General features: G+C 52.6%; 199 protein-coding genes, 3 tRNA genes, 2 pseudogenes and 1 other annotated feature (2 of these 205 cut by a window edge). Of the genes and pseudogenes, 119 read left to right on the top strand and 85 right to left on the bottom strand.

Translation table 11 applies throughout. The features are described 5' to 3' along the window. The 4 genes from OGY13_RS10335 to pdxY form a co-directional block, all read left to right on the top strand. Nucleotides 1–386, top strand: partial view of an Ldh family oxidoreductase gene (locus tag OGY13_RS10335; protein WP_213752374.1) — the final stretch only. Its footprint begins 625 nt before the window's first position; the window shows 386 of its 1,011 coding nt (coding positions 626–1,011); its start codon lies off the left edge, out of view; it ends in the stop codon at nt 384–386. Nucleotides 387–1,196: 810 nt separating this feature from the next. Beyond that, on the top strand, nt 1,197–2,567 hold the full coding sequence (locus OGY13_RS10330; protein WP_016155590.1) for a tyrosine phenol-lyase: 1,371 nt from the start codon (nt 1,197–1,199) through the stop codon (nt 2,565–2,567). A 189-nt stretch (nt 2,568–2,756) separates the two neighbouring features. Next, nucleotides 2,757–4,022 carry an aromatic amino acid transporter gene (locus tag OGY13_RS10325; protein ID WP_032942280.1) on the top strand — a complete coding sequence of 422 codons (1,266 nt, stop codon included), beginning with the start codon at nt 2,757–2,759 and terminating at the stop codon, nt 4,020–4,022. A gap of 11 nt (nt 4,023–4,033) precedes the next feature. After that, nucleotides 4,034–4,891, top strand: a complete 858-nt coding sequence (gene pdxY / locus OGY13_RS10320) for a pyridoxal kinase PdxY (RefSeq protein ID WP_286593730.1) — start codon at nt 4,034–4,036, stop codon at nt 4,889–4,891. A 500-nt stretch (nt 4,892–5,391) separates the two neighbouring features. Here pdxY and OGY13_RS10315 read toward each other — a convergent pair whose 3' ends face one another. Beyond that, nucleotides 5,392–6,945, bottom strand: a complete 1,554-nt coding sequence (locus tag OGY13_RS10315) for an L-lactate permease (RefSeq protein ID WP_057068974.1) — start codon at nt 6,943–6,945, stop codon at nt 5,392–5,394. A gap of 581 nt (nt 6,946–7,526) precedes the next feature. On the opposite strand from OGY13_RS10315, the gene OGY13_RS10310 reads away from it, so the two are divergent. Genes OGY13_RS10310 through OGY13_RS10300 form a run of 3 tightly spaced genes read left to right on the top strand, consistent with a single transcriptional unit; the run spans nt 7,527 to nt 10,372 of the window. Next, nucleotides 7,527–8,246, top strand: coding sequence for a (Fe-S)-binding protein (locus OGY13_RS10310; protein ID WP_079934440.1), 720 nt, complete (start codon nt 7,527–7,529; stop codon nt 8,244–8,246). A 10-nt stretch (nt 8,247–8,256) separates the two neighbouring features. Continuing rightward, a complete protein-coding gene (locus OGY13_RS10305) occupies nt 8,257–9,684 on the top strand; it encodes a LutB/LldF family L-lactate oxidation iron-sulfur protein (RefSeq protein ID WP_137377267.1) in 1,428 nt (475 codons plus the stop codon). Continuing rightward, the gene (locus tag OGY13_RS10300; RefSeq protein ID WP_137377268.1) at nt 9,677–10,372 is read left to right on the top strand and encodes a LutC/YkgG family protein; all 696 of its coding nucleotides are present in this window, start codon (nt 9,677–9,679) and stop codon (nt 10,370–10,372) included. The genes OGY13_RS10305 and OGY13_RS10300 overlap by 8 nt, the downstream gene beginning before the upstream one ends. 49 nt (nt 10,373–10,421) lie before the next feature. On the opposite strand, the gene gntP is transcribed toward OGY13_RS10300, so the two are convergent. Beyond that, nucleotides 10,422–11,765 carry a gluconate permease GntP gene (gene gntP, locus OGY13_RS10295; protein WP_003033260.1) on the bottom strand — a complete coding sequence of 448 codons (1,344 nt, stop codon included), beginning with the start codon at nt 11,763–11,765 and terminating at the stop codon, nt 10,422–10,424. Between the two features lie 261 nt (nt 11,766–12,026). Here gntP and uxuA point away from each other — a divergent pair, with 261 nt between their 5' ends. The 4 genes from uxuA to OGY13_RS10275 all read left to right on the top strand — a co-directional run bounded on the left by uxuA (nt 12,027) and on the right by OGY13_RS10275 (nt 17,759). Beyond that, nucleotides 12,027–13,211 carry a mannonate dehydratase gene (uxuA, locus tag OGY13_RS10290; RefSeq protein ID WP_032942283.1) on the top strand — a complete coding sequence of 395 codons (1,185 nt, stop codon included), beginning with the start codon at nt 12,027–12,029 and terminating at the stop codon, nt 13,209–13,211. Between the two features lie 80 nt (nt 13,212–13,291). After that, nucleotides 13,292–14,767, top strand: a complete 1,476-nt coding sequence (locus tag OGY13_RS10285) for a fructuronate reductase (protein ID WP_137377269.1) — start codon at nt 13,292–13,294, stop codon at nt 14,765–14,767. A 175-nt stretch (nt 14,768–14,942) separates the two neighbouring features. Next, nucleotides 14,943–15,716 carry a Uxu operon transcriptional regulator gene (uxuR, locus tag OGY13_RS10280; protein WP_008786090.1) on the top strand — a complete coding sequence of 258 codons (774 nt, stop codon included), beginning with the start codon at nt 14,943–14,945 and terminating at the stop codon, nt 15,714–15,716. A 1,035-nt stretch (nt 15,717–16,751) separates the two neighbouring features. After that, on the top strand, nt 16,752–17,759 hold the full coding sequence (locus tag OGY13_RS10275) for a porin (protein WP_111466172.1): 1,008 nt from the start codon (nt 16,752–16,754) through the stop codon (nt 17,757–17,759). 62 nt (nt 17,760–17,821) lie between these two features. Here the strand turns inward: OGY13_RS10275 and OGY13_RS10270 are convergent, their stop codons facing one another. The 5 genes from OGY13_RS10270 to OGY13_RS10250 all read right to left on the bottom strand — a co-directional run bounded on the left by OGY13_RS10270 (nt 17,822) and on the right by OGY13_RS10250 (nt 22,454). Beyond that, a complete protein-coding gene (locus OGY13_RS10270; RefSeq protein WP_103285815.1) occupies nt 17,822–18,223 on the bottom strand; it encodes a hypothetical protein in 402 nt (133 codons plus the stop codon). A gap of 191 nt (nt 18,224–18,414) precedes the next feature. After that, complete coding sequence (locus OGY13_RS10265) at nt 18,415–19,602, bottom strand: MFS transporter (protein ID WP_137377270.1); 1,188 nt, start codon at nt 19,600–19,602, stop codon at nt 18,415–18,417. Nucleotides 19,603–19,693: 91 nt separating this feature from the next. Continuing rightward, nucleotides 19,694–20,158: a GNAT family N-acetyltransferase gene (locus tag OGY13_RS10260; protein ID WP_032942291.1), complete on the bottom strand. Its 465-nt coding sequence runs from the start codon at nt 20,156–20,158 to the stop codon at nt 19,694–19,696. A gap of 13 nt (nt 20,159–20,171) precedes the next feature. Then, a complete protein-coding gene (locus tag OGY13_RS10255; RefSeq protein WP_048215021.1) occupies nt 20,172–21,452 on the bottom strand; it encodes a DUF445 domain-containing protein in 1,281 nt (426 codons plus the stop codon). Between the two features lie 75 nt (nt 21,453–21,527). Further along, the gene (locus OGY13_RS10250; protein ID WP_003845596.1) at nt 21,528–22,454 is read right to left on the bottom strand and encodes a LysR family transcriptional regulator; all 927 of its coding nucleotides are present in this window, start codon (nt 22,452–22,454) and stop codon (nt 21,528–21,530) included. A gap of 219 nt (nt 22,455–22,673) precedes the next feature. Between OGY13_RS10250 and OGY13_RS10245 the strand changes: the two genes are divergently transcribed. After that, the gene (locus OGY13_RS10245; protein ID WP_048227154.1) at nt 22,674–23,906 is read left to right on the top strand and encodes a dicarboxylate/amino acid:cation symporter; all 1,233 of its coding nucleotides are present in this window, start codon (nt 22,674–22,676) and stop codon (nt 23,904–23,906) included. Between the two features lie 30 nt (nt 23,907–23,936). Beyond that, entirely contained in the window at nt 23,937–25,127 is a 1,191-nt protein-coding gene (metC, locus tag OGY13_RS10240; protein ID WP_032942294.1) for a cystathionine beta-lyase, read from the top strand. A gap of 80 nt (nt 25,128–25,207) precedes the next feature. Here metC and mdtM read toward each other — a convergent pair whose 3' ends face one another. From mdtM to OGY13_RS10225, 3 genes are all read right to left on the bottom strand, one after another. Beyond that, on the bottom strand, nt 25,208–26,449 hold the full coding sequence (mdtM, locus tag OGY13_RS10235) for a multidrug efflux MFS transporter MdtM (protein ID WP_213753087.1): 1,242 nt from the start codon (nt 26,447–26,449) through the stop codon (nt 25,208–25,210). Between the two features lie 324 nt (nt 26,450–26,773). Further along, nucleotides 26,774–27,424: a LysE family translocator gene (locus OGY13_RS10230; protein ID WP_191215199.1), complete on the bottom strand. Its 651-nt coding sequence runs from the start codon at nt 27,422–27,424 to the stop codon at nt 26,774–26,776. Nucleotides 27,425–27,472: 48 nt separating this feature from the next. Beyond that, entirely contained in the window at nt 27,473–28,288 is an 816-nt protein-coding gene (locus tag OGY13_RS10225) for a helix-turn-helix transcriptional regulator (RefSeq protein ID WP_213753088.1), read from the bottom strand. A 230-nt stretch (nt 28,289–28,518) separates the two neighbouring features. Here OGY13_RS10225 and OGY13_RS10220 point away from each other — a divergent pair, with 230 nt between their 5' ends. Continuing rightward, nucleotides 28,519–29,433: an Rpn family recombination-promoting nuclease/putative transposase gene (locus OGY13_RS10220; protein WP_136391471.1), complete on the top strand. Its 915-nt coding sequence runs from the start codon at nt 28,519–28,521 to the stop codon at nt 29,431–29,433. 51 nt (nt 29,434–29,484) lie between these two features. On the opposite strand, the gene OGY13_RS10215 is transcribed toward OGY13_RS10220, so the two are convergent. Beyond that, nucleotides 29,485–30,897: an aminotransferase-like domain-containing protein gene (locus tag OGY13_RS10215; RefSeq protein ID WP_213753089.1), complete on the bottom strand. Its 1,413-nt coding sequence runs from the start codon at nt 30,895–30,897 to the stop codon at nt 29,485–29,487. 177 nt (nt 30,898–31,074) lie between these two features. Here OGY13_RS10215 and OGY13_RS10210 point away from each other — a divergent pair, with 177 nt between their 5' ends. The 7 genes from OGY13_RS10210 (at nt 31,075) to tssD (ending at nt 35,615) form a co-directional block, all read left to right on the top strand. Continuing rightward, on the top strand, nt 31,075–31,239 hold the full coding sequence (locus OGY13_RS10210; RefSeq protein WP_137377274.1) for a DUF1127 domain-containing protein: 165 nt from the start codon (nt 31,075–31,077) through the stop codon (nt 31,237–31,239). A gap of 147 nt (nt 31,240–31,386) precedes the next feature. Then, complete coding sequence (locus OGY13_RS10205) at nt 31,387–31,851, top strand: MarR family winged helix-turn-helix transcriptional regulator (protein ID WP_111466167.1); 465 nt, start codon at nt 31,387–31,389, stop codon at nt 31,849–31,851. 6 nt (nt 31,852–31,857) lie between these two features. Then, complete coding sequence (locus tag OGY13_RS10200) at nt 31,858–32,925, top strand: HlyD family secretion protein (RefSeq protein ID WP_137377275.1); 1,068 nt, start codon at nt 31,858–31,860, stop codon at nt 32,923–32,925. Further along, on the top strand, nt 32,915–33,979 hold the full coding sequence (locus OGY13_RS10195) for a DUF2955 domain-containing protein (RefSeq protein WP_137377276.1): 1,065 nt from the start codon (nt 32,915–32,917) through the stop codon (nt 33,977–33,979). Before OGY13_RS10200 ends, OGY13_RS10195 begins: the two co-directional genes overlap by 11 nt. 275 nt (nt 33,980–34,254) lie before the next feature. Next, nucleotides 34,255–34,617 (top strand): tlde1 domain-containing protein, encoded by a 363-nt coding sequence (locus tag OGY13_RS10190; RefSeq protein WP_087857426.1) that lies wholly within the window; start codon nt 34,255–34,257, stop codon nt 34,615–34,617. After that, nucleotides 34,617–35,123 carry a hypothetical protein gene (locus tag OGY13_RS10185; RefSeq protein ID WP_213753119.1) on the top strand — a complete coding sequence of 169 codons (507 nt, stop codon included), beginning with the start codon at nt 34,617–34,619 and terminating at the stop codon, nt 35,121–35,123. The genes OGY13_RS10190 and OGY13_RS10185 overlap by 1 nt, the downstream gene beginning before the upstream one ends. Further along, on the top strand, nt 35,124–35,615 hold the full coding sequence (gene tssD / locus OGY13_RS10180; protein WP_125363505.1) for a type VI secretion system tube protein TssD: 492 nt from the start codon (nt 35,124–35,126) through the stop codon (nt 35,613–35,615). A gap of 94 nt (nt 35,616–35,709) precedes the next feature. Here tssD and symE read toward each other — a convergent pair whose 3' ends face one another. From symE to OGY13_RS10150, 6 genes are all read right to left on the bottom strand, one after another. Then, complete coding sequence (gene symE / locus OGY13_RS10175) at nt 35,710–36,054, bottom strand: endoribonuclease SymE (protein WP_137377279.1); 345 nt, start codon at nt 36,052–36,054, stop codon at nt 35,710–35,712. 223 nt (nt 36,055–36,277) lie between these two features. After that, a complete protein-coding gene (locus OGY13_RS10170) occupies nt 36,278–39,544 on the bottom strand; it encodes a type I restriction endonuclease subunit R (protein WP_213753118.1) in 3,267 nt (1,088 codons plus the stop codon). A gap of 94 nt (nt 39,545–39,638) precedes the next feature. Then, nucleotides 39,639–41,027, bottom strand: coding sequence for a restriction endonuclease subunit S (locus OGY13_RS10165; protein WP_213753117.1), 1,389 nt, complete (start codon nt 41,025–41,027; stop codon nt 39,639–39,641). Continuing rightward, a complete protein-coding gene (locus OGY13_RS10160; protein WP_213753116.1) occupies nt 41,017–42,636 on the bottom strand; it encodes a type I restriction-modification system subunit M in 1,620 nt (539 codons plus the stop codon). Before OGY13_RS10160 ends, OGY13_RS10165 begins: the two co-directional genes overlap by 11 nt. Before the next feature lie 29 nt (nt 42,637–42,665). Further along, nucleotides 42,666–44,015 (bottom strand): McrC family protein, encoded by a 1,350-nt coding sequence (locus OGY13_RS10155; RefSeq protein WP_137377283.1) that lies wholly within the window; start codon nt 44,013–44,015, stop codon nt 42,666–42,668. Nucleotides 44,016–44,020: 5 nt separating this feature from the next. Continuing rightward, nucleotides 44,021–46,084, bottom strand: a complete 2,064-nt coding sequence (locus OGY13_RS10150) for an McrB family protein (protein WP_213753115.1) — start codon at nt 46,082–46,084, stop codon at nt 44,021–44,023. A gap of 166 nt (nt 46,085–46,250) precedes the next feature. On the opposite strand from OGY13_RS10150, the gene OGY13_RS10145 reads away from it, so the two are divergent. Then, a complete protein-coding gene (locus OGY13_RS10145) occupies nt 46,251–46,643 on the top strand; it encodes a DUF4149 domain-containing protein (RefSeq protein ID WP_137377284.1) in 393 nt (130 codons plus the stop codon). 45 nt (nt 46,644–46,688) lie between these two features. On the opposite strand, the gene yjiA is transcribed toward OGY13_RS10145, so the two are convergent. Genes yjiA through btsT form a run of 3 tightly spaced genes read right to left on the bottom strand, consistent with a single transcriptional unit; the run spans nt 46,689 to nt 50,053 of the window. Continuing rightward, complete coding sequence (gene yjiA, locus OGY13_RS10140; RefSeq protein WP_071692305.1) at nt 46,689–47,645, bottom strand: GTPase; 957 nt, start codon at nt 47,643–47,645, stop codon at nt 46,689–46,691. A 12-nt stretch (nt 47,646–47,657) separates the two neighbouring features. After that, a complete protein-coding gene (locus tag OGY13_RS10135; protein WP_003830038.1) occupies nt 47,658–47,852 on the bottom strand; it encodes a YbdD/YjiX family protein in 195 nt (64 codons plus the stop codon). 50 nt (nt 47,853–47,902) lie between these two features. Continuing rightward, nucleotides 47,903–50,053: a pyruvate/proton symporter BtsT gene (gene btsT / locus OGY13_RS10130; RefSeq protein WP_003830033.1), complete on the bottom strand. Its 2,151-nt coding sequence runs from the start codon at nt 50,051–50,053 to the stop codon at nt 47,903–47,905. 365 nt (nt 50,054–50,418) lie between these two features. Between btsT and tsr the strand changes: the two genes are divergently transcribed. Further along, on the top strand, nt 50,419–52,080 hold the full coding sequence (gene tsr / locus OGY13_RS10125) for a methyl-accepting chemotaxis protein (protein ID WP_008786110.1): 1,662 nt from the start codon (nt 50,419–50,421) through the stop codon (nt 52,078–52,080). Between the two features lie 183 nt (nt 52,081–52,263). On the opposite strand, the gene OGY13_RS10120 is transcribed toward tsr, so the two are convergent. The 3 genes from OGY13_RS10120 to OGY13_RS10110 form a co-directional block, all read right to left on the bottom strand. Continuing rightward, a complete protein-coding gene (locus OGY13_RS10120) occupies nt 52,264–52,779 on the bottom strand; it encodes a GNAT family N-acetyltransferase (protein WP_213752486.1) in 516 nt (171 codons plus the stop codon). Between the two features lie 52 nt (nt 52,780–52,831). Continuing rightward, on the bottom strand, nt 52,832–54,193 hold the full coding sequence (locus tag OGY13_RS10115) for an MFS transporter (protein ID WP_003845612.1): 1,362 nt from the start codon (nt 54,191–54,193) through the stop codon (nt 52,832–52,834). 213 nt (nt 54,194–54,406) lie between these two features. Beyond that, nucleotides 54,407–55,321: a GntR family transcriptional regulator gene (locus tag OGY13_RS10110; RefSeq protein WP_003830023.1), complete on the bottom strand. Its 915-nt coding sequence runs from the start codon at nt 55,319–55,321 to the stop codon at nt 54,407–54,409. Nucleotides 55,322–55,458: 137 nt separating this feature from the next. Between OGY13_RS10110 and OGY13_RS10105 the strand changes: the two genes are divergently transcribed. Together OGY13_RS10105 and OGY13_RS10100 are read left to right on the top strand one after the other, a co-directional pair. Next, complete coding sequence (locus OGY13_RS10105) at nt 55,459–56,481, top strand: zinc-binding alcohol dehydrogenase family protein (RefSeq protein WP_057067031.1); 1,023 nt, start codon at nt 55,459–55,461, stop codon at nt 56,479–56,481. Nucleotides 56,482–56,494: 13 nt separating this feature from the next. Beyond that, entirely contained in the window at nt 56,495–57,940 is a 1,446-nt protein-coding gene (locus tag OGY13_RS10100; protein ID WP_204191955.1) for a tagaturonate reductase, read from the top strand. Between the two features lie 105 nt (nt 57,941–58,045). Here OGY13_RS10100 and opgB read toward each other — a convergent pair whose 3' ends face one another. From opgB to OGY13_RS10070, 6 genes are all read right to left on the bottom strand, one after another. Further along, nucleotides 58,046–60,337: a phosphatidylglycerol--membrane-oligosaccharide glycerophosphotransferase gene (opgB, locus tag OGY13_RS10095; RefSeq protein ID WP_103285800.1), complete on the bottom strand. Its 2,292-nt coding sequence runs from the start codon at nt 60,335–60,337 to the stop codon at nt 58,046–58,048. A 230-nt stretch (nt 60,338–60,567) separates the two neighbouring features. Next, the gene (locus OGY13_RS10090) at nt 60,568–61,059 is read right to left on the bottom strand and encodes a YjjA family protein (protein WP_057067027.1); all 492 of its coding nucleotides are present in this window, start codon (nt 61,057–61,059) and stop codon (nt 60,568–60,570) included. A gap of 70 nt (nt 61,060–61,129) precedes the next feature. Then, nucleotides 61,130–61,867, bottom strand: a complete 738-nt coding sequence (gene dnaC, locus OGY13_RS10085) for a replicative helicase loader DnaC (protein ID WP_003019133.1) — start codon at nt 61,865–61,867, stop codon at nt 61,130–61,132. Nucleotides 61,868–61,869: 2 nt separating this feature from the next. After that, a complete protein-coding gene (gene dnaT / locus OGY13_RS10080; RefSeq protein ID WP_008786116.1) occupies nt 61,870–62,409 on the bottom strand; it encodes a primosomal protein DnaT in 540 nt (179 codons plus the stop codon). 124 nt (nt 62,410–62,533) lie between these two features. Continuing rightward, nucleotides 62,534–63,007: a threonine/serine exporter gene (locus OGY13_RS10075; RefSeq protein WP_057067025.1), complete on the bottom strand. Its 474-nt coding sequence runs from the start codon at nt 63,005–63,007 to the stop codon at nt 62,534–62,536. Further along, nucleotides 62,998–63,774, bottom strand: a complete 777-nt coding sequence (locus OGY13_RS10070) for a threonine/serine exporter family protein (protein WP_003830006.1) — start codon at nt 63,772–63,774, stop codon at nt 62,998–63,000. Before OGY13_RS10070 ends, OGY13_RS10075 begins: the two co-directional genes overlap by 10 nt. A gap of 458 nt (nt 63,775–64,232) precedes the next feature. Here OGY13_RS10070 and OGY13_RS10065 point away from each other — a divergent pair, with 458 nt between their 5' ends. Continuing rightward, the gene (locus tag OGY13_RS10065; RefSeq protein WP_008786119.1) at nt 64,233–64,958 is read left to right on the top strand and encodes a helix-turn-helix transcriptional regulator; all 726 of its coding nucleotides are present in this window, start codon (nt 64,233–64,235) and stop codon (nt 64,956–64,958) included. Further along, the gene (gene bglJ / locus OGY13_RS10060; RefSeq protein ID WP_008786120.1) at nt 64,919–65,596 is read left to right on the top strand and encodes a DNA-binding transcriptional activator BglJ; all 678 of its coding nucleotides are present in this window, start codon (nt 64,919–64,921) and stop codon (nt 65,594–65,596) included. Before OGY13_RS10065 ends, bglJ begins: the two co-directional genes overlap by 40 nt. A gap of 57 nt (nt 65,597–65,653) precedes the next feature. Here bglJ and OGY13_RS10055 read toward each other — a convergent pair whose 3' ends face one another. After that, nucleotides 65,654–66,112, bottom strand: a complete 459-nt coding sequence (locus tag OGY13_RS10055) for a YbaK/EbsC family protein (protein ID WP_003830001.1) — start codon at nt 66,110–66,112, stop codon at nt 65,654–65,656. 235 nt (nt 66,113–66,347) lie between these two features. Between OGY13_RS10055 and OGY13_RS10050 the strand changes: the two genes are divergently transcribed. Continuing rightward, the gene (locus tag OGY13_RS10050; protein WP_020996240.1) at nt 66,348–66,491 is read left to right on the top strand and encodes a hypothetical protein; all 144 of its coding nucleotides are present in this window, start codon (nt 66,348–66,350) and stop codon (nt 66,489–66,491) included. Further along, complete coding sequence (locus OGY13_RS10045) at nt 66,481–67,824, top strand: PTS sugar transporter subunit IIC (RefSeq protein ID WP_213752487.1); 1,344 nt, start codon at nt 66,481–66,483, stop codon at nt 67,822–67,824. The genes OGY13_RS10050 and OGY13_RS10045 overlap by 11 nt, the downstream gene beginning before the upstream one ends. Nucleotides 67,825–67,853: 29 nt before the next feature. On the opposite strand, the gene fhuF is transcribed toward OGY13_RS10045, so the two are convergent. Both fhuF and OGY13_RS10035 read right to left on the bottom strand, forming a co-directional pair. Further along, nucleotides 67,854–68,642 (bottom strand): siderophore-iron reductase FhuF, encoded by a 789-nt coding sequence (gene fhuF, locus OGY13_RS10040; RefSeq protein WP_032942310.1) that lies wholly within the window; start codon nt 68,640–68,642, stop codon nt 67,854–67,856. Nucleotides 68,643–68,750: 108 nt separating this feature from the next. Continuing rightward, the gene (locus OGY13_RS10035) at nt 68,751–69,827 is read right to left on the bottom strand and encodes a GGDEF domain-containing protein (RefSeq protein ID WP_003829994.1); all 1,077 of its coding nucleotides are present in this window, start codon (nt 69,825–69,827) and stop codon (nt 68,751–68,753) included. A gap of 255 nt (nt 69,828–70,082) precedes the next feature. Here OGY13_RS10035 and OGY13_RS10030 point away from each other — a divergent pair, with 255 nt between their 5' ends. Continuing rightward, nucleotides 70,083–70,319, top strand: coding sequence for a DUF1435 domain-containing protein (locus tag OGY13_RS10030; RefSeq protein ID WP_003019100.1), 237 nt, complete (start codon nt 70,083–70,085; stop codon nt 70,317–70,319). A 39-nt stretch (nt 70,320–70,358) separates the two neighbouring features. Here OGY13_RS10030 and OGY13_RS10025 read toward each other — a convergent pair. From OGY13_RS10025 to rsmC, 4 genes are all read right to left on the bottom strand, one after another. Next, nucleotides 70,359–70,444 (bottom strand) — tRNA-Leu (locus tag OGY13_RS10025). Nucleotides 70,445–70,476: 32 nt separating this feature from the next. Next, nucleotides 70,477–70,562, bottom strand: a tRNA-Leu gene (locus OGY13_RS10020). Nucleotides 70,563–70,590: 28 nt separating this feature from the next. Beyond that, a tRNA-Leu gene (locus OGY13_RS10015) sits at nt 70,591–70,677 on the bottom strand. Nucleotides 70,678–70,899: 222 nt separating this feature from the next. Beyond that, nucleotides 70,900–71,931 carry a 16S rRNA (guanine(1207)-N(2))-methyltransferase RsmC gene (gene rsmC, locus OGY13_RS10010; RefSeq protein WP_008786123.1) on the bottom strand — a complete coding sequence of 344 codons (1,032 nt, stop codon included), beginning with the start codon at nt 71,929–71,931 and terminating at the stop codon, nt 70,900–70,902. A gap of 103 nt (nt 71,932–72,034) precedes the next feature. On the opposite strand from rsmC, the gene holD reads away from it, so the two are divergent. The 8 genes from holD (at nt 72,035) to OGY13_RS09970 (ending at nt 78,423) form a co-directional block, all read left to right on the top strand. Further along, nucleotides 72,035–72,448, top strand: coding sequence for a DNA polymerase III subunit psi (gene holD / locus OGY13_RS10005; protein ID WP_003829988.1), 414 nt, complete (start codon nt 72,035–72,037; stop codon nt 72,446–72,448). Then, entirely contained in the window at nt 72,417–72,863 is a 447-nt protein-coding gene (gene rimI / locus OGY13_RS10000) for a ribosomal protein S18-alanine N-acetyltransferase (RefSeq protein ID WP_003829985.1), read from the top strand. The genes holD and rimI overlap by 32 nt, the downstream gene beginning before the upstream one ends. A gap of 14 nt (nt 72,864–72,877) precedes the next feature. After that, the gene (gene yjjG, locus OGY13_RS09995; RefSeq protein ID WP_008786125.1) at nt 72,878–73,558 is read left to right on the top strand and encodes a pyrimidine 5'-nucleotidase; all 681 of its coding nucleotides are present in this window, start codon (nt 72,878–72,880) and stop codon (nt 73,556–73,558) included. A gap of 92 nt (nt 73,559–73,650) precedes the next feature. Beyond that, the gene (prfC, locus tag OGY13_RS09990) at nt 73,651–75,240 is read left to right on the top strand and encodes a peptide chain release factor 3 (protein ID WP_003829982.1); all 1,590 of its coding nucleotides are present in this window, start codon (nt 73,651–73,653) and stop codon (nt 75,238–75,240) included. Nucleotides 75,241–75,548: 308 nt separating this feature from the next. Further along, a complete protein-coding gene (gene osmY / locus OGY13_RS09985) occupies nt 75,549–76,166 on the top strand; it encodes a molecular chaperone OsmY (RefSeq protein ID WP_071446017.1) in 618 nt (205 codons plus the stop codon). A 127-nt stretch (nt 76,167–76,293) separates the two neighbouring features. After that, nucleotides 76,294–76,455 carry a DUF1328 domain-containing protein gene (locus tag OGY13_RS09980; protein ID WP_003019081.1) on the top strand — a complete coding sequence of 54 codons (162 nt, stop codon included), beginning with the start codon at nt 76,294–76,296 and terminating at the stop codon, nt 76,453–76,455. A 121-nt stretch (nt 76,456–76,576) separates the two neighbouring features. Beyond that, entirely contained in the window at nt 76,577–77,650 is a 1,074-nt protein-coding gene (locus OGY13_RS09975) for a patatin-like phospholipase family protein (RefSeq protein ID WP_048214993.1), read from the top strand. Next, nucleotides 77,647–78,423, top strand: a complete 777-nt coding sequence (locus tag OGY13_RS09970; protein WP_213752488.1) for a metal-dependent hydrolase — start codon at nt 77,647–77,649, stop codon at nt 78,421–78,423. Before OGY13_RS09975 ends, OGY13_RS09970 begins: the two co-directional genes overlap by 4 nt. A 214-nt stretch (nt 78,424–78,637) precedes the next feature. Here OGY13_RS09970 and OGY13_RS09965 read toward each other — a convergent pair whose 3' ends face one another. Next, entirely contained in the window at nt 78,638–79,501 is an 864-nt protein-coding gene (locus OGY13_RS09965) for a YjjW family glycine radical enzyme activase (RefSeq protein ID WP_100271541.1), read from the bottom strand. Next, nucleotides 79,473–81,023, bottom strand: coding sequence for a YjjI family glycine radical enzyme (locus OGY13_RS09960; RefSeq protein WP_213752489.1), 1,551 nt, complete (start codon nt 81,021–81,023; stop codon nt 79,473–79,475). Before OGY13_RS09960 ends, OGY13_RS09965 begins: the two co-directional genes overlap by 29 nt. 261 nt (nt 81,024–81,284) lie before the next feature. Here OGY13_RS09960 and deoC point away from each other — a divergent pair, with 261 nt between their 5' ends. The 4 genes from deoC to deoD all read left to right on the top strand — a co-directional run bounded on the left by deoC (nt 81,285) and on the right by deoD (nt 85,721). After that, nucleotides 81,285–82,064: a deoxyribose-phosphate aldolase gene (gene deoC, locus OGY13_RS09955; RefSeq protein WP_003019042.1), complete on the top strand. Its 780-nt coding sequence runs from the start codon at nt 81,285–81,287 to the stop codon at nt 82,062–82,064. A gap of 135 nt (nt 82,065–82,199) precedes the next feature. Then, on the top strand, nt 82,200–83,522 hold the full coding sequence (gene deoA, locus OGY13_RS09950) for a thymidine phosphorylase (RefSeq protein ID WP_016151609.1): 1,323 nt from the start codon (nt 82,200–82,202) through the stop codon (nt 83,520–83,522). Nucleotides 83,523–83,573: 51 nt separating this feature from the next. After that, nucleotides 83,574–84,797, top strand: coding sequence for a phosphopentomutase (gene deoB / locus OGY13_RS09945; protein WP_003019037.1), 1,224 nt, complete (start codon nt 83,574–83,576; stop codon nt 84,795–84,797). 204 nt (nt 84,798–85,001) lie between these two features. Beyond that, nucleotides 85,002–85,721: a purine-nucleoside phosphorylase gene (gene deoD, locus OGY13_RS09940; RefSeq protein ID WP_000224864.1), complete on the top strand. Its 720-nt coding sequence runs from the start codon at nt 85,002–85,004 to the stop codon at nt 85,719–85,721. A gap of 150 nt (nt 85,722–85,871) precedes the next feature. Here deoD and lplA read toward each other — a convergent pair whose 3' ends face one another. Next, complete coding sequence (lplA, locus tag OGY13_RS09935) at nt 85,872–86,888, bottom strand: lipoate--protein ligase (RefSeq protein ID WP_213752490.1); 1,017 nt, start codon at nt 86,886–86,888, stop codon at nt 85,872–85,874. A 37-nt stretch (nt 86,889–86,925) separates the two neighbouring features. After that, nucleotides 86,926–87,567 (bottom strand): YtjB family periplasmic protein, encoded by a 642-nt coding sequence (locus OGY13_RS09930; protein WP_003829948.1) that lies wholly within the window; start codon nt 87,565–87,567, stop codon nt 86,926–86,928. Between the two features lie 115 nt (nt 87,568–87,682). Here OGY13_RS09930 and serB point away from each other — a divergent pair, with 115 nt between their 5' ends. From serB to nadR, 3 genes are all read left to right on the top strand, one after another. Further along, nucleotides 87,683–88,651 (top strand): phosphoserine phosphatase, encoded by a 969-nt coding sequence (gene serB, locus OGY13_RS09925; protein ID WP_003829946.1) that lies wholly within the window; start codon nt 87,683–87,685, stop codon nt 88,649–88,651. An 83-nt stretch (nt 88,652–88,734) separates the two neighbouring features. Beyond that, on the top strand, nt 88,735–90,117 hold the full coding sequence (radA, locus tag OGY13_RS09920; protein ID WP_003829944.1) for a DNA repair protein RadA: 1,383 nt from the start codon (nt 88,735–88,737) through the stop codon (nt 90,115–90,117). A gap of 88 nt (nt 90,118–90,205) precedes the next feature. Continuing rightward, complete coding sequence (nadR, locus tag OGY13_RS09915) at nt 90,206–91,435, top strand: multifunctional transcriptional regulator/nicotinamide-nucleotide adenylyltransferase/ribosylnicotinamide kinase NadR (protein ID WP_003829942.1); 1,230 nt, start codon at nt 90,206–90,208, stop codon at nt 91,433–91,435. Between the two features lie 148 nt (nt 91,436–91,583). Here the strand turns inward: nadR and ettA are convergent, their stop codons facing one another. Then, on the bottom strand, nt 91,584–93,251 hold the full coding sequence (gene ettA / locus OGY13_RS09910) for an energy-dependent translational throttle protein EttA (protein ID WP_032942320.1): 1,668 nt from the start codon (nt 93,249–93,251) through the stop codon (nt 91,584–91,586). 207 nt (nt 93,252–93,458) lie between these two features. Between ettA and sltY the strand changes: the two genes are divergently transcribed. Both sltY and trpR read left to right on the top strand, forming a co-directional pair. Next, nucleotides 93,459–95,396: a murein transglycosylase gene (gene sltY / locus OGY13_RS09905; RefSeq protein WP_167820413.1), complete on the top strand. Its 1,938-nt coding sequence runs from the start codon at nt 93,459–93,461 to the stop codon at nt 95,394–95,396. 89 nt (nt 95,397–95,485) lie between these two features. After that, a complete protein-coding gene (trpR, locus tag OGY13_RS09900; protein ID WP_032934222.1) occupies nt 95,486–95,812 on the top strand; it encodes a trp operon repressor in 327 nt (108 codons plus the stop codon). A gap of 89 nt (nt 95,813–95,901) precedes the next feature. Here trpR and yjjX read toward each other — a convergent pair whose 3' ends face one another. Next, nucleotides 95,902–96,426, bottom strand: a complete 525-nt coding sequence (gene yjjX, locus OGY13_RS09895; protein WP_213752491.1) for an inosine/xanthosine triphosphatase — start codon at nt 96,424–96,426, stop codon at nt 95,902–95,904. Nucleotides 96,427–96,478: 52 nt separating this feature from the next. Here yjjX and gpmB point away from each other — a divergent pair, with 52 nt between their 5' ends. Then, nucleotides 96,479–97,126 carry a 2,3-diphosphoglycerate-dependent phosphoglycerate mutase GpmB gene (gpmB, locus tag OGY13_RS09890; RefSeq protein WP_003019006.1) on the top strand — a complete coding sequence of 216 codons (648 nt, stop codon included), beginning with the start codon at nt 96,479–96,481 and terminating at the stop codon, nt 97,124–97,126. Here gpmB and robA read toward each other — a convergent pair. Further along, nucleotides 97,123–97,992: an MDR efflux pump AcrAB transcriptional activator RobA gene (gene robA / locus OGY13_RS09885; RefSeq protein ID WP_003829933.1), complete on the bottom strand. Its 870-nt coding sequence runs from the start codon at nt 97,990–97,992 to the stop codon at nt 97,123–97,125. The two genes, gpmB and robA, sit on opposite strands and share 4 nt — an antisense overlap. Before the next feature lie 211 nt (nt 97,993–98,203). On the opposite strand from robA, the gene creA reads away from it, so the two are divergent. Genes creA through creD form a run of 4 tightly spaced genes read left to right on the top strand, consistent with a single transcriptional unit; the run spans nt 98,204 to nt 102,222 of the window. Further along, a complete protein-coding gene (gene creA, locus OGY13_RS09880) occupies nt 98,204–98,677 on the top strand; it encodes a protein CreA (RefSeq protein ID WP_003018998.1) in 474 nt (157 codons plus the stop codon). Nucleotides 98,678–98,689: 12 nt separating this feature from the next. Beyond that, nucleotides 98,690–99,379, top strand: a complete 690-nt coding sequence (creB, locus tag OGY13_RS09875) for a two-component system response regulator CreB (RefSeq protein ID WP_003829928.1) — start codon at nt 98,690–98,692, stop codon at nt 99,377–99,379. Further along, entirely contained in the window at nt 99,379–100,803 is a 1,425-nt protein-coding gene (creC, locus tag OGY13_RS09870) for a two-component system sensor histidine kinase CreC (RefSeq protein WP_032942324.1), read from the top strand. The genes creB and creC overlap by 1 nt, the downstream gene beginning before the upstream one ends. A gap of 57 nt (nt 100,804–100,860) precedes the next feature. Next, nucleotides 100,861–102,222, top strand: coding sequence for a cell envelope integrity protein CreD (gene creD, locus OGY13_RS09865; RefSeq protein ID WP_213752492.1), 1,362 nt, complete (start codon nt 100,861–100,863; stop codon nt 102,220–102,222). A gap of 60 nt (nt 102,223–102,282) precedes the next feature. Here the strand turns inward: creD and arcA are convergent, their stop codons facing one another. Continuing rightward, complete coding sequence (gene arcA / locus OGY13_RS09860; RefSeq protein WP_001194359.1) at nt 102,283–102,999, bottom strand: two-component system response regulator ArcA; 717 nt, start codon at nt 102,997–102,999, stop codon at nt 102,283–102,285. A gap of 95 nt (nt 103,000–103,094) precedes the next feature. Between arcA and yjjY the strand changes: the two genes are divergently transcribed. The 6 genes from yjjY (at nt 103,095) to thrC (ending at nt 109,362) form a co-directional block, all read left to right on the top strand. Continuing rightward, nucleotides 103,095–103,235: a YjjY family protein gene (yjjY, locus tag OGY13_RS09855; protein WP_042998021.1), complete on the top strand. Its 141-nt coding sequence runs from the start codon at nt 103,095–103,097 to the stop codon at nt 103,233–103,235. A 399-nt stretch (nt 103,236–103,634) separates the two neighbouring features. Further along, nucleotides 103,635–104,330 (top strand): tRNA/rRNA methyltransferase, encoded by a 696-nt coding sequence (locus OGY13_RS09850; protein ID WP_213752493.1) that lies wholly within the window; start codon nt 103,635–103,637, stop codon nt 104,328–104,330. A 198-nt stretch (nt 104,331–104,528) separates the two neighbouring features. Next, nucleotides 104,529–104,655, top strand: a sequence feature (Thr leader region). Beyond that, nucleotides 104,534–104,599 (top strand): thr operon leader peptide, encoded by a 66-nt coding sequence (gene thrL, locus OGY13_RS09845; protein ID WP_032337689.1) that lies wholly within the window; start codon nt 104,534–104,536, stop codon nt 104,597–104,599. (Overlaps the previous feature by 66 nt.) A 23-nt stretch (nt 104,656–104,678) precedes the next feature. Beyond that, entirely contained in the window at nt 104,679–107,141 is a 2,463-nt protein-coding gene (gene thrA, locus OGY13_RS09840; RefSeq protein ID WP_191215183.1) for a bifunctional aspartate kinase/homoserine dehydrogenase I, read from the top strand. 1 nt (nt 107,142) lies between these two features. Next, nucleotides 107,143–108,072, top strand: a complete 930-nt coding sequence (gene thrB, locus OGY13_RS09835) for a homoserine kinase (RefSeq protein ID WP_008786144.1) — start codon at nt 107,143–107,145, stop codon at nt 108,070–108,072. Nucleotides 108,073–108,075: 3 nt separating this feature from the next. After that, nucleotides 108,076–109,362 (top strand): threonine synthase, encoded by a 1,287-nt coding sequence (thrC, locus tag OGY13_RS09830; protein ID WP_008786145.1) that lies wholly within the window; start codon nt 108,076–108,078, stop codon nt 109,360–109,362. A gap of 84 nt (nt 109,363–109,446) precedes the next feature. Here the strand turns inward: thrC and yaaA are convergent, their stop codons facing one another. Then, nucleotides 109,447–110,220 carry a peroxide stress protein YaaA gene (gene yaaA, locus OGY13_RS09825; RefSeq protein WP_032942329.1) on the bottom strand — a complete coding sequence of 258 codons (774 nt, stop codon included), beginning with the start codon at nt 110,218–110,220 and terminating at the stop codon, nt 109,447–109,449. A 77-nt stretch (nt 110,221–110,297) separates the two neighbouring features. Next, nucleotides 110,298–111,728: an alanine/glycine:cation symporter family protein gene (locus OGY13_RS09820; RefSeq protein ID WP_020996236.1), complete on the bottom strand. Its 1,431-nt coding sequence runs from the start codon at nt 111,726–111,728 to the stop codon at nt 110,298–110,300. A gap of 273 nt (nt 111,729–112,001) precedes the next feature. Here OGY13_RS09820 and tal point away from each other — a divergent pair, with 273 nt between their 5' ends. The 3 genes from tal to OGY13_RS09805 all read left to right on the top strand — a co-directional run bounded on the left by tal (nt 112,002) and on the right by OGY13_RS09805 (nt 115,085). Next, nucleotides 112,002–112,955, top strand: coding sequence for a transaldolase (gene tal, locus OGY13_RS09815; protein ID WP_003829752.1), 954 nt, complete (start codon nt 112,002–112,004; stop codon nt 112,953–112,955). Nucleotides 112,956–113,065: 110 nt separating this feature from the next. Next, nucleotides 113,066–113,653, top strand: a complete 588-nt coding sequence (mog, locus tag OGY13_RS09810) for a molybdopterin adenylyltransferase (protein WP_003018973.1) — start codon at nt 113,066–113,068, stop codon at nt 113,651–113,653. 124 nt (nt 113,654–113,777) lie between these two features. Next, entirely contained in the window at nt 113,778–115,085 is a 1,308-nt protein-coding gene (locus OGY13_RS09805) for an MFS transporter (RefSeq protein WP_186413755.1), read from the top strand. 34 nt (nt 115,086–115,119) lie between these two features. On the opposite strand, the gene satP is transcribed toward OGY13_RS09805, so the two are convergent. Both satP and OGY13_RS09795 read right to left on the bottom strand, forming a co-directional pair. Beyond that, the gene (gene satP, locus OGY13_RS09800) at nt 115,120–115,686 is read right to left on the bottom strand and encodes an acetate uptake transporter (RefSeq protein WP_003829744.1); all 567 of its coding nucleotides are present in this window, start codon (nt 115,684–115,686) and stop codon (nt 115,120–115,122) included. A 364-nt stretch (nt 115,687–116,050) separates the two neighbouring features. Continuing rightward, nucleotides 116,051–116,455: a DUF2541 family protein gene (locus OGY13_RS09795; protein WP_057066993.1), complete on the bottom strand. Its 405-nt coding sequence runs from the start codon at nt 116,453–116,455 to the stop codon at nt 116,051–116,053. Nucleotides 116,456–116,839: 384 nt separating this feature from the next. Between OGY13_RS09795 and dnaK the strand changes: the two genes are divergently transcribed. Together dnaK and dnaJ are read left to right on the top strand one after the other, a co-directional pair. After that, entirely contained in the window at nt 116,840–118,762 is a 1,923-nt protein-coding gene (gene dnaK / locus OGY13_RS09790) for a molecular chaperone DnaK (RefSeq protein WP_003829739.1), read from the top strand. An 85-nt stretch (nt 118,763–118,847) separates the two neighbouring features. Beyond that, nucleotides 118,848–119,981, top strand: a complete 1,134-nt coding sequence (gene dnaJ / locus OGY13_RS09785) for a molecular chaperone DnaJ (RefSeq protein WP_003829737.1) — start codon at nt 118,848–118,850, stop codon at nt 119,979–119,981. A 68-nt stretch (nt 119,982–120,049) separates the two neighbouring features. Here the strand turns inward: dnaJ and OGY13_RS09780 are convergent, their stop codons facing one another. Beyond that, complete coding sequence (locus OGY13_RS09780; RefSeq protein WP_213752494.1) at nt 120,050–123,379, bottom strand: DEAD/DEAH box helicase; 3,330 nt, start codon at nt 123,377–123,379, stop codon at nt 120,050–120,052. A gap of 248 nt (nt 123,380–123,627) precedes the next feature. Here OGY13_RS09780 and nhaA point away from each other — a divergent pair, with 248 nt between their 5' ends. Together nhaA and nhaR are read left to right on the top strand one after the other, a co-directional pair. After that, a complete protein-coding gene (gene nhaA / locus OGY13_RS09775; protein ID WP_213752495.1) occupies nt 123,628–124,794 on the top strand; it encodes a Na+/H+ antiporter NhaA in 1,167 nt (388 codons plus the stop codon). Between the two features lie 38 nt (nt 124,795–124,832). Then, a complete protein-coding gene (nhaR, locus tag OGY13_RS09770; RefSeq protein WP_032942332.1) occupies nt 124,833–125,726 on the top strand; it encodes a transcriptional activator NhaR in 894 nt (297 codons plus the stop codon). A 54-nt stretch (nt 125,727–125,780) separates the two neighbouring features. Here the strand turns inward: nhaR and OGY13_RS09765 are convergent, their stop codons facing one another. The 3 genes from OGY13_RS09765 to rpsT form a co-directional block, all read right to left on the bottom strand. After that, nucleotides 125,781–127,820: a glycoside hydrolase family 31 protein gene (locus tag OGY13_RS09765; protein ID WP_213752496.1), complete on the bottom strand. Its 2,040-nt coding sequence runs from the start codon at nt 127,818–127,820 to the stop codon at nt 125,781–125,783. 43 nt (nt 127,821–127,863) lie between these two features. Next, nucleotides 127,864–129,234 (bottom strand): MFS transporter, encoded by a 1,371-nt coding sequence (locus tag OGY13_RS09760; RefSeq protein ID WP_213752497.1) that lies wholly within the window; start codon nt 129,232–129,234, stop codon nt 127,864–127,866. A gap of 458 nt (nt 129,235–129,692) precedes the next feature. After that, nucleotides 129,693–129,956, bottom strand: coding sequence for a 30S ribosomal protein S20 (gene rpsT, locus OGY13_RS09755; protein WP_003018940.1), 264 nt, complete (start codon nt 129,954–129,956; stop codon nt 129,693–129,695). Between the two features lie 105 nt (nt 129,957–130,061). Between rpsT and OGY13_RS09750 the strand changes: the two are divergent. The 7 genes and pseudogenes from OGY13_RS09750 (at nt 130,062) to rihC (ending at nt 137,074) form a co-directional block, all read left to right on the top strand. Further along, nucleotides 130,062–130,277, top strand: a pseudogene (locus tag OGY13_RS09750) (DUF2575 domain-containing protein). Nucleotides 130,278–130,284: 7 nt separating this feature from the next. Next, nucleotides 130,285–131,223: a bifunctional riboflavin kinase/FAD synthetase gene (gene ribF / locus OGY13_RS09745; protein WP_003829725.1), complete on the top strand. Its 939-nt coding sequence runs from the start codon at nt 130,285–130,287 to the stop codon at nt 131,221–131,223. 37 nt (nt 131,224–131,260) lie between these two features. Next, a complete protein-coding gene (gene ileS, locus OGY13_RS09740; protein ID WP_213752498.1) occupies nt 131,261–134,077 on the top strand; it encodes an isoleucine--tRNA ligase in 2,817 nt (938 codons plus the stop codon). Continuing rightward, on the top strand, nt 134,077–134,574 hold the full coding sequence (lspA, locus tag OGY13_RS09735; RefSeq protein WP_003018932.1) for a signal peptidase II: 498 nt from the start codon (nt 134,077–134,079) through the stop codon (nt 134,572–134,574). The genes ileS and lspA overlap by 1 nt, the downstream gene beginning before the upstream one ends. A gap of 117 nt (nt 134,575–134,691) precedes the next feature. After that, on the top strand, nt 134,692–135,141 hold the full coding sequence (gene fkpB / locus OGY13_RS09730; protein ID WP_213752499.1) for an FKBP-type peptidyl-prolyl cis-trans isomerase: 450 nt from the start codon (nt 134,692–134,694) through the stop codon (nt 135,139–135,141). A gap of 1 nt (nt 135,142) precedes the next feature. Further along, entirely contained in the window at nt 135,143–136,093 is a 951-nt protein-coding gene (ispH, locus tag OGY13_RS09725) for a 4-hydroxy-3-methylbut-2-enyl diphosphate reductase (protein ID WP_003018925.1), read from the top strand. Nucleotides 136,094–136,159: 66 nt separating this feature from the next. Then, complete coding sequence (rihC, locus tag OGY13_RS09720; protein WP_213752500.1) at nt 136,160–137,074, top strand: ribonucleoside hydrolase RihC; 915 nt, start codon at nt 136,160–136,162, stop codon at nt 137,072–137,074. A 6-nt stretch (nt 137,075–137,080) separates the two neighbouring features. On the opposite strand, the pseudogene OGY13_RS09715 reads toward rihC, so the two are convergent. Next, nucleotides 137,081–137,983 (bottom strand): annotated as a pseudogene (locus tag OGY13_RS09715) (LysR family transcriptional regulator); the annotation flags it as partial. 92 nt (nt 137,984–138,075) lie between these two features. Between OGY13_RS09715 and OGY13_RS09710 the strand changes: the two are divergent. The 5 genes from OGY13_RS09710 (at nt 138,076) to caiF (ending at nt 145,317) form a co-directional block, all read left to right on the top strand. Further along, on the top strand, nt 138,076–138,708 hold the full coding sequence (locus OGY13_RS09710) for an alanyl-tRNA editing protein (RefSeq protein ID WP_213752502.1): 633 nt from the start codon (nt 138,076–138,078) through the stop codon (nt 138,706–138,708). A 268-nt stretch (nt 138,709–138,976) separates the two neighbouring features. After that, nucleotides 138,977–139,798 carry a 4-hydroxy-tetrahydrodipicolinate reductase gene (gene dapB / locus OGY13_RS09705; protein WP_213752503.1) on the top strand — a complete coding sequence of 274 codons (822 nt, stop codon included), beginning with the start codon at nt 138,977–138,979 and terminating at the stop codon, nt 139,796–139,798. A 455-nt stretch (nt 139,799–140,253) separates the two neighbouring features. Beyond that, nucleotides 140,254–141,402: a glutamine-hydrolyzing carbamoyl-phosphate synthase small subunit gene (gene carA / locus OGY13_RS09700; RefSeq protein ID WP_003829709.1), complete on the top strand. Its 1,149-nt coding sequence runs from the start codon at nt 140,254–140,256 to the stop codon at nt 141,400–141,402. 17 nt (nt 141,403–141,419) lie between these two features. Then, the gene (carB, locus tag OGY13_RS09695; RefSeq protein ID WP_003829707.1) at nt 141,420–144,644 is read left to right on the top strand and encodes a carbamoyl-phosphate synthase large subunit; all 3,225 of its coding nucleotides are present in this window, start codon (nt 141,420–141,422) and stop codon (nt 144,642–144,644) included. A 277-nt stretch (nt 144,645–144,921) separates the two neighbouring features. Next, complete coding sequence (caiF, locus tag OGY13_RS09690) at nt 144,922–145,317, top strand: carnitine metabolism transcriptional regulator CaiF (RefSeq protein ID WP_003829705.1); 396 nt, start codon at nt 144,922–144,924, stop codon at nt 145,315–145,317. A gap of 76 nt (nt 145,318–145,393) precedes the next feature. Here the strand turns inward: caiF and caiE are convergent, their stop codons facing one another. From caiE to caiT, 6 genes are all read right to left on the bottom strand, one after another. Next, nucleotides 145,394–145,990: a carnitine operon protein CaiE gene (caiE, locus tag OGY13_RS09685; protein WP_079934404.1), complete on the bottom strand. Its 597-nt coding sequence runs from the start codon at nt 145,988–145,990 to the stop codon at nt 145,394–145,396. 55 nt (nt 145,991–146,045) lie between these two features. Continuing rightward, on the bottom strand, nt 146,046–146,831 hold the full coding sequence (gene caiD / locus OGY13_RS09680; RefSeq protein WP_186413747.1) for a crotonobetainyl-CoA hydratase: 786 nt from the start codon (nt 146,829–146,831) through the stop codon (nt 146,046–146,048). A gap of 54 nt (nt 146,832–146,885) precedes the next feature. Continuing rightward, on the bottom strand, nt 146,886–148,439 hold the full coding sequence (gene caiC, locus OGY13_RS09675; RefSeq protein ID WP_186413746.1) for a crotonobetaine/carnitine-CoA ligase: 1,554 nt from the start codon (nt 148,437–148,439) through the stop codon (nt 146,886–146,888). A gap of 61 nt (nt 148,440–148,500) precedes the next feature. Continuing rightward, the gene (gene caiB / locus OGY13_RS09670; RefSeq protein ID WP_003018901.1) at nt 148,501–149,718 is read right to left on the bottom strand and encodes an L-carnitine CoA-transferase; all 1,218 of its coding nucleotides are present in this window, start codon (nt 149,716–149,718) and stop codon (nt 148,501–148,503) included. A 123-nt stretch (nt 149,719–149,841) separates the two neighbouring features. Further along, nucleotides 149,842–150,984: a crotonobetainyl-CoA dehydrogenase gene (gene caiA, locus OGY13_RS09665; RefSeq protein WP_003018898.1), complete on the bottom strand. Its 1,143-nt coding sequence runs from the start codon at nt 150,982–150,984 to the stop codon at nt 149,842–149,844. Nucleotides 150,985–151,018: 34 nt separating this feature from the next. Next, on the bottom strand, nt 151,019–152,536 hold the full coding sequence (caiT, locus tag OGY13_RS09660) for an L-carnitine/gamma-butyrobetaine antiporter (protein WP_003829695.1): 1,518 nt from the start codon (nt 152,534–152,536) through the stop codon (nt 151,019–151,021). Between the two features lie 479 nt (nt 152,537–153,015). On the opposite strand from caiT, the gene OGY13_RS09655 reads away from it, so the two are divergent. The 9 genes from OGY13_RS09655 (at nt 153,016) to folA (ending at nt 161,345) form a co-directional block, all read left to right on the top strand. Further along, nucleotides 153,016–153,786 carry an electron transfer flavoprotein FixA gene (locus OGY13_RS09655; protein ID WP_204191980.1) on the top strand — a complete coding sequence of 257 codons (771 nt, stop codon included), beginning with the start codon at nt 153,016–153,018 and terminating at the stop codon, nt 153,784–153,786. Nucleotides 153,787–153,801: 15 nt separating this feature from the next. Further along, complete coding sequence (locus OGY13_RS09650) at nt 153,802–154,743, top strand: electron transfer flavoprotein subunit alpha/FixB family protein (RefSeq protein ID WP_213752504.1); 942 nt, start codon at nt 153,802–153,804, stop codon at nt 154,741–154,743. Between the two features lie 48 nt (nt 154,744–154,791). Next, nucleotides 154,792–156,078 (top strand): FAD-dependent oxidoreductase, encoded by a 1,287-nt coding sequence (locus OGY13_RS09645; protein WP_003018887.1) that lies wholly within the window; start codon nt 154,792–154,794, stop codon nt 156,076–156,078. Further along, nucleotides 156,075–156,362, top strand: a complete 288-nt coding sequence (gene fixX, locus OGY13_RS09640) for a ferredoxin-like protein FixX (protein ID WP_000203736.1) — start codon at nt 156,075–156,077, stop codon at nt 156,360–156,362. The genes OGY13_RS09645 and fixX overlap by 4 nt, the downstream gene beginning before the upstream one ends. A gap of 147 nt (nt 156,363–156,509) precedes the next feature. Then, the gene (locus tag OGY13_RS09635) at nt 156,510–157,853 is read left to right on the top strand and encodes an MFS transporter (protein ID WP_020996234.1); all 1,344 of its coding nucleotides are present in this window, start codon (nt 156,510–156,512) and stop codon (nt 157,851–157,853) included. A gap of 91 nt (nt 157,854–157,944) precedes the next feature. Next, nucleotides 157,945–158,178 (top strand): YgdI/YgdR family lipoprotein, encoded by a 234-nt coding sequence (locus OGY13_RS09630; RefSeq protein ID WP_003018880.1) that lies wholly within the window; start codon nt 157,945–157,947, stop codon nt 158,176–158,178. A gap of 103 nt (nt 158,179–158,281) precedes the next feature. After that, on the top strand, nt 158,282–158,812 hold the full coding sequence (gene kefF / locus OGY13_RS09625) for a glutathione-regulated potassium-efflux system oxidoreductase KefF (RefSeq protein ID WP_003829618.1): 531 nt from the start codon (nt 158,282–158,284) through the stop codon (nt 158,810–158,812). Then, nucleotides 158,805–160,667: a glutathione-regulated potassium-efflux system protein KefC gene (kefC, locus tag OGY13_RS09620; RefSeq protein WP_003829616.1), complete on the top strand. Its 1,863-nt coding sequence runs from the start codon at nt 158,805–158,807 to the stop codon at nt 160,665–160,667. The genes kefF and kefC overlap by 8 nt, the downstream gene beginning before the upstream one ends. Nucleotides 160,668–160,865: 198 nt before the next feature. Further along, nucleotides 160,866–161,345, top strand: a complete 480-nt coding sequence (gene folA, locus OGY13_RS09615) for a type 3 dihydrofolate reductase (RefSeq protein ID WP_003018873.1) — start codon at nt 160,866–160,868, stop codon at nt 161,343–161,345. A 90-nt stretch (nt 161,346–161,435) separates the two neighbouring features. On the opposite strand, the gene apaH is transcribed toward folA, so the two are convergent. From apaH to lptD, 6 genes are read right to left on the bottom strand one after another with little or no spacing between them, the layout of a single operon-like run. Further along, a complete protein-coding gene (apaH, locus tag OGY13_RS09610; protein ID WP_003829612.1) occupies nt 161,436–162,284 on the bottom strand; it encodes a bis(5'-nucleosyl)-tetraphosphatase (symmetrical) ApaH in 849 nt (282 codons plus the stop codon). Between the two features lie 10 nt (nt 162,285–162,294). After that, nucleotides 162,295–162,672, bottom strand: a complete 378-nt coding sequence (gene apaG, locus OGY13_RS09605; protein ID WP_003018867.1) for a Co2+/Mg2+ efflux facilitator ApaG/CorD — start codon at nt 162,670–162,672, stop codon at nt 162,295–162,297. A 2-nt stretch (nt 162,673–162,674) separates the two neighbouring features. Further along, nucleotides 162,675–163,496: a 16S rRNA (adenine(1518)-N(6)/adenine(1519)-N(6))-dimethyltransferase RsmA gene (gene rsmA / locus OGY13_RS09600; protein WP_003829609.1), complete on the bottom strand. Its 822-nt coding sequence runs from the start codon at nt 163,494–163,496 to the stop codon at nt 162,675–162,677. Then, nucleotides 163,489–164,481, bottom strand: a complete 993-nt coding sequence (gene pdxA / locus OGY13_RS09595; RefSeq protein ID WP_008786171.1) for a 4-hydroxythreonine-4-phosphate dehydrogenase PdxA — start codon at nt 164,479–164,481, stop codon at nt 163,489–163,491. Before pdxA ends, rsmA begins: the two co-directional genes overlap by 8 nt. Further along, on the bottom strand, nt 164,481–165,767 hold the full coding sequence (gene surA / locus OGY13_RS09590; RefSeq protein WP_032942346.1) for a peptidylprolyl isomerase SurA: 1,287 nt from the start codon (nt 165,765–165,767) through the stop codon (nt 164,481–164,483). The genes pdxA and surA overlap by 1 nt, the downstream gene beginning before the upstream one ends. A gap of 53 nt (nt 165,768–165,820) precedes the next feature. Continuing rightward, nucleotides 165,821–168,181, bottom strand: a complete 2,361-nt coding sequence (gene lptD / locus OGY13_RS09585) for an LPS assembly protein LptD (RefSeq protein WP_137377563.1) — start codon at nt 168,179–168,181, stop codon at nt 165,821–165,823. A 378-nt stretch (nt 168,182–168,559) separates the two neighbouring features. Between lptD and djlA the strand changes: the two genes are divergently transcribed. Next, on the top strand, nt 168,560–169,375 hold the full coding sequence (djlA, locus tag OGY13_RS09580; RefSeq protein ID WP_008786173.1) for a co-chaperone DjlA: 816 nt from the start codon (nt 168,560–168,562) through the stop codon (nt 169,373–169,375). A gap of 95 nt (nt 169,376–169,470) precedes the next feature. On the opposite strand, the gene rluA is transcribed toward djlA, so the two are convergent. The 3 genes from rluA to polB form a co-directional block, all read right to left on the bottom strand. After that, the gene (gene rluA / locus OGY13_RS09575; RefSeq protein WP_003018849.1) at nt 169,471–170,130 is read right to left on the bottom strand and encodes a bifunctional tRNA pseudouridine(32) synthase/23S rRNA pseudouridine(746) synthase RluA; all 660 of its coding nucleotides are present in this window, start codon (nt 170,128–170,130) and stop codon (nt 169,471–169,473) included. An 11-nt stretch (nt 170,131–170,141) separates the two neighbouring features. After that, nucleotides 170,142–173,048 carry an RNA polymerase-associated protein RapA gene (rapA, locus tag OGY13_RS09570; protein ID WP_048236149.1) on the bottom strand — a complete coding sequence of 969 codons (2,907 nt, stop codon included), beginning with the start codon at nt 173,046–173,048 and terminating at the stop codon, nt 170,142–170,144. A 177-nt stretch (nt 173,049–173,225) separates the two neighbouring features. Beyond that, nucleotides 173,226–175,577, bottom strand: coding sequence for a DNA polymerase II (gene polB / locus OGY13_RS09565; protein ID WP_213752505.1), 2,352 nt, complete (start codon nt 175,575–175,577; stop codon nt 173,226–173,228). Between the two features lie 572 nt (nt 175,578–176,149). On the opposite strand from polB, the gene OGY13_RS09560 reads away from it, so the two are divergent. Next, nucleotides 176,150–176,536 carry a DUF4751 family protein gene (locus tag OGY13_RS09560; RefSeq protein WP_174770710.1) on the top strand — a complete coding sequence of 129 codons (387 nt, stop codon included), beginning with the start codon at nt 176,150–176,152 and terminating at the stop codon, nt 176,534–176,536. Between the two features lie 40 nt (nt 176,537–176,576). On the opposite strand, the gene araD is transcribed toward OGY13_RS09560, so the two are convergent. The 3 genes from araD to araB all read right to left on the bottom strand — a co-directional run bounded on the left by araD (nt 176,577) and on the right by araB (nt 180,600). Beyond that, nucleotides 176,577–177,272 (bottom strand): L-ribulose-5-phosphate 4-epimerase, encoded by a 696-nt coding sequence (gene araD, locus OGY13_RS09555; protein ID WP_048214955.1) that lies wholly within the window; start codon nt 177,270–177,272, stop codon nt 176,577–176,579. Between the two features lie 105 nt (nt 177,273–177,377). Then, complete coding sequence (gene araA, locus OGY13_RS09550; protein ID WP_003829590.1) at nt 177,378–178,880, bottom strand: L-arabinose isomerase; 1,503 nt, start codon at nt 178,878–178,880, stop codon at nt 177,378–177,380. 10 nt (nt 178,881–178,890) lie between these two features. After that, a complete protein-coding gene (gene araB / locus OGY13_RS09545; protein WP_286637615.1) occupies nt 178,891–180,600 on the bottom strand; it encodes a ribulokinase in 1,710 nt (569 codons plus the stop codon). 339 nt (nt 180,601–180,939) lie between these two features. On the opposite strand from araB, the gene araC reads away from it, so the two are divergent. Further along, entirely contained in the window at nt 180,940–181,785 is an 846-nt protein-coding gene (gene araC, locus OGY13_RS09540; protein ID WP_003829586.1) for an arabinose operon transcriptional regulator AraC, read from the top strand. A 119-nt stretch (nt 181,786–181,904) separates the two neighbouring features. Next, a complete protein-coding gene (locus tag OGY13_RS09535; protein WP_003829584.1) occupies nt 181,905–182,672 on the top strand; it encodes a DedA family protein in 768 nt (255 codons plus the stop codon). 97 nt (nt 182,673–182,769) lie between these two features. On the opposite strand, the gene thiQ is transcribed toward OGY13_RS09535, so the two are convergent. The 4 genes from thiQ to sgrR form a co-directional block, all read right to left on the bottom strand. Further along, a complete protein-coding gene (gene thiQ, locus OGY13_RS09530; RefSeq protein ID WP_213753078.1) occupies nt 182,770–183,468 on the bottom strand; it encodes a thiamine ABC transporter ATP-binding protein ThiQ in 699 nt (232 codons plus the stop codon). Next, nucleotides 183,452–185,062 carry a thiamine/thiamine pyrophosphate ABC transporter permease ThiP gene (thiP, locus tag OGY13_RS09525; RefSeq protein ID WP_213753079.1) on the bottom strand — a complete coding sequence of 537 codons (1,611 nt, stop codon included), beginning with the start codon at nt 185,060–185,062 and terminating at the stop codon, nt 183,452–183,454. Before thiP ends, thiQ begins: the two co-directional genes overlap by 17 nt. Next, complete coding sequence (thiB, locus tag OGY13_RS09520) at nt 185,038–186,021, bottom strand: thiamine ABC transporter substrate binding subunit (protein WP_153753739.1); 984 nt, start codon at nt 186,019–186,021, stop codon at nt 185,038–185,040. Before thiB ends, thiP begins: the two co-directional genes overlap by 25 nt. 300 nt (nt 186,022–186,321) lie before the next feature. Further along, a complete protein-coding gene (gene sgrR / locus OGY13_RS09515; protein ID WP_048214950.1) occupies nt 186,322–187,977 on the bottom strand; it encodes an HTH-type transcriptional regulator SgrR in 1,656 nt (551 codons plus the stop codon). Between the two features lie 99 nt (nt 187,978–188,076). Here sgrR and sgrT point away from each other — a divergent pair, with 99 nt between their 5' ends. The 5 genes from sgrT to idnR all read left to right on the top strand — a co-directional run bounded on the left by sgrT (nt 188,077) and on the right by idnR (nt 192,952). Continuing rightward, on the top strand, nt 188,077–188,205 hold the full coding sequence (sgrT, locus tag OGY13_RS09510) for a glucose uptake inhibitor SgrT (protein ID WP_003829577.1): 129 nt from the start codon (nt 188,077–188,079) through the stop codon (nt 188,203–188,205). 108 nt (nt 188,206–188,313) lie between these two features. After that, entirely contained in the window at nt 188,314–189,492 is a 1,179-nt protein-coding gene (locus OGY13_RS09505; RefSeq protein ID WP_125362741.1) for a sugar efflux transporter, read from the top strand. A gap of 278 nt (nt 189,493–189,770) precedes the next feature. Then, on the top strand, nt 189,771–190,535 hold the full coding sequence (gene idnO / locus OGY13_RS09500) for a gluconate 5-dehydrogenase (protein WP_008786186.1): 765 nt from the start codon (nt 189,771–189,773) through the stop codon (nt 190,533–190,535). A 58-nt stretch (nt 190,536–190,593) separates the two neighbouring features. Then, nucleotides 190,594–191,877, top strand: coding sequence for an MFS transporter (locus OGY13_RS09495; protein ID WP_003829574.1), 1,284 nt, complete (start codon nt 190,594–190,596; stop codon nt 191,875–191,877). Between the two features lie 82 nt (nt 191,878–191,959). Continuing rightward, nucleotides 191,960–192,952 carry a DNA-binding transcriptional regulator IdnR gene (gene idnR / locus OGY13_RS09490; protein ID WP_213753080.1) on the top strand — a complete coding sequence of 331 codons (993 nt, stop codon included), beginning with the start codon at nt 191,960–191,962 and terminating at the stop codon, nt 192,950–192,952. A 45-nt stretch (nt 192,953–192,997) separates the two neighbouring features. On the opposite strand, the gene leuD is transcribed toward idnR, so the two are convergent. The 5 genes from leuD to leuL all read right to left on the bottom strand — a co-directional run bounded on the left by leuD (nt 192,998) and on the right by leuL (nt 197,856). After that, nucleotides 192,998–193,603: a 3-isopropylmalate dehydratase small subunit gene (leuD, locus tag OGY13_RS09485; protein WP_003829572.1), complete on the bottom strand. Its 606-nt coding sequence runs from the start codon at nt 193,601–193,603 to the stop codon at nt 192,998–193,000. A gap of 10 nt (nt 193,604–193,613) precedes the next feature. Next, nucleotides 193,614–195,014, bottom strand: a complete 1,401-nt coding sequence (gene leuC / locus OGY13_RS09480) for a 3-isopropylmalate dehydratase large subunit (protein ID WP_032942358.1) — start codon at nt 195,012–195,014, stop codon at nt 193,614–193,616. Nucleotides 195,015–195,016: 2 nt separating this feature from the next. Then, nucleotides 195,017–196,108, bottom strand: coding sequence for a 3-isopropylmalate dehydrogenase (leuB, locus tag OGY13_RS09475; RefSeq protein ID WP_213753081.1), 1,092 nt, complete (start codon nt 196,106–196,108; stop codon nt 195,017–195,019). Further along, nucleotides 196,108–197,679 carry a 2-isopropylmalate synthase gene (leuA, locus tag OGY13_RS09470; protein WP_008786191.1) on the bottom strand — a complete coding sequence of 524 codons (1,572 nt, stop codon included), beginning with the start codon at nt 197,677–197,679 and terminating at the stop codon, nt 196,108–196,110. Before leuA ends, leuB begins: the two co-directional genes overlap by 1 nt. Nucleotides 197,680–197,769: 90 nt before the next feature. Continuing rightward, entirely contained in the window at nt 197,770–197,856 is an 87-nt protein-coding gene (gene leuL, locus OGY13_RS09465) for a leu operon leader peptide (RefSeq protein WP_048998978.1), read from the bottom strand. Between the two features lie 654 nt (nt 197,857–198,510). Here leuL and leuO point away from each other — a divergent pair. The 23 genes from leuO to mutT all read left to right on the top strand — a co-directional run bounded on the left by leuO (nt 198,511) and on the right by mutT (nt 225,723). After that, entirely contained in the window at nt 198,511–199,458 is a 948-nt protein-coding gene (leuO, locus tag OGY13_RS09460; protein WP_208744706.1) for a transcriptional regulator LeuO, read from the top strand. Nucleotides 199,459–199,776: 318 nt separating this feature from the next. Further along, on the top strand, nt 199,777–201,501 hold the full coding sequence (gene ilvI, locus OGY13_RS09455; RefSeq protein ID WP_020996230.1) for an acetolactate synthase 3 large subunit: 1,725 nt from the start codon (nt 199,777–199,779) through the stop codon (nt 201,499–201,501). A gap of 2 nt (nt 201,502–201,503) precedes the next feature. After that, nucleotides 201,504–201,995: an acetolactate synthase small subunit gene (ilvN, locus tag OGY13_RS09450; RefSeq protein WP_003829566.1), complete on the top strand. Its 492-nt coding sequence runs from the start codon at nt 201,504–201,506 to the stop codon at nt 201,993–201,995. A gap of 264 nt (nt 201,996–202,259) precedes the next feature. Further along, nucleotides 202,260–203,264, top strand: a complete 1,005-nt coding sequence (gene cra / locus OGY13_RS09445; RefSeq protein WP_003018794.1) for a catabolite repressor/activator — start codon at nt 202,260–202,262, stop codon at nt 203,262–203,264. A 613-nt stretch (nt 203,265–203,877) separates the two neighbouring features. Next, nucleotides 203,878–204,336, top strand: a complete 459-nt coding sequence (gene mraZ, locus OGY13_RS09440) for a division/cell wall cluster transcriptional repressor MraZ (protein ID WP_003018792.1) — start codon at nt 203,878–203,880, stop codon at nt 204,334–204,336. A 1-nt stretch (nt 204,337) separates the two neighbouring features. Further along, the gene (rsmH, locus tag OGY13_RS09435; RefSeq protein ID WP_003018789.1) at nt 204,338–205,279 is read left to right on the top strand and encodes a 16S rRNA (cytosine(1402)-N(4))-methyltransferase RsmH; all 942 of its coding nucleotides are present in this window, start codon (nt 204,338–204,340) and stop codon (nt 205,277–205,279) included. Continuing rightward, nucleotides 205,276–205,641, top strand: a complete 366-nt coding sequence (ftsL, locus tag OGY13_RS09430; RefSeq protein WP_000625651.1) for a cell division protein FtsL — start codon at nt 205,276–205,278, stop codon at nt 205,639–205,641. The genes rsmH and ftsL overlap by 4 nt, the downstream gene beginning before the upstream one ends. Nucleotides 205,642–205,656: 15 nt before the next feature. Further along, nucleotides 205,657–207,423, top strand: coding sequence for a peptidoglycan glycosyltransferase FtsI (gene ftsI / locus OGY13_RS09425; RefSeq protein WP_003829538.1), 1,767 nt, complete (start codon nt 205,657–205,659; stop codon nt 207,421–207,423). Beyond that, nucleotides 207,410–208,897 (top strand): UDP-N-acetylmuramoyl-L-alanyl-D-glutamate--2,6-diaminopimelate ligase, encoded by a 1,488-nt coding sequence (murE, locus tag OGY13_RS09420; protein WP_008786196.1) that lies wholly within the window; start codon nt 207,410–207,412, stop codon nt 208,895–208,897. Before ftsI ends, murE begins: the two co-directional genes overlap by 14 nt. After that, nucleotides 208,894–210,252 carry a UDP-N-acetylmuramoyl-tripeptide--D-alanyl-D-alanine ligase gene (gene murF, locus OGY13_RS09415; RefSeq protein ID WP_213752813.1) on the top strand — a complete coding sequence of 453 codons (1,359 nt, stop codon included), beginning with the start codon at nt 208,894–208,896 and terminating at the stop codon, nt 210,250–210,252. Before murE ends, murF begins: the two co-directional genes overlap by 4 nt. After that, nucleotides 210,246–211,328 carry a phospho-N-acetylmuramoyl-pentapeptide-transferase gene (gene mraY, locus OGY13_RS09410; RefSeq protein WP_003018774.1) on the top strand — a complete coding sequence of 361 codons (1,083 nt, stop codon included), beginning with the start codon at nt 210,246–210,248 and terminating at the stop codon, nt 211,326–211,328. The genes murF and mraY overlap by 7 nt, the downstream gene beginning before the upstream one ends. A gap of 2 nt (nt 211,329–211,330) precedes the next feature. After that, nucleotides 211,331–212,647, top strand: a complete 1,317-nt coding sequence (murD, locus tag OGY13_RS09405; RefSeq protein ID WP_008786197.1) for a UDP-N-acetylmuramoyl-L-alanine--D-glutamate ligase — start codon at nt 211,331–211,333, stop codon at nt 212,645–212,647. Beyond that, nucleotides 212,647–213,891 (top strand): cell division protein FtsW, encoded by a 1,245-nt coding sequence (gene ftsW, locus OGY13_RS09400; RefSeq protein ID WP_003829529.1) that lies wholly within the window; start codon nt 212,647–212,649, stop codon nt 213,889–213,891. The genes murD and ftsW overlap by 1 nt, the downstream gene beginning before the upstream one ends. Further along, the gene (gene murG, locus OGY13_RS09395) at nt 213,888–214,955 is read left to right on the top strand and encodes an undecaprenyldiphospho-muramoylpentapeptide beta-N-acetylglucosaminyltransferase (protein ID WP_003829528.1); all 1,068 of its coding nucleotides are present in this window, start codon (nt 213,888–213,890) and stop codon (nt 214,953–214,955) included. The genes ftsW and murG overlap by 4 nt, the downstream gene beginning before the upstream one ends. 51 nt (nt 214,956–215,006) lie before the next feature. Continuing rightward, entirely contained in the window at nt 215,007–216,482 is a 1,476-nt protein-coding gene (murC, locus tag OGY13_RS09390) for a UDP-N-acetylmuramate--L-alanine ligase (protein ID WP_003018763.1), read from the top strand. Beyond that, a complete protein-coding gene (locus OGY13_RS09385) occupies nt 216,475–217,395 on the top strand; it encodes a D-alanine--D-alanine ligase (protein WP_032942366.1) in 921 nt (306 codons plus the stop codon). Before murC ends, OGY13_RS09385 begins: the two co-directional genes overlap by 8 nt. Before the next feature lies 1 nt (nt 217,396). After that, on the top strand, nt 217,397–218,230 hold the full coding sequence (gene ftsQ / locus OGY13_RS09380) for a cell division protein FtsQ (protein WP_003018758.1): 834 nt from the start codon (nt 217,397–217,399) through the stop codon (nt 218,228–218,230). Next, the gene (gene ftsA / locus OGY13_RS09375) at nt 218,227–219,489 is read left to right on the top strand and encodes a cell division protein FtsA (RefSeq protein WP_003018755.1); all 1,263 of its coding nucleotides are present in this window, start codon (nt 218,227–218,229) and stop codon (nt 219,487–219,489) included. The genes ftsQ and ftsA overlap by 4 nt, the downstream gene beginning before the upstream one ends. Before the next feature lie 62 nt (nt 219,490–219,551). Further along, nucleotides 219,552–220,703, top strand: a complete 1,152-nt coding sequence (ftsZ, locus tag OGY13_RS09370; RefSeq protein ID WP_003018753.1) for a cell division protein FtsZ — start codon at nt 219,552–219,554, stop codon at nt 220,701–220,703. A 100-nt stretch (nt 220,704–220,803) separates the two neighbouring features. Next, nucleotides 220,804–221,721 carry a UDP-3-O-acyl-N-acetylglucosamine deacetylase gene (lpxC, locus tag OGY13_RS09365; protein ID WP_006686706.1) on the top strand — a complete coding sequence of 306 codons (918 nt, stop codon included), beginning with the start codon at nt 220,804–220,806 and terminating at the stop codon, nt 221,719–221,721. Between the two features lie 283 nt (nt 221,722–222,004). Next, entirely contained in the window at nt 222,005–222,511 is a 507-nt protein-coding gene (secM, locus tag OGY13_RS09360) for a secA translation cis-regulator SecM (RefSeq protein WP_003829520.1), read from the top strand. A gap of 60 nt (nt 222,512–222,571) precedes the next feature. Then, complete coding sequence (gene secA, locus OGY13_RS09355) at nt 222,572–225,277, top strand: preprotein translocase subunit SecA (protein WP_213752814.1); 2,706 nt, start codon at nt 222,572–222,574, stop codon at nt 225,275–225,277. A gap of 56 nt (nt 225,278–225,333) precedes the next feature. Next, a complete protein-coding gene (gene mutT / locus OGY13_RS09350; RefSeq protein WP_008786200.1) occupies nt 225,334–225,723 on the top strand; it encodes an 8-oxo-dGTP diphosphatase MutT in 390 nt (129 codons plus the stop codon). Between the two features lie 173 nt (nt 225,724–225,896). Here the strand turns inward: mutT and yacG are convergent, their stop codons facing one another. The 3 genes from yacG to coaE are packed head-to-tail and all read right to left on the bottom strand — an operon-like array spanning nt 225,897 to nt 227,464. Then, entirely contained in the window at nt 225,897–226,091 is a 195-nt protein-coding gene (gene yacG / locus OGY13_RS09345; protein ID WP_003018740.1) for a DNA gyrase inhibitor YacG, read from the bottom strand. Between the two features lie 9 nt (nt 226,092–226,100). After that, on the bottom strand, nt 226,101–226,844 hold the full coding sequence (gene zapD, locus OGY13_RS09340) for a cell division protein ZapD (RefSeq protein ID WP_008786201.1): 744 nt from the start codon (nt 226,842–226,844) through the stop codon (nt 226,101–226,103). Next, complete coding sequence (gene coaE / locus OGY13_RS09335) at nt 226,844–227,464, bottom strand: dephospho-CoA kinase (protein ID WP_003829511.1); 621 nt, start codon at nt 227,462–227,464, stop codon at nt 226,844–226,846. Before coaE ends, zapD begins: the two co-directional genes overlap by 1 nt. Before the next feature lie 225 nt (nt 227,465–227,689). On the opposite strand from coaE, the gene OGY13_RS09330 reads away from it, so the two are divergent. Further along, nucleotides 227,690–228,733, top strand: coding sequence for a GMP reductase (locus OGY13_RS09330; protein WP_003829510.1), 1,044 nt, complete (start codon nt 227,690–227,692; stop codon nt 228,731–228,733). Nucleotides 228,734–228,790: 57 nt separating this feature from the next. On the opposite strand, the gene hofC is transcribed toward OGY13_RS09330, so the two are convergent. Together hofC and gspE are read right to left on the bottom strand one after the other, a co-directional pair. After that, on the bottom strand, nt 228,791–229,993 hold the full coding sequence (gene hofC / locus OGY13_RS09325) for a protein transport protein HofC (RefSeq protein WP_213752815.1): 1,203 nt from the start codon (nt 229,991–229,993) through the stop codon (nt 228,791–228,793). Beyond that, nucleotides 229,983–230,686 carry the 3' portion of a type II secretion system protein GspE gene (gene gspE, locus OGY13_RS09320; RefSeq protein ID WP_213752816.1) on the bottom strand. The gene runs 682 nt beyond the window's last position, so the window shows 704 of its 1,386 coding nt (coding positions 683–1,386); its start codon lies beyond the right edge, outside the window — the gene reads right to left on this strand; its stop codon occupies nt 229,983–229,985. Before gspE ends, hofC begins: the two co-directional genes overlap by 11 nt.

The raw sequence follows: 230,686 nt of genomic DNA, 5'->3' as shown, positions 1-230,686 counted from the left end.
AGGCCACCACCGACGCGCAGGCGATCCTCGACGGCGCGATGTTGACGTTTGGCGGGCATAAAGGGTCTGCACTGGCGGCAATGGTGGAATTGCTTGCCGGACCGCTCATCGGCGATATGACCAGCGCGGAATCGCTGGCGTGGGATAAGGGGGCTGGCGGGTTGCCCTATGGTGGCGAGCTGATTCTGGCCCTGGACCCGGCCCGCTTTCTGGGACGGGAGGCTCCGCAGCATCTGGCACGTGCCGAGAAACTCTTTGCCGATATGCAGCGGCAAGGAGCGCGTTTGCCGGGCGAGCGTCGCTATCATTCCCGTATGCGTACAACTCGTGACGGTGTAGAAATAACCCATTCGCTGTTCAAGGATATATCCGCGTTAGTGAAATAATTATCGCGAGAACAGGAGGGATTATGTCCCTCCTGTTATACGTTTATATAAATAGTTACTGTGATTAGCGATGCGCAGGTGTTGGCGCACCTTCGTATCTAGCTAATAAAACCCCTGTAAATTCCCCCAGTGATCTTCGGTAAGCCCAGATGTAAATAAGATGAAATAAGCGCGAATAGCATGCTTTTGGAATAAATAGAAAACGCCTTCATCCCAATAAATCCGGTATTATTCATCGTATTTATTCATTATCTTTCACGCGCCTGAATATCCCCACGCTCCAGAAAACAACGCCTGTCGGCATCAGACCAAAAATGCGATCTAACTCACTGAAGCAAATAGCAAACTCTGAAACAACGCTTAATTGTACACTTTGCTTTACACTTTTAGTGATATGAATCACAAATTTAAACCAGCGAAGTGATCCGACTCTCACAAATTGGGGTGTACTCATTGAGCAATACATTATGAGAACAGCCTGGAAAGTTAAGTTTTCAGTATTTTCCCTCTCCAGTGACATGCAACGGTGAAGGGCAAATCAACACGCAAAAAAAACTCGTTGAATATGAACGGGTAAAAAAATGACGTGTGATTTGCATCACTCACATTTACAGCTTTTTAAATTATTGCCAGTGATTAATGTTGACCGGGCTATTTCCATAATCAATCAAATCTTGCATAGTGCCTCCACATTATTTCTCCCCCTGGCTCAGGAGGCGAATAGTTATATTTCATCAGACTTTATTGATGAACCAGGTATGATTTACTTCACATTAATACGTACATGACCACTGTTACTGGAGAAACAAAATGAATTATCCGGCAGAACCCTTCCGTATTAAAAGCGTTGAAACTGTATCTATGATCCCGCGTGATGAGCGCCTTAAGAAAATGCAGGAAGCGGGTTACAATACTTTCCTGTTAAATTCGAAAGATATTTATATTGACCTGCTGACCGACAGTGGCACCAACGCAATGAGCGACAAGCAGTGGGCCGGAATGATGATGGGTGATGAAGCTTACGCGGGCAGCGAAAACTTCTATCATCTGGAAAGAACTGTGCAGGAACTGTTCGGCTTTAAACATATTGTTCCGACTCACCAGGGGCGTGGCGCAGAAAACCTGTTATCGCAGCTGGCTATTAAACCAGGGCAATATGTTGCCGGGAATATGTATTTCACTACCACCCGTTATCACCAGGAAAAAAATGGTGCGGTGTTTGTCGATATTGTTCGTGACGAAGCGCACGATGCCGGTCTGAATATTGCGTTTAAAGGTGATATCGATCTTAAAAAATTACAAAAACTGATTGATGAAAAAGGCGCAGAGAATATTGCGTATATCTGCCTGGCGGTGACGGTTAACCTCGCAGGCGGGCAGCCGGTCTCGATGGCGAACATGCGTGCGGTGCGTGAACTGACGGCAGCGCACGGCATTAAAGTGTTCTACGACGCTACCCGCTGCGTGGAAAACGCCTACTTTATCAAAGAGCAAGAGCAGGGCTTTGAGAACAAGAGCATCGCCGAGATCGTGCATGAGATGTTCAGCTACGCCGACGGTTGTACCATGAGTGGTAAAAAAGACTGTCTGGTGAACATCGGCGGCTTCCTGTGCATGAACGATGACGAAATGTTCTCTTCTGCCAAAGAGTTAGTCGTGGTTTACGAAGGTATGCCATCCTACGGCGGCCTGGCCGGACGCGACATGGAAGCCATGGCGATTGGCCTGCGCGAAGCCATGCAGTATGAGTACATCGAGCACCGCGTGAAGCAGGTTCGCTACCTGGGTGATAAGCTGAAAGCCGCTGGCGTACCGATTGTTGAACCGGTGGGTGGTCACGCGGTATTCCTCGATGCGCGTCGCTTCTGCGAGCATCTGACGCAGGACGAGTTCCCGGCACAAAGTCTGGCCGCCAGCATCTATGTGGAAACCGGCGTGCGCAGTATGGAGCGCGGAATTATCTCTGCGGGCCGTAATAACGTGACCGGTGAACACCACAGACCGAAACTGGAAACCGTGCGTCTGACTATTCCACGCCGTGTTTATACCTATGCACATATGGATGTCGTGGCTGACGGTATTATTAAACTTTACCAGCACAAAGAAGATATTCGCGGGCTGAAGTTTATTTACGAGCCGAAGCAGTTGCGTTTCTTTACTGCACGCTTTGATTACATCTAAAAAATAGTTATGGCCCCATCACGCGATGGGGCTTTTTTGTATTCCTTTTCCATGAACAGGAAGCCTTTGCGGTGCCCGTTACCGTGACATAACTAAAAAAAGTAAACCCTGACTCCGACATTTTTATTATCCGCATGATGTACAAATGACAGCTGTAATTATAACGAATAGTCTACAGGAACATTTATCATGGATATTAATGCCATTGAGCGACAGAGTAGTACCCCCGGACTGATTAGCGGAACCATGTTGGTTATCGCGACCGTAGTGGGTGGCGGGATGTTCTCCCTGCCGATTGCGATGGCCGGCGTATGGTTCCCCGGTGCGTCTGTTATTCTTCTGTTTATCGCCATCATGATGTTATTAACCGGTCTGATGCTGGTTGAAGTCAACCTGCATTATGGCGCTGGTGCCAGTTTTAATACCTTTACTCAGGATTTATTAGGCCGTAAGTGGAATATTGTGGTCGGTATCGCTTTCGGCTTTGTGCTGTATATTCTGACCTATGCCTATATTTCCGGATCGTCAGCGGTGATGGCGCAAACCGTGTTCAAATACAGCGGCGTGCGCTTTCCGGCGAATATCTCGGTGGTGATCGTCAGTATGCTGGTCGGCGCGATTGCCTGGTACAGCTCTTTGCTGGTCGGACGCATCACTACTGTGTTGATTATCGGTAAGTTTATCGCGTTCTTTGCTACTTTCTCCGGGCTGGTTGGTCATATTGAAGTGGCGAAACTTGTCGACAGCGTGGCGGTGGCGCTGCCCAACTCACAGTACCTGCCTTACATTCTGATGACGCTGCCGTTCTGTATTATCTCGTTTGGTTTTCACGGTAACGTGCCGAGCCTGGTCAAGCTGTATGGCAAGAGTGGGGTCTCGAATATCACGCGTTCGATTATCATCGGTACGCTGTTTGCCCTGCTGCTGTACATCTTCTGGCTGGGCGTCACGATGGGTAACATCAGCCGTTCCGCGTTCCCGCCAATTATCGCCAAAGGCGGCAATATCGACGTGTTTGTTGAAGCCATCAGCGAGCTGTTCACCAGCCGGTATATGGATCTGATCCTGACCTTCTTCGGCAACTTCGCAGTAGCCAGTTCTCTGCTGGCGGCGACCCTTGGCTTGTTCGATTACATCGCCGACCTGTTTCACTTCCCGGATGACGGCATGGGCCGCCTGAAAACCGCGCTGGTGACCTACTTCCCGCCAGCCGCAGTATGCTTCTTCTTCCCGAACGGTTTTGTGCACGCGATTGGCTACGCCGGTCTGGCCTTTACCATCTGGAGCGTGATCCTGCCGCCGTTCCTGGTGAAAGCCGCACGGAAACGTTTTCCGACCGCCAGCTATACCGCGCCCTGTAATAACACCGTGCTTAACCTGGTGATTGTCTGTGGGGCGGTTGTCTATCTGACGGTTGTTCTGGACGTATTTGGTCTGCTGCCAACGTTTCGTTAGACGGAGTCAAAATGAAAAACGTGTTGTCTGTTCAGTCGTCAGTCGTTTATGGCTATGCCGGAAATAAAGCCGCTGTGCTGCCGATGCAGCTTTCGGGGATCGATGTCTGGCCGTTTTACACCGTACAGTTTTCCAACCACACCCAGTACGGGATGTGGCAGGGCATGGCGATGCCGCACGGCGAGCTGAGTGCCATCATCAGCGGGCTGGATGACCTGCAAAAGCTGGCGCAATGCGATGCCGTGCTGTCCGGGTATCTCGGGGATAAACGTCATTGTGAAGAGGTGATGCACGCGGTCACCACCATTCGTCAGCGTAATCCGCAGGCGCTCTATTTTTGCGATCCGGTGATGGGCGACCCGCAAAAAGGCTGCATTGTCGCGCAGGGCGTAGAGTCCTTTTTTGTCGATGATGCCATTCAACTGGCCGACATCATGGGACCGAATCTCTATGAGCTGGGCGTGCTGACGGGCAGACAACTGCGTGGTTTTGACGAGGTGGTGGAAGCTGCGCAGCAGCTGGTGTCGTGGGGTGTGAAGAAGGTGCTGGTGAAGCATCTCGGCGACTGTTCGCGGGACAAACAGGCGTTTGAAATGCTGCTGGTGACGCCGGAACAGACGTTACACATTGCCCGGCCGCTGTATACCTTTGCCAAAATGCCGGTGGGCGTTGGGGATCTGATTTGCTGCGTGATGCTGGCCTCACTGCTCAATGGTTATGAGGACAAGCAGGCGCTGGAGCGGACCACCAGTGTCGTCGATGCGGTGATGCGACTGACGAAAGAGCATGATTCGTATGAACTGCGGCTGATAGATGCGCGTCACCAGATAATGGATCCGCAAATTCGCTATCGGGCAGCGGTACTGTAGCGCCACGAGGGGGCTCTATGTTTCTGACATTGCTGCGGCTTCAGCATCCTCTGGTCTACCGTTTCGCGTGGCTTCGTCTGTGGGTGGCGGTGTTAAGAGCATGCGGTCTGCGTAAGAGGAAGGGGTGAGTATTTTACGCTGCTGTTGCTGCCGGATGCGGCTCGCGCCTTATCCGGCCAACAAATGAGCGTGAAACGCAGGCCTACAAATGAGTGTGAAATGTAGGCCTGATAAGCGAAGCGCCATCAGGCATAAGTGCCAGGTATTACACGCGGAAGTAGCGTGGTGGAATCAACGCGGAAAAGGCGTCGAACTTCTTCACCATCTTTTTCCAGAACAACATAACAACAATCCTCGATTTGAAACATCGGCGCTATTTTAGTCAGCGCCGACAAATCGTAAAGTCTGTTGCCTCGTTCCGTTCCTGGGGCGGTGTAAACCTTTTTGGTCACTGTGTCGTCAAATACGATTGCCGCGAATTTGACGGGGTTGACAATGGTTTACGCCATAAACCAGTAATAAAACAGACCGACTTTCAGGCCGAGGATCACAATGTAGGCGCAGCAGTATTTCATGGTGCCAGACATAATCTGGTTGGCCTGACCGTCCATTTTGGTGGCAGAAACCGCGATGGCGATGCTTTGCGGCGAAATCATTTTCCCCCCCGTAGCGCCAGAGGTATTGGCCGCCGCCAGCCAGTTAGGATCGATATGCAACTTGCTGGCAGCAATGGTTTGCAGCTTGCCGAACAGAATATTCGAGTTGGTATCGCTGCCGGTAACGAACGTGCCCAGAGCGCCAATCACCGGTGCGAGGAAGACGTATGAGCTGCCGGTCAGATCGACAATCGACTGCGCCAGCGTGGAGATAATCCCGCTGAGATCCATCACCGTGGCCAGCGCGACGATCGCCATAATTGCGACGATAGAGTTTTTAAGCTGGAAAATGGTTTTGATAAATACTTCCAGCATCCCGCGTGCGGACGCCCCCTGAATAAAACCGCCGATAATGGTCGCAAAGATGATCAGCATCCCTGGTGTGGTCACCCATTCAACTTTCAGTGCCATCGTTTTACCGTCAGCCAACGTGAAATGCAGCACCGAAGCCAGTTGGGACGCCGCGCCTTTTATTGTCGGGAACAGCGGCGAACACAGCAGGATAAACACAAAAATAAACAGATAGATAGAGCCCACGCGGAACAGCACTTTTGCCGAGCGCGGCGTGGTTTCGCGGGTATGGCTGACCTCAATGCGCCACTCGGGATCGGTTTTCCCTTTGCGCAGGCGACTGACCATCGCCACGGCAAACAGGCTGACCAGGCTACCGGCAAAGGCGGGTAATTCCGCGCCAAGATGAATGGCGACAAAATATTGCGGAATCAGCGTGGAAATGCCGCAAATCAACGTGATCAGAAATACGCCACGAATGGCTTTCAGGCCGCCGCCAATAATGCAGACAATCACAAACGGCAGCAGGATATTAAACAGCGCGAGCTGCAAAATAATGGTTCCGCCTAAGGTATAAACCGGCAGATTAACCTGTTCAGCCAGAATAGAAACCGGGATCCCGACCGCGCCGAATGCGGTGGGAACGGTATTCGCCACGAGAGAAGCAATCGCTGCTTTCAGCGGGTTGAATCCCAGCGCAATGAGAATGCCGATCGGAATAGCGACCGCCGTGCCATAGCCCGCTGCAGCTTCAAGAAATCCACCAAAACACCATGAAATCAGCAGCACCTGAATACGCTTATCTTCGCTAATGCTGGCGAGAATATCGCGCAAAATATCCAGTGCTTTGGTCGCTTGCATGACGTTATAACTGAAGATAGCGCCGAGGATCACAATCACGATCGGCCATAGTCCCTTCAGTGCGCCATAGCCTATCGCGGCTTTCAGATTTTGTACGGGCATTTCCCAGAATATTGCCGATAGTGCAGCGGTGAATACCAAAGAAATCAGTACGGAATAATGGATGGGCATTTTTAATTTCAGTATTAAAAATACCATAAGTAGTAAAGGAGAGAGTGCCAGGGCAAACATAAAATATTCGTTCATTGCTATTCCTGATTGGTTCATTAAACCTGATTTATATTTATGGCGGGAAGGCTACATTGCTGTGTAAATAAAATATGTAAACTGAATCGCTTCAGTGAATAAAGTAATTATGATTTGTGGTTTTGTAACTATTGTAATCTTTTAATTAAAATTAAATGCCAGATAAATATACTTAAGAGCAAGGTAAATACCCATAAGTGGTTATTTAATAACATTTTTAATAATGGTAGTGACGAAGGTAGTAATCATTCGAAACTATTTTATAAGGTGTTAATAACACTGTTGTTTTCAATATAAAAATGTGAGCAAGTCCGAAATAAATAAACATGGGTATTGCATATGCATGTTGATTAGGGGATTATTTGATTTTGTCATACAAATGAAAATACAGACATTTGCGATTGTCCTGATATAAGAAGAGGAGAGTCGCTATCAAAGGAAAACGATCCGTGCATCATAATGAACCCAGACATTAGTAAAACAAGCAAATACAAAAACTGGGTGTGAAATACAGCTGAATCTTTGCTTGATATCGCGATATCAAGCGCAATAAACAGAAATGAAGCAATGGAGTAGTTATTGTGAATGTAAATTTCTTTGTTACCTGCATTGGTGACGCACTGAAATCACGGATGGCACGAGACTCCGTATTGCTGCTGGAAAAACTGGGTTGTCGCGTGAATTTCCCCGAGAAGCAAGGGTGTTGCGGTCAGCCAGCCATCAACAGCGGATACATCAAAGAGGCGATCCCCGGGATGAAAAACCTGATCGCCGCGCTGGAAGACAACGACTACCCGATTATCTCTCCGGCAGGCTCCTGCACCTACGCGGTAAAAAGCTACCCGACGTATCTGGCCGATGAACCGGAATGGGCGCTGCGTGCTGAGAAAGTTTCCGCGCGTATGCAGGATCTCACCTCCTTTATCGTCAACAAACTGGGCGTGGTGGACGTTGGTGCCAGCCTGCAGGGCCGCGCTGTGTATCATCCTTCCTGTAGCTTGACCCGCAAACTGGGAGTGAAGGAAGAGCCGCTTACGCTGCTGAAAAACGTGCGCGGACTGGAGCTGTTGACGTTTGCCGATCAGGATACCTGTTGCGGCTTTGGCGGGACGTTCTCGGTCAAGATGGCCGAGATATCCGGTGAGATGGTGAAAGAGAAAGTCTTACATCTGATGGATGCAAAGCCGGAATATTTGATTGGCGCAGACGTTAGCTGCCTGCTGAACATTGGCGGCCGACTGCAACGGGAAGGCCAGCCGGTCAAAGTGATGCATATTGCTGAAGTGCTGATGAGCCGCTGAGGGGAAAGAGATGTCGATAAAAACCAGCGATGTAGAATTTAAACTGCGTATTCGTCAGCAGATAGAAGATCCGATCATGCGCAAAGCCGTGGCTAATGCGCAGGAGCGTATCGGCGCGAATCGGCAAAAAATGGTCGATGAGTTAGGCCACTGGGAAGACTGGCGCGATCGTGCCAGCCAGATCCGCGATCACGTTCTGAGCAACCTCGACGCTTACCTGTACCAACTCTCCGAGAAAGTGACGGAAAACGGCGGACACGTCTATTTCGCCAAAACCAAAGAAGATGCCACTCGCTACATTTTGCAGGTCGCGCAGAGTAAAAATGCGAAGAAGGTGGTGAAGTCCAAGTCGATGGTGACCGAAGAAATCGGCGTCAACCACGTGCTGCAGGATGCCGGAATCAAGGTGATCGAAACCGATCTCGGGGAATATATTCTGCAGTTGGATCAGGATCCGCCTTCGCACGTCGTGGTTCCGGCGATTCATAAAGATCGCTACCAGATCCGCCGCGTGCTGAACGAACGTCTGGGGTACGACGGCCCGGAAACCCCGGAAGCTATGACTTTGTTCATTCGTCAGAAGATCCGCGAGGATTTCCTCAGTGCCGAAATCGGTATTACTGGCTGTAACTTTGCCGTGGCGGAAACCGGCTCGGTGTGTCTGGTGACCAACGAAGGCAACGCGCGCATGTGCACCACGCTGCCGAAAACGCACATTGCGGTGATGGGCATGGAGCGTATCGCGCCGACCTTTGCCGAGGTGGATGTGCTGATCACCATGCTGGCGCGCAGCGCCGTGGGCGCACGTCTGACGGGCTACAACACCTGGCTGACCGGCCCGCGTGAGGCGGATAACGTTGACGGACCGGAAGAGTTCCATCTGGTGATTGTCGATAACGGTCGCTCGCAGGTGCTGGGCTCAGAGTTTCGCGATGTGCTGCGCTGCATCCGCTGCGGAGCCTGTATGAACACCTGTCCGGCGTACCGCCACATCGGCGGACATGGCTATGGCTCTATCTATCCTGGACCTATCGGCGCGGTGATTTCTCCGCTGCTCGGTGGCTATAAAGATTTTAAAGACCTGCCGTACGCCTGTTCTTTATGCACGGCCTGTGACAGCGTCTGCCCGGTGCGTATTCCGTTGTCAAAACTGATCCTGCGTCATCGCAGGGTGATGGCCGAGGAGGGCATTACGCCGAAAGCCGAGCGACGGGCGATCAAGATGTTCGCCTATGCCAATAGCCATCCGGGGCTGTGGAAAGTCGGGATGATGGCGGGCGCGCATGCGGCGAGCTGGTTTATCAATGGCGGCAAAACCCCGCTCAAGGTTGGCGCGATTGGTGACTGGATGGAGGCGCGCGATCTGCCTGATGCTGACGGCGAGAGCTTCCGTAGCTGGTTTAAGAAACATCAGGCGCAGGAGAAAAAGAATGGATAACCGTACCGCGTTTTTAAACACCATCGCCCAGGCGCTGGGTCGCCCGCTGCGCTTCGAGCCGCAAGCAGATGCCGCGCCGGTTAACAACTATGCCAACGAGCGCCTGACCGAGCTTAGCCCCGAGCAGCGCTGCTCTGCGTTTATCCAGTTTGCCAGCGAAGTGATGCTGGCCCGCTGCGAACTGACCAGCGAGGATCAGGCCGCAGACGCGGCGCTGCGCCTGTGCGAAGAATTGGGTCAGCAGCCGGTGGTGCTGAGCGGCGACAGCCGGCTGGTGGATCTGGGTATCACCGAACGCTTACAGCAGGAATGCAACGCCGTGGTCTGGGATCCGGCGCGTGGTAGCGAAAATATTACCCAGGCCGAGCAGGCGAAAGTCGGCGTGGTGTATGCCGAATATGGCCTGACCGAGTCCGGCGGCGTGGTGCTGTTTTCCGCACCGGAGCGCGGGCGCTCCCTGAGCCTGTTGCCGGAGTCCTCTATTTTCGTGCTGCGTAAAAGCACCATCCTGCCGCGCGTGGCGCAGCTGGCAGAAAAACTGCATCAGAAAGCACAGGCCGGTGAGCGTATGCCATCGTGCATTAATATCATCAGTGGACCCAGCTCGACGGCGGATATTGAGCTTATCAAGGTGGTTGGGGTGCATGGTCCGGTGAAGGCGGTATATCTGATTATTGAGGATTGTTGAGGCAGGATGGAAAACCGCTCTGGCGCTGTGGGCCAGAGCGGTATCAACGTTATGCAATCATGCTGATGATCAACACGATTATCAGGCCAACCACGGAGTTTACCAGCTCCAGCAGACCCCAGGTTTTCAGCGTATCCTTCACCGACAGATCAAAGTAGCCTTTGAACAGCCAGAACGAAGCATCGTTGATATGGGTCAGCGTGTTGGAGCCAGCCGCTGTTGCCAGCACCAGCAACGCCGGGTCGACGCCCACCAGTTGACCGGTTGCCGGGTCGAGGATTGCTGCGCTAATAATCCCCGCCGCCGTCATGGCTGAGACCACGCCCTGACCCGTTGCCAGACGAATCAGCACGGTTATCAACCACGCCATGATGTAGGGAGAAATATTGCCGTGTGACATCAGCATGCCGATGGTATCGCCGATGCCGGTATCGATAATGGTTTGCTTCAGTACGCCGCCCGCGCCGATGATCAGGATCACCATGGCGATGCTTTTCACCGCGTTTTCAAAGGCGTTCATTACCCACTGCATGTCATGACCGCGCGCGGTACCAAACAGCACGAAGGCGACAACCATGGCGATAAACATCGCAATCGGCGAGGAGCCTAAGAAGTTGACCACTTCCCACGCCTGCGTCCCTTTCACCAGCCAGATGTTGGCGATGGTGGTGGAGATCATGATGATCGCCGGGATCAGCGGCACCAGAATAGACACGCCGAAGGACGGCAGGTTGTTCTGGTCAACCGGTACGTCGGCCTTCATGAATGACGGCGTTGGACGATCGAGGTTGCCGAGGAATTTCGGCAGGATAAGTCCGGCGCAGATCACGCTCGGAATGGTCACCAGGATACCGTAGATGTAAACCATGCCCATGTCAGCGCCGTAGGCGTTAACCAGCGCGACCGGACCCGGCTGCGGTGGGAACAGTGAGTGAGCGGTGGTGGCGGCGGCAACCGCAGGAATCGCCAGCTTGAGGAACGGGATCTTCGCTTCCGCGGCAATGACGATCACCAGCGGTGCCAGCATAATAAACGCCACTTCATAGAACATCGCCAGGCCGAAGATCAGACCAATAATGATCACCGACAGCTGCACGTAACGTAGACCGAGTCGCGCCAGCAGCGTATGGGCAATCTGATGCGCTGCCCCGGAATCAACCATCAGCTTACCGATGACGGCCCCGAATACCACGATAATCGCCAGCTCACCCAGCGTGCTGCCAAAACCGGATTTCATGGTATGCAGCAGTTCCATTAAATCCATTCCCGCCAGCATACCGACCGAGAGTGCCGCCAACAGCAGAGCGACCATCGAGTTTATCTTGAATCTTAAATTGAGCACCAGCATCAGGCCGATGCCGAATACAACCCACAGAATATTGAGAACGTGCATATAACGTCTACCTTACTTTGGTTGAACTATTATGATTTTGGTTGAGATGTTACATATATTGGTCAACCTATGATGCGATGGATGTCACATTGCGTTACATGTTTACATTAATACTGGGTTGTATGGCCGTTAATTAGCGGTATGGTCAGCAGATATCGTGATTTGGTTAACCAATTTATCGCTTCAGGTTGACATGTAATACCAAAAGGAGGAATTTATGTGCCATATCGTCGAGTCCATAACGTAAACGAGGAATAAAACATGGAACAGACATGGCGCTGGTATGGTCCTAACGATCCGGTCACCTTAGCGGATGTGCGTCAGGCGGGTGCAACGGGCGTTGTCACTGCCTTGCACCATATCCCGAACGGGGAAGTGTGGACGGTTGATGAGATCCTGAAACGCAAAGCCATTATTGAGCAGGCGGGCCTGGTATGGTCGGTCGTCGAAAGCGTACCGATCCACGAAGACATTAAAACCCGTTCCGGCAACTATCAGCAGTGGATTGCCAACTACCAGCAAAGCCTGCGTAACCTGGCCGAGTGCGGCATTCGTACCGTGTGCTACAACTTTATGCCGGTTCTCGACTGGACCCGTACCGACCTGGAATACGTCCTGCCGGACGGCTCCAAAGCGCTGCGTTTCGATCAAATTGAATTTGCCGCCTTTGAGCTGCATATCCTCAAACGACCGGGCGCGGAAGCGGACTACACCGCCGAAGAGATTGCGCAGGCGAATGAACGCTTCACCACCATGAGCGAAGAAGACAAAGCACGTCTGACCCGCAATATCATCGCCGGTTTGCCGGGTGCGGAAGAGGGCTACACGCTCGACCAGTTCCGCCAGCATCTTGAACGCTATAAGGATATCGATAAAGCTGCGCTGCGTGAGAATTTTGCCGTCTTCCTGAAGGCGATTATTCCTGTAGCAGAAGAGGTTGGTGTGCGCATGGCGGTACACCCGGACGATCCGCCGCGCCCAATCCTTGGCCTGCCACGCATTGTTTCCACCGTGGAAGATATGCAGTGGATGGTCGATACGGTCAACAGCATGGCGAACGGTTTCACCATGTGTACCGGCTCCTACGGCGTTCGTGCGGATAACGACCTGGTCGACATGATCAAACAGTTTGGCCCGCGCATTTACTTCACCCATTTGCGCTCCACGCTGCGTGAAGATAACCCGAAAACCTTCCATGAAGCGGCGCATCTAAATGGCGACGTTGACATGTACGAAGTGGTGAAAGCGATCGTTGAGGAAGAACAGCGCCGTAAAGCCGAGGGCAAAGAGGATCTGATCCCTATGCGCCCGGACCACGGTCACCAGATGCTTGACGACCTGAAAAAGAAAACCAACCCAGGTTACTCCGCGATTGGTCGCCTGAAAGGCCTGGCGGAAGTGCGTGGCGTTGAGATGGCTATCCAGCGCGCTTTCTTTAGCCGCTAAAGCAGTGTTGCCGGTCGCCTGTCTGGCCGGCTTTTTTCTTTTCTCACCGTTGGTCTTTCCGACGGGATCTGGAGTTCACGATGACAACGACAATTGCCAATAGCAACCTGCCGGTTGCGCGCCCCGCATGGGACAGCTCTCGTCTGCAATCCCGCATTGTTCACCTGGGATGCGGCGCTTTTCACCGCGCGCATCAGGCGCTGTACACCCACCATCTGCTGGAAACCACCGACAGCGACTGGGGTATCTGTGAAGTTAACCTGATGCCGGGTAATGACTGCATACTGATTGAAAACCTGCGCAAGCAACAATTGCTGTATACCGTGGCGGAAAAAGGCGCGGACAATACCGTGCTGAAAGTGATTGGCTCAATGAAAGAAGCCCTGCACCCGGAGCTTGATGGTTGTGATGGTATTTTACAGGCCATGGCACGCCCGCAGACGGCAATTGTCTCGCTGACGGTCACGGAAAAAGGCTACTGCACCGATGCTGCCAGCGGCCAGTTAGATCTCAATAACCCACTGATTAAACACGATCTGGCAAATCCGGCCGCGCCGAAATCGGCGATTGGTTACATCGTACAGGCGCTGCATCTGCGTCGTGAGCAGGGGCTGGCGGCCTTTACCGTGATGTCCTGCGATAACGTGCGTGAAAATGGGCATGTGGCGAAAGTCGCGGTGCTGGGCCTGGCGCAGGCGCGTGACCCGCAGCTGGCGCAGTGGATTGAAGCGAACGCCACCTTCCCGTGTACCATGGTAGACCGCATTGTTCCGGCGGCAACGCCGGAAACGTTGCAGGAGATTGCCGACCAGTTGGGCGTTTACGATCCGTGCGCTATCGCCTGCGAACCGTTCCGCCAGTGGGTGATTGAAGACAACTTTGTTAACGGTCGCCCTGACTGGGATAAAGTTGGTGCACAGTTTGTTGCCGACGTAGTACCGTTTGAAATGATGAAACTGCGCATGCTCAACGGCAGCCACTCTTTCCTCGCTTATCTGGGCTATCTCGGCGGTTATGAAACCATCGCTGACACCATGACCAATCCAGCATACCGCAAAGCGGCGTTTGCGCTGATGATGCAGGAGCAAGCGCCAACGCTGTCGATGCCGGAAGGTACCGATCTCAACGCCTACGCGACGCTGCTGATCGAGCGTTTCAGCAACCCGTCTCTGCGCCACCGTACCTGGCAGATTGCGATGGACGGCAGCCAGAAACTGCCACAGCGCCTGCTGGATCCGGTGCGTCTGCATCTGCAAAACGGCAGCGGCTGGCGTCATCTGGCACTGGGCATCGCGGGCTGGATGCGCTACACCCACGGTGTGGATGAACAGGGGCAGGTCATTGATGTTGTCGACCCAATGCAGGCCGAATTCCAGCGCATTAACCAACAGTTCCAGGGAGCCGAACGCGTGACGGCTCTGCTGGGGTTGAGCGGCATTTTTGGTCATGATCTGGCGGAAAACGTCGACTTTGTTGCGACGGTTACCGCAGCGTATCAACAGTTGTGTGAACACGGCGCACGCGAGTGCGTTGCAGCGTTAAGCGCTGACGCATAACCATCCAGGTATGACGGGTCAATCAAAATACTAATTTGGTTGACCCGTTTTCTGTTTTTGGCTTCCCGCAAATGCTATAGTTCAGGCGAAAAAACGTTATTGGTAGGCCGGATAAGGTGTGCGCAGTCATCCAGCCTCCGGATTCTGAATTGACGCATCTGACGGACATAACACGATGAAATCGAACACTTCTCAGCAAAGACCCTACCAGGAAGTGGGTGCAATGATCCGCGATCTGATTGTCCAGACGCCGTACCAGCCTGGTGAGCGCTTGCCGCCGGAGCGTGAAATCGCCGAGAGACTCAATGTCACTCGCACGGTGGTGCGCGAAGCGTTAATCATGCTGGAAATTAAAGGTCTGGTGGACGTGCGTCGTGGCGCCGGGATCTACGTGCTCGACAATGCAGAAGCTCAGACTATCGACAGTTCGGATGTGAATCATTGCAATGATGCAGGCCCGTTTGAGCTGCTCCAGGCGCGACAGCTGCTGGAAAGCAACATCGCCGAATTTGCCGCGCTGCAGGCCACCCGCGAAGATATCGTCAAAATGCGCCAGGCGTTGCAACTGGAAGAGCGGGAGCTGGCCTCCAGCGAACCGAATGGTTCTGAAAGCGGTGATATGCAGTTCCATCTCGCTATCGCCGAGGCCACGCATAACAGCATGCTGGTGGAGCTGTTCCGCCAGTCATGGCAGTGGCGCGAGAACAACCCTATGTGGATCCAGCTTCATAGCCATCTCGATGATACCCACTATCGTAAAGAGTGGATGGGTGACCACAAACAGATCCTGGCGGCGTTAATCAAAAAGGATGCCCGCGCGGCCAAGCTGGCGATGTGGCAGCATCTGGAAAACGTCAAACAGCGCCTGCTGGAGTTTTCAAATGTTGATGACATCGACTTCGATGGCTATCTGTTTGACTCCTGGCCGCTCGATAAAGTTAACGCCTGATTTTACCACCTCTCATGCGGGCTGTTCCGGCCCGCTCGGCATTGCATAGCAACCTTTCTTTTCACGTCTTAAACCTCATGTAAAAAATGGTTTCCATAGTCTTCAATGATCATTTTTTTCGCTGCCCCTGTGTGATGTAAATTGATTTTCATCAATTAAAAACAACTTATTTTTGCTTGCGAAAAAATGCGCTATTTACCTTATTTTTACCTTTTCGTGCGTATTTTTAGACAAAACTGGTCTGTATTAAGTGAGAATCAAAGTAATTTCCGCTGTGGTTAGGGCAGGGCCGCCTGGTATAACAGCGCATAAAAACACGTGGTTTGCGTAAAAGTAGACATTAATAACGACATGTAACCTATTGGCTGCAATGATGTTTTGACTGTATACCATTATCCATGTGAATGATTCATGCTTTTTTAATCAAATGAATAAAAACGAATATATGTAAAGTTAAAATTACACATTATTCTATAAACAAGTTATCTTTCACTTGAAATATCGTTCCATTTTTCCGCTGTTTATTAACAGTTTTATTACGATTGTGAATGTTTTTTACCGTTGACATGTTTTTACACTGACTGCATATTTCATCGCCATAAGCGTCTTATTGCGTTCAGGAGATGATGACGATGCCCTCTCGAGATTACCCTGATATCCGAAAAGCCAGGGGAACCCGATCAAAAGATATGGTTCTATTAAGTGCCCGTGTCGATACTTCTCTATGGGAATATGTTCGGACGCTGGCATTTGAAACCCGTAAAAGTAAACAAGATATTATCGCTGAGGCGTTAATGTTACATCGCTCTATTAATGAGAGCACAAGCGAAGAATCTAAGTAATTACTCTCTGTTCGGGTTTTCTTTAAAACCCAAAATTGAAATAGGTCTTGCCACTTCATTATTGCCTTTATTGGTATATTTTTTCGGTGTGTTATTGGTGTTTCCCCTTATCTGGAGGGGACTTTTTTATGTGGGCATTCCGCCTTCATAACAAAGTTGATAGCAAAATTCACAATTAAAAGTGAGTAATAACATGAAAAAGTCAGTAGTGGCATTAGCTGTAATGGCATTAGGGGTAACCTCCGTTCATGCAGCGGAAATTTATAATAAAGATGGCAACAAACTGGATCTGTACGGCAAAGTCAAAGCGGTCCACTCTTGGACTGACGGCACCGATGCTGACGGCACCTACGCACGTCTGGGTTTTCGCGGTGAGACTCAAATCAACGATCAACTGACTGGCTATGGTCAGTTTGAAAGTCAGTTTGATGCCGCTAAAGCAGAAGGTTCTCAGAATGGTGTTAATACACGTCTGGCGTTTGCTGGTCTGGATTATGGCCATGACGTTAGCTTTGACTACGGTCGTAACTACGGTATCGCTTACGACGTGGGAGCTTACACTGACACTCTTTCAGAGTTCGGCGGTGACTCCTATGAAAATACTGACCGCTTCCTTACTACACGCACTTCTGGCGTTGCAACACTCCGCACCAAAAATCTGTTTGGTGCCGTTGATGGCTTGAGCCTGGGCGCGCAATATCAGGGTCAGGATGATTCCGATAAGGATCCGACGAAACAGCACGGCAATGGCTACGGCTTCTCCCTGGGCTACGACAATATCGCTGATTCCGGCGTATCTGCCATTGCAGCCTACACCAACAGTTCTGTGACTGCTCAGCAGAAACAAAATGGTTGGGATGGCGAAAACGCAGAATTCTGGGGTGCTGGCCTGAAATATGATGCAAACGCTATCTACGTTGCGACCATGTACGGCGAATCCCACAACCTGATTCAGGATGCGGACAAAGCGCAGCACTTTGAAGCGATGGCGGCCTATGTGTTTGATTTTGGTCTGCGTCCGAACGTGGCTTACGTTCATGCGCGTGATAACAACAACACTGATCTGACCGAATACGTTGCGCTGGGCACAGACTACTACTTCAACAAAAACATGGTTGCTGATGTGGGTTACAAAATTAACCTGCTCGATGGCAAAGACGGCGACAATCAGGTTGTTGCGGGTCTGACCTATCAGTTCTAAGTAGTTATACTAGTACGAAAAAGGCGTCTTGGTTAAGACGCCTTTTTTACATCTGTTGGAGTTTAAACCGGCTGACTTTCTTTCATCTGTACACCGCTAAACAGCCATTGCCAGATGCCCACTTTTACCCATGCGACCACGCAGAGGATCAGATAAAAAAGCGGATTATGGGTAATGGTAATGCGCATGACTTCCATTAAATCCACATGCAAATTTCCGGCAATTGCCATATTGATAACAAAAATAGAGGCTACCGCGCTGGCCAGTAAAATAAGTATGGCATGTAACTTTGTTATCTCTGGTAACTTGCCAGAGGCCCATTGCCATAAGAATGTTGTTGATAACAGGAAGATAATAAACAATCCCAGTGCGCCAAACAGGCCAAAGTCTTTATAATCCTTTAGCGTGCCAATTAAACCCGCCAAAATAATTAACCCCAGTAGTATTTTTTTAAACCACGACATGTGCCTTTCCCGAAGATGGTGTTGATGTTGAATTAATATGTCCATTTTTACGCATTTTAAATTGAGTTTATAAATGAACAGCTGGGAATTATAAATTGTCTGGCGGGTAATTGCCGATTATTTGCGGTTTATTAAATGCTGACATTTAATTGCGGACTAATCCGAATATATCTTCTTTAGACGTTAGCCGGTTATACCCTTTTGGGCGAGGCGAAACGCTGTTTGTATAATTGCGTGAGGCTGATAAGTGCCGCAATAAACAACGCGACCGCGCCGCACACCGTGGCGTTAACGATCGCCTGTGCGCCGCTTCCCAGCAGGCTGGTTAATAGCGGACCAAGTATTTGCCCAATGCCGTAAGTCAGAGTGACCAGGCCCAGCAGATTAATATTGCGCGGTACGCTTAGTTGACGGGCAAGCGGCATCACCAGTGAAGTAGTTCCCATAAACGTTGCGCCAAACCCCATGCTGCTTATCACCAGCAGCGGCAAGGAGCCGCTGGCGAGCGTCATGACCACGCAGGCGCTTTGAATCAGCAAATTCGCCGTCAGGCATTGCAATACTCCCCAGCGTCGGGCGGCCCACAGCCAGGCGAAACACCCCGGAATTATCGATATGCCGACCAGCGACCAGAGATGGGCAGTCAACAGCGGCGAACCGGCACTTTTCGCCATTAGCGGCAGGTAGGTGGCGACAATGATGTAGCCAAATCCGGCCAGCCCGTACAGTAGAGCCAGCAGCCACCAGGACATAGGCTGATGCTCTGTTTTTACCGGGGCCGCAGCGGGGAGCACGTGATCGCGAGATGGCAGGAGTATAACCAGTAGCACAAAGAACAGAGCCGAGGCTGCCGCTGCGCCCAGCCAGAGCGTGTGCGATGAAAGCGCAAAATGCAGACCGCTAATGACATATTCATTGCCCAGCAAAATACCTGCACCAACGCCGGAGAACAACGCCGCGATCACGAAGGGATGCCGGGTATGATGCAGAACGATCATTGAGCCAAAGATCATCATACCTGCACTGGCGACGCCCGCCAGAAAGCGGATCAGCATCACCAGCGCGGGCTGCGTTAAGCTTGCCATCGCCAGAATCAGCCCTGCGGTAGCGAGCGCGGACGTTAGCAGCATCGGGCGTAAGCGTGAGGGAAGATGGAAGAGCCCGAAGGAGAAGAGCAGGCTTCCCGCCAGATACCCGGCGTAGTTGGCGCTGGCAATCCAGGAGAGTTGGTCAAATGTAAATTGACCTTCCGACAGCAGTACCGGCAGCATTGGTGTATACAGAAAGCGCCCAATTCCCATACCCAGTGTTAAGACCAGCATGCCAAAAAGCGCGACGCTGATGGCATGACGATTTGAATCTGGGCTTCCCTGGGACATACGGACTCTCATTTCGCGCAGTTAGCTGATAATTGTTATATTACATGCGTAAATGATAATGAAAAGTAAAATAACGCAAGGCCTAATGCTGTCAAAGATTACGACTGTAGACCCGTGAGACTTCCCCCCACGGATGATAGCCCGCCCCGTCAAAGTAAAATCCCGCTTTCTCGTATAAGCCTTCCAGGTCAGTACACAAATGAAGCCGCATAAAGCCTAACTGTCTGGCCTGCTGCGCAATATGTTCAATCAGGCGAAACGCCAGACCGTGACCACGATAGCGAGGATCGATATAGAGTGCGCATAGCCACGGCCACAGTTCGCCGCGACTGATAAAATCATTGGTGATCAATCCGGCGCAGCCAACAATGCTGTCGCCGTCCTGCAGCCAGTACCACTGCGGTAGCGGGTTCTTTGCGCCAATACAACGATGCAGTGCATCCTCGTAAACTCTCATGGAGTCTTCTGAGGCCCATTGTTGCTGAAAGTAAGCGGTGACCTCGTGCAGTTTTTCCGGTGTTTCGCGCAGGGAAAAAATGCGGATGTTCATCGTCATTGAATTTTTCTCCTTAAAAATTCGCCAGCGTCAGCAGGGAAGGAATTTGCGACAACAGATATAACACCAGCCCAATAGAACCGCCAACCAGCGTGCCGTTGACGCGGATAAACTGCAAATCTTTACCGATGTTCAGCTCGATTTGCTGCGACATATCGCGTGCATCCCAGCTTTTCACCGTGTCGCTAATGTGGCGCGTCAGGAAGGTGGCGAACTCTGGCGCTACTTTATGTGCGGCCTGCTCCAGATGCCCATTCAGTGAGGCGCGCAGGGCGCTGTCGGCTACCAGCGTTTCGCCGAACCACTGCCCGGCGCTGGCGATGCGCTGCTTCACGCGGGAATCATCGGCGTTAATGTCGGTTTTCACCCACTGACGCAGGTCTGCCCACAGCTCGCCAAGATAACGGTTGAAGGCTTCATCTTCCTTCAGATAGCTTTTCAGGCTTTCGGCCCGCACGGCCATCTCCGGATCGTGTTTGAGCTTATCGATGAGCTTAAACGTGGCGCGATCGAAGGCATGGCGGATCTGATGTGCGCGATCGTGGCTGATGTCATCCAGCAAGGAGTTAACGGCATCAGACACCAGCTCGGCGCTGTGCTCGCCCAGCCATTCGGTTGGCAGGATCTTCGCTTTCAGCGGATGTTCGGTTTCCAGCCAGTGCACGACCTGTCTGGCGATAAACACTCGCGAGCTGTCGCGCTGGAGCAGGGCGATCAGTTGGGCGATCAGCGTGTCGAGCAGCACCTGATGGCGATTGTTTTTGGTCATGCTTTCCAGCATTAGCGCGCTGGTACCGGAGAGATCGACCTTGTCGATGGCCTTGTGCACCGCCCGCTTGATCAGCCGTTGAATGCGCGAGTCGTCGGTCAGTTCGAGAAAACCACTCATGATCTGCAGCAGATGCTGGCCAATACGCTGGGCGTTTTCCGGCTGGCTAAACCAGTTGCCGATCAACAGCGCCGGTTCATGGCGGCGGATCAGCGCGACCAGCGACTGGGTATCGAGAAATTTTTCCTGCACAAACTGACCGAGGTTTTCGCCGATCCGATCCTTATTGCGCGGGATGATCGCCGTGTGCTGCGAGATAAACGGGATCGGCACCCGGCGAAAAAGCGCCACCACGGCAAACCAGTCCGCCAGCGCGCCCACCATCGCCGCTTCGGCGATCGCTTTGATCCCCAGTACCCAAAAGTTAGGCGGCAGAAACAGCGTGATGACGAAGGTGGCAGCGGCAATCAGCAGCAATGAGAGCGCCAGTCGCTTGGCGCGTTTGAGTTCAGCAATTTTATTCATAGGCTTAAGGATAGAGCCAGACGGGGGGATCGCGCAAAAAATGTGGAGCGCCTCCCATTTTCAGGTGGGCTGGGCTTACTCAGGGATCCAGTTGTCCCAGGCGGGCAAGGGGCCGAGTTCCGCCACCAGAAAATCGATAAACGATCGCACCTTCGGATTGCTGTACTTGCTGGGAAAGTACAGCGCATACAGGGCGTGAGTTTCACAGGTGATAGTGCCGTCGAGCATCAGCGGCGTTATCTCTTCTTTTTGAATATGATCGCCAATCAGATAGGTGGGCAAATACGCCACTCCCTGATCTTCTAACACTGACTTCAGCAATACCAGACTGCTGTTGGCCTGGATCGGCATATGCAGTTTCAACTGATGCAGACGATCCTGTTCATCCGCCACCTTGAGCACCGGTGTGAGGCCGGGATAAACCAGACAATCATGATCCACCAGATCGCTTCGACGCTGGGGCATGCCTTTTTTGGCGAGGTAGCCGGGTGAGGCACAGTACGCCCAGCGAACAGGCACCAGCTTGCGCATCGCATAGTTTTGCGGCGGTGCGGTGGAGATGCGCAGGGCGATGTCGAAATCTGTTTCGTTCAGATTCACAAAGTTATCGTTGAGATCGATATACAGATTCACATCCGGGAACTGGGAGCGATATTTATCCACCAGGTTCACCAGCCGGGAATAACCAAACGCAATTGAGCAGGTTATGCGTAATTCACCCTGCGGGCTGTGGTAATAACCGGAAGTGGTATTCAGCGTTTCATCGAATTCTTTCAAAAGCTTATTAGCGCGGTTGAAGAGATATTGCCCGGCGTCGGTCAGGGTAATACTGCGTGTGGTGCGTTTAATTAATGTCGTGCCCAGCGTGTCTTCCATCGCAGCCAGACTTTTGCTGACCGCAGACGGCGATACGTTGAGCTGCGCCGCGGCTTCTGACAATCCTCCGCAGTCGACGATTTTAGTAAAAAACTCCAGATGCTTGAGTGAAATCGGCGTACTCATAGTTTCCTTTAATTCACAAGTGATTTGCAAAAACGGTACGAATAGGCCGTTACATTCGCGTTTTAAACATGCAACTATTGAATCACAGGAAACAACTTGCTGGCAAAATGAAAAAATAACAACTTAGGTGAGTTACGTCACAAAATAAAAGGAGGCGAAACGGAAACTCATCACATTGTGAATTTAATCTCATTAATTATTATTCTAAAGGTACCGATTATGTGGTCACGACTCGAACCCTACAGATCGTCGATTATTTTATTAGTTGCTCTGGTGATTGGCGGCTTATTAGGTATTTATGCCCCATCGTTTGCAAGTAAACTCCAGCCAATAGGTCAGATATTCTTAAACCTGCTATTTATGATTATTGTGCCGCTGGTGGGGATCAGCGTTATGTCTTCGATCGCCAGTATGACCGACCTGAAAAGGCTGGGGCGCATTATGGCGATTATCTTTATTGTTTCGATCGCCATGGCCTTTATTCCAGCCGCCGGGATCGTCGCGCTGGCGCTCTGGTATAACCCGGCGCAGGGCGTCACTATCGATCTCTCGCAGTCGGTGCAGGCGGGCAGCGGTAAGATGGATTTTGTCAGTATGATCACCACCAGCGACTTTATCGGACTGTTTTCTAAGTCCAATATTCTGGCGCTGATCGTAATGGCGATCATCGCCGGTGTCGCAATTGGCCAGTCGGATCAGGCCGGTAAACGTATTGCGTCGCTGCTGGAAGACGCCAATACCGTGATCATGAAGATCGTCTCGATCATTATGAAGGTCGCGCCGATTGGTCTGGGCTGCTACTTCGCCGCCACCATGGCCAGTCAGGACTCTGCACTACTGTTAACCTTTGCCCGCGCCATCGGCCTGTTTATGGTTGCCACGCTGGTCTACTTTGTCTTTGGCTCGATTCTCTATTCGTATATTGGCGGCGGTATTCCGGCGGTCAAAGCCTTCTGGCGTAACGCGATTGAACCGTCTGCGACCGCGCTGGGTACCTGCTCTTCACTGGGGACGCTCCCGGTGACGCTGCGTGCCGGTAAGGCTATGGGGATTAACCCGGAAATCGTTGATGTCTCCATTCCGCTGCTGGTTAACCTCAACAAGGGCGGCGTGGCGATGATTGCCGCGCTAAAAATTGTCTTTATCTATTCCGTGCTGGGCATGGAATTCACCACCGAAACCTTCTTCCTGACGATGCTGATTGCGGTGCTCTCCGCCATTATCGTTGGTGGCGTGCCGGGCGGGGCGTTCCTCGGTGAAATCTTTATCGTCACCACGCTGGGCCTGCCGATGGAAGCAATCCCGATGCTGGTGGTGCTGGGCACCATTACCGATGCGCCGGCCACACTGATTAACGTTATCCATGATTTGAATGCGGCGCAGATTGTTGAACGGTTCGCTGGAAAAAAGCAGACCAACGCTGAAATAAACTCTACTGCTGCGGTGGTATAGGTTTCACACGGATTAAGAACAGGAGATGTTATGAAAGACGCAATGAAGCTTGAAACGCACCTGGTTGTTGCTGGTCGCGACAAACGCTATACCCAGGGAGCGGTGAATCCGGTTATCCAACGCGCCTCTTCACTGGTATTTGATACCGTGAAGGATAAGAAATTTGCCACCGCCAATCGCGCGAACGGCGAGCTGTTTTATGGTCGTCGCGGAACCTATACCCACTTTGCCTTCCAGAAGGCAATGAGCGAACTGGAAGGCGGCGTTGGCTGCGCGCTGTACCCATGTGGTGCTGCGGCGGTGACCAATGCGATTCTGGCGTTTGTTCAGGGTGGCGATCATATTCTGATGACGGGTGCGGCCTATGAACCAACCCAGGATTTTTGCAATAAGATCCTGAGTAAATTCAACGTGGAAACAACGTATTACGATCCGCTGATTGGTGCAGGTATCGTCGATCTTCTGCGTCCGGAAACAAAGGTAGTATTCCTTGAGTCACCAAGTTCTATCACCATGGAAGTCCAGGACGTGCCGGGGATGGTGAAGGCTATCCGCGCGGTGAATCCGGAGATTGTCATTATGATCGACAACACCTGGGCGGCGGGCGTGCTGTTCAAAGCGCTGGATTATGGCGTGGATATTTCCATTCAGGCGGGAACGAAGTACACCATCGGCCATTCGGACGCCATGCTGGGCACGGCGGTGTCGAACGCCCGTTGTTGGGATCGCCTGCGCGAGAACTCCTATCTGATGGGGCAAACGCTGGACGCCGATACGGCCTACAACGGCAGCCGCGGATTGCGCACCCTGGCGGTACGCCTTAAGCAGCATCAGGAGAGCAGTATCCATATTGCCCGCTGGCTGTCGGCAAGGCCGGAAGTGGCGCGGGTGAATCATCCGGCATTACCGGAATGTCCGGGCCATGAGTATTTTCAGCGTGATTTTATCGGAAGCTCAGGCCTGTTCTCGTTTGTGCTGAAAAAGAGACTGACCGACGAACAGATGGCGAATTTCCTCGATAACTTCTCGCTGTTCCATATGGCCTATTCGTGGGGCGGATTTGAGTCGCTCATTCTGGCGAACCAGCCGGAAGAGCTGAACAGCATTCGCCCGGCTGGAGAGGTAGATTTCAGCGGCACGCTGGTCAGGGTGCATATTGGCCTTGAGGATATCGACGACCTGATTGCCGATCTGGACGCGGGATTTGCACGCATTGCGTAAGGTGAGGTGACCGTAGCCGGAAGCGGCACTAGCGCCTTATCCGGCCTACATAGTTGTCGTAGGCCGGATAAGCGGGCAGGTTAGTTTTCAGTGGCTAACGTCGTTGCCTCATGCTGGCGTACCCGTTTGAGTAAACCTGCCAGCGTGAACACGACAGCTATCCCTGCCGCAACCGCCAGCAGATGAAACGAAATCCTGCCGCCGTTAAACCATAACCAACGCCCAATTTCGACAGAAACCGCCATCACCGTCAGGATCACCATATTCAACGATGCCGAGACCGTTCCTTTAGGTAAGTTGTTGGAAAACAGCGTAAAGCGGAACAGCGTCGGGAAGATCATCCCAATACCAAACGCATACAGGCTGGTCCCCAGCACCGACCACAGCCAGACGTGCGGCCACAGTAAATTGCCGACAATCAGCACTGCCAGCCCGCTCAGCTGTATAGGTGCGGCCCGCCAGATGAAGCGCGGTCGGGTCGGATCTTTCACGAAACGAACCACCACCATATTGGCGACGATCACTGCGCCGAACACCGGGGCCTGTGCCCAGGCAAACTCCGATGTGGTCATGCCGCCAGCATCGATCAGAATAACCGGTGAGACCGCTACCCAGCTCATCATCGGAATATAGCTTAACGACAGCGTGGCTGCGCCAAACAGGAACACCCGGTTGCGGAAAACGTCGCGGAAATCACGCACTACGCCGCGGGCACTGAACGGCACCGCGCCGCGCTGGACGGTTTCCGGCATGGCTAACATTAACCCAATCAGGGCGATAAGCCCCATGACGGCAATGATGGCAAACAGGATCTTCCAGTGTACAAAGTGCATCAGCGCGGCCCCGGAGAGTGGGCCGATAACCGGTGCAACCAACACAATGGAAGTGATTACCGCCATTAACTTAATGGCCTTCGTTTGCCCAAACGCCTCCTGCACCGTGACATAGCCAACGGTCGCGATAAAGCAGATGCTGGTACCCTGCACAAATCGGGCTACCAGAAACTGCGTCATTGAGGTAGTGAACAGCGTGGCAGCACAGGCGAGGGTAAAGATTAACGCCCCCGCAATCAGTACCGGACGGCGGCCAATCCGATCGGAAAGCGGCCCCAGCAGCCATTGCAGCGCCATGCCGCCCGCCAGATAGAGGCTCACCGCAGCGGGTGCCAGGCTAACATCGGCGTTGAAATCACGTACCACATTGATGATGCCAGGCTGGATCAGGTCCGTCGACAGATAGGCGGCGAAGTCATATAAAATCAACGCGACAGGAAAAAATAGCGTTGTGGCGCGTTGGGAGAAAAACGCGAGAATCCGTTGCATAAAACCGCTCCTTGTCGGGAGAAAACCCTCAACGGGAATAGCGAAATTCAATACCGTCTTTGAGACGTCAGACCGATGACAGAAAAAAGCAGACTGCAAATGTACTGAATTTCATGTAATCAAAAACGTTGTCTGCTCGAAGCGCAAACAGAAGATACGCTCACTGACGCGGGGTCAGAAAACGTAACGATTACAGGTAACAATCAGCACATCGCACCTCAGGAAGAGTAAGTTGAACGGGTATTAACCATCCGCAGTTTAATGCGGATTGGATATTAATTAAACGAGTTTATCCGGTTTATGTGCAGAAAATCGCCCTGGAAATCAGACTACGATGCTCTGCAAAAACCGCAGAGCGATGGCACAACCGAAGATAATCAATACACCGCCAGCGATACGTTCTACCCATAATATCCCTCTGGATAACCGTCTCTGGATCTGCGGTAAACCGATGAACATCACGATCAGCAGATCCCAGCACAGCACTACGCTGGTCATCCAGATCCCGCTCATGGTTTGTTGCAGCAGCGTCACCGACGGGCCGAGCAGGGCGGTCATTAGCGCCAGATAGAACAGAGCATTTTTTGGGTTGAGCAGTGACGAACCCAATCCCAGCAGTAGCTGTTTGCCAAATCCTGGACAGGTAGACTGGGCGTCTGTTCCGGTCAGCGTTTGCGGGCGGCTGCGTACCAGCAGGCTGCCAATCCACAATAAATAAAGCGCGCCCAGCAGCTCAATAACCGTAAACAACAGGGGAAGCTGGCGCAGGATCCCCCAACCGATAATTGCCAGCAGAACATACAGCCCGTTGCCGAAAGCGATCCCCACGCACAACCCGGCGCCGCCGCGCATCCGGTATCGTGCGGCGTAACCGACCAGTAAAAAGAAGTCCGGCCCGGGGCTAAGCAATGCGACGAAATGCGCCAGCGCCAGCGCGGGAAAAGCAGAAGGAAAAAGTACAGAAAGCAGCGACATAGCGACCTCAGAGAATGAATCTGAGATCACCGTACGCCTGACGCAGCGCTAATTATTGTCTGATATTGATCGTCCCAACGCGTACTGGCGCGGTGTGGCGGCGGTGTAGCGAACAAAGGTGCGATGGAAATGGCTCTGGTCGGCAAACCCGCTCTGGTAGCCGACATCGGCAATTTCGTCTCCGGCCCGCAGCCGCTGGCGAGCATAGTCAATCCGTATGATGTTCAGATAACTTCCTGGCGTCAGCCCGGTGTCCTGCTTAAAGGTACGGATCAGCGTCTCTTTACGCATATGACACTCATGTGCCAGCTCATCGAGTGAGGGCGGCGTGAGCAGGCTGGACTGCAACCGTTCGCGCAGATACTGGCTGGTGGCGCTTAGGTTTTCTGGTGTGACCGACTGCAACGGCAGCGAGTGAAGCAATGTTTGCGCGGCATCCGTTATTTGCGCGGTTTGGCGTTGCGGCATGAGCGCCACAAGGTGCATATAACGCTGGAATAATTGCGCATCGCGGATAACGGGAGCAGGCGTGCAAAGCCGCTGATTGGTGTTCTGTGCAGGCAGATTAGCAAGACACCACTGGGTATCAAGATAAAGCATATGATAGCTGCGAAACTGTCCGTTAACAGGATTACAGCTGTGAGGTGCCAGCGGCGGTATCACAATCAGATCGCCCACCTGCAGATGGTATTCCTCGCCATCGCACAGGCAGCACGTTTCCCCCTCGAGAATTGCCCCAATCGAGAGCTGAGAGTGGTGATGCCGCTTGTAGGCCTGCTGGCTTTGCCAGGTGCTGCGCAGTTCCAGCCACGGCAACTGCTCATCACGCCAGAACGATTGTGGAATATCCCGGGTATGCGTCACATCGTGTCCTCCCTGAAAGTGATGATTTGTTATAGCACAGGCCGAGTGGTGAAAAAGTGGGAATGCGCATTGAGATGGCGATTCTGCGTGACGTGTTCCAGACAAATGCAGACGTTACATAAGGGCGTTGTTATCCCGGAAATCGTCTCGCAAAGAGAGAAAGTTGCAGGTGAGGATGTGGTTTTCCGGCGCTACAGTCATGGCATCTTATTTTCAGGTGAAGGATCGCCATGAACAAAGCTTCCGCTTCAACACCGCATGACGCGGTTTTTAAAACATTTTTACGTCACCCTGAGACTGCACGGGATTTTCTGCAAATACATCTTCCCGCTTCGCTGCGCGAGCTTTGCGATCTTCAGACGCTTAAACTCGAGTCAGACAGTTTTATCGAAGAGAATTTACGTGCGTACTATTCCGATGTGCTGTGGTCGGTGAAAACGACGGATGGGGATGGATATATTTATGTGGTGATTGAACACCAAAGCACACCGGATGCGCATATGGCATTCAGACTGATGCGCTATGCGGTAGCGGCCATGCAGAAACATTTAGATGCCGGGCATCAGCAGTTGCCGCTGGTGGTGCCGATGCTGTTTTATCACGGCGCTAAAAGCCCGTACCCTTATTCGCTGTGCTGGCTGGATGAGTTTGCCAACCCGAAGCTGGCTCGTCAGCTGTATGCTGCGGCGTTTCCGCTGGTGGATATTACGGTTATTCCGGATGACGAAATTGTGCAGCATCGACGTATGGCGCTGCTGGAGTTAATCCAAAAACATATCCGTCAACGCGATCTTATGGGATTGGTCGAGCAAATTGTTTCCCTGCTACTTACCGGACTGACTAATGACACTCAGATAAAGACGCTGTTTAATTATATTTTACGAACTGGCGATGCACCTCGATTCAGTGAGTTTATTCGCGGGGTTGCCGAACGTTCACCGCAGCACAAGGAGCAATTGATGACGATCGCGGACAGATTACATGAGGCAGGACTACAAAAAGGCAGGCTGGAAGGGCTTCGAGAGGGGCGACGTGATGAGGCACTGCGTATTGCCCGCACCATGCTGGCAGATGGCATCGATATCAGCACGGTACAAAAAATCACCCGACTTTCCGCTGAAGATATTCAGGGTTTAAGCCATTAGATATAGCTTAAACTGCCTAATTGCCTGCCCGGAAGCGCCGGGCAGCTCGATCTACTCTATTGCCGTTTTTACCGCCTCTCCGAGCTTCTGCATTACTTCCCGATGCTTGTCGTTTGGCGGCAATGCGCAGTTGATGCGCACACAGTTGCGATACTTCCCCGATGCGGAGAACAGAGAACCCGGTGCAACCTGGATTTTGAGGCGACAGAGCTGCTTAGCGACACAGACCATATCGACCTGGAGCTGCAGCTCGACCCACAGCATAAAGCCACCTTTTGGTCGGGTGACGCAGATCCCGCAGGGGAAGTATTCCCGTACCCAGCAGGTGTAGATCTCCATATTGCGCTGATAAATCTGGCGCATACGACGAATATGTCGATGATAATGACCTTCGCGCACAAAGGAAGCCGCTGCCAGTTGCGTAGCGGGAACGTTAGTTCCTATGACGGTGTACTTCATGTGCAGCAGTTTGTTGTAATAACGACCGGGCACCACCCAACCCACGCGCAGACCGGGGGCGACGGATTTGGTAAACGAACTGCAGAGTATTACGCGGCCGTCGCTGTCCCAGGAGTGGATCGTGCGCGGGCGCGGGTACTCTGTGGCCAGCTCGCCATACACATCGTCTTCAAAAATAACGATGTCGTGGCGCTGGGCGAGGGCGAGCACTGCCCGCTTACGCGCATCCGGCATAATGAATCCGAGAGGGTTGTTGCAGTTGGGAACCAGCAGCACACCTTTGATCGGCCACTGATCCAGCGCCAGCTCCAGCGCTTCAACACTGATCCCGGTATCCGGATCGGTTGGGATCTCAATAACTTTGATCCCTAAGCCGCGCAGTAGCTGCATCGTGCCGTAGTAGGCTGGTGATTCAACGGCGACAATATCGCCAGGCTGGCAAACCGTTAGCAGCGCCAGCGACATTCCGCTCTGACTGCCGCTGGTGATCACAATATCGTCTGCATTGACCACCGAACCGCCGTCCAGCATCAGCCGTGCAATCTGTTGACGCAATTCCCGGCAGCCAGGTAATTCATCGTAGCCCAGTATTGCGCGCAGATTATGTTGTGCCACGCGGCTGAGTTCGCGCCACAGCGGCTTCAGGCTGGGTTGATTAATATCGGGCACGCCGCTGCTAAACGGGATTATCGATTTGTCCGCATGACCTGCCAGCATATCCAGCACCTGATCCCACTGGGTTATTTCGACCGGACGCTGTACCGGACGCGACATCGGTGGCACGGGTGGCTGCGCTTTTTGTGGCGCGACAAAATAACCGGAACGTGGCTGGGGCGTGATCAGCTGGCGCTGTTCCAGCGTCTGATATGCCTGCTGGACGGTGCTGATGCTGACCCCATGCTCCTGGCTCAGGCTACGCACCGAGGGCAGTTTTTCGCCATGGCGATACAGCCCTTGCTCAATGCGTTCGGCCAGCAGATTGGCCAGATGTTGGTAACGCGTCATGCTGTATCCCTCATGGGTACCATACAGATTAAAAAATCAGTACAGATTGGTGTGAAAAAAGCGATGCAGAACTCTTTTTAACCAATCTGTATGTTAAATAAAAGTACTTTGTGAGTCTGTATTGTTTTAGGCCAGATCCGTGAAGATAAAGCCTCTGGCAAGGCGGGGAGGCAAGGTATGGAATTTCACGAGAATAAAGCAAAACAGTCGTTTATTGGGTTTGTACTGATCTGGCGGGCATACAAGGCGTGGCGGCTGCGAGCGCAAACGCGGCGCCTATTGCAACAGATGAGCGATGAGCGGTTGCGGGACGTCGGGCTGCGACGCGATCAGGTGGAGTGATTTTCTTTCATCGACAGAGGCTGGGGGTTATCGCCCCAGCCTCTTTTACATTCACGATATTTATCAATTCATGCTTCTGGTCAGTCCGTTTCTTGATACTTATCCTGATAAGTATTATTTTCTCTTCAGCGATGAGAGGAAAGTAAGATGACTGAAGATGAACTGTTTGCCCGCCGCCCGATGGGGATGCGCATGGCAATGGTGGTGCGCCAGTGGCGGGCCATTATTGATGCTGCCATCACCGATACTGGCCTGACGCAGTCCAGCTGGACGGTACTGATGCAACTGTATCAACTGGGAGACAACGTCTCAGTCAGTGAACTGGCACAAATGCAGGGCATCGAACTGCCGCCGCTGATGCGCACCCTCTCGCAGCTGGAAAAGCAGGGCTATCTGCTGCGTTCCACATCGCCCTATGACAAACGCATCCGCCTGCTGGCGCTGACCGCGCAAGGCCGCGCAAGGCTGGACGAACTCAACCGGGTGATAGAGACATACCAACATCGCGTCACCTGCACCATCCCTGAGGCGGAACTCGCTTCCTTCAGCGCCACGCTCAATCAAATCGCCTGCAATCTGCGGACAATCCGCGAAGAAGACAATCAACACTAAAAAACTATGATGACCCCAGAACAAAAATTTGCCCGTTGGGTAAGGGTGAGTATTGCCGCTTTCCTGGTAATATTCGCCTGGTTTATCGTTGCCGATATCTGGATCCCGCTGACGCCGGACTCCACGGTGATGCGCGTGGTAACGCCTGTTTCCTCACGCGTTTCCGGCTACGTCTCGCAGGTGCATGTGCATAACAATAGCCAGGTGAAGAAGGGCGATTTGCTGTACGAACTGGATCCGACGCCATTTATCAATAAGGTCGAGGCTGCGCAAATTGCCCTTGAGCAGGCGAAGCTGAGTAACCAACAGCTGGATGCGCAGATCGCCTCTGCCCGTGCCAACCTGCGCACCGCGCAATTCAACGCCCGCAACGATAAGACCACCTTAGACCGCTATCAGCGCCTGAGCGCCATGCAGAACGTGTCGCAATCCGATCTCGACAAGGTGCGTACCGCCTGGCAAACCAGCGAGCAGTCGGTGGCGGCGCTGAATGCCAGTATTCAGAACCTGCTGATCCAGCGCGGAGAGCGCGATGACAAACGTAACGTAACGCTGCAAAAATACCGTAACACGCTGGAAGAGGCGCAGCTGAACCTCGGCTGGAGCAAAGTATATGCCCAGACCGACGGCACGGTGAGTAACCTCCAGCTTAGCCCCGGACTTTACGCCACTGCCGCCACGCCGCTACTGGCGCTGGTCAGCCATCAGACCGATATCGTGGCCGACTTTCGCGAGAAAAGTCTGCGCCACACTAAAGTGGATACCGATGCCGCCGTGGTGTTCGACGCCATGCCGGGCAAGGTTTTCTCTGCCCACGTCACCAGCAGCGATGCCGGTATTCTGGCGGGCCAGGAACAGGTTAATGGCCAGTTGTCGCAACCGGAACAGTCCACCCGCTGGGTGCGCGATGCCCAGCGTATGCGCATTCACGTCGCGCTGAACGAACCGCTTGACACGCCGTTACCGACCGGGGCGCGCGCCACGGTACAGCTGTATAACAGCGAGGGCGTGTTCGCCCGCACCTTTGCCGGGGCGCAGATCCACCTCGTTAGCTGGCTGCATTATGTCTATTAACACACTGGCCCACGTCTTTACGCCGCACGGGAATATTGTCTACACCGCCAATGATTTTCGCCAGACCCTGCGTATCTCCGTTGCCGGGACAATCGCGCTGAGTATCTCGACCTTCTACAACGTGCAGTACGGCGTGTTCTTTGTGGTTTATCCGCTGATGCTGCTGTCGCTGGTACCGGTATTCAACCGCCATGTGGCAACACAGTTTGTGTTCAGCGCGGGGGTGAACTGTGTCGAAATGGTGCTGATCGTCGGCTATCTGTCGCAGTGGCCGCTGGTTATGACACTGGTGGTGTTCGGCCTGTATGTGATGCGTTTTCGTTTTATGAGCAAAGGACCGCTGTTTCTGCTCGGTTCGATGGGCGTGGTGTGCCAGAGTACGATGCTCAACTTTATGAGCTATCCCACCACCAACTGGCATACGCTGATGTTCTCCAATATGGAAGCCTGCGTCATGGCGGTGGCGCTGAGCGCGCTGCTGCATTATCTGATCCCGGACGTGGAACCCCGCCAGCCACCGCCGCGCATTGAGAAAGATGCCGCCCGGGTGCGCCATGAATCGCTGCTTTCCGGCACGGTGGCGACGATGATTTTTGTGGTCTTCCAGATCTGCGATTTGAGTGATTCGCTGTCGGCGCTGATGGCAGGCATTTTGATTCTGTTTCCGATGCACTATCGCGGTGCGGTGATTAGCTCGATCTGGCGTGTGGTTGGCGTGGTGCTGGCCTGTCTGTATATTCTGCTGGTGCAGCTGCTTATCTATGATTTCAGCAACCATATGGTGCTGATGATGCCGCTGATTGGCCTCGGGCTGGCGTTCAGCGCCCGCCTGCACGTAATGGAAAAAGTCGGCGCGGGCGTGGGGTTTGCCAGTATCACTACTATCGGCATTATGTTTGGCCAGAACCTTCATCCGGATCAGGACCTGGTATTCAGCGATCTGTACCGCATCACCTCCGTCACCGTCGCGCTGGTGGCAACGCTCACCATGGTATTTCTGGTGCACCGGGTTTTGAACTGCTTTGCCGCGACGCGGTTTGTGATTACCGAGTGAGTGGGGGCAAGTGCCGGATGGCGGCTGCGCCTTATCCAGCCTACGGGAAAGTGCTATTTGTAGGCCCGGTAAGCGTAGCGCCACCGGGCGTTTTCAAATTGCCTGCTATTTCACCGTTCTCAAATTATTCAGAATACGATTTATTTGTTCGAGAAATAAAAATATATAAATTATAAATATTCTGAATTTTAATAATTGTGACCTTATAAACAAATTTATTTTTACGATTAAATATGATGGGTGTGATTATTATATTTTAAAGGGTATAAATCCATATGACATGGGAATATAAAGTATCGACAGGTATACTGAGCCATAACGGTGAGTTAATTGCTTATTGCTACAGTGGTGCCGGTGAATCAAAGGATAAACCGAACTGTGAACACATACGTAACAAGGGCCCCATTCCTCGAGGTATTTATTTTATTGCAGGATGGAATAATCACAAAAGCCCCTCCGCTATCATCCTTGAACCTATTGCAGGGACCAATACTTTTGGCAGAGATCATTTCGAAATTCATGGCGATAAAAAAGGGCAGCCACCGGGAACGGCATCTGCAGGGTGTATCATTATGAATGGACAAGATAAGCGCCAAACCATTTACGATTCGGGTGATACAATTTTGGTGGTAAGATAATGAAATTTATTATTATCTCCTTTCTATTTATTCTTTCTGGTGCCTCCTGCGCTGCAGAGCATACTGCACCTCAGCTTCTGCAGATGATAAATGAAAAAGGAGCAAATGCTGTTGTACACACACTTTATAATGACAATGAATCAGAATGGTGGAACCATATTATTCCTGAAATTAGCAAAGGTAATAATGACTGGTTAACGGTGGCAAGTGCTTTGGAACCCGGAGTTGATGCCAGTACTGCGGAAGATTTGCAGGGGGCGGTATCTGAAGCCATTCCACATAATCCAGCCGGTGTTCTGGCTATTCTCAACGATAAGAGACCATTGCTGACTATTGAGCAGATATGTGCATTTTCCTCTTTCCCTGAGTCAGAAGACGAAATGAATAAGCTATTTGTTAACTCCATCAGGGAAATGTATAAGATCAAAACGGCAGAAGGGAAACGGTGTATTGCGGTCATGATAAATACTGTCGAAAATTCTGTTCCCTTTAATAAGGATTTATAAATGGCTATCCCTGGATATATGTCAATAATCGATGATGCTGGTAATGTTATCAAAGGTAGTGTGATAGTAAAAGACCGTGAAAATCAGATCGAGGTTTTAGGTTTGTATCATAATGTGAGTTACAACTCTGACTTGCATAATGGAAGGGTATTGAGTAAACGTCAACATCGTCCATTTTTAATTGAAAAGGAAATTGATGCTTCTAGTGTGCTTTTGTATAAAGCATTAAGTACCGGAGAAACATTAAGGAAAGCGGCTATTGATCTCTATCGAATAAATGATGCTGGTCAGGAAGAGGTCTATTTCACGATAACCCTGGAAGATGTGAAAGTCGTTACGATTTTTTCACTGATGCACGATGTTAAAGATCCTTATTACGAAAAACAGACCCATCTTGAACTTGCTCAGTTCCGCTACAAGAAGATTACCTGGCACTATCATGATGGGAATATAGTCCACTCTGATGATTGGGATTATCGCTTAGGGTCTTGAGTAAATGGCTCTGGATAAAATGATGTCACCCTGAGCCGTAATGCAATCAATACACGGCGCTTATACTCCTGAGCGCCGTCTGGCATCTGAGAATTTATCCCTGCTTGCGCGGCTTCGCCGAAATCACGTTGATAAACTCCTGCACCTGCTGTTGCTTACGCGCTGACAGCTTGCACACCCGACGCAGCGACTGCAGTAACGCCGGTTCTTCCGGCTCCGGCAGTTTTGTCGTTAGCACAATACAGCCTGGCATCACTCTGACATCGAATTTGCAGCCGGTGGCGAAACCGGCGGCTTCCAGCCACTGGCCTTTCATAATAATTGCCGGAACATGCGTGTAATCCGGATAACGACTCGCATAAGTGACGGTACCCAGACGATTATTTGTTGGGGAGACTTCTGGATCGGTGAATTCTGCAATAGAATGCGGGGTAGTCATGGTCTCTATTCCTTTTCAATAGGGATTGTGATTAGCGAGGCGCTCGTGTTGCAGCACGGGCGTCTTGCGATAAATAACACCTGTAAATTTACCCAGTAAATAAAAATAAAGCCAGCTAAAAATAGACAAAAATAAACACGTAACTGGAAATATAAATGTGGGAATTAAATCGAAGGGAAATATAAATCAGGCCGGATAAGCAAAGCGTCATCCGGCCAAAAAATTAGTGCAGGGTAGTCATATGGTGCTGCTTAAAATTCTCCGCCTGCGACAGTACGCCCATATACACATCATCATTCGCCACCGGCGGGAACTTGTGTTTGTGCAGCAGCAGGATCAGCTCCACCTTCAGCTTCGCCTTGATATCATCACGCTTGCTCCAGTCCGGATACTTCGAGGTGTTATCGACCACCGCCTTCATCTCTTTTGCCAGCGCCAGCATCTTGTCTTCCTCATAGGTGAACTGATACTTATCGCGCATATGCGCCAGAATGTCGTAAAAGGCTTTCTCCTCGATATCAATCCCCATCTCGGCATAGGTGCCCATCTCAGTTTTAATATCGTAGATAATATCGGTCATCTCCTGGCTGAAGGTATCAAACTCTTCACCGTTGAGGACGTCATCTTCCCGGCGCTCGTTATATTTATCCATAATGGACTGGAAACGACGGGTGAAATTGATCCCCTGAAGCTGGTTGATCTGTTTAAAGTCGCTGATGGCTTTTTCCAGCAGCTTTTGCAGCAGCTGAATTTTGGTGGCCGGCAGTTTGATCTTATTAATGCGCGCCAGATAATCATCGTCGAAAATATCGATCGACTCCGCTTTCTTGTCACCCAGGAAAAACAGCTCTTCCACGCCGTCGGCTTTCAGCGCTTCGGCGATCATCTCGCGCACGCGGGCGTTCATCTGCGTGACGTCCGGCGCGTCGCCTTTGGTCAGCTTGAAGACGATAGAGCGCACGGCAATATAAAAATGGAGATGGTCGCGCTCGGCCTGCGACAGCGCCTCGCTGCCGCAGCAGACGTCATAGGCCGCTTTCAGCCGCTTCACCAGCCCCATAAAGCGGCGTTCCAGCTTCTGGGTGCGCATGACAAATTCTGCCGCGAAGTTCAGGCAGGCAAGCTGCGCCTGCGGCTCGCCGCTGAAATAAGCGCGGCTGTCGAATTCATGGAACACCTGCGCCAGCAGATCGAGATGATTTTTCACCTCAATGACTGACTGCTGAATATCTTCAAAGTTGGTGGCGTCAATGCGCGAATACATCGCCAGCGCCTGGTTCATCTGGCGCTTAATGCCGATATAGTCGACGACCAGCCCTTTGCTTTTGCCTTCCAGCTTGCGGTTAACGCGGGAGATGGTCTGGATCAGGTTATGCTTTTGCAGCGGCTTATCGATATAAATGGTGTCCAGCTCCGGCACGTCAAAACCGGTCAGCCACATGTCCACCACGATGGCGATTTTGAAATTCGACTTCGCGTTTTTGAACTGTTTATCCAGCTCTTTGCGGTACTCTTTACTGCCCAGCAAATCGTACAGTTTCGCGTCATCGTCTTTACCGCGTGTCATCACCATCTTGACCATTTCGGACGGCGGCAGCTCTTTCTCCTCCTGTTCGGTCAGTTCGACCCCCTCCGGGGCCTGCTTAACCTCAAACCATGCCGGACGATAGTCTTTCAACTGACGATAGAAATCCCAGGCAATCTCACGGCTGGCGCAGACAAACATCGCTTTGCCTTTCACCGTTGAGCCTTCGGCGACACGTTTTTCATAGTGCTGCGCAAAGTCTTCCGCCAGCGCTTTCAGACGATCTTCATCGCCAAGAATGGCGTTCATGGTGGCGCTGGCTTTTTTGCTCTCGTCGATTTGCCACTCGTTGGTGCCCGCATTGGCGCACTCTGCGTAGTACTTTTCCACCTCTTCCAGCTTGCGGGCATCAAGGATCACTTTCGCGGCGCGGCCTTCGTAGACGATGCGCACGGTGATCTCATCCTGCACGGATTCGGTCATGGTGTAGCTGTCGATGATGTTGCCAAAGACTTCCATCGTGGCGTCGATAGGCGTGCCGGTAAAACCGACGTAGGTGGCCTGCGGCAGCGAGTCGTGCAGATATTTGGCAAAACCGTAGGTTTTACGCACCCTGCCGCTCTCTTTATCGACGATCACTTTCTGATCGAGGTTGACCTGGCTGCGGTGCGCTTCGTCGGAAATACAGATGATATTGCTGCGCCCGGAAAGCAGTTCGGTATCTTCGGTAAATTTATGGATGGTGGTCAGGAAGACGCCGCCGCTGTTGCGACCGGCCAGCTTCTCCCGCAGATCCTCGCGGCTGGTGACGGGCACCACGGTGTCGTCGCCGATATAGTTTTTGGCATTGCACATCTGCGCCGAAAGCTGATCGTCCAGATCGGTGCGGTCGGTGATCAGCACGATCGTCGGGCTGGCGAACTCGACGCTTTTCATCAGCAGGCGGGTTAAGAACTGCATGGTGTAGCTCTTGCCGCAGCCGGTTGCGCCAAAGTAGGTGCCGCCCTTGCCGTCGCCGAAAGGTTTACGCGCCCGTTCGATGCTGTAGTACAGCTTGCGCGCCGCATAGTACTGCGGGTAGCGGCAGCAGATTTTCACTTCGTGTTTGGCTTTATCCGGGAAGCAGATAAAGTTTTTGATCACGTCCAGCAGGCGGACCGGATGAAACAGCCCCTGAATCATCGAGTGCAGGGAAGGGATGCCGTCCTGCTCGCGGTTTTCATTGCCGGTAACTTTGCGCCACGAGTAGAAATATTCGTACGGCGCAAACAGGTTGCCCATGCGGTTATTGACGCCGTCGCTGATAATGCACAGCGCGTTATAGACAAACAGCTGCGGAATATCGCGGCGATAGCGGGTGCAGAGCTGTTTATACGCATCGCCAATACTGGCTTCCTGCTCGCGCACCGCGCTTTTAAATTCAAACACCACTAACGGCAGGCCATTGATATACAGAATGGCATCCGGAATACGCGGCTGGTTTTCTTTGCCGGTGATGGTCAGCTGATTGACGATTTTCACCCGGTTCAGCGGCTGGGTAAGATGATAACTTGCCGGCGTTTCTGCGGCCTGTTGCAGCGGAACCTCTTCGGTATCGAACAGTTCACGCAGCGCGGCGGGCAGGTGCCGGGTGTCGAGCAGTTCGATATAGAGATCTTTCTGCTGGCGATCGTCGCGTTTAAACAGGAAACCGTTGGCCAGCCAGGCGCAGAAGGTTTTATTGCTTTCATAGAGATCGGAGGCGGGCAGGGTGGTGAACTGTTTGATCAGCCGCTGGATCTCTTCTTCGGTGATGCCGTCGGCCTGATAGCGCGCGGCGAGGTAGTGACGAAGATCGTCTTCGATAATCACCTGATCGAGGCTGGAACGCGGCACATTATCGCCGATCAGGTGCTGATAGCCCTGATCCTGTAACAGTTCAATTATCGCCTGTTCTAACTTCGCTTCACTGAATGAGAGATGCATATCTCGCTCCGGCCCTGGCTGATTTTCTGGTAAGGGTTCCTGTAACAGAGAAAACCTTAACAGAAAGCCCCTGATTTTTCAGGGGCAAAATGCGTTATGCGGGTTCGGTTTGGTTGGCTAAATTTGGTAGATCCTCCAGGGAGAGCTCGCCGGAGATGAGTTTGGGGAGCAGGGTGTCGCGGAGGTTAGAAAGACTTTCAATTTCATTGCAATGAACAGAAATCATTGTTTCCCATTTCCCTGAAAATTCTTCAAATTTTTTAATCAGTTTTTCTGGAGGGCAAATTTGGGGAAGCTGCTTTAAATCTTTTTGATTTATGCTGCCAAAAACAGTGCCTTCACCATTAAAAATGGAAAAATAATCAGACAAATTACTTACGGAATAATATGTAAAAGCGATATTTCCTGATTTATGTCTTAATGCAGCTAAGCCCCTGCCGATTATACATTCTGTTGAGGCCAGATTTACAACGCCAACAGGTGCTCTGACACTTAGCAGAGTATCGAATCTTTTTGCCAGCCGTTTAGGTTCAGTACAGTAAATACGTTTGGATGGGAATCTGAATCCAAAGTCAGTTTTCCCTTGGAAAAAGGGAAGTCCGATTCCGTCTTCGTTGTATGTAGAACCTGATGGAGATTGTCCCATTGTAATGTTGAATTCTTTTCCTAGATCGGAAAGTATCCAACCTTTCGGCACCCAACCCAAGTCTTTTTCTTCAAATTCAGCCGGGAACAGAGCACGAATATCCGCCGGAAGTGGTTTGAAATCTGCACTATTGCGAACTTTTTGACGCAGCTCGGCGCGAGATTGCAGTGCTTCCGGGATTGGGTTTCCCGCATCTAGCGCGTTATCAATCACCGGGTCGAAATCCACAAACCAGGATTTGAACAGGGTTTGGGACATTTGTTCCAGGGTTTGGTTGATTTGGCGATTGAGTGTTATTTTTGTATTAAGGCTCCCTAAAATATCAATTATATCTTTCTGTTCGCTTAAACTAGGCAATGAAATAGGGAAGCTTTTTAAGTAAGCAAGATTTATTTTAGGGACGCCGGTGCACTCTGAATCTTGAATTAGTTTATTAATTGCTTTTTGCGAAGATACAAAATAATAAACATATTCAGGCAATGCCTTGTCAGGATCTACACGGAGACGCATTTGATTTGATGATAGCAAATATTTTTTGAAACGATGCTTAGTACTAATAAGCCCCGTTTGCCCTAACGTTCCTTTTTTTGTGAATATAATGTCTCCAGCCCTACACTCACTACGTGAAAGTTTTTGGAATATGTGTTCCGGTACGAATACAAAGTCACTATCTTTGAAATCATCTAATCCGACGGATAAGTTACTCCCTCGAATAATTGGATACCCACTGTCTGTATAAGCCGCAGCTGGTAAATTTGAGCCAAAAGGTCCATCTACTGCTCCATCAAAACCCAGTGCCAGATCACCTAAGGTTGTTTGTTTCCACTTACTCCCCATACCCTAGCGCCCCCAGGTTCTGGCGAATCGCTTTATCCAGTTCTTCCGCCTGCTTCATCTGCGCAAACAACGTCTGCGACAACTCGCGCATTTTGGTTTCAAACGCCACGCCGTCGTCTTCCTGCTCGGCGGCACCGACGTAGCGGCCCGGCGTCAGCACATAGTCGTTAGCCTTCATCTCTACAATAGTCGCGACCTTGCAGAACCCAGCTTGGTCTTCGTATTGTGCCAGCTTGCTGTCACCGCGCTTAACGCGTTCGGCCAGCTCTTCCGGCGTGCTGCGCCAGGCATGGTAGGTATCGGCGATGGTGGCGATATCCTCCGCCGTCAGCTCTTTGGTGGTGCGGTTGATCATGGTGCCAAGGTTACGCGCATCGATAAACAGCGTTTCGCCCTGACGGTTACGATAGCCTTTGGCTGGATCGGCCGCTTTCGACTTGGTCATAAACCACAGGCACACCGGGATCTGGGTGGTGAAGAACAGCTGGCCGGGCAGGGCAATCATGCAGTCGATCAGATCGTTTTCGATCATCTGCGCGCGGATCTCGCCTTCGCCGCTGGTGTTGGAACTCATCGAGCCGTTCGCCAGCACAAAACCGGCGGTGCCGTTGGCCGACAGCTTGGAAAGCATATGCAGAATCCAGCCGTAGTTGGCGTTACCGGTCGGCGGCGTACGGTAGCCAGCAAAACGCGGATCTTTGGTCAGCTCGGCGTCGTTGCGCCAGTCTTTCAGGTTAAACGGCGGGTTGGCCAGAATATAGTCGGCTTTCAGGTCCGGGTGCTGATCGCTGAAGAAGGTGTCCGCCGGGCGTTCGCCAAGGTTGGCGGAAAGGCCACGAATGGCAAGGTTCATCTTCGCCAGCTTGTAGGTGGTGGCCGTCAGCTCCTGGCCGTACAGGGCGATATCGCGGCTTTTCCCCTGATGGCTTTCAACAAACTTCACCGACTGGACAAACATCCCCGCCGAGCCGCAGCACGGGTCATAAATTTTGCCCTGGAACGGTTCGAGCATTTCGGTCAGCAGCGTCACCACGCATTTTGGCGTATAGAACTCGCCGCCGCCTTTGCCTTCGGTGGCGGCAAACTTGCCGAGGAAGTATTCGTACACGCGACCGACCAAGTCTTCTTTCGACAGCGCTTCCACGTCGGTTTCGTGGGCCAGCGTTTCGATGTTATCGATGGTGTCGATAAGCGACGCCAGCTTCTTGGTTTCCAGATTCTGACGGCTGAAGTAGTTGTCCGGCAGCGCGCCTTTCAGCGTCGGGTTGCGCTTCTCAATGGTGGAGAGCGCGGTATCAATGCGCACAGCAATATCATCCTGCTTGGCGTGCTGTTTGATGAACGACCAGCGCGCCTCTTCCGGCAGATAGAAGATGTTGTCCTGCTGATAGAAGACTTCCATTTCGAGGAAATCGCCCTGGCCTTCGTCTTCCATCTGTTTACGACGGGCTTCAAACTTATCGCTGATAAATTTGAGGAACACGAGGCTCAGCACCACGTGCTTGTACTCGGAGGATTCTACGCTGCCGCGAAGCTGGTTCGCGGTATCCCATAATGTGTCTTCAAAGCCTTTCTTTGCTTTGGCTTTTTTCGTTGGTGCTTTGGCCATGATGAACTCAATCAGGAAAAATTTGGGAGCTATTGTAACGGTAAAGAAGGTGAATTTCCGCTTTCTGTGAGACTTAACTTCGCGGGCATCAGTAAGCGAGAATTCAGCAGATGGGTTCCTGTTTCAAAGGGAACAACCCACAACCGCAGTATTTTACCGCCAGAGTGGTGATACTCAAACGGGCTTTCCAGTGGGGCAGAAAACCCCTCATGCTTCGGATAAATGAGTACCATATCGCCTTCCCCCTGCAGATGATTCACCCCATAGGCCAGCATCTGGTACAAATCACTTTGTGACAGGTTGTATTGCGCTTTCTCCGTTTTGATGAGCTTCCATTTCATATCACAGATGACGGGTGACTTGTCCGACTCCTCTCCCGGAATAAGCCAGATATCCGGTCTGAGCTGGAACAGAGGAGATGCGCCTTGATGCACAAGATAATGCGATCTGGACTGCGCTTTAACCTGCCAGAAAGGCTGGCAATGCTGACGCAACCAGGCGGTGACGAACGCTTCAAAGACGGCTTCCATCGGGAAAAGAAGCGAGAGCGCTTCTGCGTTGCCCTGCATACAATGCGGTGACTGCCCCGTCAGAATAAGCCGCGCCCACTCCAGCGCATTGTTGTAATACGCCATGTTTCTGTCCAGGCGGATTTGTTTGAAAGCGATTTCGACGTTATGTACTTCAGGAATAGGTTCGAAAAGTGCCTGCAGGCGACTGAGTGATTGCAGCAGTACCGGGTTATTCGTATAGCTATACACTTTTTCAATCGCCGTTTTAAGCAACCTGTTTTCTGGGCGCTCCACGCGATATTCATCGTATTCCACAAAAAAACGATCACGACGGACGCTGTTTTTTTTGAGTTGCTCGCTGATAAGCAGTTTACCCTTTAGCCATGCGAGGTTTTCCCGCTGACGCAGATAATCGTGTTTAAGCCCTTTCTGCACGACGACGTCCAGGCTGGAAATAAACTGCTGAATGAAAATATCCATCAAGGTCATCCGTGATGTCATGACGCCTGCAGATGAGGAAATGACATGGCGGAATGTTTTTAATGTTTTCAGCATCATCAATAATTGCTGTCGGGCGACGTTTTTATCGCCTTGCTGCCCACAGGTTTTAGGCAGCACTTCAATAAATCGTTTATGGGGAAGGGCAATCACCCCAACATAGTTTTTGACCTGAATGACTTTCACGCCGGACATTGTTCGCAGAGAAAGCAGCCGCTGATCGTCACTCTCTTTGTCCTTCAGGCATCGTTGTTCGAGCCAGAGGAATGCGGCCGGGGGGACAGGCTCTGCATCGCAGAGCTTTGCTTTGTCTGCGTCGCTGACCAGATAGCCATATTCAAACACGGTGTATGCATTGCCATCGGACATTTGTGTTACTCCGTCGCGCTGGCCTGAACATCATAAATTTGCCGGTATGCCAGAGGGTTGTCCCAGACGTTATCGCTGTCTTTGCATAACTGATAATTGACGCCAGCCTCTTGTAAATCATCTGTCGCGGTTTTGCCAAACAATGTGGCTAAATCATTCTGGTTTTCAACTGAGCGAACAAAACGCAGCGCTTCGTCTGTTTTTTGGTTATCGCCAAGGACCAGACGAATTTTTTGCCAGTCGTTATAGAAATATTCTTCCAGTAGCGGGAGCACTTTATTCTTCATGACACGCTTCAATTTCTTAAATGCTTCCGCAGGGGAATCTTTTTCCTGAACAACAGGAATAAAAAAAGCATGTCCCAGCGTATGTTCGCTGTCATAGAGTGCCTGGATACGGGCATTTAGCGTTGAAAGGAGTGCTTTGATATCAATGCCCTGAACCTCTGTGTCGTTTAATACTGAGATATCAGGCATGAGTGCTTCGAATTCAAATCGGCGGCGAAGCGCGGTATCCAGCGCCGTGAGAGAACGGTCCGCTGTGTTCATTGTACCAATCAGGAAGAGATTATTGGGAACCGAGAACGGTTTGGGAGAATAGGGGAGGCTGACGCTCAGTGCCTCGCTCTCACCCGCACGCTTTGAGGTTTCAATCAGAGTGATTAGCTCACCAAAAATTTTAGAAATATTGCCACGGTTAATTTCGTCAATAATTAAGACATAGTTTTGTCTTTTCTTCGATGATGATACTTCTGGTGAAGCCGGGAGATGCCATGTCTGGATCAGATGGTTCAAAATGCCGCGAACGTAAGAAATATTATAGATATTCTCTTTTTCTCCTTGATACAGACGACGAATATTTTCAATCGAGGCGAGATACCCACTGCCTAGCTGGTTATTTTTCGACTGCGCCGGGAATACGCGGAAGGTGCTATTGTTGGCATACGTTACGCGAAACAGACTGCCGTTGGTGGTTCTCAGCATGATGCCATCTTGCTCGGCGCATTGAGCTTTGAGCTGCTCTATAGCGTCATCCAGCGCTAATTGTACGGTAGCATCACCAAAGGCTGCATCTTCACATATTTGTTTAAATACGCCGGGTTTGACGTCATAGCGAATGCTACCATCATCGTTGGTTTCTGCCCGCAATCCTTCTATAAACTCTTCATAGCCAAAACTCTGGTGGAAAGTGATAAATCGAACACGCTTTTTCTCTACAAGCGCATCATAGATTTTTTTTAATTCTCTTCGGCGCTCCGATTTTTCTTTCCCATCCAAGCGGGTAAAGGCTTCCGGTTCACAGGCACGTACGGCGATTTCAATGGTTTTGTAGGTTTTCCCCGTTCCGGGCGGACCGTACAGGATCAGGTTTCTGGGGGGGAGAATATCGTCAGGTGCAGAATCTTGCTCTTCATTCGCTGCTGATGGGGCGATTTCGGTTACCGCGTTACTGTCATCTTCTATTTCCGTTTCGTACAAATGCCAAAGAGACATGTTGAGTTCGATGTCATCGGGAGTATTATCCAGTGTTCGGGCGAAGACGGCTTTCAGTAACAGGTTTAATTTAAACCACTTCAGCGGCGACCATTCCCCATCTTCTGGTAACCCGAGCTGGAAATGGTTGTTGCAGTAGTTATAAACCCGAAAGAAAACACCTTCGTTGATGATGCTGGTAATCTGCGAGGGATAGAAGGCAGCAAAGGTGCGACTGCAAAGCGCACGATAGAATTTCTTCAGTTTGCCTTGCTCTTTTAGGGTCTGTAAGCGTTGCTGAGCTTGCTCAAATACCTCAACAGTACAACCAGAAGCAATGAGTTTAGTGAGTTCGCGAAGATCATCTTTGGCATGAACAAACTCTTCGTGGGACATCCCGCCCTGGCGCAGGCTGGCAACTTTATTGTCGCGGGTATACCAAAGATCCTGAATGGTTTGATCGGTAAAATCAGGTTTTTCTCGTTGCACCCTTGCGGTAATTTCCCGATATCCCGCGCCCCATTCACTGTTGTAATCATGATTCTTTTGTGCGAACAGCCGAAAGAAAGGCGCTAAAGACTGCAGATCCTCTACCATATTCTCAGTTCCTTTTATCATTATTTATATAATGTAGTTATATTTTATACTATGTTTCAATGAGTTAAGTTAATCTCTTTTTGTTTTTTGAGAAGTATATCTAAATTTCATCAGTCATTGCTTGCAATAATTCATGAGGTAAAACCGAACGAAAAAGGAGGGATTAATGCGCGATTTTAGCTCTGGTGATATTAACGGAGATGTGAACATTAACGATTATTCGAATCAAACACATTATAAGCTATTGATTCATTGTGATAATGAAGAACTCCTGGCAGAAGAAATACACCGAATAAAAGTCTTACGAAAGGAGCGCAGAAGGAAATCGAAGGTAATGTTCAAAATTCTCTCAGGGTGCGGGCTGTTGTTATTATTTACAGGGGGATGGTACTTGATTAAAGGGCAATTAGACATGGTTTCGGCATTGAGCGGGTTAGGTGGGGTCATTTTAACTTTTGCCACATTATCTGGCGCAGATACCCCAAATGCCTTCGAGAAAAGACAAATAGATGCTCTTGATGAAATTAATACTCTTTTGAGAGAAAGAGATGTCAGATAGATAAGTATAGCCCTGCTAACAGAGGGCTATACAAGTAAACATTGTTTACTTCTTCAATCCCGCAAACGCGGCTCTGATCTCGTCTTCCGGCAAATTAATGCCGATAAACACCAGTTGGCTGTGCGGTTGCTCGTCGCCCCACGGGCGGTCCCAGTCGGCGCTGTACAGGCGCTGGACGCCCTGGAACAGCAGGCGGTTTGGCTCGCCTTCAATCCACAGCATACCTTTGTAGCGCAGCAGCTTCTCGGCGGATTCCAGCAGCAGGTTTTCCATCACTCGCGACACGTCGCTGATGTTTACCGGGTAATCCAGCTCGACGACGATCGAGGAGATATCGTTTTGCTTGTCGGCGATAAAGTGGAAGCGCGGTTTGGCGCTGACTACGTTCTCTTCCAGCATAAAACCGTTGGTATCGAACAGCAGGGAGAGGTCGATATCACCATGTGTCACGGTGTAAATCGGCGCACGGGCGTTGATGCGCGCCAGGCGCTCACGCAGTTTTTCGCTTTCACCTGCGACGTCGGTTTTGGTCAGCAGGATCCGGTCTGCGTAGCCTACCTGCGACTGGGCGATGGTGAACTGGTTCATCTGCTCGTCGGCATGTACCGCGTCAACCAGCGCAATTACGCCGTCCAGCAGGTAGCGTTCGCAAATCACTTCATGGGAGAAAAAGGTCTGAATAATCGGGCCGGGGTCGGCCATGCCGGTGCACTCGATCACCAGACGGTCGAAATTGATGGCGCCTTTGTCGAGGTTGTCGAGCAGGTCTAACAATGCGTCTTCCAGTTCACTGGAGCGGGTACAGCAAATACAGCCGTTGGTCAGGGTTTTGATCTGCGTGGCGCGATCGCCAATCAGCTGATCGTCCACCGAGACTTCACCGAATTCGTTTTCGATAACGGCAATCTTGTAACCGTGCTGCTCGTTGAGAATATGGCGCAGCAGGGTGGTTTTACCCGCGCCAAGAAAACCGGTGAGTAGGGTAACTGCAATCGGGGTCATTCACTTCTCCTTCTAACAGCAACTGCTTCCGCCGCTACCGTAGCGGGCTTCCTGGCGCTCGCGGAAGAATTCTTCGTAGGTCATGTACGGCTTATCGGGATGGTTGGTCTTCATGTGCTCGACATAGTTGTCGTAGTCCGGAATGCCAATCAGCATCTTCGCCGCCTGACCGAGATATTTTTTAGCTTGCCCTAAAGTACCAAACATAAACAATCCTGATAAGCGAAAAGCCCCGCCGGAGCGGGGCTGAATACATCTTAGTGGTGTGAAGAGGTCTTCACGCCGCCTTCCGGCACCGGTACATACGGTGTCTCTTTATCAGAGCGACCGTTGATGGCGCGGGCTTTCTGCCAGGTACGGAACCCGTAGAAAATGATGCTGTACACCACCACCAGGAACAGAATACTCAGACCTGCGTTGGTGTAGTTGTTGACGACGATGTGGTTCATGTTGGCAATCTGCTGAGCGGTCAGTTCGCCGCCGTTAGCAATCTTCTCTTTGTACTGATTCGCCATGAAGAAGAAGCCTTCCATCTGCGGGTTGGTGCTGAACAGTTTCAGACCCAGCGCCCAGGTGGTGCAGATAAGCAGCCATACTGCCGGAACAACGGTAACCCAGATGTATTTGGTGCGCTGCATTTTAACCAGTACCACGGTGCCGAGAACCAGTGCCACGGCAGCCAGCATCTGGTTAGAGATACCGAACAGCGGCCACAGGCTCTTAACGCCGCCCAGCGGGTCAACAACGCCTTGATACAGCAGGTAACCCCACAGACCTACGCAGCCCGCAGTACCGATGATACCCGCAACCAGGGAGTCGGTTTTCTTCAGGAACGGCACGAAGTTACCCAGTAAATCCTGCAGCATAAAGCGGCCAGAACGAGTACCGGCATCCAGTGCGGTCAGGATGAACAGCGCTTCGAACAGAATACCGAAGTGGTACCAGAAGCCCATATCAGCCATCGGCAGCACTTTGTGGAACACGTGAGCGATACCAACAGCCAGCGTCGGTGCGCCACCTGCGCGGTTCAGAACGGACGGTTCACCGATGTCTTTCGCGGTTTGCAGGATCTGCTCAGGCGAAATGACGAAGCCCCAGGAGCTGACGGTCGCTGCCGCATGTGCGGTGACGTCTTTCAACTGCGCCATAATCAGCGGTGCGTTTTCGCCGCTCATTTCATGCAGGTTCGGCATGGTGATGCCAAGGCCCGCAGGCGGGGTGTTCATCGCGAAGTACAGACCTGGTTCGATGATAGACGCGGCAACCAGCGCCATAATTGCGACGAAGGATTCCATCAGCATCGCGCCGTAACCGATAAAGCGTGCATCGGTTTCACAGGCCAGCAGCTTCGGTGTGGTACCGGAAGCAATCAGCGCGTGGAAGCCAGATACCGCACCACACGCGATGGTGATGAACAGGAACGGGAACAGAGCGCCTTTCCACAGCGGGCCAGTACCATCAACGTACTGCGTCATTGCCGGCATTTTCAGTTCCGGGTTGAGGATAACAATCCCCACCGCCAGACCGACGATAACGCCGATTTTCAGGAAGGTAGCCAGATAGTCGCGTGGTGCGAGGATTAGCCATACCGGCAGCAGCGCAGAGATAAATGCGTAGCCGATCAGGGTAAAGGTAATGGTGGTGTCTTTAAAGGTCAGCGCCGGGCCCCAGTACGGGTCGTGCGCAATCACGCCGCCGAAGTAGATAGAGGCAACCAGCAGCACAATACCAATCACCGACACTTCGCCCACGCGTCCTGGTCGCAGGAATCGCATGTAGATCCCCATGAACAACGCGATAGGTACGGTTGAGCAGACGGTGAACACCCCCCATGGGCTTTCCGCCAGCGCTTTTACCACGATCAACGCCAGTACTGCGAGGATGATGATCATGATTAAGAAGCAGCCGAACAGTGCAATGGTTCCCGGGATCGGGCCCATCTCTTCTTTGATCATCTCACCCAGAGATGCGCCGTTACGGCGGGAAGAGATAAACAGCACCATGAAGTCCTGCACCGCACCGGCCAGCACGACGCCTGCCAGCAGCCACAGCGTACCGGGCAGGTAGCCCATCTGCGCAGCCAGTACCGGCCCAACCAGCGGACCAGCACCTGCGATAGCGGCAAAGTGGTGACCAAACAAGACGTTACGGTTGGTTGGAACGTAGTTCAGACCGTCATTGTTGATGACCGCCGGCGTGGCACGCGTTGGGTCAAGTTTCATCACCTTTTGGGCGATGTACAGGCTGTAGTAACGATAGGCCACCAGATAAACAGAAACTGAGGCGACAACGATCCACAGGGCACTAATGTGCTCACCCCGACGTAATGCCACTACCGAGAGGCAGAATGCACCGATGATTCCGAGAATCACCCAGGGTATGTGCTTGAATATCTTTTTCGTATCCATAGTAAAACCTGGTATCTAATTAATAATTGGCCGAAGCCGCGTGGGTTTGATCTTGTGTTTGAGGAGGTAAATTGACTGCTATGTTGGGGGGATCTTGCCAGAGAATTACGCGCGTAAAGTAAGGTAAATAAGTGAGCGGTTGTATGTCAGCTTAAGCGGTCCCAAGTGTCAGTGAGCGGTAAGCAGTAGGGGTTAACGGGGATATTTATGTGATTGAGATCACTAATAAACCCGCTTAGCGCTTTGGCAGACGGCGTGGATCGACGAATCGTCGATGCTGAGATCGATTCAACTAGCACAAATTTCATAAAGTTTTCCCTTTCCAGGCCGAAAATTCTGACATCTGTCTAGCGGAAAGAGAAAACATGTTAAAACGAATGAAGATTGTTACCAGCTTACTGCTGGTATTGGCGCTATTTGGCCTTTTACAGCTCGCCTCGGGCGGCTTGTTTTTTAACTCACTTAAGAATGACAAAGAGAACTTTACCGTTCTGCAAACCATTCGCCAGCAACAGTCTGCGCTGAACGCCACCTGGGTTGAGCTGCTGCAAACGCGTAACACCCTGAACCGGGCAGGCATTCGCTACATGATGGATCAGAGCAATATCGGCAGCGGCGCGACCGTTGCCGAGCTGATGCAGGTGGCGAGTACGGCGCTGAAGCTGACGGAAAAAAACTGGGCGATTTACGAGTCGCTCCCGCGCGATCCACGCCAAAGCGAAGCCGCTTTCCAGGAGATCAATCGCACCTATGACATCTATCACGGTGCGCTGGCGGAGCTGATCCAGTTACTGGGTGACGGGAAGATCAACGCATTCTTTGATCAACCGACACAGAGCTATCAGGATGGTTTTGAGAAGCAATATATCAACTACATGCAGCAGAACGATCGCCTGTATGACATCGCGGTGGCAGATAACAACAGCTCTTACAGCCAGGCGATGTGGGTGTTGGTTTGTGTGCTGATTACCGTACTGGCGGCGATTATTGCGGTGTGGTTTGGTATCAAGCTGACCCTTATCTCTCCAATGAACCGTCTGATCGACAGCATTCGTCATATCGCCAGCGGTGACCTGGTGAAACGTATTGAAGTGGAAGGGTCCAACGAGATTGGGCAACTGGCGGAAAGCCTGCGCCATATGCAGGGTGAGCTGATGAATACCGTGGGTGACGTGCGTAACGGTGCCAACGCGATTTACAGTGGGGCCAGCGAGATTGCGATGGGCAATAACGATCTCTCCTCGCGTACCGAGCAGCAGGCTGCATCTCTGGAAGAAACCGCAGCCAGCATGGAACAGCTGACGGCGACCGTGAAGCAGAACGCCGAAAACGCGCGTCAGGCCAGCCATTTGGCGCTGAGTGCTTCTGAAACCGCGCAGAAAGGCGGCAAAGTGGTGGATAACGTGGTGCAAACCATGCGTGACATCGCGTCCAGTTCGCAGAAAATCGCCGACATTATCAGCGTCATCGACGGCATTGCCTTCCAGACTAACATTCTGGCGCTCAACGCCGCGGTAGAAGCAGCACGTGCGGGTGAGCAGGGCCGTGGATTTGCGGTGGTTGCGGGTGAAGTGCGTAACCTGGCCCAGCGTAGTGCGCAGGCCGCGCGCGAGATTAAGAGCCTGATTGAAGACTCGGTCAGCCGCGTGGATGTTGGTTCAACGCTGGTAGAAAGCGCCGGTGAAACCATGGATGAGATCGTCAATGCGGTAACCCGCGTGACCGATATCATGGGTGAAATCGCCTCTGCTTCTGATGAACAGAGCCGCGGTATTGACCAGGTGGGTCTGGCCGTTGCCGAGATGGATCGCGTGACGCAGCAGAACGCCTCGCTGGTGGAAGAATCCGCTGCCGCCGCTGCGGCGCTGGAAGAGCAGGCCAGCCGCCTGACTCAGGCCGTTGCCGTGTTCCGTATTCAGCATGACCAACAGCGCGCGCGTGACGTTGCGGCCGCTAAACCGGTTTCAACGGTCCAGCCGCGCAAAGCCGCGGTAACGGATGCCGGGGACAACTGGGAAACGTTCTAAGCCTGTGATGCCGGATGGCGCTGTCGCTTATCCGGCCTACGGGAAAGTAACGTGGTTGCCGGATGGCGCTGTCGCTTATCCGGCCTACGGGGAAAGATACGTGGTTGCCGGATGGCGCTGTCGCTTATCCGGCTTACCGGAAATGTTACGTAGGCCCGATAAGGCGTAGCCGCCATCGGGCAATTAGCGCAACATCAGGTGCATGGCGCAGCGCGATTCAAATGCCAGTCCATGCGCCGCTTCCTCTTCTCTTTTCTGGCGCAACTTTGCAGGTAGCGTCTCGTCAGCCAGCATTTCAAATCCCAGTCGTGCGTACCATGGCGCATTCCACGGCACATCGCGGAAGGTGGTCAGCGTGAGCGACGTATAACCTTTCGCGTGCGCCTGTTCGGCAACATACTCAATCAATCTGCGGCCAATTCCTTTTCCCTGCCACTCCAGATGCAGCGACAGTTCAGCAATAAACAGCGATGACCCCAGCGTTTCGGCAACCAAAAAACCGACCGGAAGCGCATCGACCTGCGCCAGCCAGCTCATGCCTGCGGCGGCAAAAGCCTGATGCTGAGCAGCGGATAACATCTGGTCTTCAGCAATCCACGCCAGTTCGGGGATGCGTAAAAAACGTTGCCCCGCAGATCGTTCGATGGCGGGAAGAGCGGCAGTGTCTGCCAGAGTAGTAGCGCGCAAGGTGATGTTCATACGAGGAGCATAACATGCCCGATAAACGCGGTGTTATCGGGCATCTGGAGGATTAATCTTTACGCGGATCGCTGATGGGTTGGCGAACCAGGAAGATGTAGGCGAGGGCACCCACCATGGTGACGCAGCCGCAGATGATCAACGCCAGGCGGAAAGAGTTGGTGGTATCAACAATAAAACCGGTGACGATCGGTGCGAACGACGCGCAGATAAAGCTGGCAAAGTTCTGGATACTGCCCACGGAAGCTGTCATACGTGAGGCGACGGCGACGTGGATCAGACCCCAGCACGAGGTACCTGCGAAGTGGATACAGAACAGCGCCATACCGATCAGTAACACGGCGGCCATTGACGTTGTGGCCTGTGGCACGACGAAGGTGAAGGCCGCGGAGCAGAACATCCCGGCGATAATACAAATCTTACGGCTCTTAATCGGCGCCATACCACCTTTCACCAGCCAGTCGGTGACAAAACCGTTAATCAGCATGCCGGCTGCGCCAAACAGGAATGGGATCGCCGCCATTAATCCGGTGCTTTTTAAATCCAGGTTGTAGGAGGTTTGCAGGTAGCCCGGCAGCCAGGCCAGGTATAACCATGCGGTGTAGTTGATGCCGCTAAAGCCCAGCATCATGCCCCACATGGTACGGTTGCGGAACAGGCTGCGCCATTCGGCAAAGCTCAGCGGATCGCGGCGGGCATTGACGCTACCGGCGTTCAGGTACGCTTGTTCCGTGGCGCTCAGCTCAATTTGCTCGCGGTTGCGATACAGCATGTACCAGCCGATGGCGAGGAAAATACCCAGCACGCCAATGGTGATGAACATCCAGCGCCAGCCCATTACCAGCATCATGGCAGCCAGAATCGGCGGGCTAATGGCAACCCCGATGGTGGAGGCGGCGTTGAATAATCCCATCGGGCGGCCGCGCTCTTTGATGTTAAACCAGTCGTTGATGACCTTTACGCCGCACGGGTTCATTGGCGCTTCGCCGATCCCCATCCCGATACGCACCAACACAAACTGGGTGAAGCTGTGCACCATGCCGGACATCGCCTGAAACAGCGACCAGAAGAACATCCCCAGTCCCAGCATAATGCGCGGACCTTTGCGGTCCAGCAGCGGACCGCAGGGCAGTTGCGCAATACCGTAAGCGAGAGAGAATACCGACAGCAGCACGCCGATTTGCGTGGCGCTCAGCCCCAGTTCTTCACGAATCGTTAAGTTGGCGACAGACAGTGAGCTGCGGTCGAGGTAATTAATCACCGCAGCAAAAAATAATAAAATCATTGCTGTGGTCTGGATACGTTTAATTCGGCTACTGCGTTGCACCATGCCCTCAGGCGGAACATTAATATCCGCAGATGACGACGTGCCAAACGAAGAACTTGGGTCGAGGGTAATATTATTTTTTTCCACGCCGGACTCCTGAACCTCAATAATTTATTTTTCACACAGCAGGACTGTGCAGTATTGAAAAAATACCAGTGATGAATCAATTTGCTCATCACCGCTCACAAAAGTTTTTAATGCAGTCGACTTAGCGTGAGCATAGGCAAGAGGTATTTTTCAGGCGTTTTTATTTTTATAAAATCGTGCTCCCGGTAATGATTTGCTGTTTTTTATCGGTACTTAATGAGCGACATTACAACCCTGGTTGATGGAGCGAATCATCGATTGTTTGGCTGAATTCAAATGGTTACAGAGCGCGAGGGTGGCATCCAGGTCGCTGCGGCATATCAGCGCGCTGAGGATGGTCATATGCTCATCAATGGCAATGATGTTACGCTGCTTGAGATCGCTCTCATCCCACTGATAGTGGAAGTGGAAAATCACGGAGATGATTTCAAGTGATTGATTAAAAAATACATTATCGGCAGCAGAGAGTAGCAAAGCATGGAACTCACGATCTAACTGCGAGAACATGCGAAAGCTGCTGCCAATGCTGTCGCGCAGGATCCGATGGCGCTCCAGTAGCGTTTTAGCCTGCAACCAACGCGGGTCATCGTCAGGCAGATTGAGGAAATGCTGCAGAGAATGCGTTTCCAGCATCTCTCTGAGTTCAAACAGCTGTTCAGCATAGGCCTGATCGAATTGCTTCATGCTCCACTGACCGCGTTTTTCGTTTTTAATCAGGTTGTAACGTTCGAATTTTAAAAGATATTCCCGCACTACCACCGGGCTGACGCCTGCGGCTCTGGCAAGCTGCAGTTCGGAGAAGCTCTCGCCTGCGCGCAGCTGTCGCTGGTTGATCATGGTGAAAAACGCCTGCTCAAAAATCCGGTTTTGCTCGGTCATGGAGGCGGTGGTGCAGGCAAAACCGTCGTCATGGTCGGGTTTTCGCACGATGACATAGTGGCTGCCGACCTGGGTCAGCACGCCGCACTCGCCTAAGTGGCTCAGCATATGGCGCACGGTGGTGCGGCTGATGTTGTACATCTCCGCCAGTGCGCTTTGTGAGGGGAGTGGGGAAGGGATATGACCACGCGCCATATCATCGATTATCTGGTTAATCACATTGTGGCGTAAGTTCTGCGAACGGCTCATGGTTTCTCCTTTTTATCTATTAAAACCCGATTTAAAACATTTTTATGCGCTGGAATTCACAGATTGTGTTTCTGCTTTCTCCGTCCTTTTTATTTTCGTTGATATCTGAGGCAACAAAAAAACAGGAGAGCAGAATCATGTCTACGATGAATACGTTGATTTGCCAGGAACCTAAAAAATTAATCTGGAAAGAGCGTGAAATACCTATTCCGGGTGAGGGTGAAGCATTAATTAAAATTAAGTCGGTAGGAATTTGTGGTACCGATATTCATGCCTGGGGTGGCAATCAGCCTTTTTTCAGCTACCCGCGTGTATTAGGGCATGAAATATGTGGGGAAATCGTCGGTCTGGGTAAGAATATACAGAATCTGAAAAATGGTCAGCAGGTGGCGGTTATTCCTTACGTGGCCTGCCAGCAGTGTCCGGCATGCCTGAGCGGGCGCACCAACTGCTGCGAGAAGATTTCAGTGATTGGCGTGCACCAGGATGGCGGTTTCAGTGAATATCTGTCCGTTCCGGTGACCAATCTGCTGGACGCGCAGGGGATTGACCCGCAGGCGGCGGCGCTGATTGAGCCTTATGCTATCAGCGCTCATGCGGTACGCCGGGCGGCGGTGGCTCCGGGTGAGCAGGTGCTGGTGGTCGGCGCGGGTCCGATTGGTCTGGGGGCGGCAGCGATTGCCAAAGCCGATGGCGCACAGGTGGTGGTCGCCGATACCAGTCCAGCACGCCGGGAGCACGTGTCTTCCCGGTTGGGACTCCCGGTTATCGACCCATCCGCTGAAGATTTTGATACGCAGTTGCGTGGCCAGTTTGGCGGTTCGTTGGCGCAAAAGGTTATTGATGCCACGGGGAATCAGCATGCGATGAACAACACGGTGAATCTGATTCGTCATGGCGGCAGCATCGTTTTCGTTGGGCTGTTCAAAGGCGATTTGCAGTTCTCTGACCCTGAGTTCCACAAGAAAGAGACCACCATGATGGGCAGCCGCAACGCCACGCCGGAAGATTTCGCCAAAGTGGGCCGTCTGATGTCGGAAGGCAAACTTACCGCCGACATGATGCTCACGCACCGTTACGCGTTTGCCACACTGGCAGAAATCTACGAACGGGATGTGATTAACAACCGTGAGCTGATTAAAGGCGTGATCACGTTCTGAGAGGAGAAATGCGATGAAGACATTGAATCGACGTGATTTTCCGGGGGCCTGCTACCCAACGCGCGTGATCCAGTTTGGTGAAGGTAACTTCCTGCGGGCGTTTGTTGACTGGCAACTGGATATCCTCAACGAGCAAACCGATCTGAACGCTGGTGTGACCATCGTTCGCCCGATCAATACCGATTTTCCGCCGTCGCTGAATACCCAGGACGGGCTTTATACCACGCTTATTCGCGGGCTAAACGAGCAGGGTGAGGCCGTGAGTGAGGCACGGCTTATCCGTTCGGTGAATAACGAAATCAATCCGTACCAGGATTTCGCGGCGTATCTGGCGCTGGCGCACAATGCGGACATCCGTTTTGTGTTTTCGAATACCACCGAAGCCGGAATTAGCTATCACCCAGCGGACCGTGTGGATGATGCGCCGCCGGTGAGTTTTCCTGCCAAGCTGACGCGCCTGCTGCTGGAGCGTTTTAACCACTTTGCGGGCGCGGTGGATAAGGGCTGGGTAATTATCCCGTGCGAGCTTATCGACTATAACGGTGAGGCGCTCAAAACCCTGGTGCTGCGCTATGCGCAGGAGTGGCAGCTTCCTCCGGCATTTGCCGACTGGGTGGAGACGGCAAACACGTTCTGTTCCACGCTGGTCGACCGTATTGTCACCGGCTACCCGCGCGAAGAAGCCGCTACGCTGGAGGCTACGCTTGGCTATCACGATGCGTTTCTCGATACCGCGGAGCATTTTTACCTGTTTGTGATCCAGGGGCCGCAGTGGCTGGCAGAGGAGCTGAAGCTGGCGCAGTGTCCGCTGAATATCCGTGTGGTGAGCGATATCAAACCGTACAAAGAGCGCAAGGTCGCTATCCTCAATGGTGCGCATACGGCTCTGGTGCCGATCGCGTGGCTGTGCGGGCTGGAGACCGTTGGCGAGGCGATGCAGGATGCTGATGTCCGCCGCTTTGTCGAGCGGGCGATTAGTGAGGAGATTATTCCGGTGTTGGATCTCCCGGCGAACGAATTGCGTGAATTTGCCGACGCGGTGAGCGGGCGTTTTCAGAATCCCTACATTCGCCACCAGTTGCTTTCCATTGCGCTTAACGGGATGACCAAATTCCGCACCCGAATTTTGCCGCAGCTGCTGGCGGGTCAGCACAATGGGCACTGGCCCGTGCGGTTAACGTTTGCCCTCGCTGCGCTGCTGGCGTTTTATCGTGCAGAGCGCGACGGTGAACGCTATCCGATACAGGATGATGAGCAGTGGGTAAGCCTGTATGCCAGCCTGTGGCCGCGAGTTGGCAATGATTTAACGCTGCGTGAACTGGTGGATGCCGTGCTTGGCGATGCGGCGCACTGGGGAGAGGATTTGACGTTGTTACCTGGGCTCGCCGGGCAGGTGACGGCCAATCTGGAGATGATTCTGGTGCAGGGTATGCGCCAGGCGGTGAACGGTCTGGGATAAGGTTGCCATGCAGCGCCCGGTGTGGTGTTGGGCGCTGTTTTTTTTCAGACAATACATTCGGTTCACGATAGGCCTGATAAGCAAAGCGCTATCAGGCCTTTCATGTTACGAACCCTGAGCCACTACTTTGATTTCAACCATCCCGATCCCCAGCTTACGCGGTGAGTGACCGAGAATATTGCCTTCGTTGGTGGCGACCGGATCGGGTGGAACAATTACCAGCGTATCGGCATCCGCCGGGTTATCAAAATGTAAGGTGGTGGTGCTGACGTCATGGCCTAACACCAGCGTCTGCTCCTCGTTGCCAACGCGCACGGGGATCGGACGATTGGCATTGTCACCGAAGGCTTTCGCGGTAATGACCAGATCGAATTTCTTCGGTAGCGGGGCTTTGTACTCAATCGTTACTTCTTCGCTGAGCTGCGCATTGGACCAGCGTCCCCAGGATTCGGGGCGTGAAATGCCGCTAAACTGTTTGACTTCTTCCGGCGCGCCCGCCACGTTGAAAACGAAGCTATCTGCTTTGTAGCGAATGTCGTTATCGACAATTTTCAGCGTATCGACGTTACCTTTATAGCGCTCCATGTCGATCACCGTGTCTTTAAATACGGTTTTACTTTTCCACTTGGCTTTATCTACGTGCTGTACGATTTGCTGTCCGCCCAGCTGCCCCTGTGATACGCACCAATCGGTAGAGAGTGCCAGCTCCGGCGCCCACAGTTGCGCCATTTTGTAGCAGCGATCGACCCAGACGAAGTTATCGCGTGGGGCGAAATCTGCTAGTTGGAAGCGCAGCGGGGCCGAGTATTCGCTTTCCGGCAGCGGCTCGACGCGTTTGTCCGATACGCGCAGCAGCAGCGGCAGGCGGAAATGACTGCCGGAGAAAGAGATCATATTTTTTTCCTGGTCGACGGTGAACTCTTTCATCTCTTTCGGGAAATTCCACAGGCGAATGATATCGGGCTTCCACGCCAGCATTTTTTCTTTGATGTTCAGGAACACTTCCGAGACGGATTCGCTCGACAAGCTGCTGCGGCCAAGGCCGATAAAGTTATCGCCGCCGAGAATATCCAGTACCGTTGCGCCGTTATCCATCGTGTTACGCTTTACCGCCAGCGTGTCCTGTTGCGGTTGATCGCCGCGCAGTACGAAGAACAGGTTGTTGCGGTCCTGCTTGTTCAGATACTTCCATGCGGTGTTGTTCATCGCCAGATGATCGGAAGAAACCACGATAACGGTATCTTTAAACCACGGCGATGCTTTGATTTTATTGATAAATTCGGCAATGTTTTCCTGGCTGCAGCTGACCGCGCTGAACGATTGGTTGGCCTTCCCGTCGATGTCATAACGTTTACGGTTGCAGCTACGGGAGATAAATCCATCCGGATGATGGGTATCCACGGTCAGGGTAAACAGTGAAAAACGCTGGCCCGAGCGCGAAAGCTCTTCGAATTTTTTCCACGCTTCGTCCAGCACGGTATCGTCGTAGAAGCCCCAGTCGTTACGATAGGTCGGGTCCGCCACCACGCTTTTTAACTCTTCCGCACCATACAGATGGTCAAAGCCGTGAGATTTCAGGAACACGTCTTTGCCAGCAAAGCGCAGGTTGGCACCCTGCACAAAGTAGTTCTGATAGCCGGAGTTTTTCAGGATATCGCCCAGACAAATATTGTTAGGGAAGAAACTTGAAACCGACGCAGAGGCGTTGCCTTCAAACGGCGCAAACAGCGGAATACCGCACTGGGAGGCGACCATGCCCGCGATGGTGTAATCCGTACCCGGCAGCTGCATGGTGTTGCTGAAATCCAGACCTTCGTTTTTCAACGCGCCGAGTTCCGGGGTCAGATCCGGGAATGCGTCGTTATTAAAATAGGTGCGTTCGAGGCTCTCACCGTAGATATACACCAGGTTCAGCTTCGGATTGGGAATGGTTTTCGATGGCTCTTTATAATACGTCGGGAAATCCGGGTCGCCATCGCGTGACTGCGACTTCACCAGTTCGGTTATCTGGTGAAATGCCGGGCTAGCGTCAACGGAGGCCAGCGCCAGCAGCAGGGCCAGCAGACTGTAACCCACATGATGTGGATGATGGCGACGGCGGCGTAGGATCCAGCCGAGAGCGACAAAAACGGTCGTCAGCGCCAGCGCGATCCCAACGCCCGGCAGGATATATTTGCCGATGCCTGCGCCGGTCAGGCTGTTGGTCAGCGTATAGAGAACCGCGTCATTGATCCCGTCGCCGGTGAAATAGTCACTGGCATAAAGCGTGATATTCAAGACAATAAAAATCCCCAGCACCGTTAACGTGGCGGCAAACCACCAGGTGTTGCGACCCGCTTTCCAGGCATAAATCAGCACTGAAGCGAGAAACAGAGTGATGGAGATTAATTCTGACAACGGTCGATCCTCAGTAAACCGGGCAATTGCCTGGCAGGCTAATCATTTGGTGATAGAACAATGTAATAGCGTTGTTACATTGCTGCAATTGTAGTGACATTAAATTACGTTGTTATTCAGAATTGGTTTAGATATGCGCGTTTTTGTGGAGAAATACTGTTTATTTGGAATGTGAATGTATTGTCGAAAATAAATAGATGCCGCGCAGGTTATACGCGGCATGTCGTGCGTCAGGAAATGAAGTTCATGCCCTGTTTTAACACCAGATCGCAGGCCTTGGTTTTTACCTGCTGTGCCAGTGAGCTGTTACCGATCGTGCTCAGGTTCAGCTGTTGACCATCTTTGGCGTTGAGCAGACCCTGAATACCGTCGATATAGTTGGTATCTTGTTTCTGCTCTGGCGCGCTGAGTCCCAGTTTATCCAGCACCTGGTTTTTGACGTTTTGCGCGTCGGTGACCGAGGCCAGTTTCTGTTTAGCGCAGTATTCAAGGATCCCGGCGGCGTTATTCATGCTGCTGGAGGTCAACGACTGATTGCTGCCATTCAGCAGGCTGGTCAGGGAAGAGAGTGACGAGCTGCTTTGCGAGCCGGAGCTTTGTTTGCTCAGCTCACTGGCTGCGCTGGAGAGCGAATCTTGCCAGGAGGCGGCGAAAACGCTGGTGGAGATGAGCGTGCTGGCGGCAAGCGCACAGCACAGCAGACGTTTGGTAGTTTTCATCATTATATGCAACTCGTGTTATGCCTTTTCAGCGCAGTATAGCGCTGGCAGTCTTAGGAGTGGTCCTAATACGTTAATACTCTTTACCGGTTACCCGACTACGGTAGCTTTCCCAGTTAAAAATGACCCACAGACTGTTGCCAAGGCGCATACGATCCATCACGCGCTCACCCAGCAGCTTGTTCATTTCATCCATATTGCTGTTAGTTAACATACCGGTCGGACGTTTTGAGGACGAACGGCGATCGACAATCTGATTAATGATCACTTTTTCATAGCGGGATTCGGTCTGCATGCCGATCTCGTCGATCACCAGCAGATCCACATTGCTCAGATCGTTGAGCAGCTGTTCTTCGCTGGTTTCACGATTACTGAACGTTTCTTTCATCGCCGACATGATATCGGCCACGGTAATGATCAATACCGACTTGCCGCGCAGCAGCAGTTCGTTGCAGATGGCGGCGGCTAAATGGTTTTTGCCGGTGCCGGGTTTGCCGGAGAAGATAAAGCTGGCGATGTTGCCGTCAAACTCTTCAACATACTGGCGGGCTTTGCTCAGGGCGTTCATCTGACCTTCGCACTCTACCCGATAGTTTTCGAACGAACAGTTCTGATGCAGCGGACGGATACCGGAACGGTTGAATGTGCGCTGCATTTTCATCGCCCGGTTTTCGCGGGCCAGCGCTGCGGCACGAATTTCACCTTGCTCTTTTTGCCATGCCAGCAGTTCTTCGCCCGTTTTAAAGGCGGGCTCGACATTAGGTGGCATCATTTTTTGCAGACGTTTCATCAGGTCGCCAACGTTTTTCATCGTTATCCTCTAAAACCCGGTGGAATGTGGCTGTCAGGTTCACTGACGCTGTTCACATCGCGCTTTGGCATTCCGCCATTGCTGGCCCGTCCAATCTGAATGCTGCGCGCCAGTTTTTGCTGCCACTGAATATGGTGAAAGACTTTTCCTTCAGCCTGCCAGTAGGCAACAAATGAGGCCAGCTCTTCAGCAGTAACCGGCTCTCTCAACGCTACGCCCCATAAAGCGGCCTGACGCTGAAAGTCGGCATCAGGTTGCCAGGCAGCGTACATCGCAAATTTCCCCATTGGTACGGCAACGGGAGCGGCTTGCGGCTCTTCATAAAATTGATCATCTAATGTCACATCGCTTCCCGGGCGTGACAGTTTCTCCTCAAGCGCCAACAGCTCAGCCAGTCTCGCAGGCGTCACCGCGTAAAACGCTGGCGCATTGTTAGCGAATACGGCTACGGCGCCACCCGCAGACTTGGCCAGCACGGCGTGGTGATCGTGTAGTAAGGCGTCAATGCTAGTGACGTCTGGCGTCAAAATTTTGCAGGGCATAATGTTTCTCAATACTGAACAACAACCGAGAAGGGGACTGCTTTTATAGTAACACAGAGAAGAAGGAGAGCAGCAGATGAGGGGGAGATTCCCCTCTCTGCAGGGCATTAAAGAAAGTGCACCGTCAAACGCGTGGGCGTTTGCGATACAGCCATAACCCTGGCACGGATAGTCCGATGGAGAGCGCGCCGACGATCGATGAGGCTTTCAGGAAATTGGTCAGCAGGGTGATCATCAGCGCTTCGCTGTAGCCAAAATGACCGATTTTTACCGCCGAGATCATGGCGGTGTAGGCGGAGATCCCAGGGAACATCGGGATCACTGCCGCAACGGTAAAGACTTTCGGATGTGCCAGATACCAACGCGACCACTGGATCCCAATGCAGCCGACCAGCAACGATGCCATAAAGGTCGACCATTCGATATTAAACCCTGCGCTCATCATTACCATTCGCGAACCGTGGCCGAGCGCGCCGAGTAACGCACACCAGGGGAGCGCCCGATGAGGGACATTAAATACCATGGCAAAGCCTACCGCCGGGATCGCCGACAGGATCATGTCCTGCATTAACGCCAACATGAAATCGATCACGCCCATCCGCGCAGCCCCCATAAGGTCATCGACATGACCACGCCAATGCAGGTTGCCAATGTCAGCAAACTGGCAATCGCCCAGCGGGCGAGCCCGGTATTAATGTGTCCCTTAAACATATCCGCGACGGAGTTGATCAGCGGAAAGCCCGGAACCAGTAGCAGCACGCTGGCGGCCATGGCGATGGTCGGGGTGTGGTTAAACGTCGGTAGCGTCAGCAGCAGACCAGAAATCGTTGTCGCCACAAACGCGGTGATGCAAAAGTTAATTTGCGGGTGCAAATGCCGGGACGCCAGAATCTGGCGGATATACATTGCCACCATGCTGGCGAAAAAAGTGATCACCGCACCATCCCATCCGCCGTTATTGAGCTTACAAAAGCAGGCGCAGGACAAGCCGACCATGAAGGCGACCAGCCATCTTGGATAGCGTAGCGGCTTAATCTGGCTAAAGCGTTTCTCTACCCCTTTAATATCCAGCAGTTTATGTTCCGCCAAAATGACAATGTGCTGCACTTCCGTCACGACGTGCATATTAATGCCGCGATCCTGATTTTTTCGCGTTGATGTCAGGCATTGCCCGTCTTTAATGGTGGTCAGGACGATAGCGTTAGAGGAGATGGCGCTTTCTACGCTATCCATGCCAAGTGCCAGCCCGAGTCGGGTGGATAACTCGTCAACCAGAGCGCTTTCTGCCCCATGCTGAAGTAAAAAAAGTCCGCATTGAATACATAACCGTGTAACCGTTCGCTGTGACGACTGCTCTGTTTGCATGGCTCGCTCTGACTGAAAAGGATCTCTTTGAGTGACGAATGTCTTCTTTTTATCATGAAGCATGAGCCCGCTGGCTCTGGCTAAGATCAATCTTTGTGTCGAAAAAAGACACAGGTGATACGGTTGTGGCATCTTAACGCCCCCGTTCGCTAAGGTACGAGAGGGAGACATGATTGAAATGTAGCGCTATTTTCCCGGATGGCAAATACGTAAGCCATGCTAACGATCTATTGTAGTTATTATAATTGTACAGATAATGTATTTATACGTAATTGTGCAATAATAGCTTAGAATTTGGCGCTATTTGGATGGTGCCGTCAATACTTTTTGAAATAAATACCAAGGATAACAATTCACCCCGCTTATTGTTCGGAGTATTTTCCTGTGAGTTAAGATTATTAATCCACCCGGGAGAATTTAATTAAGTACGATTGCGGACTGGTGAGTGTGGAGGGGATATGTTGCCAGGACGCTGCAAAAACGCAATTATTATTAGTAAATCACCGATTATACAAACTGGGCTTAAAGGTATAATGCAGGGAAAGTTCTCCGATTACGAACTTACCTACTGTCGTTCTGTTGAAGAACTGACGTTATTACAGCTACGGTGTGCTGATTTGGTAATTGCTGATTTAACCGGAGACTGCAATCATCCACGTGCAGTTTGCGAACAATATTATTCTTTATTATCTCAATACCGTGATATTCACTGGGTATTTCTCGTATCTCGTATCTTTTATCCTCTGGCGGTTGAACTACTGATGTGTCCTGTCAGCTCGCTGCTCTCTGACGCCGAGCCGATTGAAAGTTTAGTGAATGTCATTCACGCGGGAAATACACGAGCAGAGAGAATAAGCAAGGCGCTGCTCTCTCCGCCTGCTATGCCGCAATTGTTAGACCATAGCGCACGATCTATCGTTCTCACTCTCTCTGAAAGAAAAGTATTGCGCCTCCTTGGGAAAGGATGGGGGATTAACCAGATTGCGGCGTTGCTGAAAAAAAGCAATAAAACAATCAGTGCCCAAAAGAATAGCGCTATGCGTCGCTTGTCGATAAATAGCAATGCAGAAATGTATGCCTGGATAAATAGTTCTCAAGGATCGCGAGAACTTAATTTACCTTCAGTTTATGGAGAAACCACGGAATGGAAAGCAGAATCATCAAAAGAAACGTTGCACTGGTAGAAAAGTGCACGATGAGCAGCGTGGGTATTAAGAGTTTATTTAATACCATGCCGGATGACCAATATAAACTTCATCTCTTTTCAAACCAGCCCGCTTTTAGCCAGGCAATGTTAAAGATGTCGTTTTCGGCAGTTATTTTTTCCCTCTCTGCAATCAGAACCGATCGAAGAGCAGGGTTGACCTATTTAACGGAGCTGGCGATAAATTATCCGCGGATTCGCCGTGTGGTGATTGCCGATGATGACGCTGAAGCGCGTTTAATTGGTTCCCTGTCCCCCTTGCCGTTAGATGGCGTTGTGAGTAAAGCTTCTTCGTTAACGGTGTTGCAGGACGCGTTATTTACGGCGTTAAGCAGCCCTGGTCGGGGAACCGAAGGCACGAAAAACCATTGGTATATTAATCAAAGCCGTATGCTCAGCCCGACAGAACGAGAAATACTGCGCTTTATGTCGAATGGTTATTCGATGCCACAGATTGCTGTTCAGCTTGAACGGAACATCAAAACCATTCGGGCACACAAATTCAATGTGATGTCCAAACTGGGGGTCAGCTCGGATGCCGGGTTACTGGATGCCGCCGACATCCTGCTGTATCTGCGTGCTGGCGAGCCAGCGCCTTTTATGCAGGCGGTTTCGTGACGGGCAACGTTGACGTGTTTCTTGCCGGGCTTGGCCGCCGGTTTAGCGCGTGAAACATTACTGACACACGTCAACCCAGGTGGCAGAAGTCAGTTCAGCCATCCTTTCAGGCGTGATGCGAACAGCGCTGTGGATGGCACCTGCGGCAGGCAGCACTTCAGCGTAGTGCTTCAGAGAAACATCACAGTACACTGATATCGGTGTTTCTAATCCGAAGGGGCAAACGCCGCCAACGGGGTGCCCCGTCGCGTTCACGACCTCATCACTACTTAACATTCGGGCTTTGGCGCCGAACGTACTCTTTAGCTTTTTATTATCCAGTCGGGCATCGCCTTTTGCCACGACCAGGATGATATCGTTCTTCACCTTTAGTGAAAGTGTTTTCGCTATTTGGCCAGGTTCAACGTTATGGGCTTTTGCTGCCAGATCAACGGTTGCTGTGCTCTGGTTTAATTCGATGATCTCGATATCTGGTGCATGTTGCGCCAGGAATTGGCGTACTGATTGCAAACTCATTCTTCTCTCCCTATCGCTTACAGATAGCCCTGCACAGCAGAAAACTGCAGGATGTAATTTGTCATAGGGGCAACCACACTGTAAATATTTTATTGTAACAACATAGCAACATTAGCAGTTTTTCGATCGTCTTCACAATCAAAGAAACCGGTTACAGTAACCGGTTGCAGAATGCTGAAATGACGATTAATACTGAAGTTGTCACTTCCTCTGTATCACATAATAAGAGCCATCTATGAAACTTAACTCGAAAAGCGGTAGCGCTGGTGTTCCTCCCGGCACGGTTGCGAAAAGTGGTAATGGGCTTTACGTGGTGGCGGTGTTGATGCCAGCACGGTTGCAGGGTTTTGCACAACGGGAGAACGGCTATGTCTACTAACCATGCTGTGTTTAACGTGATTTTCCGCTTTGTTGAAAATTACGTCAGCCCTGTTGCCGGGCGCATCTCTTCGCAACGACATGTAATGGCCATTCGCGACGGTTTTATTTCGGCGATGCCTTTTATGATTGTAGGCTCTTTTCTGCTGGTTTTTGCCTACCCGCCTTTTTCTCCGGATACCACTTGGGGATTTGCTCGCGCGTGGCTGGATCTGGCAAAACAGTTTGAAGGCCAAATCCTCACACCGTTTGATATGACGATGGGGATTATGTCGGTCTACATATGTGCGGCTATTGCTTATAACCTGGGCAAGCACTATGTGAAGTCGCATCAGTTAGATCCGTTTATGTGTGCGATGCTATCAATCATGGCTTTTTTGCTGATTGCCGCGCCAAAAACCAAAGGCACAATGCCGGTTGAAAGCCTGGGAGGAACGGGGATTTTCACCGCCATCCTGGTGGCCATTTACTGTGTTGAAATGATGCGCTTCCTGAAGGCGCACAGCATCGGCATCCGTTTACCCGATCAGGTGCCGCCGATGATCAAAAACTCTTTCGATCTGCTGATCCCGGTGCTGGTGGTAGTACTGACGCTGTACCCGCTGAGTCTGGTGATACAGTCGCAGTTTGACATGCTGATCCCGCAGGCCATTATGGCCATCTTTAAACCACTGGTGTCGGCTGCAGATTCTCTCCCGGCGATACTTCTGGCGGTATTGATTGGACATCTATTGTGGTTTGCGGGTATTCACGGCGCGGCAATTGTGTCGGGAATGCTGCAAATGTTCTGGCTAACTAATCTTGGGATGAACCAGTCGGCGCTGGCGCAGGGCGCGCCGTTACCGCATATCTTTATGGAAGCGTTCTGGACGTTCTTTATTGTGGTCGGAGGGTCAGGCGCAACGATGGGGTTGGTGATTTGCTATCTGCGTAGTCGTTCGGCTCATCTACGCTCGATTGGGCGTCTGAGCGTAGTCCCCAGCATTTTTAATATTAACGAACCGGTGATTTTTGGTACGCCGATTGTCATGAACCCGGTGTTTTTTATCCCCTTCCTGCTGGCCCCAATGGTGAATGCGGTACTGGCCTGGGCGGCGATGAAACTGGATTTAATTGGGCGGGTCATTTCAGTGGTTCCCTGGACAGCACCGGCACCGGTTGGCGCGGCATGGGCATTAGGCTGGGATTATCGTGCGGCTATTCTGGTAGTGCTGTTGGCGCTGGTGTCGGCCGTTATCTACTTCCCATTCTTTAAGGTCTACGAAAAGCAGCTATTGGCGCAGGAAAAAGAAGAAGCGCAGCGTATGGAAGAGGAAAACCAGCAGGTTGCATAAATATCTGGCGAGGGGCTACGGCTCCTCGCTTACTTCAGCGTGCAGTCTCCGCATTGCTGAACGTCAGGCAGGCGATAGCGTTGGCAGCAGGTTCTGCGTACTAACAGCCCCTCGCGCGGAACAACGGTTCGCCACAGAGGGTTATCCTGACCGCAGGAGAGTTGTTTCTCAAAAAAGCAGGTCTGGCGCAGCGTGGTCAGCAGTTCCTCACCTAGCAACGGCTTCATTTCCGTTAAATACCAGTGAATTAAATATCCGGTGTTGCTCCAGATAAGCTTCGCGTTGATCTCGCCCGTCGCTTCCAGCGCCTGCACAACCGGCGTCAGCGCTGAGAGAATCAGCGTTTCCATGCGTTGTTGAGGGGACAGAGCTGTTGCCTGGTGATCCTGATGGACGTCGATCCAGAAGCAGGCCGCACGGCCCGTTTCGTGAAACTCTACGCGCATATGTTCAGGAGAGACGTCGATAGCCTCTTTTTGCGTCAGTAGGGCCACCATTAACGGAGGCATCATCAGGCCGATATACCATTGCGCCCAAAGAGAAATCAGGGGCTTATTTTCGCGGGGTAGCGTGGGTTGGTTGCGATAGATATGGTCTGAATAAACGGCCAGCAGCGAGCTAAGCGTCGCCGGTTGCGTCCATTCATGCAGCGTCATTGCACCTGGCACAGGCGTTTCGTCAAGACGAATGAAGTCCAGCAGGTGCTCGCGAGTTTTGGCTATCGTTGCGCGTACGGCAGCAGCCAGCGAGGGCATCTCTGAGGGGAGATGGCTACGCCAGATGACATCTTCAACGATCGGTGCGGAACGATAAGCCATGTCGATATAAGGATGTTAATCTTAATGATAATGATTGCTAATCCTATAATTGACATTGAGCGATGGCAAGATCTTTGTCGCCATCCCGAGCGGCAGCGCACAGAAAGCTCAGGTAGAGGGGCAGTTTACCCGCAGCTCATCGCTGACCAGCGTATTGTTACGTCCAAGATTCTTGGCCTCGTAAAGGGCTTTATCTGCTTTGGCGATAGCAGCATCAATATCCTGTTCTACCAGAGGTGCAATGCCGATACTGACGGTTACGTTGGTTGCCACGCTCTCATTAAACATGTGAGGGATTTTAAGATCGTACACTTTCTGGCGGATACGTTCGGCGGCAGCCTGGGCCTGCTGTGGATCGACCGCGGTCAGCAAAATCATAAACTCTTCACCGCCAAAACGCGCCACCACGTCCCGGGAGCGTACGGAGTCTCGGATGGCGGCAGAAACACGGATCAACGCCTGGTCGCCCATCATATGTCCGTAATGATCGTTATAGGATTTGAAATGGTCGATATCCAGCAGCAGAACGAAGTGCCTCGAATTACTCAGAGCCAACAGCGTATCGAGCCGGTGTTGCAGCCCCCGGCGATTATACAAACCGGTTAGCGGGTCGAGCATGCTGAGCCCGTTCAGGGTTTCCCTTTCCTCCAGCAGTTTGTACATCAGTTGCTGAGCGAATCCATCGTAGCGCTTTTGTATCACATGCTGGATGGCGATACCGGCCATAGGCAGCGCCATAAAATAGAAAATCCGCAAACCATGTTCGCTGCCGTTAAGCCATAAACAAACGGCGACGGAGGGGAGTGAGTGGAGCGTAAACGCGATGATATTATTGGCAAAAGCGATAGAGCCAATAAACAGTACGCTGAGCAGCGCTATTAACAGGAAATAATAATCATTCTGACCTAGAGCGTTATATTTCAAGAATATATGTAACGCCCATAACAAGCCAAAAACGATTGAAATAAAAGGGAGATTAATTCTTTTATCCGCGTATTTCCCATGCCATACCAGCAGCAGTGTACTCATCACCAGCATCAGCAACGCCGGTACTGATAAGGCTTTGACCGCAAACAGTGGGAAAAAAAGCGTAAACAGCGCGGAGACTGCGTTGAGCAGTAGAAACAGTCGTAAAGAGAGTTGGTATTTTTTTGTGCGCAGAGTTCGCCAGGATTGTACTGTCATAGGTAAATATTGTTAGTTATCTGCAATGTACGAAGGTGTGTTGGTAAATAAAACAAATAACGAACGGGGTATCATTCGCAGAGGTTTTTATTGTTTTTAGTTGAAGAGCAAACCGCTGAGCAATTTATCACCTTGGATTATTCATGTCATCAATCGTTAAGTAAAACTCATATAATTGATAGTGCTTCACGGCTGACAAATGAGAAATTTTATCATATGATATTGGTTATCATTATCAATGTCATAGGTGAAATCATGTTGCAACGTACGCTGGGCAGTGGATGGGGTGTTCTGCTGCCGGGAATGCTGATTGCCGGGATGGCATATAGCGACCTGTCGGTCTACGTATGGAAGGTGATGATTGTATTAGGATTACTGCTGACTTCGCTCATGCTGTACCACAAACGTTTACGGCACTTTGTTTTGTTACCTTCATGCGCGGCACTGATTGGCGGCATTGTTTTGGTAATGATGAACTGGAATCAGGGATGAACAAAACAGAGAAGGAAATCGAGAGGGAAATAAGATAATTGGTGCGAGGGGGGGGACTCGAACCCCCACATCCTAAGGACACTAACACCTGAAGCTAGCGCGTCTACCAATTCCGCCACCTTCGCACAGTCATCTTATTTTTTTGATATCGCCTCGTTGGTGCGAGGGGGGGGACTCGAACCCCCACATCCTAAGGACACTAACACCTGAAGCTAGCGCGTCTACCAATTCCGCCACCTTCGCCCAGTGCGAGCAATATCAACGTGGATTATGGTGCGAGGGGGGGGACTTGAACCCCCACGTCCGAAAGGACACTAACACCTGAAGCTAGCGCGTCTACCAATTCCGCCACCTTCGCATACCATCGACACTCAAAAAGTATCGTTACCACGGGGGCGAATTCTAGAGATTTTATGCAGGGCGTCAACAGTTAATTTTCGAACTTAACGTGATTGCCGAAAAAAAAGGCGTTTCTTCGGTTTTTGGCGTTTTATGCAGGCCGGATAAGCGATAGCGCCATCCGGCGTTGCTCGGTGTCACGCCGAATGGCGGCGTAAACGCCTTATCTGACCTACAGCCGTTAGGCTTTTTTCGCCTGGCGCGTCATCACTGTGCGATAGACCTTGAAACGTCCGGTCTGCGCGATAACTTCATGGAAGCCAAACACTTCATCCAGTACCTTCGGATAAGGCAGGAAGGCGTTCGCCACAATACGCAGTTCACCACCGCTGTTGAGATGACGCACTGCGCCACGAATCAGCGTTTGTGCAGCATCAAGGCTGGTCTGCATACCGTCGTGGAACGGCGGGTTGGAGATGATCATATCAAAACGACCCGTCACGTCAGAAAAGACGTTACTGGCGATGACGTCACCTTCAATGCCGTTGGCTGCAAGCGTTGCGCGGCTGGCTTCAACGGCGGCGGCGCTAACATCGCACAGGGTTAAGCGCACTTTCGGCGAGTGGCTGGCTAAGGCGACGGAGAGAACGCCTGCGCCACAGCCGACATCCAGCACTTTGCCTTTGGTGTGCGGCGTCAGCGTGGAGAGCAGCAGTTGGCTGCCAACATCCAGACCGTCACGGCTGAAGACGCCCGGCAGCGTTTTGATGGTCAGATTTTCTGTCTGGTATTCATCCCAGTATTTTTCTGCATCAAAGACCGGCTGTTTTTCCAGACGACCGTGGTACAGGCCACAGCGACGTGCGCTGTCGACTTTGTTTAACGGTGCGTATTCGGCAAGCATCTGCTCTGCGCTACGTACGCCGCTGCGATTCTCGCCGACAACAAAAATATCGGTGCCCACCGGTAACAGCGACAGAATGTTCATCAACTGGAACTGGGCTTCCGGCTTATTCTTCGGCCAGTAGTAGATCAGCGTATCGCTATCGGCAACGTCATCGGCCTGCGCGACGAGGCTGAAGCGGACGTTGTCGCCCATCTGGCGGTTAAGCACCTGCCAGTGGTGAAGTTGCTGGGTGTGCGCACGGCTTGCGGCGCTTTCAAAATGGGCAGGCAGGTCATCCTGCAAATCACCGGCAAACAGAATACGGCTTTGTTCGAAATCATCACTGTGGCGCAGCAAGACTTCACTTGCCGGGGTAAAAGCAGACATGGAATGCTCCTTAAATTGTACAGCGGGGGATTATAGTTGTTTGATGGCACGGATTCGACAAATTTGCTATATTTGCGCCCCTGATAGACAGGAGTGTTTCGCTATGACATCCCGACGAGACTGGCAGTTACAGCAACTGGGCATTACGCAGTGGTCGTTGCGTCGTCCTGGCGCACTGCAGGGCGAGATCGCGATTTCCATTCCTGCGCATGTCCGTTTGGTGATGGTTGCTGCACAGTTACCCGCGCTAACCGAACCGTTGATCAGCGATATTTTACGCGCATTAACCGTTAGCCCGGATCAGGTTTTACAACTGACGCCTGACCGTGTCGCCATGCTGCCGCAAGGCAGTCGCTGTAATAGCTGGCGGCTGGGAACCGAAGAGCCGCTGCTGCTGGAGGGCGCTCAGGTCGAGAGTCCTGCGTTTAATGAATTACGGGAAAACCCAGCGGCACGCGCCGCGTTATGGCAACAAATCTGCGCATATGAACACGATTTCTTCCCTCGAGCCGACTGATTTACCCGCAGCATTTCAGATTGAAAAACGCGCCCACGCTTTTCCGTGGAGTGAAAAAACATTTGCCAGCAACCAGGGCGATCGCTACCTCAATTTTCAGTTGAGGGTTGACGACGTGATGGCCGCCTTTGCAATTACGCAGGTCGTACTGGATGAAGCGACGTTGTTCAATATCGCCGTCGATCCTGACTTTCAGCGCCGGGGCCTGGGGCGTGAGCTGCTGGAGCACCTGATCGATGAGCTGGAAAAGCGTGGCATTTTGACCCTGTGGCTTGAAGTGCGCGCCTCGAATGCGGCCGCTATCGCGCTGTACGAAAGCTTAGGCTTTAACGAGGCGACGATCCGTCGCAACTACTATCCAACGGCCGATGGTCACGAAGACGCCATCATCATGGCGTTGCCAATCAGCATGTAAGACAAGGTGTAATGATGAAGAAGTGGGACTGGATTTTCTTTGATGCCGACGAAACGCTGTTTACGTTTGACTCGTTTACCGGCTTACAGCGGATGTTTCTCGACTATAGCATTACCTTTACCGCTGAAGATTTTCAGGACTACCAGGCCGTGAATAAACCGCTGTGGGTGGATTACCAAAACGGCGCGATTACCTCATTACAACTGCAGCATGCCCGTTTTCAGAGCTGGGCCGAACGCCTGAAGGTTGAACCGGGCCAGCTTAATGACGCATTCATCAATGCGATGGCGGAGATCTGCTCACCGTTGCCGGGGGCAGTTTCTCTGCTCAATGCGATTCGCGATAAAACGAAAATCGGCATCATTACTAACGGCTTTACCGCGTTGCAGCAAATCCGCCTTGAGCGGACGGGGCTGCGCGACTATTTCGACCTGCTGGTGATTTCTGAGCAGGTTGGGGTGGCAAAACCCGACCCCCGTATTTTTGACCATGCGCTGGAGCAGGCGGGTAATCCTGACCGTTCTCGCGTGCTGATGGTGGGTGACACCGCAGAGTCCGATATTCTTGGCGGCATTAACGCCGGGCTATCCACCTGCTGGCTAAATACGCACCACCGCGAGCAGCCAGCGGGCATTCAGCCGACCTGGACCGTAGCGTCATTAAGCGAACTGGAGCAGCTCCTGTGTAAACACTGATTGCCTCCCCCCCGTTGATGGGTAAAATAGCCGCAATTTTTCGTATTCAACTTGCCCGGCCCGTTGCCGTGCTTACCTAAGAAGATTTGACTATGACGTTGTCTCCTTATTTGCAAGAGGTGGCCAAACGCCGCACTTTTGCCATTATTTCTCACCCGGATGCCGGTAAAACGACAATTACTGAAAAGGTACTGTTATTCGGACAGGCCATTCAGACCGCCGGTACGGTAAAAGGCCGTGGCTCCAGCCAGCATGCAAAATCTGACTGGATGGAAATGGAAAAGCAGCGTGGTATCTCCATTACCACCTCTGTGATGCAGTTTCCGTATCATGACTGCCTGGTGAACCTGCTGGACACCCCGGGGCACGAAGACTTCTCCGAAGATACCTATCGTACTCTGACGGCGGTGGACTGCTGCCTGATGGTTATCGATGCCGCAAAAGGCGTCGAGGATCGTACCCGTAAGCTGATGGAAGTTACCCGTCTGCGCGATACGCCGATCCTGACCTTTATGAACAAACTCGACCGTGACATCCGCGATCCGATGGAGCTGCTGGATGAAGTCGAGAACGAACTGAAAATCGGCTGTGCGCCAATCACCTGGCCGATTGGCTGCGGTAAGTTGTTCAAAGGTGTCTATCACCTTTATAAAGATGAAACTTACCTGTATCAGACCGGTAAAGGACACACCATTCAGGAAGTGCGTGTTGTTAAAGGTCTGAACAACCCGGAACTTGATGCTGCCGTGGGTGAAGACCTGGCGCAGCAGCTGCGTGACGAGCTGGAGCTGGTGCAGGGCGCGTCCAATGAGTTCGACCATGAGCTGTTCCTCGCGGGCGAAATCACCCCGGTCTTCTTCGGTACCGCGCTGGGTAACTTCGGCGTTGACCATATGCTGGACGGCTTAGTGGAGTGGGCGCCTGCGCCGATGCCGCGTAAAACCGACACCCGCGTCGTCGAAGCCTCAGAAGAGAAGTTCACCGGTTTCGTGTTTAAAATTCAGGCCAACATGGACCCGAAACACCGTGACCGCGTGGCGTTCATGCGTGTGGTATCCGGCAAGTATGAGAAAGGCATGAAAATGCGCCAGGTGCGCATTGGTAAAGACGTGGTGATCTCCGACGCACTCACCTTTATGGCCGGTGACCGTTCTCATGTGGAAGAAGCGTATCCGGGCGATATTCTCGGTCTGCATAACCACGGCACTATCCAGATCGGTGATACCTTTACCCAGGGCGAAATGATGAAGTTCACCGGTATTCCGAACTTCGCACCGGAGCTGTTCCGTCGTATTCGCCTGAAGGATCCATTGAAGCAGAAACAGCTGCTGAAAGGACTGGTTCAACTGTCAGAAGAGGGCGCAGTGCAGGTATTCCGTCCGATCGCCAATAACGATTTGATCGTGGGCGCGGTGGGTGTGCTGCAGTTTGACGTGGTGGTTTCACGTCTGAAGAGCGAGTACAACGTTGAAGCGATTTATGAATCTGTCAACGTGGCGACTGCGCGCTGGGTAGAATGTTCTGACGTGAAGAAATTCGAAGAATTTAAGCGTAAGAACGAAATTCAGCTGGCGCTGGATGGCGGCGATAACCTCACCTATATCGCACCAACCATGGTTAACCTGAATCTCACCCAGGAACGTTACCCGGACGTTCAGTTCCGTAAAACACGCGAACACTAATCGACCTTCCAGGGCACGGTATCCGCCGTGTCCTGCAACTTTTCCTGTCTTTTAAATCCCTTGCGGAATGTTCTTAAAACCTCGCGTTTTTCTTTTGTTTGCCTGTTTTTTAATCAACTCTGACTGCGATCACGAAATCGTGAACTATATTTAACAATGTGATGACATAAATATCGGCGTTAAATGCTTTTTAGGCTGCCTGTTGCAGCGTCTATTGCTGATATTTATTCCACTTACAAGATTAGTTGCTGGTTCAGGCCGTGTAACGGCAGAGCATAGCTTTTAGCAAAACATACAGGAATACATCGATGACAATGACAGGACTTAAGATTTCTAAAACGCTGCTGGCCGTGATGCTGACCTCCGCTGTTGCAACGGGTTCTGCTTATGCAGAAAACGCCACGATGGATAAAGCGCAATCCGGCGTCGAAAGTGCGGGGCAGAAAGTCGATAGCTCTATGAACAAAGTCGGTAATTTCATGGATGACAGCACCATCACCGCGAAAGTAAAAGCCGCGCTGGTGGACCACGAAAGCATTAAGAGCACCGATATTTCCGTCAAAACAGATCAAAAGGTGGTGACACTAAGCGGGTTTGTTGAAAGCCAGGCACAGGCCGAAGAAGCGGTGAAAGTGGCGAAAGGCGTTGAGGGTGTGACCTCCGTTAGCGACAAACTGCACGTGCGCGATAGCAAAGACACCTCTGTAAAAGGTTATGCGGGCGATACGGCAATCACCAGTGAGGTAAAAGCCAAGCTGCTGGCCGATGATATCGTCCCTTCCCGCAAGGTGAAAGTTGAGACCACCGATGGCGTTGTGCAACTTTCAGGCACCGTCGATTCACAGGCTCAAAGCGATCGTGCTGAGAGCATCGCCAAAGCGATTGATGGCGTGAAAAGCGTCAAAAACGATCTCAAAACTCAGTAATTAGACTTAATTCGTCCTCCTGACGTTTGTCGGGAGGCGTGTTGTGCACCACACTGAAAATATCGCCGATGGGCAGCCTGAGCGCTCATATCAAGCGGTGAAATTAACTATGGTAAAGGAGAAGCATATGTTTCGATGGGGCATCATATTTCTGGTTATCGCGTTAATTGCCGCCGCACTCGGTTTTGGTGGACTGGCGGGTACTGCAGCCGGCGCAGCGAAAATTGTTTTCGTGGTGGGGATCATCCTGTTTCTGGTCAGCCTGTTTACAGGGCGTAAACGACCCTAGTAAGTAACCCGTAAAGATATCTTGCTACTAAGCCAGTCCATTGGACTGGCTTTTACGGTTTTAGCGTCAGGCGATTTGCGTTACTTTGTTGCTCTATTACAAAAACAACAGGAAGGCAGAGGTGGGGCAGAGAATACCCGTCACGCTCGGTAATATTGCGCCGTTATCGTTACGTCCATTTCAACCAGGCAGTGTGGCGCTGGTGTGCGAGGGCGGGGGACAAAGAGGCATTTTCACCGCTGGCGTACTGGATGAATTCATGCGTGCGCAGTTCAATCCCTTTGATCTCTACTATGGGACGTCCGCCGGCGCGCAAAACCTTTCAGCCTATCTGTGTAACCAGCCTGGTTATGGCCGTAAAGTCATTATGCGTTACACCACCCGCCGTGAGTTTTTTGACCCGGTACGCTTTGTGCGCGGGGGAAACTTAATCGATCTCGACTGGCTCGTGGATTCGACCGCATCCCAGATGCCGCTGGCGATGGATAACGCCGAGCGTTTGTTTGCCGCAGGGAAAGCGTTTTATATGTGCGCCTGTCGGGGCGATGATTACACGCCCGGCTATTTTTCGCCGAACCGGCAAAACTGGCTCGACCTCATTCGAGCCTCCAGCGCGATTCCCGGGTTCTACCGCACAGGGGTTGTATTGGACGGCGTGAACTATCTGGATGGAGGCGTTAGTGATGCCATACCTGTGCAGGAGGCAGCGAAGCAGGGGGCAAAAACGTTGGTAGTGATTCGCACTGTGCCTTCGCAAATGTACTACACCCCTCAGTGGTTCAAACGTATGGAGCGCTGGTTGGGTGAAAGTAGCCTGCAACCGTTTCTGAATCTGGTGCAGCATCATGAGACCAGCTATCGTGCTATCCAGAGCTTTATTGAGAAGCCGCCGGGCAAGCTGCGTATTTTTGAGATCTATCCGCCAAAACCACTCCATAGCATGGCGTTGGGCAGCCGTATTCCGGCACTGAGGGAAGATTACAAAACCGGACGCCTGTGCGGTCGTTACTTTCTGGCGACAGTCGGCAAACTGTTGGCGAAAAATGCGCCGCTACCTCGTCAGACGCCGAAGATTGTGGTGCCGGGACCGGTGGTAGTTCCTCCCGCGCCGGTGGCCAACGATGCCCATGTGCCAGTGGTGACCAATGCGCCTCAGGCGAACGACACAACGTTTGATAATGAGGATTTGGCGTGAGTTATCGTTTTATCGATACGCATTGTCACTTTGATTTCCCGCCGTTTACCGGAGATGAATCTGCCAGCATTCAGCGCGCGGCGGAGGTTGGTGTACAGAGCATTATCGTTCCGGCCACCCAGGCGGCGAATTTTCCCCGCGTACTGGCGTTAGCGGAAAATTATCCTCCATTGTTTGCCGCGCTTGGTCTGCATCCCATTGTTATTGAACAACATAGCGATGACTGCCTGGACCAGTTGCAACAGGAGCTGGATAAGCGCCCACAAAAGCTGGTGGCGGTAGGCGAGATTGGATTGGATCTGTATCGGGACGATCCGCAATTCGATAAGCAAGAGCGGGTGCTGGAAGCGCAGCTAAAGCTGGCGAAGCGGTATGAATTGCCGGTGATCCTGCATTCGCGGCGCACCCATGACAAGCTGGCGATGCACCTGAAACGTCATGCTTTGCCGCGAACTGGCGTGGTGCATGGTTTTTCCGGGAGCGTGCAGCAGGCAGAGCGCTTTGTGCAACTGGGATACAAAATTGGCGTGGGAGGCACCATTACCTATCCGCGCGCCAGTAAAACCCGCGAGGTAATAGCGCAACTGCCGCTGGAATCGCTGTTGCTGGAAACCGACGCGCCGGATATGCCGCTCAACGGCTTTCAGGGGCAGCCTAACCGCCCGGAGCAGGTAGTCAGAGTCTTCGACGTCTTATGCGAACTGCGCCCGGAACCTGCGGACGTGATCGCTGACGCGCTGTATCGTAATACCACGGCGCTGTTTAACGTGTGATTGGGTGGCGTAGCCAGCCGACAAAAGTGTCCGCTTCGTAGGCCTGATAAGCGAAGCGCATCAGGCATAACTTCGTCGGATGGCGGCTGCGCCTTATCCGGCCTACAAAAGTATGCGCTCCGTAGGCCTGATAAGCGAAGCGCATCAGGCATATCTTTGCCGGATGGCGGCTGTGTTTTTTCCGGCCTGCAAATGATGTAGCTGCATCCGGCAATCACAGGTACAGCGCCGGGAAGATCAAATTATCCACCCCGCGCTCGCGCAATCTTTGCGCCAGGTGTTCCACATCCTTCGGCGTGGCGCTCGGCCAGTCCTTCGCTTCGCCATACACCCCGTGCGCATGAAAGGCATTCAACCGTACCGGTACGTCGCCGGTGCGTTTGATAAACGCCGCCAGCGCATCGATATGCTGTAGATAATCTTCCTGACCAGGAATAACCAGCAGGCGGAGTTCCGCCAGTTTGCTCTGCCCGGACAAAAAGGTAATGCTTTGTTTAATCAGCGTGTTATCGCGGCCGGTAAGCTGCCGATGACACGTGCTGTCCCAGGCTTTTAAATCCAGCATTACGCCGTCGCACACTGGCAGCAGCTTCTGCCAGCCGGTTTCGCTCAGCATGCCGTTGCTGTCGACCATGCAGGTCAGGTGTTGCAACTGCGGATCGGTTTTTATCGCGGTAAATAGCGCCACAATAAAGGGGAGCTGGGTAGTCGCTTCACCGCCACTAACGGTTATTCCTTCGATAAACAGTGACGCTTTACGAATATGTTGCAGCACTTCATCAACGCTCATACTCTGCGCCATCGGCGTGGCCTGCTGGGGGCACATATGCAGGCAGGTGTCACACTGCTGACACACATCGGACTGCCACCACACTTTCCCTGCGCTCAGGCTCAGCGCCTCATGCGGGCAATGCAGCACACACTCCCCGCAGTCGTTGCAGCGTCCCATCGTCCACGGATTGTGGCAATTTTTACAGCGCAGATTACATCCTTGCAGAAACAGAGCCAGGCGACTGCCCGGCCCGTCGACGCAGGAGAAAGGAATCAGCCTACTGACTAAAGCGCATCTGCTGTTCATGGCTAATCACGCGAGGTTGTCGTTCCAGAATGCGCGTATTGCGCGCGGCTTCTTCGCCAAGCCAGGTGGTGTTGGTTCGTGACCCTTCGGCGCGATACTTTTCCAGATCCGACAGGCGCACCATATACCCGGTGACACGGACCAGATCGTTGCCGCTCACGTTGGCGGTAAACTCGCGCATTCCGGCTTTAAACGCCCCGAGGCACAACTGCACCAGCGCCTGAGGATTACGCTTGATGGTTTCATCCAGCGTGAGAATGTCGCTGATCCCGGCGTGATAAAACGCGTGATGTGGCGCGACGGTTTGCAGATGGGTGATCGGGTCCGGCTCATCGCCGTAAGGCAGGCGTGCACCTGGCGTGGTGCCGATGTCAGAACTGATCCCCGACTGTGCATGCAGCATCGCGCGCTGCTTCCAGCCATATTTCACCGGGGTATTTTCGACAAACTCCGCCAGGTAGGCGCTAATACGATAGCCGAGTTGATTGGCGAACTCATCTTTCCCATAGCGCGCATTCTGTCCCGCCTTATCGCACAGCAGGTTCACCGCCTCCGCCAGACCATACATCCCGAACATAGGCACAAAACGTTCGGGATCAATCAACCCTTCCTGCACGAGGAAGCTATTCTCAAAGAAATGTGATTTCTCATAGAGAAATTCACATCGTGAATCAATGATGGCGATTTGCTGCTGGCAGTAGTGCGGTAGGGTGCGCGTAAAGAAGTCATCGACAGAGGTGCTGCGCTCTGCGATGGCTTTCAGATTAAGCCTGACCAGTGTGCTTCCACCCCCGGCGAGCGGCAAAGAGTTGTAACAACTGACGACGCCATACTGACCTTTTGTGAAAATTTTATCATTTTCAGGGCCGTTGGAAATATGCGGCTTACTGCACTCGCAGATATTTTGCGCCACGTTGAGCAGCAGATCGTCAGGTGTGATTTGCGGGTCATAAATGAATGTCAGATTAGGCGAAACCTGCTTTAACTCTGCATCTGCGCGTAAAATTGCACGGGTGACTGGTGTATCGGCGGGGCCGATATTGGCATGCATAAACGCGTCTGGCAGGGTTCTGTCGAGATAACGCCAGAAACGTTTTATTCGAATATCGATCTCGTCTTGTGTTAGAATTCTAACATACGGTTGCAGCAGGGCATCGAGCTGACCGAGATAAACCGGCATCGACGTCACTGACGGAACATGGTGGTAAAGAATAGTGAGTAAGGATAACGCGTCATCAAGATCCCTGGCGCCTTCCAGCTCCAGCCACGATGAGCCATTGGCCAGAAAACGCGCGTAATCGGGTAAAACATAGCGCGGTTTGAACGGGGCATGACCTTCGTACATATCGCAGATTACCCCATCATCCAGCGCCTGACGTGCCTGTGCAGACAGTTGCGGGTAAGGCTGCGCGTTTTCAGCTTCCAGCGCCAGAAAGTGGCGTTTCTGCTCAGGGCTGAGCACTGGGCTGGTCACGATTTGTTGGCAACGCTGTTGCAGCGCGAGTTCGCTTGAAGTGGGCATCGTTGATTCCTTTTTATCCCGAAGGTGTAACGCCATTGTAGAAAGCAACGCCGCCGCAACCTTTGATCCGGATGCGCCTGATGCCACCGCATCCCTTTAGAAAAGGTGATTTATTTGAAGTAGATCTCATTAGAGTAATGCAAATCTGTATGTGGTTTTCATTAACTGTGATGTATATCGAAGTGTAATAGCGAGCGGATGTTAGAATACTAACAAACTCGCAAGGTGAAATTTTATACGGCGATGCCGTTGGAGAATGTTATGACCGATTTAACAGCAAGCAGCCTGCGTGCACTGAAACTGATGGACCTGACCACCCTGAATGACGACGACACCAATGAAAAAGTGATCGCGCTGTGTCATCAGGCGAAGACCCCGGTTGGCAACACTGCCGCAATCTGTATCTATCCGCGTTTCATCCCTATTGCGCGTAAGACCCTGAAAGAGCAGGGCACGCCGGACATCCGCATTGCAACCGTAACCAACTTCCCGCATGGCAACGACGACATCGAGATTGCGCTGGCTGAAACCCGCGCGGCGATTGCTTACGGCGCAGATGAAGTTGACGTGGTGTTCCCGTACCGTGCGCTGATCGCCGGTAACGAGCAGATTGGTTTCGATCTGGTTAAAGCCTGCAAAGACGCGTGTGCGGCGGCAAACGTGCTGCTGAAAGTCATCATCGAAACCGGTGAGCTGAAAGAAGAAGCACTGATTCGCAAAGCGTCTGAAATCTCCATTAAAGCCGGTGCTGATTTCATCAAAACCTCTACCGGTAAAGTGCCGGTCAATGCGACGCCGGAAAGCGCACGCATCATGATGGAAGTGATCCGCGACATGGGTGTTTCTAAAACTGTAGGTTTCAAACCGGCTGGTGGCGTGCGCACTGCAGAAGATGCACAGCAGTTCCTGGCGATTGCCGATGAACTGTTTGGCGCTGACTGGGCTGATTCTCGTCACTACCGTTTTGGCGCATCCAGCCTGCTGGCGAGCCTGCTGAAAGCGCTGGGTCACGGCGACGGCAAGAGCGCAAGCAGCTACTAAGCCTTATATTGCCGGAGCTGTAGCGACGTAGGCCGGATAAGGCGTAGCCGCCATCCGGCATTAAGACGACTGCCGGGTGGCGCGTTGCTTACCCGGCCTACAACGGCCTTCTACTCTTTTCCCCTGGGGGTTACCGTGTTTCTCGCACAAGAAATTATTCGTAAAAAACGTGATGGTCATGCGCTGAGCGATGAAGAAATTCGTTTCTTTATCAATGGTATTCGCGACAACACCATCTCTGAAGGGCAAATCGCCGCCCTGGCGATGACCATTTTCTTCCACGATATGACAATGCCTGAGCGAGTTTCGCTGACCATGGCAATGCGTGATTCAGGAACCGTACTGGACTGGAAAAGCCTGCAGCTGAACGGCCCGATTGTGGATAAACACTCTACCGGCGGCGTGGGTGACGTAACGTCACTGATGTTAGGCCCGATGGTCGCAGCGTGCGGCGGCTATATTCCGATGATCTCCGGGCGTGGCCTGGGGCATACCGGCGGTACACTCGATAAACTGGAAGCGATTCCTGGATTTGACATCTTCCCGGACGACGCGCGCTTCCGTGAAATTATTAAAGACGTGGGTGTGGCGATTATTGGGCAAACCAGCTCGCTCGCACCGGCGGATAAACGTTTTTATGCCACCCGCGATATTACCGCGACGGTGGATTCCATCCCTCTGATTACCGGTTCCATTCTGGCGAAAAAACTGGCGGAAGGGCTGGATGCGCTAGTGATGGATGTGAAAGTGGGCAGCGGCGCCTTTATGCCGACCTACGAGCTTTCTGAAGCTCTTGCTGAAGCGATAGTCGGTGTGGCAAACGGTGCGGGTGTACGTACCACCGCGCTGTTAACCGATATGAACCAGGTGCTGGCCTCCAGCGCAGGTAACGCGGTCGAAGTTCGCGAAGCGGTGCAGTTCCTGACCGGTGAATACCGCAATCCACGTCTGTTAGACGTCACCATGGCGCTGTGTGTGGAAATGCTGATCTCCGGCAATCTGGCGAAAGATGACGCCGAAGCCCGTGCGAAATTGCAGGCGGTGCTGGACAACGGTAAAGCGGCAGAGATTTTTGGTCGCATGGTTGCGGCGCAAAAAGGCCCGACCGATTTCGTCGAAAATTATGCGAAGTATCTGCCGACGGCAATGCTCAGCAAAGCGGTATATGCTGATACCGAAGGCTTTGTCAGCGCGATGGATACCCGCGCGCTGGGGATGGCGGTCGTTTCCATGGGTGGCGGTCGTCGTCAGGCTTCGGACACCATTGATTACAGCGTTGGCTTTAGCGATATGGCGCGTCTGGGCGACAGCGTAGACGGACAACGCCCGCTGGCGGTGATCCACGCGAAAGACGAAGCCAGCTGGCAGGAAGCGGCGAAAGCGGTCAAAGCGGCAATTAGCCTTGACGATAAAGCGCCAGAAATTACACCGACAGTCTATCGTCGTATTACCGAATAACTGTATACTGATCTGATCGCTTTTTTGCGGCGCAGATGTATGGAGAACAAGATGAAACGTGCATTTATTATGGTGCTGGACTCCTTTGGTATTGGTGCGACTGAAGATGCGGATCGCTTTGGCGACGTAGGTTCAGACACTATGGGACACATTGCAGAAGCCTGTGCGAAAGGTGAGGCTGACAATGGTCGCAAAGGTCCACTGAATCTGCCTAACCTGACCCGTCTGGGCCTGGTGAAAGCTCACGAAGGTTCTACCGGTAAAATTGCTGCTGGTATGGACGGTAACGCGGAAGTGATTGGTGCCTACGCATGGGCGCATGAACTTTCTTCCGGGAAAGACACGCCGTCTGGCCACTGGGAAATCGCGGGTGTCCCGGTTCTGTTTGATTGGGGTTATTTCTCCGATCATGAAAACAGCTTCCCGCAGGAACTGCTGGATAAACTGGTAAAACGTGCCAACCTGCCAGGCTACCTCGGCAACTGCCACTCTTCCGGTACCGTGATCCTGGATCAACTGGGTGAAGAGCATATGAAAACCGGCAAGCCGATTTTCTATACCTCCGCTGACTCCGTGTTCCAGATTGCCTGCCACGAAGAGACGTTTGGCCTGGATAAACTCTACGAGCTGTGCGAAATCGCACGTGAAGAGCTGACCGAAGGTGGTTACAACATCGGTCGTGTTATCGCACGTCCGTTCATCGGTGATAAAGCCGGTAACTTCCAGCGTACCGGTAACCGTCACGACCTGGCCGTTGAGCCGCCAGCACCGACCGTGCTGCAGAAATTGGTCGACGAAAAAGACGGTCACGTGGTTTCCGTCGGTAAAATTGCGGATATCTACGCTAACTGCGGCATCACCAAAAAAGTGAAAGCCACCGGTCTGGACGCGCTGTTCGACGCCACCATCAAAGAGATGAAAGAAGCAGGTGATAAGACCATCGTCTTCACCAACTTCGTTGATTTCGACTCTTCCTGGGGACATCGTCGCGATATCGCCGGTTATGCTGCGGGCCTGGAACTGTTCGACCGCCGTCTGCCTGAGCTGATGGAGCTGGTGGGTGAAGATGACATTCTGATCCTGACCGCTGACCACGGCTGCGACCCAAGCTGGACCGGCACTGACCACACCCGTGAACACATCCCGGTACTGGTCTACGGCCCGAAAGTGAAACCAGGTTCTTTAGGTCACCGTGAAACCTTCGCGGATATCGGTCAGACGCTGGCGAGCTACTTTGGTACGTCACCGATGGACTACGGTAAAAACATGCTGTAATACCCGTTGTCTTTCGCGCTGTAGATGCGTTGATTTCATTCGCTCACCCCGGTCACATAGTGAATCTATGCTCCCGGGGATTCACGAATTCGTCGCCTTCCTACAACGCGAAATCCTTAGGGTATTTCACTGTTTTGCATACGTTTTGTAGGCCTGATAAGGCGTAGCCGCCATCAGGCAATAACAACGAAATAAGGACAAAAAATGGCAACTCCACATATTAATGCAGAAATGGGTGATTTCGCTGACGTCGTATTGATGCCGGGCGACCCGCTGCGTGCAAAGCATATTGCTGAAACTTTCCTCGAAGATGTTCGTGAAGTGAACAACGTTCGCGGCATGTTAGGTTTTACCGGTACTTACAAAGGCCGTAAGATCTCCGTTATGGGTCACGGTATGGGTATCCCGTCCTGCTCCATCTACACCAAAGAGCTGATCACCGATTTCGGCGTGAAGAAAATCATTCGCGTAGGCTCCTGCGGCGCTGTGCGTATGGACGTTAAACTGCGTGACGTGGTTATCGGTATGGGCGCTTGCACCGACTCCAAAGTTAACCGTATCCGTTTTAAAGATCATGACTTCGCTGCTATTGCTGACTTCGACATGGTGCGTAACGCGGTTGATGCGGCAAAAGCACTGGGTGTAGACGCGCGCGTGGGCAACCTGTTCTCTGCTGACCTGTTCTACTCTCCGGACGGTGAAATGTTCGACGTGATGGAAAAATACGGCGTGCTGGGCGTGGAAATGGAAGCGGCGGGCATCTACGGTGTTGCTGCGGAATTTGGTGCAAAAGCGCTGACCATCTGCACCGTTTCCGACCATATCCGTACTCACGAGCAGACCACTGCCGCTGAACGTCAGACGACCTTCAACGACATGATCAAAATCGCGCTGGAATCCGTTCTGCTGGGCGATAAAGAGTAAGGGTTGTTATGGCCCGGTGGCGCTTCGCTTACCGGGCCTACGGGAATGCCGCTATTAATGCCTGATGGCGCTTCGCTTATCAGGCGTACAGGAGCGGTCTTGTAGGCCGGATAAGGCGTAGCCGCCATCCGGCAATTCGCCACTAATCGCTTAACGCACGGCCTTCGCCACCCACGCCGCCAGTTCACGCAGCTCGTTTTCCTGATCCGGATATTCCGTAACCAGCGCTTCGCAAGTCTGCTGTAAAACATCGGCGCGATACTGGCAGCCCTGTAGCTGCTCCGCCAGCGCTTCTAACGGCGCGGGATTGAGACTGTCGGTAAACACCTGTGTGCGCGTGATATGACCTTTTTCGACGTCGAAATGCAGCTCAACGCCACCCCAGGTGAAACGCTCGTCCAGCAGATGCGAGAAAGCAGGTGCCTGACCAAAATTCCATTCCCAACTGCTCTGGCGGGCAAAGGTTTCGGCAAAATTTGGCAGGTCCGGCGTTTTATCTGGTGAGATCACTTCCGCTTCAACGCGTTCGCCATAATGAGCAAAAAAGGCTTCCGTGATGGCCTGACAGACCTGTTCATGGGTGATGCCCGGTAACAGCTCCGTCAAATTCGCCACCCGTGAGCGGACAGAGGTGATCCCCTTTGCCGCGAGTTTCTTTTTGTCGGGATTGAGATAATTTGCCAGGCGGCTGAGATCGGCATTTAGCAGCAGCGTGCCGTGGTGGAAGCCGCGATCTTTCGTTTCCCGATAAGCAGAGCCTGAAACCTTGCGATCGCCGTCTGGCGTTTTCACAACCAGATCGTTACGCCCGGAGGCGTCCGCCGTCACACCCAGAGAATTCAATGCGTTGAGGACAATCGCGGTGGAAATGGTTTTGTCGTACTCCGGTTTACCGGCCATAAAGGTAAAGCAGGTATTACCTAAGTCATGGAACACCGCGCCGCCGCCGCTGCTACGGCGGGCGAGCCGCACGTTGTCTTCCTCCATACGGCGGGTATTACACTCTTTCCACGGGTTTTGCGCCCGGCCAATCACCACCGTATCGGCGTTACGCCACAAGAACAGGACGCGCTGCGTGGCGGGCATCTGGCGAAAAATGCACTCTTCGACCGCGAGGTTAAACCACGGATCATAAGAGTCTGAGATAAGCAGGCGTAGTGTAGTCATGGTTGATTTCCCTTCTGTTTTACAGTTTTTACTGCTTTTACTCTTTTTTCTCGTTGTCTTCTTCCTGCACCGGTTTGTTGGCGGTCAACAGGAAAGGGGATTGCTGCCAGCGGGTACGCTTGCCTTGCAATAAGGTACGGGTGAGCACGACGCCAATCGCCAGCGCCAGCAGCAGCATCAGGCGTAAGATATTGGTGGTGTTATCTACCTGCTTCGCCTCGGTGGCGAGGGTGTGGGTATCCAGCGTCAGACGCAAATAGCCCAGCGGACCATTTTTCCCCTGAATGGGTTCGACAATCTGCTGGTTAAAATAACCCCCGGCTTTTTTGCCGTCGAGCGCCAGTCGGTCACGAACGTTGACGCTCTCGCCGGTGCGCGTAATCAGGTCTCCCTGTTCATCGTATACGCCAGCGTCCAGAATACGGCTACTTTCCGTCAACTGTGTGAGTACCGCTTTGATGCGTTTTTCATCCGGCGTTTCGGTACGCATTAGCGGAGCAACATTTAGCGCCACCTGGCGGGCCAGCGTACGGGCCAGCTCTTCGAGCTGCGGATTACGCTGCTGCTGGTGACTTTGACTAAACCAGGATGCGCCCTGCATCAGGGCGACGAGCAGCGCAAGACAGAACAATACAATCACTGCACGATGAAGTCGGAATTTCAGTTTTGCGCGAGCCATATTCCACCTGCTGAAAATTTGAGACTTAATGTTGCCAGAAGCGCTGGTTACAGGGTAGCCTCATGCGTTATTTTCCCCTGATGATTCCGACCCGAACGATTTTACAGGAGCTTTAATGCCTAACATAACCTGGTGCGATCTACCTGAAGATGTTTCTCTGTGGCCAGGTCTGCCTCTCTCTTTAAGTGGCGATGAAGTCATGCCGCTGGACTACCACGCGGGCCGCAGTGGCTGGCTGCTGTACGGTCGTGGGCTGGATAAACAACGTTTAACGCAATACCAGAGCAAACTGGGTGCAGCGATGGTGATTGTTGCTGCCTGGTGCGTCGAGGATTATCAGGTGATTCGCCTGGCGGGTTCGTTAACGCCGCGCGCGGCAAAACTGGCGCATGATGCCAAACTGGATGTTGCCCCGTTAGGCAAAATTCCGCATCTGCGCACACCAGGTTTACTGGTGATGGACATGGACTCAACGGCAATCCAGATCGAATGCATTGATGAAATTGCTAAACTGGCTGGAACCGGTGAGATGGTTGCGGAAGTCACGGAACGCGCAATGCGCGGCGAACTGGACTTTACCGCCAGCCTGCGTAGTCGCGTGGCGACGCTGAAGGGTGCTGATGCCAATATTCTGCACCAGGTGCGCGAAACGCTACCGCTGATGCCAGGCCTGACACAACTGGTGTTAAAACTGGAAACGCTCGGCTGGAAAGTGGCTATTGCCTCTGGCGGCTTTACCTTCTTTGCCGATTACCTGCGTAATAAACTGCGTCTGACGGCGGCTGTGGCAAACGAGCTGGAGATCATGGACGGTAAATTTACCGGCAACGTGATCGGCGATATCGTCGATGCCCAGTACAAAGCCAATACCCTGACCCGCCTGGCACAAGAATATGAGATCCCGATGGCGCAGACGGTGGCGATCGGCGACGGTGCTAACGATCTGCCGATGATCAAAACGGCCGGGCTGGGTATTGCGTATCATGCTAAACCGAAAGTGAATGAAAAGACGGAGATTACTATCCGCCACGCTGACCTGATGGGCGTGTTCTGCATTCTCTCCGGCAGCATGAACCAGAAATGATTAAATTGCCTGATGGCAGGGTGTCCGTAGGCCGGATAAGCGCCTGCTCCATCCGGCAAAAGCGTTAACGAAAGAGGTAAAACGTGGCCAAAGCTCCAAAACGCGCCTTTGTTTGTAATGAATGCGGGGCCGATTACCCGCGCTGGCAGGGGCAATGCAGCGCCTGTCAGGCCTGGAATACCATTACCGAGGTGCGCCTTGCCGCATCGCCAACGGTGGCGCGTAACGAGCGGCTCAGTGGCTATGCCGGGAATGCGGGCGTGGCAAAAGTGCAGAAGCTGTCTGACATCAGCCTTGAAGAACTGCCGCGTTTTTCCACTGGATTTAAAGAGTTTGACCGCGTGCTGGGCGGTGGTGTGGTACCCGGCAGCGCTATTCTGATTGGCGGTAACCCCGGCGCGGGGAAATCAACGCTGCTGCTGCAAACGCTGTGCAAGCTTGCTGAGCAGATGAAAACTCTGTACGTCACCGGTGAAGAGTCACTGCAGCAGGTGGCGATGCGTGCGCACCGGCTTGGCTTGCCGACGGCGAATCTGAACATGCTGTCGGAAACCAGTATTGAACAAATTTGCCTGATTGCCGAAGAAGAACAGCCGAAACTGATGGTGATCGACTCCATTCAGGTAATGCACATGGCGGATATTCAGTCTTCACCGGGCAGCGTGGCGCAGGTGCGCGAAACGGCGGCTTACCTGACGCGCTTTGCCAAAACGCGCGGCGTGGCGATTGTCATGGTCGGCCACGTCACCAAAGATGGCTCGCTGGCCGGGCCGAAGGTGCTGGAGCACTGTATTGACTGTTCGGTACTGCTCGACGGTGACGCCGATTCCCGTTTCCGTACTCTGCGTAGCCATAAAAACCGCTTTGGTGCGGTGAATGAGCTGGGCGTCTTTGCCATGACCGAACAGGGCCTGCGTGAAGTCAGCAACCCTTCCGCTATCTTCTTAAGCCGTGGCGATGAGGTCACCTCCGGCAGTTCGGTGATGGTGGTCTGGGAAGGCACGCGCCCGCTGCTGGTAGAGATTCAGGCGCTGGTCGATCACTCAATGATGGCGAACCCGCGTCGCGTGGCGGTCGGTCTGGAACAGAACCGTCTGGCGATTCTGCTGGCGGTGCTGCATCGTCACGGTGGCTTGCAGATGGCGGATCAGGACGTGTTTGTTAACGTAGTCGGCGGCGTAAAAGTCACCGAAACCAGCGCCGACCTGGCGTTGCTGCTGGCAATGGTCTCCAGCCTGCGTGACAGACCGCTGCCACAGGATTTAGTGGTCTTTGGCGAAGTGGGGTTGGCGGGCGAAATCCGTCCGGTACCCAGCGGGCAGGAGCGTATTTCGGAAGCGGCGAAGCACGGCTTTCGCCGGGCGATTGTCCCTGCCGCTAACGTACCGAAAAAAGTACCGGAAGGCATGCAGGTCTTTGGCGTTAAGAAGCTTGCGGATGCGTTAAGCGTGTTTGACGACCTATAATCAAATACCCGTACATACTGATTTTGTAGGCCTGATAAGCGAAGCGCCATCAGGCAGTGTTACGCGATTTTTCCAGCAGGAGGCTCTTGTGTCATTTGAATATCTGAAAACCGCCATAAAGCAAAAGGGCTGTACCCTGCAACAGGTGGCGGATGCCAGTGGCATGACCAAGGGATACCTAAGCCAACTGCTGAATGCCAAAATCAAAAGCCCCAGCGCGCAGAAGCTGGAGGCGTTGCACCGCTTTCTCGGTCTGGAGTTTCCGCGCCAGCAGAAAAATATCGGTGTGGTATTCGGCAAGTTTTATCCGCTGCACACCGGCCATATCTATCTTATCCAGCGCGCCTGTAGTCAGGTCGATGAACTGCATATCATCATGGGTTATGACGACACGCGCGATCGCAGCCTGTTTGAAGACAGTGCCATGTCGCAACAGCCTACGGTGCCCGATCGTTTACGCTGGCTGCTGCAAACCTTTAAGTATCAGAAAAATATCCGTATTCATGCCTTCAACGAAGAAGGCATGGAGCCGTATCCGCACGGCTGGGACGTGTGGAGCAACGGGATCAAAACGTTTATGCAGGAGAAAGGGATCCAGCCAAACTGGATCTACACCTCTGAAGAATCAGATGCCCCGCAGTATCTCGAACATTTGGGGATCGAAACCGTGCTGGTGGATCCTAAGCGGACGTTCATGAGCATCAGCGGCGGGCAAATCCGTGAAAACCCGTTTCGCTACTGGGAGTATATTCCGACCGAAGTGAAGCCGTTTTTCGTGCGCACCGTGGCGATCCTCGGCGGGGAGTCGAGCGGTAAATCGACGCTGGTGAACAAGCTCGCCAATATTTTTAATACCACCAGTGCGTGGGAATACGGGCGTGATTATGTCTTCTCCCATTTGGGCGGCGATGAGATGGCGTTGCAGTATTCTGACTACGATAAAATCGCCTTAGGACAAGCGCAATACATTGATTTTGCTGTTAAGTACGCCAATAAAGTGGCGTTCATCGACACCGATTTCGTGACCACTCAGGCCTTCTGTAAAAAGTATGAAGGGCGTGAACACCCGTTTGTGCAAGCGCTTATTGATGAGTATCGCTTCGACCTGGTGATCCTGTTGGAAAACAACACCCCGTGGGTGGCGGATGGCTTACGCAGCCTTGGAAGCTCAGTTGACAGAAAAGCGTTTCAGACGCTGCTGGTCGAGATGCTGCAGGAAAACAATATCAATTTTGTGCACGTTCAGGAGCCTGACTACGACGGCCGCTTCCTGCGCTGCGTGGAACTGGTGAAAGAGTTGATGGGCGAGCAGAGGTAGGTTTTAATGCCGGATGCGCTGCGCTTATCCGGCCTACAAGTCGCACTAACCTCATAGACAGGATGGCGCTGCGCTTATCTGACCTACAAGTCGCACTAACCTCGTAGGCCGATAAGGCGTAACGCCGCCATCCGGCACTTAACGCTAATTACTTAGAAATACGCTTGTACTTAATACGTTTCGGCTCCAGCGCATCGGCGCCCAGCGTACGTTTCTTGTACTCTTCGTATTCGGTAAAGTTACCTTCGAAGAACTCAACCTTACCTTCATCCTGGTAATCCAGAATGTGGGTGGCGATACGGTCGAGGAACCAACGGTCGTGCGAGATAACCATCGCGCAGCCCGGGAATTCCAGCAGGGCGTTTTCCAGCGCGCGCAGGGTCTCGATATCCAGGTCGTTGGTTGGTTCATCGAGCAGCAGCATGTTGCCGCCAACCTGCAGCAGCTTCGCCAGGTGCAGACGGCCACGCTCACCACCGGACAGCTCGCCGACGCGTTTGCCCTGATCCACACCTTTGAAGTTGAAGCGGCCCACGTAGGCACGGCTTGGCATCTCGGTGTTGCCGATTCGCATGATATCCAGCCCGCCGGAAACTTCTTCCCACACGGTTTTGCTGTTGTCCATGGCGTCACGGAACTGGTCAACGGAGGCCAGTTTGACGGTTTCACCCAGCGTGATGGTGCCGCTGTCAGGCTGTTCCTGACCGGACATCATACGGAACAGGGTAGATTTACCCGCGCCGTTCGGACCGATGATGCCGACAATTGCGCCTTTCGGTACGGAGAAAGTCAGATCGTCGATCAGAACGCGATCGCCGTAGGATTTACGCAGATTGGTGACTTCAACGACTTTATCGCCCAGACGTGCTCCAGGTGGAATAAACAGTTCGTTGGTTTCGTTACGTTTCTGGTATTCGGTGTTGTTCAGCTCTTCAAAGCGTGCCAGACGGGCTTTACCCTTAGACTGACGACCTTTAGCGCCCTGACGCACCCACTCCAGCTCTTTCTCAATGGATTTACGGCGAGCCGCTTCCTGAGAAGCTTCCTGGGCCAGACGCTGATCTTTCTGCTCCAGCCAGGAAGAGTAGTTACCTTCCCACGGAATACCTTCACCACGGTCCAGCTCCAGGATCCAGCCCGCAACGTTGTCGAGGAAGTAACGGTCGTGGGTAATCGCCACTACGGTGCCTTCGAAGTCGTGCAGGAAGCGTTCCAGCCACGCGACGGATTCCGCATCCAGGTGGTTGGTCGGTTCGTCGAGCAGCAGCATGTCTGGTTTTTCCAGCAACAGGCGGCACAGCGCAACGCGGCGGCGTTCACCACCGGAGAGATTCTCAATTTTAGCGTCCCAGTCCGGCAGACGCAGGGCGTCAGCGGCACGCTCAAGCTGCACGTTCAGGTTATGGCCGTCGTGCGCCTGGATAATTTCTTCAAACTTGCCCTGTTGTGCGGCCAGTTTATCGAAGTCGGCGTCCGGCTCGGCGTACTTGGCGTAAACTTCATCCAGACCTTTCAGTGCACTAACCACTTCGGCAACCGCTTCTTCAACGGATTCACGAACGGTATGTTCTGGGTTCAGTTTTGGTTCCTGCGGCAGGTAACCGATTTTAATGCCTGGCTGTGGGCGAGCTTCACCTTCGATATCGGTATCAATGCCGGCCATGATGCGCAGCAGGGTAGATTTACCCGCGCCGTTCAGACCGAGTACACCGATTTTGGCGCCAGGGAAGAAGCTCAGTGAGATGTTTTTAAGAATATGACGTTTCGGCGGAACGACTTTGCCGACACGATGCATGGTATAAACGAATTGAGCCACGTGGACTTCGCCTCTTTTATAGTGATGAATAGAGTTTTCAAAGGCGAAGTGTAGCCTTTTTCATTGCTCAATCCCAGCCAGCAGATCTCACTCGCAACAAAAGTAAAAAAGTGTCCGTGACGTGGCGCATTCTGCAATGTCTGGTTAGCATGAATTAATTAAGCGGCATGATGCTGCACAGACGTAACATGAGAAGAGGAAGAGCTTGTGGACAAAGCCAATCAATTTACCTGGCGCCTGCTGGCAGCCAGCGTATGTCTGCTGACGGTCAGTCAGGTGGCGCGAGCCGACTCCCTGGATGAGCAGCGCAATCGTTATGCGCAAATCAAGCAAGCCTGGGACAACCGACAGATGGATGTCGTAGAGCAGATGATGCCCGGCCTGAAGAACTATCCTCTGTACCCGTATCTGGAATATCGTCAGATCACTGACGATCTGATGAATCAGCCCACCATTACCGTCACCAATTTTGTGCGCGCCAACCCGACGCTGCCCCCGGCGCGTACTCTGCAATCGCGTTTTGTGAATGAACTGGCGCGCCGCGAAGACTGGCGTGGACTGCTGGCGTTTAGCCCGGAAAAACCGGGCACCACGGAAGCGCAATGCAACTATTACTTCGCGAAATGGAGTACCGGGCAAACCGAAGAAGCCTGGCAGGGCGCGAAAGATCTGTGGCTGACCGGGAAAAGTCAGCCGAACGCCTGTGACAAATTATTCGGCGTGTGGCGCGCCTCAGGTACTCAGGATCCGCTAGCGTATCTGGAGCGTATTCGTCTGGCGATGAAAGCCGGGAATACCGGTCTGGTGACGGCGCTGGCCGGACAGATGCCCGCGCAATACCAAACCATTGCCTCTGCGATCATCTCGCTGGCCAACGATCCGAATTCGGTGATGACTTTTGCACGTACCACCGGCGCCACGGATTTCACCCGACAGATGGCGGCGGTCGCCTTTGCCAGCGTGGCGCGTCAGGATGTGGAAAACGCCCGCCTGATGATCCCGTCCCTGGTACAGGCGCAACAGCTTAATGACGAGCAAACCCAGGAGCTACGCGATATTGTTGCCTGGCGTCTGATGGGCAATGACGTCACCGACGAGCAGGCCAAATGGCGTGATGATGCGATTATGCGCTCCAATTCCACCTCGCTTGTGGAGCGTCGCGTGCGCATGGCGCTGGGAACCGGCGATCGTCGTGGCCTGAATACGTGGCTGGCGCGTCTGCCAATGGAAGCAAAAGAAAAAGACGAGTGGCGCTACTGGCAGGCTGATCTGCTGCTGGAGCGCGGACGTGATGCGGAAGCCAAAGAGATCCTGCACCAGCTCATGCAGCAGCGTGGTTTCTATCCGATGGTGGCGGCACAGCGCCTGGGCGAAGAGTACGAGCTGAAAGTGGATAAAGCGCCAGCGAACGTTGATTCTGCGCTGACTCAGGGGCCAGAAATGGCACGTGTACGCGAGCTAATGTACTGGAACATGGATAATACCGCGCGCAGTGAATGGGCGAATCTGGTTACCAGCCGTACCAAGTCCGAGCAGGCTCAGTTGGCACGTTACGCGTTCAACAATCACTGGTGGGATCTGAGCGTTCAGGCGACGATCGCCGGTAAGCTGTGGGATCATCTGGAAGAGCGCTTCCCATTGGCCTATAAAGACCTGTTTACCCGTTACACCAGCGGCAAGGATATTCAACCAAGTTATGCGATGGCGATAGCGCGTCAGGAAAGCGCCTGGAACCCGAAAGTGAAATCACCGGTCGGCGCCAGCGGGCTGATGCAGATTATGCCGGGCACGGCGACGCATACGGTGAAAATGTTCTCGATTCCAGGTTACAGCAGTCCAAGCCAGCTACTGGATCCTGATACCAACATCAACATTGGTACCAGCTATTTGCAGTACGTATATCAGCAATTCGGCAATAACCGCATCTTTGCGTCGGCAGCCTATAACGCCGGTCCGGGACGCGTTCGCACCTGGCTTGGCAATAGCGCTGGGCGCATTGATGCTGTGGCGTTTGTCGAAAGTATTCCATTCTCAGAGACGCGTGGTTACGTGAAGAATGTGCTGGCTTATGATGCGTACTATCGCTATTTCCTCGGCGATAAACCGGAGTTGATGAGCGACGCAGAATGGCAACGTCGTTACTGATCGTGTCGATTGTGTTATGCTATCGTACTCGTTAAAGAGTACAAAAGGGGGAAGCAAGCACGCTTCCCCCGCAACGATGGCGATATCTTATGACTCAGCAATCACCCTATTCAGCAGAGATGGCAGAACAACGTCACCAGGAGTGGTTACGTTTTGTCGATCTACTTAAACACGCCTACGAACAAGATTTACACCTGCCACTGCTCAATTTGATGTTAACGCCGGATGAGCGTGAAGCGTTGGGCACGCGTGTGCGTATCATTGAAGAGCTGCTGCGCGGCGAGATGAGCCAGCGTGAGCTTAAAAACGAGCTCGGGGCGGGGATTGCCACTATTACGCGGGGGTCGAACAGCCTCAAATCCGCACCGGTGGATTTGCGTCAGTGGCTGGAGCAGGTGTTGCTGAAAAGTGTCTGATTTTCTCGTAGGCCGGATAAGGCGAAGCCGCCATCCGGCAATGGTGCGCGCTGCTTGCCTGATGGCGCTACGCTTATCAGGCCTACAAATTACAATGACTCATCGTATATCGCGTTATGAAACGGGCTGAGCGCCAGAATCACCGCCTGGTGATAGACGCTTGAGCGCGTCAGCTTGCCCGCGGTAAAAACGCCAATTGCGCCTTCTTTACGGCCAATTTCACCAATACCCGTATAGTCCGACATCACCGGGCCGAGCGCTTCACCTTTACGGACTCTGTCGAGAATGACCGTAGGCAATGGCAGCGTTGCTGAACGGGCTTCACCGCGCTGAATGCTGTTATCAATCACCACCCAACTGAAGGTGGCGTCATCGTCAATTCCTGCTTCAATGGCGACCCAGAAATCAGCCTGCGGGTGCAGGCGGCGAGCGTTATCAACGCGATTTCGTGCGCCAGTGCGCGTTTCCTGGTTTCCGAAAGGTTGTTCCGGCACGCCACTCTCGACGGCGACGGGTTCAATATGGCAGGATCCTTCCCCGAAAATCTCTTCAAATGCCCGCAGAATTGCCTGAATTTTGGCAGGATTGGTGGTCGCAGAGATAACCTTGTGCATAATTAAGCTCAGTTTGAAAATTCATCGCATCGCAGTATAACGGAAAAAAAGCATGTTACAGGTATACCTTGTTCGCCATGGCGAAACGCAGTGGAACGCCGAGCGACGTATTCAAGGCCAGTCAGACAGCCCACTAACCGCTAAAGGTGAACAACAAGCCATGCAGGTGGGAGAACGCGCCCGCTCGTTTGGTATTACGCATGTCATCAGTAGCGATCTTGGTCGTACACGACGCACCGCAGAAATCATCGCCCAGGCCTGCGGCTGTGATATCACCTATGATTCTCGTCTGCGTGAGCTGAATATGGGGGTGCTGGAAAAACGTCACATCGATACGCTGACGCCAGAGGAAGAGGGCTGGCGTCGCCAGTTGGTGAACGGCACGGTGGATGGTCGTATTCCGGAAGGGGAATCGATGCAGGAGCTGAGCGATCGCGTCAATGCGGCGCTGGCATCCTGTCTGGAGCTGCCGCCGGGAAGTCGTCCACTGCTGGTCAGCCACGGTATCGCGCTGGGTTGCCTGGTGAGCACAATTCTGGGATTACCGGCATGGGCTGAACGTCGCTTGCGTCTGCGCAACTGTTCAATTTCTCGCGTTGATTACCAGGAAAGCTTATGGCTGGCGCCGGGATGGGTCGTTGAAACGGCAGGGGACATCTCACATCTGGACGCCCCTGCGTTGGATGAACTACAGCGCTAGCGGCGAATCGGAATCAGGAATTCGCAGCGCAGGTTGATCGGGCGATCTCCCGCTTTGGCATCTTCTGCCGGGTAGTATCGCTCGATATCCTGTCCTTTACGGCGCGTCAGGTTCAGCATCGGCATGCATGTGCCGTAAACCGTCAGGATAAACTCTTGCACGCCGGTTCCCAGCCCTTCGTAGGTAAACATCACATACTCGCCACCCTGTAACAGGATAGGCTGCGCCGACGGCACATAGCCATTGGCCTGTTCCGGCGTCAGTGCTGTGGTGTAAAACACTTCCTGTTCGTCGTCTTTTTCAATGCTCGGACGCGTTTCGTTAAGCCCGTACAGCACTGGCGGGATCGCCGGAGCCTGAGCAAGGAAGTCGCGCCAGAACTGAATACGCATTTCATGACGGAAATCTGAAATCTGTTCCAGCGAGCAGGAATAGCTTTGCGTGGTGCCGAGCAGCTGCGTATCTTCCAGGGTGACAAACTCGTGTGCAGGCATCGTAAATTCACCCAGTCGCATTGGCGGGCGAATACCAAACGCACTCCATTCCGGTGAACGGCGATACAGCGCTGGTGTCTGCGAAAATTGTTTCTTGAATGCGCGAGTAAAAGTTTGTTGAGAGTCGAAGCGATATTGCAGCGCAATATCCAAAATTGGACGCGCAGTCAGGCGCAGCGCCACTGCGGATTTCGATAAACGACGGGCGCGGATATAGGCGCCAATAGCATGGCCCGTCACGTCCTTAAACATTCTCTGCAGGTGCCACTTGGAATAGCCCGCTTTTGCCGCCACATTGTCAAGCGACAAAGGCTGATCCAGATGACCTTCCAGCCAGATTAATAGGTCGCGAATAATGCCAGCCTGATCCATAAAATATCCTCATCCTTTCAACAACGAGTACCTGACGTCAGGTATGAGGATAATAGCATTTTTTGCTGTTTTAGCATTCAGTGTTTTTTTTGCTCATAAGTGCTTTTTTCGGACATACGAAAGCGTGATTATTGTAATCCTGTGATCTGTATACATTTTATCTTAGAATGTTTAATAATTACGCAGAACAACTTTTAAGAATGGTAACAATATGAAATATAAGAGCTTAGTCATTTCCTCAATTCTGCTGATGTTGGCGCAGGTCGCCCATGCGGAGCAGATTGGATCTGTCGATACGGTGTTCAAAATGTTTGGGCCGGATCATAAAATTGTGGTCGAAGCGTTTGACGATCCGGATGTTACCAATGTGACCTGTTACGTGAGTCGTGCGAAGACCGGCGGCATCAAAGGTGGACTGGGGCTGGCGGAAGATACCTCCGATGCCGCCATCTCTTGCCAGCAGGTTGGGCCGGTAGAACTGAGCGACAGAATCAAGAACGGTAAAGCTCAGGGCGAAGTGGTATTTAAGAAACGTACCTCGCTGGTGTTTAAATCTTTACAGGTCGTGCGTTTTTACGATGCGAAACGTAATGCGCTGGCCTATCTGGCGTATTCAGATAAAGTTGTCGATGGATCGCCCAAAAATGCCATCAGTGCGGTACCCATCATGCCGTGGCGGCAATAACAAGGAAGCACAATGCAACAGCCGTTGATCTGGTTGGTTGAGGATGAGCAGGGAATCGCTGATACGCTTATCTACATGCTGCAACAAGAAGGGTTTAGCGTAGAGGCGTTTGAGCGCGGATTTCCCGTGCTGGAGAAATCTCGCCAGCAATGCCCTGATGCCATCATTCTGGATGTCGGGCTACCGGATATCAGCGGTTTTGAACTGTGCCGACGTTTACTGGAACGCCACCCGGCGTTGCCGATCCTCTTTCTGACCGCGCGCAGCGATGAAGTGGATCGCCTGTTGGGGCTGGAAATTGGCGCAGATGACTATGTTGCCAAGCCTTTCTCGCCGCGCGAGGTGTGCGCTCGTGTGCGTACGCTGCTGCGGCGGGTGCAAAAATTCTCCACGCCTTCATCGATGACACGCTGTGGGGATTTTGAACTTAATGAGCTGGCCGCGCAGATTACCTGGTTCAGCATGCCGTTGAACCTGACGCGTTATGAATTCCTGCTGCTGAAAACATTGCTGATGTCGCCGGGACGTATTTACTCTCGCCAGCAGCTGATGGATTTAGTCTGGGCAGACGCGCAGGATACCTTTGACAGAACGGTTGATACTCACATCAAAACGCTGCGCGCCAAGCTGCGGGCTATCAATCCGGAGCTTTCCCCCATCAATACACATCGCGGTATGGGATACAGCCTGAGGAACTGCTGATGCGCATTGGCATGCGTTTGCTGCTCGGCTATTTTCTGATTGTCGCGGTCGCCGCCTGGTTTGTTCTGTCGATCTTTGTGCAGGAAATTAAGCCAGGCGTTCGTCGGGCGACCGAAGGTACTCTAATTGATACCGCCACGCTGCTGGCTGCACTGGCGCGTGATGACGTGCTCTCTGACTCACCGGCTAACGGCAAGCTGGCGCAGGCATTTGCGCAGCTGCATAACCGCCCATTTAATGCCAACATCAGCGGCATTAACAAAGTGCGTAATGAATACCATGTCTACATGACGGACGCGCAGGGCAAGGTGTTGTTTGATTCAGCTAACCAGGCCGTCGGTCAGGACTACTCCCGCTGGAACGATGTGTGGTTAACGCTGCGTGGGCAGTATGGCGCCCGCAGCACGCCGCAAAACCCGAACGATCCGGAAAGCTCGGTGATGTACGTTGCCGCGCCGATCGTAGACGGTGGGCGTATTATCGGCGTGCTCAGTGTCGGCAAACCAAATGCGGCGATGGCACCGGTGATTAAACGCAGTGAACGGCGAATGCTGTGGGCCAGCGCCGTATTGCTGGGCATTGCCCTGGTGATTGGCTTCGGGATGGTATGGTGGATAAACCGATCCATTGCCCGGCTGGCGCGTTATGCCGACTCCGTTACCGAGAATCGCCCCGTCCCACTGCCTGATTTAGGCAGCAGCGAGTTACGCAAACTGGCGCAGGCGCTGGAAAGTATGCGCCTGAAGCTCGAAGGCAAGAACTACATTGAGCAGTATGTCTACGCGTTAACGCATGAGCTGAAAAGTCCGCTGGCGGCTATTCGTGGCGCGGCAGAGATATTGCGCGAAGGCCCGCCGCCAAACGTGGTAGCGCGTTTTACCGATAATATTCTGACGCAAAATGCGCGTATGCAGGCGCTGGTCGAAACTTTGCTGCGCCAGGCGCGACTGGAGAATCGACAGGACATTACGTTGACGGCGGTGGAGGTAGATACGCTTTTTGCTCAGCTCAAAGAGGCGCGTAGCGTGCAACTGGCGGCAAAAAACATTACGCTGACCATTCTGCCTTCATCGCTTAGCGTCGCTGCCGATCCCGCGCTGCTGGAGCAGGCATTGGGGAACTTGCTCGACAACGCTATCGACTTCACGCCACAGGGTGGGACGATTACGTTGAGCGCGCATCAGCAGGAGGAGCTGGTCACATTGCAGGTTACCGACAGCGGTAGCGGGATCCCTGATTTTGCGTTGCCGCGTATTTTTGAGCGCTTCTACTCGCTGCCCCGCGAGAATGGACACAAGAGCAGCGGTTTGGGGCTGGCGTTTGTCAATGAAGTTGCACGACTGCATGAAGGTACGGTGACATTATCTAACCGACCAGAGGGCGGCGCCCAGGCCTCGTTTACGCTTCACCGTCACTTCACATAACTTCAAATTCTCCGCACATAGCTGTTCTACCTTGCTGATATTGCAAAGGAGAACGCTATGTTTAAATCACCCCTGTTTTGGAAAATTGTCACCTTAGGCGGCGCAATATTACTGCTGTTAATTCCACTGACGATGGTCAGGCAGATAATCGTTGAGCGATCGGATTATCGTGATGAAGTCGAAGATGCTATTCGTCAGAGCACCAGTGGGCCGCAAAAGATGGTCGGGCCGCTGATTGCCGTCCCGGTGACGGAACTGTATATCGAGCTGGAAGGCGACAAACAGATCCAGCGTAAGCGCAGCTATATCCATTTCTGGCTGCCGGAGTCGTTGGTGGTTGAGGGGAATCAGAACGTTGAAGCGCGTAAAATCGGTATTTACGAAGGCCAGGTCTGGCACAATGATCTCTCGGTGAAGGCCGAGTTTAACGCTGAACGCTTGCGTGATTTAAACCATCCCAACGTCAGCGTCGGCAAACCGTTTATCGTGGTTGGCGTGGGGGATGCGCGCGGGATCGGCGTGGTGCAAGCGCCGCAGGTCAATGGGGAATCGCTGGCCGTTGAGCCAGGGACGGGGCTGGATGGGGGAGCTCAAGGGATCCACATACCGCTACCTGACGCGAGCTGGGCGGAGCAAAACCTGAGCATGGTGTTGTCGTTGAATTTGAGCGGAACCGGAGATTTCTCCGTTGTTCCGGTTGGCCGTAACAGTGAAATGACTTTAACCAGCAACTGGCCGCATCCCAACTTTCTGGGGGATTTCCTCCCGGCGAAGCGCGAAATCAGCGAATCAGGATTTAAGGCCCAGTGGCAGAGCAGCTGGTTCGCGAATAACCTCGGCGAACGCTTTGATGGCGAAAAGATTGGCTGGAAGGGAATGCCTGCATTTAGCGTTGCCGTCGCCACGCCAGCGGATCAGTATCAGTTAACGGACAGGGCTACCAAGTATGCCATCCTGCTGATTGTACTGACCTTTATGTCTTTCTTCGTGCTTGAAAGTATGACCAGCCTGCGTCTGCACCCGATGCAGTATCTGCTGATGGGGCTATCGCTGGTGATGTTTTATCTGCTGCTGCTGGCATTGTCTGAGCACATTGGGTTTACGGCGGCGTGGATTACGGCAAGCCTGGTAGGCGCGTTAATGAACGGGGTGTATCTGCAGGCGATATTACAGAGTTGGCGGAACAGTATTTTATTCACCGTGGCGCTGCTGGGGTTGGATGGGGTGATGTGGGTGCTGCTACGTTCACAGGACAGCTCTTTACTGCTGGGAACCGGCGTGCTGTTGGTCGCGTTGTGTGGCGTGATGTTCCTGACGCGTCATCTTGACTGGCACTCGCTGGCACAGCCAAAACCAAAGCCGACAGAAATTCCGGAGCCTCTGCCTGCGCAGAGTGACGAGTTTCGCCTATGGAAATAGGGCGGTGGGGAAATGAAAAACGGCGCATAACGCGCCGTTTTTTTACCTGTGAGGATTGAATTAATCCTGCAGGTCGCCGCAGAAACGGTAGCCTTCACCGTGAATGGTGGCGATGATTTCTGGCGTATCCGGCGTAGATTCGAAATGTTTACGAATGCGGCGGATAGTCACGTCAACGGTACGGTCATGCGGCTTCAGTTCACGACCGGTCATTTTTTTCAGCAGTTCTGCGCGAGACTGGATTTTGCCCGGATTCTCACAGAAGTGAAGCATTGCACGGAATTCGCTGCGTGGCAGTTTATACTGCTCGCCGTCAGGACCAATCAGAGAGCGGCTGTTAATGTCCAGCTCCCAGCCGTTGAACTTGTAGCTTTCGACGCTACGGCGTTCTTCGCTGACAGTACCCAGGTTCATGGTACGGGACAGCAGGTTACGAGCACGGATAGTCAGTTCGCGCGGGTTAAACGGCTTGGTGATGTAATCGTCTGCGCCGATTTCGAGGCCGAGAATTTTATCGACTTCGTTATCACGGCCCGTCAGGAACATCAGCGCAACGTTAGCTTGTTCGCGAAGTTCGCGCGCTAACAGGAGGCCATTTTTCCCAGGCAGATTGATATCCATAATCACAAGGTTGATGTCATATTCAGAGAGAATCTGATGCATTTCCGCGCCATCTGTCGCTTCGAATACATCATAGCCTTCTGCTTCGAAAATGCTTTTCAACGTGTTGCGTGTTACTAACTCGTCTTCAACGATAAGAATGTGCGGGGTCTGCATGTTTGCTACCTAAATTGCCAACTAAATCGAAACAGGAAGTACAAAAGTCCCTGACCTGCCTGATGCATGCCGTAAATTAACATGATCGGCGTAACATGACTAAAGTACGTAATTGCGTTCTTGATGCACTTTCCATCAACGTCAACAACATCATTAGCTTGGTCGTGGGTAGTTTCCCTCTGGACCCGACAGTGTCAAAAACGGCTGTCATCCTAACCATTTTAACAGCAACATAACAGGCTAAGACATGCCGGACACCCAATAAAACTACGCTTCGTTGACATATATCAAGTTCAATTGTAGCACGTTAACAGTTTGATGAAATCAACGTATCCAAATGTTTGCTTTCATCACAAAATTGCAATATTACAACTAGTTGCACGAGCTAATTAATAAATGTAATGAATCCAACCAATGCGATCCATTTTAAAATAAATTATCATGGATAAACAGAGGGATATACAACTTTTGTTAACATAAAAAGCAATAGTACAGTTTGGAAATAGTTTAGCATTTTTTACCGGATGCGAAATCCTTTTTCAGTGACTTCTGTTAAAAAAATGTAAATTTGCGCTGCGTAATATGTTGACGTGCGTCACATTATTACTTGCAGACTGACCAAAAAGAGTATCGAAATGCGTTTAACAATTATTCTGGTTGCCCCTGCCAGAGCGGAAAATATTGGTGCGGCTGCCCGTGCGATGAAGACCATGGGATTCACTCAATTACGTATCGTTGACAGCGAGGCGCACCTGGAACCCGCCACGCGATGGGTCGCGCATGGATCGGGCGACATTATTGATAATATTAACGTTTTTCCAACGTTAGCCGATGCGCTTCACGACGTTGATTTTACCGTTGCGACCACCGCGCGTAGCCGGGCGAAGTTCCATTATTACGCCACCCCGGTCGAACTGGTTCCCCTGTTACAGGAGAAATCCACGTGGATGGAACATGCCGCGCTGGTGTTTGGTCGTGAAGATTCGGGGCTGACCAATGAAGAATTAGCGCTGGCAGATGTACTCACTGGTGTACCGATGGTCGCTGACTATCCTTCACTCAATTTGGGGCAGGCGGTGATGGTGTATTGCTATCAATTAGCAGGTTTAATACAACAACCAGCCAAAAACGTTGAGGTGACGGATGAACTTCAGCTGCAGGCATTGCGTGCACGCGTTTTGCGTTTATTAGCCACGCTGAACGTTTCTGACGACATCAAGCTGACGGACTGGTTGCAACAGCGAATGGGTCTGTTGGGGCAGCGAGACACGGCAATGTTGCACCGTTTTTTACATGATATTGAAAAAAAACATCACAAAATAAAATGTTGAACAATTTTTGTTGTGTAGTGTTTTGTTCTTGGTTCAAGTGGGCTCGACATGCTGTATTGGTTGAAAGTAAAAGGGCAAGCAGTTGCTCATGAACAAGTTTCGGAATGTGATCAATTTAAAAATTTATTGACTTAGGTCAGCAGATACTTTAACCCTAAAAGAATACAGGACAGATAATAAATAATTACAGAGCACACAACATCATGAAACGCATCAGCATCACCATTACTACAACCATCACCATTACCACAGGTAACGGTGCGGGCTGACGCGTACAGGAAACACAAGAAAAAGCCCGCACCTAAACAGTGCGGGCTTTTTTTTCGACCAAAGGCAATGAGGTAAACCATGCGAGTGTTGAAGTTCGGCGGTACATCAGTGGCAAATGCAGAGCGCTTTCTGCGGGTTGCCGATATTCTGGAAAGCAATGCCAGACAGGGGCAGGTCGCGACCGTTCTCTCTGCCCCCGCAAAAATTACCAACCATCTGGTGGCAATGATTGAGAAGACCATCGGTGGTCAGGATGCTTTAGCTAATATCAGCGACGCCGAACGCATTTTCTCCGAGCTGCTGGTGGGTCTTGCCGCCGAGCAACCAGGTTTTCCGCTGGCGCAGCTCAAAGCCTTTGTTGAACAAGAATTTGCCCAGATTAAGCACGTCCTGCACGGCATCAGCCTGCTGGGACAGTGCCCGGACAGTATCAATGCCGCGCTTATCTGCCGTGGTGAAAAAATGTCGATTGCTATCATGGCCGGCCTGCTGGAAGCTCGCGGGCATAATGTGACGGTCATCGACCCGGTGGAGAAATTGCTGGCTGTCGGCCATTACCTCGAATCTACCGTTGATATCGCCGAATCTACGCGCCGCATCGCCGCCAGCCGTATTCCTGCGGACCACATGATTCTGATGGCAGGGTTTACTGCTGGAAATGAAAAAGGTGAGTTAGTGGTGTTGGGGCGTAATGGCTCTGACTACTCTGCCGCCGTACTGGCCGCCTGTTTGCGTGCCGATTGTTGTGAAATCTGGACCGATGTCGACGGCGTATATACTTGCGATCCGCGTCAGGTACCCGACGCCCGACTGCTTAAGTCGATGTCTTATCAGGAAGCGATGGAGCTTTCTTACTTCGGGGCTAAAGTGCTGCACCCGCGCACCATTACCCCTATTGCCCAGTTCCAGATCCCGTGCCTGATTAAAAATACCGGCAATCCGCAAGCGCCCGGTACGCTGATCGGTGCCAGCAGTGATGACGATGATTTGCCGGTAAAAGGTATTTCTAACCTCAATAACATGGCGATGTTTAGCGTTTCCGGCCCTGGAATGAAAGGCATGGTGGGCATGGCGGCGCGCGTTTTTGCCGCGATGTCGCGTGCGGGCATCTCGGTAGTGCTGATCACCCAATCTTCTTCTGAATACAGCATCAGCTTCTGCGTCCCGCAGGGCGACTGCACGCGTGCACAACGCGCCATGCAGGATGAATTCTACCTCGAGCTGAAAGAAGGCCTGCTGGAGCCGTTGGCGGTGACTGAGCGTCTGGCCATCATCTCTGTTGTTGGCGATGGTATGCGCACCCTGCGCGGCATCTCGGCGAAGTTCTTTGCCGCGCTGGCTCGGGCCAACATCAATATTGTAGCGATCGCCCAGGGCTCGTCTGAGCGTTCTATTTCGGTGGTGGTGAATAACGATGACGCGACCACCGGCGTACGCGTGACCCATCAGATGCTGTTCAACACCGACCAGGTGATTGAAGTGTTTGTGATTGGCGTAGGCGGCGTGGGCGGTGCGCTGCTGGAGCAGCTTAAACGTCAGCAAACCTGGCTCAAAAAGAAGCATATCGATCTGCGCGTGTGCGGCGTGGCGAACTCGAAGGCTCTGCTGACCAACGTCCACGGTCTGAATCTGGAAAACTGGCAGTCGGAGCTGGAGAGCGCGAAAGAGCCTTTCAACCTTGGGCGCTTAATTCGTCTGGTGAAAGAATACCATCTGCTCAATCCGGTGATTGTCGACTGTACGTCAAGCCAGGCGGTAGCGGATCAATATGCCGACTTCTTGCGTGAAGGCTTCCACGTGGTTACGCCGAACAAAAAGGCCAACACGTCGTCGATGGATTACTATCATCAGCTGCGTTTTGCCGCCGCGAAGTCTCGTCGTAAATTCCTGTACGACACCAACGTGGGCGCGGGCTTGCCGGTTATTGAAAACCTGCAAAATCTGCTCAGCGCAGGTGATGAACTGCAACGTTTTTCAGGCATCCTTTCTGGCTCACTGTCGTTTATTTTCGGCAAGCTGGATGAAGGCATGAGCTTCTCGCAGGCCACCACCCTGGCGCGTGAGATGGGCTATACCGAACCCGATCCGCGTGACGATCTTTCCGGTACGGACGTGGCGCGTAAGCTGCTGATCCTGGCCCGTGAAACCGGTCGTGAGCTGGAGCTTTCTGACATTGTCATTGAGCCGGTCCTGCCAAAAGAGTTTGATGACTCCGGTGATGTTTCCGCGTTTATGGCGAAATTGTCGCAGTTGGATGACGTCTTTGCCGCGCGCGTGGCGAAAGCCCGTGATGAGGGAAAAGTATTGCGCTATGTTGGCAATATCGAAGAGGACGGCGTTTGTCGCGTGAAAATTGATGCAGTAGACGGCAACGATCCGCTGTTTAAAGTGAAAAACGGTGAAAACGCGCTGGCGTTCTATAGCCACTACTATCAGCCGTTACCGTTGGTTCTGCGCGGATATGGCGCGGGTAACGATGTGACGGCAGCGGGCGTCTTTGCCGACCTGCTACGCACCCTTTCATGGAAGTTAGGAGTCTGACATGGTGAGAGTTTATGCCCCGGCTTCCAGTGCCAATATGAGCGTCGGGTTTGATGTGCTCGGTGCAGCGGTAACGCCGGTGGACGGTTCGCTGTTGGGTGATGTGGTGTCCGTTGAGGCGGCTGACCAGTTCAGCCTGAACAACCTTGGGCGCTTTGCCAACAAACTGCCGTCCGAGCCACGTGAAAATATTGTCTACCAGTGTTGGGAGCGATTCTGCCAGGAGCTGGGTAAAACCGTTCCGGTGGCGATGACGCTGGAAAAAAATATGCCGATTGGTTCCGGGTTAGGCTCCAGTGCCTGTTCCGTCGTGGCGGCGCTGGTCGCTATGAACGAACACTGCGGCAAGCCGCTCAACGATACGCGCCTGTTAGCGATAATGGGCGAGCTGGAAGGGCGTATCTCCGGCAGTATTCATTACGATAACGTCGCCCCGTGCTTTTTGGGCGGCATGCAGTTAATGATTGAAGAAAACGGCATTATTAGCCAGCAGGTGCCAGGCTTTGATGAGTGGCTGTGGGTACTGGCGTATCCGGGGATTAAAGTGTCGACGGCAGAAGCGCGGGCGATTCTCCCAGCGCAGTATCGCCGTCAGGACTGTATCGCTCACGGGCGGCATCTGGCGGGATTCATCCATGCCTGCTATTCCCGTCAGCCTCTTCTGGCCGCGAAGCTGATGAAAGATGTCATTGCTGAGCCGTATCGTACCCGCTTGCTGCCAGGCTTTAGTCAGGCGCGTCAGGCGGTCGCAGAAATTGGCGCGCTGGCCAGCGGTATATCTGGGTCTGGGCCGACGCTGTTCGCTTTGTGCGATAAGCCGGATACGGCACAGCGCGTAGCAGATTGGCTGGGTAAAAATTACCTGCAAAATCAGGAAGGCTTTGTTCATATTTGCCGGCTGGACACGGCGGGCGCACGGGTACTGGGATAATCAATGAAACTGTATAATCTGAAAGATCACAACGAACAGGTCAGCTTTGCACAGGCTGTTACGCAAGGACTGGGCAAGAATCAGGGATTGTTTTTTCCGCACGATCTACCGGAATTCAATCTGACAGAAGTGGATGAGATGCTGAACCAGGACTTCGTTAGCCGCAGCGCGAAGATCCTGTCCGCATTTATTGGTGATGAGATCCCTCAGGAAATTCTGGAAGAGCGCGTGCGTGCGGCATTTGCCTTTCCGGCTCCGGTTGCCCAGGTTGCCGCGGATGTCGGCTGTCTGGAACTGTTCCACGGCCCTACGCTTGCATTTAAAGACTTTGGCGGGCGCTTTATGGCGCAGATGCTGACGCACATCAGTGGCGACAAACCGGTAACGATTCTGACGGCGACCTCCGGAGACACCGGGGCGGCGGTTGCGCATGCCTTTTATGGCCTGAAAAATGTGCGCGTGGTGATCCTCTACCCGAACGGCAAGATCAGCCCATTACAGGAAAAACTGTTCTGTACGCTGGGCGGTAACATTGAAACTGTGGCGATTGATGGCGATTTTGATGCCTGCCAGGCGCTGGTGAAACAGGCGTTTGATGACGAAGAGCTGAAGGTAGCCCTGGGATTGAACTCGGCTAACTCAATTAACATCAGCCGTCTGTTGGCGCAAATCTGTTACTACTTTGAGGCTGTGGCCCAACTGCCGCAAGAGGCGCGTAATCAACTGGTGATTTCCGTTCCCAGCGGTAACTTTGGCGATCTGACCGCCGGGCTGCTGGCGAAATCACTGGGCTTGCCGGTGAAGCGTTTTATCGCGGCGACGAACGTTAACGATACGGTTCCGCGTTTCCTTGCAGAAGGTGAGTGGGCGCCGAAAGCGACCCAGGCAACGTTGTCGAATGCGATGGATGTCAGCCAGCCGAACAACTGGCCGCGCGTGGAAGAACTGTTCCGCCGTAAAATCTGGCGTCTGAATGAGCTGGGTTATGCCGCTGTTGACGATGCGACAACTCAGGACACGATGCGTGAGTTACATGAGATAGGCTACACCTCAGAACCGCATGCGGCGGTGGCTTACCGAGCGCTGCGCGACCAACTGAATCCTGGCGAGTACGGCCTGTTCCTTGGTACTGCGCATCCGGCGAAGTTTAAAGAAAGCGTTGAAGAGATTCTTGACCTGACGCTGGCGTTGCCAAAAGAACTGGCGGAACGCGCGGACCTGCCGCTGCTTTCTCATCACCTGCCAGCTGATTTTGCTGAACTGCGCAAGCTGATGATGACCCGCGGTTAACGGTTGCGCCCGCTGGCGCTTTGCATAGCGGGCCGACAAAACCTGTAGGCCGGATAAGGCGTTAGCCGTCATCCGGCCTTTTTACTATTGCTCGTGGCGTTTAAACACCAGTTCGCCGTTTCCTGATGCTTCTTCATCAAAGAAGTAGCCTTCGCTGTTAAATGCGGTCAGCTGCTCCGGTTGCGTTAAGCGGTTCTCAATAATGTAGCGACTCATCAGGCCGCGCGCTTTTTTGGCATAGAAGCTGATGACTTTAAACTTACCGTTCTTCTCGTCGAGGAAGACCGGTTTGATAAGCTCAGCGTTGAGTTTTTTCGGCTTCACGGATTTAAAATACTCATCCGAGGCGAGGTTGATCACCACGCTGTCGCCTTGCGCTTCCAGCGCTTCGTTAAGTTTATCGGTGATGGTATCTCCCCAGAACTGGTAGAGATCTTTACCCTTCGCATTGGCCAGACGAATGCCCATCTCCAGACGGTATGGCTGCATCAAATCCAGCGGACGCAAAACGCCGTACAACCCGGACAGCATCCGTAAATGCTGTTGAGCGAAGTCGAAATCCGCCTCGCTGAAGGTTTCAGCCTGCAACCCTGTATAGACGTCGCCTTTAAACGCCAGAATGGCCTGACGTGCATTGTCCGGCGTGAAGTCAGGCTGCCAGTCATGGAAACGGGTGGCGTTCAGATCCGCCAGCTTGTCGCTAATCCCCATGAGCTTGCCAATCTGCGGTGCAGAGAGTTGGCGTGCCACGTGAATAAGCTGCTGAGAGTGATCCAGCAACTCGGGCAGCGTATGACGTGTCGTTGCCAGCGGGCTTTGGTAGTCGAGCGTTTTTGCAGGTGAAATCAGAATCAGCATATCCAGTCCTTGCAGGAAATTTACTGCGACTTTAGCAAAAAAAACGACTGAATTGATCGATGGTTGCGATTGCCGCGCTATTCGCGCGGCGTTTCATCCCAGCTATCGGGCGCAAGCTGTTGTCTGATATCAGGATAACGGCGCGGATCGAATTCCGGGCGCACCCCGAGTTTTCGCTGGCGCAGATAGTCGCTGGCGATGGTATGTACAACCGGAGAAAGCAGCAGAATCGCCGTCAGGTTAGTAATGGCCATACAAGCCATGATGATGTCGGCAAGTTGCCAGACCAGCGGAAAACTGATTAACGTACCGCCAATGACGGTGCAAACGGTGGCAATACGTAATAACCAGATAACCCGGATGTTGTCCAGTTTCAGGAAAATGAGGTTGTTTTCCGCATAAATGTAGTTGGCGACGATAGAGCTAAAGGCAAACAGAATCACTATTAAGGCAACGAATCCGGCCCCCCATTCACCCGTCAGCGAGACCATGGCTCGTTGCAGCAACTGGATGCCTTCCATTGGCACATAAGTGGTGCCATTACCCGCCAGTAAAATGATCATTGCGCTGGCCGTACAAAGAATTAGCGTATCGCCCAATACACCAATCATTTGCACAATGCCTTGTGCTGCAGGGTGTGGCGGCCAGGATGCTGCCGAGGCAGCCGCGTTCGGAGTTGAGCCCATTCCGGCTTCATTAGAGAACATACCGCGCTGAAAACCGCTGGCAATGGCCTGGCTTAGCGTATACCCGGCTGCACCGGCCGCGGCTTCCTGCCAGCCAAAGGCGCTTTTTATGATGGTCATGATAATGCCGGGGAGCTGTCCGAAATGCCAAAGGCAGATGACGAGGCTACAACCGATCCACAGCAGCGCCATCATCGGAACAAACCATTGCATCAGGCGGGCAACGCCTTTAATGCCGCCGACAATGACCAGTAATGACACTATCGCCAGTGCGATACCGGAGAAGAGGGGAGGAATGTCAAAAGCAAAGGTCAACGCACGAGAGACTGAGTTTGCCTGCACGCTGTTAAAAATCAGGCCATAGGCAATGAGTAAAAAGATGGCAAACAGCACGCCCATCCAGCGCATGCCCAATCCACGGGCCATATACCATGCAGGACCGCCGCGAAACTGTCCCTTGCTGTCGCGCTCTTTATACAGCTGGGCAAGGGAACATTCGGCGAATGAGGTTGCCATACCAATGACCGCCGAGACCCACATCCAGAAAATGGCCCCTGCGCCGCCGGCGGCGATCGCCAACGCCACACCCGCCAGATTTCCGCTACCGACGCGCGCGGCAAGACTGGTGCACAGAGCCTGAAAAGAAGTTAAACCGCCCGGCTGCGGGCTGATGCTGTTTTTAAGACTTTTGCCAAACTGGCGAATATAGCGGAACTGCACGAACCCTGTACGCCAGGTGAACCAACATCCTGCGCCAAGCAGGAGGTAGATCATCACCGATCCCCAGAGTATTTCATTAATAAATGAGAAAAAATCAGGCATTAACATCCCTCTTGTTGATGCCGGTAAGCGCGAATAATCCCGTGTAAGCGCTACCAATTATCGACCAGTATATACCTTATAAGGTGATTGATTGCGGGAGTTTACCATAACAATGGGTATATCCTTAATTGCGCATCACGAGCTGTGAGATGCGTAATCAGGGCTGAGCGGCGGGTCGGACAATCCAGGCGGTTGCGCTGAGAGTGCGTCGTGCTATCATCAGGGAAGATCGGTTACATCCCCCTAACAAGCTGTTTAAAGAGAATCGCTATCATGACGGACAAATTGACCTCCCTTCGTCAGTTCACCACAGTAGTGGCCGACACCGGAGACATCGCGGCAATGAAGCTGTATCAGCCTCAGGATGCCACAACTAACCCTTCTCTCATTCTTAACGCAGCGCAGATCCCAGAATACCGCAAGCTGATTGATGACGCTGTAGCCTGGGCTAAGCAGCAGAGCAACGACCGCGCACAGCAGATCGTCGACGCGACCGATAAACTGGCAGTAAATATCGGTCTGGAGATCCTGAAACTGGTCCCGGGTCGTATCTCTACTGAAGTTGACGCTCGTCTGTCCTACGACACCGACGCGTCCATTGCGAAAGCAAAACGTCTGATCAAAATGTACAACGATGCTGGCATCAGCAACGATCGCATTCTGATCAAACTGGCTTCAACCTGGCAGGGCATCCGTGCCGCTGAGCAGCTGGAAAAAGAAGGTATCAACTGTAACCTGACTCTGCTGTTCTCCTTCGCTCAGGCGCGCGCATGTGCAGAAGCTGGCGTATATCTGATTTCTCCGTTTGTTGGTCGTATTCTGGACTGGTACAAAGCCAACACTGACAAGAAAGAGTATGCACCAGCAGAAGATCCGGGTGTGGTTTCCGTAACGGAAATCTATGAGTACTACAAACAGCACGGTTACGAAACCGTGGTGATGGGTGCGAGCTTCCGTAACGTCGGCGAAATCATTGAGCTGGCAGGCTGCGATCGTCTGACTATTGCTCCGGCACTGCTGAAAGAACTGGCGGAAAGCGAAGGCACTATCGAACGTAAACTGTCCTTCTCTGGTGAAGTGAAAGCGCGTCCTGCACGCATCACCGAAGCTGAGTTCCTGTGGCAGCACAACCAGGATCCGATGGCTGTAGACAAACTGGCGGACGGTATCCGTAAGTTTGCTGTAGACCAGGGTAAACTGGAAAAAATGATCGGCGATCTGCTGTAATCATTAATGCGTGGCCCTGATATGGGTCACGCTACCTCTTCTGAAACCTGTCTGTCCTTCCCTTCGCAGTGTATCATTCTGTTTAACGAGACTGTTTAAACGGAATAATCATGAATACTTTACGCATTGGCCTGGTTTCCATTTCTGACCGTGCTTCCAGCGGCGTTTACCAGGATAAAGGTATCCCGGCCCTTGAAGAGTGGCTGGCATCTGCCCTTACCACCCCTTTTGAGCTGCAAACGCGACTGATCCCGGATGAACAGGCGATCATCGAACAGACCTTATGTGAGCTGGTGGATGAAATGAGCTGTCATCTGGTGCTGACTACCGGCGGAACGGGTCCGGCCCGCCGCGATGTAACGCCTGATGCCACGCTGGCCGTAGCCGACCGCCAGATGCCGGGCTTTGGCGAGCAGATGCGCCAGATAAGCCTGCACTTTGTGCCAACGGCTATTCTCTCCCGCCAGGTTGGTGTGATTCGCAAACAGGCGTTGATTCTGAATCTGCCAGGGCAGCCGAAATCGATCAAAGAAACGCTGGAAGGCGTGAAAGATGCCGACGGTAAGGTTATCGTGCCGGGTATTTTTGCAAGTGTACCGTATTGTATACAGTTACTGGATGGGCCGTATGTGGAAACCGCACCGGCTGTTGTAGCATCTTTTCGTCCTAAAAGCGCAATCCGCGATACAAACGCCTGAAAGTAGCCCGATCGTGACATAAGTGCCAATGACAGTGGAGTATTGAATTGTTTACGATATAGTAATTTTTGCTTTACATATATCGACAGACAGATTCAATAACTCCACTGACTCATGGTTTGCTATGTCACAACACACTCGACCGCTGAATCGCCAGGATTATAAAACTCTTACGCTTGCTGCCCTCGGCGGTGCGCTTGAGTTTTATGATTTCATTATCTTCGTCTTCTTTGCCGCTGTTGTTGGCGAACTCTTCTTCCCGGCAGACATTCCTGAATGGCTACGTCAGGTGCAAACCTTCGGCATTTTTGCCGCCGGATATCTGGCGCGTCCACTGGGTGGCATCATCATGGCGCACTTTGGCGATCTGGTCGGGCGTAAGAAAATGTTCACCCTGAGCATTTTGCTGATGGCGATACCGACGCTGGCGATTGGTCTTTTGCCTACCTACGCCTCAATGGGGATCCTCGCGCCGCTGCTGTTACTGATGATGCGTATTTTGCAAGGTGCTGCCATCGGCGGAGAAGTGCCGGGCGCGTGGGTGTTCGTGGCGGAGCACGTACCGGAGCGCCGCATCGGCATTGCCTGTGGCACGCTGACCGCCGGGCTGACTGTGGGGATTCTGCTGGGATCGGTGGTTGCGACGCTGGTGAATACCAGCCTGACGCAGCAGGCGGTGCATGACTACGGCTGGCGTATCCCGTTCCTGCTGGGTGGCGTGTTTGGGCTGGTGGCGATGTACCTGCGTCGCTGGTTGCAGGAAACGCCCATCTTCCTCGAAATGCAGCAGCGTAAAGCGCTGGCGCAAGAGCTACCGGTGAAGTCGGTGGTGAGCAAACATAAAAAAGCGGTGGTCATTTCCATGCTGCTGACCTGGCTGTTATCGGCCGGGATTGTGGTGGTGATCCTGATGTCGCCAGTCTGGTTGCAGAAGCAGTATGGTTTTGCACCGGCGTTGACGTTACAAGCCAACAGTGTCGCGACCATTATGCTGTGCGTCGGCTGTCTGCTGGCCGGGTTTATTGTCGACCGGGTCGGCGCCAGCAAAACCTTTATTGTCGGCAGCCTGCTGCTGGCCTGTTCAAGCTGGTTTTTCTATCATCTGACCGGCAGCCATCCTCAGCACTTGTTCTTGCTATATGGGCTGGTAGGGTTGTGCGTTGGCGTGGTGGGGGCTGTGCCTTATGTGATGGTGCGGGCGTTTCCGGCGGAGGTCCGCTTTACCGGAATCTCCTTTTCTTACAACGTGTCGTACGCCATTTTTGGTGGTCTGACACCAATCGCCGTGACGATGTTAATGAGCGTGTCGCCAATGGCTCCGGCCTGGTATGTGCTGGCGTTATCGCTGGTGGGATTAGGTCTGGGGATTTGGCTGCGACAGGATATTTATCATCGCGATACGAGCGTGCAGGGCGAGTTACAGCGCTTGTAAGGAATATCCCCCCGTTCGGGGGGATAGCGTCAGATTAGTGCGCTTCACCGATCGGCAGGATGGTACGGCCAAACTGTTCGTTCAGCACTTCACCCATCGCCAGGTAAATGGCGCTTGCGCCACACACTAAGCCAATCCAGCCAGCAACGTGAATGATCGCTTCGTTACCTGCAATGTTGCCGACCGCCAGCAGTGCGAACAGCACTGTCAGGCTCAGGAAGACAAACTGCAACGCGCGGTTAGCTTTCAGCGTGCCGAAGAACATGAACAGTGTGAACACGCCCCACAGACCCAGGTATACGCCCAGGAACTGACCATTGGTTGCATCCGCCAGGCCCATTTTCGGCATGATCAGGATTGCAACCAGCGTCAGCCAGAACGAACCGTAGGAGGTAAAGGCGGTTAAACCGAAGGTATTGCCCTTTTTATATTCCAGCAGACCGGCAAATATTTGCGCGATACCGCCGTAGAAAATGCCCATCGCCAGAATAATAACGTCAAAGGCGAAGAAACCCGCGTTGTGCAGGTTAAGCAGAATGGTGGTCATGCCAAAGCCCATCAGGCCCAGCGGTGCCGGATTAGCCAACTTAGTGTTGCCCATAATTCCTCAAAATCATCATTGATTGAATGGTGAAATAGTTTCCCCAAATAACGATCACTGTCTTCGGGGCGCGGCATGATAATCAGGGGAGAGGGCACTGTCTATGATCTAACGAAGGGAAAATGAATTATTTTCCCTGTGATGGGCATCACGCTTACGCATGGTTGATCATTTTGCTAAGACAGACGATTTGAAGTACCGCCGGGAGCTGAGGGATTTGGTGGACGATCTGGTGAGAAATACCCATCGCCAGATGGCGTTGCTGCATGGGCGCGGCAGTGGTTATTCCAGTTCAAAGGCTTTCGCATCAACCGCGTGTCTGCCCCGCATGTTTTCTATGGCTTCTGAATCAAAATGTGCGGAATTAATCGTCGCCAATAACTTTCAGCGTTGCCATGTCAGAGGAGTTTACTGACTGGCCTGAGAAGGTGATTTTAGACACGCAACGTTTATTGTCATTATCGCTATTAATAGTGATCCAGTTGGTCGTTTGTCCCTCTTTAATGGATGACGGGACGTTCAGGCTTTGGCTGGAAGTGCGTACTGCTTTGAAGTAGACGGATGCGCCGTTAAGTTTAATATCGCCGCGATCGGCGGTGAGCTGAATGCGCTTCACCACCCGGCAAACGGGAATTCTCAGCGTAAGGTCGTTGGTTGCATTGCGGGGCATCGCAATCATACCCAGAACTTTATGATCGTTAGCGTGCGCGGCGCTGCTCAGCAGCAGGCCCATAAGCAGGCTGGTGGAAAGGGTTAACACGGATTTCATGGAATTTCTCTTTGACGGCTGTAAAAGTGTGTGACATCAGACCATCTTACCGCCGACGGGAAACCGTTTCATGGTCGTAATCTTTTCTTTTTATTACAATTTTAATATGAATGACCGTGCTGGTTTTGATTTGTTTTGTGAATTGATTTTGATTGGAAACTATTCGTTTTTTTGCCTTTCTGCCTTTTTACCTTAATTTTATCGCCACTGTGCTAAAAAAAATTTTCATGCCCCCCTTGATGACGTGGGTTACGACCCCATCTTGTAGACAACCGCAGTGGTGAGTCTGAAAAAAAACGATTCAGGGTAGTTGAAACCGCACGTTTCGCCCTTATTACAGATTCACAACCACATGATGACCGAATTTTTAGTGGAGACGTTTAGATGGGTAAAATTATTGGTATCGACCTGGGTACTACCAACTCTTGTGTAGCGATTATGGATGGCACTACTGCACGTGTGCTGGAGAACGCCGAGGGCGATCGCACCACGCCTTCTATCATTGCTTATACCCAGGATGGTGAAACTCTGGTTGGTCAGCCGGCTAAACGTCAGGCAGTGACAAACCCGCAAAACACCCTGTTTGCGATTAAACGCCTGATTGGCCGCCGCTTCCAGGACGAAGAAGTACAGCGTGATGAAGCCATCATGCCGTACAAAATCATCGGTGCTGACAACGGTGATGCATGGATTGACGTAAAAGGTCAGAAAATGGCACCGCCGCAGATTTCTGCTGAAGTGCTGAAAAAAATGAAGAAAACGGCTGAAGATTACCTGGGCGAACCGGTAACTGAAGCGGTTATCACCGTACCTGCATACTTCAACGATGCTCAGCGTCAGGCAACCAAAGATGCTGGCCGTATCGCAGGTCTGGAAGTAAAACGTATCATCAACGAACCGACCGCAGCGGCACTGGCTTACGGTCTGGATAAAGAAGTCGGCAACCGTACTATCGCGGTTTATGACCTCGGTGGTGGTACTTTCGATATCTCTATTATCGAAATCGACGAAGTTGACGGCGAAAAAACTTTCGAAGTTCTGGCAACCAACGGTGATACCCACCTGGGTGGTGAAGACTTCGACAGCCGTATGATCAACTACCTGGTTGACGAATTTAAGAAAGATCAGGGTATCGATCTGCGTAATGACCCGCTGGCGATGCAGCGTCTGAAAGAAGCCGCTGAGAAAGCGAAGATCGAACTGTCTTCCGCTCAGCAGACCGACGTGAACCTGCCGTACATTACTGCAGACGCGACTGGTCCGAAACACATGAACATCAAAGTGACCCGTGCGAAACTGGAAAGCCTGGTTGAAGACCTGGTTAACCGTTCTATCGAGCCGCTGAAAGTTGCTCTGCAGGATGCTGGTCTGTCTGTTTCCGACGTTCAGGACGTTATCTTGGTCGGTGGTCAGACTCGTATGCCGATGGTACAGAAGAAAGTTGCTGAGTTCTTCGGTAAAGAGCCGCGTAAAGACGTTAACCCGGACGAAGCAGTGGCAATCGGTGCTGCCGTTCAGGGTGGTGTATTGACCGGTGATGTGAAAGACGTGCTGCTGCTGGACGTTACCCCGCTGTCTCTGGGTATCGAAACCATGGGTGGCGTGATGACTCCACTGATCGCGAAAAACACCACTATCCCGACCAAGCACAGCCAGGTGTTCTCTACCGCTGAAGACAACCAGTCTGCGGTAACCATCCACGTGCTGCAGGGTGAACGTAAACGTGCCGCTGATAACAAAGATCTGGGTCAATTTAACCTGGATGGTATCAGCCCGGCTCCGCGCGGTATGCCGCAGATCGAAGTTACTTTTGACATCGATGCCGACGGTATCCTGCACGTTTCCGCGAAAGACAAAAACAGCGGTAAAGAGCAGAAGATCACCATCAAGGCTTCTTCTGGTCTGAACGAAGAAGAAATTCAGAAAATGGTTCGCGAAGCAGAAGCGAACGCAGAATCTGACCGTAAGTTTGAAGAGCTGGTTCAGACTCGTAACCAGGGTGACCATCTGCTGCACAGCACTCGTAAGCAGGTTGAAGAAGCAGGCGACAAACTGCCAGCTGACGACAAAACTGCCATCGAGTCTGCACTGACCGCGCTGGAAACTTCTCTGAAAGGCGAAGACAAAGCGGATATCGAAGCGAAAATGCAGGCGCTGGCACAGGTTTCCCAGAAACTGATGGAAATCGCTCAGCAGCAGCACGCACAGCAGCAGGCTGGTGCAGCAGGCGCTGATGCTTCTGCAAACAACGCGAAAGATGACGACGTTGTCGACGCCGAGTTTGAAGAAGTGAAAGACAAAAAATAATCGCCCTTTGAACGGGTAATTACTGGCACGGGCGAAGAGGTTTCCTCTCCGCCCGTGCACGCATGTTAGGGGCAGATAAAAAGAGATGGCTAAGCAAGACTATTACGAGATTTTAGGCGTTTCCAAGTCAGCGGAAGAGCGTGAAATCAAAAAGGCCTACAAGCGCCTGGCCATGAAATTTCACCCGGACCGCAACCAGGGTGATAAAGAGGCCGAAGCCAAGTTTAAAGAGATCAAAGAAGCGTACGAAATCCTGACCGATGCGCAAAAACGTGCGGCTTACGATCAGTACGGTCATGCTGCGTTTGAGCAAGGCGGCATGGGCGGCGGCGGCGGTTTTGGCGGCGGGGCTGACTTCAGCGATATCTTTGGTGACGTGTTTGGCGATATCTTTGGCGGCGGTCGTGGTCGTCAGCGCGCCTCACGTGGTGCTGATTTACGTTACAACATGGATCTCACTCTGGAAGAAGCCGTGCGTGGCGTCACCAAAGAGATCCGTATTCCGACTCTGGAAGAGTGTGACGTCTGCCACGGTAGCGGTGCGAAGGCAGGTACTCAGCCACAGACCTGTCCAACCTGTCACGGTTCTGGTCAGGTACAGATGCGTCAGGGCTTTTTTGCCGTACAGCAGACCTGTCCACACTGTCAGGGCCGCGGTACGCTGATCAAAGATCCGTGCAACAAATGCCACGGTCATGGTCGTGTTGAGAAAAGCAAAACGCTGTCCGTTAAGATCCCGGCAGGGGTTGATACCGGCGACCGTATTCGTTTAGCGGGCGAAGGTGAAGCCGGTGAACATGGTGCGCCAGCAGGTGATTTGTACGTTCAGGTGCAGGTAAAACAGCACCCAATTTTCGAACGTGAAGGCAATAACCTGTACTGCGAAGTACCGATTAACTTTGCGATGGCTGCGCTGGGCGGCGAGATTGAAGTCCCAACGCTGGACGGTCGCGTGAAGCTAAAAATTCCGGGCGAAACGCAAACTGGCAAACTTTTCCGCATGCGTGGAAAGGGCGTCAAGTCTGTACGCGGTGGCGCTCAGGGCGACCTGCTGTGCCGCGTGGTGGTTGAAACCCCAGTGGGCCTGAACGACAAGCAGAAGCAACTGCTCAAAGATCTGCAGGACAGCTTTGGCGGCCCGACCGGCGAACAAAACAGTCCGCGCTCCAAAAGTTTCTTCGACGGTGTGAAGAAGTTCTTTGACGATCTGACGCGCTAAGCTTACTGCCGTATATGATAAAAAGCCTGAAATTGGAAAATCTCAGGCTTTTATTTTTGGTTCTACTCTCACTGCCACTCCAGGCTTACCTGTTCAACAATGATATTTGTCTCAGCTTTCTCCGGCAAGGTATGTGCGACACTTGCAAATCCGGGTAATGTCTTCCATACCAATGGGTCTCCAATAACAAAAATGTGTTTTTTAGCCCTGGTAAGGGCCACGTTCAGAAGATTAGGTTTGCTCGAAGCCCATTCTGCGCCGCCGCGATTGTGTACATCACATCCGAGAACAAAAATAACGATGTCGTTTTCTTTCCCCTGAAAAGTATGGACTGTACCAACACAGCTTTTTTGCCACTCTTTAATTTCTTTATGTTTTAGTCGCGGTGAGTATTGTTGCCAGCTGGCCAGCTCTCTTTGTTCAATCAGTTCCAACAACGCATATTTAACAGCCTTGAATGGAGTAATAACGTAAATAGACCCCAGCTCTATATTTTCCGCGAGTAGACGGTCCAGTAGCGTAATCAGGCTTTGACCGTGACTATCTCGGTACTGCTTGTCTCCCAAACCCCCTCTTGAAACTAACCAGTGGTTTTCAAGTTCGCCATTGACAAGACGACTACAGATTTTGTCTGTATCAAGCCCGTGAATCATCCGGTTATTGTATGCCAGTTTATTAGCAATACTGAACATGGGTTCGATACAACGGCGATGTACCCATAATGGGATCCCAATCCAGATGTTATTGTTCATCATCTCTAATTTGCAGCCCCAATGATTGACGCGATCGGCAACCTGTTGGACTGAGAGCTTTTCTGGATTCCACTTTTCAGCATGCTCGTGTAGAAGATCCTGACAAAGGTGCCTAACCAGTGATGGAGAGGTGGTAAATACAGGCTCAATCTGTAACGGATCGCCCACAACGAGTACGCGTTTGGCGCGCCATATAGCGCCGACGGCCTGTTGAGGTGATGCCTGGCCAGCTTCATCGATCATTACCCAGCCAAGCTCGCCGCCTTTTACTCCATGCAGCATACGTCCCACTGAGGCAAAGGTTGTAGAGAGTACCGGGACAAACATGCATAACGTTTGCCACCAGGGGAGTGGCGTGGGCTCAAGATGAGGGGAATTTAAAAAATTCCTCAGGCGGCGCAGGAACATTTCTCTAAAGCGATCAACGCTCCCCATTGCCTCGTAAAGCCAGGCTTGATGAAGATCCATCGCAGCCATAAACAACAGTGAGCGTTGGCGGTTGATCTGAGCGTTTTGCCAGAATGCGGTGCGCTGTAAGCCAGCATTATCGATGGGTTTATGGCTATCAGGTAGAGCTATTCCTGAAAACTTATCCTTCAGGCCCCGCAATTTTTGTTCTATTTCCTCGCGCTGCAGGGCAATCCTGTCTATTTCTTGCTGTAAGCGGCGTTTTTGGGTGTCTGCCTCATTCAGTTGTTTACGCTGTTCAGAAACGAGCTGTGTTTTGTGTATTAATGATGCGCTAAGCGTTAAAAGATGCTGTTGTGTGTTACGTAATGATGTCTGGTAAGTCTGTACCTTTTTACGATTGAGCAAACGAGTCAGCAGGCCAGGTGCATCGGCTTCCTCTATTTTTTGCTGTTGCCTGGCATGCTGAATCTGTTTTTCAATTACGTCCCGCTCGGCTTCAAATTCCTTAAGTGCGCTAAGCCGATCTTCACATCGCACTGCCGCTTTTGCCATGTCCGAAGACAAAGCATCAGATGAACAGTAAGGTTTTTTTGCCAGCAGTTCGGCTAATTCTGCTAACTGTTTTTGCAGCTCTTCTGTTGTTTTCAGGCAGTGAATGAAATGCAGCTTTGCTGCGGTGAAAGAGAGTTTATTGTGGCAAGACTTCCAGCGCCAAAGGCTGAGAAAGTTTTCGTTGTCCGGTCTGGCCATTTCGACTGATGTGTCGCGTAAAAAATGCTCATCAAAAAGTAGTCTTTGGGCGAATTTTGTACGATTTGTTTTTCTTCCAAGAGCTACTGAAATTAATCCCCAACACTGTTTTTCTGTCGCAAGAGGACGAAAGAGAGGGTAATTACGCTCAGTTCCTTTTCCATCTTTATCTCTTTTATGCGCAGATTTGGGCAGGGATTTTGCTGCAACTTGATTTGCGGTCGGTGACAAATAGTCAAGATAACGAAATTCTTCGGCCAGCGATTTCTTTTGCGGTAATTCGTTAGAGATATTTTCTACGGCTGCATTATTGGATGAGGCCACAATCATTTCGAAACCGGTCAGTTCCGGGACGATAAAGCCTTCATGGGTAAGCGTATCTTCCACATTGCTGAAGCCCGCAAGGACTCTCGCTCGTTCAACGACATTATGCGCAACTAAATCACGCAGCAACGTCGTTTTCCCCGTTCCCGGAGGCCCATTTACTGATAGTAATCCACCTTCAGCAAGCTCTTCTACCGCCGTATTTATTGCAAACTGCTGCATTAATGACATCGCGTGCTCTGGCTCTGAAGGCCAACGCCCCAGAGGCATTTTAGTCGGATGCAGCTTATCGATAATGGCTGTTAGTCCTTTCTGAGAATAGAGATCTGGGTTTCTGTGAACACGGTGAGTGAGGTAAGTATTGAGTGTTCGGCATCGAGTGTCTTTCAATGATGACATTGCATCTTCAATATCCTCAAAAAAGAAGCTATTTAAGATGGGAAGTACTAATGCTTTTTCATTGTCGCTTATGAGGTCTTCCGTTTCGCTAGCTTCTTCTTGTTCCGTGTCCTGGCTCTCATTGTTGCCGTTAAACCAGTCAATTTGTATTGCATATTGCCATTCAGGTGCAAAGTCCGCCCATGATGTTAAATGAGTGTCGAGCAGCGTGAGAATATTGCTTGCGCGCAATACACCCGGGCCTTTTTCCCTTACGGGCTCTAACGTAACGCAGAAATCATTGAATGTATCGGCAAGATGCATACAATCGACCGCGAAGACTGATGAGTCGAGTTTGTGGAATTGACGTTTTTTAAGATGGCCCAACGCCCAGGGTAGCGAACTTACCGACAGTTTATCTCTCGTGGGTACACCTTCTCCGTTCAACTGCATCTTAGCAAAACAGGTTGTCCCTTCCTGATCCAAGCGCTGTTCGCATTCGTCGTCATTTTCCTCATTTGTTCCAAGAACCTCCTGACTAATGCGGCTGACGATATTTTTCTCAAATAGCCCTACGTGAACAATAAATGATGCCTTCGGCGGAATGTCATATTGCTGGCGTAATTTCTCTGAATGCCACGGAAGTGAAGCATCACCTAATGTAATGAGTTTTTTTAGTGGGATCAGCAGGCTTTTATCTTTTCTTTCAAGCGTATAAGGCTGAAAAAATTCAATGCGTTGCCAGGTTCTTAATATTTCTTGCGGGAGAGGTGTCGAGTCCATCTTAGCTCTTTGATTATTATCCCAATATATCAATGAATACGAGAATACTCTGATCCAAGAATTTTTGAAGATCTGAGAGGAGGAATCATTCTCTCTGGCGGTAATGGCACAGGCAGAACATCTTGATGATTGCTGAAATTTTTACTCGTAAAAACCGATCTATCCATCATGAATAATCTAATTTTAACGAGCTTTTTGAGGGTGTAAGATAGTATTTACGAAGTATTCACCCAATAGAGAGAATAAAAGTGAAACATCTGCATCGTTTTTTTAGTAGTGACGCCTCGGGGGGCATCATTCTGATCATCGCAGCCGTGGTCGCTATGCTGATGGCGAATATCGGGGTTACCAGTGGATGGTACCACGCCTTTTTGGAAACGCCCGTTCAACTGCGGGTTGGCGCGCTTGAGATCAACAAAAATATGCTGCTGTGGATCAACGATGCGTTGATGGCGGTGTTCTTCCTGTTGATTGGTCTGGAAGTAAAGCGCGAGTTAATGCAAGGTTCGCTGGCCAGTCTGCGTCAGGCGGCGTTCCCGATCATTGCTGCTATCGGGGGCATGATTGTCCCGGCGCTGCTGTACCTGGCATTCAACTATGCCGATCCCATCACCCGTGAAGGGTGGGCGATCCCGGCGGCAACGGATATCGCTTTTGCGTTAGGTGTGCTGGCGTTGTTGGGCAGTCGTGTACCACTGGCGTTGAAAATCTTCCTGATGGCGCTGGCGATTATTGATGACCTCGGCGCTATCGTAATCATCGCACTGTTCTATACCAGCGATCTCTCGCTGCTGTCGCTGGGCGTTGCCGCGTGCGCAATCCTTGTTTTGGCAGGATTGAATCTGTGCGGAGTGAGACGCACCGGTATTTATATTCTGGTCGGCGTGGTGCTGTGGACTGCCGTACTGAAGTCTGGCGTGCATGCAACGCTGGCGGGCGTGATTGTGGGCTTCTTCATTCCATTGAAGGAAAAACACGGGCGTTCACCGGCGAAGCGATTGGAGCATGTTCTGCATCCATGGGTGGCATACCTGATCCTGCCACTGTTTGCTTTCGCCAACGCAGGCGTTTCACTGCAGGGCGTCACTATTGATGGACTGACCTCGATATTACCGCTGGGGATCATTGCCGGCCTGTTGATCGGCAAACCGTTGGGTATCAGTCTGTTTTGCTGGCTGGCGTTACGCCTCAAGGTGGCGCAATTGCCGGAAGGAACGAATTTCCAGCAGATTATGGCGGTCGGTATTCTTTGCGGTATTGGCTTTACGATGTCGATTTTTATTGCCAGCCTGGCGTTTGGCAGCGTCGATCCTGAGCTGATTAACTGGGCAAAACTGGGGATCCTGATCGGCTCCTTGTTGTCGGCAGTGATAGGTTACTGCTGGTTACGTGCCCGGTTGAACGCATCAGCCTGACGGGATAACCCTTTCGTGACAATTTTCAGGGAGAGAGTATGTCTCATATAAATTACAACCATCTGTACTACTTTTGGCATGTCTATAAAGAAGGGTCAGTGGTTGGTGCAGCAGAAGCGCTTTATCTGACACCGCAGACCATTACCGGGCAGATTAAAGCGCTTGAGGAACGCTTACAGGGAAAATTGTTTAAGCGGAAGGGGCGTGGGCTGGAGCCCAGTGAGTTAGGCGAATTGGTTTTTCGTTACGCGGATAAGATGTTCACCTTAAGCCAGGAAATGCTGGATATCGTGAACTACCGCAAAGAGTCTAATTTGCTGTTCGATGTCGGCGTGGCGGATGCGCTATCGAAGCAGTTGGTCAGCAGCGTACTGGATGCCGCTGTGGTTGAAGATGAACAAATCCATCTGCGTTGTTTTGAGTCAACGCACGAGATGCTGTTGGATCAACTCAGCCAACATAAGCTGGATATGATCATCTCCGACTGCCCGATCGATTCTACGCAGCAGGAAGGGTTGTTCTCAGTGCGGATAGGCGAGTGCAGCGTGAGTTTTTGGTGCACCAAACCGCTGCCTGAAAAACCATTCCCGGCCTGTCTTGAGGAACGTCGGTTGCTGATCCCTGGACGTCGTTCGATGCTCGGACGTAAGCTGCTGAACTGGATCAACTCACAAGGATTGAATGTCGAAATCCTCGGCGAGTTTGATGACGCTGCGCTGATGAAAGCGTTTGGGGCAACGCATAATGCTATTTTTGTTGCACCTACTCTGTATTCGCACAATTTCTATGCCGATGATTCTATTGTTGAAATTGGACGCGTAGAAAATGTGATGGAAGAGTATCACGCCATATTTGCGGAAAGAATGATCCAGCATCCGGCGGTGCAGCGTATTTGCAATGCGGACTACTCGGCATTGTTCAAGCCACAGTAGACATACTTACCGTAATACTTCCGGCTGCGGTACTCACCCGCAGCCGGTTTCATGCTATAGCCTCAATAAGCTACGATACTGCCCACCTTCGCGGATAAATACCGGAATTCTGTTCAATGGCGCGGCATAGTGCAACGTTTGCCCTCCCGAATAACTCTCGCCGGTCGTAAGATCCGTCCATGTTTCCCCTTCCGGTAGCCAGATATCACGTTCGCGCATACCTTCATGCATTACGGGGGCAATCAGCAGGTCAGGACCAAAACAGTACTGGTCGGTGATTGCCCAACTTGTTTCCTGTTCGGGGAAATCAAAAAACAGGGGGCGCATCACTGGTGTATTGTGCTTATGGGTTTCCTCCATCAGCGCTTTAATATAGGGCTTCAGTTTCTCTCGCAACGCCAGGCAATCCGTCAGTACGTCACACACGTCCTCACCGTAGCTCCAGACTTCGTTCGGTGCACCGGTAGGACACTGGGCGATACCATCCCGGTACGGTTGTTCCGGTAAAATCTGCGGATCGCGGTTGCCGTGCAGACGCATCACCGGGCTAAATACGCCCCACTGGAACCAGCGGATCAGCAGTTCATGGAAATGTGGGTCGTGAATATTACCGCCATGAAAACCACCGATATCCGTCGTCCACCACGGTATCCCCGCGATTCCCATATTGAGTCCGGCGGCAAACTGGTTGCGTAGCGATCTAAACGAGGAGTGAATATCACCTGACCAGACCAGTGCGCCATACTTTTGACTGCCGGCCCAGGCGCAGCGTAGCAGGTTGATAACCTTGTCTTCACCATCGGCTTTCATACCATCAAAAAAGGTTTTGGCGTACATTCGCGGGTAGATATTGCCCACTTCCAGTACCGGCCCGGCATGGTAGCGATAGTTGTCATAGTCATAAACGCTGAACTCAGGTTCGGCTTCGTCTAACCAGAATAGCTTCACGCCTTTATCATAATAGTTGCGTTTGGCTTTGCCCCAGACGTAGTCCCGCGCACCCGGATGGGTAGCATCAAAGAAAGTGGTGTTGCCGAGGAAATCCATATTGATCGGCAAGCCACGTTCCGTTTGTACCAGCCAGCCGTTTTCGCGCATCTCCCGATAGCTTTCAGTGCGGTTATCCACCGTCGGCCAGACGGAGACCATCAGCTCAATTCCCAGCGATTTCAGCTCGGCAATCATGGCATCAGGATCGGGCCAGTCTCGTGCATCGAACATCCAGTCACCCTGATTCGGCCAGTGAAAGAAGTCGATAACGATCACCGAGATAGGCAGATTGCGGCGCTTATATTCGCGGGCAACCTCCAGCAGCTCTTCCTGCGTCCGATAGCGGAGTTTGCACTGCCAGAAGCCCATGGCGTAGTCCGGCATCATCGGCGGTGTGCCGGTAGCCAGCGCATATGCCCGGCTAATTTCTGCCGGGGTATCGCCAGCCGTGATCCAGTAGTCCAGCTGTTCACTGACCTGTGCTTCCCATTCGGTAACGTTGTGGGCAAAGGTTACGCGCCCGACTGCCGGGTTGTTCCATAAAAATCCGTAGCCCAGACTGGAGAGCATAAACGGTACTGAGGCCTGGGAGTTACGTTGCGCCAGCTCAAGAACGCATCCTTTGAGATCCAGGTTAGCCTGTTGATACTGCCCCATACCATAAATTTTTTCCCCTTCGCTGGCTTCGAAGCGGGCTTTAAGTGAATATTTCCCACCCTGAATAGGGCGGAATTCGCGTCCCTCAAGGTTGAGTGCGCTGACGTACTGGCCGTGAGAAGATTCATCCTCGCCAATTTCGCCCCGCAAGCGCCAGAACTCCTGCAACAGAGGTTTGTGTGGATGGCGGTAAAAGGTAACTTGTCCTTTTTGATTGACGATAGCGATAATTTTGCCGTTGGTCAGCGTCGCCTGGTGGTGCTCATAATCAATGTGGCAATGGCTTTCTGCGACTGGCTCAGTCAATGCCCAGTCTTCATTTCTCATTACCGGCAGATGACGGCCACTGCGCACGCGCAGGCTGTTCTCGCCCCAGGGTTCAATCCATAAATAGCGATCGTTTTGCTGCCAGACCAGGCGACGCGGGTCATGTTGCATAAATGGCATGGTGGTGCCTCCCATATTTCGAGGGTGAAGGTAAGGATCGTTTTTAGTTGATGGTTTCCAGATCGTGGCGAATCTTCTCTTCCATCGCTTCGTATTTACGAAAGAAAAGTAGTGGGATCGCTGCGAGCGCGAAGAGTAGGGCGGGTGCCCAGATAAAGGCCCAGGTAATTCCCTCCAGACCCGCAGCACTCTGGGCATGGTTGGGGACATAGCCAAAACTGTTCATGATCCAGGCAGCGAAAGCGGTACCGAGGCCACTACCCATCTTGATGCAGAAGGTGCTGCCGAAGGCGATAAGAATGCCGGTAGCTTTAATACCCGTCTTCCAGGCACCGAAATCGACGGCGAAGCCCAGCATGGCAAACGGCATTGAGCAGGCGATACCGCTGCCGATATTGCCGAGTATCCAGGCGGCGATGAGAAAAGGAATGTTGTCCGCTGCCAGCCACATCATGATGCCGCCAAGCGTGGCGACCAGCAGACCGCCTACCCATATCCACGTTTTAGCCAGGTATTTGCTAAAGAAGGGGATAGCGATGATAAACAGGATCTGAATTGTCGCCAGGCTGTTAATCAGCGGAACCAGATCTTTGCGGTCGAGGTTGTAGGTAAGATAGTAGACAATCGTTGTGGAGCGTTGTTGTAGGGCAATCCAGAAGATCAGGTTTGCCAGCACCATCAGGATCCATGGCCAGTTGCCTTTCATTGCCGCAAAACTCTTTTTCATCGGCAATTTAGGTTCTTGTTGAATTTTATCCGTATTCATTTCTCGGATATTTTTAAAGGCGAAAAGCGTTAACGAACAGGATATTACGGCAAATATAATCGCCGTATAAATAAAACCCGCATGATCATTTCCGTTACCTAAAAAAGCAACTAACGGCAGTGCGGTCGCATTCATTAATAAAACCCCAATTTGCCCACCGGTCATTCGCCAGGAATTTAAAACCAGTCTTTCCTTAGGAGATAAGGTCATCAGAGGTAATATTGCACTGAGTGGTGTATTAAGTCCGGTAAATAGAATGCTGGCAATCATATAAGATATTGCTGCATAGATAGCTTTTCCGGTCATACTGATATCAGGAGACCAAAATGACAGGGCGCTGAATACGGCAAAAGGTAATGGCAACCATAAAAACCAGGGGCGGCATTTACCGTAACGCGAACGCGTTTTATCGATGATGATCCCCCATATGGGGGCGTCTATGCCATCGACAATACGCGCCAGCAGCAGGATGACGCCTGCTACGGCGAGGCTAATACCTGCAACGTCTGTGTAGAAATATAAAATGTAAGTTGAACCGAAACAATACAGCAGATTACCCGCCACATCCAAAGAGCCGTAGCTAATACGCTGTAGTAAAGATAATGATGTTGACCCGCATGACTGGGTATCCTCAATAACAGAACTCATAATAATAACTCCGATACTGGAACGATACGCCCAGAAAAACAGCTTTTACTTTCCAAGCAAGTTTTAAATATTATTTTTTATGTCGTTACTGAATTTATCCTCAGATTAAAATGAGTGAGTAAGGTGTACATGAAAAGTAGTTAACCCTACCGCGGCAATCAATTATCAAATCTTACATCAGGATTGCGTTTATTCGTTTTTGAATGAACGATGTTTCTATTTGCTAAGGTGGTCACAGTTTTATTAATATTGAAATAAAAAAAGGAAAACAGTGAAAGAAAATAACTTTCACGTATTACGCGACGCGACTGAGGATGGGATAGCTGAAAAAACAGGCTGGTCAGGAAGAGTGTGAACGAGCGAGAACAACATCAGTGGCTAATGAGAAAAACGTCAGATAGCAGGCATAAAAAAACCCGCTTGCGCGGGTTTTTCACAAAGCGACAACAAGCAGGCGATTAAGCCAGTTTGTTGATCTGTGCAGTCAGGTTTGCTTTATGACGTGCAGCTTTGTTTTTGTGGATCAGACCTTTAGCAGCCTGACGGTCCACGATTGGTTGCATTTCGTTAAATGCTTTCAGTGCAGTAGCTTTGTCGCCAGCTTCGATAGCTGCGTATACTTTCTTGATGAAAGTACGCATCATAGAGCGACGGCTAGCGTTGTGCTTGCGGGCCTTTTCAGACTGAACGGCGCGCTTCTTAGCTGATTTGATATTAGCCAAGGTCCAACTCCCAAATGTGTTCTATATGGACAATTCAAAGGCCGAGGAATATGCCCTTTTAGCCTTCTTTTGTCAATGGATTTGTGCAAATAAGCGCCGTTTAAATTGCAGCACTCGTTGCGTAGTGATGGCGCAGGATTCTACCAGCTTGCGTGGCGTGAATACAGCTTTTCCACGAGAAAAATTGCATTGGCGTGCCCGTGAAGGTCTGCAATTTGTTTCATAACAATGAAAACAATCCTCTTTCTGTTTCGTAGAAACAATCGCCGGTTAACGTTGACCGCGGTACAGGGTATACTTTCACGATTTTCACTGTTTTGAGCCAGACATGAAGCTGATACGAGGCATACATAATCTCAGTCAGGCCCCGCATGGGTGTGTGCTGACTATTGGTAATTTCGACGGCGTGCACCGTGGCCACCGTGCGTTGCTGCAGGGTTTACGGGAAGAAGGGCGCAAACGCAATTTACCGGTGATGGTGATGATTTTCGAGCCGCAGCCGCTGGAGCTGTTTGCGACCGACAAGTCACCTGCGCGCCTCACTCGCCTGCGCGAAAAACTGCGTTATCTGGCGGAATGCGGCGTGGACTACGTGCTGTGCGTGCGTTTTGACAGGCGCTTTGCGGCATTAACGGCGCAGACCTTCATCAGCGATCTGCTGGTTAAGCGCCTTGGTGTACAATTTCTTGCCGTTGGTGATGATTTCCGCTTTGGCGCTAGCCGTGCGGGCGATTTCTTGTTATTACAGGAAGCGGGCGCTGAGTATGGTTTTGATATCACCAGCACCCAAACCTTCTGCGAAGGCGGTGTGCGCATTAGCAGCACCGCGGTACGTCAGGCGCTGGCAGAAGATAACCTGCAACTGGCCGAAAGCCTGCTTGGGCATCCTTTTACTATCTCAGGACGTGTCGTTCACGGTGATGAATTAGGGCGCACCATCGGTTTTCCGACGGCAAACTTACCGCTGCGTCGCCAGGTTTCTCCGGTGAAAGGGGTTTATGCAGTTGAAGTGATGGGACTGGGCGATAAACCGTTGCCCGGCGTCGCCAACATCGGCACCCGCCCGACGGTAGCAGGCGTACGCCAACAGTTGGAAGTGCATCTATTGGACGTTGTAATGGACCTGTATGGTCGCCATATAGATGTAGTACTGCGTAAAAAAATACGCAGCGAACAGCGATTTGCCTCGCTGGATGAACTAAAAGCGCAGATTGCGCGTGATGAGTTGACTGCCCGTGAATTTTTTGGGCTAACAAAACCGGCTTAATGCCTATACGAGTTTTAAATACGGAACCGAGAATCTGATGAGTGACTATAAATCAACCCTGAATTTGCCGGAAACGGGGTTCCCGATGCGCGGCGATCTCGCCAAGCGCGAACCGGGAATGCTGGCGCGTTGGACTGATGATGACCTGTACGGCATCATTCGTGCGGCCAAAAAAGGCAAAAAAACCTTCATTCTGCATGATGGCCCTCCTTATGCGAATGGCAGCATTCATATTGGTCACTCGGTTAACAAGATTCTGAAAGACATTATCGTGAAGTCCAAAGGACTCACGGGTTATGACTCGCCTTACGTTCCGGGCTGGGACTGCCACGGTCTGCCGATCGAGCTGAAAGTAGAGCAGGAATACGGCAAACCGGGCGAGAAGTTTACCGCCGCTGAGTTCCGTGCCAAGTGCCGCGAATACGCAGCGACCCAGGTTGACGGTCAGCGTAAAGACTTTATCCGTCTTGGCGTACTGGGCGACTGGTCGCATCCGTACCTGACCATGGACTTCAAAACCGAAGCCAACATCATTCGTGCGCTGGGTAAAATCATCGGTAACGGTCACCTGCACAAAGGTGCGAAGCCGGTGCACTGGTGCGTTGACTGCCGTTCCGCGCTGGCGGAAGCGGAAGTTGAGTATTATGACAAAACCTCCCCGTCCATCGACGTGGCGTTCCACGCCGCCGATCAGGATGCGGTGAAAGCGAAATTTGGCGTTTCTGACGTCAACGGCCCGATCTCTCTGGTTATCTGGACCACTACCCCGTGGACGTTACCGGCGAACCGCGCAATCTCTCTGGCACCTGATTTTGACTATGCGCTGGTGCAGATTGACGGCCAGGCTGTGATTCTGGCGAAAGATCTGGTTGAAAGTGTTATGCAGCGTATTGGCGCGGCTGAATACACCATTCTCGGCACCGTTAAAGGCGCTGAGCTGGAACTGCTGCGCTTTACCCATCCGTTTATGGGCTTTGATGTGCCGGCTATCCTTGGCGATCACGTTACGCTGGATGCGGGTACCGGTGCGGTTCATACCGCTGGCGGTCACGGTCCGGATGACTACGTCATCAGCCAGAAATACGGTCTGGAAATCGCTAACCCGGTTGGCCCGGACGGCGCATACCTGGCGGGTACCTATCCGGATCTGGACGGCGTGAACGTCTTTAAAGCCAACGACAAAATCGTTGCGCTGCTGAGCGAAAAAGGTGCGCTGCTGCACGTTGAGAAGATGCAGCACAGCTACCCATGCTGCTGGCGTCACAAGTCACCGATCATCTTCCGCGCGACCCCACAGTGGTTCGTCAGCATGGATCAAAAAGGCCTGCGCGCACAGTCGCTGAAAGAGATCAAAGGCGTGCAGTGGATCCCGGACTGGGGCCAGGCGCGTATTGAATCGATGGTTGCTAACCGTCCTGACTGGTGTATCTCCCGTCAGCGTACGTGGGGTGTGCCGATGTCTCTGTTTGTTCACAAAGACACCGAAGAGCTGCATCCGCGCGCTATCGAACTGATGGAAGAAGTGGCTAAACGCGTTGAAGTTGACGGTATCCAGGCGTGGTGGGATCTCGATCCGAAAGATATCCTCGGCGACGAAGCTGACCAGTATGTCAAAGTCCCGGATACGCTGGACGTGTGGTTCGACTCTGGTTCAACCCACTCCTCCGTCGTGGACGTGCGTCCTGAGTTTGCAGGCCATGCGGCCGATATGTATCTGGAAGGCTCTGACCAGCACCGTGGCTGGTTCATGTCATCTCTGATGATCTCCACCGCCATGAAAGGCAAAGCACCTTATCGCCAGGTACTGACTCACGGTTTCACCGTTGATGGTCAGGGCCGTAAGATGTCCAAGTCTATCGGTAACACCGTTTCTCCGCAGGATGTGATGAACAAACTGGGCGCGGATATTCTGCGTCTGTGGGTGGCTTCAACCGACTATACCGGTGAAATGGCCGTTTCTGACGAAATTCTGAAACGTGCTGCCGACAGCTATCGTCGTATCCGTAACACCGCGCGCTTCCTGCTGGCGAACCTGAATGGGTTCGATCCGGTTAAAGACATGGTGAAACCGGAAGAGATGGTGGTTCTGGACAGGTGGGCGGTAGGTTGTGCGCAAGCGGCGCAGGACGAAATCCTGAAAGCCTATGAAGCCTATGACTTCCACGAAGTGGTACAGCGCCTGATGCGCTTCTGCTCCGTCGAAATGGGTTCGTTCTACCTCGACATCATCAAAGACCGTCAGTACACCGCGAAAGCGGACAGCGTGGCGCGTCGTAGCTGCCAGACTGCGCTGTTCCATATCGCTGAAGCGCTGGTTCGTTGGATGGCGCCGATCATGTCCTTCACCGCCGATGAAATCTGGGGCTACCTGCCGGGCGATCGTGAGAAGTATGTCTTTACCGGTGAATGGTACGAAGGTCTGTTTGGCTTAGGCGAAACCGAAGAGATGAACGATGCCTTCTGGGACGAGCTGTTGAAAGTGCGTGGCGAAGTGAACAAAGTCATCGAACAGGCGCGTGCGGATAAGAAAGTCGGTGGTTCTCTGGAGGCTGCAGTGACCCTGTACGCTGAACCTGAGCTGGCGGCGAAACTGACCGCGCTGGGCGAAGAGTTGCGTTTTGTACTGCTGACCTCTGGTGCGACGGTTGCGGATTATGCAGCGGCTCCTGCTGATGCTCAGCAGAGCGAACTGCTCAAAGGTCTGAAAATCGTACTGAGCAAAGCCGAAGGTGAGAAATGCCCGCGCTGCTGGCATTACACTACCGACGTCGGCCAGGTGGCGGAACATGCAGATATCTGCGGACGCTGTGTCAGCAACATCGCCGGTGATGGCGAACAACGTAAGTTTGCCTGATGAGTAAGCCTCTTTGTTCAACAGGACTACGCTGGCTGTGGCTGGTGGTAGTCGTGCTGATTATCGATTTAGGCAGCAAATACCTGATCCTCCAGAACTTTGCTCTGGGGGATACGGTGTCGCTGTTTCCGTCGCTTAATCTGCACTACGCGCGTAACTATGGTGCGGCGTTTAGCTTCTTAGCCGACAGCGGCGGCTGGCAACGTTGGTTCTTTGCCGGCATCGCCATCGGTATTTGCGTCATCCTGATGGTGATGATGTATCGCTCGAAGGCGACGCAGAAGCTGAACAACATCGCGTATGCGTTAATCATTGGCGGTGCACTGGGCAACTTGTTCGACCGCCTGTGGCACGGCTTCGTGGTTGATATGATTGACTTTTACGTCGGCGACTGGCATTTCGCGACCTTCAATCTGGCCGATACTGCTATCTGTATCGGCGCGGCATTGATTGTTCTCGAAGGCTTCCTGCCGTCGAAAGAGAAAAAAGCCGCATAAAAAAATGCCGGATGGCGCTATGCTAATCCGGCCTACAATATACTGCGATCCTTGTTGGCCCGGTAAGCGTACCGCCACCGGGCAAACAGGCGGCAGCAATTTTAAAGAGCAACCTGCATGTCTAAATCAGTACAGAGTAACAGTGCGGTGCTGGTGCACTTCACCCTTAAGCTCGACGATGGCTCAACCGCAGAGTCAACCCGCAATAACGGCAAGCCAGCGCTGTTTCGCCTGGGCGACGGTTCTCTGTCTGAAGGACTGGAACAACACCTGCTGGGGCTAAAAGAAGGTGATAAAACCACTTTTGCTCTGGAACCAGATGCCGCCTTTGGCGTGTCAAGTCCGGACTTAATTCAGTATTTCTCGCGTCGGGAGTTTATGGACGCGGGCGAGCCAGAAATTGGCGCTATCATGCTCTTTACCGCAATGGACGGCAGTGAGATGCCTGGCGTGATCCGCGAAATCAACGGTGATTCGATCACGGTTGATTTCAACCATCCGCTGGCCGGGCATACCGTTCATTTTGATATTGAAGTGCTGGAAGTCGAACCGGCACTGGAGACGTAAAATGCAGATCCTGTTGGCCAACCCGCGCGGTTTTTGCGCTGGCGTAGACCGCGCTATCAGCATTGTGGAAAACGCGCTGGCTATTTATGGCGCGCCGATTTATGTCCGTCACGAAGTGGTGCATAACCGCTATGTGGTGGATAGCCTGCGCGAGCGCGGCGCTATTTTTATCGAGCAAATCAGCGAAGTGCCGGATGGCGCGATCCTGATTTTCTCCGCTCATGGCGTATCTCAGGCGGTGCGTAACGAAGCCAAAGGCCGTGACCTCACGGTTTTTGATGCGACCTGCCCGCTGGTAACGAAAGTGCATATGGAAGTTGCCCGCGCCAGTCGTCGTGGCGAAGAATCCATTCTGATTGGGCACGCCGGGCACCCGGAAGTCGAAGGCACAATGGGCCAGTACAGCAACCCGCAAGGGGGAATGTATCTGGTTGAATCACCGGATGATGTGCTGAAACTGAATGTGAAAAATGAAGGAAAATTATCCTTCATGACGCAGACAACGCTTTCCGTTGACGACACTTCTGACGTTATTGATGCGCTGCGTCAACGCTTCCCGAAAATTGTCGGGCCGCGCAAAGACGATATCTGTTATGCCACCACCAACCGTCAGGAAGCGGTTCGCGCGCTGGCGGAACAGGCTGATGTTGTGCTGGTGGTCGGCTCTAAGAACTCCTCTAACTCCAACCGTCTGGCTGAACTGGCCCAGCGAATGGGGAAAGCGGCGTATTTGATTGACGATGCGACCGACATTCAGGAAGCGTGGGTGAAAGAAGCGAAGTGTGTGGGCGTGACGGCCGGAGCCTCGGCGCCGGATATCCTGGTGCAAAACGTGATTGCTCGCCTGCAAGAGCTTGGTGGTGGGGAAGCGATCCCACTGGAAGGCCGCGAAGAGAACATCGTTTTCGAAGTGCCGAAAGAGCTGCGTGTGGATGTTCGTGAAGTAGAGTAAGTCTTTCCGGTTACGATTATGAGAAGATGCCAGACTTAACGTCTGGCATTTTTTTATGGAGAAACCATGCGCTTACCGATCATTCTTGATACCGATCCCGGCATTGATGATGCCGCCGCCATTGCTGCTGCGCTGTTTGCCCCTGAGCTGGATCTGCAACTGATGACCACGGTAGCAGGCAATGTGTCGGTGGAAAAAACCACCCGTAATGCGTTGCAACTGCTGCACTTCTGGAATGCGGATGTTCCGCTAGCGCAGGGAGCATCAATGCCGCTGGTGCGGCCGCTGCGTGATGCCGCTTCCGTGCACGGCGAGTCCGGTATGGAAGGGTATGAATTTGTCGAACACGACCGCCAGGCGATGGCAAAACCCGCCTTCCAGGCGATTCGCGATGCGCTGATGCATGCCCCGCAGCCCGTGACGCTGGTGGCAATTGGCCCGCTGACCAACATTGCGCTGCTGCTGACCCATTATCCTGAATGCGTATTCAACATTCACCGTCTGGTGATTATGGGCGGCTCTGCCGGGCGTGGGAACTTCACACCCAACGCCGAGTTTAATATTGCTATCGATCCCGAGGCCGCAGCGAAAGTCTTCCAGAGTGGGCTGGAGATTGTGATGTGTGGGCTGGATGTGACCAATCAGGCCATGCTCGCCCCAGACTATCTGGCGACGTTGCCTCAACTTAACCAGACGGGAAAAATGCTGCATGCACTGTTTAGCCATTACCGTAGCGGCAGCATGAATACGGGGCTGCGAATGCACGATCTGTGTGCCATTGCCTGGCTGGTGCGCCCGGAACTGTTTACCCTGCAGCCGTGTTTCGTGGCGGTTGAAACCCAGGGCGAATATACCTCGGGTACGACGGTGGTGGACATCGAAGGACGCTTGGGGCATCCGGCAAATGCGCAGGTTGCGCTGGGCCTGAACGTTGAAGGTTTCCAGCAGTGGGTGGCAGAGGTATTTGCCCGCGCGCTGTAACCAGGTGTTGTGCAACGGCACCTTCTCGCTGAGATAATCAATCATCGCCCGCATTCTGGCGGGCATATGTTGATTGCGCGTCCATAGCAGCCACAGTTCCCCGCTGTAGTCGCTAATAAATTCCCATTCTGGCAGTACCTGGACAATCTCGCCATTGGTGAGTGCCTCGCTGGCGGTGAACAGTGGCAGGCTGCCGATTCCCAGATCCTTTTTTACCGCGTCCAGGCGTACACCGGTGTGGTTGGCGGCGTAGCGGCCATGAGTCTGAATGGTCTCCATGCGCTCACCGCGTCGAAACTTCCAACGTGAATCCGCAGGTGTCTCGCCAAGACTGATACAGCTATGCTCGCGCAGTGCCTGCGGGTGCTCGGGCGTACCGTGCTTGCGTAAGTATTCGGGGGTTGCGCATATCACATGGCTGACCGGCATCAGCGGTTTCCCGTACAGGCCCGGGGAGGGCGACTGACTGATGCGCAGTGCAAGGTCGACGCCGTCGTCGATTAAATCCATATACCGGTCTTCCAGCCGAAGGCAGACGTCCACTTGCGGGTAGCGCGTAAAGAATTCGGCCATCAGTGGATGAATGACAAATCGCCCCACCGCTTTCGGCACGCTGAGGGTCAGTTGCCCTTGCGCGATGGTTTGTCGACTGCTGCCTGAGTCGACAGCCATTTGTGCCGCATGCAGCATTTCCTGCGCGTGTGCATACACAATTTTGCCCGTTTCGCTGAGCGCCAGCTTGCGCGTCGTACGGTGCAGCAACTTACTGCCCAACGCCTTCTCGAGGCGTGAAGCGCTGCGGCTAATAGCGGAAGGCGTAGCACCCGAGGCTTTGGCGGCGGCGGAGAAGCTCCCCTGGTCGATAATCAACACAAAGGTGGCAAGGTCGGGAAGAAGATTAGGGTTCATTAGTGCGTACCAGGCAAAGATGCATTGAACCAGCGCAGGATTATCGCCGTCAGTAAAGTGAATATACTCTTCCCATCAAGAGGAGAGCAATCATGACTGAACGTCTTTATTACACCAGCGATAACACTGAAGGCCAGGCTAACTTACTGAGTTGCTCGGCTGAGCCGGATGGACGGTACGCGGTGGTACTGGATAGAACCCTTTTTCACCCGCAGGGAGGCGGGCAGCCTGCGGATGCGGGCTGGATTGAAGATGAGCGGGTTGAAACAGTCCTCGCGCGCGGTGACGATGTGGTGCACATCGTGGCAAAACCGCTCCTCCCCGGTATCGTGAACCTGCGTGTGGATATCGCGTTGCGTCAACTGCACGCCCGCCTGCACTCGGCAGGACATCTTATCGGCCTGGCGGGTACAGCGTTTGGCTGGCTCCCAGTGAAAGCACACCATTGGCCCAATGAGGGGCGCATTACTTTCGCCGCCGGTGAAAACGGCACGTTACCGGATACGCTATCGCTGCAGGAGAAAATCAACGCCTGGCAGGCAGACAATCTCTCCAGACAAGTGACATTCACCGACGGGTTGCGGCAGGTTGGATTTGGTCCTCTCCTCGCTTATCCCTGCGGAGGGACGCATGTTGCCCATCTCTCTGAGATTGGGCCGGTGACGATTACTCAGGTGAAGATGAAAAAAGGGCAAATGATCGTCAACTACACGCTCGTGCCATAAAACCACATTCGCGAAAATATCTAAGCAGACTGGCTGATTTCTGCTCGTATTTCCGTCGTTTTCCCATCATTTTGCGCCATACTGAGTAAGTTTGACTTCTTTCCTGTGCTCCAGCAATGATTCATCCTGCGGGATGAATCATGTCTTTTACTGATATTCCCCTCTGTTTATCATTAAATTCTAATTATGGGTGTTTTCAGCTAGCGGCCTCCGGGCGCGCTGGTTACTCTGAAAACGGTTTACGCAATTTTTATAAAAGAGAATAGCTATGCATGAAGCACAAATCCGTGTCGCCATTGCCGGCGCCGGTGGCCGCATGGGACGGCAGTTAATCCAGGCCGCCATGGCGATGGAAGGTGTTCAATTGGGTGCCGCGTTAGAGCGCGAAGGCTCGTCCTTACTGGGAAGCGATGCCGGAGAGTTAGCGGGAGCCGGGAAAACGGGCGTTACCGTGCAAAGCAGTCTTGAAGCGGTGAAAGATGATTTCGATGTTTTCATCGATTTTACTCGCCCGGAAGGCACGCTGACGCATCTGGCGTTTTGCCGCCAGCACGGTAAAGGGATGGTGATTGGCACCACCGGCTTTGATGACGCCGGTAAACAGGCTATTCGCGATGCTGCGCAGGAGATTGCGATTGTTTTCGCCGCGAACTTTAGCGTCGGCGTGAACGTTATGCTTAAGCTGCTGGAGAAGGCGGCGAAAGTGATGGGCGATTACACCGATATTGAGATTATTGAAGCTCACCACCGCCATAAAGTTGATGCGCCGTCAGGCACTGCGCTGGCGATGGGCGAGGCGATTGCCGGGGCGCTGGATAAAGATTTAAAAGAATGCGCGGTCTATTCGCGTGAAGGTTACACCGGCGAGCGCGTACCGGGCACGATCGGTTTTGCCACGGTGCGGGCGGGGGATATCGTCGGTGAGCATACCGCGATGTTTGCTGATATTGGCGAGCGTATTGAGATCACGCATAAAGCGTCCAGCCGCATGACTTTTGCCAATGGCGCAGTGCGATCGGCGATTTGGCTAAAATCAAAGTCAAATGGTCTTTTTGATATGAAAGATGTGCTTGATTTACGCAGTTTATAGCTTTCATTACCCTTCGTGATGTGGTTATTGTAGTCACAATTATTTGATTACATAGGGCAATATTTTATTGCCCTTTTATTTTTGGATTCTGAATGTGTTTTTTCTTTTAATTGGTTATTTATCTATGTTTTGTTGGGTGATTCTGTTATCTCAATGTAAATTTTGACCAAATGGTCCACTTTTTTCTCTCCCGCATTCTGTTTTTACACTCTTTGCCTACCGCAAGCGTTTTCTACCTTGAGTTAGCTGATCTTTTTGCCTGTTAAATCGTGTGTTTTATCCCAGTGGCGCAAAATAATAATAAAAAAAGCCCTTTTGGGTAGACTTTTGTGTGAGCTATCTCTAGAATGCCGCCGTTTGCCAGAAATCCATAGGTAAGCAAATTTGCATTGATTCATGAGGTGTTAATGAATTAATATGCAAATAAAGTGAGTGAATATTCTCTGGAGGGTGTTTTGATTAAGTCAGCGCTATTGGTTCTGGAAGACGGAACCCAGTTTCACGGTCGGGCCATAGGGGCAACAGGTTCGGCGGTTGGGGAAGTCGTTTTCAATACTTCAATGACCGGTTATCAAGAAATCCTCACTGATCCTTCCTATTCCCGCCAAATCGTCACTCTTACTTATCCTCATATCGGTAATGTCGGCACCAATGAAGCCGATGCAGAATCTTCTCAGGTACATGCGCAAGGCCTGGTCATCCGCGACCTGCCGCTGATTGCCAGCAACTTCCGCGATACTGAAGACCTCTCTTCTTACCTCAAGCGCCATAACATTGTGGCGATTGCTGATATCGATACCCGTAAGCTGACGCGTTTGCTGCGTGAAAAGGGCGCACAGAACGGCTGCATCATCGCGGGCGATAACCCGGATGCGGCGCTGGCACTGGAAAAAGCAAAAGCTTTCCCAGGCCTGAACGGTATGGATCTGGCGAAAGAAGTGACCACCGCGGAGCCTTATAGTTGGACGCAGGGGAGCTGGACGCTAGCCGGTGACCTGCCGGAAGCGAAATCTGCCGATGAAATGCCGTTCCACGTTGTGGCTTACGATTTCGGCGCCAAACGTAACATTCTGCGTATGTTAGCGGACCGCGGCTGCCGCCTGACGGTTGTACCGGCGAAAACCTCAGCAGAAGACGTTCTGAAGATGAATCCGGACGGTATTTTCCTGTCCAACGGCCCTGGCGACCCGGCGCCGTGCGACTACGCAATTACCGCGATTCAGAAATTCCTCGAAACCGATATTCCGGTATTTGGCATCTGCCTCGGCCATCAGCTGCTGGCGCTGGCGAGCGGTGCGAAGACCATTAAGATGAAGTTTGGCCACCACGGCGGCAACCATCCGGTAAAAGATATTGATAACAATACCGTGATGATCACCGCACAGAACCACGGTTTTGCCGTAGATGAAGCCTCCATGCCTGCCAACCTGCGCGTGACCCACAAGTCACTGTTCGACGGCACCTTGCAGGGGATTCATCGTACCGATAAACCGGCGTTTAGCTTCCAGGGGCACCCTGAAGCGAGTCCGGGTCCGCACGACGCTGCACCGTTGTTCGACCACTTTATCGAGTTAATTGAGCAATACCGTCAGTCCGCGAAATAATCAGGAGTAAAAGAGCCATGCCAAAACGTACAGACATAAAAAGTATCCTGATTCTGGGCGCGGGTCCGATTGTTATCGGTCAGGCGTGTGAGTTTGACTATTCCGGCGCGCAGGCGTGTAAAGCCCTGCGTGAAGAGGGTTACCGCGTTATTCTGGTGAACTCCAACCCGGCAACCATCATGACCGACCCGGAAATGGCCGATGCCACTTACATCGAGCCGATTCACTGGGAAGTGGTGCGCAAAATTATTGAGAAAGAACGCCCGGATGCGGTGCTGCCAACCATGGGCGGTCAGACAGCGCTGAACTGTGCGCTGGAACTGGAACGCCAGGGCGTACTGGCTGAGTTCGGCGTGACTATGATTGGCGCAACGGCGGATGCCATTGATAAAGCGGAAGACCGTCGTCGCTTCGATATCGCGATGAAGAAGATTGGTCTCGACACCGCACGTTCAGGCATCGCTCACACCATGGAAGAAGCGCTGGCGGTTGCCGCTGACGTTGGCTTCCCGTGCATTATCCGCCCTAGCTTCACCATGGGCGGCACCGGTGGCGGTATCGCCTACAACCGCGAAGAGTTCGAAGAAATCTGCGAACGCGGTCTGGATCTTTCCCCAACCAACGAGCTGCTGATTGATGAATCACTGATTGGCTGGAAAGAGTACGAGATGGAAGTGGTGCGTGATAAAAACGACAACTGCATCATCGTCTGCTCCATCGAAAACTTCGACGCGATGGGCATCCATACCGGTGACTCCATCACCGTAGCACCTGCCCAGACGCTGACCGACAAAGAATATCAAATCATGCGTAACGCCTCGATGGCGGTACTGCGTGAAATCGGCGTAGAAACCGGCGGCTCTAACGTCCAGTTTGCGGTAAACCCGAAAAACGGTCGCCTGATTGTCATCGAGATGAACCCGCGCGTATCCCGCTCCTCGGCGCTGGCGTCCAAAGCTACTGGCTTCCCGATTGCAAAAGTTGCCGCCAAGCTGGCCGTAGGTTACACCCTCGACGAACTGATGAACGACATCACCGGTGGCCGTACTCCGGCCTCGTTTGAGCCGTCCATCGACTACGTTGTGACGAAAATTCCACGCTTCAACTTCGAGAAATTCGTTGGCGCTAATGACCGTCTGACCACGCAGATGAAATCTGTCGGTGAAGTGATGGCGATTGGCCGCACCCAGCAGGAATCGCTGCAGAAAGCGCTGCGCGGTCTGGAAGTGGGCGCGACCGGCTTCGACCCGAAAGTAAGCCTGGACGACCCGGAAGCACTGACTAAAATCCGTCGCGAGCTGAAAGACGCTGGCGCTGAGCGTATCTGGTACATCGCCGATGCCTTCCGTGCTGGCCTGTCCGTCGATGGCGTGTTCAACCTGACTAACATCGACCGCTGGTTCCTGGTGCAGATTGAAGAGCTGGTACGTCTGGAAGAAAAAGTCACCGACCTTGGCATCAACGGCCTCGACGCTGACTTCCTGCGCGTACTGAAGCGCAAAGGCTTCGCCGATGCGCGTCTGGCGAAACTGGCCGGCGTTCGCGAAGCGGAAATCCGCAAACTGCGCGACCAGTACAATCTGCACCCAGTCTACAAACGCGTGGATACCTGTGCGGCAGAATTTGCCACCGACACCGCTTACATGTACTCCACCTATGAAGATGAGTGCGAAGCGAACCCGTCCGTTGACCGCGATAAAATCATGGTGCTGGGCGGTGGTCCAAACCGTATCGGTCAGGGTATTGAGTTTGACTACTGCTGCGTACACGCCTCGCTGGCGCTGCGCGAAGACGGTTACGAGACCATCATGGTCAACTGTAACCCGGAAACCGTTTCAACTGATTACGACACCTCTGACCGCCTGTACTTCGAACCGGTCACGCTGGAAGACGTACTGGAAATCGTTCGTATCGAGAAGCCGAAAGGCGTCATCGTACAGTACGGCGGACAGACCCCGCTGAAGCTGGCGCGTGCGCTGGAAGCGGCAGGTGTACCGGTTATCGGTACCAGCCCGGATGCCATCGACCGCGCGGAAGACCGCGAGCGTTTCCAGCAGGCGGTTGACCGTCTGAAGCTGAAACAACCGGCGAATGCTACCGTAACGGCTATCGAACAGGCTGTTGAGAAGGCGAAAGAGATTGGCTACCCGCTGGTAGTGCGTCCGTCGTATGTTCTCGGTGGTCGCGCGATGGAAATCGTCTACGACGAAGCCGACCTGCGTCGCTACTTCCAGACCGCAGTCAGCGTTTCTAACGATGCGCCGGTACTGCTGGACCGTTTCCTTGACGATGCGGTTGAAGTGGACGTGGACGCTATCTGCGACGGTGAAATGGTGCTGATTGGTGGCATCATGGAGCACATCGAACAGGCGGGCGTGCACTCCGGTGACTCCGCATGTTCTCTGCCAGCGTACACCCTGAGTCAGGAAATTCAGGATGTGATGCGCCAACAGGTGCAGAAACTGGCCTTCGAACTGCAGGTTCGTGGTCTGATGAACGTCCAGTTTGCGGTGAAGAATAACGAAGTTTACCTGATTGAAGTGAACCCGCGTGCGGCACGTACCGTTCCGTTCGTCTCCAAGGCAACTGGTGTACCGCTGGCGAAAGTCGCGGCGCGCGTGATGGCCGGGAAAACGCTGGCACAGCAGGGCGTAACCAAAGAAGTTATCCCGCCGTACTACTCGGTAAAAGAAGTGGTGCTGCCGTTCAACAAGTTCCCGGGCGTTGACCCGCTGTTAGGGCCAGAAATGCGCTCTACCGGGGAAGTGATGGGCGTGGGCCGTACCTTCGCGGAAGCGTTCGCCAAGGCACAGCTGGGCAGCAGCTCCACCATGAAAAAACAGGGTCGTGCACTGCTCTCCGTTCGCGAAGGCGATAAAGAGCGTGTGGTTGACCTGGCAGCGAAACTGCTGAAGTTTGGCTTCGAGCTGGATGCGACGCACGGGACCGCGATTGTGCTGGGTGAAGCGGGTATCAATCCACGTCTGGTGAACAAGGTGCATGAAGGTCGTCCGCACATTCAGGACCGTATCAAGAATGGCGAGTACACCTATATCATCAACACCACCGAAGGTCGTCAGGCGATTGAAGACTCCAAGCTTATTCGCCGCAGCGCGCTGCAGTACAAAGTGCATTATGACACTACGCTGAACGGCGGTTTCGCCACAGCGATGGCGTTGAATGCCGATGCCACCGAGAAGGTAACCTCGGTGCAGGAAATGCACGCGCAGATCAAAAAGTAATAAACAAAAGGTCCGGTGAATATTGCTCTAACCGGATCTGTAATATAATTTTGAAAGGGTTTCTGTAAAGAAACCCTTTTTTTGTCTTGCGTAAGGTCATTCCTGGACAAGTCCGTTTCCGTAACCACATTTTCAATGTAATAAGCACGATATTGCTCACACTAATCAACATTCAAGTCGCATACTATCCTTTATATCCACAATTTTAATATGGCTTAGTTTTTATTAATTTGGACAGGCCGTAGCCAGATTTTTAATTTGTGAAAATGGTGTGCTTATGTGTGAAAAATATGTTGAAAGACCGCTTTATTTGTTAATTGCTGACTGGATGATGGCCGAGGATCGTTGGATCACCGCAAAGGAAATTTCCCGCCATTTTGATATCGAGCACTGCAAAGCAATTAATACGCTCTCTTATATTCTGTCGGAAGTGGGAGAAATTGTTTGTGAAGTTAAGATGATCCCTAATCAGATTGCCGGTCGGGGTTGTCAGTGCCAGCGTCTGGTGAAAGTCGTGAGCATTGACTCTCATCTCTACAGCCGACTGAATCACAATTTGCAGGAGAAAAAGGTGAGCATGGCGAAAACGCCACGCCTGTCTGCCGTTCCTCCAACAGAGCTCAACCGTGAGCAGAAATGGCAGATGATGCTCTCCAAGAGTATGCGTCGCTAATAATCAGTTTGCCTGATGGCGGCATAAACGGTGATTGACACGTAGGCCGGATAAGCGTGAGCGCATCCGGCATCAATTACTGTGCTGATTTGGGTTTTACGTCCGTTGTGCCTTTCAGACGTGGCCGGTTTTCTTCGACCCGCGTTAAGGGTAGTGTTTCGTGTAGACCTGTGTGGCAGCGAGTTGCAAGATCCTGATACTCTTTGGTGTTTAGCCGTTTCCAGTGCAGTTCCTGGTCCGTGACTTCACGCAATACGCGAGCGGGTGAGCCAACCAGCATCTGCCTTGCCTCTCCCTGAAATCCGGCTTTGACAAAGCTCATGGCGGCGACAATGCTCTCTTCGCCAATTACTGCGCCGTCCATAATGACGCTGTTCATACCGATCAGCGCATCTCTGCCCACCACGCAACCGTGCAGGATTGCGCCATGGCCGATGTGTCCGTTCTCATGCACGATGGTGTCGGTGTCGCAGTAGCCGTGCATGATGCAGCCATCCTGCAAATTAGAACCAGCCTCCAGGATCAAGCGACCATAGTCACCGCGCAATGACGCGTGCGGGCCAATATAAACTCCGGCACTCACTATGACATCGCCAATCAGCACGGCGCTGGGATGGACAAAGGCATCCGGATGTACCACCGGAATCAGGCCCTCAAAGGCGTAGTAGCTCATCGTTTTATCTCGGTTTTATTGCCGGATAAGCGAATCGCTATCCGGCATCGGCACATTAACGACCTTTCCACACCGGGTCGCGTTTTTCGGCAAACGCCTGCGGTCCTTCAAGCGCATCTTCCGAATGCAGTACAGATGGATAGTGCTTCAGCACGCCGCTGCGGATGTAGCGGTAGCCTTCTTCCACCGGCATTTCGCTGGTGGTGCGATAGATCTCTTTCAGTGCGGCGATAGCCAGCGGGGCGCTATTGACCAACTTCTGCGCCAGTTCACGCGCGCTATCCATCAGTTCGCCCTGGCTGACAACGCGGTTGACGATACCCCAACGCAGCGCTTCTTCGGCGCTCATTCGTCTGCCGGTCATCACCATTTCGTTGACGATTGCCGGTGGCAGCAGCTTAGGCAGACGCAGTACGCCGCCGCTGTCAGGCACGATCCCGAGCTTGGCTTCCGGCAGTGCGAAGCTGGCGTTTTCCGCGCAGACAATAAAATCCGCTGCCAGCGCCAGCTCAAAACCACCGCCAAACGCATAGCCGTTTACCGCAGCGATGACCGGCTTATCGAGATCGAAAATTTCGGTTAAACCGGCGAAGCCGCCTGGGCCAAAATCGGCATCTGGCGCTTCACCTTCAGCTGCCGCTTTTAAGTCCCAGCCCGCAGAAAAGAATTTCTCACCGCCGCCGGTGATAATCGCTACGCGTAATTCCGGGTCGTCACGAAAATTAAGAAACGCTTCACCCATGGCAAAGCTGGTTTTGGCGTCAATGGCATTGGCTTTAGGCCGGTCGAGGGTAATTTCCAGGATCGGGCCGTTACGGGTCAGATGTAATGAATCACTCATAGTTCATCTCCAGATAAATAGATTTCCCGGCAGGAGGAGTTCCTGTCGGAAGGGTTATTTCAGATTTTTTTTGATTATTTTTCCTGAACAATTGCGCGGCAGGTCGGTTCTTATCTCCATAAAAGAGGGAACCTTGAATTTCGCCATATTGTTTTCGCAGAAGCTGAAGAACTCGGCTTCGCTTAATGTTTCACCTTCATTAAGGACGATAAACGCTTTAATGGCTTCATCACGGATCGAATCTTTAATACCGACAACCACAATGTCCTGAATTTTGGGATGCGCAGAAATAATATTTTCCAGCTCGACGCAGGAGACATTTTCCCCGCCGCGTTTAATCATGTTGCAGCGCCTGTCGACGAAATAAAAATAGCCATCCTCATCCTGATAGCCCGAATCACCGGTATGCAACCAGCCCTCAGGTTCCAGCGCTTTGGCGGTAGCCTCCGGCTGCGCGTAGTACTCTTTGAAGATTGTTTTGCCCGGCACGCCTTTAATACAGATTTCGCCAATTTCTCCGGCGGGCAGGGGACGGTTGTGATCGTCACGGATTTCGGCTTCATAGCTAAATCCCACGCGGCCAATGGAGGGCCAGCGTCGTTTGTCACCGGGACGGTCGCCGATAATACCGACGATGGTTTCAGTCATACCGTAGGAGGTCAGCAGCCTGACGCCAAAGCGTTCGGTAAAATCGTCTTTTTCCTGCTCGGATAAATTGAGGTAGAACATCACTTCGCGCAGGTGATGCTGTCTGTCGGTTGGTGCAGCGGGCTGCACCATTAGCGTTCTGATCATCATCGGAATGCATTCGGTAACCGTAGCCTTATATCTATGCACCTGATTCCAGAACGCCCTGGCACTGTACTTCTCTAGCAGCACAAAGGTGCTGCCAGCGGAGAATGCGGGCATTGCGGCGGTACACTGACAGTCGATATGAAACGCGGGCATCACCGTCATGTAGACGTCATCATCGCGCAGGGCGATTTGCCAGGCAGAGTAGTAGCCTGCAAAACGCAGGTTGGAGTGGGTAATTACCACCCCTTTAGGCCGCGAGGTGGTGCCTGAGGTAAACAGAATTTCCGCCGTATCGTCAGTGGATAACGCGGGCGTATAGCACAGCGTGGTGGACTGGCGGGATTGCAGTTGGGTAAAGTGACTCACACCGTCGTCAGCCGGAAGCTGTTCGCCAATCAGACAGATATGATTAAGCGGGGTGCTATTTTCCAGTCGTATCTGGCGGTACATAGGATAAAACTGGGCGCTGGTGACCAGCAGACTTACCTGGCTGTTTTGCAGGATCCAGGCACTTTCTTCACCCAGCAAGCGGGCATTAATCGGTACCATGATGGCGCCAATTTTTGCCAGCCCAAACCAGCAAAAAATGAATTCCGGACAGTTATCCAGATGCAATGCGACCTTATCGCCCTTGCGGATCCCTAAGGAATGGAACAGGTTTGCCGTGCGGTTAATCTCTTCATTGAGCGAGGCATAGCTAAACTGCCGAACGATTCCTTCGCAGGATTCGAAAATTAACGCCGTTTTATCTCCGTACACCCCGGCCAGGTCGTCCCACATCTGACGTAAGTTTTGTCCGCCAACGATATCCATATTGCTTTATCCACTGAAATCAGGCGTGAGCGCTAACCATCGAGGGGTCAGCGCGTCGCGTTTATTCCTCAACTCTGGCCAGGCCTTTGCCGACCAGCTCATTTATGTCTGCTTCGCTATAACCAATATTTTTCAGAATGGCGGCAGTATCCATGCCATGTGACGGCATGCCACGCCAGATTTTCCCCGGGTTGTTTTTAAATTTCGGCATGATGTTTGGCCCTTTGCAGGTGCGGCCATCCATTGTTTGCCACTGAGTAATAGATTCACGGGCAACGTACTGCGGGTTGCCTTCCAGTTCAGGAATAGTCAGCACCTTCGCGCAGGCGATGTTCAGCTCAGCAAAGCGCGCCTGGACTTCGGCGATGGTGTGCGTTGCCAGCCAGGCGTCCAGTTTCTCTTCCACAAGCGGGCCGTAAGGGCATTCCACACGATGGATAAGCTGGGTGCCTTCCGGGACTTCCGGTGTGCCAAGAATGTGGGCGAGGCCAATATCCTTGAAGCATTCGTTGATTTGCGTGATGCCGACCAGCTCCATAACGATATAGCCATCGGCGCATTTATACAGGCCGCAGCCAGCGTAATACGGGTCTTTGCCTTTGGTCATGCGTGGGCAAATTTCGCCGCCGTTGAAGTAATCCATCATGAAATACTGACCCATGCGCAGCATCACTTCGTACATAGCGATATCGATGCTTTCACCTTTACCCGTTTCGCGCACTTTGTGCAGGGCCGCCAGCGCTGCTGTTGTTGCGGTCATCCCGGAGAAGTAATCGGCGGTGTACGGGAAGGCGGGCATTGGCTGATCCACGTCGCCGTTTTGGATCAGATAGCCGCTGAACGCTTGCGCGATGGTGTTATACGCCGGAAGATTGGTGTACTCCTCGGTACCAAACTGGCCGAAGCCGGAAAGGTGGGCGATAACCAGTTTCGGGTTATGTTCCCACAGCACTTCATCGGTAATACCGCGGCGGGCAAAGGCCGGACCTTTACTGGCTTCAATGAAAATATCGGTGGTTTCCATCAGCTTCAGAAACGCTTCCCGGCCTTCATCTTTGAAAATATTCAGCGACAGGGCGTGCAGGTTACGGCGTGAGAGCTGCGGATAGTTAGGCTGTACGCGGATGGTATCGGCCCATGCGACGTTTTCAATCCAGATAACCTCGGCACCCCATTCGGCGAACATCTGACCGGCGAACGGACCGGCAATTTCGATCCCTGAAAAGACAACGCGTACCCCGGAAAGCGGGCCGAAGGCTGGCATTGGTAAATGATTCATCATTTTTCTCCTGGCATTTATGGGTGTCCATGTAGGCCGGATAAGGCGCTCGCGCCGCCATCCGGCATTGATTGCCTGATGGCGACGCTAAAGCGTCTTATCAGGCCTACAGGTTGCGTCGTTCTAGCGGTATTGCTTGAGTACCGCACGACCCAACGTCAGGATCTGCATTTCGTCAGAACCACCAGAAACACGGTCAACGCGCAGGTCGCGCCAGAAGCGCGTGATGCGATGGTTGCCCGCGATACCTACTCCGCCCAACACCTGCATGGCGGTATCGACCACTTCAAATGCGGCATTGGCGCAGAAGTATTTACACATTGCCGCATCGCCTGAAGTAATGGTGCCGTTATCCGCTTTCCATGCGGCTTCCAGCAGCATGTTTTTCATGGAATTCAGTTTGATCGCCATGTGCGCGAACTTCTCCTGAATCAGCTGGAAACGGCCGATAGTTTCGCCAAACTGTACGCGCTGATTGGCGTAGCGCGCCGCATCTTCAAAAGCGCACATTGCCGTACCGTAGTTGGTCAGCGCGACGAGGAAGCGTTCATGGTCAAACTCTTCTTTCACGCGGTTGAAGCCATTACCTTCCCGACCGAACATGTCTTTCTCGTCCAGTTCAACGTCGTCAAAGGTGATTTCACAGCAGCTGTCCATGCGCAGACCGAGTTTCTCCAGCTTGTTGACCTTGATACCCGCTTTGCTCATGTCAACGAACCACTCGGTATAAACAGGTTTATCCGGCGATGCACCATCTCTCGCCATCACTACGATGTACGGGGTATAGGCGCTACTGGTGATAAAGCACTTACTGCCATTAAGATAAACCTTACCATTTTTGCGTGTATAAGTGGTTTTCAGACTGCCAACATCCGATCCCGCTCCCGGTTCGGTGATAGCCGAGTTCCACATCTGCTTACCGGTCCCCTGGAACGCCATGATTTTATCAATTTGCTCTTGGGTACCTTCACGCAGAAAAGTGTTAAAACCGCCTGGTAATTGGTACAACACGTAAGTCGGTGCGCCAAGACGTCCGAGTTCCATCCAGACGGCGGCAACGGTGACAAAACCGGCTTCCAGCCCGCCGTGTTCTTCCGGGATCAACAGGCTATCGATGCCCATATCCGCCAGCGCTTTTACAAAACGCTCAGGGTAGACGCTGTCGCGATCGCACTCGGCAAAATAAGCTTCCCAGTTCTCACTGGCCATCAGTTCACGAATACCGGCGACAAACAGTTCCTGCTCGTCATTTAAGTTGAAATCCATCTTTCAGCCTCTTGATCAATTGGGTTAATAAGAATTACTTGTCTTTCCAGTGCACTTTGGCGTCTTTAATAAAGGACAGCGTCACCATGATGTTGACGAAGAACAGCGGACATCCCCCGGCGATAATTGCGGTCTGAATGGGCTTCAGCCCACCCAGCGCCAGCAGAACGATACCGATGACGCCGACCAGAACGGACCAACCGATACGCACCAACAGCGGCGGTTCTTCACCATCACGAACTTCGCGACAGGTGGACATCGCCAGGGTGTAGGAGCAGGCGTTAATCAGCGTGACGGTGGCAATAAAGCAGAGGATAAAGAATCCCCACATGGTGGCGGTACTGAGCGGTAAAGCAGCCCAGGTTTCGATAATGGCGCGCGCCACGCCGTGTTGTTCAATCAGTTGCGGGATGTTGAGAATGTTTTTATCCATCAGCAGCAGCGTGTTGCTGCCAAGGACGGTCCACAGGATCCAGGTGGAAGCGGTCAGGCCCAGTACCATCCCAAAACACAGTTCACGTACGGTACGACCGCGAGAAATACGTGCCAGGAAGATACTCATCTGGATAGCGTAAATAACCCACCACGCCCAGTAGAAAACAGTCCAGCCCTGCGGGAAGCCGCCTTTGCCGATGGCATCGGTATAGAACAGCATGCGCGGCAGATGCATCAGCAGCATGCCGACCGAGTCGGTGAAGTAGTTCATGATGAAGCTGGCGCCGCTGACGATAAACACCCAGCCGAGCATCAGGAAGCTCAGGTAACTACGTACGTCGCTGGCGATCTTGACCCCTTTTTGCAGGCCGCAGGCCACGCAAATGGCGTTCAATATGATCCAGCAGGTAATGATGATGGCGTCGAGTTGCAGCGTATGTGGAATACCGAACAGCCATTGCATACACTCGGTTACCAGCGGGGTAGCGAGACCGAGGCTGGTGCCCATCGCGAAGATCAGCGCCACCAGATAGAAGTTATCGACGATGGTACCGAACAAGCCCTTAGCATGCTTCTCGCCAACTAACGGTACCAGCGTGGAACTGGGGCGGATAACGTCCATTTTGCGTACAAAGAAGAAGTAGGCGAACGCGACTGAAAGGAAGCTGTAGGTCGCCCACGGCAGCGGTCCCCAGTGGAACAAGCTGTACGCCAGAGCTATCTCTTTTGCGCCAACGGAGTTGGGGGCGAGGGCAAACGGCGGGGTAGAGATATAGTAGTAGATCTCGATGGAACCCCAGAACAGCACCGCGGCGGATGTACAGGAAGCGAACATCATAAAAATCCAGCTGGCGGTACTAAACTCAGGTTTTTCGTCGCCTAATTTCTTTTTCGAATACGGGCCAAAGACCAACCAGAACCAGCCGAAGAGCATGACGACCATATACCATTCGAATGCCCAACCCCAGACGTTGGTGACATAACTGAATACCGCATTAATAACGACGTTAGCGGCATCAAGATCTCTTACTGTTAACCAACAAAGTATCCCAACAATTATTAATGGCGGAAAAAAAACCTTCGGTTCAATTCCCGACTTTCTCTTTTCATTTTTCATAAGTGAATTCCAGTGTGAAAACGAAATTTATTTAGCGTGCCCGTATGTGATCGTTTGTTTATTTATTATTAATGATTTGTTGATAACCTTTTTACCTCTGGGCGCCTCAGTGAGTAACTCATAATGGGTATTCATTTCCGGCTATTCTGTTATCTGCGTCACACTTTCTTATGCTGGTTATTTTGTCTGAAAATACAAATAATTCTCTTATTAATCATAATGTTGATGTTGCTTTTTTAACTTTTTTAAGTGACTGACGTTCAATATTGTTGAACCAGCAAACAATATTGAAAATTTTCGTATTTGACATGTTTCTTTCAATATTGGTGAGGTGCATAACACTATTGAAAGTTACGAATATCAATGTGTGACATTTTCAATATTGGTGATTAATGTTTTATTTCCGAATTAAAGAGCGTGATATCTGTATTTAACACCGCCGATATAAATACGTTTCCTTCATGATTTCTGGAGATGCAATGAAGATAATTACTTGCTACAAATGCGTACCTGATGAGCAGGATATTGCGATTAATAATGCTGATGGAACACTCGATTTCAGCAAAGCAGATGGCAAAATCAGCCAATATGATCTGAATGCGATCGAAGCGGCTTGCCAGTTAAAACAGCAGGTGGGAGAGGCTCAGGTTGTGGCCATGAGCGTCGGCGGCAAAGCGCTGACCAATGCAAAAGGGCGCAAAGATGTGCTCTCCCGTGGCCCTGATGAACTGATTGTTGTCATTGACGATCAATTTGAACAGGCGCTGCCGCAACAAACCGCCACTGCGCTGGCTGCCGCCGCACAAAAATCAGGTTTTGATCTGCTTATTTGCGGCGACGGTTCTTCCGATCTTTATGCACAGCAGGTTGGTCTGCTGGTGGGCGAAATGCTGAACGTGCCGGCGATTAACGGCGTGAGTAAAATCCTCTCTCTTACCGACAGCACGCTGACGGTAGAGCGTGAACTGGAAGATGAAGTTGAAACCCTGAGTATCCCGCTTCCGGCGGTGATCGCGGTCTCTACCGACATCAACACCCCTCAAATCCCTTCCATGAAAGCCATTCTTGGTGCAGCGAAAAAAACGGTCCAGGTCTGGTCGTCTGCGGACATTGGGCTGAACGGCGCGCAAGCGTATTCCGAACAACAGGTTGCCGCACCGAAGCAGCGCGAGCGTCAGCGCGTTGTGATTGAAGGTGACGGTGAAGAACAGATTGCCGCGTTTGTCGAGAATCTTCGCAAAATCATTTAATTATCAGGGGATGTTATGAACAAATTTTCCAGTGTCTGGGTATTCAGCGATACCCCTTCTCGTCTGCCGGAACTGATGAATGGTGCGCAGGCTTTAGGTGAAAACGTTAACACGTTTGTGCTCAGCGATGAGGACAGCGCGGCGGCATGCCATTTAGGTGCAGATCATGTCTGGCTGCTCAGCGGCAAACCAGAAGACCGTATGGTTGAAGACTACGCCGATGCGATGGCCGAAACCATTCGTCAGCACAGCGAGGGCGGCGCGGTGCTGCTGCCGAATACGCGTCGGGGCAAGCTGTTAGCGGCAAAGCTGGGCTTTCGCTTGTCGGCTGCGGTCTCAAACGACGCCAGCGCAGTCGCGGTGCAGGACGGAAAAGCGGCGGTCAAACATATGGTCTACGGCGGCCTGGCGATGGGAGCAGAAACAATCGCTTCACCGTTTGCCGTGATCACTCTCAGCAGCGGAACGTTTGACGCGCAGCAACCGGATACCGCTCACAGCGGCGAGGTGCACAACGTCCAGTGGCAGGCTCCGACTATCGCTGTGACCCGTACGGCAACGCAGGCGCGTCAGAGCAACAGCGTCGATCTCGACAAAGCCCGTCTGGTGGTCAGCGTGGGACGCGGTATTGGTAGCAAAGAAAATATCTCGCTGGCCGAAGCGCTGTGCCAGGCGATTGGCGCTGAGCTGGCCTGTTCACGTCCGGTGGCGGAAAACGAGAAGTGGATGGAGCACGAACGCTACGTCGGCATTTCCAATCTGATGCTCAAACCAGAACTGTACCTGGCCGTGGGGATCTCCGGGCAGATCCAACATATGGTCGGCGCCAACGGCGCGCAGACGATTTTCGCCATCAACAAAGATAAAAATGCGCCGATCTTCCAGTATGCAGATTTTGGCATCGTTGGCGATGCGCTGAAGATCCTGCCTGCGCTGACGGCTGCTCTGGCGCGTTAAACCATTCGGGCAGGGTGCGAAAGTATCCTGCCACTGACAGGAGTACGTATGTCCGAAGATATCTTTGATGCCATCATCGTGGGTGCAGGTCTGGCCGGTTCGGTTGCGGCGCTGGTGCTGGCTCGAGAAGGTGCACAGGTGCTGGTCATCGAGCGCGGCAATTCTGCTGGCGCGAAGAATGTCACCGGTGGGCGCATGTATGCCCATAGCCTGGAACGCATCATTCCCGGCTTTGCTGAGCAGGCCCCCATTGAACGCATAATCACCCACGAAAAACTCGCCTTTATGACCGACAAAGGGGCGATGACCATCGACTATTGCAATGGTGAAGAGGCTGCATCGTCGCAGGTTTCTTATTCCGTCTTACGCAGCAAATTTGACGCCTGGCTGATGGAGCAGGCCGAGGAGGCGGGAGCCCAGCTTATCACCGGTATTCGGGTGGATAACGTTGTGCAGCGCGAAGGCAAAGTCGTGGGCGTGGAAGCCGACGGCGATATTCTGGAAGCCAAAGTGGTGATCCTCGCTGACGGGGTGAATTCTTTGTTGGCAGAAAAACTGGGCATGGCAAAGCGCGTTGAGGCATCGCATGTTGCCGTTGGCGTAAAAGAGCTGATCGAATTGCCAAAATCGGTGATTGAAGATCGTTTCCAGTTACAGGGGAACGAAGGTGCAGCTTGCCTGTTTGCCGGTTCTCCAACTGATGGGTTGATGGGCGGGGGCTTCCTCTATACTAATGAAACGACCCTTTCTCTGGGGCTGGTCTGCGGTCTTCATCATCTGAAAGATGCTAAAAAATCGGTCCCACAAATGCTGGAAGATTTCAAACAGCATCCGGCGGTTGCCCCACTGATCGCCGGTGGCAAGCTGGTGGAATATGCCGCGCACGTCGTACCGGAGGCCGGTATGAATATGCAGCCTGAACTGGTGGGTGACGGTGTGCTGATTGCCGGTGATGCTGCCGGAATGTGTATGAACCTCGGCTTTACCATCCGCGGTATGGATCTCGCCATATCCGCAGGCGAAGCGGCCGCGAAAACGGTGCTTTCCGCAATGAAGCGCGACGACTTCAGCAAACAGTCGCTGGGCGAATACCGTCAGCATCTCGATGATGGTCCAATGCGCGATATGCGCATGTATCAGAAGCTTCCCGCTTTCCTAGATAACCCACGCATGTTTACCGCCTATCCCGAAATGGCGGTCAGCATCGCGCGCGACCTGTTCACCGTAGATGGCTCTGCTCCGGTGCCAATGCGCAAAAAAATCCTGCGTCATGCGAAGAAAGTGGGCTTTATCAACCTGATGAAAGATGGCCTGAAAGGAGTGACCGTATTATGACATCTCCCGTCAATGTGGACGTCAAACTGGGCGTCAATAAGTTCAATGTGGATGAAGACAGCCCGCACATCATTCTCAAAACCGATCCTGATAAACAGGCGCTGGAAGTACTGATTAAAGCTTGTCCAGCCGGACTGTATAAAAAGCAGGACGACGGCAGCGTCCGTTTTGATTACGCCGGATGTCTGGAATGCGGAACGTGCCGCATTCTCGGACTTGATACAGCGCTCGAAAAGTGGGAATACCCGCGCGGGACATTTGGCGTGGAGTTTCGCTACGGCTAATAAGTACGAGGTTGTGCACCCGTAGGTCGGATAAGACGTGGTAGCGTCGCCATCCGGCAATCATGTGGCGCCAATGCCGGATGGCGGCCTAAACGCCTTATCCGGCCTACAGATGACGCTTTGCCCGTGTTGAAACAGGAAGTCGCTATGCAGCAGCCCAGGAACTTTGATGACATCAAATTTACCTCTATTCACCGCCGGATAATGCTGTGGGGAAGCGGTGGGCCATTTCTGGATGGTTATGTGCTGGTGATGATTGGCGTGGCGCTGGAACAGCTCACGCCAGCATTGAAACTGGACGCACAGTGGATTGGTCTGCTGGGCGCCGGCACGCTCGCCGGTCTGTTTGTGGGGACGTCGCTGTTTGGCTACATTTCCGATAAGGTCGGGCGGCGCAAAATGTTTATCATCGATATTATTGCCATTGGCGTGATATCGGCGGCAACCATGTTTGTTTCCTCGCCCATTGAGCTATTGGTAATGCGTGTGCTGATCGGTATTGTGATTGGTGCCGATTATCCGATTGCTACCTCGATGATTACCGAGTTCTCCAATACCCGCCAGCGCGCTTTCTCCATCGGTTTTATCGCCGCGATGTGGTATGTCGGCGCCACCTGTGCCGATCTGGTCGGTTACTGGCTGTATGATGTTGAAGGAGGATGGCGCTGGATGCTGGGCAGCGCGGTGATCCCTTGTATTTTGATCCTGATTGGGCGCTTCGATCTTCCTGAATCGCCGCGCTGGCTGCTGCGTAAAGGTCGGGTGAAAGAGTGTGAAGCGATGATGATCAAACTGTTCGGCGAACCAGTGGTGTTCGACGAAGAGGCGCCGCAGGAGACGCGCTTCCTGCAGCTGTTTAACCGCCGTCATTTCCCGTTTGTCCTGTTTGTCGCCGCTATCTGGACCTGTCAGGTGATCCCGATGTTCGCCATTTATACCTTTGGTCCGCAGATTGTTGGACTGTTGGGGCTTGGTGCCGGGAAAAGCGCGGCGTTGGGCAATGTGGTGATAAGCCTGTGCTTTATGCTGGGGTGCATTCCGCCCATGTTCTGGCTCAATAGTGCGGGCCGTCGGCCATTGTTAATTGGCAGCTTTATTATGATGACGCTGGCGCTGGCCGTGCTGGGGTTAATTCCTGATATGGGAGCGTGGCTGGTGGTGCTGGCGTTTGCCGTGTACGCCTTTTTCTCGGGGGGACCGGGAAATCTTCAGTGGCTGTACCCAAATGAACTGTTCCCTACCGACATTCGCGCATCTGCCGTCGGGGTGATTATGTCCTTAAGCCGCATTGGCACCATTGTTTCAACCTGGGCGCTGCCGGTGTTCATTACCAAATACGGGATCAGCAATGTCATGCTGATGGGCGCAGGAATTTCGCTGATTGGCCTGCTGGTGTCCATCGCTTTCGCCCCGGAAACGCGAGGTCTGACGCTGGCGCAAACCAGTCAAATGACGATTCGCAGTAAGCCCGTGACCAGAGCGAGTTATTAGGAGTGTTCTGTATTTTCCCTGCAACTCAGTCAGTTAGCCTACAGTTAACTGGGTATATCACAGAAAACAACTGAAAAGCAGGGAGAACACCATGCAAAAACATATCCTGATCACCTCAATTTTTACCGCAGCAGCACTGTTTACCGTGGCCGGTTGTTCCTCAAACCAGGCGGTTAAAACCACCGATGGCAAAACAATCGTCACTGACGGCAAACCGCAAGTCGATGATGATACTGGCCTGGTGTCGTATAAAAATGCGCAAACGGGTAAGACGGAACAGATTAACCGCGATCAGGTTAAAGATATGAGTGAACTGGATAACTAGTTCAGTTTTCTCCATTCAGCCACTCAATAATATTGACTGTTAGCCTGTGGATTAAGTGACTAAACTCACTGTTATTACAATAATGCAGTGAAACAGGCTAATCATGATCCTCATCATTTATGCGCATCCCTATCCGCAGCATTCGCATGCGAATAAGCGGATGCTTGAACAGGCAAGGACGCTGGAGGGCGTGGAGATCCGCTCGCTCTACCAGCTCTACCCCGACTTCAATATCGATATTGCCGCTGAACAGGATGCGCTGGCACGCGCTGATTTGATCATCTGGCAGCATCCGATGCAGTGGTACAGCACACCTCCATTACTCAAGCTGTGGATGGATAAAGTCCTTTCGCACGGCTGGGCGTATGGCCATGGCGGTACTGCGCTGCACGGTAAACATCTGCTGTGGGCGGTGACGACCGGCGGCGGTGAAAACCACTTCGATATTGGCTCCCATCCCGGATTTGATGTGCTTTCTCAACCCTTACAGGCGACGGCACTTTATTGTGGCCTCAAATGGCTACCGCCGTTTGCGATGCACTGTACGTTTATCTGTGATGATGAAACCCTGCAAGCGCAGGCTCGTCACTACAAACAGCGTCTGATGGAATGGCAGGAGGCACACCATGGATAGCCATACGCTGATACAGGCGCTGATTTATCTCGGATCGGCGGCACTGATTGTCCCCATCGCCGTACGGCTGGGACTCGGGTCGGTACTGGGGTATCTCATCGCCGGATGCATTATCGGCCCATGGGGCCTGAGGCTGGTGACGGACGCTGAATCCATCCTGCATTTTGCGGAGATCGGTGTGGTGCTGATGCTGTTTGTCATTGGTCTGGAGCTGGATCCGCAACGTTTGTGGAAACTGCGAGCTTCGGTGTTCGGCGGCGGCGCATTGCAAATGGTGGTCTGCGGAGGCCTGATTGGTGTGTTCTGTATGTTCCTCGGCCTGCGCTGGCAGGTAGCGGAGCTGATCGGCATGACGCTGGCGCTTTCCTCAACGGCTATCGCTATGCAGGCGATGAATGAACGCAACCTGATGGTGTCGCAAATGGGCCGCAGCGCGTTTGCCGTGCTGCTGTTCCAGGATATCGCGGCCATTCCACTGGTGGCGATGATTCCGTTACTGGCAGCGAGTGGCGCATCAACAACGCTTGGGGCGTTTGCATTGTCTGCCCTTAAGGTAGCGGGCGCACTGGTGCTGGTGGTGCTGTTAGGTCGTTATGTCACACGTCCTGCCTTGCGTTTTGTCGCCCGTTCGGGCCTGCGGGAAGTGTTCAGTGCCGTTGCGCTGTTCCTCGTGTTTGGCTTCGGTCTGCTGTTGGAAGAGGTTGGATTGTCGATGGCGATGGGGGCATTCCTGGCCGGGGTGCTGCTGGCAAGCTCTGAGTATCGCCACGCGTTGGAAAGCGACATTGAGCCATTTAAAGGACTGCTGCTGGGGCTGTTCTTCATCGGTGTAGGGATGTCTATCGACTTTGGTACGCTGATTGATAATCCCTTGCGTATTATCATTCTACTGGTCGGTTTCCTGGTTATCAAAACCGTCATGTTGTGGTTGATAGCGAAACCGTTGCAGGTGCCGAACAAGCAGCGTCGCTGGTTTGCCGTATTATTAGGGCAGGGCAGTGAGTTTGCCTTTGTGGTGTTTGGCGCGGCGCAAATGGCAAATGTGCTCGATCCTGACTGGGCGAAATCGCTGACGCTGGCGGTGGCGTTGTCGATGGCGGCTACACCGATTTTGCTGGTGATTTTGACGCGTCTGGAAAAATCGGCGACTGAGGAAGAGCGCGAAGCCGATGAAATCGATGAGGAACAACCTAGGGTGATCATCGCCGGGTTTGGGCGATTTGGCCAGATAACCGGTCGTTTGCTGTTGTCGAGCGGGGTCAAAATGGTGGTTCTTGATCATGACCCGGACCATATCGAAACGCTGCGTAAATTCGGGATGAAGGTTTTCTATGGCGACGCGACCCGGATGGATCTGCTGGAGTCTGCCGGGGCGGCGAAAGCTGAAGTCATTATTAATGCCATTGACGATCCGCAAACCAGTCTGCAATTAACCGAAATGGTGAAAGAGCATTTCCCGCATCTGCAAATTATTGCTCGTGCGCGCGACGTGGATCATTACATCCGCCTGCGCCAGGCGGGCGTGGATATGCCGGAACGTGAAACCTTTGAAGGTGCACTGAAGACCGGACGTCTGGCGCTGGAAGGTCTCGGGCTTGGGCGCTATGAGGCACGTGAGCGGGCTGACGTATTCCGCCGATTCAATACCATGATGGTAGAGGAGATGGTGAAAGGGGAAAATGACGCGACTTCCCGCGCGGCCGTTTATAAACGCACCAGCGCAATGCTGAGTGAAATTATTGCGGAAGATCGTCAGCACTTATCGTTAATTCAGCGCCATGGCTGGCAAGGCACGGATGAAGGTAAGCATACGGGCGACGTCGCCGATGAGCCGGAAGTGAAACCGTCAGCATAGGGTAAAAAATGTGATGTTCTGCAAACTTTACTGCTAATTGGCTGTTTTTGAACTACTGTAATGCTGGCGTACCACCTTAAATAGGTCGGTTCGCCAGCAGAACGGAAAATTTTCCTGTTCATCCTCTTTCCGCCAGTCGACGAAAGATTGCGCTTTCCGTATAGTGGCGACAATTTTTTTGTATCCGGGAAATATTCAATGATCAGTCTGATTGCGGCGTTAGCGGTAGATCGCGTCATCGGTATGGAGAACGCCATGCCGTGGAACCTCCCTGCCGATCTCGCCTGGTTTAAACGTAATACCTTAAACAAGCCGGTTGTCATGGGACGCCATACCTGGGAATCCATCGGGCGACCGTTACCTGGGCGTAAAAATATCGTCATCAGCAGTAAGCCTGGCACCGACGATCGCGTGCAGTGGGTGAAGTCTGTGGATGAAGCAATTGCGGCCTGCGGCGATGAACCTGAAATTATGGTAATTGGCGGTGGGCGTGTGTATGAGCAGTTCCTGCCAAAAGCACAGAAACTGTATCTGACGCACATTGATGCGGAAGTGGAAGGGGATACGCATTTCCCGGACTACGAACCGGATGACTGGGAATCGGTGTTCAGTGAATTCCACGATGCCGACGCGCAAAACTCTCACAGCTACTGCTTCGAGATTCTGGAACGTCGTTAATACTGTAAGTGCCGGATGGCGGCGAAACGCCTTATCATCCAGCTAATGTAGGCCGGATAAGGTGCGAGCACCGCATCCGGCAAACGACTATCAGGCGTTGACCGCTTCGCCAGGATCCAGATTCAGATGGCGATTTGACGGCTGCACGAAGTACTGTTTGTCTTCCCAGCGCAGACAGGTGAGATCGCCTCCCCAGCAACACCCCGTATCCAGCGCGTAAATGCCTTCTGGCGTGCCTTTACCCTCCAGCGATGCCCAGTGCCCGAATGCAATGCTGTATGCTTCACTGACAGGTCCAGGAATGGCAAACCACGGCTTCAGCGGGGCAGGTGCGTCTTCTGGTGACTCTTTGCTGTACATATCCAACTGACCGTTAGGGAAGCAGTAACGCATGCGGGTAAAGGCGTTGGTAATAAAACGCAGGCGCGCCAGCCCGGTCAGTTCCGGGGTCCAGTTATTGGGCATGTCGCCGTACATCGCATCAAGGAAGAAGGGATACGAGTCGCTCGACAGCACGGCTTCAACATCGCGAGCACAGTCTTTTGCCGTCTGCAGGTCCCACTGTGGGGTGATACCGGCATGCGCCATCACCAGCTTCTTCTCTTCGTCTACCTGCAACAGCGGTTGACGGCGGAGCCAGTTAAGTAATTCGTCGGCATCCGGTGCTTCGAGCAGCGATGTGACCCTGTCTTTAGGTTTATTACGACTGATACCAGCAAATACGGCCAGCAGGTGTAAATCGTGATTACCCAATACTAACCGCACGCTGTCGCCCAGTGATTTCACGTAGCGCAAAACGTCCAGCGAGCCCGGTCCACGAGCGACCAGATCGCCGGTGAGCCATAGGGTGTCTTTTTCGGAATTAAAGTCTACCTGATGCAGCAAGGCTACCAGTTCATCGTAACAACCGTGAACGTCGCCAATAAGGTATGTCGCCATAGTTATTGTTTTAATGAATGAGTGTTGGAACGGCGAGTCGGAATACGGGAATATCGATGGTAAAGGCGATGCCTTGTTCATCGATCATTTCGTAATGACCCTGCATGGTGCCCAGCGGTGTTTCAATCACCGCACCGCTGGTGTACTGGTACTCTTCGCCGGGTTCGATGTGGGGCTGGACGCCAACCACGCCTTCACCCTGAACTTCGGTTTCGCGGCCATGACCATTAGTGATCAACCAATAACGCCCCAACAGCTGCACAGGCGCTCGCCCCAAATTGCGGATAGTTACGGTGTAAGCAAAAACGTAACGTTCATCATCAGGTGAGGATTGCGCCTCAATGTAGACGCTTTGTACCTGAATGCACACTCGGGGCGAATTGATCATGTTTAACTCTCCTTCGATGGCGCGTTTTCTGACAGATAGTTAGCCATCCGGCAGTATTGCGCGACAGAGATATTTTCCGCTCGCATCGCCGGATCAATGCCCAGCTCTGTCAGTACTTCAACGCTAAACAGGTTGCCGAGACTGTTACGTACCGTTTTACGGCGCTGATTAAACGCTTCGGTGGTAATACGGCTCAGCACACGAACATCTTTAACCGGGTACGGCATCGTCGTATGAGGGACCAGACGCACAACGGCTGAATCAACTTTAGGCGCTGGCGTAAATGCGGAAGGCGGTACTTCAAGTACCGGGATCACATTGCAGTAATACTGCGCCATGACGCTTAATCGACCATACGCTTTACTGTTTGGCCCTGCAACCAGACGATTCACCACCTCTTTTTGCAACATGAAATGCATGTCGGCAATGGCATCAGTATAGGAAAAAAGATGGAACATGAGCGGCGTGGAGATGTTGTACGGCAGGTTGCCGAATACGCGCAGCGGCTGTCCCATCGTTTGTGCCAGTTCGCCGAAGTTCATGGTCATGGCATCTTGCTGATAAATCGTCAGCTTAGGCCCTAAAAACGGGTGTGTCTGTAGGCGTGCTGCCAGATCGCGGTCGAGTTCAATGACCGTGAGCTTGTCCAGACGTTCGCCTACTGGTTCGGTCAATGCCGCCAGGCCCGGGCCGATTTCGACCATAGCCTGACCTTTCTGCGGGTTGATAGCAGAGACAATACTTTCGATCACAAACTGATCGTTGAGGAAGTTCTGCCCGAAACGTTTACGGGCTAAATGGCCCTGATGGACTCGATTATTCATTGGTATTAACAATCATTTTGATGGCGAGATTAAGCGCCGTAATAAAACTGCCGACATCTGCTTGTCCACGGCCCGCGAGTTCAAGTGCGGTGCCGTGATCGACGGATGTGCGAATAAAGGGCAGGCCCAGCGTGATATTCACACCGCGACCAAATCCCTGGTATTTTAGCACGGGGAGACCCTGATCGTGGTACATTGCCAGCACGGCATCCGCGTGGTCGAGATATTTGGGCTGAAACAGCGTATCTGCGGGCAGCGGACCGTTTAATTTCATTCCCTGCGCACGCAGTTCATCGAGTACCGGAATGATGGTGTCTATCTCTTCCGTTCCCATATGTCCGCCTTCACCAGCATGCGGGTTTAGACCGCACACCAGAATATGCGGATCGGCAATGCCGAATTTGGTGCGTAAATCATGATGCAAAATGCCGATCACTTCCTGAAGCAGGGCGGGCGTAATGGCGTCGGCAACGGCTCTGAGCGGCAAATGCGTGGTTGCCAGGGCAACGCGCAGCTCTTCGGTCGCCAGCATCATAACAACTTTCTTTGCCTGTGAGCGCTCTTCAAAAAACTCGGTATGTCCGGTAAACGGGACGCCAGCGTCATTGATAACGCCCTTGTGAACCGGACCGGTGATCAGCGCCGCAAACTCACCTTGCAGACAGCCATCGCAGGCGCGAGCCAGCGTATCCACCACATATTGCCCGTTTTCTACCGCCAACTGACCCGCGACAACAGGTGCCCGCAGCGCAATCGGTAACAGCGTCAATGTGCCTGCTGATTGCGGTTTGGCTGGGGTATCTGGAGAGTAGGGGAGGAGTGAAAGCGGTAAACCGAGCATCGCTGCCCGGTCATTGAGGAGTGCTGCATCCGCACAGACAACAAGTTCTACAGGCCAATCGCGCTGGGCGAGCTGAACCACCAGGTCCGGGCCAATCCCGGCGGGTTCGCCGGGAGTGATAACAACGCGTTGAGCACGAGTCATTAGTTGCTCAGAACTTTAACGTAAGCGCTGGCGCGCTGTTCCTGCATCCAGGTTGCTGCTTCTTCCGAGAATTTACGGTTCATCAGCATACGGTAAGCTCTGTCTTTCTGCGCTGCGTCAGTTTTATCAACGTTACGCGTATCCAGCAGTTCGATCAGATGCCAACCGAAAGAGGAGTGCACCGGGGCGCTCATCTGGCCTTTGTTAAGTTTGGTCAGTGCATCGCGGAAAGCAGGGTCGAAAATATCCGCTGCAGCCCAGCCCAGATCGCCGCCCTGGTTGGCAGAGCCTGGATCCTGAGAAAACTCTTTAGCGGCTGCCGCGAAGGTAGTTTTACCGCTCTTAATATCTGCCGCGATTTGTTCCAGCTTCAGACGTGCCTGCTGATCGGTCATGATCGGCGACGGCTTAAGCAGAATGTGGCGAGCATGAACTTCAGTCACGGAGATGCTCTGGCTTTGGCCACGCATATCGTTGACTTTCAGGATGTGGAAGCCGACACCGGAACGAATTGGGCCAATGATATCGCCTTTTTTCGCAGTGCTTAACGCCTGGGCAAAGATACCCGGCAGCTCCTGAATACGTCCCCAACCCATCTGACCGCCTTTCAGCGCCTGCTGGTCAGCGGAATAAGTAATAGCCAGTTTGCCGAAATCACTACCGTTACGCGCTTCATCAACAACAGAGCGCGCCTGGCTTTCAGCCGCGTTAACCTGGTCAGACGTTGGGTTTTCCGGTAATGGGATCAGAATGTGGCTCAGGTTCAGCTCGGTGCTGGCATCGTTTTGGTTGCCCACCTGTTGCGCCAGGGCATCTACTTCCTGAGGCAGGATGGTGATGCGACGGCGAACTTCGTTGTTACGCACTTCGGAGATGGTCATCTCTTTGCGGATCTGGCTACGATAGGTTGAATAGCTTAAGCCATCCTGTGCCAGGCGGCTGCGCATCTGATCCAGCGTCATGTTGTTCTGTTTGGCGATGTTGGCAATAGCCTGATCCAACTGCTCGTCAGAGATTTTCACCCCCATCTTCTGACCCATTTGCAGGAGGATTTGATCCATGATCAAACGTTCCAGGATCTGATGACGCAGCGTAGCGTCATCCGGTAATTGCTGACCTGCCTGACCTGCATTCAGTTTTACTGACTGCATTAAGCCATCGACGTCGCTTTCCAGAACGACGCCGTTATTGACGACGGCTGCAACTTTATCGACTACCTGTGGGGCAGCGAAACTGGTATTCGCGATCATGGCGATACCGAGAAGCAGCGTTTTCCAGTTCTTCATACTTTTTCCATTTCAATTAACCGCAATGCGGATTACGTTGTAAATCAATCAGATCATAAAGAGCTTTGATACGGCAAAATGTTCGAACGCAGCATTTGGTTGGTGCCGAGACCGTAGTTGGAGCTCAGACCGCGCAGTTCGATATTAAAGCCGATCGTGTTGTCATAAATCGCGTGTTGCTGTTTGTCATCCCAACCGTTCAGCTTACGCTCGTAGCCGAAGCGAATGGCGTAACAGCAGGAGTTGTACTGTAAGCCCAGCATTGAATCTGCTTCTTTGTTCACGTTGGTATCGAAGTAGTAAGCGCCAACAATCGACCAACGCTCAGCAATTGGGAAGCTTGCCACCGCGCCCACCTGCGAAATCCCGTTTTTATACTGATCTGCCGTAGAGTAGTAAGACGGTAGAGTCGCCTGGATATATTCCGGGCTGGCGTAACGGTAATTCAACTGCAGCATCCGGTTTTCATCGCGACGGTATTCGATACTGCTGCTGCTGTTGGCGATACTATCCAGACGCGTGTCGTACTGGATCCCACTGCGTAAACCCCAGCGATCGGAGATACGCCAGTAGGTGTCGCCCGCCCATACCAGTGAACCCGTTTTGTCGTCATTCTCCCATTTAATGTTGTCATCGCCGGTGCGAGACTCGGTGAAATAGTAGATTTGACCCACAGAAATATTAAAACGTTCAACGGCAGCGTCATCATAAACGCGAGATGTGACCCCGGTCGTCACCTGGTTGGCAGAAGCAATACGGTCCAGACCGCCATAAGTACGGTCACGGAAGAGGCCGCTGTAGTCAGATTGCAGCAAGGATGAGTCATAGTTATAGATATGACTTTGGTCGCGATATGGGACGTACAGGTACTGCGCGCGCGGCTCCAGCGTCTGGGTATAACCCGGTGCCAGCATTTGCATGTCGCGCTCGAATACCATTTTGCCGTCAACTTTAAACTGCGGCATGACGCGGTTGGCTGACTCGTCGAGCTTGTTAACGTTACTCGGGTTGTTGTTGTACCAATCCAGATTGGTCTGCTGATAGTGCGTTGCCAGCAGCTTCGCTTCGGTATTGATACTGCCCCAGTTATTCGACAACGGCAGATTGATCGTTGGTTCCAGGTGAACACGCGTTGCTTCCGGCATGTTGTCATTGGTATTGACGAAATGGACCGCCTGGCCATAAATACGGGTATCAAACGGACCAACGTCGTTTTGGTAGTAGTTGACGTCTAACTGCGGCTGCGCGGAGTAGCTGTTACTGTTTTGTGCGTCGAAAACCTGGAACTGCTTGGTCGATACCGTAGCGTCAAAGTTTTGTACCGCGTAGCCGACGCTGAATTTCTGCGTGGCGTAGCCGTCGGTACTGGAACCGTATTTATTATCGAAATCGTTAAAGTAGCTGGTGTCGCTGACCTTGGTGTAGTCGACGTTGAAACGCCACACCTGGTCCAGTACACCGGCGTGCTGCCAGTAGAACAGCCAGCGACGTGAATTGTCATCCTTCGGATGTTCGTCCTCGTACACTTTATCGGAATTCAGATAGTCAAACTCCATCAAGCCCGCACCCGCCTGGGTGAGGTAGCGGAATTCGTTCTCCCACATGATCCCGCCACGACGGTGCATATAATGTGGCGTGATGGTGGCGTCCATATTGGGCGCAATGTTCCAGTAATACGGGAGGTAGAACTCAAAATAGTTATTGGTGGAATATTTTGCGTTCGGGATCAGGAAACCGGAACGGCGCTTATCGCCGACGGGTAACTGTAAATAAGGACTATAAAAGACCGGAACCGGACCCAGTTTAAAACGGGCGTTCCAGATCTCTGCGACCTGTTCTTCACGGTCGTGGATAACTTCGCTACCGACGACGCTCCAGGTATCTGAACCTGGCAGACAGGAGGTAAAGCTACCGTTTTCCAGAATGGTATAACGGTTTTCCCCACGCTGTTTCATCAGGTCGGCTTTCCCGCGCCCCTGACGGCCCACCATCTGGTAATCACCTTCCCAGATGTTGGTATCTTTGGTATTCAGATTGGACCAGCCCTTCGGTCCCTTCAGAATAACCTGATTGTCGTCATAATGGACATTGCCCAACGCATCGACGGTACGTACTGGCTCCGGCTGGCCTTCAGCCTGCTTCTGATGAAGCTGTACTTCGTCGGCCTGCAGGCGGCTGTTACCCTGTGCGATATCCACGTTGCCGGTAAACACCGCGTCATCGGGATAATTCCCTTTTGCGTTGTCGGCATTGATGGTGACGGGTAACTCATTAGTCTCGCCCTGTACCAGAGGACGGTCATAGCTCGGCACGCCCAGCATACACTGTGAGGCGAGATCGGCTGCCAGGCCCTGATGGCTATAGAGGGCGCTGGCAATCATGGTGGCCAGAAGAGTGGGAATACGTTTTTTCATACGTTGTATTTATTGTTCCATCATCAGTAGCGTCGCGCGTGACAAACGGTCACAGCCTAACTTATCTCATCTTCACTTCGCTAGTATTAATCCTGCCCATTTTATACCCGCCACCTTTCAAGCTGCATCTTCGTTGTCTTCCTCGTTCACCCAGTCACTTACATGGGTAAGCTCCAGGGGACTCACTACGTTGCCGCCTTGCTGCAACTTGAAATCCAACGGGTATAGCGTTTGTGGTGTTAGGCACGGCATTGAATGACAGGTATGATAATGCAAATTATAGGCGATGTCCCACAATTGACCGCAGCCGTAAATCGGTAAAAGCACCTTATATTGTGGGACATAGCCTGGCTGAGAGCGGAAAGATTTGGGGAGTCTATGCAGTATTGGGGAAAGATAATTGGTGTAGCCGTGGCCTTAATGATGGGCGGCGGCTTCTGGGGTGTGGTTCTGGGGCTGTTAGTTGGCCACATGTTCGACAAAGCCCGCATGCGCAAAATGGCGTGGTTTGCCAACCAACGTGAACGCCAGGCGCTGTTTTTTGCCACCACTTTTGAGGTGATGGGACATCTGACCAAATCCAAAGGTCGCGTCACGGAAGCCGATATACATATCGCCAGCCAGTTGATGGATCGGATGAATTTGCACGGTGACTCGCGAACGGCTGCACAACATGCCTTCCGGGTAGGAAAATCGGATAATTACCCATTACGTGAAAAGATGCGTCAGTTTCGCAGCGTCTGTTTTGGTCGATTCGATCTGATCCGCATGTTTCTGGAGATTCAGATCCAGGCGGCATTTGCCGATGGGTCGTTGCATCCTAACGAACGTGAAGTGCTTTATGTGATTGCTGAAGAGTTGGGGATCTCACGCACCCAATTTGATCAGTTCCTGCGCATGATGCAGGGCGGCGCACAGTTTGGCGGCGGATATCAGCAGCAGTCTGGTGGCGGTGGCTGGCAGCAGGCGCAACGCGGCCCGACGCTGGAAGACGCCTGTAATGTGCTGGGTGTGAAAACGACCGACGATGCGACCACCATCAAGCGGGCTTACCGTAAGCTGATGAGCGAGCACCATCCGGACAAACTGGTCGCGAAAGGTCTGCCGCCAGAGATGATGGAAATGGCGAAACAAAAAGCGCAGGAAATCCAAAAAGCTTACGAGCTGATTAAGGATCAAAAAGGATTCAAGTGATTGAATTGCCGGATGCGGCTAGCGCCTTATCCGGCCTACGTTAATGAATGTAGGCCGGGCAAGCGAAGCGCCCCCGGCATAAATTGGCTCAGAATTTAAAAATCCGCCGGGACTTTAAACGTCATACTGTTGCCGTATTCGGGATGCGTGATGGTTAACATCTCTGCATGCAGCAACAGGCGCGGCGCTAACGCCAGAGCTTCCGGCGGAGCATAGAAGCGATCGCCCAGGATAGGATGCCCTAAAGCCAGCATATGCACACGCAGCTGGTGGGAGCGTCCGGTAATGGGCTTGAGCACTACCCGGGCGGTGTTATCCGCCGCGAACTCCACAACTTCATACTCGGTCTGCGCCGATTTCCCGGTCTCATAACACACTTTTTGCTTTGGCCTGTTTGGCCAGTCGCAAATCAGCGGTAAATCAACCAGACCCTCGGCCGGAGCAGGATGCCCCCAGACGCGTGCGACATACTGTTTTTTCGGTTCGCGCTCGCGAAACTGGCGTTTTAGCTCGCGCTCTGCCGCTTTGGTTAGCGCGACTACAATCACGCCGCTGGTTGCCATATCCAGACGATGCACGGATTCAGCCTGCGGATAATCGCGCTGAATACGCGTCATCACGCTGTCTTTGTGCTCATCCAGACGACCTGGCACAGACAACAAGCCGCTCGGCTTGTTGACCACCATAATGTGCTCATCCTGATACAGGATGACCAGCCAGGGTTCCTGCGGCGGATTGTAGTTTTCCATCCCCATGTATGGCTCCGTTACTGATGCGTCACGACGATCAGGCGCAGGGCATCGAGACGCCAGCCCGCCTGATCCAGGCTTTCCATCACCTGCTGACGGTTGCTTTCAATTGCGCTAAGTTCGTCATCACGGATGTTCGGGTTAACGGCACGCAGCGCTTCGAGACGGGAAAGTTCTGCCGTCAGCTTCTCGTCAGCTTCTTTACGCGCTGCGTCGATCAGCGCACGGGCTGATTTTTCCACCTGCGCTTCACCGAGTTGCAGAATGGCATGAACATCCTGCTGCACGGCGTTGACCAGTTTGCTGCCGGTGTGGCGGTTAACGGCGCTGAGCTGACGGTTAAAGGTTTCGAACTCAACCTGTGCAGCAAGGTTATTGCCGTTTTTATCCAGCAGCATGCGTACCGGCGTTGGTGGCAGGAAGCGGTTTAGCTGCAGTTGTTTCGGCGCTTGCGCTTCAACAACATAGACCAGCTCAACCAGCAGTGTACCAACAGGTAATGCTTTGTTTTTCAACAACGAAATAGTGCTGCTTCCGGTGTCGCCGGAGAGGATCAGATCCAGACCATTGCGGATCAGCGGATGCTCCCAGGTAATAAACTGGGCATCTTCACGCGACAGGGCGACATCGCGCTCGAATGTAATGGTGCAGCCATCTTCCGGCAGCCCAGGGAAATCCGGCACCAGCATATGATCGGACGGCGTCAGCACGATTAAATTGTCGCCACGGTCATCCTGATTAATACCGACGATATCAAACAGGTTCATGGCGAAGGCGATCAGGCTGGTATCGTCGTCCTGTTCTTCAATACTCTCAGCCAGCGCCAGTGCTTTTTCGCCGCCGTTAGAGTGGATCTCCAGCAGGCGATCGCGACCTTGCTCTAGCTGTGCTTTCAGCGCGTCATGCTGTTCGCGGCAGGTTTTGATCAGATCGTCAAAGCCCTCGGTATTTTCTGGTTCAGCCAGGTAGCCGATCAGATTGTTATAGACCGTGTCATAGATAGTACGGCCGGTCGGACAGGTGTGTTCGAATGCATCCAGACCTTCGTGGTACCAGCGCACCAGCACAGATTGCGCGGTTTTTTCCAGGTACGGAACGTGAATCTGAATATCATGCGCCTGACCAATACGGTCCAGACGGCCAATACGCTGTTCCAGCAGATCCGGGTTGAACGGCAGGTCAAACATCACCAGATTGCTGGCGAACTGGAAGTTACGCCCTTCGGAGCCGATTTCAGAACACAGCATTACCTGGGCGCCGCTATCTTCTTCGCTAAACCATGCTGCGGCGCGGTCACGTTCAATGATCGACATCCCTTCATGGAATACGGCAGCACGGATACCTTCGCGCTCGCGCAGAACCTGCTCCAGCTGAAGCGCGGTGGTGGCTTTTGCACAGATAACTAATACTTTTTGCGAGCGGTGGCTGGTCAGGTAGCCCATCAGCCATTCCACGCGCGGGTCAAAGTTCCACCAGGTGCCGGTGTCGCCTTCGAATTCCTGATAAATCTGTTCCGGGTAGAGCATGTCGCGCGCCCGGTCTTCTGCACTTTTACGCGCGCCCATAATGCCGGAGACTTTAATCGCCGTCTGGTATTGGGTCGGCAGCGGCAGCTTGATGGTATGCAGCTCGCGTTTCGGGAAGCCTTTCACACCGTTACGGGTGTTACGGAACAGCACGCGGCTGGTGCCATGGCGGTCCATCAGCATCGAAACCAGCTCCTGACGCGCGCTCTGGGCGTCTTCGCTGTCGCTGTTTGCCGCCTGCAATAGCGGCTCAATGTCCTGCTCGCCAATCATGTCGCCTAACATGTTCAGCTCATTGTTACTCAGCTTGTTGCCTGCCAGCAGCATGGCGACGGCGTCGGCGACCGGACGATAATTTTTTTGCTCTTCAACAAACTGGGCGAAATCGTGGAAACGGCTCGGGTCCAGCAGGCGCAGGCGTGCAAAGTGACTTTCCATGCCCAGCTGCTCCGGTGTAGCGGTTAGCAGCAGGATGCCCGGCACACGTTCTGCCAGTTGTTCAATGGCCATATATTCGCGGCTGGGCGCGTCTTCGCTCCACACAAGGTGATGGGCTTCATCGACAATCAGCAGATCCCACTCGGCGTCACACAGGTGCTCCAGACGTTGTTTATTACGACGGGCAAAGTCCAGCGAGCAGATGACCAGTTGTTCGGTTTCAAACGGGTTGTAGGCGTCGTGCTGCGCTTCTGCATAACGCTCATCATCAAACAGTGCAAAACGCAGGTTGAAGCGGCGCAGCATTTCGACCAGCCACTGGTGCTGTAATGTCTCCGGGACGATGATCAGCACGCGCTCTGCGGCGCCGGACAGCAGTTGTTGATGCAGGATCATCCCGGCTTCAATGGTTTTACCTAAACCCACTTCATCTGCCAGTAAAACGCGAGGGGCATGACGACGGCCAACATCATGGGCAATGTTCAGCTGGTGAGGAATCAGGCTGGTACGTTGACCACGCAACCCACTCCACGGCATACGGTATTGTTCGCTCTGAAATTTACGGGCGCGATAGCGCAGAGCAAAGCGATCCATGCGGTCAATCTGGCCAGCAAACAGGCGATCTTGTGGTTTGCTGAATACCAGTTTGCTGTCGAGCAGTACTTCACGCAGCATGACACCGGTTTCTTCGGTATCCAGGCGGGTTCCGATATAGGCAAGCAGGCCGTTTTCTTCTTTTACTTCATCGACATGCAGTTGCCAGCCTTCATGGCTTGTTATCGTATCGCCAGGATTGAACATCACGCGGGTCACGGGGGAATCACTGCGCGCATACAGACGGTTTTCGCCCGTCGATGAGAAAAGTAAAGTGACGGTTCGCGCATCCATGGCGACAACAGTACCAAGTCCCAATTCGCTTTCTGTATCGCTGATCCAGCGTTGACCAAGTGTAAAAGGCATATATGTTCGGCTCTATATCTTTAATTGCAGGCAATACTCGTCATTTTCCGGGCTAATCCCCGTTATTGAGAGCATACGACCCCGCTACCAGGCTAATAAATCAGTGGTAGTGGTGTTAAATGGGTCCAGGAATGGAAAGGGCGCTATGGTACTGGATGGCGGCGGTTTCGTCACGCGTCAAAATAACCCCAGTTGTCCTGTGAGTAGTGTAGCAAAATTATCGTCAATAAAGGGAAGAATTCCCTCAGCAACAGGTTGGATCTGGCGGGTCAGATAATGCTCGTAATCGAGCGAAGATAGCTGATAATCAACAGGTTCTGGGCCATTGACCGTCCAGACATATTTTATGGTTCCGCGATTCTGATACTGCGGTGGACGCCCCAGTTTTACATTCTGCTCATCGGCAAGTCGCGCGGCACGAACGTGTGGTGGAACATTTCGCTGGTATTCGCTTAACGGGCGGCGCAGGCGCTTGCGGTACACCAGTTGTTCATCCATTTCACCGGCCATCAGACGGTCAATAGTCTCACGAACAAACTCCTGATAAGGTTCGTTACGAAAAATTCGCAGGTATAGCTCCTGCTGAAACTGTTGGGCCAGCGGCGTCCAGTCGGTTCGTACCGTTTCCAGTCCCTTAAACACCATACGTTGCTCAGCACCGTCCTGAATCATCCCCGCATAGCGTTTTTTACTGCCGGTATCTGCACCGCGAATGGTCGGCATCAGAAAGCGACAAAAATGGGTTTCAAATTCCAGCTCCAGCGCGCTGGTCAGATTTTGTTGCTTCAGCGATTGCGCCCACCAGGTGTTGACATAGCTCACCAGTTCCCGACCAATTCGGGCTGCATCGTCTTCTGAGTGCGCCTTTTTCAGCCAGACAAAGGTGGAATCGGTATCGCCATAAATGACATCGTAACCCTGAGCCTCAATTAACGCTTTGGTCTGGCGCATGATCGCATGGCCGCGCATGGTAATGGACGAGGCCAGTCTCGGGTCGAAAAAGCGACAGGCGGTGGTGCCCAGCACGCCGTAAAATGCGTTCATGATGATTTTCAACGCCTGCGAGAGTGGCTTATTGCCGCGGCGTTTTGCTTCTTCGCGCCCGTGCCAGATCTGAGTAACGATTTCAGGCAGGCAGTGCTTTTCGCGTGAAAACCAGGCGTCAAGGAAACCTTCGGTGCTGTGTTCCGGATCCGGCTGCGCCATCCCTTCGATAAGCCCCACCGGATCGATTAAAAAAGTACGAATTATTGAGGGATACAGGCTTTTGTAATCCAGCACCAGTACGGAGTCGTATAAGCCTGGGCGCGAGTCCATCACATAGCCGCCGGGACTGGCGTGCGCGGGGACTTCACCGAGATTCGGTGCCACATAACCCGCCCGGTGCATGCGCGGAAGGTAGAGGTGGCCGAAGGCGGCAACCGAACCACCGTGACGGTCGACCGGCAGACCGTTGACCGTCGAGCGCTCCAGCAGAAATGGCATGATCTCGGTTTTATGAAAAATGCGCGTGACCAGCTCACAGTCTTTGAGATTGTAGGTGGCGAGCGCGGGTTTATCCTGGGCAAACCGACGGTCAATTTCGTCCATTCGGTCCCACGGGTTATCAATCGACTTGCCTTCACCCAGCAATTCTTGCGACACCGTTTCCAGCGAGAATGACGAGAAATTCCAGAACGCTGATTTTAGCGCCTCAATACCGTCGATAATCAGGCGCCCCTTAGCCTGCGCGAAGAACACGCCGTTTTTGAAGCCATGCTCGCGCCACTCCAGTTCGCTATTATCACGACCAAAACGCAGGGGAATGCGGTAACGTTCGGCGTGCTTTTGCAGGACGCGTAAATCGAATTGCACGACGTTCCAGCCGATTATCACATCAGGATCGTGACGGGCAATCCAGTCATTGAGTTTTTCCAGCAACTGCGGGCGGCTTGCTACGTACTCAAGTTCAAAATCAAGCGTAGAGGCGTCGCCGTTTGGCGGGCCGAGCATGTAGACAATACGCTGCCCACAGCCTTCAAGACCGATGCAATAGAGTTCGCCGTGGCGCGTGGTTTCAATATCCAGCGATACCCATTTTAGCGGTGGTCGATAGTCAGGGTTCGGCTTCAGGCGGGCATTCAGCAGCATGTCATTATGTCTGTCGCCTTCGACCCAAACAGGGGAGGTGATAAAGCGCTCCATCAGATACCGCTCAGATGGGCGTACGTCGCCCTCATAGACGGTGACTGCGTTTTCGCGCAGCAGTTTTTCCAACCGCATGAGCTGGCGATGTGAGCGGCAATACAGGCCGGAAACAGGATGGCGGTGGAAGTCTTGCAATTGCAGCGATTTCAGGTGATAGCCGTTTTCAGTGGGTAATAATGACATTACGCGAGGAACCTGACTGGTGGGAATAAACGCGACCGACTCCTGAGGCGCGAGCGTGACCTGCAGCGGCCCATCGTCTGTAGCCAGCCAGAATGAGACCTCAGTTCCCTGCGGGGTGTCCCGCCAGTGCCGGGTTAAAATAAAACCTGCTTGCGCCACGCTGCGTATCCGTCAAAAAACCAGGCATTATTATAGCCTGGTTCTGATAGATTAGCTGTGATTTTATACAGTTGTCATGCTCAGAAGAGGTTACTGCCCGAAATACGCTTTCCTGAGTAAAATAATTATTCCTACCTGACAATGTTATCTTCATATGCAATATATGAATAAAATAGCTTTGATAGGCTACAGATAGATATGTTATAGCTGGTATTTGTACATTAGTTTCCATTAATTACGTTGTTTATGTTTTAATTGTTAATTACAAGTTCGTTTTCATACTTTTTCTATTTTTTAGGAATAGTGCTCATTTGATTTTGCTACATATTTCTCGGATTAGTGAAAAAATTATATTTTTATTTGTTTTTATTAGCTGTTAGTGTAAAACTTTCATTCGAAATGTTTGGGTCATTATCTTAAATATAATATATTTAAATGGGGTTGTTATTGTTCTAACTAAGCAGTTTCAATTCAATTTCGTCGGGAAATTCTCTGTGAATATAATTTTATTTTGTCGATGGCTTGTGCATTTTTTGTCCTTTTAATATTAATTTTGAAAAAATGGAGTTTTTATGAACTTTCTTTCCAAACATCAGCTTGGCATTAAATATCAGAACTATATGTTTGTTAACACAATGATTTCTAATCCAGCGATTAAAACTGTGAGCAAATATATTTTATATAAAACATGGGACGGTAAGTTGTGGAATGCTGAAATTATTGAAAATGGTAGCGCTTTTTTTCACTGGCAGGGTAATGACAAAAGTAAGGGGCACAAAGATACAGTGATTAATTATCTGCTGAACGGGCAGAAGTGGCAGGCGACGATTACAGATTATGTCTTTTTCCATTGTCTGGAAGGAAATAAGTCTCATGGACACTATGATAATGTAATTAATTATATCTGTTCAAATGATTGTGTTTACCAAGGTTCATTCGCCGAATATTATAGCGAATAACTATAAAGGAGCGCGTAGATTATCTGCGCGCTTATTTTTTTTACTGCCCGTAATACGCTTTTGCACCGTGTTTGCGCAGGTAGTGTTTATCTAGCAGGGTTTGCTGCATATCCGGCAGCTGCGGCGCGAGCTGGCGACAGAAGATCCCCATATAGGCGACTTCTTCCAGCACGATGGCGTTATGCACCGCATCTTCGGCATTTTTTCCCCAGGCAAATGGACCGTGAGAGTGCACCAGCACGCCAGGCATCTGTGCGGCGTCAATACCTTGTTTTTCAAAGGTTTCAACGATTACGTTACCGGTTTCCCATTCATATTCGCCGTTGATTTCTTCGTCGGTCATTTTGCGTGTGCAGGGAATCGAACCGTAGAAATAGTCCGCATGGGTGGTCCCCGTTGCCGGAATCGACTGACCCGCCTGTGCCCAGATGGTTGCATGGCGCGAATGGGTGTGAACAATGCCGCCAATGGTCGGGAATGCCTGATACAGCAAACGGTGTGTTGGGGTATCTGAGGAAGGTTTCTTCGTACCTTCTACAACTTCACCCGTGGCGATACTGACTACCACCATATCGTCGGCGGTCATTACGCTGTAATCGACTCCTGAAGGTTTAATCACAAACACGCCGCGCTCGCGATCGACGGCGCTGACATTCCCCCAGGTCAGGGTGACCAGATTGTGCTTAGGCAACGCCAGATTGGCTTCCAGTACCTGACGTTTGAGATCTTCTAACATGATGCTCTCCGATGAATCTTGCCGGATGGCGCTACGCTTATCCGGCCTACAAATCGCACATTCTTGTAGGTCGGATAAGGTGTTTACGCCGTCATCCGGCAGTTGTTAACGTTTGAAGCCGTAATACACTTCGTTCCAGCGCAGCGCGTCCTTAAAGGCTGGCAGGCGGGTATCGTTATCGATCACCGCGATCTCGATATCGTGCATTTCAGCGAACTGACGCATGTCGTTCAGATCCAGCGCGTGGCTGAACACGGTGTGGTGCGCGCCACCGGCCAGGATCCAGGCTTCAGAAGCGGTTGGCAGATCCGGTTGAGCTTTCCACAGCGCGTTAGCGACAGGCAGTTTTGGCAGGGAGTGCGGCGTTTGTACCGTGTCGATGCAGTTAACCAGCAGGCGATAGCGATCGCCGAGATCGATCAGGCTGGCAACCACTGCCGGGCCGGTTTTGGTGTTGAAGATCAGACGGGCAGGATCGTCTTTACCACCAATGCCGAGGTGCTGTACGTCGAGGATCGGTTTCTCTTCCACCGCGATGGACGGGCACACTTCCAGCATGTGCGAGCCGAGCACCAGATCGTTGCCTTTCTCGAAGTGGTAGGTGTAATCCTCCATAAATGAGGTGCCGCCCTGCAGACCGGTTGACATCACCTTCATGATGCGAAGCAGAGCGGCGGTTTTCCAGTCGCCTTCGCCCGCAAAGCCGTAGCCTTGCTGCATCAGACGCTGTACGGCCAGACCAGGGAGCTGTTTCAGGCCGTGTAAATCTTCAAATGTGGTGGTGAAGGCGTGGAATCCGCCCTGTTCCAGGAAGCGCTTCATCCCCAGTTCAATACGGGCCGCTTCCAGGACATTCTGACGTTTTTCACCGTGGACTTGCGTCGCCGCCGTCATGGTATAGGTGCTTTCGTACTCATCGATTAGCGCGTTGATTTCACCGTCGCTAATTGCGTTCACTACCTGCACCAGATCGCCCACGGCCCAGGTGTTTACCGAGAAGCCGAACTTGATCTGCGCAGCGACTTTATCGCCATCGGTGACCGCAACTTCACGCATGTTGTCGCCAAAACGGCAGACTTTCAGGTGGCGGGTATCTTGTTTGGACACGGCCTGGCGCATCCAGGAGCCAATGCGTTCGTGCGCTTGTTTATCCTGCCAGTGACCGGTGACCACGGCATGCTGCTGACGCATACGCGCGCCGATGAAGCCGAACTCACGACCGCCGTGCGCAGTCTGGTTCAGGTTCATAAAGTCCATATCAATGCTGTCCCACGGCAGGGCGGCATTGAACTGGGTGTGGAACTGCATCAGCGGCTTGTTGAGGATAGTCAGACCGTTAATCCACATTTTGGCCGGGGAGAAGGTATGCAGCCAGACCACCATCCCTGCACAGCGATCGTCGTAATTCGCGTCACGACAGATAGCGGTAATCTCATCAGGGGAAGTGCCCAGCGGTTTTAATACCAGCTTGCAGGGCAGTTTGGCTTCAGTATTCAGTGCGTTAACGACATGCTCGGCATGTTGGGTTACCTGACGCAGGGTTTCAGGGCCATACAGATGCTGGCTACCAATCACAAACCACACTTCATAGTTATCAAAAATCGTCATTGTCGTGTCCTTAATGTGTCAGGGTTGCCAGGTCTACCGGGGCTTGTTGCGCCGGAGCGGCAGTCGGAAGGTATTGCTGTTCAGCGCTTACTGCCCACTGCTGATAGCGGCGGTAAAGCTGTTCAAAACGTTGAGCCTGCTCTGGGCGAGGTTGCAGCGTGTTTTCCACGGCGCTTGCCATCTGCTGCTGAGCGGCAGAGATATCGGCGTGTACTTTCGCGGCAACGGCGGCGAAGATAGCCGCACCGAGCGCGCAGCACTGGTCTGAAGCGACAATTTGTAGCGGACGGTTCAGCACGTCACAGCAGGCCTGCATGATGACCGGGTTCTTGCGCGCGATACCGCCAAGCGCCATCACGTTGTGAACCGCAATGCCTTGTTCGGTGAAGCATTCCATAATGGCGCGCGCGCCAAAGGCAGTGGCGGCAATCAGACCACCGAACAGCGCTGGCGCGTCGGTTGCCAGGTTCAGATCGGTAATCACCCCTTTCAAACGCTGGTTGGCATTGGGTGTACGGCGACCGTTGAACCAGTCGAGCACGACCGGCAGATGCTCCAGTGATGGATTTTTCGCCCATGCTTCGGTGAGTGCAGGCAGCAGCTGTTTTTGACTGGCTTTAATCTGGGTCTGCAGTTCCGGATGCTGTGCGGCAAGCTGTTCCAGCGGCCAGCTCAGCACGCGGCTAAACCAGGCATAGATATCGCCGAATGCAGACTGACCAGCTTCGAGGCCAATAAAATTAGGCACCACGCTGCCATCAACCTGGCCGCAAATGCCTTTCACCGCACGCTCGCCAACGCTTTGCTTGTCGGCAATCAGAATGTCGCAGGTTGACGTGCCGATGACTTTTACCAGCGTGTTAGGCTGTGCACCTGCGCCGACCGCGCCCATATGGCAGTCAAAAGCGCCGCCTGCAATCACCACACTCTCCGGTAGCCCCAGACGCTGTGCCCACTCGGCGCACAGGGTGCCAACCGGCAGATCCGCGGTGAAGGTATCGGTAAACATTGGGTATTGCAGATGGCGGTTGAGGATGGGGTCGAGTTCGTCAAAGAAACTGGCTGGCGGCAGACCACCCCAGCTTTCATGCCACAGAGATTTATGCCCGGCGCTGCAGCGACCGCGACGAATATCCTGTGGGCGTACGGTGTTGGAGAGCAGGGCCGGAACCCAGTCGCATAGCTCAATCCACGAAACCGCAGCCTCGGCAACTGCGTGGTCCTGACGAGTGACATGCAGGATTTTGGCCCAGAACCATTCGCTGGAATAAATGCCGCCGATATAGCGGGAGTAATCGATCTTGCCCTGTGTATGGCACAGGCGGGTGATTTCTTCGGCTTCTTCTACTGAGGTGTGATCTTTCCACAGGACAAACATCGCATTCGGGTTTTCCGCGAACTCCGGACGCAGCGCCAGTACATTACCATCTGCATCGATGGGGGCCGGGGTTGAGCCGGTACTGTCAACGCCAATCCCGACCACTTCCGCGCGCTGCTCAGCGCTCAGTTCGGCCAGTACGGTTTTCAGCGCCGCTTCCATGGATTCAATGTAGTCGCGCGGATGATGGCGAAACTGGTTGTTTGGGCCATCGCAATACTGCCCTTCCTGCCAACGTGGGTACCACTCAACGCTGGTGGCGATCTCTTCGCCGGTGGCACATTCCACCGCCAAAGCGCGTACTGAATCACTACCAAAATCGAGGCCAATTGCAATCGCCATCGTCTTACTCCATCCAAAAATACGGGTATGGATAAACAGTAGTGAGTAGCGATAAAAACCGTCAGGCAGGATCCGCTAATCTTATGGACTAAAATGCTGTGGCATCACAAAGTGTGACGCTGTGCAAATAATCAATGTGGACATTTCTGCCGTAGTTATAGACACTTTTGTTAGCCGATTTTGACGTTGGCGTAGTACATGTTTTTTACAAAGAGCTTTTCACAAGCGGGGTTGGTGGTCCATTGCCGCAAATACAGCGGCCCGCAGGGGCGACAGCGATGATGTCTGGCGTAATATGGACAAATTGTTTCTTGGCAGGACATAGGGAGTATTGAAATTATGGCTGAAACGCAAAACGATCCCCTGTTGCCAGGTTATTCGTTTAACGCGCATTTGGTGGCCGGATTAACCCCCATTGAGGCGAACGGATACCTGGATTTTTTTATCGACAGGCCGCTGGGCATGAAGGGTTATATCCTCAATCTCACCATCCGTGGCGAAGGGGTTATCAATAATCAGGGCAAGCAGTTTGTCTGCCGGCCTGGCGATATTCTGTTGTTTCCACCCGGAGAAATTCACCACTACGGGCGCCATCCTGATGCCAGCGAGTGGTATCACCAGTGGGTTTACTTTCGCCCGCGCGCCTACTGGCAGGAGTGGCTGACCTGGCCGGCCATTTTTGGCCAGACCGGTTTTTTCCGCCCGGATGAAGCACATCAGCCGCATTTTAACGAGCTGTTTGGGCAAATAATTAACGCCGGGCAGGGAGAAGGTCGTTATTCTGAACTGCTGGCGATTAATTTACTGGAGCAGTTGTTGCTCCGACGTATGGAAGCCATCAATGAATCGCTACACCCGCCCATGGACAACCGCGTTCGCGATGCCTGCCAGTACATCAGCGATCACCTGGCGGACAGCAATTTTGATATCGCCAGCGTCGCGCAGCACGTCTGCCTGTCGCCTTCCCGTTTGTCGCATCTGTTCCGTCAGCAATTGGGGATCAGCGTATTAAGCTGGCGCGAGGACCAGCGCATCAGCCAGGCAAAGCTACTGCTGAGTACCACACGTATGCCTATCGCCACCGTAGGTCGCAATGTTGGTTTTGACGACCAGCTCTATTTCTCTCGTGTTTTCAAAAAATGTACCGGTGCCAGTCCGAGCGAGTTTCGCGCTGGATGTGAATAAAAAGTGAATGATGTATCCTGAAAGTTGTCATAACTCGCAATCTATTCAGACAATTGATGGCTTGACGAAGTTGAGAGGGGTTATCAAAATCCCTGCTTCGTAAATTTGACGGACACATTATGCAAGCATTGCTGGAACACTTTATTCTCCAGTCCGCCCTGTACTCTCTGATCGCCGTACTTCTGGTGGCTTTTTTGGAGTCGCTGGCGCTGGTTGGTCTGATTCTGCCCGGGACCGTGATGATGGCGGGGTTGGGCGCGCTGATTGGCAGCGGCGAACTGAACTTCTGGCATGCCTGGCTTGCGGGCATTGTCGGCTGCCTGTTGGGGGACTGGATCTCCTTCTGGTTGGGCTGGCGCTTTAAAAAGCCATTGCACCGTTGGTCATTCATGAAAAAGAACAAGGCGTTGCTGGATAAAACCGAGCACGCCCTGCATCAGCACAGCATGTTTACTATTCTGGTGGGGCGGTTTGTCGGACCGACGCGCCCGCTGGTGCCGATGGTAGCAGGCATGCTGGATCTGCCTGTCGCTAAATTTATCGTCCCGAATATTATTGGCTGCGTGCTGTGGCCACCGTTCTACTTCCTGCCGGGGATCCTGGCGGGAGCGGCAATTGATATCCCTTCTGATATGCAGAGCGGGGATTTTAAATGGTTGCTGCTGGCGACGGCGGTGTTGCTCTGGGTGGGCGGCTGGTTTTGCTGGCGGCTATGGCGTAGTGGCAAAGCGGCTGTTGATCGCTTAACGGCGTATTTCCCCCGCAGCCGTTTGCTGTATCTGGCGCCGTTAACGCTCGGGATCGGCGTGGTCGCGCTGGTGGCGTTACTGCGCCATCCGCTGATGCCGGTGTATATCGACATTCTGCGTAAGGTTGTAGGTTACTGACGATACCTTTGCCGGATGGCGGCTTCGCCTTATCCGGCCTACAAAATGTGCGACCTACAGGCCGGATAAGGCGTTCACGCCGTCATCCGGCAACGCATTATGCTTTAATGCCCAATAGCGCCGAGGCGCTGGCGTTGCCGCTTAACAGATCGTCCGTTTTGCCCTGCCACGCGATGCGCCCGTCGGCGACCACAATCGAGCGGGACGCAATTCGCGCGGCATCTTCTACGCTGTGAGAAACCATCAGCAACGTCAGCTGCTTCTCGCGACAGACTTCGGCGACCAGCGTTAGCATCTCCTGGCGCAGCGCGGGATCGAGCGCTGAGAACGGTTCATCAAGCAGTAAAATAGGTTGTTCTCGCACCAGACAACGCGCCAGCGCCACGCGCTGCCGCTGCCCGCCGGAAAGCTCACCGGGGAGGCGTTCCAGCAGAGAGTCGAGTCCCATTTGTTGAGCGATGTGGTGCATTTTCTCCCGCTGCGATGTGTTCAGCTTCAATCCCGGATTCAGGCCCAGGCCGATGTTTTGCTGTACGCTCAGATGGCTGAACAGGTTGTTTTCCTGAAACAGCATGGATACGGGTCGGCATGAGGGCGGCGTGGTGGTGTGATCTTCACCGTCAATCATCATGGTACCGCTGGCAGGCGTGAGAAAGCCGGCAATCAGATTCAGCAGCGTACTTTTCCCGGCGCCGCTGGGCCCGAGTACAGCTATTTGCTCACCGCGCGTGACCGACAGCGTAAAGCGCATAGGCAAATGGTGATAAAGCCATGTGATATCAATCAGTTTTAACATTTCGACCCGGCAATTTCTCAATAACGGTAAACAGCGTAAAGCACAGGATCAGCAGTAATAACGCCGTAACCGCGCCATCCTGACTGCGATAAGAGCCAATCTGCTGATATAAATAAAATGGCAGGGTACGGAAATCCTCATTACCAAATAACGCCACTACGCCAAAATCGCCAATCGACAGGACGCAGGCAAACGCCATCGCCTGCGCCAGCGGGCGCTTCAGGGCGCGCAGTTCAACCACTTTCAGGCGCGACCATCCCTCAATGCCCAACGACTGGCACAACATACTGTAGCGCGCAGTGACGTCACGCATTGGGTTTTCCAGCACTTTCAGCGCGTAAGGGATCGCCATCAGCGCATTGGTAAAAATGACAATGCCGTCGGCAGATTCAGGAAGACCAATGGTGTTATTGAGCAGCAGAAAGAAGCCGGTTGCCAGCACGATGCCCGGCATGGCGAGGATCATCATGCCGCTCAACTCCAGCATCTGACCTGCCAGCAGCTGCTGTCGGGCACGGAGTTCACGACTGCTCCATAACAGCATCATAGTGAGCACGACGCATAACGCTCCCGCTGCTAATGCGATGCGCAGCGAGGTTCCCAGCGCCTGCCACAGCACTGGCTGCATCAGTACATCCAGAACATGGCGGTTTAAGCCATCGACAATCACCGCCAGCAACGGCGGCAATAACAGCAACAGGGCAAGAATAATCAGGATTGCGTCAACCAGTCGGCTGTGCAGGCGATCGTCGGGATCGCGCCAGCCTTGTACCAGGGTAGCACCGGGAGCAATCGCGCGGCTCAGACGTTGGCTGAGGAGCACCAGCGCCAAACAACAAACCATCTGGATCAACGCCAGCATGGCTGCGCGGGCAGGATCGTAATCAAAATTCAGCGCCTGATAGATAGCCAGCTCGATGGTGGTGGCCTGTGGCCCGCCGCCAAGCGACAGAACGGTGGCGAAGCTGGCGAAGCACAACATAAAGATGAGTGCCGCGACGGGCAGGATCTGACGACGCAACCACGGCCATTCAACAAAACGGAAGAAATGCCAGCCACGCATACCCAACTGAGCGGCTAACTGCCGCTGTTCGCCGGGAATATTCTCCAGCGACTGTAACAGCAGGCGGCTGGCCATCGGCAGATTGAAAAAGACATGCGCCAGCAGAATGCCCTGCAAACCGTATGGCGAAAACGTCCACTCCAGCCCGAATGTATGCCAGAGCGAGGCCAGCCAACCCTGGCGACCGTAGACGCTAAGAATACCGAATACCGCGACCAGCACTGGCAGGATTAACGTCATCGCGCACAGACGCAGCAGCGCCAGACGCCCTGGAAAACGACGACGATAGAGCGCTCTGGCAAGGAAAATAGCCGGGACAACCGACAGCACAGCGGATAAAAATGCCTGCCAGAAAGAAAAGCGCACCACGTGCCACAGGTAGTCATCTTGCCACAGCGAGAGCCACTCTCCCTGCGGGGCGTTAAACCACAGTGCCAAAAATGCGGCCAGGGCAACGGCCACCATCAGCGTGGCGGCGGTAAGCCCTGGAACCAGCCAGCCGGGGATTAGCGGCTGACGGCGCGTTGCCATTCGCTAATCCATGCCTGACGTTGAGCCGCAACCTGCTGCGGCGTAAATTCCAGCGCGGTGGCCGGTTTATTCAGTTGCTCGAATCCTGGCGGTAGGGCGACTTGCGTCACGGGATACATCCAGTTGCCGGTCGGAATCGCATTCTGGAATGCCGGGGATACCATAAACTTCAGGAATTTCTCGGCCAGTTCCGGCTGCTTGCTGGCTGCGGTACGGGCGGCGACTTCCACCTGTAAATAGTGGCCTTCGCTAAAGTTGGCCGCGGCGTAGTTGTCTTTTTTATCGGCAATGATGTGATAGGCCGGAGAGGTGGTGTAGCTGAGCACCAGATCGCTTTCACCTTTCAGGAACAGGCCGTAGGCTTCGCTCCAGCCCTTGGTGACGGTGACGGTTTTGGCTGCCAGTTTCTGCCACGCCTCTGGCGCTTTATCACCATAGACTTTCTGCATCCATAGCAGCAGACCCAATCCTGGCGTGCTGGTGCGTGGATCCTGATAAATGACGCGCCATTTTTGGTCGCTCTCTACCAGTTCTTTCAGGCTTTTGGGCGGATTCTTCAGCTTGTTTTTATCATAAACGAAGGCGAAATAGCCGTAATCAAACGGAACGAAGGTATCGTTTTTCCAGCCGCCGGGTACGTTAACGGCGTCGTTTGCAACACCACTTTTGGCAAACAGTTTGGTTTGTGTAGCGGCTTCCAGAAGGTTGTTATCCAGACCCAGTACGACGTCGGCTTTGCTGTTTTTTCCTTCCATGCGCAAGCGGTTAAGCAGCGACACGCCATCTTCCAGCGCGACCAGTTTTAGCTCGCAGTTGCAGTCAGCTTCAAAGGCTTTTTTGATTGTCGGGCCCGGGCCCCAGTCAGCTGCGAACGAGTCGTAGGTATAGACGGTCAGTACAGGTTTAGCGAAAGCAGGCGCTGCGCACAGCAGTAAAAGCGGAAGACATTTTTTAAACACTTTGCACCTCAAGAGTTGGGTGGCAAAGGACTTGAGATAAGCCTCAAATCCCTTCGCCGGCATTATCCGGATCAGGTTCGACGGGTATCTCTCAGCCCATACACTTCATCATTCACGCTGCCTCTGTGTTGGCAGCGCTCGCTCACCCCAGTCACATAGTTATCTATGCTCCTGGGGACTCACTCGCTTGCCGCCTTGATGCATCATGAATGATCTTGTGTATGTTTTTTATTTAGCACCCCGTTGAGAACGGCGTTAGTGTAGTGATTTTGTTGCCGGGCAGCAATTAAGAGCTGGCTCTTATGGATCCGGCGGCGCAAACCACGCCGATTTAAAATCAAACCAGCCGAGGGTATTCATGCGCAGCCCGCGCATACTGCGCTGTCCCTGAATGATCAGCCAGTGGTGGATTAATGGCACAATGGCCTTTGTGGCGAGCAACTGTTGGCACCATGCTGCCAGGCTCATTTCGCCCGTTCGCCAGCGAGCCGCATCGTTTTCCCAGTCCCGCGAGATACAGTTTTGCAGCAAAGGGACTTCGCACAAATGTGCGAACAGTGAGAAGTCCAGCGGGAGGGTAAAGTTGGCGCTGTTGAGCCAGATATCGCTGACGATTTCACCTGCATGCCATTGATCGTAGTCGATCTCCTGAATATTCAACTGTACCTGATGCTGCGCCAGCAACGTTTTCATGATCTGCGCGATAATCCGGTGTTCGATATGATCGCGATAGTAGGTGATCGTCAGCGTTTCCAGCCCGGCGGGTTTTTCACCATGGCCAGGTTTGGCGTGATGCCAGCGGGGAAGTAAACCGTAGGCGGGAAACCACAACCGCTGGTACTGTTCATCGGCGTGGCAGATTAAATTCGTTGGCGAGAGAACGCGGCTTGCCCACTCGCGAACCTCCTGGTTCGCGCCACGGTGGCTACGCGCATCAAACAACAGGTAGTAGCAACCTTCTTCGAGGCGGCTTTCGATCGCCTTTTCATCCTCTGTTGGACCTTTTAGCGTCAACCCGCCGCCAGGCTCTTCTCCGATGTCGGGTAATACCCAAACGTTAACTTCGTCAATCAGCGCACGGTAGCCAAAGTAATCATCAAATGCATGAATTTTCAGTTGGTTATTGGTATTGCGCATTACCGCATACGGACCGGTACCAATCGGGTGGCTGGAAAAGTTGTTTAGCGTTTCCCATTCTCGCGGCAGGATCATGGCGGGGACCTGCCCCAATAGCCAGGGAAGCCAGCGATCTGGCTGGGCCAGATGGATATCCAGCGTCCAGGCCGTGGGAGAGACGATCTGCGTGATGTGTGAGTACAGTGGTAGGGCGTTAATGCGCCTCAGCGAGGCGATAACATCTTCCATTTCCAGCTCGCGGCCATGATGAAAATGGATCCCCGGGCGCAGGAAGAATCGCCAATGCAAAGGTGAAATTTGCTGCCAGTGATGGGCAATGTCCGCTTCCAGTTCCCCATTTTCCTCATTTACCCGAATTAAGGCACTGAAAATTTGGCGGGCGATATGGGTTTCGGAGCGGCGTAATGCCGTACCGGGGAGCAGGTTGTGCATCGGGCGATAATAGAGAACGCGCATGATATGCCGACCCTGGCGAAAGCTGCGGCCCAAGTGGGAGACCAGCATTTGCCGTACGGCCGTTTTGTCACCGACAAGCTGCACTAGTTGATCGATGCGATCCTGTTCCAGTAGGTCTTCCGCGCGCTGCTGCTGGAGCGCCAGCCCGGTATAGAGGAATGTCAGTCGCGAGCGTTTACCTCGTCCAACTTCAGCTTCCCACGTTAACCAGCCACGATCCTGCATAGTATTAAGCAGCGTACGCATATGGCGGCGCGAGCAGCTCAGCAGATCCGCCAGCTCGTTGAGCGTCGTGTCTTGCGTCTTGCCGTCACAGCATTGCCACAGACGGATGAACTGTTGTTGCAAACGACCAGAAGACATAAAAGGGGAACTCCTGCGGAAAACTCAGCAATTTTATAATCCCTATATTAAGCCAATAATAGATTCCGATGAAGCGATGAGACAACGAAGGGGTCATCTATGCGTCAGTTCTGGTTGAAGTACTTTACCGCGACAGAAAAATCGTCCTGGTTGGCTTGCCCGAGCGCCCCGCAGCGCTTAAAGATGCTCGAAGAGCTGATGCAGTGGGAGATGACATCTGACTCCTGAATTGAGAATTGCAGACATCATGTGTGACTGAGTATTGGTGTTAATCGCCGCGCCAGCAGGTATCATCTGCTGGCTTTTTTCGTTTCAGCTGCGCTTAAAAGGAAAGATATGCTCTGGATTATGACCATGGGACGGCGCCTCAACGGCGTTTACGCGGCATTTATGCTGGTCGCTTTTATGATGGGCGTGGCGGGGGCATTGCAGGCACCCACGCTGAGTCTGTTCCTGAGCCGTGAAGTCGGGGCGCAGCCATTTTGGGTCGGGCTGTTTTACACCGTCAATGCGATTGTCGGGATCGTCGTCAGCCTTGGCCTCGCGAAACGATCCGACAGCCAGGGCGATCGACGTAAGTTGATCATGTTCTGCTGCCTGATGGCAATTGGCAATGCGTTGCTGTTTGCCTTTAATCGTCACTATCTTACGCTGATCACCTGCGGTGTGCTGCTGGCCTCGCTGGCGAACACCGCCATGCCGCAGCTGTTTGCGCTGGCGCGGGAATATGCTGATAACTCCGCGCGTGAAGTAGTGATGTTTAGCTCGGTGATGCGTGCGCAGCTTTCACTGGCCTGGGTAGTTGGCCCACCGCTGGCTTTTATGCTGGCGCTGAATTACGGCTTTACGGCGATGTTTTCCATTGCCGCAGGGATTTTTGCCATTAGCCTGGTGCTGATTGCGCTGATACTGCCGTCAGTTGCTCGGGTGGAGCAGCCTGTAGACGTGCCGCTGGAACAGACCGGCGGTTGGCAGGACAAAAATGTACGCATGTTGTTTATTGCCTCCACGCTGATGTGGACCTGCAACACCATGTACATCATCGATATGCCGCTGTGGATAAGCCTCGAACTGGGCTTGCCGGACAAGCTGGCCGGGATTCTAATGGGGACGGCGGCTGGACTGGAAATTCCGGCGATGATTCTTGCGGGCTATTACGTGAAGCGCTTTGGCAAACGGCGAATGATGATCGCGGCCGTCGCGGCAGGCGTGCTGTTTTATCTTGGTTTGATCTTCTTTCACAGCCGTACGGCGCTGCTGGTGCTGCAACTGTTTAACGCGGTATTTATCGGTATTATCGCCGGGATAGGCATGCTGTGGTTTCAGGATCTGATGCCCGGACGTGCGGGATCAGCGACCACATTATTTACCAACAGTATTTCAACGGGAGTCATTCTGGCAGGGGTGATTCAGGGGGCTGTTGCGCAAAGCTACGGTCACTCTGCCGTCTATTGGGTGATTGCGGTGATTTCGGTGGTGACGCTGTGGATGACTGGTCGGGTGAAGGATGTTTAGTCCGGTGCAGTCCCGGCGTTGCAGTGCTCGACCGGACGACATTTCGTATTCGCTTTTGTCGTTTTTGTAGGCCGGATAAGGCGTTTACGCCGCCATCCGGCAACCTGTCCTTACGGCCTGATCGCGTTACGCTTATCAGGCCAATCCCTCTTTTTTTCATCTTGCACGTAAATGTAATGTTGATCACATAACGATCATTTTCCTCTTCCTGGATCTTCTTTTTTCTACTGTTACGCGTATACAGTTACGCGTAACAGTTATTAAAAAAGGAGTTTTTTATGAAGAACCTATTCGACCTGACCGGTAAACGCGCGCTGATTACCGGTTCCGCTCAGGGCATTGGTAACCTGCTGGCCAACGGTCTGGCGGCGCACGGTGCTGAGATTGTGATTAACGATATTACCCAGCAGCGCGCTCAGGCGGCGGCGGACAAACTGGTTGCCGAAGGCTATCGCGCCGTTGGCTATGGATTTGATGTCACCAACGGGGAAGAGGTTGCGCGCGCCATCGCGCAAATTGAAAAGGAAGTTGGGGCCATTGATATTTTAATTAACAACGCCGGAATTCAGCGTCGTTTTCCCTTCACCGAATTCCCGGAGGCTGAATGGGACAAAGTGATTGATGTAAACCAGAAATCGGTCTTTCTGGTGTCGCAGCAGGTTTCCCGCTACATGGTGCAACGCCGCCGCGGGAAGATTATTAATATCTGCTCAATGCAAAGCGAATTAGGTCGTAAAACCATTACTCCATACGCGGCGTCAAAAGGCGCGGTCAAAATGTTAACCCGTGGCATGTGCGTGGAACTGGCGGAATACAATATTCAGGTCAATGGCATTGCTCCCGGCTATTTCGCCACCGACATGACCACCGCGCTGGTCAACGATGAAGCATTCTCTGCCTGGCTGTTCCAGCGCACGCCCGCCGCTCGCTGGGGTAACCCGGAGGAGCTGATCGGCGCGGCGGTTTATCTTGCCGCGCCCGCTTCTGACTTTGTGAATGGGCATCTTCTGTTTGTGGACGGCGGCATGCTGGCTGCGGTCTGAACAATAATGGGCCGCAACGCGCGGCCTGAGCGATAAAACAATAATCCAAGGAGTGAGTATGAATATGCTCGCAAAACTGCCAGCGCGTCGCTGGTGGTATTTAATGCCGATTATTTTTATTACCTACAGCTTAGCTTATCTCGACCGCGCCAATTACGGCTTTGCCGCTGCCGCCGGTATTGAACATGACTTAGGGATTACTCAGGGAACAGCATCGTTAATTGGCGCGTTATTCTTCCTGGGCTATTTCTTTTTCCAAGTGCCAGGCGCGATGTACGCCGTTAAGCATAGCGTGCGCAAAATGATTTTTTACAGCCTGATCCTTTGGGGGCTTTGTGCCGCGGCGACCGGCTTTGTCAGCAATATCCCAACGCTGATGGCGATCCGCTTTATTCTCGGCATCGTCGAAGCGGCGGTGATGCCCGCGATGCTGATTTATATCAGCAACTGGTTTACCAAAACTGAACGCTCGCGCGCCAACACCTTTTTAATTCTCGGTAACCCGGTCACAGTGCTGTGGATGTCGATTGTCTCCGGCTACCTGATTGAAGCCTGGGGCTGGCGCGAAATGTTTATTATCGAAGGTATCCCGGCGGTGATCTGGGCGTTCTGCTGGGTGATTCTGGTACGCGACAAACCGGCGGATGCGGGCTGGTTGAGCGAGCAGGAGAAACAGGCATTACAGCAGGCGATGGATCGCGAGCAGCGCGACATCAAACCGATGCGTAACTACGGTGAAGCGATGCGTTCACGCAGCGTCATTATGCTTTGCGCGGTGCATGCGCTGTGGAGCATCGGGGTGTATGGCTTCATGATGTGGATGCCGTCAATCCTCAAAAATGCGGCGCAGATGGACATCGTGGCGGTGGGCTGGCTGGCAGCGGTACCGTATCTGGCGGCGATCTGCCTGATGTTGACCGTCTCCTGGCTGTCCGATAAGTTCCAGAACCGTAAGCTGTTTATCTGGCCGCTGCTGTTGATTGCCGCCATCGCGTTCTTTGCCTCGTGGCTGTTGGGCAACCAGTCCTTCTGGCTCTCCTACGCGCTGCTGGTTGTGGCCGCTGCCTGTATGTATGCGCCTTACGGGCCGTTCTTTGCGCTGATCCCCGAACTGCTGCCGCGCAACGTCTCCGGCGTGTCGATGGGGATGATCAACAGTTTTGGCGCGTTAGGGGCATTCCTCGGCGCGTGGCTGGTGGGTTACCTCAACGGCGTGACCGGCGGGCCGGGCGTCTCCTACACCTTCATGGCGATTGCTCTGCTGGCGTCGGTGGTGCTGATGTACTGCGTTCGTGCGCAAAATGAAACCACGTCGCCGTCGGCTGAGATGGCTACGCGTTAAGGTTGAGCGAGGAGTGCAGTCGCTAACCGGCTGTGATAAGGTTCTCTGCGAGCATAATGGGCTGTTGGTCGTAGAGAACCTCATGAAAAACAATCGGATGACATTACAGGATATCGCTAATCTGGCCGGGCTGAATAAGATGACGGTCAGCCGTTATCTGCGTGACCCGAATCAGGTGTCGCAACGCAGCCGCGAATTGATTTCGAAAGTGATGGAAGAGAACAACTACATCCCCAACCGTGCCCCGGAAATTCTGCTCAACGCACGCAGTAAAACCATTGGTGTGCTGATCCCCTCGTTTCGTAATCAGATCTTTGCCGACGTGCTGGCAGGGATTGAATCCGTCACCTCGGCCTGCCAGTACCAGACGCTGATCGCCAACTACGAATATGATGCCGAGCGTGAAGAACGCGAGGTGCTGAACCTGCTCTCTTACAATATCGACGGCCTGATCCTCACGGGAAAGCTGCATACAGAGCGAATGATCCAGTACGTGCGCGCCAGCGGCGTACCGGTGGCGGAACTGATGGATATTAGCGGCCAGTATCTTGATATACAGGTTGGGTTTGATAACGAAAAAGCCGCGTTTGAAATGACGCAGGCTTTTATCGACAGCGGTAAACGCAGCATTGCTTTCTTTGGCTCGATGGATGACCCCCGAGACCTTAGCCGTTTTCGCGGCACCGAGAAAGCGCTGGCGGCGCAGGGACTGGAAGCGTACCACCTGGCGCCAAAAACTATTTCGTCGGTGGCGCTGGGCCGCAAGATGTTCCAGCAGGCGATGGCGGAAAAGCCGGATATTGACGCTATTTTCTGTACCAACGATGACCTGGCGGTTGGCGCGCTGCTGGAGTGTCAGGCACAGCAGTACGATGTGCCGAGAAAAATGGCGATTGCCGGTTTCCACGGGCTGGAAATTGGCCGTGCGCGGCTGCAAAAAATCGCCAGCGTGATTACGCCACGCTTTGAGATTGGCAAAACGGCGGCGGATATTCTGATTAAGCGTTTGAACGGGAAAGATGCGCCGGGCAGCGTCAATCTTGGCTACCAAATCTATTACGGCGATACGCTGTAGGCGAAGAGAAGGGGCTGGCCACCGTGCGGTGACCAGCGGAAGAGATTACTGCATAAATGCTGGCTGCTTGTCTTCGTACTCGGTGATGGCCGCTTCATGCTGCAGCGTCAACCCGATGCTGTCCAGACCGTTCAGCATGCAGTGGCGGCGGAAGTCGTCGATTTTAAAGCTGTAGGACTTATCGCCTGCTTTCACCACCTGCGCTTCCAGATCCACTTCAAATTTAATGCCCGGATTGGCTTTCACCAGCGCGAACATTTCATCAACCTGCGCGTCGCTCAGGGTCACCGGCAACAGTTGGTTATTGAAACTGTTGCCGTAGAAGATGTCGGCGAAGCTTGGTGCGATCACCACTTTAAAGCCGTAATCGGTCAGTGCCCACGGCGCATGTTCGCGTGAAGAGCCGCAGCCAAAGTTTTCCCGTGCGAGCAGAATTGATGCCCCTTTATATTCCGGGAAGTTTAAAACGAACTCAGGATTCGGCTGTTGGCCCTTTTCGTCCAGGAAACGCCAGTCGTTAAACAGATGGGCGCCAAAACCGGTGCGCGTAACCTTCTGCAAAAACTGTTTAGGGATAATTGCGTCGGTATCAACGTTGGCGGCATCCAGTGGGACAACCAGGCCGGTATGCTGGGTAAATTTCTCTGCCATGGTAGTTTCCTTATTTGATGCTGCGAATGTCGGCAAAATGACCGGTAACGGCGGCAGCGGCGGCCATGGCCGGGCTGACTAAATGCGTGCGACCACCGCGGCCCTGACGGCCTTCAAAATTACGGTTGCTGGTGGATGCGCAGCGTTCGCCTGGGTTCAGGCGGTCATTGTTCATCGCCAGGCACATGGAACAGCCCGGTAAACGCCATTCAAAACCGGCTTCGATAAAGATCTTATCCAGACCTTCTGCTTCCGCCTGCGCTTTCACCGGACCAGAACCCGGCACCACCAGTGCCTGCACGCCCGGCGCAACTTTGCGCCCTTTGGCGATTTCTGCCGCGGCGCGTAAATCTTCAATACGCGAGTTGGTGCAGGAACCGATGAACACTTTATCGATAGCCACTTCCGTTAACGGAATACCCGGTTTCAGCCCCATATACGCCAGCGCTTTTTCAGCTGATGCACGCTCAACGGGATCGGCAAATGACGCCGGGTCGGGAATATTATCGTTCACCGAGATGACCTGACCCGGGTTTGTTCCCCAGGTGACCTGCGGAGCGATCTCTTCTGCCTGCAGGGTAACGACGGTATCAAACGTCGCGTTGTCGTCGGTTTTCAGGGTTTTCCAGTATGTAACCGCGTGGTCAAAATCCTCGCCCTTCGGTGCGTGTAAACGACCCTGAACATAGTTAAAGGTCGTTTCATCCGGTGCGACCAGACCCGCTTTGGCGCCCATTTCAATGGCCATATTGCACAGGGTCATCCGGCCTTCCATGCTCAATGCACGGATGGCTTCGCCACAAAACTCAACCACGTGTCCGGTACCGCCTGCGCTACCGGTTTTACCGATAATCGCCAGCACGATATCTTTGGCGGTAATGCCAGCGGCTGCTTTACCGTTGACTTCAATCTTCATGGTTTTGGCGCGCCCCTGTTTCAGGGTCTGCGTCGCCAGAACGTGTTCAACTTCAGAGGTGCCAATGCCAAACGCCAGTGCGCCGAACGCGCCGTGTGTAGCGGTGTGGGAATCGCCGCAGACGATGGTCATACCCGGCAACGTCACGCCTTGTTCTGGCCCCATCACGTGAACGATACCCTGATACGGATGGTTCAGGTCGTACAGCTCGACGCCAAATTCGTTACAGTTCTTAATCAGCTCCTGCATCTGGATGCGTGCCATCTCACCCGACGCGTTGATATCTTTGGTCTGGGTAGAGACGTTGTGATCCATGGTGGCAAAGGTTTTACCTGGCTGGCGCACCTGACGGCCATGCGCGCGCAGACCATCAAACGCCTGCGGAGAGGTCACTTCATGCACCAGATGCCTGTCGATGTACAACAGTGGGGTTTCGTTTTGCGCCTCAAAGACGACGTGCGCATCAAACAATTTTTCGTACAACGTTTTGGCCATGATTACACCCCTTCTGCGACGTAACGGGCAATGATGTCGCCCATTTCATCGGTACTGACTGCGGCAGCGCCACGGGCTAAGTCACCGGTGCGAATGCCTTCTTCTAATGCGCGGTTGATGGCGCTCTCAATTGCGGTTGCCGCATCATTGGCATCCAGGCTGTAGCGCAGCAGCAGCGCCAGCGACAGGATCTGGGCGATAGGGTTGGCAATATTTTTCCCGGCGATGTCCGGAGCGGAGCCGCCAGCAGGCTCGTACAAACCGAAGCCCTGCTCATTCAGGCTGGCGGACGGTAACATGCCCATTGAACCGGTGATCATGGCGCACTCATCAGACAGAATGTCACCAAACAGGTTAGAGCACAGCAACACGTCGAACTGGGATGGATCTTTAATTAATTGCATAGTCGCGTTGTCGATGTACATATGCGCCAGTTCAATGTCCGGGTATTCATTAGCAATTTCATTGACAATTTCGCGCCACAGAATAGACGTTTGCAGTACGTTAGCTTTATCAATCGACGTAACTTTACGGCGACGTTTGCGAGCGGATTCAAACGCGATACGCGCAATACGTTCGATCTCGAAACGGTGATAAACCTCGGTATCAAAGGCTTTTTCATGTTGTCCGCTGCCTTCGCGGCCTTTTGGTTGACCGAAGTAAATCCCGCCAGTCAGTTCGCGTACGCACAGGATGTCGAAACCGTTCGCGGCAATATCTGCGCGCAGAGGGCAAAACGCTTCCAGCCCCTGGTAGAGCTTAGCCGGGCGCAGGTTGCTGAATAATTTGAAGTGCTTACGCAATGGCAGCAGTGCGCCACGCTCTGGCTGCTGGTTTGGCGGTAAGTTTTCCCATTTCGGGCCGCCAACGGAGCCAAACAGAATGGCGTCAGCTTGTTCACAGCCTTCAACCGTTGCAGGTGGCAGCGGCTGACCGTGGTTATCGATAGCGGCACCACCCACGTCGTAGTGGCTGGTGGTAATGCACATATTAAAGCGGTTGCGGATTGCGTCCAGTACCTTCAGGGCTTGCGCCATTACTTCCGGGCCAATACCGTCACCCGGCAAAACAGCAATATGATAATTCTTCGACATCACACGGTTTCCTTGTTGTTCTCGTTGTTCTGAGCTTTGCGTTGCAATTCTTTTTCGACTTCTTCGGCGCGCCAGATGTTGTTCAGCACATGCACCATCGCTTTAGCAGAAGATTCGACGATATCTGTCGCCAGACCGACGCCGTGGAAACGACGACCGTTATAGTTGGCAACGATATCCACCTGACCCAGCGCATCTTTACCGTGCCCTTTGGCGGTCAGGCTGTATTTCACCAGTTCGATGTTGTACTCAGTTACACGGTTGATGGCCTGATAAATAGCATCGACCGGACCGTTACCATTCGCCGCTTCGGCTTTGACTTCGTCACCGCAGGCCAGCTTGACGGAGGCGGTGGCGATGTCGTTTGAGCCGGACTGCACGCTGAAGTAATCCAGACGGAAATGCTCTGGTTCTTCCTGCTGTTTATTAATGAAGGCCAGCGCTTCCAGGTCGTAATCAAATACCTGACCTTTTTTATCCGCCAGTTTCAGGAATGCGTCATACAGGTTGTCCAGGCTGTATTCATTTTCTTTATATCCCATCTCATCCATACGGTGTTTCACCGCGGCGCGTCCGGAACGGGAGGTCAGGTTCAGCTGTACCTGGTTCAGACCAATGGATTCAGGCGTCATGATTTCGTAGTTTTCACGGTTTTTCAGTACGCCGTCCTGATGGATGCCGGAGGAGTGGGCAAAGGCGCCGCTACCGACAATGGCTTTGTTTGCCGGAATAGGCATGTTGCAGATTTGGCTGACTAACTGGCTGGTACGCCAGATCTCCTGGTGATTGATGCGGGTCTGTACATTCAGGATATCTTTACGCACTTTGATCGCCATGATCACTTCTTCCAGTGAGCAGTTACCGGCGCGTTCGCCGATACCGTTCATCGCGCCTTCCACTTGACGCGCTCCGGCGTGAACGGCTGCCAGCGCGTTGCCGACGCCCAAACCTAAATCATCATGGGTGTGTACGGAGATGATGGCTTTATCGATATTTGGTACGCGTTCATACAGGCCAGAAATGATTGCCCCAAATTCAAAAGGCATGGTGTAACCGACGGTATCGGGGATGTTAATGGTTTTGGCACCCGCGTTAATGGCAGCTTCAACCACGCGAGCCAGATCGGCGATAGGGGTACGGCCTGCATCTTCGCAGGAGAACTCCACGTCATCGGTATAATTACGCGCACGCTTAACCATGTAGACCGCGCGCTCAATGACCTCATCCAGCGTACTGCGTAATTTCGTCGCGATGTGCATCGGCGAGGTGGCGATAAACGTATGAATACGGAAAGCTTCAGCGACTTTCAGCGATTCTGCTGCGACGTCGATATCTTTTTCTACGCAGCGTGCTAAGGCGCAAACGCGGCTGTTTTTAACCTGACGAGCAATGGTCTGAACTGACTCAAAGTCGCCCGGTGAAGAAACGGGGAAACCTACTTCCATCACGTCAACGCCCATACGCTCAAGGGCCAGCGCAATCTGCAGTTTTTCTTTCACACTCAGGCTTGCCTGTAACGCCTGTTCACCATCGCGTAAGGTGGTATCGAAAATAATGACTTGCTGGCTCATGGTTTAGGTCCTTGGTTACTTAGGGCGCCTTGCTTCGAGCATAAAAAAACCCGCGCAACGGCGCGGGTTTTTGTCTTAACTGGAGCTGACTTAATGCTGAATGTCGTCCACCAGTCTACCGCGCAATGAAGATGCGTTTAGTAGTAGTAGACCGTTAAAACGAGCAATGTAAGTCATCAATTAAGCTCCAGGCGAATGCGATATGCTTTTAGTGGTACTGGATATGAAGACTGATGTCAACCCTCACCCCAGCAAATGCCTTACTTAAGGGGAGAAGTTTCTGCAAAACTTAAGCGAATTGTGCTGAATTTTTCGGAGTACATAAAATTAATCAGTTGATGGTTGTACATACTTTTCATGGTTTGACATATTTGAGCATAATTATTTGCATTTATTGTAACGGCGAACTGAAGAAAAGGTCGCTCTTGGGATTTCATATCTTTATGATTTATCTGTTTTTATAGTAATCGTGAATGGCTATGGACAGTGTAACACCACATAATTGATAAATTAATGTTAACTTTTAATGTATTAATAATATAAACATTTAATTAAAACTTAAATACGTATTCACGATACGTATGATTGTATATTCGCCATGCTTATGGTTATATTGTTTTTGAAATTTAAACATATGAATCATCGTGCAGTGACACCTGCCACACTGCGCTCGCATTGGTCTTTTGTTCATTTAGGTTTGTGCCTTTATGTTTTCCTAATTTTAATGTTTTTTCTTTTTCTCATCTTATATGTATGGTAAATCATATTAACGGAGATTATTTCTTCACTCCGTCTGGGAAAAGGGAGTTTAGAGTGACAGTGGAGTTAAATATGCCAGAAGTAAAAATAATAGATAAAACAAATATTATAGATATGGGGAAGCCACAGCTTCGCATGGTTGATCTTAATTTATTAACCGTCTTTGATGCGGTGATGCAAGAACAAAACATTACCCGTGCCGCACATACTTTGGGGATGTCCCAACCCGCTGTCAGTAATGCGGTCGCGCGCCTGAAAGTGATGTTTAATGATGAGCTTTTTGTTCGTTATGGACGCGGTATCCAGCCGACAGCAAGAGCTTTCCAGCTATTTGGTTCTGTTCGCCAGGCATTGCAATTAGTGCAAAATGAACTTCCTGGATCGGGTTTTGAGCCAGCCAGCAGCGAGCGCGTATTCAATCTTTGCGTATGCAGCCCATTGGATAATATTCTGACGTCGTTGATTTATAATCGGGTTGAGCAAGTAGCGCCAAACATTCATGTCGTATTTAAATCTTCACTCAATCAAAATACAGAGCATCAATTACGTTACCAGGAAACAGAATTCGTTATTAGCTATGAAGAATTCCGTCGTCCTGAATTTACCAGTATTCCGTTATTCAATGACGAAATGGTGTTAGTCGCAAGTAAAAAGCATCCGCGCATTAGTGGTCCGTTACTGGAAAACGATGTCTATAATGAACAGCATGCGGTGGTGTCACTTGATCGCTTCGCATCATTCAGCCAACCATGGTATGACACACCGGATAAACAATCCTGCGTAGCTTATCAGGGCATGGCATTAATTAGCGTTCTTAATATTGTGTCGCAAACGCATTTGGTCTCTATTGCGCCGCGTTGGTTAGCAGAAGAATTTGCCGATTCTTTAGAACTACAGATCTTACCTTTACCGTTAAAATTGAACAGCCGCACATGCTATCTTTCCTGGCATGAAGCCGCGGGCCGGGATAAAGGACATCAATGGATGGAAGAGCTGTTAGTCTCCGTTTGTAAGCAGTAGCACTTGGCAGAGTAAACCGGACAATACATCCTGTTTATTCTGCTTTTGTCTTTATAACTGAAATTTTATGCTGAACTCTATTTTTTACGTCTGTCCAAAAGTGTCAAAAAATAGAGTAATTGCTGTAAGTTCCCATTTTTAAGCGATTATTTATCATACTGATTGCTTATGCTGGTTTAATTCTCCGTTTATTCGCGTCTTTCCTCCTTTTTATTCTTATTTACTCCAGTGACACCCCTTCGGAGTCAATTGCCATGCGTCATCGTCAGCGGTTAATGTGTTGTTAAACCGTAATTCATTATAAGAGTGAGGCAAGCCATGGAGATGTTGTCTGGAGCCGAGATGGTCGTCCGATCGCTCATCGATCAGGGTGTGAAGCAGGTATTCGGTTATCCCGGGGGGGCCGTTCTCGATATTTATGATGCGCTGCATACGGTCGGCGGTATTGATCATGTGCTGGTTCGCCATGAACAAGCGGCGGTACATATGGCTGATGGCCTGGCGCGTGCCACGGGAGAAGTGGGGGTCGTATTAGTTACCTCCGGACCGGGGGCGACCAACGCGATTACCGGAATCGCAACGGCTTACATGGATTCCATTCCGCTGGTGATCCTCTCCGGACAGGTCGCAACGTCGCTGATTGGCTACGATGCCTTCCAGGAGTGCGACATGGTAGGTATATCCCGCCCGGTGGTAAAACACAGCTTCCTGGTCAAACAAACGGAAGATATCCCGCAGGTGCTGAAAAAAGCCTTCTGGCTGGCAGCAAGCGGTCGTCCTGGGCCGGTGGTGGTGGATTTGCCGAAGGATATTCTGAATCCGGCGAAGAAACTGCCTTATAGCTGGCCGGACTCGGTGAGTATGCGCTCGTATAATCCGACTACGACGGGGCACAAAGGACAGATCAAACGGGCGCTACAGACGCTGGTTGCGGCGAAGAAACCGGTTGTCTATGTGGGCGGTGGCGCGGTCAATGCTGCTTGCCATGAGCAGTTAGCTCAGATTGCTGAAGCGCTGAATCTGCCGGTTGTATCCTCGCTAATGGGGTTGGGCGCGTTTCCGGCCACGCATCGTCAGGCGCTGGGCATGTTAGGGATGCACGGTACCTACGAAGCGAATATGACCATGCATCATTCCGATGTGATCTTTGCTGTCGGCGTTCGCTTTGACGATCGAACGACGAATAACCTGGCAAAATACTGTCCGAATGCGACCGTGCTGCATATCGACATCGATCCGACCTCTATTTCTAAAACCGTTACTGCGGATATTCCGATTGTGGGTGATGCCCGTCTGGTGCTGGATCAAATGCTCGAACTGCTGGAGCAAGAGAAATCACAGCAGCCACTGGATGATAACCGTGACTGGTGGCAACAGATTGAGCACTGGCGCGCCCGTCAGTGTCTGAAATACGACACGCAAAGCGAAAGCATTAAGCCGCAGGCGGTGATTGAAACCATCTGGCGTCTGACGAAAGGGGAAGCGTATGTGACCTCTGACGTTGGCCAGCATCAGATGTTTGCCGCACTTTATTATCCGTTCGATAAACCGCGTCGCTGGATTAACTCAGGCGGCCTCGGCACGATGGGATTCGGTTTACCTGCGGCGTTAGGGGTGAAAATGGCATTGCCGGATGAAACGGTAGTGTGCGTCACCGGGGATGGCAGCATTCAGATGAACATCCAGGAGCTGTCGACGGCGCTGCAGTATGAACTGCCGGTGCTGGTGCTCAACCTTAACAACCGTTATCTCGGCATGGTCAAACAATGGCAGGACATGATCTACTCCGGGCGTCACTCCCAGTCTTACATGCAGTCGCTGCCCGATTTTGTGCGCCTTGCTGAGGCTTATGGGCATATCGGTATCCAGATTAATCATCCAGATGAACTGGAGAGCAAGCTGGGTGAAGCGCTGGAGCATGTGCGTAACCATCGCCTGGTGTTTGTCGACGTCACCGTCGACGGCAGTGAGCATGTCTACCCGATGCAGATTCGTGGGGGCGGGATGGATGAAATGTGGCTAAGCAAAACGGAGAGGACCTGATTATGCGCCGGATATTATCAGTATTGCTGGAAAATGAGTCGGGTGCATTGTCGCGGGTGATTGGCCTCTTCGCCCAGCGTGGATACAACATTGAAAGCCTGACCGTCGCGCCGACCGACGACCCCACCTTATCGCGGATGACGATTCAGACGGTAGGGGATGAGAAAGTCCTTGAGCAGATCGAAAAGCAGCTCCACAAACTGGTGGATGTTCTGCGCGTTAGCGAGCTGGGGCAGGGTGCCCACGTTGAACGAGAAATCATGCTGGTGAAAATCCAGGCCAGCGGTTATGGCCGGGAGGAGGTGAAACGCAACACGGAGATTTTCCGCGGGCAAATCATCGATGTGACGCCGTCTATCTACACCGTACAACTGGCGGGCACCAGCGACAAGCTGGATGCGTTTCTGGCAACCTTGCGTGAAGTCGCCAAAATTGTGGAAGTTGCTCGTTCCGGTGTGGTGGGACTCTCCCGTGGCGATAAAATTATGCGCTAATCGTCAACCGTAGGCCTGGTAAGCAAAGCGCTATCAGGCCTCATCGTGGAGGTCATGCCGGATAGCGGCATAAACGCCTTATCCTGCCTGCAGGTAACGAACCCGCTTTCGCTGATGCTACCTGCTGCGCTTTTTTTTGCGAAATCAGCAGTAACCAGAGACAAAAGCGGTTGCCGCAGTCATTATTCTGCGCTTAGATGTTAAGAAGTTTAACCCATGCCATCTAAAAGGTTATGGTTTGTACATTTTACGCAAGGGGCAATTGTGAAACTGGATGAAATCGCTCGGTTGGCCGGCGTTTCGCGAACGACTGCAAGCTACGTTATTAATGGCAAAGCAAAGCAATATCGCGTAAGCGACAAAACGGTTGAAAAAGTCATGGCGGTGGTGCGTGAGCATAATTACCACCCGAATGCCGTGGCGGCCGGGCTGCGTGCTGGACGCACACGTTCTATCGGGCTGGTGATCCCGGATCTTGAGAACACAAGCTATACCCGGATCGCAAACTATCTGGAACGCCAGGCGCGTCAGCGTGGGTATCAGCTGTTGATTGCCTGCTCTGAAGATCAGCCGGATAACGAAATGCGCTGTATTGAGCATCTTTTACAGCGCCAGGTCGATGCCATTATTGTGTCGACTTCTTTGCCGCCTGAGCATCCGTTCTACCAACGCTGGGCAAATAGTTCATTCCCGATTGTGGCGCTGGACCGTGCACTGGATCGCGAACATTTTACCAGCGTTGTGGGTGCGGATCAGGATGATGCGGAAATGCTGGCAGAGGAGTTACGCAAATTCCCTGCTGAAACCGTCCTCTATCTGGGCGCGCTTCCTGAATTATCCGTCAGTTTCCTGCGCGAGCAGGGTTTTCGTACCGCGTGGAAGGACGATCCGCGTGAAGTCCATTTCCTGTACGCCAACAGCTATGAGCGGGAAGCGGCTGCGCAGCTGTTTGATAAATGGCTGGAAACGCACCCAATGCCTCAGGCGTTGTTTACCACGTCGTTTGCCCTGTTGCAGGGCGTGATGGATGTGACCCTGCGTCGTGACGGGCAGCTGCCGTCTGATTTAGCGATTGCGACTTTTGGCGATCACGAACTGCTCGACTTCCTGCAGTGCCCGGTACTGGCAGTGGCACAGCGCCATCGTGATGTCGCAGAACGCGTGCTGGAGATTGTACTGGCAAGTCTGGACGAACCGCGTAAACCAAAACCAGGTTTAACGCGTATACGGCGTAATCTGTACCGTCGCGGTATTCTCAGCCGTAACTAAGTTTCCTCAATTGATGACGTCGGCGGGATAAGCCTCTGACGTCTTCAATTTTTCTATTCTCAGAAATAACCGCATTATATTTAAGAATATTCTTTAGAATTATCTGAAATTCATTCTTGAAATACCCCGAATTAAAAATGCAACTATCCATTTTTGGGTTATTGATACGTAACGACGCGTTACGCTTGTATTATTTTGTTACATGCATGTATGGATTTGCCGAATTAACAAACACTTTGCTCTCGTATTGCGGCCATCTGGTGCTTACCTCGGCTCTGCGCGGCGTACAGACCGATTAACTGGTACTGTTAACTCGCTGCATATTGTCCTAAAATGCCGCTCGCGTCGCAAACTGACACTTTATATTTTCTTTGGATGATATTCAGTTGTTTTAAACAATGATGAGTTGTTGGATTTTTTTCTTACAAATATTCATGACGTTAATTTGCTTCGTTTGCTGTACGGAATTTGTTCAACGCTGATATTAGCCGTAAACAATGGGTTTTTTGCTCCGCTAAGCGCCGCGACTTGCTTGACAAGGTTTTCCTCCGCTCCGTAAACTCCTTTAAGTGGGAATTTGTGGGATAAAGTGGTAATTGGGGGTGAGACTGGCATGTTCCGGGGAGCAACGTTAGTTAATCTCGACAGTAAAGGGCGCTTATCCGTGCCTACCCGTTATCGGGATCAACTGCTTGAGAGCGCTACCGGTCAAATGGTTTGCACCATTGACATCCATCACCCGTGCCTGCTGCTGTACCCCCTGCCTGAATGGGAAATAATCGAGCAGAAGCTATCGCGTCTGTCGAGCATGAATCCAGTTGAGCGTCGCGTACAGCGCTTATTGTTGGGTCATGCCAGCGAATGTCAGATGGATAACGCTGGTCGATTACTGATAGCACCCATTCTGCGGCAACACGCAGGGCTAACGAAAGAAGTGATGCTGGTTGGGCAGTTCAATAAGTTTGAGCTGTGGGATGAAACGACCTGGTATCAACAGGTCAAGGAAGATATCGACGCTGAGCAGTCTGTTACTGGCGCGTTGTCGGAACGATTGCAGGATTTGTCTCTATAAAATGACGGAAAATTATAAACATACAACGGTGTTGCTGGATGAAGCCGTAAACGGCCTGAATATTCGTCCAGACGGCATCTACATTGACGGGACATTTGGTCGCGGTGGTCACTCACGTCTGATCCTCTCCCAGCTTGGCGAAGAGGGACGTTTACTGGCAATCGATCGCGATCCGCAGGCTATTGCTGTTGCAAAAACGATTACTGATCCCCGTTTCTCCATCGTACATGGACCTTTCTCTGCGCTGGCTGACTATGTCGCCGAGCGTGGACTGACCGGTAAGATCGACGGGATTCTTCTCGATCTCGGCGTTTCTTCACCGCAGCTCGATGATGCAGAGCGCGGTTTCTCGTTTATGCGTGACGGTCCGTTAGATATGCGTATGGACCCAACACGCGGTCAGTCAGCGGCCGAATGGCTGCAAACCGCCGATGAAGCAGACATTGCCTGGGTGATTAAAACCTTTGGCGAAGAGCGCTTCGGCAAACGCATTGCGCGCGCCATCGTGGAGCGCAACCGCATCGAACCGATGACCCGCACCAAAGAGCTGGCGGAAGTTATTGCAGCGGCAATGCCGGTGAAAGACAAATTCAAACATCCCGCGACCCGTACCTTCCAGGCGGTGCGCATTTGGGTGAACAGTGAACTGGAGGAGATAGAGCAGGCGCTAAAAAGCTCGCTCAGCGTGCTGGCTCCAGGTGGTCGCCTTTCGATCATCAGTTTCCATTCACTTGAAGACCGCATTGTGAAACGCTTTATGCGTGAACAAAGCCGTGGTCCTCAGGTACCGGCTGGAATACCGATGACCGAAGCGCAGATCAAAAAGCTGGGCGGCCGTGAGTTAAGAGCACTAGGCAAGATGATGCCGGGTGAAGAAGAGGTAGCTGAGAATCCTCGTGCCCGTAGTTCAGTTCTGCGTATTGCAGAGAGGACGAACGCATGATCAGCAGAGTGACAGAAGCCCTCAGCAAAGTTAAAGGATCGATAGGAAGCAACGAGCGCCATGCCTTGCCTGGCGTGATCGGTGACGATCTTTTGCGGTTTGGGAAGCTGCCACTCTGCCTGTTCATTTGCATTATTTTGACGGCGGTTACCGTCGTGACAACAGCACACCATACGCGGTTACTGACTGCGCAGCGTGAGCAGCTGGTTCTGGAGCGAGATGCGCTGGATATCGAATGGCGCAACTTGATCCTTGAGGAGAACGCGCTCGGCGACCATAGCCGTGTTGAACGGATCGCAACGGAAAAGCTGCAAATGCAGCATGTCGATCCCTCACAAGAAAATATCGTAGTACAAAAATAAGGATAAACGCGACGCATGAAAGCAGCGGCAAAAACGCACAAACCAAAACGCCAGGAAGAACAAGCCAACTTTATCAGTTGGCGTTTTGCGTTACTGTGCGGCTGTATATTGCTGGCACTGGGTTTTCTGCTGGGGCGCGTTGCCTGGCTGCAAATCATCGCGCCGGACATGCTGGTGCGTCAGGGTGATATGCGCTCTCTACGCGTCCAGGAAGTGTCTACATCACGCGGAATGATTACCGACCGCTCTGGTCGCCCGCTGGCGGTGAGCGTTCCGGTTAAAGCGATATGGGCCGACCCGAAAGAAGTACATGATGCAGGCGGCGTGAGCGTTGGCGAACGCTGGAGAGCGCTGTCAACCGCGCTGAATCTCCCGCTCGATCAACTGGCTTCCCGCATTAACGCCAACCCGAAAGGGCGCTTCATCTATCTGGCGCGTCAGGTAAACCCTGACATGGCCGACTACATCAAGAAACTGAAGCTGCCAGGTATCCACCTGCGCGAAGAATCCCGCCGTTACTATCCTTCCGGAGAAGTGACTGCTCACCTCATCGGTTTTACTAACGTCGACAGCCAGGGGATTGAAGGCGTAGAGAAGAGCTTCGACAAGTGGCTCACCGGACAACCGGGCGAACGTATTGTACGTAAAGACCGTTATGGCCGCGTCATTGAAGATATCTCCTCTACCGACAGCCAGGCGGCGCATAACCTCGCGTTGAGCATTGATGAGCGTTTACAGGCACTGGTCTACCGTGAACTGAATAACGCCGTGGCGTTCAACAAGGCGGAGTCAGGCAGTGCGGTACTGGTGGATGTAAACACCGGTGAAGTGCTGGCCATGGCCAACAGTCCGTCCTACAACCCGAACAATCTCACCGGTACGCCAAAAGACGCGATGCGTAACCGTACCATCACCGACGTGTTTGAACCGGGTTCTACCGTTAAACCGATGGTGGTGATGACCGCGCTGCAGCGTGGCGTGGTTCGCGAAAATACCGTCCTCAATACTATCCCTTACCGAATTAATGGTCACGAAATCAAAGACGTGGCGCGTTATAGCGAATTAACCCTCACCGGGGTTTTGCAGAAGTCGAGTAACGTCGGTGTTTCCAAGCTGGCGTTAGCGATGCCGTCCTCAGCGTTAGTAGATACTTACTCACGTTTTGGGCTGGGAAAAGCGACCAATTTGGGGTTGGTCGGAGAACGCAGTGGCTTATATCCTCAAAAACAACGGTGGTCTGACATAGAGAGGGCCACCTTCTCTTTCGGCTACGGGCTAATGGTAACGCCGTTACAGTTAGCGCGAGTCTATGCAACGATCGGCAGCTACGGCGTTTATCGTCCACTGTCGATTACCAAAGTTGACCCTCCTGTTCCGGGTGAGCGTATCTTCCCGGAAGATACCGTGCGTACCGTCGTGCATATGATGGAAAGCGTGGCACTGCCGGGCGGCGGCGGCGTGAAGGCGGCCATTAAAGGCTATCGCATCGCTATTAAAACCGGTACAGCGAAAAAAGTAGGGCCGGATGGCCGCTACATCAACAAATACATTGCTTATACCGCAGGCGTTGCGCCTGCGAGTCAGCCGCGCTTCGCGCTGGTTGTTGTTATCAACGATCCGCAGGCGGGTAAATACTACGGTGGCGCCGTTTCCGCGCCGGTCTTTGGTGCCATCATGGGCGGCGTACTGCGCACCATGAACATCGAGCCGGATGCGCTGACAACGGGCGATAAAAATGAATTTGTGAATAATCAAGGCGAGGCAACAGGTGGCAGATCGTAATTTGCGCGACCTTCTTGCTCCATGGGTGCCGGGTGCACCGGAGCGAGCACTGCGGGAGATGACGCTTGACAGCCGTGTGGCTGCATCAGGCGATCTCTTTGTCGCAGTATTGGGTCATCAGGCGGACGGGCGTCGGTATATCCCGCAGGCGATAGCGCAAGGTGTGGCTGCCATTATTGCAGAAGCAAAAGATGAAGCTACTGATGGTGAAATCCGTGAAATGCATGGCGTTCCGGTCATCTATCTCAGTCAGCTTAACGAACGTTTATCTGCACTGGCGGGCCGTTTTTACCACGAGCCTTCTGAGAAAATGCGTCTGGTCGGCGTAACCGGGACTAACGGTAAAACCACCACCACCCAATTGCTGGCCCAGTGGAGCCAACTGCTTGGCGAAACCAGCGCGGTAATGGGAACAGTAGGCAATGGCCTGCTGGGCAAAGTGATCCCGACGGAAAATACCACCGGTTCAGCCGTTGATGTCCAGCATGTGCTGGCGGGGCTGGCTGCGCAGGGCGCAACGGTTGGCGCGATGGAAGTCTCTTCACACGGCCTGGTTCAGCATCGCGTCGCGGCGCTGAAGTTTGCCGCATCAGTATTTACTAACTTAAGCCGCGACCATCTCGACTACCACGGCGACATGGAACATTACGAAGCCGCGAAATGGCTGCTGTATTCCACGCACCATTGCGGTCAGGCCATCGTCAATGCGGATGATGAAGTCGGTCGTCGCTGGCTGGCGAAACTCCCGGATGCGGTTGCCGTTTCGATGGAAGACCACATCAACCCGAACTGTCATGGTCGTTGGTTAAAAGCGGTTGACGTGAAGTATCACGACAGCGGGGCAACGATTCGTTTTACCTCATCATGGGGCGACGGCGAAATTGAAAGCCGCCTGATGGGGGCGTTTAACGTCAGCAATCTTCTGCTGGCGCTGGCAACGCTGTTGGCACTGGGCTATCCGTTAGCTGATTTACTGAAAACGGCGACACAATTGCAGCCGGTTTGCGGACGTATGGAAGTGTTCAGCGCGCCGGGTAAAACCACCGTGGTGGTTGATTACGCTCATACGCCAGATGCGCTGGAAAAAGCGCTGCAGGCGGCACGTCTGCACTGTACTGGCAAACTGTGGTGCGTCTTTGGCTGCGGCGGTGATCGCGATAAAGGCAAACGTCCGTTGATGGGCGCAATCGCCGAGCAGTTTGCAGATGTTGTCGTGGTGACTGATGACAACCCGCGTACCGAAGAGCCGCGCGCCATTATTAACGACATTCTGGCGGGTATGCTGGATGCCGGACAGGCGAAGGTGATGGAAGGGCGCGCAGAAGCCGTGACAAACGCCATTATGCAGGCGAAAGAAAACGACGTGGTGCTGGTGGCCGGGAAAGGTCACGAAGATTACCAGATCGTCGGCTCGCAGCGTCTCGACTATTCTGACCGCGTGACCGCAGCGCGTCTGCTGGGGGTTATCGCATGATTAGCGTAACGCTCAGCCAACTGGCGGAGATCCTCCGTGGCGAACTGAAAGGGGCCGATCTGACCCTTGATGCCGTAACAACCGATACGCGTAAAGTGACGCCGGGCTGCCTGTTTGTGGCGCTGAAAGGCGAACGCTTTGATGCCCATGATTTTGCAGACAAAGCGCAAGAGAGCGGGGCGGGTGCGCTGCTGGTCAGCCGCCCGTTGGACACCAACCTGCCGCAGCTGATTGTTAAAGATACGCGTATGGCGTTTGGTGAACTGGCGGCGTGGGTTCGCGCTCAGGTTCCGGCGCGCGTTGTCGCGCTGACCGGCTCATCCGGTAAAACGTCCGTCAAAGAGATGACGGCTGCCATTCTGAGCCAGTGTGGTAACACCCTATATACCGCGGGCAATCTGAATAACGACATCGGCGTACCGATGACGCTGCTGCGCTTAACTAACGATTACGATTATGCCGTGATTGAGCTCGGCGCCAACCATCAGGGCGAAATCGCCTGGACCGTCGGCCTGACGCGTCCGGAAGCGGCGCTGGTGAACAATCTGGCCGCCGCGCACCTGGAAGGTTTCGGCTCTCTGGCGGGCGTTGCGAAGGCAAAAGGTGAGATTTTTACCGGCCTGTCTGCAAATGGTATCGCCATTATGAATGCCGACAACAACGACTGGTTGAACTGGCAAAGCATCATCGGCGATCGCAAAGTCTGGCGCTTCTCCCCGAATGCGGCCAACAGCGACTTTTCTGCGACCAACGTTCATGTGACCTCGCATGGCACAGAATTTTCTCTGCAAACGCCGACCGGAAGCATTGATGTCCTGCTGCCGTTGCCGGGTCGTCACAATATCGCTAACGCCCTTGCGGCGGCGGCGCTTTCTATGGCGGTAGGCGCGACGCACGAGGCGATCACTGCGGGTTTGAAGGATCTGCAAGCGGTACCGGGACGTCTGTACCCGATTCAACTCGCAGAAAATCAGCTGCTGCTGGACGACTCCTATAACGCGAACGTCGGTTCGATGACCGCAGCGGTGCAGGTGCTGTCTGAAATGCCGGGCTATCGCGTTCTGGTCGTTGGCGATATGGCAGAGCTTGGCGCAGAAAGTGAAGCATGCCATGTACAGGTAGGTGTTGCTGCGAAAGCAGCAGGTATCGACCGTGTACTGAGTACAGGAAAACTGAGTCAGGCAATTAGCGACGCCAGCGGCGTTGGCGAACATTTTGCGGATAAAAGCGCGCTGGCCGCGCATCTTAAAGCATTGATTGCAGAACATCAGGTCATGACGATTTTAGTGAAGGGTTCACGTAGTGCCGCCATGGAAGAGGTAGTACGCGCATTACAGGAGAATGGGACATGTTAGTTTGGCTGGCCGAACATTTGGTCAAATATTATTCCGGCTTTAACGTCTTTTCCTATCTGACGTTTCGCGCCATCGTCAGCCTGCTGACCGCGCTGTTCATCTCTTTGTGGATGGGCCCGCGCATGATTGCCCGCTTGCAAAAAATGTCCTTTGGACAGGTTGTACGTAACGACGGTCCTGAATCGCACTTTAGTAAACGTGGTACGCCAACCATGGGCGGGATCATGATCCTCACCGCGATTGTTATCTCCGTTCTGTTGTGGGCATATCCGTCGAACCCGTACGTATGGTGCGTGCTGGTGGTATTGATTGGCTACGGCATTATCGGTTTTGTCGATGACTACCGCAAAGTGGTGCGCAAAGATACCAAGGGGCTGATTGCCCGCTGGAAGTACTTCTGGATGTCGGTGATTGCGCTGGGTGTAGCCTTTGCGCTGTACCTCGCCGGTAAAGATACCCCGGCTACCGAGCTGGTGGTGCCGTTCTTTAAAGATGTCATGCCGCAATTGGGGCTGTTCTACGTGCTGCTGGCGTACTTCGTGATTGTGGGCACTGGCAACGCGGTAAACCTCACCGATGGCCTGGATGGTCTGGCGATTATGCCGACCGTGTTCGTGGCCGCAGGTTTTGCGCTGGTGGCGTGGGCGACCGGTAACATGAACTTTGCCAACTACCTGCACATTCCCTATTTACGCCATGCCGGCGAACTGGTGATCGTCTGTACGGCGATTGTTGGTGCGGGGTTAGGCTTCCTGTGGTTTAACACCTATCCGGCGCAGGTCTTTATGGGAGACGTCGGTTCGCTGGCGCTGGGCGGCGCGCTGGGCATTATTGCCGTGCTGCTGCGTCAGGAATTCCTGCTGGTAATTATGGGCGGCGTATTTGTTGTGGAAACGCTGTCGGTCATTCTGCAGGTTGGCTCCTTTAAGCTGCGCGGACAGCGTATCTTCCGTATGGCGCCGATTCACCATCACTATGAACTGAAAGGCTGGCCGGAACCGCGCGTAATTGTGCGATTCTGGATTATTTCGCTGATGCTGGTGCTGATTGGCCTGGCAACGCTGAAGGTACGTTAATCATGGCTGATTACCAGGGTAAAAAAGTCGTCATTATCGGTCTGGGATTGACCGGGCTGTCCTGCGTGGATTTCTTTCTGGCGCGTGGCGTGACGCCGCGTGTGATGGATACCCGCGCAACGCCACCTGGCCTGGATAAATTGCCGGAAGCGGTTGAGCGTCATGTTGGCAGCCTGAATGATGATTGGCTGCTGGCCGCCGATCTCATCGTCGCCAGCCCTGGTATTGCCCTGGCGCATCCTTCTCTGAGCGCCGCTGCTGATGCAGGGATCGAAATTGTCGGTGACATCGAGCTGTTCTGTCGTGAAGCGCAGGCGCCGATCGTCGCGATCACCGGTTCCAACGGGAAAAGCACCGTCACCACGTTGGTGGGAGAAATGGCGAAAGCGGCTGGTGTGAACGTGGGTGTTGGCGGAAATATCGGCCTGCCCGCGCTGATGCTGCTGGATGACGAACGTGAGCTGTATGTACTGGAGCTGTCGAGCTTCCAGCTGGAGACAACCTCCAGCTTACAGGCCGTAGCCGCCACCATTTTGAACGTCACCGAAGATCATATGGACAGGTATCCGTTTGGCTTGCAGCAGTACCGTGCGGCCAAACTGCGCGTCTATGAGAATGCGAAAGTGTGCGTGGTTAATGCCGATGATGCGCTGACCATGCCGATTCGCGGGGCGGATGAGCGCTGCGTGAGCTTTGGCATCAACATGGGTGACTATCATCTCAATCGTCAGCAGGGTGAAACCTGGCTGCGGGTGAAGGGTGAAAAAGTCCTGAACGTGAAAGAGATGACGCTTACCGGCCAGCATAACTATACCAACGCCCTGGCGGCGCTGGCGCTGGCGGATGCTGCGGGTCTGCCGCGGGCATCCAGCCTGAAAGCGCTGACTACCTTTACCGGTCTGGCGCATCGTTTCCAGTTGGTACTGAATCATAACGGTGTGCGTTGGATCAACGATTCAAAAGCCACCAACGTTGGCAGCACCGAAGCGGCGCTGAATGGTCTGCACGTTGACGGTACGTTGCACCTGCTGCTGGGCGGCGATGGGAAATCCGCCGACTTTATGCCGCTGCAACGCTACCTGACTGGCGACAACATTCGTCTGTACTGCTTTGGTCGCGATGGCGCGCAGCTTGCCGCTCTGCGTCCTGAGGTTGCGGAACATACTGAAACCATGGAACAGGCAATGCGTCTGCTCGCACCGCGTGTGAAGCCGGGTGATATGGTGCTGCTGTCGCCAGCCTGCGCCAGCCTTGACCAGTTCAAGAACTTTGAGCAACGCGGTGACGTCTTTACCCGTTTAGCGAAGGAGTTGGGTTGATGCGCTTCTCTCTCCCTCGTCTGAAAATGCCGCGCGTACCGGGACTGGGTGTCCTGGCGTGGATCTTCGCGGCACTTAAAGGCTGGGTGATGGCTTCGCGTGATAAAGACGCGGACAGCTTGATCATGTATGACCGCATGCTGCTGTGGCTGACCTTTGGTCTGGCAGCGATCGGTTTTGTGATGGTGACATCGGCATCGATGCCCGTAGGGCAACGCCTGGCAGGCGATCCCTTCCTGTTTGCTAAGCGTGACGCGCTGTATATCTTCCTCGCGTTCTGTCTGGCGATGGTGACGCTACGTCTGCCGATGGAGTTCTGGCAAAAGTACAGCACAACGATGCTGATCGCCTCGATCATCATGTTGTTGATCGTGCTGGTGGTGGGTAGCTCCGTTAACGGGGCGTCGCGTTGGATCGCGCTGGGTCCACTGCGTATTCAGCCTGCGGAATTTACCAAGCTGTCGCTGTTCTGTTATCTCGCTAACTACCTGGTGCGTAAAGTCGATGAAGTGCGTAATAACCTGCGCGGCTTCTTAAAACCGATGGGCGTGATTCTGGTGCTGGCAGTCTTACTGCTGGCGCAGCCTGACCTTGGTACGGTAGTGGTACTGTTTGTCACGACGCTGGCGATGCTGTTTCTCGCTGGTGCGAAACTGTGGCAGTTCATTGCCATTATCGGCATGGGGATTTCGGCGGTGGTGCTGCTGATCCTTGCCGAACCGTATCGTATTCGCCGCGTAACCTCTTTCTGGAATCCATGGGAAGATCCGTTTGGCAGCGGCTATCAGTTAACGCAATCGCTGATGGCTTTTGGTCGCGGTGAGGTTTGGGGTCAGGGGTTAGGTAATTCAGTGCAAAAACTGGAGTATTTACCGGAAGCGCACACCGACTTCATCTTCGCCATCATTGGGGAAGAGCTGGGTTATATCGGTGTGGTATTGGCACTTTTAATGGTATTCTTCGTCGCTTTTCGCGCGATGTCGATCGGTCGCAAAGCGCTGGAAATTGACCACCGTTTTTCAGGCTTTTTAGCCTGCTCCATCGGGATTTGGTTTAGCTTCCAGGCCCTGGTAAACGTCGGCGCGGCAGCAGGTATGCTGCCAACAAAAGGTCTGACGTTACCGCTGATCAGTTATGGTGGTTCCAGTTTGTTGATTATGTCGACGGCCATCATGTTTTTGTTACGTATTGATTATGAAACGCGTCTGGAAAAAGCCCAGGCGTTTACACGAGGTGCACGATGAGTGGTCAACCGAAGCGGTTAATGGTGATGGCAGGCGGTACCGGCGGGCATGTGTTCCCGGGGCTGGCGGTTGCGCACCATTTAATGGCCCAGGGCTGGCAGGTTCGTTGGCTGGGCACCGCCGATCGTATGGAAGCGGACTTAGTGCCGAAGCATGGCATTGAAATTGACTTTATTCGCATCTCCGGTTTGCGTGGCAAAGGTGTCAACGCGCTACTTGCCGCCCCCGTGCGTATTTTTAATGCCTGGCGTCAGGCGCGCGCCATCATGAAGCAGTTTAAGCCTGATGTGGTGCTGGGGATGGGCGGCTACGTGTCCGGCCCTGGCGGTCTGGCTGCCTGGTCATTAGGCATTCCGGTTGTCCTGCATGAGCAAAACGGCATTGCGGGATTAACCAACAAGTGGCTGGCGAAGATTGCAACGAAGGTGATGCAGGCTTTTCCTGGCGCTTTCCCGAATGCGGAAGTGGTGGGTAACCCAGTACGCACCGACGTTCTGGCGCTGCCGTTGCCCGAAGCGCGTCTGGCGGGGCGTGAAGGCCCGGTTCGCGTGCTGGTCGTCGGGGGATCTCAGGGCGCACGCGTATTGAACCAGACGATGCCGCAGGTTGCCGCAAAGCTTGGTGACGCGGTGACTATCTGGCATCAGAGTGGCAAAGGCGCGCAGCAAACCGTTGAACAGGCGTATGCCGACGCGGGACAACCGCAGCACAAGGTCACTGAGTTTATTGATGATATGGCAGCAGCATACGCGTGGGCGGATGTCGTAGTTTGTCGCTCCGGCGCGCTGACGGTAAGCGAAATTGCCGCCGCAGGTTTGCCTGCGCTGTTTGTGCCTTTCCAGCACAAAGACCGACAGCAGTACTGGAATGCGCTGCCGCTGGAGAAAGCGGGCGCCGCCAAAATTCTTGAGCAGCCGCAGTTTACTGTGGATGCCGTCGCTAACACCCTTTCCGGGTGGTCGCGAGAAACCTTATTAACCATGGCAGAACGTGCGCGCGCCGCTTCCATTCCGGATGCTACAGAGCGCGTTGCTAATGAAGTGAGCCGGGCTGCCCGGGCGTAATTGTGGTGATGCCTTTTGCATCGCATGAACTAAGAAGTTAATGGCTAAAGAATGAATACACAACAACTGGCAAAACTGCGTTCCATCGTGCCCGAAATGCGTCGCGTTCGGCACATTCACTTTGTCGGCATCGGTGGTGCTGGTATGGGCGGTATTGCCGAAGTTTTGGCCAACGAAGGTTATCAGATCAGCGGTTCTGACTTAGCGCCGAACCCGGTGACGCAGCAGTTGACGAATCTGGGCGCCACGATTTTCTTCAACCATCGCCCGGAAAACGTGCGCGATGCGAGCGTGGTGGTGGTATCCAGCGCCATTTCTGCGGATAACCCGGAAATTGTTGCGGCGCATGAAGCGCGCATTCCGGTGATCCGTCGTGCTGAAATGCTGGCGGAGTTAATGCGTTTTCGTCACGGTATCGCCATTGCCGGGACGCACGGTAAAACCACGACCACAGCGATGGTCTCCAGTATCTACGCGGAAGCGGGGCTGGATCCGACGTTTGTCAACGGCGGTCTGGTGAAGGCCGCAGGCGTCCATGCGCGTCTGGGTCATAGCCGTTATTTAATTGCTGAGGCGGATGAGAGCGATGCGTCGTTCCTGCATTTGCAGCCGATGGTGGCGATTGTTACCAATATCGAAGCCGATCATATGGATACCTACCATGGCGACTTCGAAAATTTAAAGCAGACGTTTATTAATTTCCTGCATAACTTGCCGTTTTATGGTCGTGCGGTGATGTGCGTTGACGACCCAGTGATCCGCGAGTTGTTGCCGCGAGTTGGTCGTCAAACCACAACCTATGGTTTCAGCGATGATGCTGATGTGCGCGTCGAAGATTACCAGCAGATTGGTCCACAAGGACACTTCACGCTGCTGCGTCAGGGGATGGCCGATTTACGCGTGACGTTGAACGCACCGGGCCGTCACAATGCGCTGAACGCGGCGGCGGCGGTAGCAGTTGCAACAGAAGAAGGCATTGAAGACGACGCAATTCTGCGCGCGCTGGAAAGTTTCCAGGGCACCGGACGACGTTTTGACTTCCTCGGCGAATTCCCGCTTGAGCCGGTAAACGGTAAAGCCGGGACGGCGATGCTGGTGGATGATTATGGTCATCACCCTACGGAAGTGGATGCCACGATTAAAGCTGCACGCGCGGGCTGGCCGGACAAAAATTTGGTGATGCTGTTCCAGCCGCACCGCTTTACGCGTACTCGCGATCTGTATGACGACTTTGCCAACGTGCTGACTCAGGTCGATGCGCTGTTGATGCTGGATGTGTACGCCGCGGGTGAAGCCGCGATTCCAGGAGCCGACAGTCGCTCGCTGTGCCGTACGATCCGTGGTCGCGGTAAGATCGACCCGATTCTGGTATCCGATCCGGCTCAGGTGGCAGACATGCTGGCGCCGGTATTAACCGGCAACGATCTGATTTTGGTGCAGGGCGCTGGAAATATCGGCAAAATCGCGCGTTCCTTAGCTGAAATCAAACTGAAGCCGCAAAACCCGGAGGAAGAACAACATGGCTGATAAAATCGCGGTCCTGTTAGGGGGAACCTCCGCAGAGCGTGACGTTTCGCTGAATTCCGGCGCGGCCGTACTGGCAGGGTTACGCGAAGGTGGTGTGGATGCTCATCCAATTGACCCAAAAGAGGTTGATGTCACGCTTTTGAAATCGATGGGTTTTCAAAAGGTGTTTATTGCGCTGCACGGTCGTGGTGGTGAAGATGGCACGTTGCAGGGCATGCTGGAGCTGATTGGACTGCCGTACACCGGTAGTGGCGTCATGGCTTCTGCGATTTCGATGGACAAACTGCGCAGCAAACTGTTGTGGCAGGGGGCTGGTTTACCGGTCGCGCCTTGGGTCGCATTGACCCGCGCTGAGTTCGAAAAAGGCCTTAATGATGAGGTGGTTACGGAGATTTCTGCGCTAGGTTTGCCGCTGATTGTGAAGCCCAGCCGTGAAGGCTCAAGCGTAGGGATGTCAAAAGTTGAAGAAGAAAATGCTTTGCATGGTGCATTAGCATTGGCTTTTCAGCATGATGAAGAAGTACTGATCGAAAAATGGCTCAGTGGCCCGGAATTTACAGTTGCGATACTTGGTGAAGAAATTTTACCGTCAATACGTATCCAACCTGCGGGAACCTTCTATGATTATGAGGCGAAGTATCTCTCTGATGAGACACAATATTTCTGCCCTGCCGGTCTGGAAGTCGAACAAGAGGCCCGTTTACAGGAATTAGTCCTGAAAGCGTGGACCACATTGGGCTGTAAAGGTTGGGGTCGCATTGACGTCATGCTGGACAGCGATGGCCAGTTTTATCTGCTGGAAGCGAATACCTCTCCGGGTATGACCAGCCACAGTCTGGTGCCGATGGCGGCGCGTCAGGCGGGCCTGAGCTTCTCGCAGTTGGTGGTAAGAATTCTGGAGTTGGCGGACTGATATGTCGCAGGCTGCGCTGAACACGCGAAACGGTGATGAAGAAGAAGTAAACTCCTCACGCCGCAATAATGGAACGCGTCTTGCAGGAATATTGTTCCTGCTGACAGTGCTGTGCACCGTGTTTGTCAGCGGCTGGGTAGTGTTGGGATGGATGGAAGATGCGCAACGTTTGCCTTTATCGAAACTGGTGTTAACCGGCGAACGGCATTACACGCGCAATGACGATATTCGTCAGTCCATTTTGGCACTGGGCGCTCCGGGAACCTTTATGACTCAGGATGTGAACATCATCCAGAGTCAAATTGAACGCCTCCCCTGGATTAAACAGGCGAGCGTCAGAAAGCAATGGCCCGATGAATTGAAGATTCATCTGGTTGAATATGTGCCCATTGCGCGTTGGAATGACCAACATATGGTGGATGCTGAAGGAAATACGTTCAGTGTTCCAACCGGTCGGGCCAATAAGCAGGTATTACCCATGTTGTATGGACCGGAAGGCAGCGCAAGTGAAGTGTTGCAAGGGTTCCGCGATATGGGGCAGGTGCTGGCTAAGGATAGATTCACCCTGAAGGAAGCGGCGATGACCGCTCGTCGTTCCTGGCAGTTGACGCTGAATAACGATATTAAGCTGAATCTGGGCAGGGGCGATACGATAAAACGTTTGGCTCGCTTTGTGGAACTCTACCCGGTTTTACAGCAGCAGGCGCAAACCGATGGCAAACGGATTAGCTACGTTGATTTGCGTTATGACTCAGGAGCGGCAGTAGGCTGGGTTCCCTTGCCTCCTGAGGAATCTAATCAGCAACAGAATCAGGCACAGGCAGAACAACAATGATCAAGGCGACGGACAGAAAACTGGTAGTTGGACTGGAGATTGGCACCGCGAAGGTAGCCGCTTTAGTAGGGGAAGTTCTGCCCGACGGTATGGTCAATATCATTGGCGTGGGCAGTTGCCCATCGCGAGGTATGGATAAAGGCGGGGTGAATGACCTTGAGTCAGTGGTGAAGTGCGTACAGCGCGCCATTGACCAGGCTGAACTGATGGCAGATTGCCAGATTTCCTCGGTGTATCTGGCACTTTCCGGTAAACATATTAGCTGTCAAAATGAAATTGGTATGGTGCCCATTTCCGAAGAGGAAGTGACGCAGGAAGATGTGGAAAACGTAGTACATACGGCAAAATCCGTACGCGTTCGTGATGAACATCGTGTTCTGCACGTTATTCCTCAGGAATACGCCATCGACTACCAGGAAGGCATTAAAAATCCGGTTGGTCTTTCCGGTGTGCGTATGCAGGCAAAAGTCCATCTTATTACCTGCCACAACGACATGGCGAAGAACATTGTCAAAGCCGTTGAACGTTGTGGTCTGAAAGTTGACCAACTGATTTTTGCCGGGTTGGCAGCCAGTTATTCCGTGTTGACGGAAGATGAACGTGAGCTGGGTGTCTGCGTGGTGGATATTGGTGGTGGTACAATGGACATCGCCGTTTATACTGGCGGGGCGTTGCGCCACACTAAAGTTATCCCTTATGCAGGGAATGTAGTGACCAGCGATATCGCGTATGCCTTTGGTACGCCGCCGAGCGATGCTGAAGCCATCAAAGTGCGTCATGGTTGCGCGCTGGGCTCCATCGTGGGTAAAGACGAAAGCGTTGAAGTGCCAAGCGTAGGTGGTCGTCCACCGCGTAGCCTGCAACGTCAGACCCTGGCAGAGGTCATTGAGCCGCGTTATACCGAGCTGCTCAACCTGGTCAACGAAGAAATTTTGCAATTACAAGAACAGCTTCGCCAGCAGGGTGTAAAACATCATCTGGCGGCGGGGATTGTGTTAACCGGTGGCGCTGCGCAAATTGAAGGTCTTGCGGCCTGCGCACAGCGCGTGTTCCATACGCAAGTACGTATTGGCGCACCGCTGAATATCACTGGTCTGACGGATTATGCCCAGGAGCCTTATTATTCAACGGCAGTAGGGCTGCTTCACTACGGGAAAGAATCCCATTTGAGTGGTGAGGCTGAAGTTGAAAAACGCGTTACGGCATCAGTTGGCTCGTGGATCAAACGACTCAATAGCTGGCTGCGAAAAGAGTTTTAATTTTTAAAGAGACCAACGCACATTAACGGTCTCAGGCGACAGGCACAACGGAGAGAGAAACTATGTTTGAACCTATGGAACTTACCAATGACGCGGTGATTAAAGTCATCGGCGTCGGCGGCGGCGGCGGTAATGCCGTTGAACACATGGTGCGCGAGCGCATCGAAGGTGTTGAATTCTTCGCGGTGAATACCGACGCTCAGGCGTTGCGTAAAACGGCGGTTGGACAGACCATTCAGATTGGTAGCGGCATCACCAAAGGTCTGGGCGCGGGTGCAAACCCGGAAGTAGGCCGTAATGCGGCAGACGAAGATCGTGAAGCTCTGCGTGCAGCGCTTGACGGCGCAGACATGGTGTTTATCGCAGCTGGCATGGGCGGCGGTACCGGTACCGGTGCAGCGCCAGTGGTTGCTGAAGTAGCAAAAGATTTAGGTATTCTGACCGTTGCTGTCGTGACTAAGCCTTTCAACTTTGAAGGTAAGAAGCGTATGGCATTCGCGGAGCAGGGTATCACCGAGCTGTCCAAACATGTGGACTCTCTGATCACTATTCCGAATGACAAACTGCTGAAAGTGCTGGGTCGCGGTATCTCCCTGCTGGATGCGTTTGGCGCAGCGAACGACGTGCTGAAAGGCGCAGTCCAGGGTATCGCTGAACTGATTACTCGTCCGGGCCTGATGAACGTCGACTTTGCAGACGTGCGCACCGTGATGTCCGAAATGGGCTACGCGATGATGGGTTCAGGCGTGGCAAGCGGTGAAGACCGTGCAGAAGAAGCGGCTGAAATGGCTATCTCTTCTCCGCTGCTGGAAGACATCGATCTGTCTGGTGCGCGCGGCGTGCTGGTCAACATTACTGCGGGCTTCGACCTGCGTCTGGATGAGTTCGAAACCGTCGGTAACACGATTCGTGCCTTTGCATCGGATAATGCGACCGTGGTTATCGGTACCTCTCTGGACCCGGATATGAACGACGAACTGCGCGTCACCGTTGTTGCAACTGGAATTGGTATGGACAAACGTCCTGAAATCACTCTGGTGACCAACAAGCAGGTACAGCAGCCGGTAATGGATCGTTACCAGCAACACGGCATGGCGCCGTTGACGCAAGAGCAGAAACCGGTAGCGAAAGTGGTTAACGACAATACGCCGCAAACCACCAAAGAGCCGGATTATCTGGATATCCCAGCATTCCTGCGTAAGCAAGCTGATTAAGAATTAGCTGGAATTTGGGAATTGTGGCTCTTTGTGCTAAACTGGCCCACCGAATGTATAGTACACTTCGGTTGGATAGGTAATTTGGCGAGATTATACGATGATCAAACAAAGGACTCTTAAACGTATCGTTCAGGCGACTGGCGTCGGTTTGCATACCGGCAAAAAAGTCACCCTGACATTACGCCCTGCGCCGGCCAACACCGGGGTCATCTATCGTCGCACCGACTTGAATCCTCCGGTAGATTTCCCGGCCGATGCCAAATCTGTGCGTGATACCATGCTCTGTACGTGTCTGGTCAATGAGCATGATGTACGGATTTCAACCGTAGAGCACCTTAATGCTGCTCTGGCGGGTTTAGGTATCGATAACATCGTTATTGAAGTTAACGCACCGGAAATCCCGATCATGGATGGCAGTGCCGCTCCGTTCGTTTATCTGCTGCTTGATGCAGGTATTGAAGAACTGAGCAGCGCCAAAAAATTTGTTCGCATCAAAGAGACCGTTCGTGTCGAAGATGGCGATAAGTGGGCTGAGTTTAAGCCGTATAATGGTTTTACGTTGGATTTCACCATCGACTTTAACCATCCGGCGATCGACTCCAGCACGCAGCGCTACGCGATGAACTTCTCTGCGGATGCGTTCATGCGTCAGATCAGCCGTGCGCGTACTTTCGGCTTCATGCGTGATATCGAATATCTGCAGTCCCGCGGCCTGTGCCTGGGCGGCAGCTTCGATTGTGCCATCGTTGTTGACGATTATCGCGTATTGAACGAAGACGGCCTGCGTTTTGAAGATGAATTCGTTCGTCACAAAATGCTCGACGCGATCGGTGACTTGTTCATGTGTGGTCACAACATTATTGGTGCATTTACCGCGTATAAATCCGGTCATGCATTGAATAACAAACTGTTGCAGGCGGTCCTGGCAAAACAGGAAGCCTGGGAATATGTGACCTTCCAGGACGATGCAGAACTGCCGTTGGCGTTCAAAGCACCATCGACCGTACTGGCATAACGACATACGTTGTCGCATAAATTCGACTGGTAAATCTGGCACTCTCTCCGGCCAGGTGAGCCAGTCGTTTTTTTATCTTCCGAGTGCAAACCATCTTATCTGAAGCGACTTTTTCCCCACAGGTAGATTAAAATACCGTTCGATCGCTGCTTTCTTAAGCATATTTACCCGCGACTTGCTGTCATTACTGCTGTGGTGCGAACGCATTAATGGTAAGATTTATGCGCAAAAAATGGTTTTGCATTTGTAACCCCAAACGCAGGGTATATCAGGTGGCAATAACGTGAGTGGAATACTGACGCGCTGGCGACAGTTAGGCAGACGGTACTTCTGGCCGCATCTCCTGTTGGGGATGGTCGCGGCTAGTTTTGGCCTGCCCGCGCTCGGTAATGCTGCTGAACCTAATACCCCCGCGAAGGCGACCGCCAGCAATCACGATCAAGGCGCTAAAGTTAACTTTAGCCAGCTTGCTTTGCTGGAAGCGACTAATCGCCGCCCAAATTTTACCGTCGATTACTGGCATCAACATGCCATTCGTACGGTTATCCGCCATCTTTCTTTTGCCATGGCACCTCAGGCGTTGCCCGTTGCCGAAGAGCCATTGCCAATCCAGGCGCACCATCTTGCGTTACTGAATACGCTCAGCGCGATGCTGACGCAAGAAGGCACTCCGCCCGCGACAGTAAGTCGCGTGACATACGCACACTTTACCTCTCAGGCCGCGTTTAGCGTTCCGGTCTGGATCAGCCAGCTGCAGGGTATCCGCGCTGGTCCTCAACGCCTCAGCTAAAAAAGAACCTTCCAACTTATAATTTTTGACTCCGCACCGCGGGGCGTTTGAGATTTTATTATGCTAATCAAATTATTAACGAAAGTATTCGGTAGCCGTAACGAACGTACGCTGCGTCGTATGCGTAAAGTGGTCAATGTCATCAACGCGATGGAACCGGAGATGGAAAAACTCTCCGATGATGAACTGAAAGCGAAGACCGCTGAATTCCGCGCCCGTCTGGAAAAAGGTGCCAGCGTTGAGAGCCTGATCCCGGAAGCGTTCGCAGTAGTGCGTGAAGCGAGTAAACGCGTGTTCGGTATGCGTCACTTCGACGTTCAGCTGCTGGGCGGTATGGTGCTTAACGATCGCTGCATCGCGGAAATGCGTACTGGTGAAGGTAAAACCCTTACCGCGACGCTGCCAGCCTACCTGAACGCATTAAGCGGGAAGGGCGTACACGTGGTTACCGTGAACGACTATCTGGCTCAGCGTGATGCCGAAAATAACCGCCCGCTGTTTGAATTCCTCGGCATGACCGTTGGTATCAACATGTCTGGCCTGCCTGCGCCAGCCAAGCGTGAAGCCTACAACGCCGATATTACTTACGGTACCAACAACGAATACGGCTTTGACTACCTGCGTGACAACATGGCGTTTAGTCCGGAAGAGCGTGTTCAACGTAAACTGCACTATGCGCTGGTCGATGAAGTCGACTCCATCCTGATCGATGAAGCGCGTACGCCGCTGATCATTTCCGGCCCGGCTGAAGACAGCTCGGAAATGTACAAAAAAGTGAATAAAATCATCCCGCACCTGATCCGTCAGGAGAAGGAAGATTCCGACACGTTCCAGGGCGAAGGCCACTTCTCTGTTGATGAGAAAGCGCGCCAGGTTAACCTGACCGAACGTGGTCTGGTACTGATTGAAGAGCTGCTGGTTAACGAAGGCATTATGGACGAGGGCGAGCCACTGTACTCTCCAGGCAACATTATGCTGATGCACCACGTGACTGCCGCACTGCGTGCGCACGTGCTGTTTACCCGCGACGTAGACTACATCGTGAAAGACGGCGAAGTTATCATCGTCGATGAACACACCGGTCGTACCATGCAGGGGCGTCGCTGGTCCGATGGTCTGCACCAGGCTGTTGAAGCTAAAGAAGGCGTAGAGATCCAGAACGAGAACCAGACGCTGGCATCTATTACCTTCCAGAACTACTTCCGTTTGTACGAAAAACTGGCCGGTATGACCGGTACAGCCGACACTGAAGCGTTTGAATTTAGCTCCATCTACAAACTGGATACCGTGGTTGTGCCGACCAACCGTCCGATGATCCGTAAGGATTTACCGGATCTGGTGTACATGACCGAAGCGGAAAAAATTCAGGCAATCATTGAAGATATTAAAGAGCGTACCGCAAATGGCCAGCCGGTACTGGTAGGTACTATCTCCATTGAAAAATCGGAAGTAGTGTCTAACGAGCTGAGCAAAGCGGGTATCAAACACAATGTTCTGAACGCCAAGTTCCACGCCAACGAAGCTGCAATCGTCGCCCAAGCGGGTTACCCGTCAGCCGTGACTATCGCGACGAACATGGCCGGTCGTGGTACCGATATCGTGCTGGGCGGTAGCTGGCAGGCGGAAGTTGCCGAGCTGGAAAACCCAACTCCGGAACAAATCGCGCAGATTAAAGCCGAGTGGCAGGTTCGCCATGACGCGGTATTAGCTGCCGGTGGCTTGCATATTATCGGTACCGAGCGTCACGAATCTCGCCGTATCGATAACCAGCTGCGTGGTCGTTCAGGTCGTCAGGGTGATGCGGGCTCTTCCCGTTTCTATCTGTCGATGGAAGATGCGCTGATGCGTATTTTTGCCTCTGACCGCGTGTCAGGCATGATGCGTAAACTGGGTATGAAGCCAGGTGAAGCCATTGAACACCCATGGGTGACCAAAGCAATTGCTAACGCGCAGCGTAAAGTGGAAAGCCGCAACTTCGATATTCGTAAGCAGCTGCTGGAATATGATGACGTTGCCAACGATCAGCGTCGTGCTATCTACACCCAGCGTAACGAACTGCTGGACGTAACTGACGTTAGCGAAACCATCAACAGCATCCGTGAAGATGTCTTCAAAGCAACTATTGATGCCTATATTCCGCCGCAGTCTCTGGAAGAAATGTGGGATATCCCGGGTCTGCAGGAACGTCTGAAAAACGACTTCGATCTTGAGATGCCGATTTCTGAGTGGCTGGATAAAGAGCCTGAGCTGCACGAAGAAACGCTGCGTGAACGTATCCTGGCAAACGCCATCGAAGTTTATCAGCGTAAAGAAGAAGTTGTGGGCGCGGAGATGATGCGTCACTTCGAAAAAGGCGTGATGCTGCAAACTCTCGACTCCCTGTGGAAAGAGCACCTTGCTGCGATGGACTATCTGCGCCAGGGTATCCACCTGCGTGGTTATGCGCAAAAAGATCCGAAGCAGGAATACAAGCGTGAATCCTTCTCTATGTTTGCGTCAATGCTGGAATCACTGAAATATGAAGTGATCAGCACCCTGAGCAAAGTTCAGGTGCGTATGCCTGAAGAAGTCGAAGCCATGGAGCAGCAGCGTCGTGAAGAAGCTGAGCGCTTAGCGCAGATGCAGCAGTTGAGTCATAAAGGCGACGATTCTGCCGCGGCAGAAGAGCTGGCAGCACAAACCGGCGATCGTAAAGTGGGTCGTAACGATCCGTGTCCTTGCGGCTCTGGCAAAAAATACAAACAGTGCCACGGCCGTCTGAGCTAAGAAAATAACTTACTGAAAAGGCGCGGAATTCTGCGCCTTTTTTATGGACGATAAAGATGAAAATACTGCAAATCGCCGTCGGGATTATTCGTAATCAGCAACATGAAATTTTTATCACCCAGCGTGCGGCTGATGCTCACATGGCCAATAAGCTGGAGTTCCCCGGCGGGAAAATTGAAGCGGGCGAAACGCCGGAGCAGGCGCTGATTCGCGAGCTACAGGAAGAAGTGGGGATCACGCCGACTCAAAGCTCATTGTTCGAAAAGCTGGAGTATCAGTTTCCGGACAGGCATATCACTCTGTGGTTCTGGCTGGTTGAAAGCTGGGAAGGCGAGCCGTGGGGAAAAGAGGGGCAACCGGCGCAGTGGATTGCGCAAGATGCTCTGAATGCGCAGGATTTCCCGCCCGCGAATGCACCGGTCATTGAAAAGCTGATTGCTGGCTAATGGTACTATAGGCCGGATAAGGCAACGCCACATCCGGCAAATTATGGCGGGGGCGCTACGCTTGCTCGCCCTACGTTTTAGTTCTTAGGCCTGATAAGCGAAGCGCCATCAGGCAAAACAACATAAAATGCCGGGTGCGGCGTTGCCTAATCCGACCCACCGTTTTAGCAGAATTACTTCTGTTCTTCACTCCAGTCGTCGCTTTCTGACAGATCACCAGAGCTTGGGATGCGTTTCTCTTCTGCGGCCCACTCTCCCAGATCGATTAACTGGCAGCGCTTGCTGCAGAATGGGCGAAACGGACTGACCTCAGCCCATACTACAGGCTTGCCGCAGGTTGGGCAGTTGACGATGGTTTGTTCAGACATGTTGACTCCTTAACAGCACGCCAGTTCAAAATCGAGGCGCTCAGGCACCTGACCATTCTCGCTATCCAGCGGCATAAAGCGGATGGCAAAACGGCTCTTATGACCAGAAATTTGCGGATAAAGCAGCGAATCAAGCGGCAGCTGCAAGCGTAGCAGATCTGCATCTTCGCCGTTGTCCTGATAAAAACCATTCAGGCTGGTTTGCTTACGAAACGGTGCTGAGTTGCGAATTAAATCCAGTACCAGCGACAGAGCCTGGTTGAGCGGATTCAGGCTGGCAAGCCAGGTTTCAACCTGCGCGTCACGATGCGACTGTGCCAGGTGTAACCAGATATGCAGAGTCGGCAGATCGAAACTGCAGCACCCGCCAGGAATACTTAAACGCTGACGTACGAGACCAATCAGACGATCTTCGCGCAGCGTCTGTCCAATACGCGGGGCAGAAATCAGAATGCTGCCTGCACTTTTTAGCTGCTGACGCAAAGAGTCGATTCTGCTTTGATCGACGCCGGGAACTTCGACCCAGGCCTGGAGTTTACGCTGCTGTCGCTCCAGTTCTTTGAGGAGTTCGGTACGGACTTCGCCGCGTTCAAATACATCCAGCAAATCTCCGATATTGCGGAAAAAATGCAGAGCGCCGGCATGGTCAGTAATGGGCAAATTAACGGAGAGCTGTTGGATTAAAAACTCAATGCGCAGCCATGTACGCATCTTCTCATTGAGAGGGTGTTCAAAAAGGACCTGGGTGTGCATTACGGTTTTTCCTGTGAGACAAACTGCGACGCGCATTGCAAATAGAGCGCGTGCAGGCGGGCGACATCCGAGGCGATGGCTTCCGGTGCGCCATTATTATCAATAACATCGTCTGCCACGGCCAGCCGCGCTTCACGCGTTGCCTGGGCAGCAAGAATTTGTTCAACATGCTCACGCGTGACGTCATCACGCTGCATGGTGCGTCTGAGCTGGGTTTCGGGGGTGACATCCACCACGAGTACGCGGTCGGCTTTTTTATACAGCGAATTTTCCACCAGCAAAGGGACAACCCATAGCAGATAAGGAGAGGTTGCTTGCTGAAACTGACGCTGCGTTTCCTGCTGAATAAGCGGATGAAGCAGGGCATTCAGCCAGCTTTTCTCCTCAGGATTGGAAAAAATGCGTTCGCGTAAAATGCGTCGCTGCAACGATCCGTCTGCGGCTATAACGTCGGAACCAAAATGTTCTTCGATCGCCTTAAGAGCAGGTGTGCCGGGTTCAACCACCTGGCGCGCAATAATATCTGCATCAATGACGTTTATTCCGAGGTCAGCGAACGCATTTGCAACGGTGCTTTTACCACTGCCAATGCCGCCGGTTAAGGCTACCGTATACCTCATAGATGCCGATCCTGGAGTTTAAGTTTGATTATCAAACAGTTAAAAGTTATGCGTGCGAAGGCGAGGCTGCTGCAGGATTAACCTACTATTCGCCAGGTAAATTTATGGGATTGTAGCGTAAAAAAAGAGAATTTCGCAGTCTTGCGCGGCATTGATTAGTGCGTATGATAGCGTCACTGGAGTTGTGAGTTTCGATTTTTCGCCATTAACCCCAGGAATCCGCACATGCGTATCGAAGAAGATCTGAAGTTAGGTTTCAAAGACGTTCTTATCCGCCCTAAGCGTTCTACTCTCAAAAGCCGTTCCGATGTTGAGCTGGAACGTCAATTTACCTTTAAGCATTCAGGTCAGACCTGGTCCGGCGTACCTATTATTGCCGCGAACATGGACACTGTCGGGACGTTTGCCATGGCAACGGCACTGGCATCCTTCGACATCCTGACCGCTGTGCACAAACACTATTCTGTTGAAGACTGGGCCGCCTTCATCGCAGAGAGCTCTGCCGATGTGCTCAAACACGTAATGGTTTCAACCGGTACGTCTGATGCAGATTTCGAAAAAACTAAACAAATTCTGGCGCTCAACCCCGCGCTGAACTTTATCTGCATTGATGTGGCCAATGGCTACTCAGAGCATTTTGTTCAGTTCGTGTCGAAAGCGCGTGAAGCATGGCCGACTAAAACGATCTGTGCGGGCAATGTGGTCACCGGTGAAATGTGCGAAGAGCTGGTGCTCTCCGGTGCTGATATTGTCAAAGTCGGCATTGGCCCAGGTTCTGTATGTACCACGCGTGTAAAAACCGGCGTTGGCTATCCACAGCTTTCTGCGGTTATTGAATGCGCCGATGCAGCCCACGGTCTGGGTGGCATGATTGTCAGCGACGGCGGCTGCACCATGCCGGGTGACGTGGCAAAAGCGTTCGGTGGCGGCGCAGACTTCGTGATGCTCGGCGGCATGCTGGCTGGTCATGAAGAAAGTGGCGGCAAAATTGTTGAAGAGAACGGTGAGAAATTCATGCTGTTCTACGGTATGAGCTCTGAATCTGCCATGACGCGTCACGTAGGTGGTGTTGCACAGTACCGCGCTGCAGAAGGTAAAACCGTCAAGCTGCCACTGCGCGGCCCGGTTGATAATACCGCTCGCGATATCCTCGGCGGTTTGCGTTCTGCTTGTACCTATGTGGGCGCATCCCGTCTGAAAGAGCTGACCAAACGTACAACGTTTATTCGTGTACAGGAACAAGAAAACCGCGTTTTCAATAGCCTGTAAGAACAGCTAGTTCTGTGAAATGCCTGATGGCGTTACGCCGTCATCAGGCATTTGAATCTATGCTACCCCGCTCATCGCATCTCCCAAATGGAAAATCGGTAAATACATCGCGACGACCAGTGTACCGATGATAAGCCCCGTAATGACCAGCAACGCAGGCTCAAGTAATGCAGCCAAATTCTCAGCCTGAGCCAGGGTTTTCTCGCCATGGTGATGAGCAAGATTGCGCAGCATTGCATCCAGCGAGCCGGAAGCTTCACCAGTTCTGACCAGCTGTATACACAATGGGCTGAATTCACAGCTATTTTTAAGTGCTAACCAGATCGGTTTTCCTGAGCTGATGTCCTGCTGAACCAGTGCTAAACGTTGCGACCAGAAAGGGTTAGCCAGCGTTTCGGTAACGCTCTCAAGACCCTGCAAAAAGGGAATGCCCGCATTTTGCGTTAACGCCAGAACAGTGAATATCTGCGTGAGTTTTTGCCCTCTCACCATCGTCCCTATGACCGGGAGGCTGAGCAGCAATTTCTGGCGCAGAATGAGCCAGTACGGTTTCTGCTTTATCAAATGATGTGTGGCAACTGCTACCAGGCCAAGCGCTACCGCCAGCCATCCCCATTGGCTGCTACAGTGTGCGATGGTAATAATCCACTGAGTGAGCGCCGGTAGCGGGGTGTTGAACGTCTGGTAGATAGCGGCAAACTCAGGGAGTACAAACTGCAGCATCGCAAATACGACCATCACCGCCATTGTTATGATGATGATCGGATAGCGCAGGGCTTTTTTAACTTTATCAGCAAGTTGCTGTTGTTTCTTTTGCTGGTAGGCGAGTTCAAAACAGCAGTCGTCCAGCTTACCCGTAAGTTCTCCGGTACGGATCATTGCCTGATAAAGGGGCGGAAAAACGTGTTGCCATTGTGATAACGAGGTGGAGAGGGTTATGCCCTGTTCCATATCGTAAGCCAGCGTACGCAGTAGCGCCTGCCATTGAGTGCTGGGATGCTGTTCAGCAAGCAGAGCTAGCCCTGTTGAGAGCGTTAACCCTGCTTTTAGCAATGTCGCCAACTGGTGTATGGTTTCGGCACTTCTTGTACGGCTCCAGTGCGAGGTTTTGACACGCATACGTTTAATGCGCAGCGGCGTAATCTGTTGTTTCTCAAGAGCCAGCATCAATGACGGTCGGGTATCGGCCCATAGCGTTCCTTCCAGCGATCTACCTTCGTTGTTAATGCCTTGCCAGCGCCAAAGCTGTTTAGTGGACATGAGGCATGCCCAGTATACGAATCAGCTCTTCAAATGTCGTTAACCCTTGCTCGACGGCCTGACAGCCATTCTCGAAAAGCGTTCTCATTCCTGATTGCTGAGCATCAGATTCCACTTCGTCTACGGATGTGCCACTGGCAATACTCTGACGTAATGCCGGAGTAACAGGGAGCACTTCAAACAATGCCGTACGGCCATAAAATCCGTGATAACAATGTTTGCAGCCAGGGGCCTGCCAATTCGGTAGTGGTGTAGGCCAGACAGTTTTCGGGAGCGTGATAGGCGTACTCTGACGTTGTCGGCAATGGGGGCACAACTTTCTGATCAACCGCTGTGCAATAACGAGCGTCAGCGCGGAGGCGATCATCCAGCGTGCGACCCCCATTTGTTGCAGGCGCACCAGCGTTTCACTGGTGGAATTGGTATGCAGCGTAGAAAGAACCAGATGGCCGGTTTGCGCTGCTTTAAGGGCTATTTCGGCCGTTTCGCCATCGCGGATTTCACCCACCATGATAATGTCGGGATCCTGGCGAAGCAGCGCGCGTAAGACTCCCTGAAAAGTCAAACCGGCGCGTGGGTGAATTTGCGTCTGGTTGAGGCCTGCGATCGGGATCTCTACCGGATCCTCCACGCTACAAAGATTCACATCCGGGGTGTTTCGGGTTTGCAGCGCACTGTACAGCGTGACCGTTT

The organism is Citrobacter sp. Cpo045 (assembly GCF_030332875.1).
Lineage (GTDB): Bacteria > Pseudomonadota > Gammaproteobacteria > Enterobacterales > Enterobacteriaceae > Citrobacter > Citrobacter portucalensis.
This window is presented reverse-complemented; position numbering and strand designations above follow the sequence as displayed.

What these genes read in the sequence shown, in the direction of transcription:
- satP (WP_003829744.1), bottom strand. Translation starts at nt 115,686, where the DNA reads ATGGGCAACACTAAGTTGGCTAATCCGGCACCGCTGGGCCTGATGGGC.
- OGY13_RS10070 (WP_003830006.1), bottom strand. Translation starts at nt 63,774, where the DNA reads ATGCAAACAGAGCAGTCGTCACAGCGAACGGTTACACGGTTATGTATT.
- serB (WP_003829946.1), top strand. Translation starts at nt 87,683, where the DNA reads ATGCCTAACATAACCTGGTGCGATCTACCTGAAGATGTTTCTCTGTGG.
- gntP (WP_003033260.1), bottom strand. Translation starts at nt 11,765, where the DNA reads ATGCACGTTCTCAATATTCTGTGGGTTGTATTCGGCATCGGCCTGATG.
- OGY13_RS09820 (WP_020996236.1), bottom strand. Translation starts at nt 111,728, where the DNA reads ATGCCTGATTTTTTCTCATTTATTAATGAAATACTCTGGGGATCGGTG.
- rsmA (WP_003829609.1), bottom strand. Translation starts at nt 163,496, where the DNA reads ATGAATAATCGAGTCCATCAGGGCCATTTAGCCCGTAAACGTTTCGGG.
- fixX (WP_000203736.1), top strand. Translation starts at nt 156,075, where the DNA reads ATGACATCTCCCGTCAATGTGGACGTCAAACTGGGCGTCAATAAGTTC.
- OGY13_RS10035 (WP_003829994.1), bottom strand. Translation starts at nt 69,827, where the DNA reads ATGACAGTACAATCCTGGCGAACTCTGCGCACAAAAAAATACCAACTC.
- OGY13_RS10330 (WP_016155590.1), top strand. Translation starts at nt 1,197, where the DNA reads ATGAATTATCCGGCAGAACCCTTCCGTATTAAAAGCGTTGAAACTGTA.
- ilvN (WP_003829566.1), top strand. Translation starts at nt 201,504, where the DNA reads ATGCGCCGGATATTATCAGTATTGCTGGAAAATGAGTCGGGTGCATTG.
- yacG (WP_003018740.1), bottom strand. Translation starts at nt 226,091, where the DNA reads ATGTCTGAACAAACCATCGTCAACTGCCCAACCTGCGGCAAGCCTGTA.
- creB (WP_003829928.1), top strand. Translation starts at nt 98,690, where the DNA reads ATGCAACAGCCGTTGATCTGGTTGGTTGAGGATGAGCAGGGAATCGCT.
- tal (WP_003829752.1), top strand. Translation starts at nt 112,002, where the DNA reads ATGACGGACAAATTGACCTCCCTTCGTCAGTTCACCACAGTAGTGGCC.
- OGY13_RS10165 (WP_213753117.1), bottom strand. Translation starts at nt 41,027, where the DNA reads ATGGGGAGTAAGTGGAAACAAACAACCTTAGGTGATCTGGCACTGGGT.
- yaaA (WP_032942329.1), bottom strand. Translation starts at nt 110,220, where the DNA reads ATGCTGATTCTGATTTCACCTGCAAAAACGCTCGACTACCAAAGCCCG.
- ftsQ (WP_003018758.1), top strand. Translation starts at nt 217,397, where the DNA reads ATGTCGCAGGCTGCGCTGAACACGCGAAACGGTGATGAAGAAGAAGTA.
- ispH (WP_003018925.1), top strand. Translation starts at nt 135,143, where the DNA reads ATGCAGATCCTGTTGGCCAACCCGCGCGGTTTTTGCGCTGGCGTAGAC.
- gpmB (WP_003019006.1), top strand. Translation starts at nt 96,479, where the DNA reads ATGTTACAGGTATACCTTGTTCGCCATGGCGAAACGCAGTGGAACGCC.
- OGY13_RS09980 (WP_003019081.1), top strand. Translation starts at nt 76,294, where the DNA reads ATGTTTCGATGGGGCATCATATTTCTGGTTATCGCGTTAATTGCCGCC.
- OGY13_RS10285 (WP_137377269.1), top strand. Translation starts at nt 13,292, where the DNA reads ATGACAACGACAATTGCCAATAGCAACCTGCCGGTTGCGCGCCCCGCA.
- yjjG (WP_008786125.1), top strand. Translation starts at nt 72,878, where the DNA reads ATGAAGAAGTGGGACTGGATTTTCTTTGATGCCGACGAAACGCTGTTT.
- ftsI (WP_003829538.1), top strand. Translation starts at nt 205,657, where the DNA reads ATGAAAGCAGCGGCAAAAACGCACAAACCAAAACGCCAGGAAGAACAA.
- creA (WP_003018998.1), top strand. Translation starts at nt 98,204, where the DNA reads ATGAAATATAAGAGCTTAGTCATTTCCTCAATTCTGCTGATGTTGGCG.
- uxuA (WP_032942283.1), top strand. Translation starts at nt 12,027, where the DNA reads ATGGAACAGACATGGCGCTGGTATGGTCCTAACGATCCGGTCACCTTA.
- OGY13_RS10270 (WP_103285815.1), bottom strand. Translation starts at nt 18,223, where the DNA reads ATGTCGTGGTTTAAAAAAATACTACTGGGGTTAATTATTTTGGCGGGT.
- mog (WP_003018973.1), top strand. Translation starts at nt 113,066, where the DNA reads ATGAATACTTTACGCATTGGCCTGGTTTCCATTTCTGACCGTGCTTCC.
- trpR (WP_032934222.1), top strand. Translation starts at nt 95,486, where the DNA reads ATGACTCAGCAATCACCCTATTCAGCAGAGATGGCAGAACAACGTCAC.
- OGY13_RS09965 (WP_100271541.1), bottom strand. Translation starts at nt 79,501, where the DNA reads ATGAACAGCAGATGCGCTTTAGTCAGTAGGCTGATTCCTTTCTCCTGC.
- OGY13_RS09780 (WP_213752494.1), bottom strand. Translation starts at nt 123,379, where the DNA reads ATGGACTCGACACCTCTCCCGCAAGAAATATTAAGAACCTGGCAACGC.
- rluA (WP_003018849.1), bottom strand. Translation starts at nt 170,130, where the DNA reads ATGGGGATGGAAAACTACAATCCGCCGCAGGAACCCTGGCTGGTCATC.
- caiD (WP_186413747.1), bottom strand. Translation starts at nt 146,831, where the DNA reads ATGAGTGATTCATTACATCTGACCCGTAACGGCCCGATCCTGGAAATT.
- arcA (WP_001194359.1), bottom strand. Translation starts at nt 102,999, where the DNA reads ATGCAGACCCCGCACATTCTTATCGTTGAAGACGAGTTAGTAACACGC.
- OGY13_RS10090 (WP_057067027.1), bottom strand. Translation starts at nt 61,059, where the DNA reads ATGATGAAAACTACCAAACGTCTGCTGTGCTGTGCGCTTGCCGCCAGC.
- OGY13_RS10265 (WP_137377270.1), bottom strand. Translation starts at nt 19,602, where the DNA reads ATGTCCCAGGGAAGCCCAGATTCAAATCGTCATGCCATCAGCGTCGCG.
- murD (WP_008786197.1), top strand. Translation starts at nt 211,331, where the DNA reads ATGGCTGATTACCAGGGTAAAAAAGTCGTCATTATCGGTCTGGGATTG.
- OGY13_RS09710 (WP_213752502.1), top strand. Translation starts at nt 138,076, where the DNA reads ATGACTGAACGTCTTTATTACACCAGCGATAACACTGAAGGCCAGGCT.
- OGY13_RS09960 (WP_213752489.1), bottom strand. Translation starts at nt 81,023, where the DNA reads ATGCCCACTTCAAGCGAACTCGCGCTGCAACAGCGTTGCCAACAAATC.
- yjjY (WP_042998021.1), top strand. Translation starts at nt 103,095, where the DNA reads ATGACTAAAGTACGTAATTGCGTTCTTGATGCACTTTCCATCAACGTC.
- OGY13_RS10250 (WP_003845596.1), bottom strand. Translation starts at nt 22,454, where the DNA reads ATGAGTACGCCGATTTCACTCAAGCATCTGGAGTTTTTTACTAAAATC.
- thiP (WP_213753079.1), bottom strand. Translation starts at nt 185,062, where the DNA reads ATGGCAACGCGCCGTCAGCCGCTAATCCCCGGCTGGCTGGTTCCAGGG.
- deoD (WP_000224864.1), top strand. Translation starts at nt 85,002, where the DNA reads ATGGCAACTCCACATATTAATGCAGAAATGGGTGATTTCGCTGACGTC.
- tssD (WP_125363505.1), top strand. Translation starts at nt 35,124, where the DNA reads ATGGCTATCCCTGGATATATGTCAATAATCGATGATGCTGGTAATGTT.
- ftsA (WP_003018755.1), top strand. Translation starts at nt 218,227, where the DNA reads ATGATCAAGGCGACGGACAGAAAACTGGTAGTTGGACTGGAGATTGGC.
- caiC (WP_186413746.1), bottom strand. Translation starts at nt 148,439, where the DNA reads ATGGATATCGTTGGCGGACAAAACTTACGTCAGATGTGGGACGACCTG.
- rimI (WP_003829985.1), top strand. Translation starts at nt 72,417, where the DNA reads ATGAACACGATTTCTTCCCTCGAGCCGACTGATTTACCCGCAGCATTT.
- caiE (WP_079934404.1), bottom strand. Translation starts at nt 145,990, where the DNA reads ATGAGCTACTACGCCTTTGAGGGCCTGATTCCGGTGGTACATCCGGAT.
- OGY13_RS09760 (WP_213752497.1), bottom strand. Translation starts at nt 129,234, where the DNA reads ATGAGTTCTGTTATTGAGGATACCCAGTCATGCGGGTCAACATCATTA.
- leuO (WP_208744706.1), top strand. Translation starts at nt 198,511, where the DNA reads ATGCCAGAAGTAAAAATAATAGATAAAACAAATATTATAGATATGGGG.
- OGY13_RS10190 (WP_087857426.1), top strand. Translation starts at nt 34,255, where the DNA reads ATGACATGGGAATATAAAGTATCGACAGGTATACTGAGCCATAACGGT.
- symE (WP_137377279.1), bottom strand. Translation starts at nt 36,054, where the DNA reads ATGACTACCCCGCATTCTATTGCAGAATTCACCGATCCAGAAGTCTCC.
- araD (WP_048214955.1), bottom strand. Translation starts at nt 177,272, where the DNA reads ATGTTAGAAGATCTCAAACGTCAGGTACTGGAAGCCAATCTGGCGTTG.
- OGY13_RS10055 (WP_003830001.1), bottom strand. Translation starts at nt 66,112, where the DNA reads ATGAGTTTGCAATCAGTACGCCAATTCCTGGCGCAACATGCACCAGAT.
- bglJ (WP_008786120.1), top strand. Translation starts at nt 64,919, where the DNA reads ATGGAAAGCAGAATCATCAAAAGAAACGTTGCACTGGTAGAAAAGTGC.
- yjjX (WP_213752491.1), bottom strand. Translation starts at nt 96,426, where the DNA reads ATGCACAAGGTTATCTCTGCGACCACCAATCCTGCCAAAATTCAGGCA.
- OGY13_RS10100 (WP_204191955.1), top strand. Translation starts at nt 56,495, where the DNA reads ATGAAGACATTGAATCGACGTGATTTTCCGGGGGCCTGCTACCCAACG.
- creD (WP_213752492.1), top strand. Translation starts at nt 100,861, where the DNA reads ATGTTTAAATCACCCCTGTTTTGGAAAATTGTCACCTTAGGCGGCGCA.
- ileS (WP_213752498.1), top strand. Translation starts at nt 131,261, where the DNA reads ATGAGTGACTATAAATCAACCCTGAATTTGCCGGAAACGGGGTTCCCG.
- mraZ (WP_003018792.1), top strand. Translation starts at nt 203,878, where the DNA reads ATGTTCCGGGGAGCAACGTTAGTTAATCTCGACAGTAAAGGGCGCTTA.
- ftsW (WP_003829529.1), top strand. Translation starts at nt 212,647, where the DNA reads ATGCGCTTCTCTCTCCCTCGTCTGAAAATGCCGCGCGTACCGGGACTG.
- OGY13_RS10195 (WP_137377276.1), top strand. Translation starts at nt 32,915, where the DNA reads ATGTCTATTAACACACTGGCCCACGTCTTTACGCCGCACGGGAATATT.
- coaE (WP_003829511.1), bottom strand. Translation starts at nt 227,464, where the DNA reads ATGAGGTATACGGTAGCCTTAACCGGCGGCATTGGCAGTGGTAAAAGC.
- OGY13_RS10045 (WP_213752487.1), top strand. Translation starts at nt 66,481, where the DNA reads ATGTCTACTAACCATGCTGTGTTTAACGTGATTTTCCGCTTTGTTGAA.
- leuL (WP_048998978.1), bottom strand. Translation starts at nt 197,856, where the DNA reads ATGACTTACATTGCTCGTTTTAACGGTCTACTACTACTAAACGCATCT.
- leuA (WP_008786191.1), bottom strand. Translation starts at nt 197,679, where the DNA reads ATGAGCCAGCAAGTCATTATTTTCGATACCACCTTACGCGATGGTGAA.
- caiB (WP_003018901.1), bottom strand. Translation starts at nt 149,718, where the DNA reads ATGAATCATTTACCAATGCCAGCCTTCGGCCCGCTTTCCGGGGTACGC.
- OGY13_RS09795 (WP_057066993.1), bottom strand. Translation starts at nt 116,455, where the DNA reads ATGAAATCCGTGTTAACCCTTTCCACCAGCCTGCTTATGGGCCTGCTG.
- fkpB (WP_213752499.1), top strand. Translation starts at nt 134,692, where the DNA reads ATGTCTAAATCAGTACAGAGTAACAGTGCGGTGCTGGTGCACTTCACC.
- murG (WP_003829528.1), top strand. Translation starts at nt 213,888, where the DNA reads ATGAGTGGTCAACCGAAGCGGTTAATGGTGATGGCAGGCGGTACCGGC.
- surA (WP_032942346.1), bottom strand. Translation starts at nt 165,767, where the DNA reads ATGAAGAACTGGAAAACGCTGCTTCTCGGTATCGCCATGATCGCGAAT.
- OGY13_RS10170 (WP_213753118.1), bottom strand. Translation starts at nt 39,544, where the DNA reads ATGCATCTCTCATTCAGTGAAGCGAAGTTAGAACAGGCGATAATTGAA.
- araA (WP_003829590.1), bottom strand. Translation starts at nt 178,880, where the DNA reads ATGACGATTTTTGATAACTATGAAGTGTGGTTTGTGATTGGTAGCCAG.
- OGY13_RS09330 (WP_003829510.1), top strand. Translation starts at nt 227,690, where the DNA reads ATGCGTATCGAAGAAGATCTGAAGTTAGGTTTCAAAGACGTTCTTATC.
- thrB (WP_008786144.1), top strand. Translation starts at nt 107,143, where the DNA reads ATGGTGAGAGTTTATGCCCCGGCTTCCAGTGCCAATATGAGCGTCGGG.
- OGY13_RS09805 (WP_186413755.1), top strand. Translation starts at nt 113,778, where the DNA reads ATGTCACAACACACTCGACCGCTGAATCGCCAGGATTATAAAACTCTT.
- dnaC (WP_003019133.1), bottom strand. Translation starts at nt 61,867, where the DNA reads ATGAAAAACGTTGGCGACCTGATGAAACGTCTGCAAAAAATGATGCCA.
- idnR (WP_213753080.1), top strand. Translation starts at nt 191,960, where the DNA reads ATGAAAAACAATCGGATGACATTACAGGATATCGCTAATCTGGCCGGG.
- holD (WP_003829988.1), top strand. Translation starts at nt 72,035, where the DNA reads ATGACATCCCGACGAGACTGGCAGTTACAGCAACTGGGCATTACGCAG.
- mdtM (WP_213753087.1), bottom strand. Translation starts at nt 26,449, where the DNA reads ATGCAACGGATTCTCGCGTTTTTCTCCCAACGCGCCACAACGCTATTT.
- OGY13_RS10150 (WP_213753115.1), bottom strand. Translation starts at nt 46,084, where the DNA reads ATGGTAGAGGATCTGCAGTCTTTAGCGCCTTTCTTTCGGCTGTTCGCA.
- OGY13_RS10030 (WP_003019100.1), top strand. Translation starts at nt 70,083, where the DNA reads ATGTTGCAACGTACGCTGGGCAGTGGATGGGGTGTTCTGCTGCCGGGA.
- kefF (WP_003829618.1), top strand. Translation starts at nt 158,282, where the DNA reads ATGATCCTCATCATTTATGCGCATCCCTATCCGCAGCATTCGCATGCG.
- OGY13_RS10185 (WP_213753119.1), top strand. Translation starts at nt 34,617, where the DNA reads ATGAAATTTATTATTATCTCCTTTCTATTTATTCTTTCTGGTGCCTCC.
- osmY (WP_071446017.1), top strand. Translation starts at nt 75,549, where the DNA reads ATGACAATGACAGGACTTAAGATTTCTAAAACGCTGCTGGCCGTGATG.
- fhuF (WP_032942310.1), bottom strand. Translation starts at nt 68,642, where the DNA reads ATGGCTTATCGTTCCGCACCGATCGTTGAAGATGTCATCTGGCGTAGC.
- leuB (WP_213753081.1), bottom strand. Translation starts at nt 196,108, where the DNA reads ATGTCGAAGAATTATCATATTGCTGTTTTGCCGGGTGACGGTATTGGC.
- btsT (WP_003830033.1), bottom strand. Translation starts at nt 50,053, where the DNA reads ATGGATACGAAAAAGATATTCAAGCACATACCCTGGGTGATTCTCGGA.
- secA (WP_213752814.1), top strand. Translation starts at nt 222,572, where the DNA reads ATGCTAATCAAATTATTAACGAAAGTATTCGGTAGCCGTAACGAACGT.
- lpxC (WP_006686706.1), top strand. Translation starts at nt 220,804, where the DNA reads ATGATCAAACAAAGGACTCTTAAACGTATCGTTCAGGCGACTGGCGTC.
- nhaR (WP_032942332.1), top strand. Translation starts at nt 124,833, where the DNA reads ATGTCTCATATAAATTACAACCATCTGTACTACTTTTGGCATGTCTAT.
- mraY (WP_003018774.1), top strand. Translation starts at nt 210,246, where the DNA reads ATGTTAGTTTGGCTGGCCGAACATTTGGTCAAATATTATTCCGGCTTT.
- dnaJ (WP_003829737.1), top strand. Translation starts at nt 118,848, where the DNA reads ATGGCTAAGCAAGACTATTACGAGATTTTAGGCGTTTCCAAGTCAGCG.
- OGY13_RS09650 (WP_213752504.1), top strand. Translation starts at nt 153,802, where the DNA reads ATGAACAAATTTTCCAGTGTCTGGGTATTCAGCGATACCCCTTCTCGT.
- hofC (WP_213752815.1), bottom strand. Translation starts at nt 229,993, where the DNA reads ATGTCCACTAAACAGCTTTGGCGCTGGCAAGGCATTAACAACGAAGGT.
- OGY13_RS10325 (WP_032942280.1), top strand. Translation starts at nt 2,757, where the DNA reads ATGGATATTAATGCCATTGAGCGACAGAGTAGTACCCCCGGACTGATT.
- metC (WP_032942294.1), top strand. Translation starts at nt 23,937, where the DNA reads ATGAAAGACGCAATGAAGCTTGAAACGCACCTGGTTGTTGCTGGTCGC.
- djlA (WP_008786173.1), top strand. Translation starts at nt 168,560, where the DNA reads ATGCAGTATTGGGGAAAGATAATTGGTGTAGCCGTGGCCTTAATGATG.
- deoB (WP_003019037.1), top strand. Translation starts at nt 83,574, where the DNA reads ATGAAACGTGCATTTATTATGGTGCTGGACTCCTTTGGTATTGGTGCG.
- carB (WP_003829707.1), top strand. Translation starts at nt 141,420, where the DNA reads ATGCCAAAACGTACAGACATAAAAAGTATCCTGATTCTGGGCGCGGGT.
- OGY13_RS10120 (WP_213752486.1), bottom strand. Translation starts at nt 52,779, where the DNA reads ATGAACATCACCTTGCGCGCTACTACTCTGGCAGACACTGCCGCTCTT.
- OGY13_RS10105 (WP_057067031.1), top strand. Translation starts at nt 55,459, where the DNA reads ATGTCTACGATGAATACGTTGATTTGCCAGGAACCTAAAAAATTAATC.
- OGY13_RS09495 (WP_003829574.1), top strand. Translation starts at nt 190,594, where the DNA reads ATGAATATGCTCGCAAAACTGCCAGCGCGTCGCTGGTGGTATTTAATG.
- apaG (WP_003018867.1), bottom strand. Translation starts at nt 162,672, where the DNA reads ATGATCAATTCGCCCCGAGTGTGCATTCAGGTACAAAGCGTCTACATT.
- ribF (WP_003829725.1), top strand. Translation starts at nt 130,285, where the DNA reads ATGAAGCTGATACGAGGCATACATAATCTCAGTCAGGCCCCGCATGGG.
- OGY13_RS10260 (WP_032942291.1), bottom strand. Translation starts at nt 20,158, where the DNA reads ATGACGATGAACATCCGCATTTTTTCCCTGCGCGAAACACCGGAAAAA.
- caiT (WP_003829695.1), bottom strand. Translation starts at nt 152,536, where the DNA reads ATGAAAAATGAAAAGAGAAAGTCGGGAATTGAACCGAAGGTTTTTTTT.
- apaH (WP_003829612.1), bottom strand. Translation starts at nt 162,284, where the DNA reads ATGGCGACATACCTTATTGGCGACGTTCACGGTTGTTACGATGAACTG.
- rihC (WP_213752500.1), top strand. Translation starts at nt 136,160, where the DNA reads ATGCGCTTACCGATCATTCTTGATACCGATCCCGGCATTGATGATGCC.
- idnO (WP_008786186.1), top strand. Translation starts at nt 189,771, where the DNA reads ATGAAGAACCTATTCGACCTGACCGGTAAACGCGCGCTGATTACCGGT.
- OGY13_RS09930 (WP_003829948.1), bottom strand. Translation starts at nt 87,567, where the DNA reads ATGGCTCGCGCAAAACTGAAATTCCGACTTCATCGTGCAGTGATTGTA.
- murC (WP_003018763.1), top strand. Translation starts at nt 215,007, where the DNA reads ATGAATACACAACAACTGGCAAAACTGCGTTCCATCGTGCCCGAAATG.
- prfC (WP_003829982.1), top strand. Translation starts at nt 73,651, where the DNA reads ATGACGTTGTCTCCTTATTTGCAAGAGGTGGCCAAACGCCGCACTTTT.
- yjiA (WP_071692305.1), bottom strand. Translation starts at nt 47,645, where the DNA reads ATGACCCCGATTGCAGTTACCCTACTCACCGGTTTTCTTGGCGCGGGT.
- OGY13_RS09535 (WP_003829584.1), top strand. Translation starts at nt 181,905, where the DNA reads ATGCAAGCATTGCTGGAACACTTTATTCTCCAGTCCGCCCTGTACTCT.
- OGY13_RS09385 (WP_032942366.1), top strand. Translation starts at nt 216,475, where the DNA reads ATGGCTGATAAAATCGCGGTCCTGTTAGGGGGAACCTCCGCAGAGCGT.
- thrC (WP_008786145.1), top strand. Translation starts at nt 108,076, where the DNA reads ATGAAACTGTATAATCTGAAAGATCACAACGAACAGGTCAGCTTTGCA.
- ftsZ (WP_003018753.1), top strand. Translation starts at nt 219,552, where the DNA reads ATGTTTGAACCTATGGAACTTACCAATGACGCGGTGATTAAAGTCATC.
- OGY13_RS09850 (WP_213752493.1), top strand. Translation starts at nt 103,635, where the DNA reads ATGCGTTTAACAATTATTCTGGTTGCCCCTGCCAGAGCGGAAAATATT.
- OGY13_RS10230 (WP_191215199.1), bottom strand. Translation starts at nt 27,424, where the DNA reads ATGTCGCTGCTTTCTGTACTTTTTCCTTCTGCTTTTCCCGCGCTGGCG.
- OGY13_RS10255 (WP_048215021.1), bottom strand. Translation starts at nt 21,452, where the DNA reads ATGAATAAAATTGCTGAACTCAAACGCGCCAAGCGACTGGCGCTCTCA.
- OGY13_RS09645 (WP_003018887.1), top strand. Translation starts at nt 154,792, where the DNA reads ATGTCCGAAGATATCTTTGATGCCATCATCGTGGGTGCAGGTCTGGCC.
- OGY13_RS10155 (WP_137377283.1), bottom strand. Translation starts at nt 44,015, where the DNA reads ATGTCCGATGGCAATGCATACACCGTGTTTGAATATGGCTATCTGGTC.
- OGY13_RS10110 (WP_003830023.1), bottom strand. Translation starts at nt 55,321, where the DNA reads ATGAGCCGTTCGCAGAACTTACGCCACAATGTGATTAACCAGATAATC.
- mutT (WP_008786200.1), top strand. Translation starts at nt 225,334, where the DNA reads ATGAAAATACTGCAAATCGCCGTCGGGATTATTCGTAATCAGCAACAT.
- murF (WP_213752813.1), top strand. Translation starts at nt 208,894, where the DNA reads ATGATTAGCGTAACGCTCAGCCAACTGGCGGAGATCCTCCGTGGCGAA.
- OGY13_RS10135 (WP_003830038.1), bottom strand. Translation starts at nt 47,852, where the DNA reads ATGTTTGGTACTTTAGGGCAAGCTAAAAAATATCTCGGTCAGGCGGCG.
- OGY13_RS10245 (WP_048227154.1), top strand. Translation starts at nt 22,674, where the DNA reads ATGTGGTCACGACTCGAACCCTACAGATCGTCGATTATTTTATTAGTT.
- folA (WP_003018873.1), top strand. Translation starts at nt 160,866, where the DNA reads ATGATCAGTCTGATTGCGGCGTTAGCGGTAGATCGCGTCATCGGTATG.
- OGY13_RS09560 (WP_174770710.1), top strand. Translation starts at nt 176,150, where the DNA reads ATGAACTTTCTTTCCAAACATCAGCTTGGCATTAAATATCAGAACTAT.
- caiA (WP_003018898.1), bottom strand. Translation starts at nt 150,984, where the DNA reads ATGGATTTCAACTTAAATGACGAGCAGGAACTGTTTGTCGCCGGTATT.
- rsmH (WP_003018789.1), top strand. Translation starts at nt 204,338, where the DNA reads ATGACGGAAAATTATAAACATACAACGGTGTTGCTGGATGAAGCCGTA.
- araB (WP_286637615.1), bottom strand. Translation starts at nt 180,600, where the DNA reads ATGGCGATTGCAATTGGCCTCGATTTTGGTAGTGATTCAGTACGCGCT.
- OGY13_RS10305 (WP_137377267.1), top strand. Translation starts at nt 8,257, where the DNA reads ATGTCGATAAAAACCAGCGATGTAGAATTTAAACTGCGTATTCGTCAG.
- caiF (WP_003829705.1), top strand. Translation starts at nt 144,922, where the DNA reads ATGTGTGAAAAATATGTTGAAAGACCGCTTTATTTGTTAATTGCTGAC.
- ftsL (WP_000625651.1), top strand. Translation starts at nt 205,276, where the DNA reads ATGATCAGCAGAGTGACAGAAGCCCTCAGCAAAGTTAAAGGATCGATA.
- leuC (WP_032942358.1), bottom strand. Translation starts at nt 195,014, where the DNA reads ATGGCCAAAACGTTGTACGAAAAATTGTTTGATGCGCACGTCGTCTTT.
- OGY13_RS10145 (WP_137377284.1), top strand. Translation starts at nt 46,251, where the DNA reads ATGCGCGATTTTAGCTCTGGTGATATTAACGGAGATGTGAACATTAAC.
- OGY13_RS10275 (WP_111466172.1), top strand. Translation starts at nt 16,752, where the DNA reads ATGAAAAAGTCAGTAGTGGCATTAGCTGTAATGGCATTAGGGGTAACC.
- thiQ (WP_213753078.1), bottom strand. Translation starts at nt 183,468, where the DNA reads ATGTTAAAACTGATTGATATCACATGGCTTTATCACCATTTGCCTATG.
- deoC (WP_003019042.1), top strand. Translation starts at nt 81,285, where the DNA reads ATGACCGATTTAACAGCAAGCAGCCTGCGTGCACTGAAACTGATGGAC.
- pdxA (WP_008786171.1), bottom strand. Translation starts at nt 164,481, where the DNA reads ATGACTCGTGCTCAACGCGTTGTTATCACTCCCGGCGAACCCGCCGGG.
- OGY13_RS09765 (WP_213752496.1), bottom strand. Translation starts at nt 127,820, where the DNA reads ATGCCATTTATGCAACATGACCCGCGTCGCCTGGTCTGGCAGCAAAAC.
- sgrT (WP_003829577.1), top strand. Translation starts at nt 188,077, where the DNA reads ATGCGTCAGTTCTGGTTGAAGTACTTTACCGCGACAGAAAAATCGTCC.
- rapA (WP_048236149.1), bottom strand. Translation starts at nt 173,048, where the DNA reads ATGCCTTTTACACTTGGTCAACGCTGGATCAGCGATACAGAAAGCGAA.
- OGY13_RS10205 (WP_111466167.1), top strand. Translation starts at nt 31,387, where the DNA reads ATGACTGAAGATGAACTGTTTGCCCGCCGCCCGATGGGGATGCGCATG.
- OGY13_RS10300 (WP_137377268.1), top strand. Translation starts at nt 9,677, where the DNA reads ATGGATAACCGTACCGCGTTTTTAAACACCATCGCCCAGGCGCTGGGT.
- zapD (WP_008786201.1), bottom strand. Translation starts at nt 226,844, where the DNA reads ATGCACACCCAGGTCCTTTTTGAACACCCTCTCAATGAGAAGATGCGT.
- OGY13_RS10210 (WP_137377274.1), top strand. Translation starts at nt 31,075, where the DNA reads ATGGAATTTCACGAGAATAAAGCAAAACAGTCGTTTATTGGGTTTGTA.
- OGY13_RS09655 (WP_204191980.1), top strand. Translation starts at nt 153,016, where the DNA reads ATGAAGATAATTACTTGCTACAAATGCGTACCTGATGAGCAGGATATT.
- OGY13_RS10065 (WP_008786119.1), top strand. Translation starts at nt 64,233, where the DNA reads ATGTTGCCAGGACGCTGCAAAAACGCAATTATTATTAGTAAATCACCG.
- OGY13_RS10315 (WP_057068974.1), bottom strand. Translation starts at nt 6,945, where the DNA reads ATGAACGAATATTTTATGTTTGCCCTGGCACTCTCTCCTTTACTACTT.
- OGY13_RS09635 (WP_020996234.1), top strand. Translation starts at nt 156,510, where the DNA reads ATGCAGCAGCCCAGGAACTTTGATGACATCAAATTTACCTCTATTCAC.
- sgrR (WP_048214950.1), bottom strand. Translation starts at nt 187,977, where the DNA reads ATGTCTTCTGGTCGTTTGCAACAACAGTTCATCCGTCTGTGGCAATGC.
- uxuR (WP_008786090.1), top strand. Translation starts at nt 14,943, where the DNA reads ATGAAATCGAACACTTCTCAGCAAAGACCCTACCAGGAAGTGGGTGCA.
- dnaK (WP_003829739.1), top strand. Translation starts at nt 116,840, where the DNA reads ATGGGTAAAATTATTGGTATCGACCTGGGTACTACCAACTCTTGTGTA.
- leuD (WP_003829572.1), bottom strand. Translation starts at nt 193,603, where the DNA reads ATGGCAGAGAAATTTACCCAGCATACCGGCCTGGTTGTCCCACTGGAT.
- dnaT (WP_008786116.1), bottom strand. Translation starts at nt 62,409, where the DNA reads ATGCCCTGCAAAATTTTGACGCCAGACGTCACTAGCATTGACGCCTTA.
- OGY13_RS10220 (WP_136391471.1), top strand. Translation starts at nt 28,519, where the DNA reads ATGAACAAAGCTTCCGCTTCAACACCGCATGACGCGGTTTTTAAAACA.
- araC (WP_003829586.1), top strand. Translation starts at nt 180,940, where the DNA reads ATGGCTGAAACGCAAAACGATCCCCTGTTGCCAGGTTATTCGTTTAAC.
- thrA (WP_191215183.1), top strand. Translation starts at nt 104,679, where the DNA reads ATGCGAGTGTTGAAGTTCGGCGGTACATCAGTGGCAAATGCAGAGCGC.
- OGY13_RS10200 (WP_137377275.1), top strand. Translation starts at nt 31,858, where the DNA reads ATGATGACCCCAGAACAAAAATTTGCCCGTTGGGTAAGGGTGAGTATT.
- dapB (WP_213752503.1), top strand. Translation starts at nt 138,977, where the DNA reads ATGCATGAAGCACAAATCCGTGTCGCCATTGCCGGCGCCGGTGGCCGC.
- ilvI (WP_020996230.1), top strand. Translation starts at nt 199,777, where the DNA reads ATGGAGATGTTGTCTGGAGCCGAGATGGTCGTCCGATCGCTCATCGAT.
- robA (WP_003829933.1), bottom strand. Translation starts at nt 97,992, where the DNA reads ATGGATCAGGCTGGCATTATTCGCGACCTATTAATCTGGCTGGAAGGT.
- rsmC (WP_008786123.1), bottom strand. Translation starts at nt 71,931, where the DNA reads ATGTCTGCTTTTACCCCGGCAAGTGAAGTCTTGCTGCGCCACAGTGAT.
- creC (WP_032942324.1), top strand. Translation starts at nt 99,379, where the DNA reads ATGCGCATTGGCATGCGTTTGCTGCTCGGCTATTTTCTGATTGTCGCG.
- lspA (WP_003018932.1), top strand. Translation starts at nt 134,077, where the DNA reads ATGAGTAAGCCTCTTTGTTCAACAGGACTACGCTGGCTGTGGCTGGTG.
- OGY13_RS10075 (WP_057067025.1), bottom strand. Translation starts at nt 63,007, where the DNA reads ATGGGCGTGATCGATTTCATGTTGGCGTTAATGCAGGACATGATCCTG.
- OGY13_RS10215 (WP_213753089.1), bottom strand. Translation starts at nt 30,897, where the DNA reads ATGACGCGTTACCAACATCTGGCCAATCTGCTGGCCGAACGCATTGAG.
- OGY13_RS10050 (WP_020996240.1), top strand. Translation starts at nt 66,348, where the DNA reads ATGAAACTTAACTCGAAAAGCGGTAGCGCTGGTGTTCCTCCCGGCACG.
- OGY13_RS09630 (WP_003018880.1), top strand. Translation starts at nt 157,945, where the DNA reads ATGCAAAAACATATCCTGATCACCTCAATTTTTACCGCAGCAGCACTG.
- OGY13_RS10160 (WP_213753116.1), bottom strand. Translation starts at nt 42,636, where the DNA reads ATGGCCAAAGCACCAACGAAAAAAGCCAAAGCAAAGAAAGGCTTTGAA.
- kefC (WP_003829616.1), top strand. Translation starts at nt 158,805, where the DNA reads ATGGATAGCCATACGCTGATACAGGCGCTGATTTATCTCGGATCGGCG.
- OGY13_RS09505 (WP_125362741.1), top strand. Translation starts at nt 188,314, where the DNA reads ATGCTCTGGATTATGACCATGGGACGGCGCCTCAACGGCGTTTACGCG.
- lplA (WP_213752490.1), bottom strand. Translation starts at nt 86,888, where the DNA reads ATGACTACACTACGCCTGCTTATCTCAGACTCTTATGATCCGTGGTTT.
- pdxY (WP_286593730.1), top strand. Translation starts at nt 4,034, where the DNA reads ATGAAAAACGTGTTGTCTGTTCAGTCGTCAGTCGTTTATGGCTATGCC.
- tsr (WP_008786110.1), top strand. Translation starts at nt 50,419, where the DNA reads ATGTTAAAACGAATGAAGATTGTTACCAGCTTACTGCTGGTATTGGCG.
- lptD (WP_137377563.1), bottom strand. Translation starts at nt 168,181, where the DNA reads ATGAAAAAACGTATTCCCACTCTTCTGGCCACCATGATTGCCAGCGCC.